Origin of the sequence: Polyangium jinanense, from assembly GCF_028435265.1 — a bacterium.
In the GTDB taxonomy this organism is placed as follows: Bacteria; Myxococcota_A; Polyangia; order Polyangiales; family Polyangiaceae; genus Polyangium; species Polyangium jinanense.
The window spans coordinates 114565-345250 of record NZ_JAGTJK010000006.1 but is presented as its reverse complement, the minus strand read 5'-3'; the positions used below and the strand labels follow the sequence as shown (position 1 = coordinate 345250).

Annotated in this window: 205 protein-coding genes (1 of these 205 cut by a window edge); 116 read left to right on the top strand and 89 right to left on the bottom strand. The window is 67.5% G+C overall.

All coding sequences use genetic code 11. The annotated features are described in order from the left end of the window. Positions 1-12 precede the first annotated feature (12 nt). The 3 genes from KEG38_RS16465 to KEG38_RS16455 all read left to right on the top strand — a co-directional run bounded on the left by KEG38_RS16465 (position 13) and on the right by KEG38_RS16455 (position 3156). The gene (locus tag KEG38_RS16465; RefSeq protein ID WP_272420425.1) at positions 13-441 is read left to right on the top strand and encodes an MYXO-CTERM sorting domain-containing protein; all 429 of its coding nucleotides are present in this window, start codon (positions 13-15) and stop codon (positions 439-441) included. A 109-nt stretch (positions 442-550) separates the two neighbouring features. Next, positions 551-2407 carry an IgGFc-binding protein gene (locus KEG38_RS16460; RefSeq protein ID WP_272420424.1) on the top strand — a complete coding sequence of 619 codons (1857 nt, stop codon included), beginning with the start codon at positions 551-553 and terminating at the stop codon, positions 2405-2407. 122 nt (positions 2408-2529) lie between these two features. After that, complete coding sequence (locus KEG38_RS16455; protein WP_272420422.1) at positions 2530-3156, top strand: hypothetical protein; 627 nt, start codon at positions 2530-2532, stop codon at positions 3154-3156. Positions 3157-3160: 4 nt separating this feature from the next. On the opposite strand, the gene KEG38_RS16450 is transcribed toward KEG38_RS16455, so the two are convergent. After that, positions 3161-4210, bottom strand: coding sequence for an AraC family transcriptional regulator (locus KEG38_RS16450; protein ID WP_272420420.1), 1050 nt, complete (start codon positions 4208-4210; stop codon positions 3161-3163). 90 nt (positions 4211-4300) lie between these two features. On the opposite strand from KEG38_RS16450, the gene KEG38_RS16445 reads away from it, so the two are divergent. From KEG38_RS16445 to KEG38_RS16435, 3 genes are all read left to right on the top strand, one after another. Next, positions 4301-5305 (top strand): Rieske 2Fe-2S domain-containing protein, encoded by a 1005-nt coding sequence (locus KEG38_RS16445; RefSeq protein WP_272420419.1) that lies wholly within the window; start codon positions 4301-4303, stop codon positions 5303-5305. Positions 5306-5381: 76 nt separating this feature from the next. Next, positions 5382-5846 (top strand): SRPBCC family protein, encoded by a 465-nt coding sequence (locus KEG38_RS16440; RefSeq protein ID WP_272420417.1) that lies wholly within the window; start codon positions 5382-5384, stop codon positions 5844-5846. Between the two features lie 78 nt (positions 5847-5924). Continuing rightward, positions 5925-6752 (top strand): hypothetical protein, encoded by an 828-nt coding sequence (locus KEG38_RS16435; RefSeq protein ID WP_272420415.1) that lies wholly within the window; start codon positions 5925-5927, stop codon positions 6750-6752. A 19-nt stretch (positions 6753-6771) separates the two neighbouring features. On the opposite strand, the gene KEG38_RS16430 is transcribed toward KEG38_RS16435, so the two are convergent. After that, positions 6772-7230, bottom strand: a complete 459-nt coding sequence (locus KEG38_RS16430) for a DUF421 domain-containing protein (RefSeq protein ID WP_272420413.1) — start codon at positions 7228-7230, stop codon at positions 6772-6774. 4 nt (positions 7231-7234) lie between these two features. Continuing rightward, a complete protein-coding gene (locus KEG38_RS16425) occupies positions 7235-7735 on the bottom strand; it encodes a hypothetical protein (protein ID WP_272420412.1) in 501 nt (166 codons plus the stop codon). 37 nt (positions 7736-7772) lie between these two features. Between KEG38_RS16425 and bla the strand changes: the two genes are divergently transcribed. The 22 genes from bla to KEG38_RS16315 all read left to right on the top strand — a co-directional run bounded on the left by bla (position 7773) and on the right by KEG38_RS16315 (position 34468). Further along, positions 7773-8870 (top strand): class A beta-lactamase, encoded by a 1098-nt coding sequence (gene bla, locus KEG38_RS16420; protein ID WP_272420410.1) that lies wholly within the window; start codon positions 7773-7775, stop codon positions 8868-8870. A 155-nt stretch (positions 8871-9025) separates the two neighbouring features. After that, entirely contained in the window at positions 9026-9868 is an 843-nt protein-coding gene (locus KEG38_RS16415) for an SPM autocatalytic domain-containing protein (protein ID WP_272420409.1), read from the top strand. A gap of 152 nt (positions 9869-10020) precedes the next feature. Then, positions 10021-11934: a chloride channel protein gene (locus KEG38_RS16410; protein WP_272420407.1), complete on the top strand. Its 1914-nt coding sequence runs from the start codon at positions 10021-10023 to the stop codon at positions 11932-11934. Between the two features lie 190 nt (positions 11935-12124). Continuing rightward, the gene (locus KEG38_RS16405) at positions 12125-12457 is read left to right on the top strand and encodes a hypothetical protein (protein ID WP_272420406.1); all 333 of its coding nucleotides are present in this window, start codon (positions 12125-12127) and stop codon (positions 12455-12457) included. Positions 12458-12559: 102 nt separating this feature from the next. Continuing rightward, complete coding sequence (locus KEG38_RS16400; protein WP_272420405.1) at positions 12560-13231, top strand: TetR/AcrR family transcriptional regulator; 672 nt, start codon at positions 12560-12562, stop codon at positions 13229-13231. Continuing rightward, entirely contained in the window at positions 13228-13971 is a 744-nt protein-coding gene (locus KEG38_RS16395) for an ABC transporter ATP-binding protein (protein WP_272420404.1), read from the top strand. Before KEG38_RS16400 ends, KEG38_RS16395 begins: the two co-directional genes overlap by 4 nt. Then, positions 13968-14735 carry a hypothetical protein gene (locus tag KEG38_RS16390; RefSeq protein ID WP_272420403.1) on the top strand — a complete coding sequence of 256 codons (768 nt, stop codon included), beginning with the start codon at positions 13968-13970 and terminating at the stop codon, positions 14733-14735. The genes KEG38_RS16395 and KEG38_RS16390 overlap by 4 nt, the downstream gene beginning before the upstream one ends. Positions 14736-14737: 2 nt before the next feature. Further along, on the top strand, positions 14738-15529 hold the full coding sequence (locus KEG38_RS16385; protein WP_272420402.1) for a hypothetical protein: 792 nt from the start codon (positions 14738-14740) through the stop codon (positions 15527-15529). A gap of 174 nt (positions 15530-15703) precedes the next feature. Continuing rightward, a complete protein-coding gene (locus KEG38_RS16380; RefSeq protein ID WP_272420401.1) occupies positions 15704-20836 on the top strand; it encodes an EB domain-containing protein in 5133 nt (1710 codons plus the stop codon). 142 nt (positions 20837-20978) lie between these two features. Then, a complete protein-coding gene (locus KEG38_RS16375) occupies positions 20979-21866 on the top strand; it encodes a helix-turn-helix transcriptional regulator (RefSeq protein WP_272420400.1) in 888 nt (295 codons plus the stop codon). Further along, entirely contained in the window at positions 21863-23062 is a 1200-nt protein-coding gene (locus KEG38_RS16370; RefSeq protein WP_272420399.1) for a hypothetical protein, read from the top strand. Before KEG38_RS16375 ends, KEG38_RS16370 begins: the two co-directional genes overlap by 4 nt. Before the next feature lie 14 nt (positions 23063-23076). After that, positions 23077-23328, top strand: a complete 252-nt coding sequence (locus KEG38_RS16365) for a hypothetical protein (protein WP_272420398.1) — start codon at positions 23077-23079, stop codon at positions 23326-23328. Next, on the top strand, positions 23303-24631 hold the full coding sequence (locus tag KEG38_RS16360) for a putative porin (protein ID WP_272420397.1): 1329 nt from the start codon (positions 23303-23305) through the stop codon (positions 24629-24631). The genes KEG38_RS16365 and KEG38_RS16360 overlap by 26 nt, the downstream gene beginning before the upstream one ends. After that, complete coding sequence (locus KEG38_RS16355) at positions 24628-25518, top strand: hypothetical protein (protein WP_272420396.1); 891 nt, start codon at positions 24628-24630, stop codon at positions 25516-25518. The genes KEG38_RS16360 and KEG38_RS16355 overlap by 4 nt, the downstream gene beginning before the upstream one ends. Positions 25519-25670: 152 nt before the next feature. Beyond that, positions 25671-27566: a TonB-dependent receptor gene (locus tag KEG38_RS16350; RefSeq protein ID WP_372518173.1), complete on the top strand. Its 1896-nt coding sequence runs from the start codon at positions 25671-25673 to the stop codon at positions 27564-27566. Continuing rightward, complete coding sequence (locus KEG38_RS16345; protein WP_272420395.1) at positions 27563-28465, top strand: hypothetical protein; 903 nt, start codon at positions 27563-27565, stop codon at positions 28463-28465. Before KEG38_RS16350 ends, KEG38_RS16345 begins: the two co-directional genes overlap by 4 nt. A 73-nt stretch (positions 28466-28538) precedes the next feature. Beyond that, positions 28539-29558, top strand: a complete 1020-nt coding sequence (locus KEG38_RS16340) for a diacylglycerol/lipid kinase family protein (protein WP_272420394.1) — start codon at positions 28539-28541, stop codon at positions 29556-29558. 61 nt (positions 29559-29619) lie between these two features. Continuing rightward, positions 29620-30969 (top strand): ABC transporter substrate-binding protein, encoded by a 1350-nt coding sequence (locus KEG38_RS16335; protein WP_272420516.1) that lies wholly within the window; start codon positions 29620-29622, stop codon positions 30967-30969. A 10-nt stretch (positions 30970-30979) separates the two neighbouring features. Then, a complete protein-coding gene (locus KEG38_RS16330; RefSeq protein ID WP_272420393.1) occupies positions 30980-31903 on the top strand; it encodes a carbohydrate ABC transporter permease in 924 nt (307 codons plus the stop codon). 11 nt (positions 31904-31914) lie between these two features. Continuing rightward, on the top strand, positions 31915-32745 hold the full coding sequence (locus KEG38_RS16325) for a carbohydrate ABC transporter permease (protein WP_272420392.1): 831 nt from the start codon (positions 31915-31917) through the stop codon (positions 32743-32745). Positions 32746-32885: 140 nt separating this feature from the next. Then, a complete protein-coding gene (locus KEG38_RS16320) occupies positions 32886-33896 on the top strand; it encodes a methyltransferase (protein ID WP_272420391.1) in 1011 nt (336 codons plus the stop codon). A 59-nt stretch (positions 33897-33955) separates the two neighbouring features. After that, positions 33956-34468 carry a response regulator gene (locus tag KEG38_RS16315; protein ID WP_272420390.1) on the top strand — a complete coding sequence of 171 codons (513 nt, stop codon included), beginning with the start codon at positions 33956-33958 and terminating at the stop codon, positions 34466-34468. On the opposite strand, the gene KEG38_RS16310 is transcribed toward KEG38_RS16315, so the two are convergent. Further along, on the bottom strand, positions 34469-36049 hold the full coding sequence (locus tag KEG38_RS16310; RefSeq protein WP_272420389.1) for a DUF2330 domain-containing protein: 1581 nt from the start codon (positions 36047-36049) through the stop codon (positions 34469-34471). It abuts the gene before it with no gap. A gap of 113 nt (positions 36050-36162) precedes the next feature. On the opposite strand from KEG38_RS16310, the gene KEG38_RS16305 reads away from it, so the two are divergent. Next, complete coding sequence (locus KEG38_RS16305; protein WP_272420388.1) at positions 36163-37893, top strand: DUF2330 domain-containing protein; 1731 nt, start codon at positions 36163-36165, stop codon at positions 37891-37893. A 4-nt stretch (positions 37894-37897) separates the two neighbouring features. Here KEG38_RS16305 and KEG38_RS16300 read toward each other — a convergent pair whose 3' ends face one another. Both KEG38_RS16300 and KEG38_RS16295 read right to left on the bottom strand, forming a co-directional pair. Then, positions 37898-38686, bottom strand: coding sequence for a dienelactone hydrolase family protein (locus KEG38_RS16300; protein ID WP_272420387.1), 789 nt, complete (start codon positions 38684-38686; stop codon positions 37898-37900). Positions 38687-38715: 29 nt separating this feature from the next. Then, positions 38716-40155 (bottom strand): vWA domain-containing protein, encoded by a 1440-nt coding sequence (locus tag KEG38_RS16295; protein ID WP_272420386.1) that lies wholly within the window; start codon positions 40153-40155, stop codon positions 38716-38718. A 51-nt stretch (positions 40156-40206) separates the two neighbouring features. Between KEG38_RS16295 and KEG38_RS16290 the strand changes: the two genes are divergently transcribed. The 3 genes from KEG38_RS16290 (at position 40207) to KEG38_RS16280 (ending at position 40896) form a co-directional block, all read left to right on the top strand. Beyond that, positions 40207-40353, top strand: a complete 147-nt coding sequence (locus KEG38_RS16290) for a hypothetical protein (RefSeq protein ID WP_272420385.1) — start codon at positions 40207-40209, stop codon at positions 40351-40353. A 24-nt stretch (positions 40354-40377) separates the two neighbouring features. Beyond that, on the top strand, positions 40378-40653 hold the full coding sequence (locus tag KEG38_RS16285) for a zinc ribbon domain-containing protein (RefSeq protein WP_272420384.1): 276 nt from the start codon (positions 40378-40380) through the stop codon (positions 40651-40653). Positions 40654-40749: 96 nt separating this feature from the next. After that, entirely contained in the window at positions 40750-40896 is a 147-nt protein-coding gene (locus KEG38_RS16280; protein WP_272420383.1) for a hypothetical protein, read from the top strand. Between the two features lie 25 nt (positions 40897-40921). On the opposite strand, the gene KEG38_RS16275 is transcribed toward KEG38_RS16280, so the two are convergent. Then, on the bottom strand, positions 40922-41302 hold the full coding sequence (locus KEG38_RS16275; RefSeq protein ID WP_272420382.1) for a hypothetical protein: 381 nt from the start codon (positions 41300-41302) through the stop codon (positions 40922-40924). Between the two features lie 246 nt (positions 41303-41548). Between KEG38_RS16275 and KEG38_RS16270 the strand changes: the two genes are divergently transcribed. Next, complete coding sequence (locus KEG38_RS16270; protein ID WP_272420381.1) at positions 41549-43708, top strand: right-handed parallel beta-helix repeat-containing protein; 2160 nt, start codon at positions 41549-41551, stop codon at positions 43706-43708. A 9-nt stretch (positions 43709-43717) separates the two neighbouring features. Here the strand turns inward: KEG38_RS16270 and KEG38_RS16265 are convergent, their stop codons facing one another. The 4 genes from KEG38_RS16265 to KEG38_RS16250 all read right to left on the bottom strand — a co-directional run bounded on the left by KEG38_RS16265 (position 43718) and on the right by KEG38_RS16250 (position 48066). After that, entirely contained in the window at positions 43718-44560 is an 843-nt protein-coding gene (locus KEG38_RS16265) for a PP2C family protein-serine/threonine phosphatase (RefSeq protein ID WP_272420380.1), read from the bottom strand. A gap of 3 nt (positions 44561-44563) precedes the next feature. Continuing rightward, on the bottom strand, positions 44564-45319 hold the full coding sequence (locus tag KEG38_RS16260) for a hypothetical protein (RefSeq protein WP_272420379.1): 756 nt from the start codon (positions 45317-45319) through the stop codon (positions 44564-44566). A gap of 100 nt (positions 45320-45419) precedes the next feature. Further along, complete coding sequence (locus KEG38_RS16255; RefSeq protein ID WP_272420378.1) at positions 45420-47174, bottom strand: cation:proton antiporter; 1755 nt, start codon at positions 47172-47174, stop codon at positions 45420-45422. A 97-nt stretch (positions 47175-47271) separates the two neighbouring features. Further along, positions 47272-48066 (bottom strand): SDR family NAD(P)-dependent oxidoreductase, encoded by a 795-nt coding sequence (locus KEG38_RS16250; protein ID WP_272420377.1) that lies wholly within the window; start codon positions 48064-48066, stop codon positions 47272-47274. A gap of 175 nt (positions 48067-48241) precedes the next feature. Between KEG38_RS16250 and KEG38_RS16245 the strand changes: the two genes are divergently transcribed. Further along, positions 48242-48514 (top strand): hypothetical protein, encoded by a 273-nt coding sequence (locus KEG38_RS16245; RefSeq protein WP_272420376.1) that lies wholly within the window; start codon positions 48242-48244, stop codon positions 48512-48514. 98 nt (positions 48515-48612) lie between these two features. Here KEG38_RS16245 and KEG38_RS16240 read toward each other — a convergent pair whose 3' ends face one another. Further along, the gene (locus KEG38_RS16240; protein WP_272420375.1) at positions 48613-50673 is read right to left on the bottom strand and encodes a M56 family metallopeptidase; all 2061 of its coding nucleotides are present in this window, start codon (positions 50671-50673) and stop codon (positions 48613-48615) included. Next, positions 50670-51107 carry a BlaI/MecI/CopY family transcriptional regulator gene (locus tag KEG38_RS16235; protein WP_272420374.1) on the bottom strand — a complete coding sequence of 146 codons (438 nt, stop codon included), beginning with the start codon at positions 51105-51107 and terminating at the stop codon, positions 50670-50672. Before KEG38_RS16235 ends, KEG38_RS16240 begins: the two co-directional genes overlap by 4 nt. A 180-nt stretch (positions 51108-51287) precedes the next feature. Between KEG38_RS16235 and KEG38_RS16230 the strand changes: the two genes are divergently transcribed. Continuing rightward, the gene (locus KEG38_RS16230) at positions 51288-51836 is read left to right on the top strand and encodes a YaeQ family protein (RefSeq protein WP_272420373.1); all 549 of its coding nucleotides are present in this window, start codon (positions 51288-51290) and stop codon (positions 51834-51836) included. Between the two features lie 169 nt (positions 51837-52005). Then, positions 52006-54867, top strand: a complete 2862-nt coding sequence (locus tag KEG38_RS16225; RefSeq protein WP_272420372.1) for a YncE family protein — start codon at positions 52006-52008, stop codon at positions 54865-54867. A gap of 72 nt (positions 54868-54939) precedes the next feature. Here KEG38_RS16225 and KEG38_RS16220 read toward each other — a convergent pair whose 3' ends face one another. The 3 genes from KEG38_RS16220 to KEG38_RS16210 form a co-directional block, all read right to left on the bottom strand. Next, positions 54940-60114, bottom strand: coding sequence for an AAA family ATPase (locus KEG38_RS16220; protein ID WP_272420371.1), 5175 nt, complete (start codon positions 60112-60114; stop codon positions 54940-54942). Between the two features lie 194 nt (positions 60115-60308). Then, positions 60309-63113 carry a YncE family protein gene (locus KEG38_RS16215; protein WP_272420370.1) on the bottom strand — a complete coding sequence of 935 codons (2805 nt, stop codon included), beginning with the start codon at positions 63111-63113 and terminating at the stop codon, positions 60309-60311. A 345-nt stretch (positions 63114-63458) separates the two neighbouring features. Further along, on the bottom strand, positions 63459-65231 hold the full coding sequence (locus tag KEG38_RS16210) for a vWA domain-containing protein (protein WP_272420369.1): 1773 nt from the start codon (positions 65229-65231) through the stop codon (positions 63459-63461). 97 nt (positions 65232-65328) lie between these two features. Between KEG38_RS16210 and KEG38_RS16205 the strand changes: the two genes are divergently transcribed. Continuing rightward, positions 65329-66102, top strand: a complete 774-nt coding sequence (locus KEG38_RS16205; protein WP_272420368.1) for a MerR family transcriptional regulator — start codon at positions 65329-65331, stop codon at positions 66100-66102. Positions 66103-66172: 70 nt separating this feature from the next. Continuing rightward, positions 66173-67165, top strand: coding sequence for a tetratricopeptide repeat protein (locus KEG38_RS16200; RefSeq protein ID WP_272420367.1), 993 nt, complete (start codon positions 66173-66175; stop codon positions 67163-67165). A gap of 4 nt (positions 67166-67169) precedes the next feature. Here KEG38_RS16200 and KEG38_RS16195 read toward each other — a convergent pair whose 3' ends face one another. Next, positions 67170-67730, bottom strand: a complete 561-nt coding sequence (locus tag KEG38_RS16195) for a pyridoxamine 5'-phosphate oxidase family protein (RefSeq protein ID WP_272420366.1) — start codon at positions 67728-67730, stop codon at positions 67170-67172. Positions 67731-67778: 48 nt separating this feature from the next. On the opposite strand from KEG38_RS16195, the gene KEG38_RS16190 reads away from it, so the two are divergent. Both KEG38_RS16190 and KEG38_RS16185 read left to right on the top strand, forming a co-directional pair. Then, complete coding sequence (locus KEG38_RS16190; protein WP_272420365.1) at positions 67779-68567, top strand: class I SAM-dependent methyltransferase; 789 nt, start codon at positions 67779-67781, stop codon at positions 68565-68567. A gap of 60 nt (positions 68568-68627) precedes the next feature. Next, the gene (locus KEG38_RS16185; RefSeq protein WP_272420364.1) at positions 68628-69686 is read left to right on the top strand and encodes a hypothetical protein; all 1059 of its coding nucleotides are present in this window, start codon (positions 68628-68630) and stop codon (positions 69684-69686) included. A 9-nt stretch (positions 69687-69695) separates the two neighbouring features. On the opposite strand, the gene KEG38_RS16180 is transcribed toward KEG38_RS16185, so the two are convergent. Continuing rightward, complete coding sequence (locus tag KEG38_RS16180; RefSeq protein ID WP_272420363.1) at positions 69696-70283, bottom strand: nuclear transport factor 2 family protein; 588 nt, start codon at positions 70281-70283, stop codon at positions 69696-69698. 212 nt (positions 70284-70495) lie between these two features. Between KEG38_RS16180 and KEG38_RS16175 the strand changes: the two genes are divergently transcribed. After that, positions 70496-71650 carry a PAS domain S-box protein gene (locus tag KEG38_RS16175; RefSeq protein WP_272420362.1) on the top strand — a complete coding sequence of 385 codons (1155 nt, stop codon included), beginning with the start codon at positions 70496-70498 and terminating at the stop codon, positions 71648-71650. Between the two features lies 1 nt (position 71651). Here the strand turns inward: KEG38_RS16175 and KEG38_RS16170 are convergent, their stop codons facing one another. Then, on the bottom strand, positions 71652-72470 hold the full coding sequence (locus KEG38_RS16170) for a hypothetical protein (protein WP_272420361.1): 819 nt from the start codon (positions 72468-72470) through the stop codon (positions 71652-71654). 24 nt (positions 72471-72494) lie between these two features. After that, entirely contained in the window at positions 72495-72824 is a 330-nt protein-coding gene (locus tag KEG38_RS16165; RefSeq protein ID WP_272420360.1) for a hypothetical protein, read from the bottom strand. Positions 72825-72995: 171 nt separating this feature from the next. Between KEG38_RS16165 and KEG38_RS16160 the strand changes: the two genes are divergently transcribed. After that, positions 72996-73418, top strand: coding sequence for a hypothetical protein (locus KEG38_RS16160; protein WP_272420359.1), 423 nt, complete (start codon positions 72996-72998; stop codon positions 73416-73418). Between the two features lie 3 nt (positions 73419-73421). On the opposite strand, the gene KEG38_RS16155 is transcribed toward KEG38_RS16160, so the two are convergent. Genes KEG38_RS16155 through KEG38_RS16145 form a run of 3 tightly spaced genes read right to left on the bottom strand, consistent with a single transcriptional unit; the run spans position 73422 to position 74973 of the window. Continuing rightward, positions 73422-73715, bottom strand: coding sequence for a DUF6496 domain-containing protein (locus KEG38_RS16155; protein ID WP_272420358.1), 294 nt, complete (start codon positions 73713-73715; stop codon positions 73422-73424). Between the two features lie 48 nt (positions 73716-73763). Then, positions 73764-74396 (bottom strand): glutathione S-transferase family protein, encoded by a 633-nt coding sequence (locus KEG38_RS16150; RefSeq protein WP_272420357.1) that lies wholly within the window; start codon positions 74394-74396, stop codon positions 73764-73766. A gap of 13 nt (positions 74397-74409) precedes the next feature. Beyond that, on the bottom strand, positions 74410-74973 hold the full coding sequence (locus KEG38_RS16145; RefSeq protein WP_272420356.1) for a zinc-ribbon domain-containing protein: 564 nt from the start codon (positions 74971-74973) through the stop codon (positions 74410-74412). 181 nt (positions 74974-75154) lie between these two features. Between KEG38_RS16145 and KEG38_RS16140 the strand changes: the two genes are divergently transcribed. Genes KEG38_RS16140 through KEG38_RS16130 form a run of 3 tightly spaced genes read left to right on the top strand, consistent with a single transcriptional unit; the run spans position 75155 to position 76944 of the window. Continuing rightward, positions 75155-75616: an NHL repeat-containing protein gene (locus KEG38_RS16140; RefSeq protein WP_272420355.1), complete on the top strand. Its 462-nt coding sequence runs from the start codon at positions 75155-75157 to the stop codon at positions 75614-75616. After that, entirely contained in the window at positions 75613-76215 is a 603-nt protein-coding gene (locus tag KEG38_RS16135) for an NHL repeat-containing protein (protein ID WP_272420354.1), read from the top strand. Before KEG38_RS16140 ends, KEG38_RS16135 begins: the two co-directional genes overlap by 4 nt. A gap of 51 nt (positions 76216-76266) precedes the next feature. After that, positions 76267-76944, top strand: coding sequence for a tetratricopeptide repeat protein (locus KEG38_RS16130; protein ID WP_272420353.1), 678 nt, complete (start codon positions 76267-76269; stop codon positions 76942-76944). Here the strand turns inward: KEG38_RS16130 and KEG38_RS16125 are convergent. After that, complete coding sequence (locus KEG38_RS16125) at positions 76937-78049, bottom strand: hypothetical protein (protein WP_272420352.1); 1113 nt, start codon at positions 78047-78049, stop codon at positions 76937-76939. The two genes, KEG38_RS16130 and KEG38_RS16125, sit on opposite strands and share 8 nt — an antisense overlap. A gap of 120 nt (positions 78050-78169) precedes the next feature. Here KEG38_RS16125 and KEG38_RS16120 point away from each other — a divergent pair, with 120 nt between their 5' ends. Next, positions 78170-78814, top strand: coding sequence for a YdeI/OmpD-associated family protein (locus tag KEG38_RS16120; RefSeq protein WP_272420351.1), 645 nt, complete (start codon positions 78170-78172; stop codon positions 78812-78814). Positions 78815-78821: 7 nt separating this feature from the next. On the opposite strand, the gene KEG38_RS16115 is transcribed toward KEG38_RS16120, so the two are convergent. From KEG38_RS16115 to KEG38_RS16105, 3 genes are read right to left on the bottom strand one after another with little or no spacing between them, the layout of a single operon-like run. Beyond that, a complete protein-coding gene (locus tag KEG38_RS16115) occupies positions 78822-79664 on the bottom strand; it encodes a hypothetical protein (protein WP_272420350.1) in 843 nt (280 codons plus the stop codon). A 9-nt stretch (positions 79665-79673) separates the two neighbouring features. Next, positions 79674-80729 carry an NAD(P)H-dependent flavin oxidoreductase gene (locus tag KEG38_RS16110; RefSeq protein ID WP_272420349.1) on the bottom strand — a complete coding sequence of 352 codons (1056 nt, stop codon included), beginning with the start codon at positions 80727-80729 and terminating at the stop codon, positions 79674-79676. Positions 80730-80748: 19 nt separating this feature from the next. Continuing rightward, on the bottom strand, positions 80749-81228 hold the full coding sequence (locus tag KEG38_RS16105) for a hypothetical protein (protein WP_272420348.1): 480 nt from the start codon (positions 81226-81228) through the stop codon (positions 80749-80751). Positions 81229-81413: 185 nt separating this feature from the next. On the opposite strand from KEG38_RS16105, the gene KEG38_RS16100 reads away from it, so the two are divergent. Further along, positions 81414-83510, top strand: a complete 2097-nt coding sequence (locus KEG38_RS16100; protein ID WP_272420347.1) for a serine/threonine-protein kinase — start codon at positions 81414-81416, stop codon at positions 83508-83510. 3 nt (positions 83511-83513) lie between these two features. On the opposite strand, the gene KEG38_RS16095 is transcribed toward KEG38_RS16100, so the two are convergent. The 5 genes from KEG38_RS16095 to KEG38_RS16075 all read right to left on the bottom strand — a co-directional run bounded on the left by KEG38_RS16095 (position 83514) and on the right by KEG38_RS16075 (position 87234). Continuing rightward, positions 83514-84524, bottom strand: a complete 1011-nt coding sequence (locus KEG38_RS16095) for a M23 family metallopeptidase (protein ID WP_272420346.1) — start codon at positions 84522-84524, stop codon at positions 83514-83516. A 97-nt stretch (positions 84525-84621) separates the two neighbouring features. Beyond that, positions 84622-84939 (bottom strand): DUF2277 family protein, encoded by a 318-nt coding sequence (locus tag KEG38_RS16090; protein WP_308215624.1) that lies wholly within the window; start codon positions 84937-84939, stop codon positions 84622-84624. Beyond that, on the bottom strand, positions 84909-86189 hold the full coding sequence (locus tag KEG38_RS16085) for an RNA polymerase sigma factor (RefSeq protein ID WP_272420345.1): 1281 nt from the start codon (positions 86187-86189) through the stop codon (positions 84909-84911). Before KEG38_RS16085 ends, KEG38_RS16090 begins: the two co-directional genes overlap by 31 nt. Before the next feature lie 107 nt (positions 86190-86296). Next, positions 86297-86737 carry a YciI family protein gene (locus tag KEG38_RS16080; protein ID WP_272420344.1) on the bottom strand — a complete coding sequence of 147 codons (441 nt, stop codon included), beginning with the start codon at positions 86735-86737 and terminating at the stop codon, positions 86297-86299. Positions 86738-86802: 65 nt separating this feature from the next. Continuing rightward, entirely contained in the window at positions 86803-87234 is a 432-nt protein-coding gene (locus KEG38_RS16075; RefSeq protein WP_272420343.1) for a YciI family protein, read from the bottom strand. Positions 87235-87414: 180 nt separating this feature from the next. On the opposite strand from KEG38_RS16075, the gene KEG38_RS16070 reads away from it, so the two are divergent. Both KEG38_RS16070 and KEG38_RS16065 read left to right on the top strand, forming a co-directional pair. Then, complete coding sequence (locus tag KEG38_RS16070; RefSeq protein ID WP_272420342.1) at positions 87415-87762, top strand: ArsR/SmtB family transcription factor; 348 nt, start codon at positions 87415-87417, stop codon at positions 87760-87762. Between the two features lie 3 nt (positions 87763-87765). Then, on the top strand, positions 87766-88230 hold the full coding sequence (locus KEG38_RS16065; RefSeq protein ID WP_272420341.1) for an SRPBCC family protein: 465 nt from the start codon (positions 87766-87768) through the stop codon (positions 88228-88230). On the opposite strand, the gene KEG38_RS16060 is transcribed toward KEG38_RS16065, so the two are convergent. Beyond that, positions 88231-89094: a crotonase/enoyl-CoA hydratase family protein gene (locus KEG38_RS16060; protein WP_272420340.1), complete on the bottom strand. Its 864-nt coding sequence runs from the start codon at positions 89092-89094 to the stop codon at positions 88231-88233. A gap of 3 nt (positions 89095-89097) precedes the next feature. Then, entirely contained in the window at positions 89098-89637 is a 540-nt protein-coding gene (locus KEG38_RS16055; RefSeq protein WP_272420339.1) for a hypothetical protein, read from the bottom strand. 117 nt (positions 89638-89754) lie between these two features. Here KEG38_RS16055 and KEG38_RS16050 point away from each other — a divergent pair, with 117 nt between their 5' ends. From KEG38_RS16050 to KEG38_RS16040, 3 genes are all read left to right on the top strand, one after another. After that, positions 89755-90708 (top strand): penicillin-insensitive murein endopeptidase, encoded by a 954-nt coding sequence (locus KEG38_RS16050; protein ID WP_272420338.1) that lies wholly within the window; start codon positions 89755-89757, stop codon positions 90706-90708. A 73-nt stretch (positions 90709-90781) separates the two neighbouring features. Next, positions 90782-90970, top strand: coding sequence for a hypothetical protein (locus KEG38_RS16045; protein ID WP_272420337.1), 189 nt, complete (start codon positions 90782-90784; stop codon positions 90968-90970). Between the two features lie 85 nt (positions 90971-91055). Beyond that, complete coding sequence (locus KEG38_RS16040) at positions 91056-91325, top strand: hypothetical protein (protein ID WP_272420336.1); 270 nt, start codon at positions 91056-91058, stop codon at positions 91323-91325. Between the two features lie 48 nt (positions 91326-91373). Here KEG38_RS16040 and KEG38_RS16035 read toward each other — a convergent pair whose 3' ends face one another. The 4 genes from KEG38_RS16035 to KEG38_RS16020 form a co-directional block, all read right to left on the bottom strand. Then, on the bottom strand, positions 91374-92276 hold the full coding sequence (locus KEG38_RS16035) for a hypothetical protein (protein ID WP_272420335.1): 903 nt from the start codon (positions 92274-92276) through the stop codon (positions 91374-91376). A 66-nt stretch (positions 92277-92342) separates the two neighbouring features. Next, positions 92343-93353, bottom strand: coding sequence for a hypothetical protein (locus KEG38_RS16030; RefSeq protein WP_272420334.1), 1011 nt, complete (start codon positions 93351-93353; stop codon positions 92343-92345). A 29-nt stretch (positions 93354-93382) separates the two neighbouring features. Beyond that, positions 93383-94684: a FecR domain-containing protein gene (locus KEG38_RS16025; RefSeq protein WP_272420333.1), complete on the bottom strand. Its 1302-nt coding sequence runs from the start codon at positions 94682-94684 to the stop codon at positions 93383-93385. Then, positions 94660-95340: an RNA polymerase sigma factor gene (locus KEG38_RS16020; RefSeq protein WP_272420332.1), complete on the bottom strand. Its 681-nt coding sequence runs from the start codon at positions 95338-95340 to the stop codon at positions 94660-94662. The genes KEG38_RS16025 and KEG38_RS16020 overlap by 25 nt, the downstream gene beginning before the upstream one ends. A gap of 153 nt (positions 95341-95493) precedes the next feature. On the opposite strand from KEG38_RS16020, the gene KEG38_RS16015 reads away from it, so the two are divergent. After that, entirely contained in the window at positions 95494-96423 is a 930-nt protein-coding gene (locus tag KEG38_RS16015; protein ID WP_272420331.1) for a PAS domain-containing protein, read from the top strand. A gap of 166 nt (positions 96424-96589) precedes the next feature. On the opposite strand, the gene KEG38_RS16010 is transcribed toward KEG38_RS16015, so the two are convergent. Then, entirely contained in the window at positions 96590-97168 is a 579-nt protein-coding gene (locus KEG38_RS16010; protein ID WP_272420330.1) for a hypothetical protein, read from the bottom strand. Between the two features lie 81 nt (positions 97169-97249). Further along, entirely contained in the window at positions 97250-98233 is a 984-nt protein-coding gene (locus KEG38_RS16005; RefSeq protein WP_272420329.1) for an aldo/keto reductase, read from the bottom strand. A 44-nt stretch (positions 98234-98277) separates the two neighbouring features. Here KEG38_RS16005 and KEG38_RS16000 point away from each other — a divergent pair, with 44 nt between their 5' ends. Continuing rightward, a complete protein-coding gene (locus KEG38_RS16000; RefSeq protein WP_308215623.1) occupies positions 98278-99714 on the top strand; it encodes a serine hydrolase domain-containing protein in 1437 nt (478 codons plus the stop codon). Here the strand turns inward: KEG38_RS16000 and KEG38_RS15995 are convergent, their stop codons facing one another. The 3 genes from KEG38_RS15995 to KEG38_RS15985 are packed head-to-tail and all read right to left on the bottom strand — an operon-like array spanning position 99715 to position 103993. Then, a complete protein-coding gene (locus KEG38_RS15995) occupies positions 99715-101298 on the bottom strand; it encodes a response regulator (RefSeq protein ID WP_272420327.1) in 1584 nt (527 codons plus the stop codon). It lies immediately after the preceding gene. 8 nt (positions 101299-101306) lie between these two features. After that, positions 101307-103304 carry an ATP-binding response regulator gene (locus tag KEG38_RS15990; protein WP_272420326.1) on the bottom strand — a complete coding sequence of 666 codons (1998 nt, stop codon included), beginning with the start codon at positions 103302-103304 and terminating at the stop codon, positions 101307-101309. Continuing rightward, positions 103301-103993 carry a cobalamin B12-binding domain-containing protein gene (locus tag KEG38_RS15985; protein WP_272420325.1) on the bottom strand — a complete coding sequence of 231 codons (693 nt, stop codon included), beginning with the start codon at positions 103991-103993 and terminating at the stop codon, positions 103301-103303. The genes KEG38_RS15990 and KEG38_RS15985 overlap by 4 nt, the downstream gene beginning before the upstream one ends. 276 nt (positions 103994-104269) lie before the next feature. Here KEG38_RS15985 and KEG38_RS15980 point away from each other — a divergent pair, with 276 nt between their 5' ends. The 3 genes from KEG38_RS15980 to KEG38_RS15970 are packed head-to-tail and all read left to right on the top strand — an operon-like array spanning position 104270 to position 107717. After that, positions 104270-105916 (top strand): ribonuclease J, encoded by a 1647-nt coding sequence (locus KEG38_RS15980; protein ID WP_272420324.1) that lies wholly within the window; start codon positions 104270-104272, stop codon positions 105914-105916. 43 nt (positions 105917-105959) lie between these two features. Beyond that, on the top strand, positions 105960-106634 hold the full coding sequence (locus KEG38_RS15975; RefSeq protein WP_272420323.1) for an HAD family hydrolase: 675 nt from the start codon (positions 105960-105962) through the stop codon (positions 106632-106634). 12 nt (positions 106635-106646) lie between these two features. Further along, positions 106647-107717, top strand: coding sequence for a hypothetical protein (locus KEG38_RS15970; protein WP_272420322.1), 1071 nt, complete (start codon positions 106647-106649; stop codon positions 107715-107717). Here the strand turns inward: KEG38_RS15970 and KEG38_RS15965 are convergent. Next, on the bottom strand, positions 107708-108292 hold the full coding sequence (locus KEG38_RS15965) for an alpha-ketoglutarate-dependent dioxygenase AlkB (RefSeq protein ID WP_272420321.1): 585 nt from the start codon (positions 108290-108292) through the stop codon (positions 107708-107710). The genes KEG38_RS15970 and KEG38_RS15965 overlap by 10 nt on opposite strands. Positions 108293-108414: 122 nt before the next feature. Between KEG38_RS15965 and KEG38_RS15960 the strand changes: the two genes are divergently transcribed. From KEG38_RS15960 to KEG38_RS15950, 3 genes are all read left to right on the top strand, one after another. Further along, a complete protein-coding gene (locus KEG38_RS15960; RefSeq protein ID WP_272420320.1) occupies positions 108415-109056 on the top strand; it encodes a glutathione S-transferase family protein in 642 nt (213 codons plus the stop codon). Between the two features lie 295 nt (positions 109057-109351). Then, positions 109352-110512 carry a sensor histidine kinase gene (locus KEG38_RS15955; RefSeq protein WP_272420319.1) on the top strand — a complete coding sequence of 387 codons (1161 nt, stop codon included), beginning with the start codon at positions 109352-109354 and terminating at the stop codon, positions 110510-110512. 117 nt (positions 110513-110629) lie between these two features. Continuing rightward, positions 110630-112129 (top strand): flavin-containing monooxygenase, encoded by a 1500-nt coding sequence (locus KEG38_RS15950; RefSeq protein WP_272420318.1) that lies wholly within the window; start codon positions 110630-110632, stop codon positions 112127-112129. On the opposite strand, the gene KEG38_RS15945 is transcribed toward KEG38_RS15950, so the two are convergent. The 6 genes from KEG38_RS15945 to KEG38_RS15920 form a co-directional block, all read right to left on the bottom strand. After that, entirely contained in the window at positions 112126-113853 is a 1728-nt protein-coding gene (locus KEG38_RS15945; RefSeq protein WP_272420317.1) for a S53 family peptidase, read from the bottom strand. The two genes, KEG38_RS15950 and KEG38_RS15945, sit on opposite strands and share 4 nt — an antisense overlap. Beyond that, a complete protein-coding gene (locus tag KEG38_RS15940) occupies positions 113850-115298 on the bottom strand; it encodes a SagB family peptide dehydrogenase (protein ID WP_272420316.1) in 1449 nt (482 codons plus the stop codon). The genes KEG38_RS15945 and KEG38_RS15940 overlap by 4 nt, the downstream gene beginning before the upstream one ends. Positions 115299-115323: 25 nt before the next feature. Further along, positions 115324-117564 (bottom strand): TOMM precursor leader peptide-binding protein, encoded by a 2241-nt coding sequence (locus tag KEG38_RS15935; RefSeq protein ID WP_272420315.1) that lies wholly within the window; start codon positions 117562-117564, stop codon positions 115324-115326. Between the two features lie 27 nt (positions 117565-117591). Then, positions 117592-117912: a hypothetical protein gene (locus KEG38_RS15930; RefSeq protein ID WP_272420314.1), complete on the bottom strand. Its 321-nt coding sequence runs from the start codon at positions 117910-117912 to the stop codon at positions 117592-117594. Between the two features lie 116 nt (positions 117913-118028). Then, entirely contained in the window at positions 118029-118919 is an 891-nt protein-coding gene (locus tag KEG38_RS15925; RefSeq protein ID WP_272420313.1) for a PAS domain-containing protein, read from the bottom strand. A 339-nt stretch (positions 118920-119258) separates the two neighbouring features. Then, a complete protein-coding gene (locus tag KEG38_RS15920) occupies positions 119259-119663 on the bottom strand; it encodes a hypothetical protein (protein ID WP_272420312.1) in 405 nt (134 codons plus the stop codon). Positions 119664-119859: 196 nt separating this feature from the next. Here KEG38_RS15920 and KEG38_RS15915 point away from each other — a divergent pair, with 196 nt between their 5' ends. The 6 genes from KEG38_RS15915 (at position 119860) to KEG38_RS15890 (ending at position 128655) form a co-directional block, all read left to right on the top strand. Continuing rightward, positions 119860-120264, top strand: a complete 405-nt coding sequence (locus KEG38_RS15915) for a CBS domain-containing protein (RefSeq protein WP_272420311.1) — start codon at positions 119860-119862, stop codon at positions 120262-120264. Positions 120265-120305: 41 nt separating this feature from the next. Continuing rightward, entirely contained in the window at positions 120306-121412 is a 1107-nt protein-coding gene (locus tag KEG38_RS15910; protein WP_272420310.1) for an aminoglycoside phosphotransferase family protein, read from the top strand. Continuing rightward, on the top strand, positions 121409-121909 hold the full coding sequence (locus KEG38_RS15905; protein WP_272420309.1) for an adenylyl-sulfate kinase: 501 nt from the start codon (positions 121409-121411) through the stop codon (positions 121907-121909). The genes KEG38_RS15910 and KEG38_RS15905 overlap by 4 nt, the downstream gene beginning before the upstream one ends. A gap of 101 nt (positions 121910-122010) precedes the next feature. Beyond that, positions 122011-123450: a glycosyltransferase gene (locus tag KEG38_RS15900; RefSeq protein WP_272420308.1), complete on the top strand. Its 1440-nt coding sequence runs from the start codon at positions 122011-122013 to the stop codon at positions 123448-123450. A 176-nt stretch (positions 123451-123626) separates the two neighbouring features. Further along, positions 123627-124940, top strand: a complete 1314-nt coding sequence (locus KEG38_RS15895; protein WP_272420307.1) for a M23 family metallopeptidase — start codon at positions 123627-123629, stop codon at positions 124938-124940. A 589-nt stretch (positions 124941-125529) separates the two neighbouring features. After that, positions 125530-128655 carry a beta-propeller domain-containing protein gene (locus tag KEG38_RS15890; RefSeq protein ID WP_272420306.1) on the top strand — a complete coding sequence of 1042 codons (3126 nt, stop codon included), beginning with the start codon at positions 125530-125532 and terminating at the stop codon, positions 128653-128655. Positions 128656-128714: 59 nt separating this feature from the next. Here the strand turns inward: KEG38_RS15890 and KEG38_RS15885 are convergent, their stop codons facing one another. After that, positions 128715-130061 carry a sigma 54-interacting transcriptional regulator gene (locus KEG38_RS15885; protein ID WP_272420305.1) on the bottom strand — a complete coding sequence of 449 codons (1347 nt, stop codon included), beginning with the start codon at positions 130059-130061 and terminating at the stop codon, positions 128715-128717. Positions 130062-130341: 280 nt separating this feature from the next. Here KEG38_RS15885 and KEG38_RS15880 point away from each other — a divergent pair, with 280 nt between their 5' ends. After that, positions 130342-131292 carry a hypothetical protein gene (locus KEG38_RS15880; RefSeq protein ID WP_272420304.1) on the top strand — a complete coding sequence of 317 codons (951 nt, stop codon included), beginning with the start codon at positions 130342-130344 and terminating at the stop codon, positions 131290-131292. A gap of 33 nt (positions 131293-131325) precedes the next feature. Here KEG38_RS15880 and KEG38_RS15875 read toward each other — a convergent pair whose 3' ends face one another. The 8 genes from KEG38_RS15875 to KEG38_RS15840 form a co-directional block, all read right to left on the bottom strand. After that, entirely contained in the window at positions 131326-134745 is a 3420-nt protein-coding gene (locus KEG38_RS15875; protein WP_272420303.1) for a serine/threonine-protein kinase, read from the bottom strand. A 164-nt stretch (positions 134746-134909) separates the two neighbouring features. Continuing rightward, positions 134910-135818 (bottom strand): peptidoglycan DD-metalloendopeptidase family protein, encoded by a 909-nt coding sequence (locus KEG38_RS15870; protein WP_272420302.1) that lies wholly within the window; start codon positions 135816-135818, stop codon positions 134910-134912. Positions 135819-136006: 188 nt separating this feature from the next. Further along, positions 136007-136504, bottom strand: coding sequence for a hypothetical protein (locus KEG38_RS15865; protein ID WP_272420301.1), 498 nt, complete (start codon positions 136502-136504; stop codon positions 136007-136009). Between the two features lie 106 nt (positions 136505-136610). Then, positions 136611-138791 carry a prolyl oligopeptidase family serine peptidase gene (locus KEG38_RS15860; protein WP_272420300.1) on the bottom strand — a complete coding sequence of 727 codons (2181 nt, stop codon included), beginning with the start codon at positions 138789-138791 and terminating at the stop codon, positions 136611-136613. Between the two features lie 43 nt (positions 138792-138834). Continuing rightward, positions 138835-139482 (bottom strand): hypothetical protein, encoded by a 648-nt coding sequence (locus tag KEG38_RS15855; RefSeq protein ID WP_272420299.1) that lies wholly within the window; start codon positions 139480-139482, stop codon positions 138835-138837. A 24-nt stretch (positions 139483-139506) separates the two neighbouring features. Then, positions 139507-139959 carry a GNAT family N-acetyltransferase gene (locus KEG38_RS15850; RefSeq protein ID WP_272420298.1) on the bottom strand — a complete coding sequence of 151 codons (453 nt, stop codon included), beginning with the start codon at positions 139957-139959 and terminating at the stop codon, positions 139507-139509. A gap of 37 nt (positions 139960-139996) precedes the next feature. Next, positions 139997-140545, bottom strand: coding sequence for a hypothetical protein (locus KEG38_RS15845; RefSeq protein WP_272420297.1), 549 nt, complete (start codon positions 140543-140545; stop codon positions 139997-139999). A 52-nt stretch (positions 140546-140597) separates the two neighbouring features. Continuing rightward, positions 140598-141389 carry a GON domain-containing protein gene (locus KEG38_RS15840; RefSeq protein WP_272420296.1) on the bottom strand — a complete coding sequence of 264 codons (792 nt, stop codon included), beginning with the start codon at positions 141387-141389 and terminating at the stop codon, positions 140598-140600. 266 nt (positions 141390-141655) lie between these two features. On the opposite strand from KEG38_RS15840, the gene KEG38_RS15835 reads away from it, so the two are divergent. The 5 genes from KEG38_RS15835 to KEG38_RS15815 all read left to right on the top strand — a co-directional run bounded on the left by KEG38_RS15835 (position 141656) and on the right by KEG38_RS15815 (position 148999). Next, positions 141656-142762 carry a hypothetical protein gene (locus KEG38_RS15835; protein ID WP_272420295.1) on the top strand — a complete coding sequence of 369 codons (1107 nt, stop codon included), beginning with the start codon at positions 141656-141658 and terminating at the stop codon, positions 142760-142762. A 52-nt stretch (positions 142763-142814) separates the two neighbouring features. Further along, positions 142815-143585: an SDR family NAD(P)-dependent oxidoreductase gene (locus KEG38_RS15830; protein WP_272420294.1), complete on the top strand. Its 771-nt coding sequence runs from the start codon at positions 142815-142817 to the stop codon at positions 143583-143585. Positions 143586-143602: 17 nt separating this feature from the next. Then, positions 143603-144169, top strand: coding sequence for a hypothetical protein (locus KEG38_RS15825; RefSeq protein WP_272420293.1), 567 nt, complete (start codon positions 143603-143605; stop codon positions 144167-144169). A gap of 98 nt (positions 144170-144267) precedes the next feature. Beyond that, positions 144268-145692 (top strand): sigma 54-interacting transcriptional regulator, encoded by a 1425-nt coding sequence (locus KEG38_RS15820; RefSeq protein WP_272420292.1) that lies wholly within the window; start codon positions 144268-144270, stop codon positions 145690-145692. 7 nt (positions 145693-145699) lie between these two features. Then, on the top strand, positions 145700-148999 hold the full coding sequence (locus KEG38_RS15815; protein WP_272420291.1) for a serine/threonine-protein kinase: 3300 nt from the start codon (positions 145700-145702) through the stop codon (positions 148997-148999). Positions 149000-149030: 31 nt separating this feature from the next. On the opposite strand, the gene KEG38_RS15810 is transcribed toward KEG38_RS15815, so the two are convergent. Beyond that, positions 149031-149855, bottom strand: coding sequence for a hypothetical protein (locus KEG38_RS15810; protein ID WP_272420290.1), 825 nt, complete (start codon positions 149853-149855; stop codon positions 149031-149033). Between the two features lie 572 nt (positions 149856-150427). On the opposite strand from KEG38_RS15810, the gene KEG38_RS15805 reads away from it, so the two are divergent. Continuing rightward, complete coding sequence (locus tag KEG38_RS15805) at positions 150428-150838, top strand: hypothetical protein (RefSeq protein WP_272420289.1); 411 nt, start codon at positions 150428-150430, stop codon at positions 150836-150838. Between the two features lie 34 nt (positions 150839-150872). On the opposite strand, the gene KEG38_RS15800 is transcribed toward KEG38_RS15805, so the two are convergent. Further along, positions 150873-151286, bottom strand: coding sequence for a DUF3224 domain-containing protein (locus KEG38_RS15800; protein WP_272420288.1), 414 nt, complete (start codon positions 151284-151286; stop codon positions 150873-150875). Positions 151287-151387: 101 nt separating this feature from the next. On the opposite strand from KEG38_RS15800, the gene KEG38_RS15795 reads away from it, so the two are divergent. The 5 genes from KEG38_RS15795 (at position 151388) to KEG38_RS15775 (ending at position 159758) form a co-directional block, all read left to right on the top strand. Next, positions 151388-152212, top strand: coding sequence for a metallophosphoesterase (locus KEG38_RS15795; RefSeq protein ID WP_272420287.1), 825 nt, complete (start codon positions 151388-151390; stop codon positions 152210-152212). 589 nt (positions 152213-152801) lie between these two features. After that, the gene (locus KEG38_RS15790) at positions 152802-154781 is read left to right on the top strand and encodes a hypothetical protein (RefSeq protein ID WP_272420286.1); all 1980 of its coding nucleotides are present in this window, start codon (positions 152802-152804) and stop codon (positions 154779-154781) included. A gap of 76 nt (positions 154782-154857) precedes the next feature. Next, positions 154858-156210: a radical SAM protein gene (locus KEG38_RS15785; protein WP_272420285.1), complete on the top strand. Its 1353-nt coding sequence runs from the start codon at positions 154858-154860 to the stop codon at positions 156208-156210. Between the two features lie 73 nt (positions 156211-156283). Beyond that, the gene (locus KEG38_RS15780; protein WP_272420284.1) at positions 156284-157105 is read left to right on the top strand and encodes a hypothetical protein; all 822 of its coding nucleotides are present in this window, start codon (positions 156284-156286) and stop codon (positions 157103-157105) included. 148 nt (positions 157106-157253) lie between these two features. Further along, on the top strand, positions 157254-159758 hold the full coding sequence (locus KEG38_RS15775) for an ATP-binding protein (RefSeq protein ID WP_272420283.1): 2505 nt from the start codon (positions 157254-157256) through the stop codon (positions 159756-159758). Here the strand turns inward: KEG38_RS15775 and lepB are convergent. Next, positions 159755-160312: a signal peptidase I gene (gene lepB, locus KEG38_RS15770; protein ID WP_272420282.1), complete on the bottom strand. Its 558-nt coding sequence runs from the start codon at positions 160310-160312 to the stop codon at positions 159755-159757. The two genes, KEG38_RS15775 and lepB, sit on opposite strands and share 4 nt — an antisense overlap. Positions 160313-160570: 258 nt before the next feature. Here lepB and KEG38_RS15765 point away from each other — a divergent pair, with 258 nt between their 5' ends. The 3 genes from KEG38_RS15765 (at position 160571) to KEG38_RS15755 (ending at position 163564) form a co-directional block, all read left to right on the top strand. Further along, positions 160571-161251 carry a TetR/AcrR family transcriptional regulator gene (locus tag KEG38_RS15765; RefSeq protein WP_272420281.1) on the top strand — a complete coding sequence of 227 codons (681 nt, stop codon included), beginning with the start codon at positions 160571-160573 and terminating at the stop codon, positions 161249-161251. Beyond that, positions 161252-162013 carry an SDR family NAD(P)-dependent oxidoreductase gene (locus KEG38_RS15760; protein WP_272420280.1) on the top strand — a complete coding sequence of 254 codons (762 nt, stop codon included), beginning with the start codon at positions 161252-161254 and terminating at the stop codon, positions 162011-162013. Positions 162014-162118: 105 nt separating this feature from the next. Beyond that, positions 162119-163564, top strand: coding sequence for a hypothetical protein (locus KEG38_RS15755; RefSeq protein WP_272420279.1), 1446 nt, complete (start codon positions 162119-162121; stop codon positions 163562-163564). A gap of 14 nt (positions 163565-163578) precedes the next feature. On the opposite strand, the gene KEG38_RS15750 is transcribed toward KEG38_RS15755, so the two are convergent. Beyond that, entirely contained in the window at positions 163579-165591 is a 2013-nt protein-coding gene (locus KEG38_RS15750) for a Hint domain-containing protein (RefSeq protein ID WP_272420278.1), read from the bottom strand. Positions 165592-165653: 62 nt separating this feature from the next. Here KEG38_RS15750 and KEG38_RS15745 point away from each other — a divergent pair, with 62 nt between their 5' ends. Beyond that, positions 165654-167558 (top strand): hypothetical protein, encoded by a 1905-nt coding sequence (locus KEG38_RS15745; protein WP_272420277.1) that lies wholly within the window; start codon positions 165654-165656, stop codon positions 167556-167558. On the opposite strand, the gene KEG38_RS15740 is transcribed toward KEG38_RS15745, so the two are convergent. Continuing rightward, positions 167550-168296, bottom strand: coding sequence for a hypothetical protein (locus KEG38_RS15740; protein WP_272420276.1), 747 nt, complete (start codon positions 168294-168296; stop codon positions 167550-167552). The genes KEG38_RS15745 and KEG38_RS15740 overlap by 9 nt on opposite strands. Before the next feature lie 6 nt (positions 168297-168302). After that, on the bottom strand, positions 168303-169238 hold the full coding sequence (locus KEG38_RS15735; RefSeq protein WP_272420275.1) for a LysR family transcriptional regulator: 936 nt from the start codon (positions 169236-169238) through the stop codon (positions 168303-168305). A 75-nt stretch (positions 169239-169313) separates the two neighbouring features. On the opposite strand from KEG38_RS15735, the gene KEG38_RS15730 reads away from it, so the two are divergent. Further along, positions 169314-170147: an SDR family oxidoreductase gene (locus tag KEG38_RS15730; protein ID WP_272420274.1), complete on the top strand. Its 834-nt coding sequence runs from the start codon at positions 169314-169316 to the stop codon at positions 170145-170147. Between the two features lie 3 nt (positions 170148-170150). Here KEG38_RS15730 and KEG38_RS15725 read toward each other — a convergent pair whose 3' ends face one another. The 3 genes from KEG38_RS15725 to KEG38_RS15715 all read right to left on the bottom strand — a co-directional run bounded on the left by KEG38_RS15725 (position 170151) and on the right by KEG38_RS15715 (position 173355). Continuing rightward, positions 170151-171113 (bottom strand): hypothetical protein, encoded by a 963-nt coding sequence (locus KEG38_RS15725; protein WP_272420273.1) that lies wholly within the window; start codon positions 171111-171113, stop codon positions 170151-170153. 1 nt (position 171114) lies between these two features. After that, positions 171115-172797, bottom strand: coding sequence for a MutS-related protein (locus tag KEG38_RS15720; protein ID WP_272420272.1), 1683 nt, complete (start codon positions 172795-172797; stop codon positions 171115-171117). 93 nt (positions 172798-172890) lie between these two features. Next, entirely contained in the window at positions 172891-173355 is a 465-nt protein-coding gene (locus KEG38_RS15715; RefSeq protein WP_272420271.1) for a GFA family protein, read from the bottom strand. 107 nt (positions 173356-173462) lie between these two features. Between KEG38_RS15715 and KEG38_RS15710 the strand changes: the two genes are divergently transcribed. The 3 genes from KEG38_RS15710 to KEG38_RS15700 all read left to right on the top strand — a co-directional run bounded on the left by KEG38_RS15710 (position 173463) and on the right by KEG38_RS15700 (position 176316). After that, on the top strand, positions 173463-173933 hold the full coding sequence (locus tag KEG38_RS15710) for a zinc metalloprotease (RefSeq protein ID WP_272420270.1): 471 nt from the start codon (positions 173463-173465) through the stop codon (positions 173931-173933). An 8-nt stretch (positions 173934-173941) separates the two neighbouring features. Beyond that, complete coding sequence (locus KEG38_RS15705) at positions 173942-174913, top strand: D-2-hydroxyacid dehydrogenase (RefSeq protein ID WP_272420269.1); 972 nt, start codon at positions 173942-173944, stop codon at positions 174911-174913. A 173-nt stretch (positions 174914-175086) separates the two neighbouring features. Next, the gene (locus KEG38_RS15700; protein WP_272420268.1) at positions 175087-176316 is read left to right on the top strand and encodes a cyclase family protein; all 1230 of its coding nucleotides are present in this window, start codon (positions 175087-175089) and stop codon (positions 176314-176316) included. A gap of 3 nt (positions 176317-176319) precedes the next feature. Here KEG38_RS15700 and KEG38_RS15695 read toward each other — a convergent pair whose 3' ends face one another. Then, entirely contained in the window at positions 176320-177243 is a 924-nt protein-coding gene (locus tag KEG38_RS15695; RefSeq protein ID WP_272420267.1) for a PAS domain S-box protein, read from the bottom strand. 153 nt (positions 177244-177396) lie between these two features. After that, positions 177397-178701 carry a glycoside hydrolase 5 family protein gene (locus KEG38_RS15690; RefSeq protein ID WP_272420266.1) on the bottom strand — a complete coding sequence of 435 codons (1305 nt, stop codon included), beginning with the start codon at positions 178699-178701 and terminating at the stop codon, positions 177397-177399. 220 nt (positions 178702-178921) lie between these two features. Between KEG38_RS15690 and KEG38_RS15685 the strand changes: the two genes are divergently transcribed. The 4 genes from KEG38_RS15685 (at position 178922) to KEG38_RS15670 (ending at position 182920) form a co-directional block, all read left to right on the top strand. Beyond that, entirely contained in the window at positions 178922-179761 is an 840-nt protein-coding gene (locus tag KEG38_RS15685; protein ID WP_272420265.1) for a hypothetical protein, read from the top strand. An 87-nt stretch (positions 179762-179848) separates the two neighbouring features. After that, the gene (locus KEG38_RS15680) at positions 179849-180766 is read left to right on the top strand and encodes a helix-turn-helix domain-containing protein (protein WP_272420264.1); all 918 of its coding nucleotides are present in this window, start codon (positions 179849-179851) and stop codon (positions 180764-180766) included. Between the two features lie 14 nt (positions 180767-180780). Then, positions 180781-181524, top strand: a complete 744-nt coding sequence (locus tag KEG38_RS15675) for an alpha/beta fold hydrolase (protein WP_272420263.1) — start codon at positions 180781-180783, stop codon at positions 181522-181524. A 256-nt stretch (positions 181525-181780) separates the two neighbouring features. Next, on the top strand, positions 181781-182920 hold the full coding sequence (locus KEG38_RS15670; protein ID WP_272420262.1) for a PAS domain-containing protein: 1140 nt from the start codon (positions 181781-181783) through the stop codon (positions 182918-182920). Positions 182921-182941: 21 nt separating this feature from the next. Here KEG38_RS15670 and KEG38_RS15665 read toward each other — a convergent pair whose 3' ends face one another. The 3 genes from KEG38_RS15665 to KEG38_RS15655 are packed head-to-tail and all read right to left on the bottom strand — an operon-like array spanning position 182942 to position 186157. Continuing rightward, entirely contained in the window at positions 182942-184300 is a 1359-nt protein-coding gene (locus KEG38_RS15665; protein WP_272420261.1) for a cytochrome P450, read from the bottom strand. Positions 184301-184317: 17 nt separating this feature from the next. After that, positions 184318-185220: a UbiA family prenyltransferase gene (locus tag KEG38_RS15660; RefSeq protein WP_272420260.1), complete on the bottom strand. Its 903-nt coding sequence runs from the start codon at positions 185218-185220 to the stop codon at positions 184318-184320. 25 nt (positions 185221-185245) lie between these two features. Beyond that, positions 185246-186157 (bottom strand): polyprenyl synthetase family protein, encoded by a 912-nt coding sequence (locus KEG38_RS15655; protein ID WP_272420259.1) that lies wholly within the window; start codon positions 186155-186157, stop codon positions 185246-185248. A gap of 305 nt (positions 186158-186462) precedes the next feature. Between KEG38_RS15655 and KEG38_RS15650 the strand changes: the two genes are divergently transcribed. Next, positions 186463-186951: a hypothetical protein gene (locus KEG38_RS15650; protein ID WP_272420258.1), complete on the top strand. Its 489-nt coding sequence runs from the start codon at positions 186463-186465 to the stop codon at positions 186949-186951. Positions 186952-186956: 5 nt separating this feature from the next. Here the strand turns inward: KEG38_RS15650 and KEG38_RS15645 are convergent, their stop codons facing one another. Then, on the bottom strand, positions 186957-187958 hold the full coding sequence (locus KEG38_RS15645; protein WP_272420257.1) for an amidohydrolase family protein: 1002 nt from the start codon (positions 187956-187958) through the stop codon (positions 186957-186959). 180 nt (positions 187959-188138) lie between these two features. On the opposite strand from KEG38_RS15645, the gene KEG38_RS15640 reads away from it, so the two are divergent. Together KEG38_RS15640 and KEG38_RS15635 are read left to right on the top strand one after the other, a co-directional pair. Next, positions 188139-188819, top strand: coding sequence for a hypothetical protein (locus KEG38_RS15640; RefSeq protein WP_272420256.1), 681 nt, complete (start codon positions 188139-188141; stop codon positions 188817-188819). An 81-nt stretch (positions 188820-188900) separates the two neighbouring features. Continuing rightward, a complete protein-coding gene (locus tag KEG38_RS15635; RefSeq protein ID WP_272420255.1) occupies positions 188901-189419 on the top strand; it encodes a GNAT family N-acetyltransferase in 519 nt (172 codons plus the stop codon). 16 nt (positions 189420-189435) lie between these two features. Here the strand turns inward: KEG38_RS15635 and KEG38_RS15630 are convergent, their stop codons facing one another. Then, complete coding sequence (locus tag KEG38_RS15630) at positions 189436-190602, bottom strand: hypothetical protein (RefSeq protein WP_272420254.1); 1167 nt, start codon at positions 190600-190602, stop codon at positions 189436-189438. Between the two features lie 354 nt (positions 190603-190956). Here KEG38_RS15630 and KEG38_RS15625 point away from each other — a divergent pair, with 354 nt between their 5' ends. From KEG38_RS15625 to KEG38_RS15605, 5 genes are all read left to right on the top strand, one after another. Further along, a complete protein-coding gene (locus KEG38_RS15625; protein WP_272420253.1) occupies positions 190957-191727 on the top strand; it encodes a hypothetical protein in 771 nt (256 codons plus the stop codon). 30 nt (positions 191728-191757) lie between these two features. Continuing rightward, positions 191758-192060: a S24/S26 family peptidase gene (locus tag KEG38_RS15620; protein ID WP_272420252.1), complete on the top strand. Its 303-nt coding sequence runs from the start codon at positions 191758-191760 to the stop codon at positions 192058-192060. Between the two features lie 115 nt (positions 192061-192175). Then, on the top strand, positions 192176-193063 hold the full coding sequence (locus KEG38_RS15615) for a UbiA family prenyltransferase (protein ID WP_272420251.1): 888 nt from the start codon (positions 192176-192178) through the stop codon (positions 193061-193063). A gap of 4 nt (positions 193064-193067) precedes the next feature. Beyond that, a complete protein-coding gene (locus KEG38_RS15610; RefSeq protein WP_272420250.1) occupies positions 193068-194060 on the top strand; it encodes an alpha/beta hydrolase family protein in 993 nt (330 codons plus the stop codon). Positions 194061-194068: 8 nt separating this feature from the next. Further along, positions 194069-195208, top strand: coding sequence for an MGDG synthase family glycosyltransferase (locus KEG38_RS15605; RefSeq protein WP_272420249.1), 1140 nt, complete (start codon positions 194069-194071; stop codon positions 195206-195208). A 16-nt stretch (positions 195209-195224) separates the two neighbouring features. On the opposite strand, the gene KEG38_RS15600 is transcribed toward KEG38_RS15605, so the two are convergent. After that, positions 195225-196592 carry an alpha/beta fold hydrolase gene (locus KEG38_RS15600; RefSeq protein ID WP_272420248.1) on the bottom strand — a complete coding sequence of 456 codons (1368 nt, stop codon included), beginning with the start codon at positions 196590-196592 and terminating at the stop codon, positions 195225-195227. A gap of 381 nt (positions 196593-196973) precedes the next feature. Here KEG38_RS15600 and KEG38_RS15595 point away from each other — a divergent pair, with 381 nt between their 5' ends. Then, the gene (locus tag KEG38_RS15595) at positions 196974-198428 is read left to right on the top strand and encodes a thrombospondin type 3 repeat-containing protein (protein WP_272420247.1); all 1455 of its coding nucleotides are present in this window, start codon (positions 196974-196976) and stop codon (positions 198426-198428) included. A gap of 37 nt (positions 198429-198465) precedes the next feature. Here KEG38_RS15595 and KEG38_RS15590 read toward each other — a convergent pair whose 3' ends face one another. From KEG38_RS15590 to KEG38_RS15575, 4 genes are all read right to left on the bottom strand, one after another. Next, a complete protein-coding gene (locus tag KEG38_RS15590; protein ID WP_272420246.1) occupies positions 198466-199374 on the bottom strand; it encodes a monooxygenase in 909 nt (302 codons plus the stop codon). 81 nt (positions 199375-199455) lie between these two features. After that, positions 199456-200460 carry a WD40 repeat domain-containing protein gene (locus KEG38_RS15585; protein WP_272420245.1) on the bottom strand — a complete coding sequence of 335 codons (1005 nt, stop codon included), beginning with the start codon at positions 200458-200460 and terminating at the stop codon, positions 199456-199458. An 83-nt stretch (positions 200461-200543) separates the two neighbouring features. After that, positions 200544-200978: a hypothetical protein gene (locus tag KEG38_RS15580; RefSeq protein ID WP_272420244.1), complete on the bottom strand. Its 435-nt coding sequence runs from the start codon at positions 200976-200978 to the stop codon at positions 200544-200546. Positions 200979-201068: 90 nt separating this feature from the next. After that, on the bottom strand, positions 201069-202013 hold the full coding sequence (locus tag KEG38_RS15575; protein WP_272420243.1) for a LysR family transcriptional regulator: 945 nt from the start codon (positions 202011-202013) through the stop codon (positions 201069-201071). A 101-nt stretch (positions 202014-202114) separates the two neighbouring features. On the opposite strand from KEG38_RS15575, the gene KEG38_RS15570 reads away from it, so the two are divergent. Next, complete coding sequence (locus tag KEG38_RS15570) at positions 202115-202963, top strand: oxidoreductase (protein WP_272420242.1); 849 nt, start codon at positions 202115-202117, stop codon at positions 202961-202963. A gap of 13 nt (positions 202964-202976) precedes the next feature. On the opposite strand, the gene KEG38_RS15565 is transcribed toward KEG38_RS15570, so the two are convergent. From KEG38_RS15565 to KEG38_RS15550, 4 genes are all read right to left on the bottom strand, one after another. Then, a complete protein-coding gene (locus KEG38_RS15565) occupies positions 202977-203897 on the bottom strand; it encodes a metallophosphoesterase family protein (protein ID WP_272420241.1) in 921 nt (306 codons plus the stop codon). Between the two features lie 21 nt (positions 203898-203918). Then, a complete protein-coding gene (locus tag KEG38_RS15560) occupies positions 203919-204848 on the bottom strand; it encodes an SMI1/KNR4 family protein (RefSeq protein WP_272420240.1) in 930 nt (309 codons plus the stop codon). Between the two features lie 207 nt (positions 204849-205055). Further along, complete coding sequence (locus tag KEG38_RS15555) at positions 205056-205940, bottom strand: oxidoreductase (protein ID WP_272420239.1); 885 nt, start codon at positions 205938-205940, stop codon at positions 205056-205058. 467 nt (positions 205941-206407) lie between these two features. After that, positions 206408-207181, bottom strand: coding sequence for a hypothetical protein (locus KEG38_RS15550; protein WP_272420238.1), 774 nt, complete (start codon positions 207179-207181; stop codon positions 206408-206410). A 129-nt stretch (positions 207182-207310) separates the two neighbouring features. Between KEG38_RS15550 and KEG38_RS15545 the strand changes: the two genes are divergently transcribed. Beyond that, complete coding sequence (locus KEG38_RS15545; protein WP_272420237.1) at positions 207311-209434, top strand: alkaline phosphatase D family protein; 2124 nt, start codon at positions 207311-207313, stop codon at positions 209432-209434. Further along, entirely contained in the window at positions 209434-211377 is a 1944-nt protein-coding gene (locus tag KEG38_RS15540) for a hypothetical protein (RefSeq protein WP_272420236.1), read from the top strand. The genes KEG38_RS15545 and KEG38_RS15540 overlap by 1 nt, the downstream gene beginning before the upstream one ends. A 12-nt stretch (positions 211378-211389) precedes the next feature. Here KEG38_RS15540 and KEG38_RS15535 read toward each other — a convergent pair whose 3' ends face one another. Continuing rightward, the gene (locus KEG38_RS15535) at positions 211390-211758 is read right to left on the bottom strand and encodes a nuclear transport factor 2 family protein (protein WP_272420235.1); all 369 of its coding nucleotides are present in this window, start codon (positions 211756-211758) and stop codon (positions 211390-211392) included. An 88-nt stretch (positions 211759-211846) separates the two neighbouring features. Between KEG38_RS15535 and KEG38_RS15530 the strand changes: the two genes are divergently transcribed. Genes KEG38_RS15530 through KEG38_RS15510 form a run of 5 tightly spaced genes read left to right on the top strand, consistent with a single transcriptional unit; the run spans position 211847 to position 216115 of the window. Further along, positions 211847-212446 (top strand): HutD/Ves family protein, encoded by a 600-nt coding sequence (locus KEG38_RS15530; RefSeq protein WP_272420234.1) that lies wholly within the window; start codon positions 211847-211849, stop codon positions 212444-212446. Between the two features lie 40 nt (positions 212447-212486). Then, complete coding sequence (locus tag KEG38_RS15525; RefSeq protein ID WP_272420233.1) at positions 212487-213455, top strand: polysaccharide lyase; 969 nt, start codon at positions 212487-212489, stop codon at positions 213453-213455. A gap of 41 nt (positions 213456-213496) precedes the next feature. Next, positions 213497-214174 (top strand): DUF969 domain-containing protein, encoded by a 678-nt coding sequence (locus tag KEG38_RS15520; RefSeq protein ID WP_272420232.1) that lies wholly within the window; start codon positions 213497-213499, stop codon positions 214172-214174. Beyond that, on the top strand, positions 214171-215121 hold the full coding sequence (locus tag KEG38_RS15515) for a DUF979 domain-containing protein (protein ID WP_272420231.1): 951 nt from the start codon (positions 214171-214173) through the stop codon (positions 215119-215121). Before KEG38_RS15520 ends, KEG38_RS15515 begins: the two co-directional genes overlap by 4 nt. Further along, positions 215099-216115 carry a DUF2891 domain-containing protein gene (locus tag KEG38_RS15510; RefSeq protein WP_272420230.1) on the top strand — a complete coding sequence of 339 codons (1017 nt, stop codon included), beginning with the start codon at positions 215099-215101 and terminating at the stop codon, positions 216113-216115. Before KEG38_RS15515 ends, KEG38_RS15510 begins: the two co-directional genes overlap by 23 nt. A gap of 54 nt (positions 216116-216169) precedes the next feature. Here KEG38_RS15510 and KEG38_RS15505 read toward each other — a convergent pair whose 3' ends face one another. Both KEG38_RS15505 and KEG38_RS15500 read right to left on the bottom strand, forming a co-directional pair. Beyond that, a complete protein-coding gene (locus tag KEG38_RS15505) occupies positions 216170-217816 on the bottom strand; it encodes a S8 family serine peptidase (RefSeq protein WP_272420229.1) in 1647 nt (548 codons plus the stop codon). 241 nt (positions 217817-218057) lie between these two features. Next, the gene (locus KEG38_RS15500; protein ID WP_272420228.1) at positions 218058-219644 is read right to left on the bottom strand and encodes an NHL repeat-containing protein; all 1587 of its coding nucleotides are present in this window, start codon (positions 219642-219644) and stop codon (positions 218058-218060) included. A gap of 229 nt (positions 219645-219873) precedes the next feature. Between KEG38_RS15500 and KEG38_RS15495 the strand changes: the two genes are divergently transcribed. The 9 genes from KEG38_RS15495 to KEG38_RS15455 all read left to right on the top strand — a co-directional run bounded on the left by KEG38_RS15495 (position 219874) and on the right by KEG38_RS15455 (position 230168). Next, complete coding sequence (locus KEG38_RS15495) at positions 219874-220260, top strand: hypothetical protein (RefSeq protein ID WP_272420227.1); 387 nt, start codon at positions 219874-219876, stop codon at positions 220258-220260. A 65-nt stretch (positions 220261-220325) separates the two neighbouring features. After that, entirely contained in the window at positions 220326-221756 is a 1431-nt protein-coding gene (locus tag KEG38_RS15490; protein WP_272420226.1) for a lipase family protein, read from the top strand. A gap of 316 nt (positions 221757-222072) precedes the next feature. After that, complete coding sequence (locus KEG38_RS15485) at positions 222073-222966, top strand: response regulator (RefSeq protein ID WP_272420225.1); 894 nt, start codon at positions 222073-222075, stop codon at positions 222964-222966. Positions 222967-223080: 114 nt separating this feature from the next. Next, positions 223081-223830: an ATP-binding response regulator gene (locus tag KEG38_RS15480; RefSeq protein ID WP_272420224.1), complete on the top strand. Its 750-nt coding sequence runs from the start codon at positions 223081-223083 to the stop codon at positions 223828-223830. After that, the gene (locus KEG38_RS15475) at positions 223827-224423 is read left to right on the top strand and encodes a chemotaxis protein CheW (protein WP_272420223.1); all 597 of its coding nucleotides are present in this window, start codon (positions 223827-223829) and stop codon (positions 224421-224423) included. The genes KEG38_RS15480 and KEG38_RS15475 overlap by 4 nt, the downstream gene beginning before the upstream one ends. Beyond that, complete coding sequence (locus KEG38_RS15470; RefSeq protein WP_272420222.1) at positions 224420-225808, top strand: CheR family methyltransferase; 1389 nt, start codon at positions 224420-224422, stop codon at positions 225806-225808. The genes KEG38_RS15475 and KEG38_RS15470 overlap by 4 nt, the downstream gene beginning before the upstream one ends. Further along, on the top strand, positions 225805-226344 hold the full coding sequence (locus KEG38_RS15465) for a chemotaxis protein CheW (RefSeq protein ID WP_272420221.1): 540 nt from the start codon (positions 225805-225807) through the stop codon (positions 226342-226344). The genes KEG38_RS15470 and KEG38_RS15465 overlap by 4 nt, the downstream gene beginning before the upstream one ends. 8 nt (positions 226345-226352) lie before the next feature. Then, entirely contained in the window at positions 226353-227996 is a 1644-nt protein-coding gene (locus KEG38_RS15460; protein WP_272420220.1) for a methyl-accepting chemotaxis protein, read from the top strand. A gap of 45 nt (positions 227997-228041) precedes the next feature. Beyond that, positions 228042-230168 (top strand): hybrid sensor histidine kinase/response regulator, encoded by a 2127-nt coding sequence (locus tag KEG38_RS15455; protein ID WP_272420219.1) that lies wholly within the window; start codon positions 228042-228044, stop codon positions 230166-230168. 16 nt (positions 230169-230184) lie between these two features. Here the strand turns inward: KEG38_RS15455 and KEG38_RS15450 are convergent, their stop codons facing one another. Both KEG38_RS15450 and KEG38_RS15445 read right to left on the bottom strand, forming a co-directional pair. Then, positions 230185-230406, bottom strand: coding sequence for a hypothetical protein (locus KEG38_RS15450; RefSeq protein WP_272420218.1), 222 nt, complete (start codon positions 230404-230406; stop codon positions 230185-230187). 7 nt (positions 230407-230413) lie between these two features. Further along, positions 230414-230686, bottom strand: partial view of a hypothetical protein gene (locus tag KEG38_RS15445; protein ID WP_272420217.1) — the 3' portion only. 267 nt of this gene lie beyond the right edge of the window; the window shows 273 of its 540 coding nt (coding positions 268-540); its start codon lies off the right edge, out of view; the stop codon is at positions 230414-230416.

Here is a 230686-nt window from a genome sequence, read left to right as displayed (position 1 = left end):
AGTTCTCACGCCATGGGCTACAAGGCGCACGTGCGCATCTTCTTCTCGACACTCCTTGTCATCGTGATTTCGACCTTCACCGCCCTCGCCGCGGCCGACGTGGCGGGGCCCCGCAACGTGTGCGACGCCGACGGGCTCGACTGTCAGAAATGCTACTGGCACTATGGTCGGGATCCCGGCAATCAGCCGGAATTCGAGAGCTGCGCCGGCCCTCTCCGTGAAAAAGGGCTCGCCGAGGCTTGTCGTCACAAGATGGGAGCCGGCGATGAGGTCTTCTTCTGCCCGGCGGGCGTGAAGCCCGAGACACGCGTGGTCGGCGGCGGCTGCGGCGGGTGTACGACGGCGGGGGCCGCGGAGGGCGCGGGGCTTTTCGTGTTCGCAGCCGGCCTGGGCATTGCGCTCGCGCGGCGTCGTCGGATGGCCCGGGTTACGGGCTCTTGAACGGATTGTCATTGCCGGCGACCTGGGCCTTGACGGGCCTCGGGAACTCGCGTCTCCTGTCCGTTCGGGCCCGAGATACGCAATCGGGCGATTCGGAGCGGAGGCGGCGATGACGACGAGGTCGAAGTTTCGAGCAGCGAGCGTGGCGGCCGTCCAGTGCACGCTCGCCCTGTGCGTCGCGTTCGCGACGTGGACGTGCGGGCAGGATTCGCAGGGCAGCGGGGCCGGGGGCGTCGGCGCGAGCGGCGGCGTGGGAGGCAATGGCGGCGCGGGCGGCGAAGGGGCCGTGTTCTTCGACGGCGGGCCCGACGCGAACGGGACGCTCGGCTGCAGCCCCGATCTGCGCTCGATCGTCGACGAGGCCGGGCAAGTTGTCTCGGTTTGTCCCGCCGATCAGGGCTGCCTCGACGGGGCGTGCGCGCCCGCGTGCGACGCCGCCGCCGATAGCAAGGGCAACGTCGGCTGCAATTTCCGCGTCACCACGCCCGGCTCCTATCCGCCCGCGCTCCCGCCCTGCTTCGCGGTTTTCCTGACGAACACCTGGTCCCGGCCCGCGAAGGTCTCGGTCACGCGCGGCGGGCAATCGTACGACGTCACGAAATTCGGCCGGATTCCCAAGAACGGGATGCCCGAGTCGTCGTGGCCCGCGGTGCCGGCGGAGGGCATTCCGGAGGGCGAGGTCGCGGTGCTCTTCCTCTCGCACGACCCGAATTCGATCATGCCGGAGACGGGCAAACCCCTGACGTGCCCGGTCCCGCCCGCGATCGCCGAGCCGACGCTCGTCCCGGGCACGGGCCGTGGCGAGGCGTTCCATATCGTCTCCGACACGCCCGTGAGCGCGTACGACATTCTTCCGTACGGAGGCGCCGAGTCGTTTTTCCCGAGCGCAGAGCTGCTCTTTCCGACCTCGGCGTGGGGCACGAACTACATCGTGATGGCGACGCCCCAGGGCACGGCCATGCCGCCGGGGCCGCTCTTCGCGCACGTCCTCGCGACCGAGGACGATACGAAGGTCGACCTGCTCCCGACCGTCGATTTGCCGGCCGGTTCCGATTTCTCCGCGGCGCCGAAGGGGATGCCGGCGAGCTTCACGCTCTCGGCCGGGGAGTACCTGCAATGGGAGCTGCCGGCGAGCTCGCAGGATCCCTCCGGGAGCGTGGTGCTGAGCGACAAACCCGTCGCCGTCATCACCGGAAACCGCTTCTTCCGGCTGCAGCCCATTCCGGGGCCCGGCGGCGAGGCCACGCACCAGCAGATCTTGCCCGTCTCCGCGCTCGCGAACGAATACGTGGCCGCACCTTACGAGACCCGCAGGAAGGACCTCCAGCCGGAGAACATTCATTACCGCATGGTCGGCGTGGCCGACGGGACGACGTTCACGTTCGACCCGCCCGTGTCCGGCGCACCCCAGACGCTCACGCAGGGCCAGATCGCCGATTTTCAGGCGACGGGACCGTTCCGCGTGTCGAGCCAGGACACCGCACATCCTTTCTCGATCGCGCAGATCATGGATACCTCCAACATCCCGGGCGGCACCCGCGAGGGCGCGACGGCGCCGAATTTCGAGAAGAACCTCGGCGACGAGGAGTTCGTGATCATGCTGCCGCCCGAGCAGTTCCTCTCGAACTACGTCTTCTTCACGGATCCCGCCTATCCGACGACGAACCTCTCGCTCACGCGCGTGAAGACGAGCAAGGGGTTTTCCGACGTCACCGTCGATTGCCTCGGCGTCATCGCCGGGTGGAAACCGGTCGGATCGGACGGTCGATTCGAGGTGACGACGGTCGATCTGATGCGCGCCGAGGTGGGCGTGAACGGCTGCCAGAATGGAAGGCACACGGCGAAGAGCGACGGGCCGTTCGGGCTCGTGGTTTGGGGCCTCGACAGTTACTCGTCGTATGCGTATCCGGCCGGCGGATACGCCGTCACCATCACGGACGTGGTGATCCCGCCCGTGCCCAAGTAAAGAGCGCAAAGCGTTCACCCGACCCCGACAACCGCCAAGGGCGGGCCCGCCCGCGCCCCTCGCGTGCGCATGCCGCGCATGGGCTGTGGCGCGCCGCATGCGTCCGTGGGTATGCTCGTCGTATGAGCAAGGACGATCGTCGTCGAGGCGAGGGAGGCGAGCTCGCGGCCGCAGCGCTGTCCCTCGAGCAAGAGCTGCGGCGCTTCGAGGAGCTCGCCGCAGGGGTCGGGCGGGCGCCGCTGAACTCGCAGAAGGGGCTCGAGCAGGCGGCGCGGGCCACGAGCGACGCCGCGGCCTCACAAGCGCGTTTCGCCGAGCACCTGAAGTCGCTCGTCGAGGCCGTGAACGCCGCGCGCGACCGGCAGGCCGCCGCGGCGGCGACGATCAACGCCCGCGTGGTGGAGATCGACGCGCGCGCCGCGCGGTTCCTGGACCTGCGCGAGCGGTTCGCGCAGCTCGGCGCGCGGGCAGCCGAGGTGAACGTGATCATGCAGCGCGCCGCGGCAGTCAAGCGCGAGCCCGGGGACGGCTCCGATCGCACGGAGCTCCGGGCCTCGATCGCGCAGGCGCTCGAAGGTCTCGGCGCCGTGGTCGAGGGCGCGCAGCAGCTCATGCAGGACGCGCGCGAGGCCGAAGCGCAGGACCTCTCGCGCGAGGCGGAGTCGCTCCGGCAGCAGGTTCTCTCCGCGCGGAACAAGCTCGGGCTCTTGCAGAAGCACCTCGAGGACGAAGGCCCGCCGCCGAGCTGAGTCCTCAGCGCGACGTCCGACGCGTGTTCGCCGCCCGCCACGCTTCGGGGGACATGCCGATCCACCGCTTGAATGCGCGGTGAAACACGCTCGGCTCCGCATATCCGAGGAGATAGGCGACCTCTGCAATGGAGACGCGCGCGTCGAGGTAGGCCATGGCGCGGGCGCGCCGCACGCCGTCGACGAGATCTTCGAACGACGTGCCCTCGGCGCGCAGACGCCGCTGGAGCGTGCGTGCGCTCATACCGAGCGCGGCTGCGGCCGAGGTGAGTGCGGCAGAGCCTTCGGGGAGGCGATCGGCGACGAACGTGCGCAATCGGGCGAGAAGCGAGGCTTCCGGGCCGAGCCGCGCGAGCGCCGCGTCGGCGTGGCGCTGGAAATACGCGTGCATGGCCTCGTTGGCGAGCGGCATAACCCGCTCGAAAATGTCCGCGGGGAGGACAACCTCGTCGATCGGGGAGGCGAAGGTCACGGGCGCGTCGAATACGGCCTCGTAGGCGGCGCGGTCCGGCGGTGGTTCGCCTCGAAATCGTATGGCCGTGGCGGAGACGGGCTCGGCGACGAGCCTCGGCGCATTGACGCCCACGTCGAAGGCGAACATCTCGGCCATGAGGCGGTGCGCTGGTCGTGGTGCGCCGAAGGGCTCGTAACGCAGGTGCGCGTGCCCCGCCTCGATGACGAGCGAATACCGTTCGCCGTCGTTCCAGAGGCGCTGATAACGCAGGATGCGCTCCATGGCCACGCCGAACGTGGGGCTCGTGAGGACGAGGAAGCCGAGCACGTCGAAAATCTCGGCCTCGACGCCGGACGCGACCTTCACGCCGAAGAGCGGCTCGGAAACCACGGCCGCGGCTTGCTCCACGAGCGTGTAAATCGACGTGAGGGGCACGCGAACGTCCGGCGAACCGAGGTCCACCCCCGACAAACCCGCCGCGTGGCAGAGGGCGGCCGTGTCGACCCCGCTCGCCGCTGCGACGTCGACGATGCGGCCGGCGAGGCGCGCGTTATGCGTCGGTTGTCGCGTGAAGTCAGCGTTTCTGGCGTCCGATGTCACTGACGAAGGTCCTCGCGGTGCGCATCCTCGATCATCGAGGGTTGGATGAGCATGCCACAACGAACGCGCAACGAAAGACACTCGCTCCCGATGCTCGAAGACGCGGAGCCTCCGCTCCCGCGCGACGTTTGGTATCCCATCGCGTCCGCGCGTCACGTCCGCAAGCGCCCGCGGACCGTGCAACGGCTCGGCCGCTCCGTCGTGCTTTGGCGCAACGGAGCTGGCGAGCTCGTCGCCCACGACGCGCGTTGCCCGCATCGCGGGGCGGACCTTGGCCTCGGCATCGTGATCGCGGGCGAGCTTTCGTGCCCCTATCACGGTTTTCGTTTCGGGACCGACGGTGAATGCACGGCGATGCCCTGCGAGCCCGAAGGCAAGCCGAGCCGGCGAGATCTCTCGATTCGTCGATACGAGGTGCGCGAGCACCGCGGCCTCGTGTGGCTGTGGCACGGGGACGCCGCCGCAGATTTGCCTCCGCTGCCGTGGTTCGAGGAGCTGCCCGAAACGGATCGACATGCGTGGGATCACGAGACCGTGTGGCCGCTGCCGCAGCTCCGCGTGATGGAGGGGATGCTCGACATGCATCACGTGCCATTCGCGCACGGCCGATATCTGCGGGGCATTGGGACGTGGCTCGATCCGTACGAGGTGAAGGTCGAGGGGGACACGGTGCGCACGTTCGGCACGCTGCGGAGACATGGGGATGGCCCCAAGCGTGGCTTCCGCGCCCGGATCGACGCGCGGCTCCCTGGACTCTTGCTCCTCCGCTTCGGAGCGCGTTTGTGGGCCTTCGTCGCGTGCACGCCTGTGAGCCGCGAGGCGACGTGGATCTTCGCGCGGTATTTCGTGGAGGTGCCCGTGGTGGGCAAGCTCCTCGCGGCGCTCTCCTTGGGGACCGAGTTCGCCCTGGTACAGCCGGACGATCGGCGCATGTTGTTATCGACGTCGCCGCGCACGCCGGACGTGCGTGATCATAAACTCGTCCGCGCGGACCTCGGCATCGCGCAATGGCACAAGCTGTTCTCCCGCGCGGTGGGCGACAAACGACGCGACAAACCGGGGACATCGCCAGCGTCGTCAGGGACGGAACCGTGAAGGTTCCCACGGGTGGGTGAAATCCATTCGTATTCAACCTCGTGCATTCCCGTACGAGATGGGGCAGTCTGTCCCCATGCACCGACTCGCCTTCACCTCCGAGCACCGGATCGAGGCTCCACCCGAGCGTGTTTTCGCGGCGATGACGAGCCCCGACGGCTTTGGCAACTGGATGCAGGGGTTCGTGCGGGCCGAGCGCCTCACCCCCGGCGACTTCGACGTGGGCACGCAGTTTCGCGAGACCCGCCGCATGTTCGGGAAGGAAGCGACCGAGCATTTCGAGGTTACCTCGTTCGTCCCGGCGAAACGCCTCGGCCTCAAGGTCGACGGGACCAAGGGGACCACGGGCAAGGGCGAATACCGCTTCGACTACGAATTCGAGCCCGCCGGCGCGGGGACGCTGCTGCGGACCCACGCCGCCATCGACATGCCTGGCGGCCTGTTCACGAAGCTCATCGGCAAGCTCATGGGGGGCTTCTTCAAAAAGGCGTGTGACAAGGATCTGCTCGCGCTGAAGGCGTTCGTGGAGCGCGGGAGCTGATCGGCGGCTCGCGATGCGCCTCTTCCCATCGTGTCCGCTTTCTGCGATAAGTTCCGCTCGACGAACGAGGAGCGGCGCATGGCGGAGTCGAAGACATCATCGGACGTGGGCATTGTCGGGCTTTTGGGGATCCTCATCGGCGGAGCCTGCGTGCTCGTCGCCCTCGTCGGCGTGCTCAACACCGCGTTCGACCTCAATCTCGCGCTCTCGGTGTCCGGCACGAGCACGCCGCTGCCGAAGCACTGGGACGAGGTCTTTGGCGTCGCGGCCGCCGGCGTGCTCATCATGGCGCTCACGGTCTTCGGCGGGTTCGTGCGCCGCAAGTTCACCGAGGCCAAAGGCAAGCCGCTCCTGCGAGTCGGTATCCTCTTCGGCGCGCTCGCCTTGCTCGTCATGGCCGGCCGCGGGCTCCAGATCGTCGCGCTCACCATGACCTACGGGAGCATGCTCGCCTATTATTCGACCGACGGCGATCTCGACGACGTCAAGGCGGAGCTCGCCGGGAAGCCTGACCGCGCCGCGCTCGACCAGGCCGTCGACCGCGCCGCGCAATACAACAATGCGCCCGCCCTGGCCTTGCTGCTCGAAGCCGGCGCCGACATGCGCGGATCGACCCTGCCCGAGGCCCAGCGCCGGTGCGCGCTCGTCGGCAAGAGCTACGAATTCATCAAGACGGCGATCGATCACGGGATCAAGCCCGACGCGTGCCCCCGAGGCGAGATTGCGGTCTGGGAAGCCGTGAAATTCGCCAAGAGCGACGACGAGGCGGCCAAGAACGTCACGCTCCTCCTCGGCGGCGGCTGGTCCGGGTCCGCGACGCCGGATTACGACAAGCGGTCGCCGAAGAAGATCGCGGCCGAGAAGAAGTGGAGCAAGACGCTCCAGGCGCTCGGCGACGCTGGATGAACGTGTAGAGCGGCAGCATTCAGCCACCCTCCCGCCAGGGGATGATGGCGATCGCCCCGTTTCGTTCGACGATCGCGTAACGGATCTGATCGAGGCGGAGGAGACCGTGCTGCACGTGTGCCGCCTCCAGGATGTCCTCCTCGTCGACGCTCAGCCAGGCGAGCCGCTCGCGCAGGATACGTCCCTCCTCGATGATGACGAGCGGCGTGCCGTCGAGCCACCGCTCGAATCTCGTGCTCCGGCACTTGAGCCACGACAAACCTAGCTCCAGGCTCACGAGCGTCCCCACGAGGATGATGGCGCCCGTGACGGAGTAGTCCTGCCCGAGCAGCGCTTGTTGCGTGCATTCGCTGATGATGAGCAGGAGCAGGAAATCGAACGTCGTCACCGTCACGAGCGCGCGTTTGCCCGCGATGCGAAAGACGATCAAGAGGGCCATGTAAACGCAGACGGCGCGCAAGACGAGGTTCATGGCCATGGCCTCACGGGTACACGAGGAGCGAGAGGTCGAGCGCGGGGCCGCCCTCTTCGCCGAGGGAAAAACGCAGGAGCCCGGGGCGCGAGGGGCGCAGGAGGAGCACGACGAGGCCCCCCGCTTCGACGCGCGGGAAGGTGATGACGGCTCGATCCGCGGCGATCTCGACCGAAGAGGGTTCAGGCACGTAATGCTCCACGTGACCACGCTCGAAGAGCGACGTCGAGGTGAAGAATCGGCGCGGGGCGGCGGCGTTTTGGGGGTGGGGATGGATCTCGAATCGGGTCGTGCCGTCCACGCGGGCGAAACGCTCGTACCGGACGAAAAAACCGGATTCGTCGCCGGCGCGGGCGTGGCTCAACGGGCCATCCCCGAAAAGACCCGCCGCGGCGAGCAGCACGAACAGGATGAGGAAGGCCCTGCCCACGCAACGGACGCGCATGCTCGTGCGCTCGAATGCGAGGTCTTCACTCGTTTCGAGATCGCCCGTCCGCTTGATTTCGACCACGGCTCCCCCTGCGGACGTACCTTGGACCCAACCGCGCGTGCGTCAATCGCGTGGTTTGTCCGGGGGGCGTCCTCGACGTACGCCGACGCGGGAATACGGCTCGGGCCTCGTGCGTTCGTCGCGGATCATGCAAGGTTTGTCACTCCTCTCCGTCTCCGCCGCCGTCCTGCTCTGCGCTTGCGCCGCCCCGCCCCGTGCGTTCGACGTCACGCGCCTCGAACGGGACGTCGCCGCGGCCGAAGCGAGGTCGGGAGGTCGGCTCGGCGTCGCCGTGGTCGAGCCGACTTCTGGGCAGCGCTGGGTGCATCATGCGGGCGAGCGTTTTCCCCTGCAAAGCGTGTTCAAGGCGCCGCTCGCCGCGGCGGTGCTCGCGCGCGTGGACGCGGGCGCGCTCGCGCTCGACACGAAGATCGAGGTGCGTCGCGACGAACTGAGCGTCTGCTGGAGCCCGCTCGCGGAGGCTCTTCAAGGCGAGGCACAATCGTTCTCGCTGCTCGACCTCCTCACGCAATCGGTCGCCGTGAGCGACAATACGGCCGCCGACGTCCTCATGCACGAGATTGGCGGCCCCGACAGCGTCAATGCCCTGCTTTCCCGATCGAGCGTGACGGGCATGCACGTCGATCGATACGAGCGGGATTTGCAGCTCCAGTTCCACGGGCTCGCCGCGTACGAGCCCGCGATGTCCACCTGCAAAGGGATGGACGCCGCGGTCGATCGATTGCCCAAGGACGAACAGGTGCGCGCCTTCGAGGCCTACCTGCGAGATCCCCGCGACACGACCACGCCCGAGGCGGCGGCGGATTTCCTCCTGAAGCTCGATCGCGGGGAGATGCTCACGCCCGCGTCGACGCGGGTCCTCCTCGACATCATGCACGCCACGAAGACCGGGCCTCGCCGGCTCCGTGCCGGTCTCCCGCTAGACGCGCGTTTGGCGCATAAAACCGGGACGTCGGCGGACACCGAGGGGCGCAATGGCGCCACGAACGACATCGGAATCGCGACCCTGCCGGATGGGCGAAAGCTCGTGATCGTGGCCCTCTTGACGGATTCGAGCGCGCCGGAGGAGACGCGCGAGGGGGCCCTCGCCGATGTCGCGCGAGCCGCCGTGGGGGCTCTGACGCGTCTACAATGAGATAGATCCTGCTGGCGCAGGTTGTCACATCGTTTCTGGCGCAATGTGGCCCATTGGCGTCGAGTTTGGCTAGCCTTGCTGCGGTGGGAGCGACATTCGGCGGCCTCGCGTATCGTGGCACAGGGATTGCTGAGGTGGACTACGGAGGTTCGCTTATGGCTCAACTTCTTCGCGTCGCCCGTCTCATGCAGATCCTCGTTCCCGCCCTCGCGCTCGGCGCGACCGGATGCTCGGCCGAGGTCACCTCCGGTGACGGCGAAAAGAACAGCGGTGAAGGCGGCGGGGGCGGTGAAGGCGGCGGCGGCGAGGGCGGCCAGGGCGGCGAATGCACGACCTATGGAGGCGACGGCTGCAAGCCCGGAGAGGTCGCGTCCTGCAATCACCCGCCCGATTTCGTCGAGATCTGGGGCGAGCTCTACATGGACTGCAAGGAAGTCGCGGGCTGCACGACGGCGTGGGACTACATGGCTTGCGCTACGCCGCTCGTGCTCTCGTTCGATCAGGCGAGCGTCGAGTACACGATCGATGCGACGCACACCTTCGACCTCCAGAATCGCGCGAGCCACGTGACGGATTGGCCCACCGCGCGCACGCCGTGGCTCGCCCTGGACCGCGATGGCAGCGGCGCGATTGAAGACGGCTCCGAGCTCTTCGGCTCGATGTCCCCGCTCGCGAGCGGCCGCACCGCGCCGAACGGCTTCGTCGCCCTGCGTGAGTTCGACGAGAACCACGACGGGCGCATCGACGCGCTCGATCCGCACTTCTCGCGCCTGCTCGTCTGGGCCGACCGCGACGCCGATCGGCGCGCCACGCCGGTCGAGCTCGAGAGCGTCGCCGCGGTCGAGATCGAATCGATCTCCCTCGATTACGTGTCCGTGCCCCACTGCGACGCGCGCGGCAATTGCGAGGTCGAGCGCGCGCCCTTCGTGTACCGCGACGCCGCCGGCGTGCGGCGCACCGGCACCGTGATCGACGTGCGCCTCCCCCCGCAGCGTTGACGCCGCACCCCCGCCGAGGGCGTCGTCCTCGGCCGCTCCATCCCGTACGATCTCGTACGATGTTCGTTTGAGTGCAAAGATGTCTGGCACGAAGACCGGCACGCCCCGCGGCCCTCGTGCTAGACTCGGACGCACGCCAGACGAGCCGCGAAATGAATCCATCTCCGGAAAAACCGGGCGTTTCCGTCACTCGGACGCCTCTCCCCTCGCCGCGCGCACAGGGGCTCCTCTCCGCGCTCTTCGTCGACGCCTCGCCCATCGATCTTCGCCTCGTGGGCCGCACCTTGCTCCACGCGGCGCTCGTCGGGGCCGGGGCGGGCGTCGTCGCGGTCGTGTTTTTCGCCGCGATCGAGCTCCTGGATCGCTTTTTCCTCTCGGGCCTCGCCGGCTACCGCGCGCTCCGCGCCGCAGGGGAATCCTTCTTCGGCGAGCACGCCATGGGGTCGTTCCGGCCGTGGCTCCTCGTGCTCTTGCCCGCGCTCGGCGGCCTCGCGAGTGGCCTGATCACGCGCCTCGCCCCCGAATGCCGCGGCGGCGGCGGCGACGCGATGATCGAGGCCTTCCACCGCCACGACGGCGTCATCCGGCGGCGCGTCGTGTGGGTGAAGGCGCTCGCCTCCGCGCTCACGCTCGGAACGGGCGGCGCGGGCGGGCGCGAAGGGCCCACGATGCAGATCGGCGCGGCGTTCGGCTCGTTCGTCGCCGGGACCTTGAAGGTCTCGGCGCGCGAGCGGCGCATCCTCATGATCGCCGGCGTCGCGGCCGGCATGAGCGCGATCTTCCGCACCCCGCTCGGTGCCGCCCTGCTCGCCACCGAGGTCCTTTATCGCGACGACGTCGAGAGCGACGCGCTCATCCCCGCGCTGCTCGCGAGCGTCATTTCGTATTCGGTCTTCATCTCCGTCTTCGGCGAGGCCACGCTCTTCGCGCACGCGCCGCGGTATCCGTTCGTCCCGGCGCACCTCCCGCTGTATGCGCTGCTCGCGATCTTCGTCGCGCTTTGCGCCATCGTCTTTCTCAAGGTGATGGCATTCGTGAAGCGCGCCTCCGCGCGCCTGCCGGTCGCCGATTGGGCGCGCCCCGGCGTCGGCGGCCTCGCGCTCGGGCTCGTGGCGGTGCCTCTGCTCTTGCTCCTCGGCGCGCGGCACGTCCTGCCGGAGGGGCAGGGGATCGGCGTGCTTGGCGGCGGTTATGGCGCCGCGCAGGTGGCCATCACGGGCGCGTCGTGGCTCCCCGAGGGCTTTCAGGGCATCGAGCTGCTCGTCGCGCTCGCGGCCATCAAGATCGTCGCGGCCTCGCTCACCATTGGCACGGGCGGCAGCGCGGGTGATTTCGCGCCCTCGCTGGCGATCGGCGGGCTCGTCGGGGGCGCGTTCGGCCGCATCGCGGCGCTCTCGATTGGCGACCCGCGGATCGATCCCGGCGCGTTCGCGCTCGTCGGCATGGGCACGTTTTACGGGGGCGTCGCGCACGTGCCGCTCGGCTCGCTCGTCATGGTCTGCGAGCTCGCGGGCAGCTACGACCTCCTCGTCCCGCTCATGCTCGCCGAAGGCATTGCATTCGTTGCGCTGCGCGACCGTTCGCTTTATTCGGCGCAGGTCCCCACGCAGCGTGATTCTCCCGCGCATCCGCCGGGCGTGCTCGACGTGCTCCGCTCCCTCAAGGTCGCCGACGTGATGATTGCCGGCCGGCCTTATGTTCGTTTCGGCCTCGCGACGCCCGTGCCCGAGGTCCTCCGCCTCGCGGCGGACACGGGTTGGCAGGACGTCTTTCCTGTGCTGGACGAGCAGGGCAAAATGGCCGGGGTCATCACGAGCGACGTCGTGCGTCTGCTCGCCACGGAGCGTGATCTCGAGGTATTGACCCTCGCGATCGACGCCATGCAGCCGCCGGTCGCCGTGCGGCCGGACGACGATTTGAGGACGGCGACCGAGGTGCTCCTCGCGCAAGGCGTGCGGGAAGTGCCCGTCGTCGACGATTCCGGCAGGATCGTGGGTTTCCTCGACGAATCCGAGGTCGGGCGCGCCTATCTGGATGCGACGCCGCGTGAAGAGCGGGCGGCTTGAAGCTCGTTTGACCCGGGATGCGGAGAGGTCCGAGCGCGCCCTCGCTCCGCTCCCCTTTCGCTCTTCGAGCCTTGCGGGGTCACGATTGCTGCGCGTCACGTTCACGCGGAGAGCGGAATGGGACTCGCATGTGCGGGGCGGGAGCCTTCCGCGAAGACCGCGGCAGGCATTCAACCGGAAGGAGATGATCATGACACGGATACTCCGGCCCCTCTTCGCCTCGCTCGCGCTCGGGCTGCTCGCGTCGCCCGCCATTGCGACGGCCGACGAACACGCCCAGTCGCTCCACGAGCAGTACAAGGACGCCAAGAAGGACGAGATCGCGTTCGCGAATCTGCCCACCGCGGCACAGAACGCCATCCGGACCTGGGCCGAGGGCGGCGAGATCAAGAAGATCGAGCAGGTCACGCTGAAGAACGGCCAGGTCCAATACAAAGCCGAGATCAAAAAAGGGGACCAGAAGCTCGAGGTCGCCGTGACCCCGGACGGCAAGACCGTCGCCCGCGGCGAAGACATCGATTAGCCGAGCCTCCGAGCCCCGTTGAAGCGAGCTCGCGGGACCCGCGGGCTCGCTCTCGCATGTCGGAAGTTGACTCGAACGACCAGATGAGTCATCTTGGTTGTGATGGTCGCACGACGTAGCCAGAAGCCTCGTGATCCTGCGCGGCGCCAGCGCATCCTCGAAGCGGCGCGGCGGCACTTCACCCAGCACGGCTTCAAGGGGACGAACCTCGACGCGGTCGCGGCCGAGGCGGGCTGCGCGAAGGGCGCGCTTTACCTCGAGTTTGCCGACAAGGAGTCGCTCCTGCGCGAGGTCGTCGAGCAGGCGTTCGCGGCGATCGGCGCTCGGTATGCCGAGGAGGTCATCTCGATCGCGTCGCCGCTCGAGCGGCTCGTGGCCACGCTGCGTTTCGCGTATAGACAGCTCCTCGCCGACCCGATGTTCGGCAAGCTGCTCCGCGAGGACCCGGATTTACGCGCGCTCGGGCTCACCTCCGATTCGCAGAAGGTCGAGCAAGGCAAGGCGCAGCTCGCCATGATCCGCGGCTGGGTCGACGAGGGAATCGCGCGTGGTGAGATTCGCGCCGACATCGATCGCGACGCGGTCCCGATCGTGATCGGGGTCCTGCGTTTCGCGCCGCAGCACCTCGGGATGATCGCCGAGCTCGGCCTCTTTTCGACCGAGCGCGCGCTCGACGCGATCGTCGACGTTTTCCGCGCGGGCCTTTCCGCGCCGAAGAGCCCACCGCCCGCGAAACGCGCGGCGGCCACGCCCACGAGGAGATCCAAGCGATGAGCACCACGCATGCAATCGAGGTCGAGGGCCTGACGAAGCGGTTCGACAAGGTCACGGCCGTCGACGGTGTCACGTTCGCGGTCGAGCCCGGCGAGGTCTTCGGGTTCATGGGCCACAACGGCGCGGGGAAAACCACGACGCTCCGCATGCTCCTCGGCCTCACGCCAATCACGTCCGGCACGGCGCGCGTACTCGGCCGGGACGTCGGCCGCGAGACGCTCGAAATTCGCCGCTTCGCCGGGTATTTGCCGGCAAACTACACGCTCCCGCCGGACATGACGGCCCGACAGTTCTTGCATTACGTGGGCGCCATGTTCGCGCTCCCGCGCGACGTCGTCACGCAGCGGGCCGAGGCGCTCCTCCGGCGCTTCGAGCTCGTGCGCGACGCGGATCGAGCGCTCCGCGGCTTCTCCACCGGCATGACCCAAAAAGTGGGGCTCGCCCAGGCGCTCATCAACGAGCCGCGCGTGCTCCTACTCGACGAGCCGACCTCGGGCCTCGATCCGCTCGGCCGCCACGAGCTTTTGGAGCTCCTCCGCGAGCTCGCGCGCGACAAGGGCGTCACCGTCGTCTTTTCGTCGCACATCCTCTCCGACGTCGAGGCGCTTTGCCGGCGCGTCGCGGTCCTGCATCGCGCGCGGCTCGTCGCATTCGGCGAGGTCTTTGACCTCAAAGAGCAGCACGGGGCGCGCTCGATGGATGACCTCTACCTCGCGCTCGTGCGCAAGGAGGCCGCATGATCCGGCTTCTGTGGCTCGACTATCTGGCGACGCTGCGCGAGCGCAAGACGTGGCTCTCTGGGGCCATGCTGCTCTACGCGGTGCTCTCCATTCCGTTCATCCTCGCGCGCCCGCCTGCGCACGTGGAGGAAGCGATCGCCACGTGGTTTGGTCACGGCGGACCGTTCGTGATCTTCATGTACGTGTGGATCGACCTCGCGATGAACAAGATGATCGCGTTTCTCCCGGTCGTCCTGGCGAGCGGCATCGTTCTGCGCGAGCGTGACGTCGGCGTGCTCCCGATCCTCGCGGCGAAACCCCTCTCGATGCCGCGGTATTTCGCGCTCCGCGCCGTCAGCGTGTGCGCCGTCATGGCCACGCTCCATGTGGGCGCGCAGCTCGTCGGCCTCGTTTATTTCACCGCGCGTGTGCCGGGCTTTCGGCCCTCGACCTTCCTCGCCGCGATGACCCCGCACCTCTTCGCGGCGATCTTCGCGACCGGGTTTTCGGCCGCGATCGCTGGATGGGTGAAGCATCGCGGCGCCTCCGCGTTGATCGGGCTCGCCGTGCTCGGATTGCTCCTCGGTTTGTCGCTCGTTGGGTTTTACCAGCCCGCGTGGCGGACCTTGACGCTCGTGAACCCGATGTCGCTCGGCGCGCTCGCGCTCGGAAACCTCGATCACCTCGGCCTGGCCGACCTCGCGCCGCCGATGCTCGCGCTCTCGCTTCTCTCGATCGCCGCGATCGCGATCGGCGCCGCCGGCGTGCGTCGCATGGAGGCTTGACCATGTCCGAGACCGCCTCGCTCCGCGATTATTTTCTCCTCGAAGCACGGCACACGCCGCGCCGCGCGCCGCTCGCGGCCGCGATCCTCGGCGCCCTCGGCGTGCTTGGCACGCACGCGCTCCTCGTTCGTTTTCCCCCGCGCGCGATCCACTTCCTCGAACAGGCCTTCGACCTCCAGGGGATCGCGGCGGTCCTGCTCATCAACGACCTGATGGCGGCCTATTTCGCGCCCTTTTTCGTGGGGCTCGCGGGCCTGCTCGGCGCCATCGTCACCGCGCGGGAGGAGGATCAGCTCGAAGTTCTGCTCGCGAAGCCCATCCGCGCCCGCGTCCTCGTCGCCGCGCGCGTCTGGCCCATTCTCGGCGCCGCGGCTGCGACCGGCGCGGCCGTCTCGATCGCCACGGGGCTCTCGATCGTCCCCTATCTCGCGCCGGGCGACATGGTCAGCGCGGCCGGCGCGCTCGGCGGCGGGCTCTTTCTGACCGCGTTCGCTTTGCTCCTGCTTGCGCTGCTCCTGCCGCTCCTCGTGCGCATGCGCGACGCTTTCCACGCGCTGCTCATCGGATCCCTCGTCTGGCTCGCGCCCCTCATGCCGTCGGCCGTCATGATTTATCGGCCCGATGTCTACGAGGGCCGCGCGATCCTTCGATCCGCGATCACCCTCCCGAGCCTCGTCTGGCACGACGCCGCGGCGGCCTGGATCGGACCTTTGGCGTTCATATTGGTAACCCCGCTCTGCGCGCTCTTCGTGCGGATCGCAGGGCGCGTTCTCGAACGGACCGACACCCGGTGACCTGACCCAGCGGAGTGCCTTGCCCGGCCTTGACGTGCGCCGGCCGGTGCTGTCCGATGGCGGGTCGAACGCCCCGGACGGTCCCGGCTTCGTCGAGCCGCGGCAACGTATTGCGGGGCGAGCATTCACCTGGTGGGAACCATGCAATCTCGATCCGTTCCATGCACGCGCGCCGTGCGCAAAAGGCTCCGCGGCGCGACGATCGGCTGGGTTTGTCACAGCCTGATCCTCGCCGCGCTCGCAGGGTGTAGCAGCGAAGCGCGCAACGCCGGCACGCAGGAAAACGCGGGCGCGATGGCGCCGGCACAGGCCACGACAAACCCGACCGAGGCGATCGATCTCGACACCGTCATGCGGCGGACGCATTTCGGTTATCGCGCCGAGGGCGGCGTGTTCTCGGCGGGGCACGCGACGTATGCCGTCAAGGCGAGCCCCGAGGCGCTCACGGTGTGGCCGAGTGAGAGTGACCTCGCCGCGCCCGAGGAGGGCACGACGGCGCCGTTCGTCGCGTCGCTCGAGAGCATCACCCGCGGCGGACGATCGATCGCGGAGGGTCGCTCCGGAAAGGCCGCGGTCCGGCCCGACGCGAGCCTCGGCATCCAGCGTGGCGCCGTGGTCGAGCACCTCGAGAACGACGAAGAGGGCGTCGAGCAGAGCTTCGAATTCGCCGTGCGTCCGGCGGGCGAGGGCGATCTAGAGGTCAAGATCGCCGTGACGGGCGAAGAGTTCCTCGGCGAAACCGAGGGAGGCTTGCACTTCGCGGATCCCGCGACGGGGCTCGGCGTGCGTTACGGCGTGGCCACGTGGATCGACGCGAACGGCGTGCGCACGCATGTCGACGCGGATTTCGTGGACGGGCGCATCGTGCTGCGTGTGCCCGCGTCGGTGCTCGACGCGAGCGCGTATCCGGCGGTGCTCGATCCCGTGATCGGGCCCGAGATCGCAATCGACACGCCCGTGTATGCCGCGGCGAACCGAGGCCAGTACGAGACGGTCGTTTCGTACGCGGGCGGGACCTTCCTCGTCGTCTGGATGGACGAGCGTTATCAGAGCACGGCGGACGTGTACGGCGTGCGCGTGTCGCAGGCCGGCACCGTGCTCGATACGTCGGGCATCCCGATCGCGGTCGCGAAGGGCAACCAATCGCAGCCGGTCGTGGCGACCAACGGCACGGACTGGATGGTCGCCTGGGTCGACAGCCGCAACAGCGCCGACGACATCTACGCCGCCCGCGTCACCTCGGCCGGTGTCGTGCAGGATCCGAACGGGATCGCGGTCACGAGCGGCGGCGGCAAGAGCCAACCGTCGATCGCGTTCGACGGCACGAACTACTTCGTCGTGCACGCGCTCTCGAGCCAGATTCGCGGCAACTTCGTGGGGACGAACGGCACGGTGAACCCGTCGAACGTGGCCATCGCGTCGCTGACGTACGTCGCGAACGACACGGCGGTCTCCTGGAACGGCACGAACTACCTCGTCGTGTACAACAGCTACACGGGGTCGACTTATTACCGCGTCGCCGCGCGACGTGTATCTCCAGCCGGCACCGTGCTCGACGCGAGTGACATCGTCGCCTGCAGCGGCTCGTCGATTTGCCCGTACTCGCAGTTCGGGATCGCGTCGGATGGGGTGAACTGGCTGCTCGCGTGGGACAACTACAGCAACTCGAACAGCATCTACGGCCAGCGCATCTCGTCGGCCGGCGCGATCATGGACGCGGGGAACGGCTTCACCATCGGCAACGGCGTCTTCAACACCGATCCCGCGCAGGTCACCGTCACCTTCGCGGGCAACGGCTACGGCGTGTTCTGGGACGATTCGAACCAGGCCTTCGGCGCTCGCGTGAGCTCGGGCGGCGCGGTGCTCATCGGGGCCACGCCGCTGACGAGCGAGATGGGCAGCCGCAGCTACGTCGGCGCGGCGCACGACGGGACGAACTTCTACGCGGCCTTCTACGACACGCGCGGGTCCACAGCGACCAACCCAGGCGACATCTATGGGCTGCGCTTGTCGAACGCGCTCGTCAAGATCGACGCCACGAGCACGCTGCTCTCCCGCGCGGCGAACGACGAGCGTTCTCCGCGCGCGGCCTTCAACGGGACGAACTGGCTCGTCGTCTGGGAGGACGCGCGCCCGGGACTCACGAACGACATCTGGGGCGCGCGCCTCTCCAGCACGGGCGCCGTGCTCGATGCCGCGGGCTTCGCGATCTCGGAAGGGACGAACTCGCAGTACGTGCCCGTGGTCGCGGCGAACGGCGTCGACTGGCTCGTCGCCTGGCAGGACCGGCGCAATGGCAGCGGCAACGACGACATCTTCGCCACGCGTGTCTCCAGCACCGGCGCCGTGCTCGACGTCGGCGGCATCCCGGTGAACACGGCGGCCGGCAACCAGACGAACCCCGCCGTCGCCGCGGACGGGACGAACTGGCTCGTCACGTGGCGCGACGCTACGAGCTCGGAGATCTTTGCCGCGCGCGTCGCGCCGTCGTCGACCGTGCTGGATCCCGCGGGCGTCAAGGTCTCGACCGGCGGCGGGTCGCTGCCCGCGGTCGCATACAACGGCACGAACTACCTCGTCGCCTGGACCAAGCCGACGAACGCGAACGACATCTTCGGCTCGCGCGTGACGCCCGCCGGCGCGGTCCTCGACGCGGGCGCGCTCGCGATCCCCGTGTCGGCCGTCGTGGGCTCGGCGGAGACGAACGCCGCGGTCGCGTCGAACGGGGTGGACTGGTTCGTCGCCTGGAACGACGACTCCAACGTGCGCGGCGCCCGCGTGAACGCCGCGGGCACGGTGCTCGACGTCGTCGGCATCAACGTGAGCAGCGCGGCGAACACCCAGAACTTCCCCGCCACGGCCTGGGACGGCACGCAGTACTGGGTCGTCTGGCAGGACGATCGTACGACCCAGAACTATCAAGACGTCTACGGCGCGCGCATCTCGAGCACCGGCACGAACAAGGATGCGAGCGGGTTCGTCGTGGCGAACGACGTGCTGCAGCTCGAACTCCGGCCGCAGCTCGCGGCGGGCAAGCCGCAGGAGGTCCTCGCCGCGTACTACCGGTTCGACCCGCAGCAGCCGTACGGCTCGGATCGGGCCCGCGCGCGTGTCCTCTCGGACGTCTCGCCGGGCGCGAACGGCGCGGCCTGCTCGATCGGCGCGCAATGCGTGAGCGGCTTCTGCGCGGACGGCGTCTGCTGCGACGCGGCCTGCACGAGCACCTGCCAGGCGTGCACCGCGGCGAAGAAGGGCGCGGGCGTCGACGGCGTCTGCGGACCGATCAAGGTCGACACCGATCCCGACAACGAGTGCACCGACCAGGGCGCGAGCTCGTGCGGCACGACCGGCAGCTGCAACGGCGCGGCCGCGTGCAAGCTCTACGCCTCGGGCACGAGCTGCGGCTCGACCTGCAATGGTGGCTCGCTCCAGCCGCAGACCTGCGACGGCGCCGGGACGTGCGCGGCGAGCGGCATGCCGACGAACTGCGCGCCCTACGCGTGCGGGGCGAACATGTGCAAGACCTCATGCACGACGGGCGCGGATTGCGCGTCCGGCTTCTCGTGCGTGGGCGGCGCGTGCGTGGGCCTGCTCGGCAACGGCGCGCAGTGCACGGCGAACTCCGATTGCCAGTCGGCGAACTGCGTCGACGGCGTCTGCTGCAACACGAGCTGCACGGGCACGTGCCAGGCGTGCTCGGCGGGCAAGAAGGGCGCGGGCGCCGACGGCACGTGCGGGCCGATCGTGGCCGGCGCCGATCCGGATAGCGACTGCTCGGCCGAGGCGGCCGCGACCTGCGGCCGGACGGGGCAATGCAACGGCGCCGGCGCTTGCCAGCTCCACGCGGCGGGCACGTCCTGCGGCAGCCCGCTCTGCCAGGGCACGGTGCTCAAGGGCCAGGTCTGCGACGGCGTGGGCACGTGCATCCCTTCCGCGATGGGGCAGGACTGCGCGCCGTACGCGTGCTCGGGCGGCGCTTGCCAGGGCGCGTGCACGACGAACGCCGATTGCGCGGGCGGCAACGCCTGCGTCATGGGCGCGTGCGTCCCGCCGCTCGCGAATGGCGGCGCTTGCATGACGAACGCCCAGTGCGCGTCGGGCTCCTGCGTCGACGGCGTCTGTTGCAACACGGCGTGCGGCGGCCTCTGCCAGGCGTGCACCGTGGCGAAGAAGGGCAGCGGCACGGACGGCGTGTGCGGCCCGATCGCGCTCGGCGTCGATCCCGACAGCGAGTGCGTCACGCAGGCGGCGTCGAGCTGCGGACAAACCGGCGTTTGTAATGGCTCGGGCGCTTGCCAGCTCCATCCGCAGGGCACCTCCTGCGGCGTCAGCACCTGCCAGGGCAGCGTGGTCGCGGGCCAGATCTGCAATGGGTCGGGCCAGTGCGTGAACGACGCGATGGGGCAGGACTGCGCGCCGTACGTCTGCTCGGGCGGGACATGCAAGAACCCCTGCACGAACAGCAACGAGTGCTTGCCGGGCAACGTCTGCACGGCCGGCGCTTGCAAGCCCGCGGGCTCGCCGGGCGCGCCTTGCTCGAACGCGTCGGAGTGCGGCTCGGGCTTCTGTGTCGACGGCGTCTGCTGCGACGCGGCGTGCAATGGCGGGTGCGAGGCTTGCTCCACGGCGAAGAAGGGCCAGGGCGCGGACGGCGCGTGCGGCCCGATCAAGAACGGCACCGATCCGGATAGCGAGTGCGCGGCCCAGGTGCCCACGACCTGCGGCCAGAACGGCCAGTGCAACGGCAATGGCGCGTGCGCGCTCCACGCGTCCGGCACGCAATGCGCGTCGGGCACGTGCACGGGGACCACGCAGACGAACCCGTCCCAGTGCGACGGCAGCGGCACGTGCGTCGCGGGCACGGAAACCTCGTGCGTGCCCGGGTATGCGTGCGAAGGGACGAAGTGCGCGACGAGCTGCACGACGAACAGCCAGTGCGCCCCGGAGTACGAGTGTGATCCGGTCATGGAGTGGTGCGTGCCCTCGATGAGCGGCGTCGGCGGTGCTGGCGGCGCGGGTGGCGCCGGCGGCGCGGGCGGCAATGGCGGCGCGGGCGGCAATGGTGGCGCCGGCGGCGCGGGTGGCAATGGTGGCGCCGGCGGCGCGGGTGGCAATGGTGGTGCCGGCGGCGCCGGTGGAGAAGGCGGCATGGGCGGCCGCCCGCCGGGCGCCGGCGGCGGCGGACAGACGACCGATGGCGGCGGCTGCGGCTGCCGTACGGCGTCGGAATCCTCCACGGCCGGCGGCATGGGCGCTCTGCTCATCGTTGCGGCCTTCGGCCTGCGCCGTCGTCGTCGCTCGGCCTGATTCTCCCCTCTCGTTCTCCCTCCTCGCCGCGCCCTGACCGGGGCGCGGCCTCCCTCCCCCGAAAGCCGAGATCGAGGTCCCGCCGACGCGGTCGTCGCGATCTTTTGTCCTCACGGGTAACATTAGGTAACATCCGACCACCTTGGGTAACGACGCACCTCCCCGACGGCCCGCGGCCTTGCTCACGACGAACGAGGTCGCGGCGCTGCTTCGTGTTCATCCGAAGCACGTCTACCGGCTCCTCAAGCGCGGGCTTCCCGCGCGCCGCGTCGGCGACGAGTGGCGTTACGACGAGGCCGACGTGCTCGCGTGGAGCCGGGGCGCGCCGGAAGCGGAGCCTGCGGAGGCGCCCGAGGCTTCCCCTCCGCCCTTGCTCGCGGCGAACGGGGATCTTGCGATCGAGGCTTTGTTCGACGAAGGCCGCGAGCGCTCCGCTCCGCTCGTGGGCTTCGTCCTCGCGGATCATGCGACGGGCCTCGTCCGGCTAGAGAGCGGAGCCGTGCTCGGCGCGGGCTGCCACGGCGATCATGCTCCGGCGTCGCTCGGCGGCGAAAAGCTCGCGTGGCTCCACCTCGCCGTGCGCGAGCTCGGCATCGCGCATCGAAAGGGCCTGCGGCTGCGCAGGATCTCCGGCATCGTGGGGCGCAGGCTCGCGTCGCGGCCGAGGACCGCGGGCATTCGCCACCATGTCGACGAGGCCTTGTCTCGCGAGGGTGTCGAGCCCGAGCGTGCCTACGCGCATGCCGAGGAATATCGATCCCACAGGGACGCGGTCATGGCCGTCGCGCGTGGGGACGCCGATGTCGCGCTCGCGTCGCGCGCATGGGCCGCGCACGCGGGGCTCGGATTCACGCCCGTCGTGGCGGAGGCATATGGCCTCGTGTTTCGTGCCGGGCACCTCGGCGACGGCCGTGTCCTCGCACTCTGCGAGCTCGCCCAGAGCGGGAAATACCGGGCCAGGCTCGCGCGGCACGCGGGGTACGACACGACGGGCGCCGGGGCTTTGCAGTTCGGAAGGAGTAAGTCTTGAAATTGATCCGACAAACCATGCTGGCAGGGGCGCTCGCGGCGCTTCTTTCGCCGCGCTCGGCGCTCGCCCTGGATTGCAGTGCCCTGCCAAACCCCGTCTACATCCAGAGCGGGGACACGCAGGAGCCGCTCCTCAAGGCGCTCGGCCAGAAGCTACGCGCCTCGCAGGCGAGCCCGATGACGCTCATCTACAAGACGAGCGGCTCGTGCACGAACATCGACGCGATGTACAAGGGTACGAAGCTCACGACGAACCCGCTCTACATCCCTTCGGTCGCCGAGGATCCGACCTGGGATCCGAGCAAACCCGCGCCCCAGTGCACGATCGACCCGAATGGCGTCCCGCTCGACCTCGCCATCTCGGCGCTCTTCGTGAGCGCCTGTGATCCCTCGCCGCCGCCCTCCGGGATCGGCCTCTTCCAGGGGCCCGTGCAGCCGTATGTCTTCATCGTCCCGGAGGCGAGCTCGCAGCGCGCGATCACGGCGGAGGAGGCGTATTTCGTCTTTGGCTTCGGCTCTGCGGGGAAGGTCGAGCCCTGGACCGACGAGTCGCTTTATTTCATCCGCACGACGACGAAGAGCACGCTGCTCACGATGGCCGCGGCCATCGGCGTGCCGGGTGCGAAATGGAAAGGGGTGATGCTCGACAAGTCCTCCGAGGTCCTGAGCGGCGTCGCCACCTCGCCGAATCCCGAGAAGACGATCGGGATCCTCGGCGCCGAGATCTACGACGGCAACCGGGACAAGGTCGACGCGCTCGCGTTCCAGGCCTTCAAGCAAAAGCACGCCTACTACCCCGACTCCACGGCGACGTCCTTCGACAAACGCAACGTGCGGGACGGCCATTATACGATCTGGTCCCCGACGGTGTATCTCGCGCCGGTCGACGCGCAGGGGACCGTGACGAACCCCCGCGTGCGGTACCTCGTCGACATGATCCTCTCGAAGACCGTCTCTCCCGCGCCGGAGTTCGATCCGCTCGACGTCGTCATCTCGAAGGGTCTCGTCCCCGACTGCGCGATGAAGGTCACGCGTTCCTTCGAGGGCGGCGACCTCTCGCTCTACACCCCTGCCGAGCCGTGCGGGTGTTTTTACGAGAGCCGCGTGGGAATGCCGAGCGCCGCGTGCAAGACGTGCGGCGGAGACGGCGAATGTGGCGGCGGCAAGTGCCGGCATGGCTTCTGCGAGGCGAAATGAGCACGAGACATTTCATGTTGGGTCTTTTCGTCCTCGCTTTGCTTGCAGGCGCGTGTGGCGAGGAGAATCCGCCGGCAAACCCCGCGGGGAGCTCGTCGAGCAGCGGCGCGGGCGGGAGCGGCGGGGCCGGGGGCGAGCCCGAATGTTTCCCCGAGCCCACGAGCCACGTGGAGATCATCAACGCCTGCACCGACGCGGAGAAGGTGGACAAGGCCGTGAACCTGCCGCTCCTGAATGCCGATGGCTCGCTTCCGCCGCTTCCCTGAACAGGCATTTCGGCGGCTCGTCGCGCTCGCGAGCCTGCTCGTCGCGAGCGCGTCCGGAGCTGCGTGGGCCGAGACCAAGCCGAAGCCGCCGGAGCCGCCCGTGCGCCTTCGCCTCTCGGGCTACGTGCAGGCCGACGCCGTGGCGTACCGGCAATCGTCCCAGGACGAGATCAACCCTGCGACTGGCGCGCCGCTCAACGAGGATCGATTCACGATCACGCGGGCGCGCCTGCGCGCCGAGGCGAGCGCGCACATCGTGAGCGGCGCACTCGAGCTCGACGCGAACACCGTCGAGGGACCCGCCGCGCGTGTCATCGAGGCCGAGGTCTCGGCGCGCTGGCAAGGCGCGAACGCCGAGGCGCCGCCTTACGTCATGGCGACGCTCGGCCTCTTCAAGATTCCTTTTGGCGTCGAAGGACCCGAGCGCGAGCGAAACCGCCTCTTTCTCGAACGAAGCACGACGAGCCGCGCGCTGTTTCCGGGCAACTACGACCTGGGCTTCCGCCTTTCGGGCGGATATCGTGTCTTTCGGTATGCCGTGGCCGTCATGAACGGCGAGCCGGTCGGGCAGGTGTTTTTCCCGGCGCGTGATCCGAACGGCGGCAAGGACGTCCTCGGCCGCATCGGCGTCGATACGAGGCCGCTCACGAGGCTTCGCGTGCAGGGCGGGTTTTCGGCCCTCTCCGGCACGGGCCTGCACCGGGGAACGCCGAGCACGAAGGATGTCCTCGTCTGGCGCGACGAGAATGAAAATGGCCTCGTGGAGGGGACCGAGATCCGCGTGATCCCCGGGACCGCGGCCACGCCCTCCGAGAACTTCGACCGCTTCGCGCTCGGCGCCGATCTGCGGCTCACGGCGAAATTCCCGGTCGTCGGCGAATCGTGCCTCTTCGGGGAAATCGTGCGCGCGCAAAACCTCGACCGCGGCGTCGAGCCCGCCGATCCGATCGGCACGGGCCGTGATCTGCGTGAGCTCGGCTTTCACGTCGGCATCACCCAGGAGCTCGGTCGGTATGCGATGATCGGTGTGCGTTACGATCGGTACAACCCCGACCAAGACGCGAGCGAGCAACGCGGCAAGGACCTCGTGCCCCGCGATAGCACGTATTCCACGTACTCGATTGCCGCCGCGCTCCGGTACACGCCCTCCACGTGGACGTTTGCGCGGGACAACCCGTTTCCCGCGCTGCGTGTCGTGCTCGAATACGATCATCGGAACAACGCGCTCGGCCGGACGGCGGGCGGGCTGCCGACCACGCTCGGGGACGACTCGTTCGCGATCCGCGGGGAGGTGTCGTTTTGAATCGGTGGCACGCGCTCGTTCTGGTTTTGCCAGGGCTCTCCGGCTGCGGCGGCGTGCCCTCCGATCCTGGACTCTTTGCGGACATGCGTGTCGCGCCCGGCTCGTACGTGGAGGGGTCGATGCCAGAGGAGAATGGCGGACCCGGCGTGGTCGCCGTGGACCTCGGTACGAATCGCGTGCGGGCCGGGCAAATCGACAAACCCTTGCGGGGATCCCTCGCGCCGGAGGCCACGTCGGTCGCGCTCGGCCTCGCCGGGGACACGGGGTACTGGATCGTCCCCGCAGGCTTACCCGACGTGCAATCGCCGGCGTTCCCCACGTTCGACATCTCCCTCTCGTTTTCGCCCGATATGCGGGCAGGATCGTACGAGCTCCTCGCGCGCGCCGTCGACGCGGACGACCACTTCGGCCCCGCGAGCCGTCACCCGCTCAAAGCTACGGCGATCGCCGCGCCCAACGGAAAACTCGTCGTCTCGCTTCGCTGGGATCGCGAGGCCGACCTCGATCTGCACGTCGTCGATCCGCACGGCGTCGAGATCTACAAGCGCAACATCAACTCGTACGAGCTGCCGCCGCCCGGGCAGCCTGTCGATCCCACGGCGTGGCAGTCCGGCGCGATCCTCGATTTCGACTCCAATGCGGGGTGCGTCATCGACGGCAGGCGCATCGAGAACGTCGTCTGGAAGGACGAGCCGCCGCCCGGCCATTACATCGTTCGTGTCGACACGTTTTCCCTCTGTGGCGAAGGCTTCGCGAACTGGTCGATCGATGTCCTCCGGAGCGGCGTCTCGCTCGCGCGGTCCGCAGGACAGAGCGGGCCCACGGACGAGGCTATGCCGCATGACAGGGGTGCCGGTGTCCTCGCGGTGGAGTTTGATCTCCCGTGAGGGGACGCGCCGCATTCGTGATGGCGGCGCTGGCCGTGTGCTCTTTTTCGACGGCGGCCCATTCCGACGAACCACGAGAGGTCACCGTTCGCGCGGCGCCACGCAAGCGGGAGCCGGGACGCGCGACGGTTCGGGCCGACGAAGCCCGGCGCGTGGCGGGGACCCGGGACGATGCGCTTCGAATCGTCGAGAGCCTGCCGGGCGTCGCGCGCGGCGGCTATTTCGGGGGAGGGCTCGTCCTCTGGGGCGCCGCGCCGGGGGATAGCCGCGTCACCGTGGACGGCGTGGAGATTCCGATCCTCTATCATGGCAATAGCCTTCGGGGCGTGCTTCCTTCGGGCCTCGTGCAGGCCATCGACCTTGCGCCCGGCGCGTATGGCGCCGAATACGGCCGCGCGCTCGGCGGCCTCGTCCGCGTGACCACGCGGGAGCTTCCGGCGGAGGGCATTCACGGATCGATTGGCGCGGACTTCCTCGATGCCGCGGGCATGGTGAGCGCCGCGGTGGGCGCTCGCGTGCGCGTCGCGGCCGCGGTGCGCGCGAGCCATTTCGATCGGCTCGTCGCCGCCGTGGCCCCGCCGAGCGTCCTCGATGTCGTGCCCATCCCTCGGTATCACGATTACCAGTTCAAAGCCTCCCTCGCGCTCCGGGAGGACGAGGAACTCTCGGCGGTGCTCCTCGGCGCGGGGGACGAGCTCACGCGCATGCAGCCATCGTCCGACCCCGCGAAGGCACGTACCGAATCGACCGAGAGCTCCTTTCAACGATTCTATCTGCGGTACACGCGCGCTCTGTCCGACGGCGCGAACGTCGTCATCGTCCCGTTTTTCGGCAGGGATCGCGAGCGTCGGGACGCCTCGTTCGGCGGCGTGCCGCAGGCGCGGGACACGCTCACGTGGCGGTATGGCCTGCGCGCCTCGTATCGCGTCCCGATCACACAGGCCATCGTCGTGACGGCCGGCGTAGACGCCCTCGCGTCCCGCGCGAGCCTGTTCCGACAGGGCTCGCTCACGTTGCCTCCGAGGGAAGGGGATCTTTACGTCTTTGGCCAGCCGCCCGGGAGTGACGTCAATGCCGATGATTGGAGCACCAACATCATCGACGTCGGCCCTTTCTTCGTCGCGGAGCTACGCCTCGGGCCCTTTCTCGTCACGCCGGGGCTGCGTGCCGACCTTTTCCTGGTGGAGGGTTCCCGCAGTACCCCGCGCGTGGGACAAACCCCTGGCATCGGCTCGTCCCGCCTCTTACCGGCGCTGGCTCCGCGGCTCTCGGTGAGTGTCTCCCCCGTGCAGCACGTGACGCTCTCCGCGAGTGGAGGCCTCTACCACCAGCCACCCGCGGCCGAGGATCTCGGCCCGGTGTTCGGCACGCCAAACCTCGTGCTCTCGCGGGCGGCGCACGCGAGCGCCGGAGCGTCCGTGCGCCTGCCCGCGAGCCTCGACGTCGAGGTGACCGGCTTTTTCGTGTCGCTTGACGACCTCATCGTCCGCAGCCGGCTCCCCACCCCGAAGCTCGCCGCCGCCCTCACGCAGGAAGGCGAGGGCGAGAGCTTCGGTGTGCAGGTCCTCACGCGAAGGCAATTCCGGAATGGGCTTTACGGATGGATCGCCTATACCGCGAGCCGCAGCGAGCGGCGCTACGTGGGGGATGCGTCCTCGCGGCTCTTCGATCACGATCAGACGCACGTGCTCACGGCGACGGCAGGCTACGAATGGCGCGGATGGACCTTCGGCATCCGGTTTCGCCACGCCATGGGCGCGCCACGCACGCCCGTCGTGGGCTCGTTCGACGACGTGACGACCGGCCGCTTCCAGCCGATCTTCGGCGCGCAGAACGGAACCCGCCTCCCGAGCTTCCAGGCCCTGGATCTCCGCGTGCAGAAGGCGATTGTATTGCGCCGCGCCTCGGTCGTCCTTTCCCTCGACGTCACGAACGCGACGAACCAGGAGAACCCCGAGGAGATCGTTTACAATTACGATTTCAGCCGCAAGAGCTTCATCTCGGGTTTGCCCGCGCTGGCCATTCTCGGTGCGAGGGTCGAGCTGTGAAGAGCCCTTTTTCGCGGGTGACGATCTTTCTCGTCCTCGCGGGGTGCTTTCCCGTCGAAACCGAGCGCGAGTCGCTCGTGACAGGCCCGCGGATCCTCGCGGTGCGCAGCGAGCCGCCCGAATCGAAGCCCGGCGAATCCGTCACGTACGAGGCGCTCGTGGTGACGCCGGATGGCGAGCCCGAGGACGCCGCAATGCGCTGGGCTTTTTGCGCGGCGCCAAAGCCACTCACCGAAAACGGCTCGGTCAGCACCGCGTGCCTTGGAGACACCGTCCGGCCGATCGTGGGTATATCCGGGAGCGTGACGGCGGCGACGCCTCCCGACGCGTGCTCGCTCTTCGGCCCCGAGACGCCGCCCGGCGATTTCCGCCCGCGGGACTCGGACGCAACGGGCGGGTTTTACCAGCCAGTCCGCGTGGAAGCCATGCAGCGGACCGCGTTCGTGCTGGAGCGGATCACGTGCAACTTACCAAATGCGCCGCTCGACGTCGCGGTGGAGCTCGCCGAGCGCCACGTCCCCAATCGAAATCCGAAGCTTCTTCCGGTGCGCGCGTTCGTGAATGGCGCGCCCGCGTCGCTTGGTGCCTTGCCCGCGAGCGCAGACGTGCGATTCGAGGTCGGCTGGAGCGCCGAGGACGCCGAGGTGTATCCCGCTTTCGACCCGAGAAAGCAGGCGCTCGTGGATCAACGCGAAGCCTTGCGTGTCTCCTGGTATGCAACCGCGGGGCCCTTCGAGAGCGACGTGACAGGGCGGGCGACGGACGACACGGAGACGACGGTGTCGAACGGATGGCGTGCGCCCGACGAGCCTACGCGGGTGTTTTTATGGCTCGTGTTGCGGGACGGGCGCGGCGGGACCGATTTCGCAGGGTATGTCCTCGACGTGGCCCCACCGTGAACGGCATCTACTCTTCCAGCGGGAGATACGTGCCCGTGAAACGACGGCCCGTTTCGGGTAAACTTCGCCGCGCATGACCGCGCCCACGCACCTCCTCGTCGCGAACCCCCTGGCCCAGAGCGGGCGCAATGCGGCGCGCATCGAGATCGCATTGCGCCTGCTTCGCGCGGCAGGCCTCCACGCCCGCCTCTTGCCAACGGAGCCCAGCGGACGGACTGTGCAGGCGGTGCGGGACGCGCTCGCAGAAGAGCCCTATCGATGCGTCATTGCCATGGGCGGAGATGGGACGTTCCGCGAGGTCGCCGAAGGGCTGCTCGAGAGCCCGCGAAGGGACGCGGTCGCGCTTGGAATGCTGCCCGCGGGGACCGCGAACAACCATGGCCGGAGCTTCGGATTGCGCGCGGGGGAGGGGGCTCTCGCGCGGAACGTCCGTGTCCTCGCGGCCGCCCGGGAGACGCGGCTCGACGCGGGGAAGCTCCATGCGATGGACGGCGCCGGCAGGACGATCGCACGCGCGACGTTCTTCGATTCGGTAGGTTTTGGCATCGGAGCCGCGGTGATTGCGGCGCGCAACGTGGATCGGGATCGTGTCCGGCGTTTCGGCCGAGCCTTCGCACTTTATCGCGACGAGCTCGTGTACGCGGGTGCCCTGGTCCGCACGCTCGTTTCCGCGCCGAGCCCCGACGTCGATTTCGTCGCCGACATCGTCTCCGATGGATTTCACGACGAGGCACGGCTCACGGAGCTCTTGATTCGAGGGACGCGCGTCTACGCAGGCGGATGGGTGGTCGATCCGACGTCACGCCACGACGACGGCCTCTTCGAGGTGTTCCCATTTCCCACCCGGCGCGATTGGCTCCGGCGCGCCACGTTCGGCCTCTCCGTCGGTCCCCTCGCTCGCGCCGGGCTCGTCGCCCCGGCCGCGCCTCCGGGGACGCGGAGGGCTTCGCGGATCGACGTCCACTTCCGCGTCGCCGAAGGCGGCGCGCCCCCGCCTTGCCAGCTCGACGGCGAAGAATTCCCTCGCGCCGAGCGCGCTTCGATCGAGGTCCTCGCCCGCGCCTTGCGGCTGATCGTTCCGGACGAATTCTGATCCGTTTGAGGACAAAACGTTTGACGACGCTGCCCGATCAGGGAACGATGTCGTCGTGTTCATGGGAGGAGGCGAGCAGACCCGACGTTCCTTCCTCGCGGCCGCGGCGGGCCTCTCGCTTTCCGCGCTGATCTCCGGCTGTCGCCGCGCCCCGTCGGCGGAGACGGACGAGGGCGAAGAGCTGCCCGAAGTCCGCATGCCGCCGCCGCCCGTGCGGGGCGCCGGGCGGCATGCGGGCGCGCGGCTCGTGTTTTACGCCGAGTCCGTCGGCATCGGCGCCGCGATCGATCGCGCGCTCGCGCAGCGGTTCGCCCGGGACACGGGCGCTGCCGTGGATGTGGTCCTGCGCCCGCGCGACGCGACCGAGACATATGCGAGTTATCAACGCCTCTTCCAGGCGCGCTCCGCCGACGTGGACGTCCTCTCGCTCGACATCGTCTGGCCCGGCATCTTCGCCCCGCATTTGCTCGACCTCGGCCAGGCGCTCGGGGGCCTCGCGGCCACACACCTCGAAGCCGCCATCCAGAACGACACCGTGCAAGGGCGGCTCGTGGCCATGCCCTATTTCACGGATTTCGGCATGCTGTACTACCGGACCGATCTGCTGCAGAAATACGGATATGGCGCGCCCCCGACGACGTGGGACGAGCTCGAAGCGATCGCGAAGACGATTCAGAGCGGGGAGCGAGCCCGGAGCCGCGCGTTTGCCGGTTTCGTCTGGCAGGGCAAGGCGTACGAAGGGCTCACCTGCAATGCGCTCGAGTGGATTCATTCACACGGTGGCGGCGCGATCCTGGAGGGCCGCGAGCCCACAGTCCAAAACCCCCGGGCCGCGCAGGCCCTCGCTCGCTTCCGGCGGTTCGTCGGGACGATTTCGCCGATCGGCGTGACGGGATACGAGGAGGAAGACGCGCGCAACGTGTTTCAAGGAGGAAACGCGGCCTTCATGCGCAACTGGCCGTACGCGTACGCGGCTGGAAATACGAAGGGCTCGCGTATCGAGGGGCTCTTCGACGTCGCGCCGCTCCCGCACGAGCCGGGGTACGAAAGCAGCGCGACCCTGGGCGGGTGGACGCTCGGCATCTCGAAGTATACGCGGTTTCCTGACGCGGCCATCGCGTTCGTGGGGTATCTCTGCTCGCCCGAGGTGCAGCGCTTCCGGGCGCTCGTCGGCGGATACATCCCCACCATTCCCGCCGTGCAAAACGATCCGGACGTCGTCCGGGTATTGCCTTTCCTCGAACGGGTGAGGGGTGCGACGCTCGTCGCGAGGCCGTCGAACCAGGCCGGGGCGAGGTACAACGAGGTCTCCATCGCTTTTTATCAAGGCGTGAGCAAGGCGCTTTACGGGACGGAGCCTGAGAAGGCGCTGGAGCAGATCGATCGGCGTATCCGGCGCTCGCTGCGGTGAGGGGAACGGAATGAGCACGACGGCGGGCGAGGCGGAAAAGCAGGGGGACATCGCTGGGATCCGCGCGAGGCGGCGCGCCCGGATTGCGTGGGCGTTTCTGTCCCCGGCGCTGATCGTGACGGCCTTCGTGGCGCTCTACCCGCTTTGCGACACTTTGTATCTGAGTCTCACGAACACCCGCCTCGGCAGCGAGGAGCCCCCGCGGTTCGTGGGGCTCTCGAATTATGCCGAGCTCGTCCACGACGGGTTTTTCCTCGACGCATTGCTCCTCACCGTGCTCTTCGCCGTGATGACCGTGCTGCTGGAGCTCGCCCTCGGCCTCTGCATCGCGCTGCTCCTCGACGCACGTTTCAAAGGTCGCTCCGCCGTGCGCGCGGCCATGCTCGTCCCCTGGGCCATCCCCACGGCCGTGTCCACGCAGATGTGGAAATGGATGTACAACGACGTGTACGGCGTCTTCAATGACGTCCTCGTGAATCGCCTGGGGCTCGTTTCCGAGCCGATCGCATTCACCGCGGACCCGAGGACCTCGCTCGCCGCGGCCGTGCTCGTCGACGTCTGGAAGACGACGCCCTTCGTCGCGCTGCTCCTGCTCGCCGGCCTGCAGCTCATTCCGCGCGAGCTTTACGAGGCCGCACGCGTGGACGGCGCGACGCGCCTGCAAGCCTTCACGCAGATCACCTTGCCGCTTCTCCGGCCGGCCCTCCTCGTCGCGCTCGTGTTCCGGACGCTCGACGCATTACGCGTCTTCGACGTCTTCTACGTGATGTTCGGGAGCCGGCCCGACATGCAGACCCTGGCCACGTATGCCCACGAGATCCTCGTCAGCATCTCCGACGTGGGATACGGCTCGGCCGTCTCCACCGCGATTTTCCTGGTCATCGCCGTTTTCATCGTGATCTACGTGGCGCTTTTCCGGCGGAGGGAGGCATGAGGGGCCGGGCCATGGCGCGGCGAGCGATCTTCGGGATGGCCGTCCTTCTCCTCGTCGTGTATCTCGTTTTTCCCTTCGGCTGGGCGCTCGTGTCCTCGTTCAAGACGAACGCCGAGCTGTTCTCGACGCCCGCGCGTTTCTGGCCCGAGCACCCCACGCTCGAACATTATCGTCATGTCCTCGCGAACGACGATTTTCTCTACGCGGCGCTGAACAGCGTCCTCGTGGCGAGTTCCGTGACGCTCGTCTCCCTCGCCATCGGCGCGCTCGCGGCCTTCGCGCTCGGCCGGTACCGATTCCGCGGCCGGAGCCTCGTGCTCTACGTGGTCCTCTCGATGACCCTGTTTCCTCAGATCGCCGTCCTTGGCGCGCTCTTCCAGCTCGTCAATGCGCTCGGCCTCTACAACCGGCTGCCGGCCCTCACCCTGACGTATCTCGTCTTCACGTTGCCGTTCACCATCTGGGTGCTCACCGGATTCATCGAAGCCGTGCCCGTCGAAATCGAAGAGGCGGCGTACATGGACGGCGCATCTCCGCTCCAGCTTTTCATGAAAATCATGCTCCCGCTCGCGGCCCCTGGGATGGTCACGACGGGATTGCTCTCCTTCATCGCCGCATGGAACGAGCTCTTGTTCGCGCTCTCGTTCACGCAAACCCCGGACAAACGGACCGTGACGTACGCGATCCTCTCGTTTTCCGCGACGACGAGCTCGGCGTTCGAGGTGCCCTGGGGGCAGATGATGGCCGCTTCCGTGCTCGTGACGACGCCGCTCGTCCTGCTCGCGCTCGTCTTCCAGAGGCGTATCATCGCGGGGCTCACCGCGGGCGCCGTGAAGGGTTGAGCGAGCCTCGCCGGAGCCAAAACAGGCATTCCGGCGGTCCGTCGTCCGCGGAATGAATACAAGATGGAAATGAGGGCTCCTCGAAGCGGGCTTTCGTGCGCCAGCTTGCTCGCATGCCGCTCGCTTGATACGCTTGATGTATGGAACCCACGCACTCGCACGTCGGGGTCATCATGGACCTCGCCTGGGGTTGCTTTTATGCCGGCGCTCTCAATGCCGTCATGCAGCTCGGAATCGCCGACCGGCTCGCGACCGGGCCAAAGACCGCGGAGGAGCTTGCGAGCGAGGCGAGTGCCCATCCCTTGTCGCTTTACCGCGTCCTCCGCGTGCTCGCGTCGAAGGGCATTTTCGCCGAGGATGCCGAGCGGCGATTCCACCTCACGCCGGCCGCCCAGCATCTTCGCACCGGCGGCCCGTTTTCCATGCAAGGCATGGTGCAGCTCGGCACGCTCCCGCCCACAATGGAGGCCGCGCTGCATCTCCCTCATACCGTGAAGACGGGTCAGTGCGCGTTCGAGTATCGCCACGGCGTCGCGTTTTTTGAATATCTGAGCCAGCATCCGCCGCTCGGCGAGGTCTTCGACAAGGCGATGGCGAGCGTCTCGGATGCGGACAACCGGGCGGTCGCCGAGGCCTATGATTTCGGCGCCGCGTCGAGGGTGGTGGACGTGGGCGGGGGCCTCGGCGGGCTGCTCGTCGAGGTGCTGCGGATATACCCCTCGGTTCGCGGCGTGCTTTACGATCGTCCCGAGGTCGTTGGGCAGCCGGGGCGTCTCGCGGCGGCGGGGCTCGACGAGCGTGTCGACCGCATCGCCGGCGACCTCTTCACGTCCGTGCCGGAGGGTGCGGATATTTACGTGCTCAAGCGGATCCTGCACGACTGGGCGGACGATACGTGCGTGGCTATCCTGAAGCATTGCAGGCGCGCGATGGCCGCGGGAGCGCGCGTGCTCGTCGTCGACGCGCTCATGCCCCCGGGAAATACGGATCACCCGACCAAAGCGCTCGATCTCTGCATGCTGACGGTCGTGCCCGGCCGCGAGCGCACCGAGGCCGAATTCGAAGCGCTCTTTCGTGCCGCCGGTTTGAAGCTCGCCCGCGTGATTCCGACCGCGGATTCCGTCGTCATCCTGGAGGGCATCGCGGCCTGACGTCATCGGGCTCGCCGTGCGTGTGTGTGTTGACGCACGGACCTTGGGACCTTGGTCTCATGGTGGGCCCGCCTCTGCCGGACTACAACCCGGTCCGGAGCATGAGCGCCCCGGATCCCATGAATGACACCAAACGACAATCACGCAGCCTCACGCCGAACGGTTTTCCGGGCGTTCGCGCGAGACGTACGCGGATCCTCGTCATCGATGACGACCCGCGGTTCGGGGAGAGCGCCGTGCAGAGGCTCGCGGATATGGGCTTCGAGGCCCGATTTCACCACGGGCCTTTGGGCGTCCTTCAGGCCATACGCGACATGCGTTGCGACCTCGTGCTGCTCGACGTGAACATGCCGAAGCTCGATGGCTCGATCGTGATTCGCATGATCCGCGACTCGAACGGCCTCGGCGAGGTGCGCGTCCTGCTTTGCAGCAACATGGAAGCGAACGTGCTTGTCCGGATGGCGCAATTCCTCGGTGCCTATGGGGCGGTGCCGAAGGACGTCGGCGACGCGGCGTTCGTCGCCGAGCTGCGCGCGGCGCTCCAGAAGCGCCCCGCCATCCAGGTAGGGTGATCAGACCGCGCCGCGCTTCGCGCGCGTGGAGCCGCGCCGCAGCACGATCGCCACCGCAGCCGCGACGGCTCCGAGCACCGCTTCGAGCCCATCCCGCGAGCTCGCCGTCGTGCAGCTCGCGCAGCCGCCCTTCGAGGGCAACGTCGGCAAAGGCGTTTCCGTGACGGGACCACTCGGGAGCTTGGCTTCCTGGGATTCGAGCACGCCGGCCGAAGAATCGAGGAACGACGCGAGCTCGACGTCGCGCGGGGCGAACGCAGTATTCGTGGCGACCTGGGTCGTGCCCGCGCCGGCAATCTGTTTGACCGGCCCGCCCCAGATTCCGCGCCGGGGCTCCTTGCATTCGATGGGCCCTTCCCACGGGTGGAGAATGACGTAACGGCCCTGGAAGCTATTGTTGCCACTCGACATCGCGCCCGGCTCCATCCTGCCCTCGGGATCGGGGACCCCGTTGCCGCCGCGGATCGGCGGTGCGGCGCGAAAAACCAGATCTTCGCCGAGCGCATTCTTGTCGTACCGGACGTGAAGGCGCGTCAACGTGAAGGCGTTCGCCAGCTCGGGCGGGGCTTCGCTCTTCCCCTCGTAGGCGGGCAGGACATCGGCGCCGAGGCTCGCGAGGTCGGTGACCCCGAGCGGCGGTTCGGGGCAGGGATCGCAGGAGCCCGCGTCCCAGGCATACTCCGTCATCACGGCCCGCGGGTGTTTTTCGAGCACCTTGTCGAAGAGCGTCGCGTAAAACGAGCCGAAGCTCTGCTTCACGGGCTCCTTGACGCGGATGTTCGTGGGAATGGCGTAGTTTTCGTAATTCGCGACCTCGTAACGCGAGCGGGCGAGGACATGGACGATGAGGTCCTGCGTGCCGGCCGAGTTGATGAGGCCGAGGCGCACGGGCAGGTTGAAGCTCTCGCCGTCGTAATGGAATCGGAGCGGCGAGAGCATGGCCTGCCCGTTCTCGAAGCGGATTTTCTTCGCGTCGACCTTGGCCACGAAAAACTTGCTCCCGGCGGTCACGTACGGGCGGAGGTAGGGCTCGGCGCCCGCGGGAATCTTGTATCGCTGGCCGCGCAGGAACGTGTCGAGCCCGAGCGAGTCCCGGGCGCTCAGGATGAGGACGTTGTATTCGCCGACGTTGAAACGCGCCTCGATCTTGACACCGTGCCGCTCCGCCTCTTCCTCGGCGGAGCCCTCGTCCTCCGTGGGCTTCGACGCGTACTGAATCACGGATTCCACCGCGCGGACCGGCTCCTTGAAGCAAGGATCCTGCTCCCAGTATTCGACGAGCCGCGGCGCGGCGAGGCGATCGACCCGGCCGAAGACCTCGGCGGGCAGGGTTTTCACGTTCTCCTTGGCGAGGACGACCGGCACCGGGACGACCATCGCGAAATCGTCGGGCGGGCCCTGGTAATTGTTCTGCATCGAGAGCACGGTCCGCGTGCCGTCGCGCATGAGGACGACCAAGGTCGCGTTATTGTACAATTTCGAATCCGCCCCGCTCACGTAGAACCCACAGAACGCATCGGCGGGCGCTGGCAGAGCGAAGGCGGCGAGTGCGAGGAAAGCGCTGGGCAGGACGGCGCGCATGGTTTTCCCTCCCGGAGGTCGTGACGTCCAGAGCTACCGGAATCGCGTCGTGATGTCCACCTTGCCGCGATCTTCCTTGCGCCGCGGAAAACGTCCGTGGGAACATCCTTTTCATGCTGTCCCGCCTGCGCGCCCTCGGCCTCGCTGCTCCCCTTGCTCTCGCCGCGATCACGACCGCGTCCTCCGCTGACGCTTTTTGCGGCTTCTATGTTGCAGGCGCGGATTCCACGAAGCTCTTCAACAACGCCACGATGGTCGTGCTGATGCGCGAGGGCACGCGGACCGTGCTCTCGATGCAGAACAACTACCAAGGGCCGCCGGAGAACTTCGCGATGGTCGTCCCGGTGCCCGTGGTCCTGCAAAAAGAGAACGTCAAGACCTTGCCCATGGCGGTGTTCGACAAGGTCGACAAACTCGCGGCGCCGCGGCTCGTCGAGTACTGGGAGCAGGACCCTTGCGCGCCGCTGCCGCCGCCAATGCCGATGGCCGCGCCGGGCGGCGCGAGGGTCATGCGGTCGGGGCCCGCGCGGGAGAGCGCGGCCGATCTCGGCGTGACGATCGAGGCCCAGTTCACCGTGGGCGAATATGAGGTCGTCATCCTGAGCGCGCGCGACTCACTCGGGCTCGATACGTGGCTCCGCCAGGAGAAATACAAGATTCCCGCGGGCGCCGAGCCCCTGCTTCGCCCGTACGTGCAGGGCGGAAGCAAATTCTTCGTGGCCAAGGTCGACACGAAGAAGGTGCGCTTCGAAAACGGACAGGCCATGCTTTCGCCGCTCCGGTTCCATTATGACAGCGAGACGTTCGCGCTGCCGGTGCGGCTCGGGCTCGTGAACTCCGCGGGCACGCAAGACCTCATCGTGCACATTCTCGCGCGCGGGCAGCGGTACGAGACGGCGAACTATCCGAACGTCGCCATTCCGACGAACCTCGACGTGAAGGACAAGGTTCGGAACGATTTCGGCGCGTTTTACGCGGCGCTCTTCGATCGCACGCTCGCGAGGCAGCCGAATGCCGCGATCACCGAATACGCGTGGGACGCGGGGTCATGTGACCCTTGCCCCGGGCCCACGCTCGACGGCTCGGACCTCGCGACGCTCGGCGCGGACGTGATCGGCGACGCACAGCAGGTCGCGGGGCCGGCCCCCGCGCCGCCAGGGATCGGGCCCGCGCCCGCGCCGCCCATGCCGAGGCCGATGCCGCGCTGGCGTGGAGGGAGCGGGTTTGTCCTGACGCGCCTTCACCTGCGGTATGGCAAGGAGGGGCTCGGGGAGGATCTCGTGTTCCGGGCCGCGCCGCCGATCGTCGGCGGACGCGAGTTTTTGACCGACGGGAAAAAGCTCGAGACGGGCGCGGTGCAGAGCGGCATCAACAACTTCCAGGGGCGGTATGCGATCCGGCACGCGTGGACCGGAGCCGTCACGTGCCCGAATCCGCGGCGCGGAATCTGGGGTGGGCCGCCCAGCGGCGTGGCGAGCAAGGGCACGGAGGCCGCGCAAAAGCTCGCGTTCGCGAAACGCGGCGGGATCGAGCTCGCCGCGCTGGTTCAGCGCGACGAGAGTGAGACGCGGATCGACAGTGGCCCGCTCGTCCCCGCGCCGGCGATGTATGCAGCGGCGCCCGCCACGGATACGACGAATACGACCCCGCCGCCTGCGGATTCGACGACGCCCGGGGCGACGGGCGCGGGTACGTCCGGGCCGCCGGCCGAGCCGCCGAAGGGGGGTTGTGCGGGGTGCCGCGTGGGCGAAACCAGCGGCGAGCCAGGGCCCATGGGCGCTGGGTTCGTCGCGGCGATCGGCGCCGTCGCGCTGCGGCTCTTGCGGCGTCGAACGGCGCGTTGAGGTTTTACCCGCGCAGGCGCTCGCTAAAGAATGCGAGCACGCGGTCGAGCGCCTGTCGCGTGGGGTGACCCGCCTCGTCGACGAGGTCGTTCGTCACGACCGAATGCGCGCGCCGCGGGATGCCCCAGCGGTTGCCCGGGCCCGAGTCGATTTCGATGGTCTCGACCGCGGGGCCGAGCTCTTTGCGCAGAGACACGAAGCGCTCGCCCGGGCAAAGAGCGTCGTGCGTGAATCGCATCGCGAGCACCTGCGCGCCGGACGCGCATCGCTCCTTCACCGCGGCGAGATCACGCTCCGAGATGTGCATGCCCGCGCGGCGCGCCGTGCCGAGGCCGAACGGGAGCGACGGCTGGCTCAGCACCGGCGCCGCAACCGTGCGGTCGACCATGAGCGAGAGCGCGAAATTGCCCGTGATGCACATTCCGATCGCGCCAACGCCCTTGCCCCCGAGCTCCGCGTGCACGTGGCGGCAGAGCGCGCGCAGCCAATCGACGAGGGGGCTTGATTCGTTCGCCGCGAGCACGGCGAACTCGCGCGAGATGCAGGCGCGCGCGAGCTCGGAGAGGGCGTAGGGCATCGAGAGCGGTTTTCCCGGCGTTCCGAAGAGCTGCGGCAGGAAGACCGTGTACCCCTCGGTCGCGACGCGCTCGGCGAAACGAATGACCGAAGGCGTGATGCCGGGCATCTCGGTCATGATGACGACGCCGGGCCCGCTGCCGCGACGGTAGACGTCCTTCTCGGCGCCGTCGTGGGTGAAGGATTGTCGCTGGAAACCGTCGAGCTCGATGGCCATGGCCGCGCATGCTAGCGCGGATCTTTCCCTCAATAAAGGGCGTCGACGGCCTTCTGGTGGACCTCTTTGCGTTTGCGAACGACGGACGGAGCTTCCGAGGGCATGGGCATGGGCGCGGACATGGCGTCGTCCGAGAATTCGAAGCTGTACTCCCCGGAAGAGGCCTTCGGGACCGGGCGATCGGCTTCCGGCATGTCCTTGGCCACCGAGGTCATGTTCGCCGCGAGCTTTTCGAGCTCGGCGCTCGGCGTGCGCTTCGATTGCGCGAGGGCCGTCGCAGCGCCTTGTTCGAGCATCCCGCGGGCGCGCACGTAAGCGCCCTGCTTGCCGAGCTCGAGTGCCTGGAGCGTCGTCGCGGATGCCTCGGCGAGCGCGGCCGAGAGCTCGACCGCGGGGTTTTTCGCCTTCGCGACCTCGCCCTCGTCGAGCGTGGTCCGCGCGCCGAGGTAGAGGCGCCTTTCGAGGCGGCCGGCCTGTTCGAGCGCGTCGTCGAACGTGAGCACCGCGTCGAGCAGCTCGATCGGCACGCCCGCTTTGCGCGGTGTCACCGTCATTCGAACCACGACGTCGCGGCTGTCCCCGCGCACGATGTCGCCGAGCGGCAAGTAGGCGGCGGCGCTGCCCGGCGAGACCATTTCACCTCCAACGATCGCGTCGATCCGCACGCCGGGGCCGGGCGTCAACGTGACCGAGGCCTTCCGGCCGTACACCGTGTCGAGGCGATCGAGCTCCTCCCGGAAGAACCCGGCGAGTTTGTCCGCGCTCTCGATGTAGCGGTACCGTCCGCCGGAGAGGCTCGCGAGCTTGCCCATGAGCGTCTCGTCGTAATCGAGCCCGAGTCCGAGCGTCGTGACCGCGACGCCGCGTTCGGCGGCCCTCTTCGCGTTGTATTCGAGGCTCGCCGCCTGGTTCGGGATGCCGTCGCCGAGGAGCACGACGCGGTTCACGCCATTCGGATTGTAATTCGCGAGCACCTCGTCGAGCGCCGTCTGGAGCCCGCCCGCCATTTCAGTCGTGCCGCGCGCCTCCATGGCCGTGATACGTTGACGCGCTTCTTGTCGGACCTCGTCGTCGAGTTCGGTCGACGGGATGAGGACCTCGGCCTTCGAATGAAACACGACGACCGCGAGCCGGTCGCCGTCCTTGAGCGAGTCGATCACCTGCAGGCTCGCGCGCCGCGCGGCCACGATTCCCTCGCCCTCCATCGAGCCCGAGGTATCGATCGCGAGCGCGACGTTCACGGGTCCACGCTCGCGCGCGGGGCGCGGCGCGGTCGAGAGCCGGAGGACGGCGTAGACCGTGCTGTCCCCGTTCGCGAGGAGCATGGGCGAGCCGAGCAGCGCCTCCACGCGGACCGCGTTCGGATCCCGCGCGCCCGAGGGCGACGCGGCCGGCCCGCAGCCGAGGACGAAGAGGACGGCGGCGACGAGGAGGAGGGGTATTGACGTACGAAACGCGAGATCTCTCATGGCGACTCCAGAACCCGCCTGAGACGCGCGAGGGCGCCCGAAGATTTGGCGGTGTGCGATCGAAAGGTCGCGCTCGCGCCTTTTTCGCTCGAGGTGCTGAATGCGGGTGGACAAACCGTGCTCGAAAGCGTGAAGGGAGACGGCTCCGGCGGCCCCGCGCGGCGTGTGCGGTGGGACGTGCTTGGCCTCGTGCCCTGAGCGCGAATCGGGTAGGCTTTCGCCATGGTCTCCACCGTTCATTGCCCGAACTGCGGGGCGCCTGCGCAAGCAGGCAGCGCCACCTGTTTTTATTGCCGCGCCGTCCTCGCTTGGCCCGGCGCGCCCGGCGGCGGGGCGCAGGCGAGCGGACCCGGCGGCATGCCGGCCGGGGTCGTCGAGGCGCTGCGCGCCGGCAACAAGATCGAGGCGATCCGGCTCTACCGGGAAGCGCGAAAATCCTCGCTCCTCGACGCGAAGAACGCCGTGGAGGCCCTGGAGAAGCAGCTCGGTCTCGGGTGAGCTCGGCTTCCGTGCGAGAGATGTTCGGGGAGGCTTGATCGAACGGACGGCATCCGTTATGTTAGACGACACCACGCTTTGTTGGAGGGTCGTCCGATGAACCAGCGCAACGCTCGTGTGATCGATCTCGACGAGATGCGAAGGAAGCGCGCAGACGAGCAGCGCCGGAAGGCGGAGGCGTCGCCGGTCGTGCTCGTCTGGGTGCCCGTCTGGTTCTGGGTGCCCGTCTGGCCTGCGATGTGAATGGGGAAGTGGCCCGCCGCGCGGGCTACTTCGCCGTGCTGGGCATACACATCATCATCGGCATCCCGCCGCACATCATCATCAACGGAATGCCGGCGGACATCATGCGGGCCATGGCCTCGCCGCGCTCCTTCATCATGTCCATGGAGATGCCCTCGCCGGGCGTCAATTTGCAGGTCATTCCGTCCTTCGTCATTTCATAGGTCATACGACACATCATCGGCATCATGCCCATGCCCATCATGCCGGGCATCATGCCCATCATGGGCATCATGTTCATCATGCCGGGCATCATGCCCATGCCCATCATGCCGGGCATCATGCCCATGCCGGGCATCATGCCCATCATGCCGGGCATCATGCCGGGCATGGGCATTCCGGACATACCGGGCATCATGTTCATCATGGGCATACCCTGCATGGGCGAGCCCATCATGGGCATCGACGAGGACATCATGGGCATCGGCATGTTCATCGCGGGCATTGCATTCGTCATGACGCGGTCTCCTTTTCCGTCGGTCTAACGCTCATACACGGCCGCGGTATAAGTCGCAATGCGGGAAATCCCGCATTTTTGCGATGCGCCCGGAACGGAGTGAAAATTCGCTTTTCGCTTCTCGCTCCGTCCCGGTTGCGCGTAGGATCTCGGCCCATGCTTCGACACGCTCCACGCCCGCTTTTCGTCTCTTCCCTCTTCTTGCTCGTCGTCGCCGGTGCCGGCTCCGCCCGCGCCGCGGACACGTCGACCCTCGGCACCCTCTCGCTCCGGCCCACGATTCACGCCGTAGGCGTCACGGCCGCGGTCTCGGGGGACGACGACGGGGACGCCACCGTGAAGCTCGCGTTCCGCAAAGCCGGCGACGCGAGCTTCACCCCCGGCCATTCGCTCCTCCGCACGTCCGGCGGGCGCCGCGGCAGCGCCCTCTTCCTGGAGCCCGCGACGGAATACGAGGTGCGCGTCACGCTCGACGATCCCGACAACGGCGCGCCGCAGGAGGTCGCAGGCACGATTCGCACGCGTGACGATGCGCCCCCGCCGCAAGGCAGCAAGCACCTTTACGTGGACGCGAAGAATGGCTCGGATGGAAACGACGGATCCCAAGGCGCGCCGTTCAAGAGCATCGGCGCCGCGGCGGCCGCGGCGGGCCCGGGGACGGTCGTGCACGTCGCGGCCGGGGTTTATCGAGAGACCGTGACGGTCGAGGGGAATCACGGCGGCGCTGCGGGAAACCCCGTGTGGTTCGTCGCGGAGCCGGGCGCGATCATCGACGGCTCCGATCCGGCGCTCGAGGACGGTTCGGTTTTCCAATCGGAAGGCAATGGGATCTACGCGGCGCCTTTCTCCGGGACCTCGCAGTACGTCGCCGTGGATGACGTGCGCCTCTACGATTACAGCTCCCTCGCGGATCTGGAGTCCGCCGCCGCGGGCCTCGCCGGCGGGTTTTACGTCGACGCCGCCGCGGGCAAGATTTACTTGAAACTCCCGGACGGCGGATCGCCTGCCGGGCATGCGATTCACGTGGCCATCCGCAACGTCGGCATTCTCCTCGACACCGTCACCGACGTCGTCGTCGAGGGCTTTGAGATCCGGCATCTCGGCGCCGACGCCGAGGGGGCGGGCATCGACGTGCGCGACACGGCGCGCGCGTGGGTCCGGAAAAACCATATTCACCACATGAATGCCGGCGTTCGCGTGCGCAGGCCGCTCGCGGCGGAGAACGTCATCGAGGACAACGTCGTCCGCGACACGAGCATCTGGTCGTGGCCCTGGAGCTCCGTCAAGGCGCATACCCCCGAGGCGAGCGCCATCAGCATCACCGGCGGCGCAGGCAACGTCGTCCGGCGAAACCAGCTCACCGGCACGTTCAATGGGGTATACATCGGCAGTTTCGACGATTCCTCGGAGACGGTCGCCCCGGATACGGACGTATACGAGAACCTGCTCGTCGAGCACGGCGACGACGGACTCGAGCCCGAAGGGGCCTGCGTGAACGTGCGGCTCTGGAACAACCACATGCGCGGGGTGCTGAACGGCGTGTCGCTCGCGCCGATCGAGGTCGGCCCGCTGTTCGTGGTGCGCAACGTGATCGACGGCTTCAAGGAGCACGCGCTCAAGGTGAACAATGGCTCGCAGGGCTTCATGCTCGTTTATCACACGACGAGCCGCCCGGCCGCGGAGCTCACGGAAGCGCAGGCGATCGCCCCGACGATTCCGTTCGCGAATCTGATCACGCGGAACAACATCTGGGCGTCGCATCGTTACGTCATCGAGAGCAGCATCACGCCGAGCGGGCCCGTGGATCTCGACTGGGACAATCTGTTCACGGACATCCTCGACGGGACGCCGCGATTCGTGAAATGGCTCGACGTGAAGTATACGAGCATCGCGGAGCTCGCGGCCTCGGGCACGATCGAGAGCCACGGGTTTGAGGTCGAGCCCAAGTACGAGGACGCGGAGGGCGGCGATTTCACGCCGGTGGCGGGGAGCGGGCTCGTCGACGTCGGCGTGGTGATCGAGGGCATCAACGATCGATTCGTGGTCGGCGCGGCGCCCGATCTCGGCGCGTTCGAGCGCGGAGGTGTGGGACCGCTGCCGGACGGCGGATTGCCCGACGGCGGCTCCGGGGCCTCGTCGAGCGGCACGGGCGGAGGCGGCGGGGATGGTAATGGCGCCGGCGGCAATGGCAGCGGCGCGGCCGGGGACGAGGGCGGTTGTGGGTGCCGTCTCGGGGATGGGGCCGCGCCGGGGCTCGGGCTCTATGCATTCGGCGCGCTCGCCTGGGGGCTTTCGCGACGGAGGCGCAGAGGCTAAAGCGAAGGGCTAACGAGCGACGATCACGACGACGGTGGTGTCGTCGGCGTCCGGTCCCTGAACAGCTCGGAGCAGGGCCTCGGCCACATCGGCGGGGGAAGGGGTTGTCTCGACGACGATGTCCCGGATTCGCTCCTCGGCGAGGGAGGACCAGAGGCCATCGGTGCACAGCACGAAGCAATCCCCGGGCTCGACCTCGACGGTCCGGGGGTCGATCTGCTCGGGCCCCTGGAGGTGTCCGAGCATTCGCGTGGATATCTGTTTGGTTTCGGGGAGCAGGTCCGTCGGGTATCCTTGCTCCTCCAGGGCGGTCCGCAAGTTGTGGTCGCGGAGCAGCTGCTCGATCGTTCGGCCTCGGATCCGGTACACCCGACAAACTCCTACCTGCGCGACGCTCATGCGGTTTTCTCCCCACGCATGCAGTGCGGTGCACGAGGTGGCGTGGTGCGAAAAGACGCGATGGGGCCAACGCTGGCGATCCCGCACTGCATCCGCGGCTTCGAGGGAGGCATGCAGCCGGTCCTCGCCGTTCCTTTGGAGAACGGCCTTTCGTACCTCTTCCTGTCGGTCCTCCATGGCCCGCATCGTGGAATTCGCCGCCCACAGCGCTGCGCGGAGCCGGTCCTCGCCGCCATCGCCATCGAGCGCCTCGGCGAGGGCCGCCAGGCCGGGATCCACGCCGAAGGGCGCGTAATAACCGCCGTACGTCGGGCCCGAGGCGTCCGCGACGAGGAAAAGGCCGCGGCGCTCGTCGATCCGCCATCGGTCGTCGTTTTCGCCGTACGCGCTCGCGAACGAGCGCGTGCTCATCCGCGTGCGCGCAGCGGCGTGGAGCGCGAGGGAGCGCGGCATTCCTCAGAAGCTCATTTTCATTCCCACGGACCTCGGCCCCACGAAAAACTCCGGGCCCGCGGCGAGGTCTTCGCGCACGAGGACCTTTTGCTTGGCGACGATCCCGGCGATGAGCATGGCCGCTCCGCCGGCCTGGACGAGGCCGTCGAAGACGAAGAGGGGCCTCACGATGTCCTCGGAGCTCCTGAAATTACCCGCCCCGGCGACGATAAACGGGCCGATCACGGGCACGAACAGCGCGGGCCAGGGAGCGGTGTTCGACTCGGCCACCGCTCCCCCGACCGCCGTGAAGAAATAAAACGTCCCGAAGACGATGCTGCCCGCAATGACGAGCCCCTTTCGCATGCGCTCCTCGAGCACGTATCCGGGGGGAACGACGCCTCCCTTGTACGGCATGACGGGCTTCCGCTCCTCGGCCTCGGCGCCGGCGGCGGGGGGATAACCATACCCGGGAGGAGGCGGCGGATACCCCGGTTGTCCGTATGGATAGGGATAGGGGTATGGATACGGGTACGGGTACGGACCCGGCTGCACACCGGGCGGTGGAGTCCCGGGCGGGAGCGGCGCCGCCGCCCCGGGAGGCGGGGGGGCCGGCGCCGGCGCTGCCGCGGCCGGGGGAGGTGGCGCAGCGGGCGCCTTCTGCGACTGCGCCGCCGACGTGGCCGGCGCGCCGAGCAAGCCGACGCCGAATGCCACGGCGCCGAGGCGCGTCGCGTATTTTCGTTTTTGCTTTGTGGATGTCGTGAAATGCAAGCTCAAGGTCGTTCCCTCCCGCCTGGACGCGTGCTCCGCGAACCGAGGAGGCATCGTATCCCGAGCGCGCCACGGGCTGCAAGTCGGATACGGCGGACGCGCCGCGTCACGGCGTGGCGCCGGGCCTGAGCTCCGTGCGAATGCGGAGTGATTCCGCCTCGATCTGTTCCGGCTCGACGCCAATCTCCGTGAGGAGCATCTCCGCCAGCCGAACGGCGACCTCGGCCTCCTCGTAACAGACGGCCGTGGCGCGGTGCGTCTCGAGCGCCTCGCGCTCGCTGATGTAATGGGCGCGCACGAAGATCGGCAGGTCGGGCTGCAGGGCCCGCGCGACGTTGACCACCGCGGCCCGCGTCTCCGGGTTCGGCGTGGTCACGACGAGGTAATCGGCGGTTTCGATACCCGCCGCGTGGAGGACCTCGGCCCTGCGTGCGTCGCCGTACACGGCATTTCGGCCCGTATGCGTCAACTCGGTGACGGTGTCGATGCTCAATTCCACGATCACAGAGCAGACGTTGAATCGATCGAGGATGTCCACGGCCGTACGGCCGACAGGGCCATACCCCACGACGATCGCACGGACGTCACAAGCGCGGATCGGCTCTTTCGGGGCCTGCTCCCGGAGCGCCTCCCCGCGCGCCTCGGCGCGGCGGTTGAGCCCTCGCCAGAGGGTCGGGCGGCCGCGCAGCCATTCTTCGAGGGGATCCATGAGCCGGAAGAGCAAGGGGTTCAGGGCGATGGATGCAATCGCGCTCGCCACGAGCACGCTGCGCCCCTCCGCGGGGAAGAGGTCGACCTTGTTCGCCGCGTCGGCGAGGATGAACGAGAATTCGCCGATCTGCGCGAGGCCAATCGCGACCGTGAGCGCCGTCCGCACCGAATACCCGAGGACCACGACCACGACGAGCGCGGCAAGGGGTTTGGCGAGGAGGATGATCGCGAGCACCAAAAGGACGAGCCCGGGCTGCGCGAGGAGCGAGCGCGGATCGAACTGCATGCCGACGGTGACGAAGAAGAGCACCGCGAAGGCGTCCCGCATCGGGAGCGCATCCGCGGCGGCCTGGTGGCTGACCTTCGATTGCCCGACGACCATGCCCGCGAGGAACGCGCCGAGCGCCATCGACGCGCCGAAAATGACCGCCGAGCCCGTGGCCACGGCGAGCGCGACCGCGAGGACGGCGAGCGTGAAGAGCTCCCGGCTGCGTGAGCGCGCGACGCGCGTGAGGAACCAGGGGACGGCGCGCGGGCCAATGACGAGCACGATCGCGATGAGCGCGGTGAGCTTCACCAATCCGATGCCGATGACCCCGGCCGCCTCGAGTGGCGAGGCGTGCGCGCCCCGCAAAGACGCGAGCACCGGGACCATGAGGAGAATGACGACCGTGAAGATGTCCTCGACGATGAGCCAGCCGACGGCGACGTGCCCGTGCGGCGTTTCGAGCGCATCGTGATCGGTGAGCATGCGGATCAGCACGACCGTGCTCGCCACGGCCACGGACATCCCGAGCACGAGCCCGGCCGAGGTGGACCAGCCGAACGCGAGCGCGACCGCGGTCCCGAGCGCGGTCGCGATGAGGCTCTGCACGATCGCGCCCGGCACGGCGATGCGCCGGACCTTGAGGAGATCGGCGAGGTGGAAATGCATGCCCACGCCGAACATGAGCAGGACGATGCCCACCTCGGCGAGCTGTGAGGCGAGCTCGAGGTTCGCCACGAATCCGGGGGTTCGCGGGCCGACGACGATGCCGGCGAGGAGGTACCCCAGGATGGGCGAGGCGCCGAGCCGTTGCGTGAGCATGCCGAGCAGGAGCGCCGCGAGGAGCCCGCCCGTCAGCGTGAGGATGAGGTCGTAGGCATGCATTCGTCCGGAGGACGAAGAGCAGGAGGCGGACCCGGTGAGGGCAACCCGACGAGCGAGCATCTTGGGGGCGATTTCGCCCGCTCGCTCGACACGGAATTCACGCGATGGCGCGCACCACGCCGCCATCCACGAGGAGCGCCGCGCCCGTGGTGGCCGACGCGCGAGCGCTGCACACGTAGGCGATCATGGAGGCGACCTCGTCCGGCGTCGCGAATCGCTGGATGATCGAGGTCGGCCGCGCCGTGGCGAAGAACTCGCGCTCGACGGTGGCGACGTCCACGCCGCGCGCCGCCGCGAGCTGGGCGACGAACGCGCCCACGCCTTCGGACGACGTCGGGCCGGGCAGGACGCTGTTCACGGTCACGCCAGTCCCGCGCAGCGTCTCGGCCAGGCCCTTCGCGACCGCGAGCTGCGCCGTCTTCGTCATGCCGTAATGGATCATCTCGGTCGGGATCTGGAGCGCCGACTCGCTCGACACGAAGACGACGCGGCCCCAGTTGCGGGCCCGCATGCCGGCCACGTAATGGCGCGAGAGACGCACGCCGCTGAGCACGTTCGTCTCGAAGAACCGGAGCCAGTCCTCGTCCGGGATCTCTTCGAATGGTTTGGGCTCAAAGATTCCCATGTTGTTGACGAGCACGTCGACGTCGGGGAGCTTCGAGGTGAGCGCCTGGCATCCGGCCGCGGTCGAGAGGTCGGCCGCGATGCCTTCGATCGTCGCGCCGGGTAGCGCGCGCCGGAGCGCGTCCACGGCGCCTTGCACGCGGGCTTCGGTCCGTCCGTTCACCGTCACGAGCGCGCCCTCGCTCGCCAGCGCGTGCGCGGCGGCGAGGCCGATTCCCGCGGTCGAGCCCGTCACGAGCGCCCGCTTCCCCGTCAATCCGAGATCCATGTCTTCCTCCTTGCTCGGGCGGATGCTAGCGCGCGCGGCGGCCACGCGCAGCGAGCACGACGGTTTTGCCGGTCCGCCGCTCGGCGCGAGCGAAGGCCCCTGCCTCGGGCGCCCGGAGCGCAGGCGCGAAAATGGAGCCCGGGGCGGCGCGCACGCCGTTTGCCGGAGTGCCCGTATGGCCACACATCCGAAACACGGGACACCCGACGATCCGCTCGCCCGACAGCCGTCCGGCGGGACGCAGGGCGATGTGCGCCGCGGCGAGCACACCCCCACGGGTCAGAGCCATTACCACGAGCTCGGCTTGAAGGAGCAAAGGTCGCCGCTCGCGCCGCGAGGCGGGTCGACCGCGGACGACGCGCCGATGGTCGACAAGAGCGACGCGAGCGCGCATCAAGCCGAGGGACCCGGAGGAAAAGGGACAGGCGGCGGCGGAGGCGGCGCGTAACGGTTTGTCCAAGCGCATCAAAAAAAGAGCCCCGGAGAGCAGGGAGGGAGACTGCTCTCCGGGGCCACGTTGCTGTTCGTCGATTCGCCTGCGGTGGTTCAGGGCGCCGGCGGAGGCGGCGGCGCAGGCGGCGGGGGCGGCATCGGCGCGCCGTGCGGCATGGGATGAGGCATCGCCTTTCCATGCGGCATGGGATGAGGCATCGCCTGTCCATGCGGTGCCGGCGGCGCCGGAGGGGCGGGCGGCGCCAACGGCGCCGCATGCGGTCCCGGAGGCGCGGGCGGAGCGGGCGGCATCGGCGGCTCGGCGTGCTTGGCCTTCTTGCGCGCCTTGCGGGCCTTCTTGCGCGCCTTCATGGCCTCTTCCTCGGCCTCTTCCTCGGCCTCGCGCGCCTCTTCGAGCGCGTCCTCGCGCGCTTGCTGCAAGACCTCGAGGGCGGTCTCCATGGCCCGGCGGCGGATCTCGGGCATCTGCTCGCGCAGCTCGCGCAGCTGCTCCTGCATCTCCTCGCGCGCCTCTTCGAGCTCCTTGCGCGCGTCCTTGCGGGCCCGCTTGATCTCACGCTCGGCGCGCTTGCGCGCGTCCTTGTCGTGCACGTTGCTCCGCACGTCGGCGAGGGCGCGCTCGACCTCGGCTTCGATTTGCTCGGCCGAGGGCAGTGAGCGCTCGATCTGCTCGAAGTCGATATCGATCTCCGGCGCCGGCACGTGGATGCGGATCCGGCCCGGACCACGCGCGACCTCGTTGTCGTTGTCGTCGTCGTTGTCGTCGTCGTTGTCGTTGTCGTTGTCGTTGTCGTCGTTGTCTTCGTCCTCGTCGTCCTCGTCGTCCTGCGCGACGGGGCCGTGACGACCGTGATGCCTGCGGGCGTGTTCCTCGCCGTGGCGTTTCGCCGTCTTGGCGTGGTCCTTGTCCTTCTGCTTCGGCCCCTCGCAGACGTCGTCCTCGTCCTCGTCCTCGTCCGCGTCCTCGTCGTCCTCGTCCACGAGGGCGGCGGGCATGGGCCTCGGCGCGGGCGCGGCGCCTTTCTGGGCGGCTGGCGTCGCGGGGGGCAAACCCTTCGCTTCGGCCACGCCGCAGGCGCAAGGCGCGAGCAGCGTGAGCGCGGTCAGGACGAACGCGACGATCGGCGCGGCCCAGAGCGGCTTGCGCGGCTCCGTGGTCAAACCTTCGCCCCGCACGAGGCGCTCGACGCGCTGGCGCAGCTCGCTCGTGCCCGCCGCCATCGTCGGCACGGGCAGGCCCGTCATCGGTCGATGGACCCAGCGCGCCACCTTCGTGAGGCATTCCGCGAGGTCGAGCGGACGCGCCGTGCGCCGCGCGGCCCAATCATCGGCGAGGAGCTCCGCGCACGCCGCGAGGCGGTGCGAAGCGAGCCAGTTCAAAGGCTGGAAGAAGAACACCCGGCAAAATACGCTCGTGGCCAATCGATAGAGCGGATCGCGCCGCGCGACGTGCCCGAGCTCGTGCGCGAGCACGCTCTCCTGGGCGTCCGGACCGAGCTCTTTCGTCACGCGCTCGGGCAGACAAATTTCAGGACGACGAATGCCAAGGGCCATGGGAACGTTCACTTTCTCGGACGCGCTGAGCAAGGGCGCCCGCATGCAAATGGGCTCGCGTGCCGCGAGCGTGGCGAGGACATCACCGAGCGGCCCACCTTCGAGCCTGCGCCGGCCTTCGAGGCGCTTGCGCAGGGCCATCCAGGTGCGCCCGAGCGAACCGAGCAAGAGGAGCGCGCCAAACGCCCACCCGGCCACGAAAACGTTGGACCACGAAAGAAACGACGCGCGCGAGGCCTTCGCCGCCGGCGTCGCTTTCGTCCTGGGCACGAAGGCCGCGGGGTTCCTGGAGGTGACGATGACATGCGTCGCGGGGCCCATGTCCGTCGTCACGACGATCTCCGTCGACTGGGGCATTTCGCGTTCGATCACGCGCGCGGTGGGCGCGGGCTCCGCGAGCGAAAACGTCCCGCCCACGGGGCGGACCGACGCCGCCGTTTGCACGGTGGCCGTGACGAGCCCGCCCACGAGGGCGACGCGCCACGCGAGCTCCTGCCAATCGGGGCGATTCCGCGACAAACGGTCGAAAAGCCACGCGCCCCCGAGGAGGGCCGTGCTGTGTATCAGGTACGTGACCAACCATCCCACGAAGGTGTTCATCGCTTCCCTTCCTTCTTGGCCGCGGCGATCATTCGTTCGAGCTCGGACAGCTCGTCGGCGCGTATCTCGTGGCGCGAGATCAGGTGCGACACGAGCGCCACCGGATCTCCCCGGAAGAGGCGCTCGGTCAGGTCGGAGACCATGCCTCGCGTGACCTGATCCTCGCTCACCGTGGGCCGATAAATGAATTTCCGACCCTCGGCGCGGTGCGCCACGACGCCCTTCTCCTCCATCTTCTTCAGCATGGTGGCGATGGTCGTGGGCGCGAGGCCACGCTCCGAAAGCAAGGCCTGGTGCACGTCCGTGACCGTGGCCTCGCCGAGCTCCCAGAGCACTCGCATGATCGCGAGCTGCAAAGCACCGAGGTGCGTGGGCTTCTGCCCCCCCTCGGCTTCGTCCTCGAATGCGTCCTTGCCCTTGTCCTTGTTCGACACGTGCTCCTCGTAATTACTACTCAGGTAATACTACCTTGGTAGTAGATGGAGGGCAAGGAAGATCTTCCAAACCTGGAACGTCGGGATCCTGCTCGGGCGTCAGCCGATCCGCCGCACGACCGCGCGTGTGCCCGTCGCGATCCGGCACATCGCCCGGCTTCCGCTATCCTGCGGCCGCCCATGGCCCTGACCGCGACCATCTACCACCTGCAGGTGAACCTCTCCGACGTCGATCGCGGGGTGTACGAGGAGCTCGATCTCCGCATCGCGCGCCACCCCTCGGAGAGCATGCGTTATTTGCTGACGCGTACGATTGCGTACTGCCTGAGCTACGAGGAAGGCATTACGTTCAGCAAAGAGGGGCTCTGTTCGACGGAAGAGCCGCCGGTGGTCATTCGTGATCCCACGGGGCTGCTCCTCGCCTGGATCGATATCGGATCCCCCTCGGCCGAGCGCTTGCACAAGGCCGCCAAGGCCGCGCGACGCGTCGCGCTCTTCACGCACGCGCCGCTCGCGCTTCTTCAGCGCGAAGCGTCGTCGCGCGTCATTCACAAGGTCGACGCGATCGAGGTGTGGCGACTCGAACCGAATTTCCTCGATGCGCTCGAAGCCAAGGTCGATCGAAATACGAAGCTCGACCTCCTACGGGACGACGAGCAGCTTTACATCACCATCGGCGACAACGTCGTCTCCGGGACGATCACGCGCTCGTCGCTCGTCGAAAAATAACGAAACCGAATTTCGTCTCGCGCGTAGAATCCTGCTTCATGTGTCCCGGCCAGTGGGGGTCGTCGGCACACATCGAAAAAAGGAAGGGGAGACGATGCAAAGAGCTTCGATGGGCAGGCCGGTGCGGCGTCATTTTGGTGGCGCTTTCGCAGGCATATGCGCTTTGATCGTGGGAAGTGCCGCGACCGGCGCGGGTTGTGGCGACGATCCGGTGAATCTTCCGGGGACGACGACCTCGTCGTCGAGCTCGGGCAGCGGCGGCGCAGGCGGTGGGACCGGCGGCGGGAACACCGGCGGCGGCGGCATGGGCGGGCAAGGCGGAATGGGCGGGGGCGGAATGGGCGGGCAAGGCGGCGCCGGGGGCGGGCCCCAGCTTTGCACGACGCCGGCGCCCGGAGCGACGCGCGGCGCGGCGGTCGCGATTTCAGCGGATGACTCGACCGTCGTCGCCGTGAACCGCGACGCGGGCAGCGTGACAGTGCTGTCCGTCGAATACGACGCCGTGGACGGCCTGCCGGCGCTCACGAAAAAGGCCGAGATCGCCGTGGGTAGCGAGCCCTGGCAGGTCGCGATCGACGGCTGCGGCGACAAGGCGTACGTGGTGCTGCGCAAGGACCAGAAGGTCGTGGAGATCCGCGACCTCAAGGGAACGCCCGTCATGGGCAAGGAGGTCGCCGTCGGCTCGGAGCCCACGGCCATCGCGATCACGCCGAACAACACAGCGCTCTACGTCGCCAACTGGGTCGACGGCACGCTGTCGCACGTCGACATCGCTTCGCTCACGGTGTCGAAGACGATCGATCTGAACGGGCCACTCGCCGGCACGGGCCTGCTCGGTCCCACGGTCGCCGCGGACAAGGCGCGGCCCGCGCTCGCACACCCGCGCTCGCTCGCGATCACGAACGACGGCGACGCCGACGACGCTGACGAGAAGATCTACGCGACCGAGTTCTTCGCCCAGCGCACCGCCCCCGAGCAGATCAACGCGCAGGGCGTGTCGAACGTCGACACGAACTGGGCCGGCATCGTCTACAGCGTGAAAGCCGCGGACGGCGGGGTCTCCACGATCACCCTGCCTTCGCTCGACGACACGGGCTTCGTCGATCACAAGGGGCAAACGACAGGCTGCTTCCCGAACCAGCTCCAGTCGATCACGATCCAGAAGGATCTCGCGTACGTCACGTCGATCTGCGCGTCTCCGGCCGGCCCCGTCGGGCCGTACCAGAAGAACACCTGCACGACGAACGCGCAGTGCCAGGGCGTGAACATCCTGAGCACGTGCAATGCGACCACGGGCTCCTGCACGTACAGTTGCTCGAACGACGCCGATTGCGGCGCCGACGCGCCCGCCGGGACGTGCGAGGGCGGCGGTGGGTTCGGTACCGGCTCGTGCCGCGCGATCCCGACGAACACGAAGACCGTCGTGCACCCGGTCGTGAACGTGATCGACACGAAGGCCGACATGGCCGCGGCCGCAGCGCCGACGAACCTGAACCGGGCGCTGCGCGACGCGTACGTCGCAGCGAACGTGGCCGACGACGCGAACCGTCGTTATCCGCTGGTCGCGAACGACATCGCGTTCGTCGGGGCGACGGGCGAGGCGTACGTGCCGGCGAACGGCGCGGACGCGGTGTTCCGCGTGAGCTTCAACGATACGACCGGCGCCGTCACGAGCGTCGGCGCCGCGGACAAGAAGTTCATCGACCTCGCGCCCCAGGCGCTCGCCGAGAGCTTGAAGGGCGTGGGCCCGATCGGCGTCGCCGTGGCGAACACGCACGCGTTCGCGTTCGTGGCGAACGACATCAGCCGCAACGTGTCGGCCGTCGCGATCGATCCGGCCAAGCAGGTCGTCGCGGGCGCCGATCTCGGGTCGGCGCGCGTCGTGCAAACGGCGCCTCTGCCCGCGGACGCGGCGGGGATGTCGGTGCTGCGCGGCAAGCGGATCTTCAACACGGGGCTCGGGCGCTGGTCGCTCCGGGGCCAGGCGTGGGTCTCGTGCCAGGCCTGCCACATCGACGGCCTGAGCGACAACGTGACGTGGTACTTCGCCCGCGGCCCGCGGCAAGCGACGAGCCTCGAAGGCAGCTACGCCTCGAAGGATCCCACCGATCTGCGCATCTTCGGCTGGACGGCGTTTCAGGACGAGGCGCACGACTTCGAGAACAGCGCGCGCGGCACGCAAGGCGGCGTGGGCGCGCTCGTGACGAAGGACAGCGCGCCGCCGGTGACCACGGATCGGATCAACCTCGGGGACACGGCGAAATACGCGCCCGCAGGTGCCGCGGGCCTCAATGGTTCGACGGAGGCGATCAACGACACGGACAGCGTGCGCAAGGACTGGGACGACTTCGAGGCGTATGCGCAGAGCATCCGCTCGCCGCGCAAGCCCTCGAACCTCGATCCGGCGAAGGTCGCCGCGGGCATGACGCTGTTCATGGAGGGCGGGAGCTGCCAGGGTTGTCACGGCGGCGCGAAGTGGACGCTCTCGAAGCGCTTCTACACGCCGTCGGCCACGACGAACGAGGCGCTGCTCGCGAAGGCGTACGAGGGCGATGCGCTCATCGCCGCCGGGTTCCCCGCGGCTTTGCTCCCCGCGACCTCGGGCAACCAGTTCATGCGCTCGCCGAGCCCGAAGAACGCGGGGCTCGATCAGATCCAGTGCGTGCTCCGCCCCGTGGGCACGTTCGCGATCTCGCCGGCCGCGGTGAACGTGATCGAGGTGCGCGCCGACATGATCGCGAAGGCCCAGGGCGATGAGGCCATCGGCAAGGGCTTCAACGTGCCTTCGCTGCTCGGCATGCAGGTCGGCGCGCCGTTCTTCCACGCCGGCAACGCGCGGACGCTCGAGGAGCTGTTCTCGACCACGTTCGCCGCGCACAACAAGGCGCTCGCCGCGCCGAGTTACCTCACGGGCCCGGACGACATCGCGAACCTCGTGGCCTTCGTGCTCTCGATCGACGAGGACACGACGCTGATCGATCTGCCGGCCCAGCCGGGCGCCAAGGGCGGCGATTTCTGCGCCGCGCCCTGATCTCCGATTCTTCCCGATAGCCAGGTGACCGCCCGCCCCGCGCCATCGTCGGGGCGGGCGGCGGCCCTTCGTTCATCGATGCTGCGGCCCGCCACGGCGCGGAGCGGGCGAGACGTCGACGTGGCGCGATCGCCGGAGCGCGTACTCCATGCCGCTCTGGAGCGTGCCCATCGTGACGAACGATTTCAGATCGACGTCGAGCGCGACGAGCGTCTGGGCGATGCGCGGCGCGATGCCCGTGAGCACCGTCTCGGCGCCGAGCAGCCGGAGCGCCGAGGCCACGTTCACCAGCATGCCCGCCACCTGCGTGTCGACGTGCTTCATGCCCGTCACGTCGAGGATCACGACCCGGGCCCCGAGGCGCTGGGCGCCGTCGAGGGCCACGCTGAGCACGAGCTCGGCGCGCTCGGCGTCCATCGTGCCGATGAGCGGCATCACCACGATGTCCTTCGTGATCGGCAAGAGCGGCGTCGAGAGCTCCGCCAGGCGCTGGCGTTGCCCCGCGATGACTTGCTCGTGCAGCGACGCGCGCTCCTGCTCGATCTCGCGGCGCTGGCCGAGCTCCTGTTCGAGCGCTTGGTTCGTCTCGAACAAGCTGTCGTTGACCTGGCGCAGCTCCTCCGTCCGGTGCGCGACCTCCATCTCGAGCCGCTCGTTCGCGCGCTTGACCTGCTCGTTCGCGGCGTGCGCGCTCTCGATGAGGCGCGCGATCTCGATGGCGATGGCCGCCTGCGAGGAGAGCAGCGCGAGCAGCTCGACGCGCGCCGCGTCGAAGACGCCGGCCGTCATGCGGTTTTCGAGGTAGAGCGCGCCGCTCAGTCGACCCTGGTGGAGAAGGGGCAAGCAGAGGATCGATTTCGGCGCGAACTCCTGGATGTAGGGGTCGTCCGAGAAGCGCGAAGCCTTGCTCGAGTTGTCGAGGACCACCGGTTCGAGGGTGCGCGTGACGTAGTGAACGACGCTCTTCGCGCACGCCTGCACGGCTTCGAGCGGCTGTCCGCGCCCGACGTCGAGCGAGCAGCCGGCGGGGTGGAACGTCGCGTCGACGACGAGCGCACCGTCACGCGCGAGAATGAGCGAGCCCTGGTCGGCGCCCGCGTTCTCCAGCACGAGCTTGGCGAGCCGATCGATGACCTTGGGCAGGTCGATCTCGCTCGCGATTTCCTGGGCGGCCCGGACGACGAGAGCCGCGTCGCGGAGGCTGCCGATGCTGGTCTGTCCGATGAGGGTGCGGGTCGCGAGCGAGGCGCTCGAGCCGGTGGTCGTCGCCGTCGAATGCGTGCGCGAGACGTCGCGGAGCGAAGGCCAGATGTGCGTGGCCTCGTTCTCCAGCGCGTCGAGCTTCGGCGCCGCGCCCCAGTGCTTGTAGGCGCGGTAGGCGTTTTTCATGTAGCCGCCGCCCGCGGTCGGCGCGCCGATGCGCAGGTAGAACTTGGCGCAGAGCTCGCCGGTGAGCGCCTCGAAATGCGGGGCCTTGTTCTCCTGGCAGAGCGTGATCGCGCGCTCGTAGAGCCGGATCGCGCCCTCGAGGTCCCCTTCGGTTCGTGCCGCTTCGGCGTTCACCATGGCCTCGAAGTGCGCGAAGCTCTTCGGGGACCCGGCGGCGAGCTGCGCGATCTCCGCGCGGCATTTGCGCAGGATCTCGGCCCGTCGCTCGGCCTCCTCGGGCGCCTCCGCGCGAGGCAGTCCGAGCAGCACGAGGGCGCGGAGGCAGGGGTGGATTTTCGAGGCGAGGTTTCCGCCGGTATGCGAGATCCAGTGCTCGGCGACTTCGGATGCCTTCCAGGCATCCTCGTACCGGTTGTGAATCAGGTAAACGAGCGCCTTCAAGATGGCGTGGTGGGCCCTCGTATTGCCGAAATGTTCGCCGTCGAGCCGGTCGAGATATTCTTTCTCGTTGAAGGTATCGTCGTCGAGCGAGGTGCGCTCCCGCGTCTTTCCCGCGAGGCACGCGACCGTCTGCCGCACGATCGTCATCGTGGCCAGGTTGAGGGAGTTTTTCGTGCGCCGGACGATTGCGAGGTTCTTGTCGGCTTCCTGCAAGAGGTCCTCGATGGGGTCGCCCGCGAAGACGTTTCCCATCGTCTCGAGGAAGCACGCTGTCCCGAGCATGGCGAACTCGCCGCTCTCCAGGCCCTTCTGCCGCGCGATGGTCCAGCTCGTCACGGCATCGCGCATGGGGTGCTGCATGTGCGTGCCGCTGCCCCAGGCGACGTGGAGCCGCGAGAGTTGACTCACGTTGGGGAACCGCTTGTTGATGACCCCCGCGACCTCGCAAAACGCCAGGCCCTCGGTCACACGCCCGAACATCCCCGCGAGGACATAGCCGGCGCACGCATACGGAAATGGGCAGAGCTCCGTCGGGCCGTGCACGAGCGAGAGGTTCACGGCCCGGAAATTGATGATGGAGAACGCAATCGCGCTGACGTAGTGGCCACTGTCCGCGATGGAGTCGAGGATCGACAGGATGGCGCGCATCACGGGATCCGTGACTTCGGGCTCGTCGACGAGGCTCCGGATGGGTCGCCCTCGCAGGTTCGTGGTGATCTGCGAGAGCTCCGCCAGCATCACCTCGGGCGAATGCATCTCGTCGAGCGTCAGGGTATGCCCGAGCATCGCGAGCGTCTCGCTTCCGACCCGCAGCGCGTCCGTGAACTCCCCGTACGAGGCGTGCTTGTAGATGCGCTGCCGCTGGATCTCCGCGCGTTCGAGATCCGTGCGGGCGCGCCGCAGCGCCTCGGTGAAGAGCGCCTCTGCACGCTCGGCGTCGCCGCAAGCGAATGCGCACTGGCCGCCCTCGATGTGGAGGGAATGGCAGAGGTCGTAATGGGTCGCCCAGTCGGCCGCGTCGAGCAGCTCGATGCCTGCGCGCGTGTAAATGGCTCCCGCGTGATAGGCCGTCGCGGCTTTGGCCCTTTGCCCGGCGCGCAGGTTGAGCTCCGCGAGGTCGCGCCGCTCGGCCCGATCCGTGATGGCCGCGGCGCCGAGGTTCAAATGGTGGACGAGGTCGAGCAGGTCCTCGTCGCGGGGACGCTCGCCCGACCGCTTGCGGAGCAGGCGCCCGATGGAGCGGTGGAGCTGCTTTCGTTGCTCCGGCTCCACGAGCATGTAAGCCGCCGAGAGCACCCGGTCGTGGACGAACTGGTAGCGGACATTGAAGAGCGACGCCGAGACCTCCCGCGCCTCGCTCCCGACCCCGGATTCGAGATATCTGTAATCGCCGTCCAGGGACATGACGAGCCCCGCTCGCAGCGCCTCCCAGAGCGCCGCGGAGACCTCGTGCACCGGCTTCTCGGCGATCGTCGCGAGCGAGCCGAAATCGAAGGAATGGCCGATGCAGGCCGCGCGCTCGAGTACGTGCTGCGTCTCCGGCGAGAGGCGGCGGAGGACGCCGACCATCAGGTCGACCACGTTGTCGGTCACGTTCGCGGCGCGGATCGCCGCGTCGTCCCATTGCCACGCGCCGTTCTCCGGGTCGAAGCGGAGCAGGCCCCGCTCGTACAATGCGACCATGAACTGGTGCGCGAAGAACGGGTTGCCCTGCGTTTTCTCGTAGACGAGGTCCGCGAGCGTCCGGACCTCCTGGGGCTCGCTCGTCAGCGTATCGGCGACGAGGCTCCCCACCATCTCGCGGTCGAGCGGCGCGAGGTGGATCTTGGCCGGTTGAAAGCCCGAGCCCTCGAGCTCGGCGAGCAGGTTCGAGAGCGGATGGCCGACCGAGACTTCGTTGTCGCGATACGCGCCGATGATGAGCAGATGCCGGCTCCACGTGTCCGTGAGGAGCAGGTGCATGAGCCGCTGCGAGGCGGGATCCATCCACTGGAGATCGTCGAGGAAGATCACCAGCGGGTGCTTTTCGCTCGCGAACACGTGCAGGAAGTTCTGGAGCGTGAGCTCGAAGCGATTCTTCGCCTGATCGGGCGGAAGATCGGAGACCTTGGGCTGCGCGCCGAGGACGAGCTCGAGCTCGGGGACGAGCTCGAGGAGGATCGCGCCATTGCCGCCGAGCGCCGTGAGGAGCTCGCTCTTGTACGCCGCGAGCGCCTCCGGCGGCTCCGTCAGGATTTGCTGGACGAGTTCCCGGAGCGCGTGCACGACGGGCGCGAGCGGGACGTCGCGCGAGATCTGGTCGAACTTGCCGGAGGCGAAATAGCCGCCGCCGTGCCGCGCGATGATCTTGTGAATCTCGCGGACCAGCGCCGATTTTCCCACGCCGGAGTAGCCGGCGACGAGGCAAAGCTCCGGGCCGCGCGCGCGCGTGCGACGGAACGCCTGCAGGAGCGCCTCGATGTCGTGCTCGCGGCCGTAGAGCCGCTGCGCGCGGCGGAGCTCCGGCGCTTTGTCGCGTTGCCGCAGCGGAAAGGGCGTGATGGTCCCGTTCGCTTTCCATTGCCGCAAGCATTCGGAGAGATCCGCACGGACGCCGGCGTCGCTCTGGTATCGCTCCTCGGGCGTCTTCGCGAGCAGCATCATCACGAGGTCGGAGAGTGGCGCGGGCACCGTGGGCACGACCTCGTGTGGCGGTACCGGCGCGCGCGTGAGGTGGCTCTGGACGATTTCCGAGAGCTCGCGCTGCGGGAATGGCACCGAGCCCGTCAGCATCTCGTAGAGGATCACGCCGAGCGAGTAGAGGTCCGCGCGTGAATCGACGGCCCGGTTCATTCGCCCGGTCTGTTCGGGCGCCATGTAGAGCAGCGTCCCTTCGAGCGACCGCGGCCCCGTCGGCGCGTGGAGCTCGCGGGAGAGGCGCGCGGAAATCCCGAAATCGATGAGATGAGCCGTCCAGGCCGACTCCTCGATCAGGACGTTTCGCGGGGTCACGTCCTTGTGGATGATGCCCTTCCTGTGGACCGCGGCGAGCGCATTCGAGATGGACAGGGCAATCGTGAGCGAGGTCTCGATATCGAGCCTCCGGCTCTCCAGGATTTCGCGCAGCGTCGGATGCCCGAGGTCGGCCATGATCAGGACGACGCCGCGGCCGTGCTCCTCGAGCGCGATCGCCTCGGGCGCAGTATCCACGCCGAGCTCGCGCAGGATCGTGAACTCGCGCCGCAGGCGGCCGACTTCCCGGACGGTGGGATATTCGTTTTTCGTCTGTTTGAGGACGACCCGCGCGCCGTCGGCGATTCTCCTGCCGCGGAACACCAGCGTCTCCGCCCCTTCGTAGATGGGGGTCAGCGCGGTGAAACCCTCGAAGGATACCCCTTGGAAGTCATCGGCTGCGCGATGGTTCGGCTCCGCGGACATGACATCTCCTGGACATGTCCCCCCGCCGAGAGCACGACCCTATCCGGAGCCGCGGCCTGCAACAAGGCTTTGTGCCCCCCTTCGCGTCGATTTTCTGTCGTGAAGTCACCGTCAGCCAGCCGACGGTGGATCGTGGAGTGACCTCCGCGCGGGTGTAGGTCGTGTCACACGAAACCCGCGCGGAGGTGCTGCATTCATTCGTCGCCGTCGCGGATGCCGTCTTCGTCGCGATCGATGCCGATGCGCTCGCCGGAGCCGGGCGGCACGGCGGTGAAGGTGAGCTCGGTGTGGAGGAGGTTCGCGACGAGCACCAGCATTGCCCGCGAGAGGGGGCCGAACGACTGCTTGCTCGATACGAACTGATTCGCGCCGATGTAGAGGAAGCCGATCTCCTCGAACCCGAATCGCATCTTCACCACGACGTCGCATTCACCTTCGTCTGCCCGCGCGAGGAGGAGGTCGACGCGGGGGCTCGCCGCCGCGCCGTTGTGGCTCGTCCACGTGACCTGCTGGCCGACGATCGGCGCGAGATTCGAATCGAACGCGAGGATGAACTGCTCGACCTGGCGGCGTTTGATATCGCCGTCGCCGCCGGGCCGGTCGTCGAACCCATTCGGGCTGAAGCCGCTCAGGAGGTCGAATCCCGGCGAGTGCATGAAGCGGAAGATCGTGTCCTCTGCGCCGTCGTTGAGGAAACCGAAGCCGCGGACCTGATCCCCCGTGATCTCGTTATGGCCGGGCAGGATCGACGGCACCGCCGGCATGCCGAACATCCCGACCTTCTGATAGAGGTTGCGCAGATGCGGGATCTTCATCGGCTGCGGGACCTCGTTGAGGATGTACTGGCCGTCCGTGCCAAAGAAACCCGGGAATGGTTCGCCGTACTGGGCATTCGCGTCCGGAGCGAGGCGATGGCAGTCCTCGCACGCGATGATGGCGGCGTCGGGCGTGAAGAAATGGTCGCGCCCGGCTTGCTGGTCCGGCGTGAGCGAGTTGTCGAGGCGCCGGACCGGGTTTGGCGGGTACATGATCTGGAGGGCGAAATCCGTGAATGCCTCCATGTCGTCAGCCGGGATGGGCTGCGTGCGCCCGAGGAGGCCGACGAATCCGCCCTGGAACGTCGCGAAGGCCCCGCGCTCGTCGAACGTGCCGGCGTTTGGCTGGACGCTCGGCTCGGCGTTGCCCATGGTGCGGTCGCCGCGCCAGTGCATGGGGCCGTGGTTCGCCATGCCGCGCAGGCTCTGCGTGGTCATGGGGCCCTTCAGCGAGTCGAGGTTGTCGAACGTCTGGAAAAACTCCGGCAAAACGAGGCGAACCGGCCCCGGCATGGGGGTCGTGGTCTCGTCCGGATTGCCGAGGTCCCAGGCGAGGCTGTCGAAATCGCCGAACACGTGGCAGCTCGCGCAAGACGACTCGCCGTTGCTGGAGCTGAACCGGGCGTCGTAGAGGTATTGCCGGCCCTCGGTGACGCTCGGGGGCTCGGGGTTGTACATCGGGACGCGCGCGATCACGGATTTCGTCGTCGGGTTCACGACGGCAATCTTGTTGTCGAAGCGCGTGAGCACGTAGAGTCGATTGCGCGTTTCGTCGAGCACGAGGCCCGTCGGCCCCACGGGCTCGCCGCCCTTGTCGAGGACGATGTGGGTCGACGCGTTCGGGAGGAAGGTATCGTTTTCGAGCTGCGCCGTGTCGAAGATGGCGATCTTGCTCGATCCGAGCGCCGCGACGTAGAGTTTCTGACCGTTCTGCGTGATGGCCATCCCGACCGGGGTCGCGAGGCTTTTTGCGTTCGTGGGGTTCGGGAGCGGCGCGACGGGCGCGTTGTAATCGATGTGCTTGTTGATGTGCCGCGGGGTCGCGGTGCCATTGCCGAGGACCGTGATCCGCGACTCGTGGAGGTGGCCACGCACGGTCGAGCCGGCGAACGTCCCCGGGCCCTCGAACCGCTGGAGGTTGTTTGCCTCGGTATTCGTGACGTAAACCTTCCCGCTGACCGGGTTGACGATCATGTTGAAGAGGATCGTCCCGACGCTGGAATAAAAGCCCGACGCGCCCGGGAGCTGGGCCGGCGGGTTCGCGGTGGCGTCGATGACGAATACGTCTTTGTCGGGGAGCGAGAAATTGACGGCCGCGTCCCAGGTATCGCCTTCGTAGTCGACCCAGTGCTCTCCGTCGTATTTGACGATGAGCGCGGTGGGCGGCTGCTCCACGCCGAGGGAGTCGGTCCTCGGAGCGGGCAGACCTCCGAGCTGGGCCACGAGGTCCCTGTGAATGGACGTCGTTCGATTGCCGGTGTGAAAGCCGGCGGCGTACACGCGCGACCCGTCCGGGCTCACCGCGAGCGCGCGCGGCGTGTCGGTGAACAAAGTGATGATGTTGAGGGAAGCGCCCCCGAGCGTGTTCGGACCGAGGTTCGTCGTATCGAAGACCCAAACGTCGGCCCGGCCGATGCCGGGGGTGGTGAGCTCGGGGTCAAAAGGAACGTTCTGACCGCGGTGGGCTGTCGTGATGAAGGCGCGGTTTTTGCCGGGACCGCCAAACACGATGTCGCGCGGCTCATCGCCGACGAGCAACGTACGCACGACGCGTGGCGCAAAGCCGGGCGTCACGTCGACCACGCTCACGCTATCGGAGAGATGATTGACGACCCACACCTCGCCATTGTTTCGCGCCGCGACTGCGACGGGCTCGAGGCCCACGGTGACGGAGCCGATGTGAACGAGGCCCAGGCTCGTGACGTGGAAAACCTCCAGACGATTGTCAGGGGTGTTGACCGCATAGAGCCTGTTTCCGTCAGGAGAAAGAGCGAGCGGTCGTACCTGACCACTCTCGAAGAGTGCAAAGGAGGAGGAGGCTTCGGCCGCCGCCGGCGCCGCGAGCGTCGCGAGGGCGGCCGCAAACCCAAGCGTCGTCCCGAAGCGGCGACGCAATTTCGGGGTCCGCGCCTCGTTCTCCTGTGAGTGTGAATGCCGTTCGCCCGGAGAGAGCTTCGTGGACATGGCGCCTCTTTCTCGATGGGGCGATCGAGCCGAGATCGCCGCATCGGCACAAAAGGAGGTCATTACGTTCGCCACCGGCGACCGTACGATCCGGGCACGAGTAAATTCTGAGCCCAAGTGTATCCTACAGAAATGGGTTCGCCTTTCAAGTGCAATTTGAGTCAATTGCATGAACGTCGAACTTTCGACGCATGTACGGCATCTTCGAGGCGAACCGGGGCGCACCGAGGCAATGCGCTCGTATCGGTATATTCTACTTGGGCTGAAACCCCGTCGGTAGGGGCTGGTATCGCGCGTGCACGGCTGAGGAAGGGAGGGAGGGGAGGGCGGCCTTTCGGCACCGCGTCATTTGACGCAGTCGCAGCAAAGGCCGTCCGCCACGCCGGAGAGCGCCTTGTCGAGGCCCGTGGCGTCGCTCGCCTGCAAGTAGAGGACCTCGCCATTCGGATCCGTGGCAACGAACCCGCCCGGCCCTTCCTGGCATCCCGCCGGGAATCCCTTGGCCGTCTGCCCCGCGCAGGCCATGTCGTTGAGGAACGCGGCGCCGACGCCGCCCGGCTGAATGGCGCCCTCCGCCGAGAAGCCGACCACGAACGTGCGGATCCCCGAAGCCGCAAGCTGCTGCACGATGGGCAACGGGCTCGGATCGGGGCAAGATTGGTCCCAGTCCGCGCCGTCGGTCACGAGGACGACGTATTGGTCGCGGCCGGGCGTGATGCTCTTGAGGAGATGGTCCGTGGCCGTGAAGAGGGCCTCACCCGTGGGCGTGCTGATGCAGATGCGGGTGGTGGCCGGATCGAGGTATTGCTGGATGGCGGCGCCGCTCCCGAGGGCCGGGGGCACGACGATCTCGCCGCTCTCGCAGAATGGATTCGTCGCCTGCTTCGCGTTCGTGACCCGCTCGGCGAGCGTGATGCAAGTCTCGCCACCCGGGTCGCGGGGCCAGAGCTCGAGGCCGTAGCGTGCGTGCGTGTCGCGGGGCGGGGCCACCATCTTCTCGATCGCGGTGACGGCCTGGTACCACTTGCTGCTCGGGTAATCGGGCCCGTCGGCGGGCGTATCGCCGTTCGGGGTCTTGTGCATCGTGAGCGTGCGGTCGAGGGCGATGAGGATTTCGGGGGGGTCACACGTATCGCCACAATTGCAGCAGAGCTTGCCGCCGATCGACTTGAGCGCGAGCGCGAGCTCGGTCGCATTGCCGGCCTTGAGGTAGAGCGACGTGCCCGTGGGATCGGTGGCCGTGAAGTTGCCATTGCCGTCATCGGTGCAGGGAGCCGGGAACCCCTTCGCGGTGCCGCCGGCGCAGGCCATGTTGTTGAGGAACTCGGCGCCGACGCCGCCGGGCTGAATGTCGCCGGTCGCCGAAAAGCCGACGATGTACGTTTTGATGCCCTTCTTCATGAGGGCCTGCGCGATGGGCAACGGATTCGGGTCGGGGCAGGACTGGTCCCAGTCCGCGCCGTCGGTCACGAGCACGACGTATTGCTCGCGTCCAGCGGCGGCGATTTCCTGGAGCTGCTGCTCGGCGGTGAGCAGCGCATTGCCCGTGGGCGTCGTCGTGCAGAGCGTGGTGGTGGCCGGATCGAGGAGCGCTTGAATGGCCGTGCCTTGATCGAGTCCCGGCGAGATCAGGACCTCGCCTTCCTGGCAGGTGGGGTTCGTCGCTTGCTTCGTATCGAGCACGCGCTCGGCGAGGGTGATGCAGGCGCCGCCGCCCGGGTCTTTGGGCCAGAGCTCGACGCCGAACCGAATGCCCTTGTCGAGGGGAGGCGCGACGAGCTGCTCGATGGCCGTGATGGCCTGGAACCATTTCGAGCTCTTGTAATCGGGCCCGTCGTTTGGTGTCCCGCCCTCCGGGGTCTTGTGCATCGTGAGCGTCCTGTCGAGCACGACGAGCACGTCGGGCGGATCGCAGACGGCGGGTTCTCCGCCGCCGGAGCCGCCGGCGGCGATGAATCCACCGACGCCGGGATCGGCGCCCGTGCCGCCGGAGCCGCCGGAGGCGGTGGCGTTCGAGGAGGCGCTGCCGGAGGAGCCACCATTGCCGCCACACGAAGCGGCGAGGGAGACGGCGAGGAGAGGGAGAGCGAGGGAGCCAAGAAGGATGCGGGAGATCATGGCAAATCGTACCTCGGCCCGTGGGGAGCCGACTACCCCTCCTTTTTCTCGAAGCCCCCTTGACCCTCACGTCGCGTGAGGGCCTAGAGTCCGGTTCGTGACTGCGGGAGAGCGTAAGGACAAGGGCACGAAGAAGCGCACGTGGAAGGTGGGAGAGCTGGCGAAGGCCACGGGGACGTCCGTCCGGACGCTCCACTGGTACGACGAGATTGGGCTCCTCTCGCCGTCCGACCATTCACGCGCGGGATACCGGCTTTACGGGGAGGGAGACGTGGCCCGGTTGCAGCAGATTTTATCGCTGAGGCAGCTCGGTCTGTCGCTCGACGAGATCCGGGATCTCCTCGCGCGGCCCGATGTCTCGCCGCTTTCCATCGTCCGCATGCACATCACGCGTTTGCAAGAACAAATGGAGCTCACCCGAAAGCTCCTCGGCCGCCTGGAGGGGCTCGCCTCCTGGCTCGCCGCGAACGAGCGCGTATCGGCCGACGAACTTTTGAAAACGATCGAGGTGATGAACATGTACGAGAAATACTACACGAAGGAGCAGCTCGCGGAGCTCGAGGCGCGGCGGCAGGCGTTCGGCGAGGAGGCGATGCAGGCCGTGCAAGCGGAATGGCCGGTGCTCATCGCGAAGGTCCGCGCGGAAATGGAGAAGGGCACGCCGCCCGAGGATCCGGCCGTGCAGGCGCTCGCAGGGCGCTGGGCGGAGCTCATCGAGATGTTCACCGGAGGAAACCCGGGCATTCGAAAGTCGCTCGAAAACCTCTACAAGAACGAGCCCGGCTTCGCGGCGCAGCAGGGGTATGACCCGGCGCTCTACGATTACGTGAACCGGGCGCAGGCTGCGCGAAAGGGAGGCGCGAAGAGCTAGGCCCGACAGACCCCCTTGTCCCGGCCGCGAGACCTGCCGTATCCTGACGCGCGTCCTCTCCGGCGCCGGCATGGACGATCTTGGTTTCTTCGAGCTCTTCGTGGGGGCCTGGCTCTTCGCCGGGTTCGTCGCGGTCGGGGCCACGGTGCTCGAGCGGGCCCCGAGGCCCCAGGTCGGCCCCCGATCGTGGTCGTCTTCGAGCCGCGCGCGGGCCCGCGCGCGGTCCTCCGCGTCGAGGCTCCTGCTCGAGGCCTCGGAGCGGAGCCTGCCCGCGGCGCTCGTGCAGGCCGAGACGGCGATGCAGCTCTATTACGAGGGCAGGATGGCCGAGGCCTGCCGCGTGGTCGACGACATCGCCGTATTCGAGGACCCAACCGGCGTGCTCGCCTTGCACGTCGTGAACATGCTCGTCTGCGTGGACGTGGCGGCCGGGCGGTATGAGCGGGCGCTCGCCCGTCGCGGGCCCTGGTCGCTCGCGCAGGACGACGCGATTCTATGCGTCAACGAGGCGGAGGCGCTGGCGAACCTCGGCCGCTGGGAGGAGTCGCTCGCCCACGTGCGGCGCGCCCTCGACGCGGAGGACGCGCTCGCCCGCACGGGCGCCGCCCTGCACGGCGCCTGGGTGCTCGGGGCGCGCGGGCGCGCCGAGGAGGCGCGCGCCTGGTTCGCCCTCGCGCGCGAGGCCGATCTCCCCCTCGATTTCCGGAGCGAATACCATTTCGCCGAGGCCTTCCTTTGCCTCGCCGAGGGGGACCCCGCGTCTGCGCGGCGCGCGGTCCTCCGCGGTGACGCGATCGCCAAACGCGCGTCGTCGCGGCGCAATGCGCTCTTTTTGCTCGGCCGCATCGACGCCCGCGAAGGGCGATTCGAGGAGGCGCTCGCGCGGTTCGAGGCGGGCGCGCGGCACGTGTTCCGTGGGCAGGGAGGCGATGGGCTGCTCGCCTGGGGAGATACGCTCGCGTCGCTCGGGCGGGCCGAGCGGGCGGCCGAGGCGTGGCGGCTCGTGATCAAAAGAGATCCCGAGTCCTACGCGGCGGCGCTCGCACGGGAGCGCCTTGGTTGAGCGATCAACCTGGTTTTCCGAAGTCGAGCCCCGGCAGCCCGTCGAGGCTCGTCGCGTTCTTTTTCTCCATGTATTCGCGCATCCCCTCCGGCCCTTTGTGTTCGGCCCAATCCGCGAGCTGGGTCCGTTCCGCGACAAACTCGTACAGGGGCACGCCGTACCCGCACGACGTCGCGATCCGCGTGGCCTCGACACGCAAAATCGCGCGTTCGCCGGGCCGCGGCGGTCCGAAGTGCTCGCGCAGGGCGGCGAATTGCGGATGGCTGGGCTCGAAGGCCTCGGCGCGGCCGTGAATGCGGAGGATCCGCGGCGGCCCATCGAATGCGCAGAAGAGCACCACGATGCGCCCGTTCTCGCGGGCGTGGGCGATCGTCTCGACGCCGCTCCCCGCGAAATCCAGGTATCCGAGCGTGCGCGGGCCGAGCACGCGCAGCGTATCGTGCCCCTTCGGCGAGAGGTTCACGAATCCGTCCCCGGCAAGCGGCGCCGTGGCGACGAAAAACATGTGTTGCCGCCCGATGAACTCGATGAGGTCCTCATCGAGACTGTCGTAGAGTTTTCCCACGGCCGACGAGGGTAGCAGACCCCGCGCGCTTCATGGTACGTATCGGCCATGGATCCCTCCGAAACCTGGCTCCGGAGCTGGCACGACCTTCGTCCCGGGGCCACGTCGCGCGCGTTCCTCCGCGGAAAACCCTCGACCTACGAATGGCTCGCCGGCCATGCGCGGCCGGGCGATCGCGTGCTCGATCTCGCGTGTGGCGACGGGGCGCTGCTCTCGTTGCTTCGATCCCGCGGCATCCAGGGCGCCGTGGGGATCGATATGAGCGAAGGCGAGCTCGCGGCGGCGCGTGCGCGCCTCGGGCCGGAGGCGACCCTCGTGCAGGGGCGAGCGCAGGCACTTCCATTCGAGGCTTCTTCCTTCGACCTCGTCACGTGCCACCTCGCGCTCATGTTGATGCGCCCCGTGGAGGAGGCCCTCGCCGAGGTGCGGCGCGTCTTGCGGCCCGGCGGCGCCTTCGCGGCCGTGGTGGGCGGCCGCATCGCGGCGCCGACCGAGGATGCGTGGACCATGCTCGTGCGTCGCCTCCGCGAGGAGCCCTTCGAGGGGCCGTCAATCGGTGACCTTCGGACCTACAGCGAAGAGGGGCTCCGGGAGCTGCTCCAGCCCTTCGTGAACGTGCGGATCGAGCCCATCCTCGTCGATTTGTCGGGCACGCCCGACGAGGTTCTCGCCTTGTTCCGAGAAACGTACGACGTCACTCGAATGGTGCCCGCCCGCGTGTCGGTCCTCGAAGAGGCCCTGCGCGTGGATTGGCAGGCCCTCCTGCGGCAGGACGGAACACTGCCCTGCGCGATGGGAACGAGGTGCGTCTCGGCCACGACGGAGGCTCCTCGATAACGAGATCCTTGCGCCCGCGTGAATGCGCGGGCACGCTCCCGCAACGCACGGTCATCCCCCTTGAGCCCTCCCGCACGCAGCCGGATTCCGCTCTCGCTGCTCGCCGCGCTCATCCTGCACGCGGCGGGGCTCCTCGTCGTGCGCGTCCTCCCGCCCCGCCCCCTCGAGCTCGCCACGATCGGGCATGCCTTCGAGCGATCCCCCGAGCTCTGGATCGACCTCCGTCCGACCGAGCCCGCCGCCTCGTCGCCCCCGCGCGGCGCCCTGGAAACGCCCCCGCCGGCCCCCGAGCCCGCGCCCCGCGTGGCGGTCCTGCCCCAACGCACGACGCCCGAGGGGGAGGAGCCCGAGCCCGTGCCGCCTGCGCCGGATGCCCCGCCCCCCTCGCTCCCCGCACCGTCCACGACCGGCCCCGCCGAGTACGACGGACCGCCAGGCGAACCCTCGCGCGCCGGCACGCTCGCCGGTCCGCCCGTCTGGGCGGTCCCGGGCGCCATGCCCCGCGAGGCCGCGCCGGCGCCCGCGCCCATTCGCCCCACAGCCCAGGGCGTCCTCGCGGGGAGTGCCGAGCAGGCGAAATTCCCCGCGGCCGGGACCCTCGCGTCGGCCGTCGCGGAACAAATCCGGTCGTCGAGCACGCCCCCCGAATCCGACAGCACCTTCCTCCTCACGCTCGACGCGCGCGGACAAATTGCCTCCGTCGAGGTCGTCGTGGCCAAGGGCGGCGATCGAAAAGAATGGGAGCGGATTGCGCGCGCGGTGAAAGAAAAATTCGCCGGACGGGTGTTTCCGATGCCGACTGCATACGCGGGCGGTGGGCGCGTCTTCGTCAGCACGAGGAGCCGCCTCACCATGCCCGACGGCACGGCGCACGGCATTCCGAATCCCAAGCCGGCCCTGGTCGGTGGCAACTCGAGCATCATCACGCTCCCCGGCGTGCGTGACGATCGATTGTCGAACCCCATGGCGAGCACGGACCTGCCCCCAGACGCCGTCATGATTGGCATCCGGTTCGATTTCGATGTCGCCAATATCGGAGCGAAGCGGCGGCGCGTCGTGCACACGCAGGTCCACGCCGAGCCCATCGGCGCGGCGCTCCCACCTCCCGCCGCGCCTTGACGGCGCTCTTCAGGGGGCGGGCGTACCGAGGTTCAGGAACGTAATGAGCTTCAGCGTGCGCTTCTTGATCTTCCAGGCGCCATTGACGCGGATGACCTCGTCCTCGTAGGTGCCATTGGCCACATCGATCGTGCCGTCCGCGAGGACGTGCGTCGCGTGCAGGTACGAGGTCATCGTGGCATCGTCGTCGTCGATGACGTTGATGCTGATGCTGCCCATCAGGTGCTGCGTCGACGTGTAGCCACTCGAAGTGAAGACGCCTTCGACGAAGTCGGCCCAGTCGTCCGTGCCGGTCGCGGTGCTGCTCGGCGGGCCATTGGTGGGGGTCCCCGGGAAGTAAACCGCGAGCTCCGCGTCGCTCGTGAAGCAGGTTGCGTACGTGTTCTTGCCGCCCTGCAAATCGCCTCGCCCGATCGCGTCGGTCCCGAGCGCGTAGCAGACCGGCAGCTTGGCGATTTCCAGCTCGGCGACGGCTTTCCACCCGTTCGTGGGATACGAGATGAAGCCTGTGAGCATCATGGCCGCCGCTCCGGCCGTCACGGTGAGAGCAGCTACCTTCGCGCGCCGCGATACGGATGCGAACGAGGTCTTGGTCATATGGGCCTCCTTAGGGACGCATGCCCCGAGTTTTCCCAATAACCCTATTTCCGTGCCCGACACAAGAGCTATTAAAGGAGAGCAAGCTTTCGCTTTGTTTGGCCGTCAAATGGTTGGCGTGCTTTCGTGCGACAGGCCGCGTCAATCCAGGCCATCTTTCGATACGCCTCGATTGACAACGGTTCTCCTCTCTGCGCAATGTCCATCGGCGCATGGGAACCGTCCGAGACGTACGCGCCCTCTCTTACGAGCGATTCTTCCAGACCTCCGGTGACATTCTCGCCGTGCTGGATCGGGAGGGGCGCTTCGTCCACGCCAACGAGGCATTCCGCGACGTGCTCGGGTACCTGGTGGAGACGCTCCTCGGGCAGTCTTTCGCCACGATCGTGCATCCCGACGACGCCGCCGAGGTGCGGGCCTTTCTCGAGGGCGACGGGGAGGGGGATACGACGCTCCGGGTCACGAAGCGGCTTTTGCATCGCGACCTCAGCACCCGGACGGTCGCCTTCGCGCTCCGGCGTGTGACCGAAGACGAGGCGTTTTATGTGACCGGGCGCGCGGTGAACGAGCAGGAGAGCGCGGAGGCGAGCCGAAGGCGCGAGGAGGTGCTGCAGAAGATGCAAGTGACGGCCCGGGTCGGCGGCTGGGAAGTCGATAATCGGACAGGAGACCTTTACTGGACCGAAGAGACCTACCGCATCCACGAGGTGCCCCCGGGGTTCCGGCCGATCCTCGAGACGGCCATCAATTTCTATACGCCCGAGGCGATTCCCATCATCACCGCCGCTGTGCAGGGATGCATGCGAGGCGAGGCGTATGACTTGGAACTGCAGATCCTCACAGCGAGGGGAAGACGTCTGTGGGTGCGCGCCTCGGGGCATCCGGTGTTCGAGGACGGCAAGGTGGTCCGGCTGATCGGGGCCTTCCAGGACATCGATGATTTCAAGCGCCGCGAGCTCGAGCTGCAGGAGAAGCTCGCGATCATCGAGGAGCAGCGCACGGCCATTCACGCAATGTCCGCGCCGATCATCCAGGTATGGGACGGCGTGCTCGCGCTCCCCGTGGTGGGGATGCTCGACGAGGCACGCGCCTCGGAGATCACCGGGCGTATGCTCTCCGCCGTGGTGGCGCACGCGGCGCGTTATGCGATCCTCGACCTGACCGGCGTGGAGAGCGTCGACGAGGCGACGGCCGATCACGTGGTGCGGATCATTCGCTCGATCCAGCTCCTCGGCGCGCAGAGCATCGTGACGGGCATCCGGCCGGCCGTGGCGCAAACCTTGATCTCGCTCGGAGCCGGGTTCGCCGGCGCGCGGACGGTCTCCAACCTCCGCGAGGCCATCAAGATTTGCATGCGCGGGAAGTGATTCAAACTTCGGTTCGAAGCAGCCACGCCTCGTAGGCGGGTACGCCGAGGCCCGCGAGCGACGGGAGGATCACCGTATCGATTCGACGGTGGAAGGCCTCACTGCGAGCGCGGGCGGGCGCGAGGCCGAGGTCGCCGCAGAGCGGGGCGCCTTCCTCATCGGAATCGGACGCGCCGTGTGCGCGATCGTAGTGGGCGAACGTCAGCGCTAGGTCGGCCGCCAGCCATTCCTGCTCGTCGTCCGTGAGCCGCGGCAGGACCAGGCGCGCGAGCGCCCAGCCGAATCGGTCATGCAGGATCTCGTCCCGGAGCAGGATCCGGAGCACCGCCTCGATACAGGGGTTTTTCGCGTGGGCCAAAAGGACCCGCAGAATGGCGACCGAGGCCGACTCGCCCACGCAGAACATCGACGTCGTCCAGCGCGCCACGAAGAGGTGCGCGGGCAGGTCGTTCCGGTGGAGGCGCAGATCGTTGGGCTTCAAAGTGATCCCCGCGTGCCCGCCGAGTCCGTCGGCGACGCGCGCGCAGAGCTCGGTGTGGCGGGCCTCGTCGGAGAGCAGGCGCGAGGCGGCGGTCGTCACTTCGAGGGGCAGGCCCACCTCGGCGAACCGCGCGATGAGCTCGCCGAATACGATCATGGACCGGTACTCGGCAACCGTCCGCGCCGCCCACGCGCTCCGGGCGAGCTCCACGTCCTCGGCGTCGAGATCATCGGCCCTCAAACGATCCCACGGCGGCACCTCGTAGCCGCGATCCAGCATGTGACGGTGGAGCGTGCCGAAGAGCCGCTCCGTCGTCCCGAGGGGAACCGGCGTTCGCATGGGGGGGGCCCGCGTTTGTCCGGGTCAGCGCTGGTTCGGCGCCGTATTGATCGTCTGACCCGGATCCGGCGGGGTGAGCTTGGTGCCGCCGTCCGAGGGTGGCGTGTTGACGTGGTGGATCGTCGGTTTGCTCGTGTCGGGTGCCGTCGGTGCGGGCTCCGCCGTCGGGGTCTTGGGGGCCTCGTTGTCCGTGGGCTCCGGCTCGGGGCGACGCTCGTTGATCGTCTCCTCGGGCGGGCCACCCATCCGATCGTTGATGATGGGCTTGGCGCACCCGGCGGCCGCCGTGGTGAGGGCGGCCGCGGCGAGGAGACGCGCGCGGATGCGTGCGAGGCGGGCCGGATCGATCGACATGGTTCCCCGAGGCTACCTGCACCAAGCCCGAAGGAGCAAGCCCGTTCCGGGCGTTGGTTCGGTGGGCGAAAAAAATCGACCTCGCCCTGTCACGCCCGCTGGGAGCTCGTGTTCTCTGCTCATGAAAGGACGGCGATGAGGCTGTCCGGAATGAAACGAGAGGAGCGAGCCATGAGTGGTTTCAGCTTGGTTCAGTTCATGTGCGAGGGTGGATTCGGGATGTGGACGGTCCTCGCGGCCGGTTGTGCGGCGCTCGGCGCGGCCGTGCGATATGCGGCGGCGCCTGGCCGCGACAAACTCGCGTTCACCGCGGCGCTGTCGGTGACGACGGTGATCGCCACGATCGCTGGGGTCTGGACGAACGTCGGCGCGGTGATGTCTTTCCTCGAAGATCCGGCGCGTGTGCCCGACGCCGAGGTCACGCGGGTCCTGTTCACGGGCCTCAAGGAGGCCGGTCGGCCGGGGACGCTGGGCGGACTGCTCTTGACCCTGGTCGCAATGGTGGTGTCCGTGGGCGTGCTCCGGAGCGCGCGGCTCGGCGCGAAGGGCGGTGTGGGCGCGAAGGGGACGGAGGGTCGAGCGGCGATCGCGTGATCGTTATGCCGCCTTCTTGCGGAGCGGGCCCTCTTTCTTCCCTTTTTCGAGGTCACGTTTGGCTTGCCGCCGCGTCCGCTCCTTGGCTTTGCCTGGCGCGGGCGGCGGCACGGAAACGCCGGCGCGGCGCGCCTTGGACAGGGCGATCGCAATGGCCTGCTTGGGGTTTTTCACCCCGTGCTTGCCTTCCTTGACGTGCTCGATCTCCTCGCGGACGAACTCGCCGGCCTGCGTGCTCGGCGCCTTGCCCTCGCGCTGGTCCTGCCGGGCTCGCTCGATGGTCTTTTTCTCGGGCATGGGGCCTCCGCGCATCGCGTGGGGCCCGGCGCGGGCGTCCGCAAGGCTTTAGCTGGTCGTGCTCGGAAATTGCGTGAAAACCCGTGCCACGATCGGGTTCGTCTCGGCCCGCTCCGCCGCGGCGATGCAGCGCGGCGCGACCTCGCGGATCTTCTCGCGGCCGGGGCGCCAGCGGGAGATCATCGCCGCGTACACGTCGAGGATCGTCATCGTCTCGCCCAGCAAATAGGTCCCTGGCGAAATCCCCTGCTCGATCGCGCGCCAGCAATCGAGCGTCCGCTGCACGGTCGCCGCTTTGAGCTCCTTTTGCGCTCCCTCGTCCTTCACCCACCGCGCCGGGAAATCGCCGACGGTGTACATCGGATAGATGCTGGACACGAAATACACGAGCCAGCGCAAGAAGGCCGGCCGTTTCGGGTCGCCGGGCGGCGGAGCGAGCGTCGTTTCCGGGTGGCGCTCGAGGAGCCAGAGGAGAATGGCCGCGCTTTCGGTGAAGACGGTGCCGTCTTGCAGCACGACCGTGGGCACCTGCGCGAGCGGATTCAGCGCGCGCAGCTCGTCGAGCGCAGGGCCCGGCGTCCAGGGCTCGACCTCCCGGCGCTCGTAGGTTTCTCCGAGGAGATCACACGCGGCCTCGACCACGACCGAGCCGCATCCCTTGCATCCGTAGATTGTCAACATAGTCGGCTCTTGGCTAGGGGCTGCACTTCCAGACCTCGTTCAGGTCCTTGGCGAGCGAGTAAAGGGCGACGTTCGCGTGCTCGTAAAACCCGTTCGCGTACGGGTTCGGGCAGCCCGCCATTCGTTTCGCTTTGGTCACCTGCTCCGGCACCTCGCTGTGCCAGAAGTAGAGGTTGTAGATCGGAATGAAGATCTTCCACGGCTTGAAGTTGTCGTCCTGCGTGTAGGCCTGCAGCTCGCTCAGCATGGCCCACGCGACGTACACGCCGTAGAAGCAAAAGAAGCTGAAAATGAGGACCATCGTCGGGTCCCGCGTCGTGCCCTTCGGGCCGGCCATCCCGCCGTACGCCGCCGGCACCATGCCAAACTGGGCGGGAGCCGCGTAGTTGCCGAACCCTTGCGGCGGCTGCCCCCAGCCCTGCTGCGGGGGGGCGCCCCAGCCGGGTTGCGGCGCGCCGGGATACCCTTGCGGCGGCGCGCCCCATCCCTGGGGAGCTGCTCCCTGGAGGCGATTGCCACACTTGATGCACACGGGCGCGCCATCGGCGTTCGGCGTACCACAGGTCGGACAGAACACGCACCAACCTCCCTCGGGGGATTCGCGGAAAGCGCGCAAGCACCGGCCTGCGTCGCCAGCCCCGCGCCACCCATGCGACGCGGAGCGCCGAGGAGCGTACCGAGGAAGCTCTCGCTTCACAAGCAGGAGATGGTCCCGGCCGCCGAGGTCTGCTCCTCTGCCCGGAGGAGGTCGATCGTTCATGAGACGTACAAGCGAAACGCGCCGTATCCTCGCGTGCGCCGTGCTCGCCGGCAGCCTCGTCGCAGGCGCGGGCTGCGCGGACGAGCCCACGCCGCGCTCCACGAGCGCCCCCGCGGCGGCCTACGAGGTCGTGCCCCAATGGTTGAAGCCGCCGGCCGGACAGACCCTCGGCGAGGCCGTCGGGGTCGGCGTCGACTCGCACAACCACGTCTTCGTGTTCCACCGCGCGGACCGGGGCTGGGGCAACGAAGAGATCATCGACAAACCCACGATCTGGATGGTCGAGGGCGAGACGGGCGAGGTGCTGGCCTCGTGGGGGGAAAACGTCTTTCTCGTCCCGCACGGGCTCGGCGTCGATAAGAACGACCACGTCTGGGTGACCGACGTCGGGCTCGATCAGATCTTCGAGTTCAGCCACGACGGCGCGCTCCTTCAGACCATCGGCAGGGGGCACGAATGAGACCTTGGTTTTTCCTGCTCCTCCCGGCGCTCGTCGTCGCGTGCGGCAGCCCGCCCGACGAGTTCGGCAAACCCACCGACGTGTTTCTCGCGCCAAACGGCGAGCTTTACGTTTCGGATGGGTACGAGAATACCCGCGTGGCGCGGTTCGATGTGCGGGGCATGTTCCTCGACGCGTGGGGCGATCCGGGGAGCGAGCCGGGGCATTTCGACATTCCGCACGGCATCGCGTCCGACGGAAAGGACCGCGTGTACGTCGCGGATCGTGGCAATGCGCGGCTGCAGATCTTCGACCTCGAAGGCATGCTCGTCGACGTCTGGAGCGGGCCCGAGATCGGGCGGCCCTGGGGCGTCGAGGTCGCGCCGAACGGGCACGTCTTCGTGATCGACGGCGGCGACCAGCTCGACGACGCGCCGTCGGGGCGCGCGCTCGAGCTCGATCGCGACGGCAAGGTGATCACGAGCTGGGGCAGCTTCGGCCGCGAGGAGGGGCAGTTCGACACGGGGCACGATATCACCGTCGGGCCGGATGGCAGCGTGTACGTGGTCGAGCAGGTGGGACGACGCGTGCAGAAGTTTCGCCCCAAAATGATGCCCTGACCCTTGGCGCGCCCCTTTCGCCGCGCGCCGAGGGTTGGTAGATTTGCCCTTGTGACCCAGCGCTTCCTGCTCCTGCTCTTCGCATCTGCCCTGCTGACCGGCTGTGGAGCGGATCCTTCCCCGCCGTCCACGCCTCCGCCCCCCGCGCCCGATGCAACGCCGGACAAGGGCCGCATGGTGTTCATCCACGGCGCCGGCAGTGGCAAGCATTCGGACGAGATCGCCGCGCATGACGAGGGTTGCCAGAAAAATGACCTCGCGAGCTGCCATGCGCTCGGGCTCGCGCTGATGACGCCGAAGGACAAGCAGGGGGAGAACAACAAGCGCGCGTTCGCGGCCTTCGAGAAGGGATGCCTCGGCGGGTATGCGGCGAGCTGCAACGGCCTCGGCGTGATGTACATCCATGGAATGGGCGTCCCCCGCAACCCAACCCGCGCGATGGAGCTTTATAAAAGAGCCTGCGGGGGTGACGTGAGCACGGCGTGCCTACACGTGGCCATGGCCTACGAGAGCGGCAACGACGCCGTCGTGGCCGATTGGCCGTCGGCGGTCTACTATTACGAGAGCGCCTGCACCCTCGGCGCGACGCAAGGCTGCCTGACGGCAGGGAAGGCGTTCGCAGAGGGCGATAGGGTCGAGCGGGATCCGGAGAAGGCGCGCAAGTTGTACGACCGCGGCTGCCAGGAAGGCGATGATGACGCGTGCAAGGCGCGCGACGCGCTCAAGTGAACGCGAACGACGCGAGGATCTCCCGCGCCACGCGCTCGTAATTTGCGAGCGTCCCCCTGGCGCGTGGATTCTCCTTGAGCACGCATAGAAATACGATCACGTTCGCGAAGCGGCGTCCATCCTCGGAGACATACACCCCATCGCAGGACAAACCATCGATGCCGGGGTTTTCCAGGGCGCCGAGAAACCCCTTCGCATCGCCCGGGAGCTTCAGGGTTTCTCGCGGCGACACGCGGCCCATCGGACCGTCGATCGGAGCGCTCAACTTCGCCAGGACCGCATCTCGCTCCCGGGCGATTTCGTCGATGGAGCCTTCTCGCACCCTCACCGAGAGCGTAAGCGAGCACGAGACCCCGCCGGTCATGGCGAAGTAGGACTTCACCGTCGATTTCTGCTTGCTCTCGGTCTCCCGCTCCCGCAGGAACCACGTCGCCGGATAGGTCAGCTCGAATCCATCGTGAGCGACGCGTTTCGGGTACGAGAGGTCGACGAAATCGTCGTACGAGGTGGAGCCATCAGCCTCGGGGTCGTTCAGTCCGAACGAGGTCGCCGTCATCGGATTGCGGTGCCCGTCGATCGACAGGCAGGCGACGCCCGTGAGCATCACGCGCGGGTGAATGTCATGATGTTTCTTGTAGCCCGGCCCGTCGGTGACGAGGAGGTGCGCTCGCTCGATTTCACATGGATGACTCACGGACCGCGGCTCGGTCCGCAGGCTCTCCGAGGCGGCGGGCCAGCGTCGGACCATGAGGAGGTTCATCGCCAGGGTGACCATCACCAAGGGATCGTCGGCCATGCGGTCCTCGACGTTGGCCTCGACCTGGGAAGAGCGGACCAACGTTTGCTTTACGGGTATGGGATCCGGCTCGTTCTCGGGGGCGGACGGGTCCGAGCGGAACCAGACGGTGCTCTCCCCCGCGCGCGTCTTGAAATCCCCCTGGATGATCCAGGCTCCGTCCTGGGTTTGTCCGAGGATCCGGAGCACGAACGCGGCCCAGACGCCATCCTCGCGCTCCAGGTAATACGTCACGTACTGGCCCGCTCTCCAGGGCGGGTGAATGGGTTCGAGCTTCGAAGCACCACGCTTGCGGAACCAGTCGAACATGACTCACGAACATAGTCGAGCTCACGTCCGAGCGCCAGCCTGGATGACGACTTCGTCTTGCACTCCAAACTTGCCTCCCGTAAATTGGGACGCGCTGCGCGTGGGAGCGGGACGATTCGCATGAAAAAGACTGAAACGATCAAGACGACCAAAACGACGACGTCCAAGAAGACGGCGGCCAAGGCGACCCCCGCGGGGGACGTGCCCATCGTCGCTTTCGAGCACCCGCGCGCATGGTCCACGTGGCTCGCCTCGAATCACGCCTCGTCGCGCGGCGTGTGGCTCAAGCTTGCGAAGAAGGCCTCGGGCGTCGCGTCGGTGACCTATCCGGAGGCCGTCGACGTGGCGCTCGTGTGGGGCTGGATCGACGGACAGAAGCGGAGCTTCGACGAGGCGGCGTGGCTCCAGAAATTCACGCCGCGCAGTCCGAAGAGCATCTGGTCGAAGATCAATCGGGAGAAGGCGCTGGCGCTCATTGCGTCCGGCGAGATGCAGCCGCCGGGCCTCGCCGAGGTCGAGCGCGCGAAGCAGGACGGCCGCTGGGACGAGGCCTACGACTCGCCGAGCCGCGCCACCGTGCCGCCCGATCTATCGGACGCCTTCGCGAAAAACCCCCGCGCCGCCGCGTTCTTCGCCACGCTCAACGCGACGAACCGCTACGCCGTGTTGTTTCGTATTCAGACCGCGAAGAAACCCGAGACGCGTCAGAAGCGCATCACGCAATTCGTCGAGATGCTGGCGAAACAAGAAAAACTTTATCCCTGATCCATCCTCACCGGGACCGCTTCCGGCGGGACCGCATCGCCAGAAGCGCGGGTGCCGCGAGGAGGAGCCAGGTACCCTGAACGGCGCCATTCCCCGTCGAGAACGAGCATCCCGAGTCGTTGGTCGGATGAATGTTCACGGGATCGCCGCCGCTGCCGCTGTTGCCTCCGCCACTGCCGCCATTGCCACCGCTCCCGCCACTCCCGCCCGTGCCCGTGGAGGAGCCCGCGCCCGCGTCGTCGGGGACGCCCGCGTCCATTTCCGCGGGTGCGGGCGGCACGTACGTGCTCCCCGCGGAGACGATCGTCACGACGAACCGGACCTTCGTGGGCATGTACAGCGCGGCCGTCTCGGCGCCGACGTTGTCCGCCGACGGTTTTCCGTTCTGCGTGTCCTTCAGGATGAGCGCAATTTTACCCGATCCGAGGGTCCAATCGACGGTGGTCCCGGGCGGCGACCAGAAATCCGAGAATTTTGTCTCCCAATCGTAAACGCCCACGGTCGTGTAGGCCGGCGCCTGCCCGACGCACGCATACGTCGGCTGCGCCTCGAAGCAGGCCTGGAAACGCGTGGGCGTGTCCGTCGGCTTCGTGTAGACCTCGAGGTGCATGTGCGCCGTGCCCGTGGTGTAATCGATCGGGCTCTTCCAGTTCGAGGGCGCCTCGGAGCGCGGCTCGACGCGGTAATGGGAGTCCGGCATGTCGGGCGTGTGCTCGTACGTCTCGTCGACCACGACGAACTGCTCGGCCGCCGCGAAGGAGCTAAAGCACGACACGAGCGCCGCGGCCGCGAGGAAAACGCCTGCGCGCCGAGGCGCGCGCGAAATCGAACCAACGTTTCTGGTACGCATCATTCGAGGCTATCGGATTTCCCGGTGGGCGTCGAGCGGGGCGAGGGCGCGCGTCAAGGTGGCGGCGTCGACCTCGGCGAGCGTGCTCGTATTCTGACCGGCCCAGAGGGGCGAGAAATCTCCGCTGCCATTGCGTTCGGCCCGGGCGCGCAAGGGCGCGACGGCCGCGGTCGCCCACGGGAATGGCGGCGCGGCGGGATTCATGGGGCCGAGCTCGCGCATGAGCCGGTTGACGATGCCGCGCGCAGGGCGCCCCGAAAACAGGTTGGTGAGGGCGGTGTGGTGGCGCGCGGGGCTCTGCAGCGCGGCGCGATGCACGGCGCTCGTATCGGCCTCGGGGCAAAGGAGATACGCGGTCCCGACCTGCACCCCGGACGCGCCGAGCGCCATCGCCGCGTGGACGCTGCGGGCATCGGCGATACCGCCGGCCGCGATGACGGGCACCTTCACCGCGTCGACGATTTGCGGCACGAGCGCGAACGTGCCCATCTGCTCGGTGAGGTCATCGCTGAGGAAATGGCCGCGGTGTCCGCCCGCTTCGAGGCCCTGGGCGATGATCGCATCCGCGCCGTGGGCTTCGAGCCAGCGCGCTTCTTCGAGGGTCGTGGCCGAGGAGAGAACCTTGGAGCCCCAACCTTTGACCCGCGCGAGCAAATCGGCGGAAGGCAGTCCAAAATGGAAGCTCACCACGGGCGGCGCGAATTCGGCGACGATGTCGGCCACCTCGTGCGTGAAGGGCGCGCGTCCGGCGCCCGCGGGGGCGAGGTTCGGGTCGAGCCCGAGCTCCTTGGAAAAGGGCTCCAGCATCCCCCGATAGCGAGCTTCCACCGCGGGGTCCGGCGTGATCGGCGTGTGGGAGAAAAAGTTGACGTTGAAAGGCTTGCTCGTCCCGCTGCGGAGCGCCTGAAGCTCGCGGCGCAGCGCGTCGGGGCCGAGCGTCGCGCAGGGGAGGGAGCCGAGCCCGCCCGCCTTGCACACGGCGAGGGCAAGCCGGCTCCCCTGGACACCGGCCATGGGGGCCTGGATGATGTCGAGCTCGATTCCCAGCAGATCGCGGATTCGCATCCTTCCCTCCCGTTTTCCTTCAACCCTTGGGTTTGTCCGGCGAGCCAACCTTTTGCGCTTCGAGCGGCTTCGGCTCGGGTTTTTTCTTGGGCCATTGATTCGTCGACAAGCAGAAGCCGCAATATCCCCAGTTGTTGCACACGCCGCAGTCCGTGATCGCCCCGGCCCGCGCCTTGGATTCCGGAGTCGGATCCGTGCCCGGCGGGCGCGGGGGCGTCGGCGCGAGCGCGGGCGGAGGCCCCGAAGGCGGCGCCTCGAACGGGCTCGCGTCCCGGAACGCGCCCGACGGCGAATCGTCCGCGGGCGGCGTGTTCGGGGGGTTCGCGGCGGCGCCGGGGCCTGCAGGGGATTCGGGCGCGCTGCGCTGCGCCATGCGCGGCGGGGAGGCCTTTGCGCTCTCGGCCTGTGGTCGCGCGGGATGCGGCGCGCTCGCACATGCGGCGACGAAGCCCGTCACGGTGAGGAAGCCGAGGATGGGCGCGGTGGTATTGGCGGGCATGGGCGCGGGGAGTGCGGGGCGATGTTAGGCCGAGGTGGGCTGGTCGTGAAGCCTTCCGGCGTGGTGGGATCGTTCGAGACGGGAACCCCTACATCGATCCCTCTAGGCGGCCGCGCGTCGAGCAGGTACCGTATCGTCGACCTCGATACCCGAGGTCGATCCACACGCTCGATCTCGCTCCCGACATGACCTCCAAGCAACCCCAAGGCGGCACATCGCAGGCGGACCGGGCAGCCCAAGACCGCGCACGCGGCATGATCGACCGGGTGATCTCGGATCGGTACCGCATCCGCGAGCTCATCGCGATGGGCGGGATGGGCGCGGTCTACCGCGGCGAACACCTGCTGCTGAAGAAGCGCATCGCGATCAAGATCCTTCATCCGGAGACGGAAAACCTCCCGGAGCTCGTCAAGCGTTTCGAGCGGGAGGCGATCGCCGGCGCGCACATCCAGCACCCGAACGTCGCGAGCGCGACCGATTTCGGAAAGCTGCCCGACGGCAGCTACTTCCTCGTCATCGAGTACGTCAAGGGCAAGACGCTCCATCAGCTCTTGCAAGACGGCCCGCTGCCGCCGCGCCGCGCCGCGCGCTTGACGCGGCAGCTCGCCTCGGCCCTCGACGCCATCCACCGCCTCGACATCGTCCATCGCGACCTCAAGCCGCGCAACATCATGGTCGTCGACGGCCCGGCCGAGACCGTGAAGATCATCGACCTCGGCCTCGCGAAGGTGAAGGTCAACGAGCTCTCCGCGGGCGAGCGAGAGCGGCAGGACTCGCGCGCGTCGATCGGGGACGAGGACGAGTACGGCACGCTCACCGTCGCCGGCACGATCTTCGGGACGATCGCGTATCTCTCGCCCGAGGCCGCCGACGGCATGGACGCGGTGGACGCGCGCAGCGATCTCTATGCGCTCGGCCTGATGTTCTACGAGATGCTCTCGGGCAAACACCCGTTCACCGCGGTGAACCCCGTCGAGCTCTTCATGCAGCACCGGTTCCAGCCGCCGCCGGCGATCTCCGAGCGCTGCCCGGGCGTGACGGTGCCCGCGCCGCTCGAAGCGGTCGTGCGGAAGCTGCTCGAAAAGGTTCCGGCGAATCGATATCAGACCGGGCTCGAGCTCGCCGCGGCGATCGACGAGGCATTGTGGGAGATGGGGCCTCCGGCCGAGGGCGAAGACGATGCGCCCCCGATGAGCGAGGGGTACGATGGCGAGGCGAGCATGCGCGCGTCGATCCCCTCGATGCGGCCGTCGGCGCTGTCGCAAAGGCCGCCCCCGGTGGCGCCGTCGCAAAAGCCGCCGGTGCCGTCGCAAAGGCCGGCCGCGCCGACATTGCCCTCGGAAGGCACGGAGGCGCCCGTCTCGAAGCCGGTGGCGAAGCCCATTCTGCCATTGGCGCAACCGCTGTCCGCCGAACCGGTGGAAATGAAGGCGGCCGAGGCGCCGGCGGCCGACGAGATCGAGCTGACCGAGGCGCCGGCGCCCGTTCAAAAAAAGAAGAAATCGTCGGCGGGCACCGTGCTCACCGTGGTGGTGGGCGTGGCGCTCGGTTGTGGCGCCGCGTATGCGGCCCTCGTCATGCAAAAGCGGAATGCGACGACGACGCCGGTCGCGCCGCAAACGACGGTGACGGCGACGGCGACGGCCGCGCCCAAGCCGCCCGCGCCCGCGGCCAGGCCGGCCGAGGTCACCCCCGCGGCGACGGCATCGGCCGCGCCCGAGCCTGCGGCGTCGGCTGCCGTCCCGGCGCCCACGATGTCGGCGGCGGACATCGACGAGGCGAAGAAAAAATTCAAGAATGCATTCCGGTTCCAGGACTGGAGGGGCGCGAGCCGCGTGGTGATCGACCTCGGCAAAGGCGCGCCGGAGGCGTTCAAGGATCGCGAGTTCTCGCAGCTCGTGATGGGCCTCGCGATTCAGCTTTCGCGGGAGAACGCGGATACGGAGCTGCTCGATCTCTTCGCGAACGACCTCGGCAGCGACGGGCTCGACATACTGTATGCGTTCGTCGAGGGACAAGGAAAGGCGCCGATCGCGGTGGCGGCGACGAAACTCCTGCAGGACGAGAAGAGGCTCGCCAAGGCGTCGCCGGCGATGCGCATCGCGCTCGACCTGCGGAACGCCGCGTGCGTGGACAAACTCACCCTGCTCGACCGCGCGCAGAAGGACGGCGACTTCCGCGCGCGCCTCGTGCTGGAGACGCTCGGGCGCGCGTGTTTTCCTCAGAACCCGAACGTCGAGAAGGTCATTTACGACCTCCGGACGCGGTTCCCGAAGCGGTGACGGTCATTTCTCGTTCGTGACCAGAAGCTCGGGGTCGATCCGGACCTCGAAGAAATTCATGCGCCAATCGAGGTGCGCCCCGTTCGTGCGGCCCGTCATTCCCACGCGCGCGACGGTTTGACCCTGCTTGACCTCGTCCCCGACCTTGGCGGCGAAGCCCTGCAGGTGGATGAAGGTCGACGTCAAACCCTGCCCGTGGTCGATGATGAGCGTGTCGCCGCTCAGCGGCAGGTTTTTCTCGGCGAACACCACGGTGCCGCAGGCCGGCGCGCGCACGGGCGTGCCCGTCGGCACCGCGATGTCGACGCCCCAGTGGATCCCGCCGTCCGTGCCATTGAGCAAGCGCGGCTGCCCGTAGCGCGACGTGACCTTGCCCTTCGAGGGCCAGATGAAGCTCTCCTTGAAGCAGGTCTTTTTCGTGTACTTCTTCCGGACCGCGTCGAGCTTTTGCTCGGCCTGCGTGAGCTTGACCCGCGTGGGCATGTCGAGCTCGACCATGTCCTTCGGCAGGTTGTCGATCTTGTCGGTCTCGAACGTGCGTTGTTCCACGTCGAAGACCCGTTCGAGCACCTGGCCGTCCTCGAACGTGATCGTCATCTTCTCCTGCTTCGGGGCGTTGCGCCCGAACGCGATCAAGAAGTCGCCCTCGTCGCTGACGATGGCTCGATGCCCGGGGAAGGCCATTTTCCCTAGTTTGCCGTCGAGCTTCGCGCGGAGGAGCGCACCCTGCGTGGCGCGACCGTCGAGCGTGAGGCGGCTCGGATCCGCGACCGGGGCGGCATCCGTGCCTGCATCCGGAGGTTCGGCGCTCGCCGCGGAAGGAGCCGCGCTCGCGCTGGCCGTGGGCGCCGCGGCCGCCGCGGGCTCGGTCGAGGCGGTCGGGGCCGTCCATGCGACCGGCGGAGCCATGCTGGCGGGCGGTGCTGCCGAGGAATCTGCGGGCGATCCCGAAGGACCACCGCGCTCGCATGCCGTGAGGGTGAGGGTGCAGGCGAGGAGAGCGGTGATTCGCATGAGGGCATCGTGCCAGAGCCCGCGGACGGGCACGAGACGAGAGCACGACGCCTGCGCCCGCATGTCCGGGGCGTAATGGCAGGAATGTGAAAAAGGATCAATCGTGGTGAAATCGCTGCCGTGAGCGTTCTCGCGCTTTCTCCGCCTCGATCTCACGATCCCGTGGCTCGGCCGTCGTGGTGAGCGATTGCATCAGCACGCGCGCCACGGCCGCGACGTCTTCCACGGCTTTGTCGAACGCCGCTTCGTTGGCCCGCGACGGCTTGTTGAAGCCGCTCAGCTTGCGGACGAACTGCAGCGACGCCGCGCGGATCTCCTCCTCGGTGGCGGGGGGCTCGAAGTTGAACAGGGTCTTGATGTTCCGGCACATGGTGATCTCCAGGGTCAGTCCGTGCGAACCGTGGCGCGCGCGCACGCGGCGGCGCGTTCGAGCAGGAGCGCGCGCTCGCGAGCGTTTCGCGTGAGGGACGCGGCGCGCTCGAACTCCACGCGCGCTTCGGCGTCGCGGCCGAGCTTCACGAGGAGGTCGCCGCGTACGCTCGGCAAGAGGTGGTAGCTCGCGAGCGAGGGCTCCGAGACCAGCGTGTCCACGAGCATGAGCCCCGCGGCCGGGCCGAACGCCATGGAGAACGCGACGGCGCGGTTCAGCTCGACCACGGGCGAGCCCGTGATGTCCACGAGCGCCGTGTACAGCGCCGCGATGCGCGTCCAGTCCGTCTCCGCCGCGGTCCGCGCGCGCGCGTGGCAAGCGGCGATCGCGGCCTGCAGCGCGTACGGCCCCTGCGCGCCGCCGAGCGCCTCGGCGCGCGCGAGGGCCGTGAGGCCGCGGCGGATCAGCAGGTGGTCCCAGAGCGCGCGGTTCTGATCGAGCAGCAGGATCGGCTCTCCCGACGGCGCGACCCGCGCCCGCGCGCGTGACGCCTGGATCTCCATGAGCGCGACGAGCCCGTGGATCTCCGGCTCCTTCGGGAGCAGCTCGGCGAGGATGCGGCCGAGGCGCAGCGCGTCCTCGCAGAGCGCGGGCCGCATCAAGTCGTCCCCGGCCGTCGCCGAATACCCCTCGTTGAAGACCAGGTAAATCACCTGGAGCACCGACGACAAACGGGCCGCGAGCTCCTCCCCGCGCGGGACTTCGAACGGAACCTTCGCTTCCGCGAGGGTGCGTTTGGCGCGGACGATGCGCTGGGCCACGGTCGGCTCCGGGACCAGATAGGCGCGTGCGATCTCCTCGGTCGTCAATCCACCGAGCAAGCGCAGCGTGAGCGCGACGCGCGCTTCCATCGACAGCACCGGGTGACAGGCCGTGAACACGAGGCGCAGGAGATCGTCGCCCACGTCCTCGTCGATCGCGGCTTCGAGGTTGGGCGCGGCGGCTTCTCGATCGGCCTCGATCGCGTGACCGATCTCCTCGTGCTTGCGCTCGATCCGCTTGCTTCGGCGCATGGCGTCGATCGCGCGGTGCTTCGCGGTGGCCATGAGCCAAGCGCCCGGGTTGTCCGGGATGCCTGACTCCGGCCACCGCTCGAGCGCGGTGACGAGCGCGTCCTGCGCGAGCTCCTCGGCGAGGCCGACGTCCCGCACGATCCGCGCGAGGCCGGCGATGAGCTTGGCCGACTCGATCCGGAAGACTGCGTCGATCGCTCGATGCGTAGCGGAGGCCGTCACGGCCACCGATCAGAGCATCTTCTTCCGCCCGCGCAAGGTTCGGTTCACGCTTGGGGGCTTCGCTCGGACGAGCCGAGCTCCGCCCCCAAACCCCCGGTTTGCCCCCGTCACTTCTTCCCGGCGAGCCGCTCCTCCGACTCGGCGCGGAGGCGCTCTTCCTTCGCGCGCATCTCGCCCGTGGGATCGATCGGCGCGAAGTCCTCGGGCGAGAACACCTGCCGGATCTCGACCTCGCTGTCGGTGTACATGGGATTCGGCATCCGCTTGACCCACTCGATCGCCTCTTCCTTCGACCGCACCTGCCAGATCCAGAAGCCCGAGACGAGCTCCTTGGTCTCGGCGAAGGGCCCGTCGACCACGGACCTGTTCGTCCCGGAGAACCGGACGCGGGCGCCTTTCGAGCTCGGGTGCAGCCCCTCGCCCGCGATCATCACGCCCGCGCGCACGAGCTCCTCGTTGTACTTCATCATCGCGGTGAGGAGCTCCTCGCTCGGAAGAACGCCGTCCTCGCTGTCCTTGGTGGCCTTGACCAGAATCATGAACTTCATCGTCGTTTCTCCTTCTTGCCTTCAGCTACACGTCGAACGAGAGGCCCTGGGATCGACAAGGTCCACTACTTTTTCTTCCAGAACGTTCGAAGCCACGTCGGCGCCGCTTTCTCGACGATGGCCATCATCTCGGGCGGAATGTCCTCCGCGTTCGTCATCGGCAAGATGGTGAGGATGTCGTCGTGGCCGATCCCCGTGGGGCAGCGCAGGGCCCATTCGATGGCCTCTTCGCGGCTGTTCACGTCGATCAGGTAAAACCCACCGACGAGCTCCTTCGTCTCGACGAACGGGCCGTCGAGCACGACCCGCTTTCCGTCCTTGATGCCCACGCGCGCACCCTGCGTGGCCGGGTTCACGCCCTCGGCCGTGACGAGCACGCCGGCCTTCGTCAGGTCCTCGTTGAACTTCATGTAGGCGGCGATGAGCTCGTCGCTCGGCGGAGCTCCCTCGGTCTTCGGGGCGTTCGGATCGGGGGCGGCGCAAATCATGAATCGCATGGTCGTCTCTCCTTCTTGGCTTGCTCGGGCTGGGCTCCCCGACGGGCCTTCATCGTGACGACGACCGAGCGATGCCCGGATCGACACGCCCCCAAAATTTTTTTGTCTGTCGGGTAGAACACTTAACAGTTTGCCGAACTATTTCTTGACAATCCCGGGCCGAGGACGATACTTAGGCACGTGCTTAACCAAAACGCGTCCCTCGATCGTATGTTCCAGGCGCTCGCGGATCCGACCCGTCGGGTCATGATCGAGCGTTTGAGCCGTGGGCCGGCCTCGGTGAGTGAGCTCGCCGAGCCGCTTTCCATGTCGCTGCCGGCGGTGATGCAGCACCTTTCGGTGCTGGAGACGAGTGGCCTCGTGCGCTCGGAGAAGGCCGGGCGGGTGCGGACCTGCCGGCTCGAGCCCACGGCGCTCAGGACGGCCGAGCGATGGATCGCCGAGAGGCGAGCGAGCTGGGAGCGCTGCTTCGATCGGCTCGGCGAATACCTCGCCGAGCACCCGGACGAACCTGACCCGAAGGAATGAACCATGACCGAACGATCCGTCACGCATACCACTTTCGTCATCGAGCGGTTTTACCCGGTCTCTCCGGCGCGCGTATTCGCGGCCTTTTCGAGGACGGAGGAGAAGCAGAAGTGGTTCAGCTGCCACGAGGGCGGCACGCACGAGTTCGATTTCCGCGTCGGAGGCCGCGAGATGTATCGAGGCGGGCCGAAAGGCGGACCCGTTTATACGAATGAGACGCGTTTTCAGGATATCGTTCCGAACCAGCGCATCGTTTACACGTACGACATGCACCGCGACGAGACGCGGATCTCGGTCTCGCTGGTGACGATCGAGCTGAAGGCGGAAGGCAAAGGGACGCGGCTCGTGTTCACCGAGCAGGGCGCGTTCCTCGATGGACACGACGCGCCAGAAGGGCGCGAGCACGGGACGAAGATCGGGCTCGACAGACTCGGCGAGGGGCTCGCGCGCGAGGCTGCGGCCGCTTGACTAGCCCTGCCCCTCGTCGGGATCCTTGATCGAGGGGATCGGTTTTCCGCTGTCGCGCCACGTGACCGCGGCCTTCCAGCCTTGCTCCTCGCTCAGCTTCTTGAACCACATCCCCTCCGGCGAATGCCGGGTGATGCCGTCGAAGAGCGTGGCGATCATCTGCGTATTGGCGAGGCCCATGTTCTCGTAGGCCTGGTTGATCAAGAGCTTCTGCATCATGAGCTGATTGCGCGGCACGCCGCTCATGCGCTCGGCGAGCGCCTCGACGCGCGCGTCGAGCCCCTCGGCCGGCACCGCGTCGAGCACGAGCCCCATGGCCTTCGCCTCGACGCCGTTCACGAGATCGCCGGTGAGGAGCATACGTTTGGCGCCCTCGACGCCGAGCCGATACACCCACATCGCCGTCGTCGGACAGCCCCACACGCGGGCGGGTGGGTATCCGATCAACGCATCCTCGGCCATCACCACGAGGTCGCAGCAGAGCGCGATGTCGCTGCCGCCGGCGACCGCATGCCCGTGCACCTTGCAGATCGTGGGTTTGTAGCTCCGCCACAGGCTCATGAAGTCGTCCGTGAAGCGCTTCATGAGGCGATAATCGAGCATGGGATCCCAGGGCATGTTCTGGATGCCGATGGTGCGCCCCTCACCCTCCGCAAAGAGGGTGAGGTCGTAGCCGGCGCAGAACGACGCGCCCGCGCCGTCGAGCACGAGGACGTGGACGCCGTCGTCGTCGTTCGCCCGCTCGACCGCCGCCCGGATTTCCCCGGGCATTTCGTCGGTGATGGCATTGCGACGATCGGGGCGGTTCAGCGTGATCCGCGCGACACGGCCCTCGACGCGATAGAGGAGCGTTTTGTAGGACATGGTTCAGAGTTTGTCCGCGACCAGGATCTCGATCGCCGTGCAGGTGAGCTCGTCGCGCCGGGGTTCGACGAGGTCGGTGTCGCATTCCTCGCCCATGTTCAGCATGACGTCGGCGCTGTGGGTGCGGCTCTCCAGGCGCAAGCCCGTCTCGGTCTCGACGAGCGGGCCCTCGGTCAACGAGAGCGCGCAGGTCTCGCTGGTGCCCGACGCGGTCTCGATGTGGCGGACCCAGCCGTTCCCCATGTTGATGAAGCTCGCGAAGAGATTGGTGCTCTCCTCGCACGTGGTCGCGTCGGTGCACGTGCGGTAGGCGAGGACGGCCGTGCCGAACAGGTTCTCCTCGGTCAGGCGGAAGAACGTGTCGCTGCCCGTCACCTCGGTCCCGGGCCCCGTGCAGCCCATCTCGTCCTTCGTGTGGCTCGTGACCTTGTACGTGCCCTCGAAGGGATTTCCCTCGTCCGGCTCCGGATCGGCCGTGTCGCCGCAGCCGGTGACGAACCCGAGAAAGCACGAAAGCAACGTGACGGCGAGCGCGCGTGTCATGGAACCTCCCTGGAGAACGACTCGGTCGATACTGTAGACCACGTCCTTTGGAGCTCACAACATCGGTCGCGCCACGAAGTGGGCTGCCCCGCCGCGCTTTCGTCGTAGAATGAAGGCGTGAGGTCCGTGCCCCCGCGCGCCCTTGGCTCCGCGATCGTGATCGTCGCTGCGGCGTCGATCGCGGTTTTCGCCGCGCAGCGCGGGGCGCGTTCGAGCCCGAACGAAGGGGCGTCCGCCGCGCCGGTGACGTCCGCGCGCCGGATGGGAGCACTCCCGGGCGTCGCGTCCGTGCTCGCCTCCGCGCCGAACGACGCGCCACAGGCCGCGAGCCCGCCGACGCCGCCACCCGCGCCCCCGCGTTGCATGCCGGAGCCCGCGATCGAGGTGCGCGTGGTGGACCCTCCGCCCGCAACGGAGCTTTTTCGCCTCGCCAAGGAAAAACCCGAGGCGCTCGGCTCGGCGTCGGTGGGTTCGCCCACGCGGGGATCGCTGTTCGGCGGCGTGGAGCTCAAGGACTCCGAGGGCATCCTGCGCGCCGGTGGGTATGGCTGGGGCACGGAGCTCGTCATTCGCTCGATCGAGCGCGCGGTGCGGGAGGTGAGGCGATGTTTTGCGGATTCGCCGCGGCTCTACGTCGGCGACATCGCCCGCGAGCGGGGCGGCTGGCTCAAGCCCCACCGCAGCCATCAATCGGGGCTCGATGCCGATATCGGGTATTATTACAAATCGCAGGCGACCTGGTACCAGCGCGCCACGGCGGAAAACCTCGACGCGGCGCGCACGTGGGCTCTCGTGCGGGCGCTGATCGAGGGAAACAACGTCGAGATGATCTTCATCGACGTCTCGGTGCAGCGCCTCTTGCAAGCGTACATCGCGACCCTGCCCGAAGGCGAGCAGCCGCTCGAGGACGTTTTTCCGAGCCCCACGAAGCGGGACACGATCATCCGTCATGCCTGGGGCCACGCGACGCATTTTCACGTCCGGTTCCGGGATCCGGCCGCGGTGGCGCTCGGGCAGCGGCTCGCGAACATCCTGCCGCGGCTCCGCGGGGCGCGGCGGGCGCCGCGGTGAAGGGTTTTTCCGTCGCTCGACGCTTGCCGTGGGCGCAGGTAGGCCCGAGAACGACGCCGGGAGGATGCATCCGATGGCAAATCAGCATCAGGGACCGAGCAAGCCGAAGGGTGAAAGGCCCGTGGAGCAGGGCGTCCGGCAGGACATCGAGACGGTCGAGAGCGAGCGCCTCGCCCAGGAGCACGTGCAGCAGACCGGATACGAGGGCGACAGGCCGGCGACGGGGCTCGTCAGCGATCGCGAGGACAAACCCGAACAATGAGGATGCCGCACGGGCGGCCGGAGGAAGCGCGCGCCATGGCGCTTCGTCCCGCGTGGCCCCAGGCTCGCTCCGAGGAGGCGAGATCATGGCGGAAGATCGGAGCGGGCCCGGCAGGCCGAAAGGCTTGGAGCAAGGCCCCGGCGGGTCGCCCGCCGATTTGAATGAAGCGCCGAGGTCGGCGGGAGATCGAAACGACGCGACCGTGATGGCCCCGGCGACCTCGGACGTGCGCGTGGGGCCAGGCGAGCCGGAGCCGGAGCACGCGCGGATCAAGGGCGACGTGCCGAGCGAGCCGTGGCGGCACGGCGTGCCCTTCGATCGTGCGCATCCGCGCGGCCGCGGCGGGCGGGGATGAAGAATCGAAGCGAGGAGCGCCGGCCGTCGTCGCGGGGGAGCCGCCCCGTCAGGGAAAACCGATGCCCTGGCAGGCGGCGGGGTCGAAATACCCGTGCACGGCCCCGCACGTGACGTCCGACGCCGTCCCCTTCTTGATGCAATACTTCCCCGCCGTATCGCCGAGTCCGACGTAGGGGACGAGCTCCTTGCATTCGAAGTCGTCCGGGCACTCGCAATAGTTTCCTTCGTCCGGGGCGCCTTCCGCGGGGCCGCAGCGGCAGGAACAATACACCGCTTGCTCGGGAGGGCGTGACCCGCACTGGCCGCAGACGGCGCTCGAGACCGGCGCGTCCGATCCGGGGACGCAGCAGCTCTTGCCTTCGTTGTCGAGCTCGCTCGCGCCTTCGCTCTGGCAGCTCCCGGGCACGTGGCAGACGTACTTCTTGCATTGTTTCGTGGTCACGTCGCACGTCGTGCCCTGGGGGCAATGGTCGTCCGCGGTGCATTCGCACGCGCCGTGCTCCGCGTTGCATGCGCCGCCGTAGTTCGCGCATTGCGAGGCACCTCCGTCCGCCGCCTGGGGATCACAAGGAACCGGGACGACGCCCGACTCGACGCACGATTGGTCCGGGCCGCAGCTCGCGTCGAGCGGGCCTGTGCACGGGGTCGGCTCGGGTTGTCCGAGCGGGCAGCTCGTGCGGCCCTGGAAATTGTTGATCAGGCAGATCCCCGTCTCGCATTGCTGGAAATCGTTCGTCACGATGTTGCGCTCCGTGACCTTCGTGCCGGGGAATCGGGCGTCGAGCTCGACGAAGGGCACACATGGATTCCCGACGTCGCTCGACGTCTGGATGGGCTCCGCGACGATCACGTTGCAGCCAGGCAGGAGCCCGGATGCGGCGGAAAAGAGACCGACGAGGGCAATCGATAGGACGAAAGCACCACTTCGCAAACCATTTCGTAGCGACATGAGCACCTCTCTCCCGAACAGTCTCCAGAGCCCGTCGCCACGGCTCACGGGACCGATATTTTTATTTCAATCCCAGGAGAGCTCGGCGCCGAGGGAGGGAGAGACGAAGGGCAAACCCCAGGTCGCCGCGACACGCCCCACGAATTCGACGACCGGCCGCTGGACCGTCACGCCGGTGAGCACGTCCGCTCGGAGTCGAAGATGCGGCGTCACCGCATAGCCGAGTCCCGCGCGAAGGTACGGCGCGAGGGTGAAGAGCGTCTCGCTCGCCCCCGCATACGGGCGCTCGGGGCGACCTTCGAAATGGAGCACGACCGCCGAGAGGCCGGCGCCCACGTTCGCGTTCCACGCGGCACCGCGCGGCGCGAACGAGCCCCTGAGGCCCACGCCGAGCAGGCCAAAACGCGCGGTTGCGACGCCTTCGGGACCGGCGAGGTTCGCCGGGACAACTGGGATCGACACGAAGGTGCTGAGGCCGATTCGCTCGCTCGGCCGCTGGATGTGGAGGGACGTATGGAGGAGCCCCGAGGGGCCGATGCCTCCCGGGCTCAGCAGCATGGAAGGCCCGAGCTCGAGCGTGAGAAAAGGCCGTCTGCCGGGGACAGGGGCGGCGCGCGGCGTCTCGGCGCGGCGAGGGGCGAGGATCTCGCGAATGACCGCAGGCGGGGCCACCTCGCCGGGCGGAGGTCGCGGCGCGTCGAGTTCCATGAGGCTCGCGCGGAGCAGCTCCATCACCCGGAGCGCCATCGTGGCGCTGCCGCCGTGAGGAGATTCGTCTTCCGCGACGAGCTCACGTAGCACGGTTTTTCCGGTGATTCGATCGACGATCCACACCTCGACGCCGGCGCTCGACGGAACGATACGCACGGCCGCGACCGCGTCGCTCTTGCGCGCGGCTTCCTCCAGCGGCTCGCGCGCCGGCGGGCCCGCCTCCATTTCCACGTCGAGGACCTCGAAATGGAGCGCCTCGAGCTCGGCCCGGATGCGCACCGCGATGCCCGCGTCTTTCGCGGGCGCGACGAGGACGATCCGTGGCTCGCCGCTCGCGTGCGCAGCGGCGAGAGGAAAGGAAGCCACGGCGAGGAACACGCAAAGCGCGGCTGCCTTCATTCGTCCCCCGCCGCCGCCCGAGCCGCCTCGGCGTGAGGTCCGCCGGGGAAATCACGCAGATAAGCGCGCGCCGCCTCGCGGGCGAGCGCCTTGTCGCCGGAACGCAGGCGGGCTTCGAGGAGCCGCCCCGCGGCCTCCCGGGCGAGCCTCCCGCGCGGCCGCTCGTGCAGGTACGTCGAGAACCAGCGCGCGGCCTCCGCGTGTGCGCCCTGTTTGTCGAAGGAGATGATTCCCAGGAGGAAGGCCGCCTCGGCGGCTTGCTCGTCGGCCGGGAAGCGCCGTCGCAGGGCGGAAAAGGCTTCCACGGCGCGCGTCACGTCACCGGTCAGGCGCGCGGCGTCGCCGAGGTCGCGGAGATCGGCCGCGCTCCCTGCCTCGTAAATGGCACCAAGCCCCTCGCGATCCGCTGCTTCGAGCGCGTCCTTGTATCTGCCCGAGGCCGCGAGATCACGCCACGAAGGGCCCGGCGGCGCGGGCGGAAGGGGGGTTTTGCGCGGCGGCGCGGCGCGCGGGACGTTCGGCGCAGGCAACGGCAGATCCGGGGCTTTTTCAGGCAGGTCCTCGGGCAGGGGCTGTGGCTCGGCCGCATTCTGGGGGACGTCCGGCGTCTCGCGTGTCTCCGGGTCGTCCCGGTGAATCACGAAGCGACCCTCCTTGCGGTTTACCTCCAGCGTATCGCCGGCGCGTACGGCGATTCCTTCGCCGAGGATGGGGCCCGAGACGGAGACCGAGCCCTCGACGAGGTGCAACGTGAGCCGCTCGGCGGCGAGATCCCAGGCGACATGAAAACGCGTGCCCGTGACGAGGATCTCGAAGGGGCCGCTGTCGACGAGCCAGCGTGTGCCCTCGTGGTGCACGACGGAGGCCTCGAGCGCGCCATTTTCGAGGACGACACGCCCGCCCGCCCGATGCACGGAGGCAATCCGGACGCTCGAATCCGGCTGGATGTGGAGGCTCGTCCCATCCGAGAAGACCACGGGGACCCTGCGCCCTCTCGGCGTCGCGATGAAGGCACCGGCCCTCCCCGCGTAGGAGTTTTCACCCGCGCCGACGTGAAACGTGAGCGGGCGCTGTCCGACGACGAAAAAGAAGAGCAGGCACGCCGCTGCTGCCACGCCGAAGGCCGCCCCGACAAACTGTTTTCGGGTTCGTCGCGGAGAACGATCCCGCCGCGCGGCGTCCGCAGTGAAAAGGCGAGCGCGCGCCTCGGGATCGGGCGCCCGGCGGCGGAGGATCTCGTCCTGCTCCGCGGCGATCCTGCGGCCGAGCCGCATCAGCGCTTCTTCGGAGCTCCCCATCGTGCACTCCCTTCGAGCCAGTCCGAGAGGGCCGGGTGCTCCCGCGCCTGCTCGGTGAAATGGGCCTCGGCGCGCGCGAGGCGCCGCTTGATGGTCGCGAGCGAGACGCCACACGCCTCCGCGATTTCCGTGAGCTCCATCCCCCCGACGAAACGCAACGCGAAGGGGATCCGCTCGTCGACGGGCAAACCATCGAGGATCGTGTACGTCACTCGAAGGGCTTCTGTCACCTCGCTGCTCGGCAGCGGCGCCTCCACCTCGGGGACTTCGTACCACGGCAAGAGCCGGAGCCAGAATCGGCGTGAGCGGCGCAAGATGCAGGTCCGGGCGGTGAAAATGGCGATCGAGGTGAGCCAGGCGCGGAGCGCGCCCGGGTCGCGCAGCTCGTCGATCGAGCCGAGGGCGCGGACGAACACGTCGTGATGCATATCGGCGAGCTCGCGATCGGCGCCGAGCACGCGGACGAGCGTCCGCATGACGTGGGCCTCGTACCTATCGTAAAGAGCTGCGATCGCCGCGCGGTTGCCCGCGCGAACGGCCGCCACCAGGACGGCGTCGTCCCCGACGAAAGGCAGGGCCCGGACGACCACGCCGCCGCCGCCACTGCCGGCCGCAGGAGGCTCGAGGGTTCGGATGGAAAGCTGCGACGTACCCACACTGATGACGCCACAGTATCCGCACCCCATCCAGACGGCTCATCGGTTGGTCGTCTCACGGGTTTCCGCCGTCGTCCCTGCGTGTGCAGAACGTGCGTCGTGCTTTACGGTACCCAGGAGAGCGGGTAGGGTCGAAGACTCGGGGGACATGTCATGAACGAGGGCGCCGAGAGGGCGAGCGGCATCGAGGCCGAGCGCGACGAGCTACGGGCGGAGGTCGAGCGGCTACGCCGCAGGCTCGCCGAGGTGGAGGGGGCCGCGGCCTCCGGGACCGAGTCGAAGCGGGTGGATCAGGATCTGTTGGCGCAGCAGGCCGTGCTGCGGGCATTCCTCGACAACACGCCCGCCCTGATGTTCGTCAAGGATCTCGAGGGTCGGTTTGTCCTGGTGAACGAGGAATACGCAAAGTTCGCGGGCCGCACGACGGCCGAGCTTTTGGGGCGTCTCGGGACGTCCGTGCTCGCGGCGGCGGACGCGCCGAAGATGGATGCCGCGGATCGGCGCGCGATGACGGAGGGGCGGCTGCACTTCGCCGCCACGCTGACCATCCCCGACGGGTCGAGGAAAACCTTCGTGACGGTGAAGTTTCCGATCCGCGACGAGCAGGGCGAGCTCCTCGGCGTGGGCACGGTGGCCATCGACATGTCGCGCGAGCAGGAGGCGGAGGAGGCACGCGCCGCCTTGCAGGAGAAAATCATCGCCGCGCAGGAAGCGACGATTCGCGAGCTGACGACGCCGCTCCTGCCCATCGCGGACCATGTCGTCGCGATGCCTCTGGTCGGCACGATCAACGAGCAGCGAGCGCAGCAGATCCTCGATGCATTGCTCGACGGGATCACGCGGCATCAGGCGACCGTGGCGATCCTGGACGTCACGGGCATCCGTATCGTCGACACGCACGTCGCGCACACGCTCGTTCATGCGGCGCGGGCCGCGAAATTGCTCGGGGCAAGTGTCGTGCTCACGGGGATGAGCCCGGCCATCGCGCAGACGCTCGTGGACCTCGGCGCGGACTTTCAGGGGCTCGTCACCCTCGGCACGCTCCAGAGCGGTATTTCCTGGGCGATCAGGGGCCGGCGTTGAGGAGCACGAGCACGTCGCGATCCTAGAAGTTGGAGACGGCGATGTCGGGGGGCGTTCGGATCGTTCGAAGCGCAAGCGCTGAACGCCGCCGCGCCGAGGAGGAAAAGAGTCGCGCCAAAGATGGGTCGAAGCAAAGGGAAGCTCCTTTCTGTGCCGGCGCCGCGTTTTACTTCCAGCTCACCTCGTAACGGCAACGCGGCGCGCGTGTTTTTCGACAAACCGTGGGCTCGAGGTGCGTGACGAGGGCAAAGCGTTCGAATCGACGCGCCCAGGCCTGGAGGATACCGCGGTCCAGGTCGCAGTTGTAGGGCGAGTCCACCTCCATGACGGCCCGGTGCCGGGAGGAGGAGACGCACTTGTAATGGCCGATGCCGTCCCGCATCGTGCCCGTCTGCGGGTCGAACATGGGCACGCCGTCTTCGAGGTGATTGAGGTGGTACCCTGCGTCGAAGATCTGCAGCGCCGTGACGATGTCGCCGATCACCCCGGGTGGGACCGCGACGTGGTTCACGACCTGGGCGCCCATCTCGAAACCCCTCTGCGGACCGATGACCGTGAAGAGCTCGTTCATCGCCGCAATGACCTTGTCGAGCGGGCAGGCGGGCGGGAGCTCGAACTCGCCGCCGGGCCCGACCCGTCCGACCCCGTACTTCGCGAAGACGGCTTGCGGACCGTCGGGGAATGTTTTGAACGCGTCGAGATAGCTTTTGATGATGGCCCCGCTGGCCGCGAATCTGGAGAGCATGCCGGGGAGGATAGCGGACGGGCTGCAGAGCACCAGGGCGGGCAGGCTTTCCGCGGGGAGCGCGAGGGCCGCCCGCGCCGATCACGCATTCACGAGGCGCATGCTCATCTCGGGATAACGCGCCCCGGCCGCGGCGTCGCGGGGCATGACCGCGTCGAGGCGCGCGAGGTCGTCCGCCGAGAGCTTGATGGCATCGGCCGCGACGTTTTCTTCGAGGTAGCTCCGGCGCTTCGTGCCCGGAATGGGCACGATGAAATCGCCCTGCGCGAGCACCCACGCGAGCGCGAGCTGCGACGCTTTCACACCTTTCTCGGCGGCGATCGCCTCCACCTTGGCCACGAGGTCGAGGTTCTTCTGGAAGTTTTCCCCCTGGAAGCGCGGCGAGCTGCGGCGGAAATCGTCGGGCGCGAGGTCCTCGAACCGCTTGATTTGCCCGGTGAGAAAGCCGCGGCCGAGGGGGCTGTAGGCAAGGAAGCCGATGCCGAGCTCGCGGCAGACAGCGAGGATGTCGTCCTCCGGATCCCGCGTCCAGAGCGAATATTCCGTTTGCACCGAGGCCAGCGGATGGACCGCGTGCCCGCGCCGGAGCGTCGCGGCGCTCGCCTCCGACAGGCCGATCGCCCGCACCTTGCCCGCCTTCACGAGGTCGGCCATCGCGCCCACGCTCTCCTCGATGGGCGTCTTCGGATCGACGCGGTGGAGCTGATAGAGATCGATCACGTCGACGCGGAGGCGCCTGAGGCTCGCGTCACACGCGTTGCGGATGTACGTGGGCGTGCCGTTGATGCCGCGCACGGTCGGGTCGTTCGGATCTCGCACGATGCCGCACTTCGTCGCGAGCACGACCTCGTTCCTCCGGCCCGCGATGGCGCGGCCGACGAGCTCTTCATTCGTGAACGGGCCATACATGTCCGCGGTGTCGAGCAGGGTGACGCCGAGATCGAGCGCGCGGTGGAGCGTGGCAATCGACTCGGCCTCGTCGCGGGGGCCGTAAAAATCGCTCATGCCCATGCAGCCGAGGCCGAGGGCAGAAACCGTGAGGGGACCGAGCTTACGCGTATGCATGAGGGGCTCCTTCTTCTCGCGCCGCATGGTAGCGTCCGCGCCGCATGCGTACCATCCCTCGGGGCCACATGGCCTTAGCTGCTTTCTTGCTTTTCGGCTGCACCGCGCAAAACCAGCCCCGCTCCGCGGAAACCAGGAGCGGCGGGTCCGCCGATCCCGTGGACGCTTACATCCACGCCGTGATGGAGAAAAACCACGTGCCCGGCGCGGCCGTGGCCATCGTTCGTCAGGGCAAGGTCGAGAGAATCACCACGTACGGCGTCGCGGACCTGGAGTCCGAGGCGAAGGTCGGGCCCGAGACCGCGTTCCAGATCGCCTCCGCGACCAAGTTGTTCACGGGCACGCTGGTGATGCTCCTCGTGCAGGAGGGAAAGATCGGCCTCGATGATCCGATCTCGAAATATCTGCCCGACGCGCCCGAGGCATGGAAGGTGATCACGGTCCGGCATCTCGCTGCGCATGCGTCGGGATTGAAGGACGATCCCGAGGATCAGAATGATGCCGCCGCCTCGGTGGCCGCGCGGTACGAGGCCGCCAAGAAGGGGCCGCTGGCCTACACGCCTGGCGAGCGCAGCGAATACGCGCTCACGGATTTCGTGGTGCTCACGCACGTCCTCGAAACAGTCACGGGGGAACGATTCGAAGAGCTCTTGAAGCGCCGCATCTTCCAGCCGCTCGGTTTTTCCTGTACGCGTTTCGAGCACGCGGTGCAGGATGGCCCGGTGCGCGTGGCCGACGTCATCCCGCGCCGGGCCACGATCTATCGCTTCGAGAACGGCAAACACGAGCGCCTGTGGTTCCTCTATCCCGTCCACACCTATGCCGCCGGGGGCATGTTTTCCTGCGTGAAGGACCTCGCACGCTGGGCCGTCGCCATGGACGAGGGCACGCTCCTGACCCGGGAGACCCAGGCGAGCGCCGCCACGGCATTCAAGCTGAACGACGGTCGCGCGGGCGAGTTTGGCGTGGCCTTCGGGGTGAGTCGATTGCGCGGCCATGCGACCTTTGGGCATAGCGGCGGCGGTGCGCTCGCCGACGTGCTGCGGATTCCGGACCAGGAGCTCTCGGTGATCGTCTTGACAAACGAACAGCGGCTCCTCCCGCTCCTCGCGCCGAACATCGCGAGCCTGTACATGCCGCCCTGGCCGGCGGTCTCCGAGCCCGGCATCCCCGACGCCGATCCCGCCCTGACGGCCACGCATCGAGGCGTGGTGGAGGGCTTGATGCAAGGCACGCTCGACCCCGCCGTCTTTGCGCTGCTGACGAAGGAGTTGCTTTTGCCGGTGTTGCGCTCGTTCGGGACCCCGGGCAATGCCCTGCTGCCGCCCCTCCGCAAGCTCGTCTTGCTCGAAGACCACAAAGCCGGAGAGCCAGGCAAGCGCGTCTATCGCGCAATCTACGGCAAAGACACGTCGCTCCGATGGACCTTCGGCCTGGATGCCGAGGGCAAGATCCTCGACCTCAATTACGAGTGGGAATGATCAGATTCGCGAGGCCCGCGCGAGCGGCGGGCCCGCGTCGAGCAACTCCTGCAGCTTGTGCACCTCGACCGGTTTGACGAGGTGCACGTCGAACCCGGCCGAAAGCGCCGTCGTCCGTTGCTCGGGCGAGCCATATCCCGTCAGCGCCACGAGCCAGAGGCCTTTTCCGCGCGGATCCGCCCGCAGCCGCCGCACCACCTCGAACCCGTCGATGCCCGGCAGGCCGATGTCGATGAGCGTCACGTCCGGCAGGAGCTCGAGCACTTTGCCGACGCCGGCAATCCCGTCCGAGGCGGCATGGACCTCGTGGCCCCACATCTCGCAAAGATCGCCGAGCGCCTGCTGCGCGTCGACGTTGTCCTCCACGATGCAGATGCGCCGCCGTCGGAGCTCCGTGATCCCGCGCAGCGACGCACGCTCGCCCGTCTCCGCGAGATCGAGCAGCGGCAGGCGCACCTCGAACTCGGCGCCTCGGCCGATGCCGTCGCTCCGCGCCTCCACCTCGCCGTCGTGCAGCTCCACCAGCGTGCGCACGAGCGTGAGCCCGATCCCGAGGCCCCCGCGCGAGCGGGCGAGCGTCACGCTGGCCTGCGCGAAGAGGCCGAAGATCATGGGGAGCGCGTCGGCCGTGATGCCGATGCCGTCGTCGCGCACGCGTATCCGCGCGAACGCGGCGCCGCCCACGGAGGCCGGTTCGAGGCTCACGCGGATGTGCCCGCCGACGTCGGTGTACTTGCTCGCGTTGTCGAGCAGGTTCGTGAAGATCTGTTCGAGCCGCGTGACGTCGCCGCGGACCTGGATGGGCGCGTCCGGCAGCGCGAGCGCGAGCGTCTGGCCGCGCTGGTTCGTGCCGCGCTCCCGCGTCGTGAGCACGACACGCGCGAGCAAACTCTTGAGATCCACCGGCTCGAGACGCAGCTCGATCTTGCCCTGCGTGACACGCGAGACGTCGAGCAGATCGTCGACGAGCCGCGCGAGGTGCACGGTCTGGCGGCGCAGCACCTCGCGCGCGCGGCGTTCGCCCTGGTTCACGGCGTCACGTTGCTCGAGCATGGGCAGCGAGGCGGTGATGGCGGCGAGCGGGTTGCGCAGCTCGTGCGCGAGCATGGCGAGGAACTCGTCCTTGCGGCGGTCGGCCTCCGCCAGGCGATCGGCGCGCGTGCGGAGCTCACGCTCGGCCTGGGCGAGGCGGAGGAGCGAGCGCACGGTGGCCACGAGCTCGGTCGCCTCGAAGGGCTGCGTCAAATATCCGTCGGCCCCGATGTCGAGCCCCTGCACCTTCTTGTCGAGCGAGACGAACGTCGCTGACGTGTGAAGGATCTTCACGCCGGCCGTACGCGGGTTCGCCTTGATGCGCCTGCAGACCTCGAAGCCGTCGATGTCGGGCAGCTTGACGTCGAGCACCACCACGTCGGGCAGCTCGCGGTGGACCATCTCGAGCGCGTCCATGCCGCTCGACGCTTCGATGACGTCGAGGCCGGCCCTGCGGAGCATGGTGGTGCCCAGATAACGGGCGACCTCGTTGTCGTTGACGTTGAGGATCTTGCCCACATGCTCCTGCGGCTTGCCGTTGTTTCTTTGCATGCGTCCCGTCACTCCGTGCTCGATGAGGTGCCGACACCTGCCTTCCGCAAGGCGTCGCGAATGCGGTGGATGGCGAGCTCGCGCGAAAGGCTGTCCTTCGAGAGGATCGCCTCGGTCTCGGCCACGAGCCGCTCGCGATCGGAGGGCTCGAGCACGTGCGACGTGACGATCACGACGGAGATGCCCCGCGTGCGCGGGTCGGCCTTGAGGTCGTCGAGGACGTCGAACGCGGTGACGTCCTTGAGCAGGAAGTCGAGGAAGATGACCTCGGGACGGAGCTTCTGGGCGAGCTCAACGCCCTCGGGCCCGGTGCGCGCTTCGACGAGCTCGTAGGGCGTCTTTTCGAGCAGCTTGCGGATGAGGTACCGGGCTCGCTCGTCGTCGTCGATGACGAGCAGCCGCGTGGGCGTGCCGGGGCGCGTCACGCTCTTCAGCTTGCGGAGCAGGTGATCCTGATCGACCGGCTTGAGCCAGAACTCGTCGGCGCCGAGCGCGCGCGCGCGTTGCTCCTTGTTGGTGACGGTCACGACGAGGACGGGGATCTCGCGCGTCTCGGCGCTCTGCTTCACCTCGGCCAGGAAGTCCCAGGTGGCCTCGCCTTCGAGCATGATGTCGAGCACGATCGCCGCGGGTCGGAACGTGCCGAGCAGCCTGCGCGCGTCGTCGACGGTGCGCGCCGGTACGACCTGGAAGCCCGCGAGCGAGAGAAACTTCTCGTAGATGAACATCGTCTTGCGGTCGTCCTCGACGATGAGCACGGGCGCGCGGGAGGGATCGAGCGGGCGCGCGGCGAGCGTCGCGAGCTCGCGCACCTCGGGGTGCGTGGCGGGGATCGTGAGGGTGAAGGTCGAGCCAAGGCCGAGCTCGCTCTCGACCGTGAGCGTCCCGCCGAGCAGCTCGCCGAGGCGCCGCGAGAGCGCGAGGCCGAGGCCGGTGCCCTTGTGCTTGCGCTGGACCGGCCCGTCGATCTGTCCGAACTCCTCGAAGATACGGTCGAAATGCTCGGGCGCGATGCCGATGCCCGTGTCCTCGACGGTGAAGACCACGTCGTCGCCGCGCCGCACGGCGCTCGCCACGACGCGGCCCTGCTCGGTGAACTTGAGCGCGTTCGTGACGAGGTTGCGGATGACCTGGGCGACCTTGCCCTGATCGGTTTCGAGCGTGATGTCGCCCTCGGGCAGCTCGAAGAGGAGATCGACGCCGGGGTGGGAGGGCAAAAGCGGCCGGAGCATGCCGCGCATGGCGGCGAAGAAGCTGGAGGCCGTGAAGGCCTCCGCGCGCAGCGTGAGCTTGCCGGACTCGGCCTTGGAGAGGTCGAGGACGTCGTTGACGAGCTGCGAGAGCTCCTCGGCCGAGGTGCGGATGAAGCGGATCTGCTTCTGCTGCTCGTCCGTGAGCGGGCCGTCGCTGCCGTCGAGCAGGAGCTGGGACAAACCCAGGATCGAGTGCAGCGGCGTGCGGAACTCGTGGCTCACGTTGGCGAGGACGCGGCTGCGGACCTCGGAGGTGCGGCGGAGCGCGTCGATCTTGTCTTCGAGCTCGGCGTGGAGCGTGACCACGCCGCGGTTCGACTCGTCGAGTTCGGTCTGCTGGGTCTCGATCTCGCGCTTTTGCCGGACGATCTCGCGGTTCAGGTTGACGATCTCGGTGAGGGCGCGGCTGAGCTGCTCGATCGCGCCGCCGTAGCCCTCGGGGTACACGAAGCCGAAGAGCTCGGTGCCGCCCTTGCCGTCCGGGCGTGCGCTGAACGACACCGTGGTGGGCTTGCCGTTGCAGAGGAGCGAGAGCTCCCAGTTGCGGATGTCGTTCACGGCCGCGCGCGTGAGCAGCGCCTGGGTTTTTTCTTCCGTGCCGGGGACGGAGAGCGTGGTCAGCGCGGTGCCGGGTTGCGCGCCGAGGAGGCTTCGCGCTCGCGTGTCGGCCCACCGGATGAGCCCTTGCGCGTCGCACGCGAGCACGAGCTCTCGGCTCTCGGAGAGCCAGCGCGCGGCCATTCCTTCGGTCAAGGTGTCCCTCCGAGCGCATGGGGCGCTGGGCGGGAGACCAGTCGGCCCACGATCCCGACGAGATCGTGGGCGTCGCGGGCGAACCCGTCGGCGGCGAGCTCCTCCGCTGGATTCGCGAGCGTGTCGCAGGCGGCGCCGCCGACGAGGATGGGCAGCGCCTCGCCGAAGTCGGACCGGAGCCGCGCCACGGTCATGCGCAGCGAGCGCAGATTGAAGCTCATGGTGACCGAGAGGGCGACGAGGTCGGGGCGCTCTCGGCGGATCATGGACACGAGGGATTCGGTGGGGACATCCGCGCCGAGAAAGCGCACGTCGTAGCCCGCGAGGTCGAGGGCGTCGGCGGCGAGACGGGCGGGGAAATCGTGGTGCTCGCCCTCGACGCAGCCGAAGAGGACGATCTTGTCGACGAGCGGCGAGGCGGGCGAGAGCAGGTAGAGGTGCGCGAGGACGACCTGCGCGACCGCGGTGGCGAGGTGCTCGTCGGCGACGCTGATCCGGTTGTCCTGCCAGAGCTCACCGATCTTGCGTTGCGCTGCCTGGAGGACGCGCAACGTGACCTCCGAGGCCGGCGCGCCGCGCCCGACGCCCTCGTCCATCACGAGGCGCAACGCTTCACGCCGATCGCCCGCGAGTTGAGCCTGTACGAAACGCGCGCACAGATCGTCGACGGGAGAGGGAAAACGGTTCACGAATGGGCCTAAAGGAGCCGGGCGATCGCGGGTTCGTCCGGGATGAGGTAACCGTGACCGGGACGGGAATGATTCATTGCATCCCGAGCCCGCCCGTGTGGCATTGATTTCCGCGTCGGGACGCTCCGTAGGGACACGCCCGAGCTTCATAAGTTACTTGGAACAGCAAGCAGACGAACCGGTCTCGGCTGTATAACGAGCGATCGTGCCGTGCACTCACGCTGCAATGGTACAGGGCGCTGACCCTGGGGGATGGGGCCGATTAGATTTTCGAGCATGGCGGTTCGCATCATTCCGCTCGGCGGATTGGGGGAGGTCGGGATGAACGCGATGGTCATCGAAGAGGATGGCCGCCGCGTGCTCGTCGATTGCGGGGTGCTCTTTCCGAACGATCAAGTGCTGGGCGTCGAGGTGGCCATTCCCGAGCTGCGTTATCTGCGCGAGGCGGGCGGGCTCGACGCCGTGCTCCTCACGCACGGGCACGAGGACCACATCGGCGGCCTGCCCTCGGTGCTCCGCGAATTCCGGGTGCCCGTCTACGGGACCCGCTTCACGCTCGGGCTCCTCAGGGAGCGACTCGTCGAGCTCGGAGTCTCGGCTCCGCTGACCGAGGTTTGGCCGGGCGAACGTTTCCAGGCGGGGCCCTTCCGGGTCGAGCCGATCCGCGTCACGCATTCGATTCCGGATGCGGTGGGCTTCGCCCTCGAGACCGGCGAAGGGATCCTCGTGCACACGGGGGATTTCAAGATCGACCTGACGCCTGTGGGCGGCGAGCGCCTGGATATCGCGCGGTTCGCCGAGTATGGCAAGGCGGGTGTGGCCGCGCTTCTCTCGGACTCGACGAACGCCGAGCGGGAGGGTTTTTCCGTGAGCGAGAGCGCGGTGGCCGAGGCCTTCGCGCGGCGCTTCGGCGAGGCGAGGGGACGGATCGTCGTCGCGCTCTTCGCCTCCAACGTGTACCGGGTGCAAAGCATCCTCGATCTCGCGGACAAACTCGGGCGCCGGGTGACGCTCGCCGGCCGCAGCCTCTGCACGAACGTGCGGATCGCGGAAACGCAGGGGCTCGTCGACATTCCCGACGGCGTGCTGCTCGACGTCGACAAGGCCGCAGGAATGCCGCCCGAGGCGCTGATCGTCCTCACCTCGGGCGCGCAGGGCGAGCCGAACAGCGCGCTCGCGCGCATGGCCACCGGCGATCATCGGCACTTGCGCGTCGAGGCGGGCGACACCGTGATCTTCTCGTCACGCGCGATCCCGGGCAATGAAATCGCGGTCGGTCAGATCGCGAATCGGCTCGCCAAGCGCGGCGCGGTGGTCGTGGATAGGGCTTTTGATCCGATCCACGTGAGCGGGCACGCGCAGATGGAGGAGCAGAAGATGCTGATCGACGCCGTGCGACCGCGGCATTTCGTGCCCATCCACGGCGAATACCGGATGCTGCTCGCGCACGCGCGCACGGCGATCCGGATGGGGCTCTCGGCGGCGGACGTTTTCGTGATCGAGGACGGCGAGGTGCTGTCGATCGAGAGCGGCCAGATGCGTCTTGGCGCGCCGGTGCCGAGCGGGCGCGTTTGGCTCGACGCACGGGGAGGCCTCGACGTATCGGAGCTCGTCTTGCGCGAGCGGGAAGTGATTTCGGAGCAAGGAATGGTGCTGGTGCTCGTGGTCGCGGATCGCAAGACGGGCGAGGTCGTGCGGGGGCCGGACCTTCTGGCGCGCGGGGTGGCGCATTTCGACGAAGGGAGCGAGCTCCACGCGAGGGCGCGGCAAAACGCGGAGGAGGAGCTTGCGCGGCTGTCGGCGCCGATGCGGACCTTGGCGCCGGCGCTGGAAGATGCGCTGAGCCGCGGCGTGCGAGCGGCGTTTGCCCACCGGGAGCGAGGCAAGAGGCCGGCCGTCTTGCCCATCGCGATGCTGCTGTAGCCCCGCCGGGCAGGCCTCGAATTTGCCGGCGAGGGGGAGCGTCATGAACCAAGCGGCATTGCTCGACGTGGACGGGACGCTGATCGATACGAACCTCCTGCACGTGCTCGCCTGGCGGCGGGCCTTCGAGCGGCTGGGGAGGGAAATCGAGGCGAACCGGATCCTGCACGCGATCGGAATGGGCGGAGACAGGCTCGTGCCCGCGATTCTGGGCGAGGTCCCGGACGACGTCGCCGAGCAGGCGAGCGCCTTTCACGCGGAGGAATACGTCGAGACGGGCCTCATCGAGCATGCGCGCGCTCTTCCCGGCGCGACGCGGCTGCTCGAAGCGCTGCGCGAGCGAGGCGTGCGCATCGCGCTGGCGAGCTCGGCGCGCCGCGAGGAGCTCGATCGGCTGCTCGCAAAGCTCGGCCCGGCGGCGAAGCACGTGGACGTCATCATCTCGAAGGACGACGTCTCCACGACGAAACCCGCGCCCGATATTTTCGCGGAGGCGCTCTCGGCGCTGGGGCGGCCGGCCGAGGCGTTCGTCGTGGGCGATACGGTGTACGACATCGTCGCGGCGAAGCAGATCCATCTGTCTTGTTTGTGCGTGCTCACCGGCGGAATCGAGCGCGACTTGCTCGAACAGGCGGGGGCGGCCGCGATTTATGCGACCCCAGAGGCCCTCGCCGACGATCTCGATCAGGCGCTCGGATCGAGCCGTCGCGCGGCCTGAGGTCGGTCCGCGGTGGCCGTCTCTCCGGCAGCGGACGTCGAGGCGGAGGTCGATCACCTTTATGGTCTCCCGCTCGGCGAATTCACGGCGGCGCGTGACGCGCTCGCGCGGCGGCTGCGCAGCGAAGGGCGGCGGGAGGAGGCCAAGGCCGTCGCGATCCTTCCCAAGCCAAACCAGGCGGCCTGGGCGGTGAATCAGGTATTTCGCGGGCGGCGTGCGAAATTCGAGGCGCTGCTCGACGCGGGGGATCGGGCGCGGGCGGCGCAGATCGGAGCGCTCACGGGCGGACGGACCGAGCCATTTCGGGCTGCGCTGAAGGACGAGGAGCGGGCGCTCGGTGAGCTTTTGCGCGCGGCTCGGGAGGCGTTGTCGGCGGCCGGGCTCGGCGCGAGCGAGGCGCAGATCGGTCGTATCGCGGAGACCCTGCGCGCCCTCGCGCATCGGCCCGACGGCCGTGTTTTGCTCGACCGGGGGCGGCTCGTGCGCGAGGTGGATCCGCCTGGTTTCGAGGTCCTCGCGGGTCTCGAAGCCTCTTTGCCGCGCCGGCCTGCGTCGGCGCCGAGGGTGGAGTCGCCGAAAGAAGAGGCTCCGAAAAAGATGGGGCCCACGCCATTGCAGAGGCGCGAGGCCGAGCAGGCGCGATTGCTGAAGGAGCGCCTGGCGAAGGCCACCGCGGAGGAGAAAGAACGCGCCCGGCGCGCGGAGGAGGAGCGGAAGGCGGAGGAGAAACGCCGCCGCCGGCTTGAAGCCTTGCGCGATCGGCTGGCAGCGTCCGAAGCGGAGTCGGCCCGCCGCGCCGAGGAGGCCCGAGCGTTGCGCGCTTCCGCCGAGGCATCCGAGCGGGCCGTGGCCGAGGCTCTGGCGAAATCGGACCGCGCGTCGCGGGAGGCCGTGCGCGCAGAAGAGGAGGCCAAGCGCGCCCGGGAGGCCGAGGCACGCGCGCACGACGCGCTCGCGGCTGCGCAAGAGGAGGCCACGCGCGCCTTCGAAAAAGCGCGCGCCGCCGAGCAAGCATCCGAGCGCACGCGGGAAGCTGCCGCGACGATCGCGCGGGAATACCACGCGGCGCGGAATCAGCCGTGAAACGCCCGGATCGTCACGGAAATCCTTCGCCCGCGCGAGCCCTTCGGTGCCGGAACTTCGTGGGTCCAGGTTCGATTCGTGTCCCACGGAATCACGATGACCCCCGCATGCACTGCGGGTACGTCGACGAACCCTTTTCCTCGCCACGGCCGCATGCGGAACACCCGCTCCTCGCCGAACGAGAACGTGACGATCGGCGAGCTTTCGACGCGGTTGATGTCGCTGTCGCGGTGTTTGCCGATGTAATGCCCCTCCGCGCCGTCGTACCAGTTGAAGAGCAGGCCGTTCAGCCGCGGCTCGAAGGTTTCGCGCGCCCAGCCGAGCCAGACGTCCATCTGCGGCGTCAGCGGCAGCGCGCGATTCGTGTTGCCCGTGTAGCGGTAATCCGCGCCGTACGCCTGTTGCCATCGCGGCGTGCGCACGAGGCGGCCGTGCATCTTGATCTCGTGGAACACGTCGGGGTGCAGCGCCCAGAGCGCCTCGAAGCCGGCCGCGTCCGGGACCAGGGCCTTCGGCAGGGCGCCGACCTGCACGTGGTGCGTCTCGTCGAGCGCGATCGTGCGGAGCGGGATCATGAGCTGATCATATGTTCAGACGGCGCGGAGCACAAGCAGATCGTTCCCGGGCGGTTGACCTCGCCCTTTGGAGTGGTTTTACTCCGGGCCCGGCCGCGTTCGGCTGAAGGAGGCTCGCTTCGATGTCGCTCACGTTTTACTACGGCTCCGGATCGCCGTACGCCTGGAAGGTATGGCTCGCGCTCGAGCACAAGAAGCTCGACTACGAGTGGAAGCTGCTTACGTTCGACCGCGGCGAGACGCGTTCCCCTGAATATCTCGCGATCAACCCGCGCGGCAAGGTGCCCGTCCTCGTGCATGACGGCCTCGTGATCGCCGAATCGAACGCGATCGTCGAGTACCTCGAAGAACGATTCCCCGATTCCCCGCTCTGGCCGCGAGACGTGACCGCGCGCGCGAAGGCTCGCCAGCTCGCCGCCGAGGCCGACGGCTACATCGCCCCGGTGCAGCGCCGTCTGTTCCAGGAAACTTTGTACACCAAGGAAGAGGCACGAGACGCGACCAAGATCGCCGAGGCGCAGGCGGCGGTCCTCGAAGAGCTCGCGCGATGGGACGCGGGGCTCACGGGGGATTGGCTCGCAGGGGAGCTCTCGCTCGCCGATTTCGCGGCCTACCCGCACATCCGGGCCATCCGTCGCGTCGACGACCGGCTGCCCGCGCACGGCCTCGGCGACCGCTGGCCTGCCCGCATCACCGCCTGGATGAAGCGCATCGAGGCATTGCCCTATTACGAGAAGACGATTCCCCCGCACTGGAAGGGCTGAGCTTCCGCAGACGCGCGGGAGAGCGCCGACCAGGCGGCCTCCCGCGGCGGTCTGGCACGGCGCTCGGAGAGCGGGCTCGAGCTCGCGGCCATCAGCATTGCGACCGCTCTCGTCGGTTGCGCCGTGGGAGCATGGCTCGACGTTCACCCCTGACTCGCTCTGCGTTGCGGTCAGCGTCGCCGGGACCCAGCTTCGAGGTATGCCCGCGACCGGCAAGATCCACACGCGGCGACCGACACCCAAAGGACTCGATGGCACGGCGCCTCCTCCCGCGACACTGACCTCTCGGGAGATCATGGAGCGTCTTCACCAAGCCGAGCAGGCCTTTCAGGAGAGCGAGGCGAGGCTCCTCGCCTGCACCGACACCGCCGAGAGGCGCGCGGCCGAGCTCGAAACGTTGGCCGATATCATGGTCGATGCTGTCCTCGTCATCGACGCCGTCGCGTGGGTCACCCTGGCGAATCAGGCGGCCTTGCGCCTGTTCGGCATCGAGCGGGGGATCGACGTGCCGCGGGATCCCGGGACCCTCATCGATTCCATGCAGATTCGCCATCTCGACGGGCGGCGGATCAAGCGCGAGGAAATGCCGCTCCTCCGTGCGCTCGAGGGCGAGACCGTCCGGGGGGAGCGGATCATCGCGCGCCTGCCCGGCACGGCAGGCACCGCGTACATCGAACGGAGCGCGGCGCCCATTCTCGATCGGAAAGGCGACGTCCGCGGCGCGGTCTGGATCGGACGCGACGTGACCCAGTACATCCAGCTCGAGCGGCTCAAAGAGGAGTTTGTCCGGGTCGCCGCCCACGAGCTCGAGACGCCGGTCGCCGTGATGAAGGGTCACGCAGAGCTCCTCCTTCGCCGCGCGCCGGCCGATCTGACGCCGCGATCGCGCAGCGCGCTCGAGGCCATCAATCGAGGGGCGAACCGTATCGACAAGATCGTCCAGGACCTGCTCGACATCTCGCAGCTCCAGACGGGCAAGCTCGATCTCGTGCAGGAGCTCGTGGATTTGCCCGCGCTCGTGCGCGAAGTCACGGGTCGTTTCGCAGCCGGAAGGTCCCACGCGATCCGGCTGCGCATCGAGGGGGAGGTGAGCCTCCCGGCAGACCGTCAGCGCCTCGAATCCGTGGTCTACACCGTGCTCGACAATGCATTTCGTTATTCCCCTCCGGGAAGCGAGGTCGAGGTCGAGGTGAGCGTGGAAGGTCGAGAGGCTCGCGTGTGCGTCCGGGATCGCGGCGTCGGCATTCCGCGCGCGAGGCAGGGGCGTATCTTCGAGCGATTCTATCGCGCGCACACCGGAACGCCGCACGATTCCGGTGGGATGGGTGTGGGGCTTTTCATCGCGCGTGCGATCGTCGAGGCGCACGGTGGCGCGATGTGGTTCGGGAGCGAGGAGGGCCGCGGCAGCCTATTTTGCTTCCGCCTGCCCCTGGGAGGCGCCGATGGTCGTCGATAGCCGCGGCCGCGTGCCCGTGGTGGAGGACGAGGAGGATCTGCGCGCGCCGGCTCGCCAGCGCGTCCGCATCCTGCTATCGTGGGGCCATCCGCGGGTCGTGACGAGCAGGTGTGAGAGATGTCCGAACATTTCGACGTGATCATCGTGGGGGCAGGGTTATCGGGGATCGGGGCGGCCCACCACCTCACGACCCGATGCCCCGGCAAGACCTTCGCGATCCTCGAGGGGCGCGAGGCCATCGGCGGGACCTGGGACCTTTTCCGTTATCCGGGCATCCGGTCCGACTCCGACATGTACACGCTCGGCTATTCGTTCAAGCCGTGGAAGGAGCGGAAGGCCATCGCGGATGGGCCGTCGATCCTCGCGTACATCCGCGAGACGGCCGAGGAGCTCGCGCTCGAATCGAAGATCCGGTTCGGCTGCCGGGTGAAGCGCGCCACGTGGTCGAGCGAGCGCGCGGCGTGGACGGTGGAGGTCGAGCGCGGCCCGTCGAAGGAGATCGTCCGCTTCACGTGCAATTTTCTTCTCATGTGCAGCGGCTATTACGATTACGAGAAGGGCCATGCCCCTGAATTCGCGGGCATCGAGCGCTTCAAGGGCCGCGTCGTGCACCCGCAATTCTGGACGGAGGACGTGGAATATCGCGGGAAACGCGTGGTCGTGATCGGCAGCGGCGCGACGGCCGTCACGCTCGTGCCGGAGCTCGCGAAGGAGGCCGCGCACGTGGTGATGCTCCAGCGCTCGCCGACGTACGTGGTGTCGCTCCCGTCCCAGGACGCGATCGCGCGCTGGCTTCAGCAGCGGGTCCCTACGCACGTCGCCTACGAGGTCACGCGCTGGAAAAACGTGCTCCTGGGCATGTTCTTTTATCAGCTCGCGCGGCGGAGGCCGGCGAGCGTGAAAAAGCAAATCGTCGACCTCGTGCGAAAAAAACTCGGGCCCGACTATGACGTCGACAAACATTTCACGCCTCGATACAATCCGTGGGATCAGCGCCTTTGCGTCGTGCCGGACGGGGATCTCTTCAAGGCCGTGAAGGCGGGCAGGGCGTCGGTCGTCACCGATCATATCGAGACGTTCACCGAAAAGGGGATCCGGCTCGCGTCCGGGCAGGAGCTCGAAGCGGATCTCGTGGTCATGGCGACGGGGCTCCGGCTCCTCTTCCTCGGCGGCGTGGAGGTCGTGGTGGACGGTCGCCGCGTGGAGCCGTCGAAGCTCCTCAGTTACAAGGGCGTGATGTTCAGCGACGTGCCGAACCTGGCATGCGCGTTCGGGTACACGAATGCGTCGTGGACGCTGAAGGCCGACCTCGTCTCCGAATACGTTTGCCGCTTGCTGAATCACATGGATGCGATCGGCGCGCGCCGGTGCACGCCGCGCCGCAAGGATTCGGACGTGGAGGACTTGCCGCTACTCGACTTCTCGTCGGGTTATGTGCAGCGCTCGGTCCACGCGTTTCCGAGGCAGGGCTCCAAGAAGCCGTGGAAGGTCAACCAGAATTACTTGCTGGACATTGCGGCGTTGCGATTCGGAGAGGTCGACGACGGCACGATGGAGTTTGCTGGGACGAACCCCGCAGGCGCCGAGGTAAGCGCCCGTGCGGGGGCGATTCCCTAGACGCCGTAAACTTTGCGGAGCGCTTCGAGCAGCGCTCGCCCGCGGGGGGCGCCGAGCCCGGTGCAGGCGTTCCAGCCCGCTTCCGGCGACGCGGCATACCCGCCGTTGTTGCCGGCGACGATGGGGCGGAAGACGTTCGCCCCTTCTTCGAGTTGCAATCGATAGAGCAGCGGATTGAGGAACCCGAGGCGTCTCCCCACGCCCTGGCAGAGGCGGGCGACGAGCGCCGCGAGGAGGGGCGTGGACGCGCTCGTGCCGCCGCCGTAGCGATACGCGCCGTCCACGAAGATGCGATATCCTTCGAAGAAGTCGGCGTGGGCTGCGACGTCGGGGCAGCCGCGGCCGGCGAACGTGCTCGCGGGCTCGGTGAAGACCCAGTCGCGGAACGTGGCAAAGGTCCGGGCGGGGACGGCGGCGTGTGCCTGCCATTCGGGGCACTCGAAATAACGGCTCACGCCGCCGCTGCTGCTGCCGAGGTTGGCGATCCTGCCGGCATTGCCGTAAGCGAGGAACATGGTGTCGGCGAGGCGATTCCACACCACCTCGTCCTTCCGGGCGCCCTGCTCGTCGAGGATCAGTGTTGTGCCGCCGCAGCAAAGGACCCAGGGGCTGGAGCCGGGGAAATAGACCAGCGAGGGGGCCGAAAACATGCCCTGCGCCATGGGGAAAATGGATCCGGAGTCGCCCGAAGGAAGGCAAACCGTGATTCCCAGGATGGCGGCGATGACGAACAGTTCGTTGATGCGTGTGGCTTCGGCCCGGGTCCACACGCCGGGTAGATCCTCGGGGAGCCCCGCGCTGAGCGTGAGCACGGAGGGCCGGTTCACCGTATCGAAGAGCGCGGTGTTGAAGAGCTGGAAATAGGTGTAGCTCGTGGTGTCGTCGTTTCCGCGCGCGTCCGAGAAATAAACCACGGGCCGGACGCCGGGCGCGCAGGAGAAGGCGATCTGCGCGTCCATGCTGACCTCGTAATTGGCCCAGGCGTCGTGCCCGGTCGCCCAGCGGTTGGGCCCCACGGTGACGATGTCCGGCACGCGCATGCCCAGGCCTTCGAAAAAGACCTGCATGTCGTCCGGGGAGATGCCGCCATAAAGCGCGAGCACACCGAGGCAGACGCCTTCCCCCGTGAGCTCGTCCGGGAAATCGTAAGCTTTCGCGAAGCGGGGCGGCGGGTGAAATCGCCAGGGTTTGTCAGGAGCGTCGGCAGGGGGAGCGGGAGCGACCTCGACGCGCCTTCGAGGCGGCGGGATGGCGTCCACGACGGGCGCGTGGCGGGGCAGGAAAACCCAGAGGATCACGCCTTCGAGGTTCGCCGGGACGGAGAGGGGCGCGTCGTGGGTGATGTCGACTTCCCCCTTGTAGGCATGACGTTTCAGCTTCACGCCGAATGCCGCCTCGAAAGCTCTCGCGGCTGCGCGGAGCGTCACCGACCGCGCAGCGTGATGGATGTCGACCACCGAAAGATCATGCGCACGGGCAAACGCATCGACCCGCGCGAGGTCCTCCGCGTTCGCTGCATAGGTGGCCGCATAACGCTCGTGCGACCAGGGCTCCCGCGTCCGGACCACGTTCCAGGCTGTCTCCACGAGTGGCGGAGAGCCTTCCGGGGTGCGGAGCCAAAGCACGGCGGTCACGATTTCGTCGGGGGCGACGTCGCCCTGAAGGACAGCACCGAACAGGGGCGGCCGGGCGCTGCCCTCGATGTCGACACGATCGCGGGTCATGCCTCGTCTCCCTCGGGGCGGCTGCCGAGCACCAGCTCGCCCACGGTCGTCTCCGCGTAATAATTGGTGCCGGCGGCCTTGCAGAAGAGGTCCGAATCTCCCCGACCGACGCCGCTGCAGGCGAGGTCCATCGCGGTCGCGACCAGGTAAAACGTCTGGTAAAGCACGCCCGCGTTCTTGAGGGTGACCGAATAAGAAATGCCCTCGTAGCTCCAGGACACGCGCTGGAATCGGCTGGCGAGGCAGAGGAGCACCTGCGGCAATTCGGTGCGGCAGGTCGCGAACGCGGCGCCCGTGAGCAGGGCCGTGACCTCGGGCGTGCGGCCCTGGATGCGGGAGAGGGTGTGCGCGTCGGGGTCGTAATGGTAGAGGCCCGCGGAAAGGCCACGGCAGCGATCGACGGCGAGGTAGATCTCGAGGTCGTGGCAGGCGCCGCCGGAGGGGGAGGGGCGCAAGGTGAAGTCGTAGGCGCATTCGGGCGTCGCGGCGACATGCGCGCAGACCCGCGCCGACCGATAGAGGAGCTCGCCGAGCTGCTCGATCGAAATGGGCTCGCGCCCCTGCGCGTACACGCTGCGCCTGCCCTCGAGCACGGCCGTGAAGGGGCGGTCGCTCGTGCGGAGCGCGTCGAGGTCCGGGCGGTAAAGCGCAATCGGAGGATCGGCGGTGGTGCGAGGCGGCCGCAGGGCGGGCGGCGGCGGGACGCGATCACGAAAGGGATACGTCTTGCCGCAAGGCCCCAAATGGCGGCCGGGGCGGCTGCGCGCGTGGAAAAGTAGGTCGTGGAAGGACCAGCTCGCGAGCTCGAATGCCTGCTCTTCCTCGGTGCCCCCCGCATCCTCGGCCGGGATCACGAATCCGGCTGCGATCAGCAGGCCGACGAGGGTGGTCATGGCCTCGGAACTCGCTCCGGGCACGGCGAGTGCCGCGGGCGCGGTCGGGCGGGCGAGCGCGAAGCAAAGGGCGGCGGTCCGGGCGTCTTCGATGCGCAGGAGCGCATGACAGCGGGGCGATTCCAGCACGAGGCCTTCCCCGACGCGACGCTGATATGCGAAGCGGGAGAGCACGTAACGGCGCTCGGAGGTGATGGCCCCGCTGCCCAGCGAAAACCAGGGCGAGATCGGTTGCAGCACCGCGATCGTGGTATTTCCGTCACGCACGGCATAAGCGAGCAGCGCGAGCTGCTCCAGGCGGCGGAGGTGGTGGAGCAACGTCGCCACCACGAGGGGGCCGTCCTCTGCGGCGACACCTTCGGCCAGCGCCTCGATCGTGGGGTCCTCGGCGCCGAGGCGCTCGAACGCGGCGAGCAATGCCTGCGGCAGCGCCCCGAGCGGGATCGGGGGGAACGAGGGCGAGGTCAACCGAGCGGCGCCGCCCTCGTCTCGGCTCCAGTTGACCCCTTCGCGGAAGCGGAGACCGAGCCGTCTGCGCCAGGGTTCCATCATGGCAACGTCACCTCCGCGGCACGTACTAGATGAACATCGGGTGGGGATTCATGGATTCCTCGGGCAGAGGCGCTTCGAGCCGGCCCATGGAGACGGGCACGTCGTAAAGTCGGCCCGGGCCGAAGCGGGCCCAGAAATGGCGGAGCCCCGGCACGATCACTTTGACCACCACGAGGCCTGTGTCGGGCCGGGTTTGATCGAGCACCAGGGTTTCGAGCCCGTGGTCGCGGGCGCGTTCCACGCAAAACTCCACGGCCTCCCGGAGGTCCTCGCCGACGGGCAGCGCGAAATCACGCGGTGTGCGAGGAGGAGCGGCGCTCGGTTGCAAATAAGGCTCGGAGTCCAGGGTGGCCTGTCGCAACCAATCGACGATGAGCCCGCCCGGCGAGGGTTTGCCCGCGTCGCCCGTGAAGGCAAACGGAATGAGCTGGTTGTGCTCGGTGACTGCACGGAGCAAGGCCAGCCGCGCGTCGAGGTGCGCGCCGAAGCCAAACATGATGGCTGGAAATGGCCCATCGAGCCGTCGTGAAATCGCCGCGAACGTGGGAATACCGAGGTCACTCGTCAGGTCGAGGGCCCAGAGCTCGCGCCCTCGGGCGCGCCAGTGCAGGGCGGTGTCGAGCAGATAAGGCTCCTCGAAGCTCCCGAGGTCCACCCCCGGCACGCGCAGGCGGTTGTACCACCAGAGCGCGACCGCGTCGCGCTCCACGAGCTCCAAAAACCCCTGCAGTACGGCCTCGGTGCGCGTGTTGCCAGCGGCGCTTCCATTCGAATCCGCCCGCGTGAACAGGCGGCTCTCGCGGAGTGGATAGAAGTAATAACAGTATCCCGTGGGCACGAAGCGCCGCCGCTTCTCAGTCAAGGACCATACCGGGCTCCATTCGATCGCCTGCGCGGGATCGAAAGGCTCGGGGACCCACGTGCACACCTCGCCGTGTCGATTCCACCGCGCGCGCTCGGCATATTGACGCGCGCTGTACCCCATCAAGACGACCGGGTCGATGGCCTCCTCGCCGAGGTCCGCCTTTTCCGCGCGGACGCGCGCCTCGTCGCCTTGGAAGACGCCTGCGTATCGCTCGATCGATTCGCAGATCGCGCCGGTCTTCGCCTGGATGTCTGTCCGGCCTTTGCCCCCGGAATAGCTGCGCAGGCTGCTGCGGAGCGACGAGAGGTCATGTGCCATCTGGGCGAAGTTATGGTCGGTCGAATACGAGAAGACGAGCCGAGGGTCGTCCTCGGGGCGCACGGTGCATTGCAGGCGGCTCACGATGCCCGTCACGGGGCTCAGGTGATGCGCGAGCCGCTCGTAGGTGTCCTCGGGCGTCGCTTGCCGGAATCCGCCGTCGGCCGAGAACGCGCGGGGCGTGGGTTCGAGGACGACAGGGGATGTTTGTCCCAGCGAAACAATTTTACGATCCCCACACGCCGGGCACTGCGGGCGCCGCACGAGGATATGCGTGCGGCTCTCGAATGTGGTCGTGTCGAGCGTGACGACGCGCCCCTCGAGGGCCGGAATCCCGCCCAGAGCGGCCCAGCGCGCGACGGCGGTGGCCATTGTCGAGGCGAAGGCGCGGCGCGTGGAGGGGAGCGCGGCGAGGGCCGGCGGATGAACGGGTTTGGCCGTGCGGCGCTCCAGATATCGCTCGACCCGGCGATGCCCCTCGAGGCGATGCGCGAGGCAGCGCCAGCATCCCGTCTTGCCCGGAATGAAAAGCGGCCCGAGCCATCCATCGCTGCCGGCCGGTCGAGCGAGGAGCCAGGGCGTTCCACGTTCGAGCTGGGCCCGATTCCAGGCGTCGAGCTCGGGGCGCAGGTAATCGTCGACGATGACGATGTGCAGATCCCCGTCGGGGCCCGTTTGCAGGGAGAGCTCGGCGAGGGCCTCGGTGAGCGCGCTCGTATCGACGTCACCCATGGGGACGAGGACGGCGCGTGCCCGGCGCAGGCGCTCCTGGGCCTGCGCGGGCGTGACGCCGAGCGCCTCCCAAAAGGCGGCCTCCGCGCGAGGCATCTCCGCCTCGTCGTTCGTGACGAACCCGCCTTTGCGGAGCATGGTGATGGCATAAAAAACCTCGGCGGGCGAGGCGTGCGGCTCCAGGCGCTCGCAGATCTCCTGTTCGGTGAGCGTCCCGCTCAGGAGAGGAGCCAGCACCTGATAGGTTCGGCCGTGGAGCACGTGGCTGCCGCCCTCCCAGAGGAGGTAGACGCCTTCGCCCTCGAGGATCTCGATGCGATAGGAATGCTTGAAACGTGGGCGCGTGCGCATGTGCGGTCGGTCGGCGGCCGCCTTGGTTCAGTTGCCCTTCACGCTCGTATGCATGTCCCCCGCGGTCGCGGTCCCCGTCCCCGTCGCGCTGCCGGTCGCCGTCCCGGGCGCTGGCCCGGGCCCCATTCCCAGCGTGAGCGCCTCAATGTCGAGATCCGCCGGCGGCAGTGGCAAGTCCATCGGCAGCGCGAGGTCGTGCTCGATCTCCAGGCCAAACTGCTCTTTTGCGAAGAGCTTGATCGCGCCTGCCGGATCCTGCTCGAGCTGTTTGCGGAACGATGCCTCCGTCCAGGCATGCGCCACGAGAAACCCCCACTGCACCTTGTCGAGCGTATGCGGCTTTTCCATGATGCACCTCGAAACACTGTACATCAGCACATATTCGCTTCTCTCGCCAGCGGAGATCGCAACAGGAGCGTTTTCGCGTCGAGGTTCGTCCGAGCTTCCGTAAAGGAACGTTTTGTTCACCGCGTGCGGGCACGACGCATCGCCCGGGCGATGCCCGTTTGCAGGGTGCTGTGCGTCCCGATTCCAGAGAGGTCGATCCCCATCGAGACGAGCGTCTGCGCCACCTCGGGACGGATGCCCGTGAGCATCGGCTCGGCCCCGAGCAGCGCGACCGAACGCGCGGCGCGCACGAGCGCGTCGGCGACCTCGGCGTCGACCTGCGGGACGCCCGTGATATCGAGGATCGCCACGCTCGCCCCGCTCCGCGCCATGCCGTCGAGGAGTACGGTGATCGCCCGCTGCGCGCGCGCCGGATCGATGTCCCCGACGAGCGGCATGACCATCACCGTTTCACTCACGGGGATGAGCGGCGTGGAGAGCTCGAGGAGCGTCGCCTCTTTCGCGCGGAGCGCCTCCTGTTGAAGGAGGGCGTCGGCACGCTCCTGGTCCGCGCGTACGGCGGCCGTGACGTCCAGGATGATCCCGCGCAGCCCCACCATGCGTCCGTCGTCCTCGCGCACGCACACTGTCTGGGCTTCGATCCAGAGGACCCCGCCGTCGCGGCGGACCCAGCGGAATCGAAGGACCGAGCGGCCGTTTTGTTCGAGGATCTGGTTGCCGGCGCGCACGTAGTCCCTGTCCTCCGGGTGCGCGAGGTCGGACCAGAGGTTCGGCTGCGCGAGCCACTCTTCCTGTGTGTAGCCGGTGATGTCGCGGATCTGCCGGCTCACATAACCGACGCGCCCGCGGCTCGGATCCTCGACGAACCAGCTTTCCCAGACCGCCCCGGGCACGCAGTCGATGAGGTCCCGGAGCATGCTGCCGCGCATCTCGGCCTCATGCAGACGCGCCCGCAGCGCCGCCACCTCGGAACGAAGCGCCTCGGCGTTCAGTGCTTGCTCTTCCATGGTATTTCTCCCTCGGCCCGTGCGCCGCAGAAGCGACGCGCTTGCACGAGCCCTCCCCCGGGGCGATGATACCGCCAATCCGGGCGCTGCTTCAATCCTCCGTCAATCGGGGTGCGGAGAGGCCGCTCGTGCTGTACATATGAATGGGGAACGTCGGGTCATGTGCGTGCGCTGAGGGGTCCCGGGCAGCGTTCGCGCCCGATGAACGCCGAGACGATGTACGTGCGCTCACTGCATACGGGTGGTATTGCGTGATACCACACGGGAGCGGTCTGGAGATATCCTCGCCGTCCCGCGGACCCATTGCAACGATCGGGCCGAGGGCTGACGCCGAGCCGATCACCGCGTGGTGCGGCATTGCCTCATCACGCTCGCGCGCATTCGATCCGTCGCCTCCTTGTACGAGAGCAGCTCCTGCACCTCCCGGCTCGCGGGATGGGCGAGCATGTACCCCTCGACCTCCTCGTACGCGAGTAGCTCCCGCGCCACGCTCGCCGCAGAGGACACCGCGCCTTCGTAGGTATCCTGAACCTCTCGATACGCCTCGTCCTCGTCGTACTGGCGTGAATGCCACAGGTTCGCCGTGAGCTGCGCGGCGATGATGACGCGCAGCCCGACATCGGTCGCGGCGACGGCGCGGGCGACGTCGTCCACGCGGTTTTTCCACGGATGCGTGGCGAGCGTCGCGAGCGCGCGCCGGAGCGCGCCGTCCAGGTCCTCCAGTCGATCTTCCGGTGCTTTCATGGGCTCTCGATTGCCATTGTGCCCGGCACGCCCGGGCTCGACAAGCGAGGCGGGAGGTCCGAACCGAGGAGGACCGCGAGGCGCACCGACTGCGCGGCGGCGCATTTTTCGCGCCTGGTCGGCCGCGTCCTTTCGCGAGGAGCCGCGCGAACGCGTCTGGTCACGGTCTTGCTAGCGCTTCGCCGCCGAGGACCCCATGAACACGAAGAACCCCACCGCCTCGGACTACATGACCCGGAGCCCCCACGCGATCGGCTTCGATCAGACGCTCGTGCAGGCGCACAAGCTCATGCGCGAGCATCACATCCGGCACCTGCCCGTCCTCCGGGGCGGGAAGCTCGTCGGAATGCTCTCCGAGCGGGATCTCGCGTTCGTCGAGGCGCTCCGCGACGTGGATCCGCAAAAGCTCCGCGTCGAGGAGGCCATGACGCCGCTGCCGTTCACGGTCGCGCCGGACGCCCCGCTCGCGGGTGTGGCGCGCGAGATGGCAGAGCACCGCTACGGCGCCGCCGTCGTGATGAGGGAGGGACACGTCATGGGTGTCTTCACGACGACCGACGCACTGCGGGCCCTCGCGGACGCGCTCGACGGGAAAGGATGACGGCGTCCGCTGCGCATCCAGCGCATTTCGGAGGTGACGTGATGACGAGAGAAAGGCCGCCCGAGATCGAGGACGAGATCAGCGAGCTCGTCGCCGGTGTGATGCCGGGCGCGGCCGTCTTGCGGGTCTCTCGCCTCGGCCCCGACGAGGACGACGACGGCGGCGCGACGGGCAAGGCCATCGGATATGGCGTGCCCTTGCGAATCCGGGTGCGCCGGCCCGACGGCGCGGAGAGCGACCTCTGCCTGCACACGGCCGGTCCGGACGAATTCGGGCACGACCGGCGCGCGGACCGAGCCGCGAACATGCTGCTCGCCTTCGATACGTTCCCAAAGATCCCGCGACACGTGCGCGCGCTCGACGTCGGCGCGGTCCTCGACGACGGCCGCCTCGCGTCGTTGCGCCGGAGCGGCGAGTTTTACCTCGTCACCGAATACGTCGAGGGCCACGTCTATGCGGATGATCTTCGGCGGATCGCCCGCGAGCGCGTCCTCACGGATCGGGACGTCGCGCGTTGCGAGGCGCTCGCGCGGCTCTGCGCGGAGGTGCACGCGGTTCGTCAGGACGGACCCGCGACGTACCGGCGCGCGATCCGGGACCTCCTCGGGCACGGCGAGGGCATTTTCGGGCTCGTCGACGGCTATCCGGACGGCGTGCCGATGGCGCCGCCCGAGCGGCTCCTCGGGATCGAAACGCGGTGCCTCTCGTGGCGGTGGAAGCTCAAGGGTCGCGGCGAGCGCCTGCGCCGCACGCACGGCGATTTCCACCCGTTCAACGTGATCTTCGACCGCGCGGGCGAACCTCGGCTCCTCGACACGAGCCGGGGCTCGGCCGGCGATCCCGCGGACGACGTCACCTGTTTGTCGATCAATTATCTGTTCTTCGCACTCGAGGCCCCGGGCTCCTGGCATGGCGCGTTCCGGACGCTCTGGCGGACGTTTTTCCGGACCTACCTCGACGTGACGGGGGATCGAGAGCTCTTCTCCGTGGCCGCGCCTTTCCTCGCGTGGCGAGCGCTCGTGCTCTGCAATCCGCGCTGGTATCCGTCGATCCACGCGAGCACGCGGGACGCGCTCCTCGGGTTCGTCGAGCGGGTCCTCGACGCGCCGTGGTTCGATCCCGACGAGGCGGAGGGGCTTTTCTCGTGAGCGGCGCGGTCGTGTGGATCACGGGGCTCCCCTCGGCGGGGAAATCGACGCTGGCGGAACGCGCGTTTCGGCGGTTCGTGGCGGAAAACCGGCCGAGCATTCTGCTCGACGGGGACGCGGTGCGCGCGGCGATACGGCCGCCGCCGGGGTATGGCGAGGAGGCGCGAGCCCATTTCTACGAGACGCTCGGGAACCTGGCGGCGATGCTGGCGCAGCAAGGCCACGTGGTGCTCGTGCCGGCGACGGCGCACCTCCGCGTCTTTCGTGAAAAAGCGCGCGCCGTTGCGCCCCGCTTCTTCGAGGTCTACGTCCGCGCACCGGCCGAGCGCTGCGCGGAGCGTGACGCCAAGGGGCTTTATGCCGCGGCGCGCGAGGGCAAGGTTTCGGGGCTGCCCGGCTTCGATCTCCCGTACGAACCGCCCGAGGCGCCCGACGTGGTCGCGCTCGGGGGGCACGACGAGGAGGCGGTGGAGAAAATCGTTCGCCTGTCCGGCTGAGCCCGTTTTCCCGCGCATCGCTGCGCCTGCTCGGCATTTTCGTCGCATTCGACCTGGCAAGCGATCCCCGCGACGGCCCGTCGGCCTTAGAAGCCCGGCGAATGCGCCTCGTGCAGGAAGTCCACGCGCAGATCCGCTCGCTCGAGCGTTTCGTGCCCCTCTTGGGACAGGCTGCGGTCGACGAGGCGCGAACCCTCGCGCGGGGGCTCTCCGAGCAGCTGGCCGGCGGCGTCATCTGGAATGTCAACTCGACCGCCGTGGGCGGCGGCGTCGCGGAAATGCTGCATTCGCTCCTCGGGTACGCGCGGGGCGCGGGGCTCGACGTGCGCTGGTTGACCATCGGCGGCTCGCCCGATTTTTTTCGAATCACGAAGCGATTGCATCACGCTCTCCATGGAGAGCGCGGCGACGGCTCTCCCCTCGACGAGGCCGCGCACGAGGTGTATGCGTCGAACCTCTGCCGCAATGCGGTCGAGCTCCGCGAGCTCGTCCGCCCCGGCGACGTGGTGCTGCTCCACGATCCCCAACCCGCCGGCCTCGCCCCGACGCTCCTCGCGGCGGGCGCGCGCGTTTTGTGGCGGTGCCACATCGGCGCGGACGAAACGAATGAAGACGTCGAGCGCGGCTGGCACTTCTTGGCGCGTTATCTCGATGGCGTGCGGACCATGATCTTTTCTCGCGAGACGTATGTCCCGGCGCGGTATCGTGATGGACGCGCGTCGATCATCCAGCCGAGCATCGACGCTTTCTCGGCGAAAAACATCGATCTCGACGAGCACACCGTCCGCTCGATCCTGGTCCACGTGGGCATCCTCGAAGGGCCTCCGCCGCCGTCGCCTCGTTATGCCTTCGTGCGCAGCGACGACACGCCCGGGCGCGTGGAGCGCTCGGCCGACATCATTCGGCTCGGGCGCGCGTCTGCCTGGGAGACGCCGCTCGTCGTCCAGGTGTCCCGCTGGGATCCGCTGAAGGACATGATCGGCGTGCTTCGTGGTTTTTCGACGATGGTCCACAACCACGCCGCACCCGAGGTCGACCTCGTGCTCGCGGGCCCGAACGTGCGCGCGGTGGCCGACGATCCGGAGGGCCCCGCGGTTTTCGAGGCGGTTTACCGCGCTTTTCTCGAACAGCCGCCGGCCATCCGCGCGCATGTCCACCTCGCGATGCTGCCCACCGCGGACGTCGAGGAGAATGCGGTGATCGTCAATGCGCTGCAGCGCCATGCGGCGATCGTCGTGCAGAAGAGCCTGCACGAAGGCTTTGGCCTGACGGTGACGGAGGCCATGTGGAAGGCGCGCCCCGTCATCGCCAGCGCGGTCGGCGGCATTCAGGATCAGATCGAAGATGGGGTGAGCGGCGTCCTTTTGCGAGATCCGAACGATCTCGACACGTTCGCGGGCGAACTGCACCGGGTCCTTGTGGATCGCGCATTCGCGGAGCGGATCGGCGCCGCGGCGCGCGAGCGCGTGCGGGAGCGATTTCTCGGGGTCCGGCACCTCATCCAGTATGGCGAGATCTTCGGGCGTCTCATCGCTGCGTGAGGGAGTGAAAGGGCTTCCATCGCCTCCTTTCCTTCGATAGTCTCGTCCTCGTCATGCCCTTCGCGTCACGAACCTTTCGCTCGGGTTTTTTTCTGCTGGCATGGATTCCTCTCGCGTGCTCCTCGCCGGGCTCGTCTTCGCCCTCGGGCAGCGGCGGGGAAGGGGGCAGCGGAGGCGTGACCGGGCCCGGTACGGGCGGCGCGGGGATGGGCGGCAGCGGCGGCATGGGCGGAATGACGCCGTCGACGAGCGTGGGGCCTGGCTCGGGGAGCGGCGGGAGCTTGCCGATGCTGCCGTGTGACCCGGGATTCGCGTTCGACAGCAATCCCATCACCTCGCCGATCCTCACGGTTTCGTACACGAATCAAACTCCCTATGCCTACGTCAACATGAAGGTGACCGGGCCGGGGGCGCCCGCCTCGCAATGGGGCGGCGTGGTGGGCTCCGGGCCGTATACGTGGACGTACACCGTGTACGGGTATGATCCCGGAGTCTTGACGTTCACGTTCGTCGAGGGGGAAAACGATGGCAATCCGGGCAACCCCGTGGCGCAATGCCAGGTCGAGGCGCTCATCGAGGGCAGCTCGAATCCGGGATCGAGCGGCAGCGGCGGCGGGGGGCAAGCGAGCTGCGCCGATCTGGCAGCAGCCCATGGGTGGCCCGGCGGCACGTACACCTGCGACGACGGCACCAAGAACTGGTGCGCGGGCACGGGCACGCCGACGAAGGATTGCGTGCGCTGCTGCAGCCCGTCGTGCGGCGTGCTCGCGGGGCTCTACAATTCGAGCGCGAGTTGCGACGACGGGAACAACGGCGCTTGCAAGGGCTCGGGCGTCATCACGTGGGATTGCAAGGCCGGGTGTTGCGGCCCCGGAATCCCGAACTCGCAGCCGCCGAGCGGCGGAGCCTTCGGATACCCCGTGGGCGACAAGAGCACGAGCCCCGCGGGCGGCGCCGGATGGCAGGTCTGGCAGGTCCTCGGGCATTACTGGGACGTCTACGGCGGCGCGCATCTCGCCGAGGACATCGGCAAGGCCGGCGCCGCGAACGCGCCCGTCTATTCGGTGGCGGACGGGGTCGTGCTGGTCTCCGCGCCGAACGGGAGCTCGTACGTGAACGTGATCCTCGTGCAGCACCCGATGCCGGACGGAACGAGCGTGTGCTCCTTCTATGGGCATCTCGCCACGCGCACGGTATCCCCCGGACAAACCGTCCAGCGTGGGGATCAGATCGGCACCGTCCTCGACCAGGGCTCGAACTCCCACCTGCATTACTTCATCGCGCCGAAGAACCTCTGCGACAAGATCGCGGGCCTGAACGGCGCAGGCGCCTGCGGATACGATGGATCCGGCGGCGTCCCGGGGCTCGGGCACGCCGATCTCGCGAACGCGCCGGAATCGTACACGGCCTCGGGGACGAACAACGGGTGCAGCCTGAACGGCTACCAGATCTTGGCCCCGCACGATTTCATCGACGCCCACCACTTCTGAGATGGTTCGCTCGGGCAAACCGACCGCGGCGCGCTCGGCGTCCGAGAGGCACGGAAGCGCCGCGTCGTCGAAGACCAGGTGATACGAGGCGTCCGACCAGACGAGCTTGATCGGACCCGTCCGCGGGGGACATACGCGTGGAGCCGCGGAGGCTTCCGGCGGCGCCGTCGGGGCGCTCATGGCGCTCGTTGCAGCGGCAGGCGGAGACGGCGCGGACGGAGGTGGCGGGGGTGTGGTTCGGTCACACGCCGCCGCGACCAGGACGACAGCGAGGAGGCATTTCGCGGGATACGAGCTCGCTTCCATGCGTCCACCGCATTTTGCCACGAGCCGCCGCGCGAAGGCACAGGCGTGTCCCGGGCTCAAGAGATTTCGACCGTCCCGCGCCTGGGCCGCGCCGCGTCAGGAAATGCCTCATGGCGATGTTGGTGAGGACACTTCGGCGCGTCGTGAACGGTGAGATGGTCAAGACACCGACGGTGCGGAATTGCCCATTTTTACCTTCTCCGGCGTCGCCGGGAGACTATGATAGGAAATAGTATTCCTTCATTTTATGTGAAGGAAGAAAGAGGGCAATACGATGGCTTTTTTGCGCAGAAGAATTGTGACGAGCACGGCGTGGCTTGGCGCGTTGCTGTTGCTCGTGGGGCCGGGGTGCGCGGGGAGTGGGAGCCCGGGCGAGGAGGAGAAGACCGCCGAGGACGGGGCGCCGATCAAGCAGGCGCCGTCGTTCCTGACGGCGGATGATTTCCCCGAAATTTACTGGGGCGAAGAGGAAGAGGAAGAAGAGGAGGAAGAAGAGGAGGAAGAAGAAGAGGACGATCGCGAGCTCGAAGAGGGCGATATCTACCGCGTGATGGGCGGCGGTCGCCTGCTCAACCTGAACCGCTACCGCGGCCTTCAGGTCGTCGACTACAGCGACATCACGAACCCGCAGATCATCGGCAAGTTGCCCGTCTCCGGCACGCCCGTCGAGATGTACGTCGACGGGAACCGCGCGGTGGTGCTGATGAACGAGTGGTACGGATACAAGGCCGATCCCGGCAAGCTCGCAGCACGCGAGCGCGCGGGCGGGCTCGTGGCCCTCGTCGACATCAGTGATCCCACGGCCCCGACGCTGATCTCCGAGTACAACGTGCCCGGTAGGATCACGACGAGCCGCTACGCGAACGGCTCGTCAAAGGACTCGCTCTACATCGCCGCCGTGAAGAACGGCTGGGTCAACGAGAACGGCTACTGGGAGTACAGAAACGAGAGCGTGGTCAAGAGTTTCGACGTCATGAGTACGAGCATGACGCCGAAGACCGAGCTCCTGCTCGGCGGCGACGTGACCGCGATCCAGGGCGAAGGAAACGTACTCCTCGTGGCGCGTCGCCTCTCGAACTGGCCGCCGACGAGCAATGTCTCGATCGTCGACATCTCGGACATCAACGGCTCGATGGCGCTGCGCGGCACGGTCGCCTCGAGCGGCTACGTCCGCACGCAGTTCCACATGGACTTCCGCAACGACCAGCTCCGGGTCTTCTCGGGTCCGCTGTGGGGCGGTTGGAACGAGCAGAGTTATCTGCAGACATGGAACGCGACGAACAAGGACAACCCCATCCCCGTCGCGAACGAGGCGTTCGGCGTGAACGAGCGGCTCTACGGCGCCGTGTTCATGAACGATAAGGCATTCGCGGTCACGTACCGGCAAACGGATCCGTTCCACAGTTTCTCGATCGATCCGAATGGCAACGTCACCGAGGAGAGCGAGTTCATCGTCTCGGGCTGGAACGATTACCTCCGGCCGCTGGCGGGTGGCACGCGGCTCATCGGCATCGGCGTGAACGATCAGAATGGCCGCAAGATGGCGGCGAGCCTCTACGACATCACGAACCTCCAGAACCCGAACCCGCTGCTCGACCGCGCCGAGACCGACGCGAGCAGCGGCACCTGGAACTACTCCGAGGCCCAGTGGGATCACCGCGCATTCAAGATCCTCGAGAACGCGGTGAACGTGCAGGCGGACACGGGTGAGGTCGAGACGGGCCTCATCATGCTGCCCTTCACGGGCTACAAGTACGAGAACAACACGTACACCTACCGCTCGGCGGTGCAGCTCTTCACGTTCTCGAATACCACGGTCACGCGCCGCGGGACGCTGGATCACGTGGACAGCGTGCGCCGCTCGACCCTCCTGGACGGGACGAACAACAGTGCGGTCATCTCCGAGACGGTGCTCTCGTTCCACGACCAGACGAACGTCGACGACCCCGAGAAGATCTCGCAGATGGACCTCGCGCCCGATTACGCGAAGATCCTCCCGTGGGGGGATTACCGTGTGCGCATCCGGCACCCCGAGGGGTATCACTACTGGTACAACAACACGGCGAACGCGCGGGCGGAGATCATTCCGAACGACGAGCACGCGGACCTCGCCGAGCCGGTCGCGACCTTCGAGCTCCCCCTCTCCACGGGCTATTACAAGGTCGGGAACTACCTGGTCAGCTCGAAGACGCGGTGGCTGTGGCCGAACTACGAGACGACGATCAAGATCTTCGACCTGACCGACCCTGTGCATCCGCAAGAGAAGGGCACGCTCGTCACGAATGAGCTGACGCCGACGAACTACTACAACACCAACCTTCACTTGACCGACAACGCGCTCATCTATCAGCAGAACAACTACGGCTACGAGTACCTCGGCCTCTACCAGGGGCGCAGCGCGTCGCTTCTCGGGGTCAATACGTGGTGCGACAGCACCTCGGATGGCTGCAAGTACATCACGGGTCAGCGCGCCTGCCAGACGCCCGACGGCCAGCAGGAGTACTGCGCCGGTGGGTTCGCCGAATGCACGATTCACGTCGGCGCCGAGACCACCTGCGTGCCCATCCCCTGGAGCACGCTCGAGCCGAATGCATACTGGTACGAGTACGAGGGCGAAGGGTGGCGTTACCCGACGTACGCCTCGTTCAAGATCGTCGATCTGTCGGATCCGACGAATCCGAAGGTCGTCCCGAACCCGATCACGTTCGCGTCGCCGGATCGGTACGCGGACGCACGCACGAATGGCAACGAGCTCCTCGTCACGGTCAAGAACGCCGCGACGGCACCGGGGGACAACCGCCCGTACACGAAGAACTTTCTCAAGCGTTATGACCTGACGAACCCGTCGGCGCCCGTCCTCGTGTCGAGCACCAACATCCCCGGCCAACCCGTCGACGCCTACGACAACCGGCTCTTCATCCGCGATCGCCAATGGGGCGGTAGCTGGCACGAGGAGGGCGTCGGCCGGGTCAAGCTCACGGGCAACGGCGCGAAGCTCGAGAAGTACAGGAAGCTCGAGGGCAGGTACGTCACCATGATGCTGGTCGACAGCCACGAGCAGCCCGTCGTCAGCTCCCGCTCGACCTGGACCTATGGCACGGCCTCCGTCGCGGTCCTGGATCCCCAGAACGGCAACCAGCCCGGGTTCAACCTCCTGGCGAACTTGACGCTCGACAACAGCATGTCGCTCATCGGCGTCGACGAACACCGCTGGTACTTGTACGTCGCCGGCGGCACGCTGGTGGTCGATGCGAACGACCCCACGGCGATCAAGGCGCAGGCGTTCTTCCCGATCTATTACTGGAACAGCCGGCCCGTCGTCCATAACGGCCAGATCCTGGCCGCGGGCGGGCGGTTCGGCATCTACCAGATCGGCGAGGACGAGTCGAACCTGCTCCAGGACGACTGAGGTTCGATTCCCCGCCTTTGATGGAGGCCCGGCGCGTGTCCCGCGCTGGGCCCTCGGCCTCACCCCTCGCCGCTGTCAGCCTCGTCCCCGCTACGAACGTCGTACTTCCGGATGAGCGTCCGCAAATGGCTCCGGTCCATGCGCGCGAGCCGTGACGCCTCCGAGACGTTGCCCTTGGCGCGCGCAACCAATTCGCGCACGTAGCGCTCCTCCCAGCGGTCCGCGGCCCTCTGCTTGGCCATGCGATAAGGCACGCGCAGGTCGAATTCGTCCCCGGTGACGGGGCCCGCGCCGCCCTCGGACGGTCCGCTCCCGAGCGCGAGGAGCGCCGGATCGTCGAGCAGGACCGCGCGCTCGACCGCGGCCCTGAGCTCGCGCACGTTGCCCGGCCACGCCTGCCGGCAGAAGGATTCGAGCAAATCGGCAGGCATGGTCCGCTGCGGCGCGAGCTCGGCATAAAAATGGCGCGCGAGCCGCTCGACGTCGCCCGTGCGCTCGCGCAAGGGCGGGATGTGAATGCGCACGACGTTGAGGCGATAGTAGAGGTCCGCGCGGAACGTGCCGCGGTTGACCTCGGTCCGGAGGTCGCGGTTTGTCGCGGCGATGACACGCGCGTCGAGCCTGATGCGCTGATTGCCGCCCACGCGCTTGACGGTCTTCTCCTCGAGGGCGCGCAGGAGCTTCGGCTGCATGTCGAGCGGCAGCTCGCCGATCTCGTCGATGAAGATGGTGCCGCCCGCGGCCTGCTCGAAGGCGCCGGGGCGATCGGCGCTCGCGCCCGTGAAGGAGCCCTTCACGTGGCCGAAGAGCTCGCTCTCGATGAGCGTCGGCGCGATGGCCGTGCAGTCGAGCACCACGAACGGGGCGCGGGAACGCGCGCTCGCCTCGTGGATCGCCGCGGCGAGCACGCCCTTGCCGGTGCCGGTCTCGCCTTCGAGCAGGACGGTGGTCTCGGACGGGGCGATGCGGGGCAGGGCGGCGAAGATGCGGCGCATGGCGTCGCTCGCGCCGAGGACGGAGCCGAATCGATCCTCGGGGCTCAGGGCCTCGCAGATGTCCTCGTCGAGCAGGTCGACGCGTAACGTCGTGCGCCCGACGCGGACGCGCGCGCCGTCGTCGATATACCCCGTGAGGATGCGGGTGCTGCCGATCCACGTGCCGTTCGAGGAATCGAAATCCCGCAGGAAAAAGCCCTCGGGCGTGGCGGTGATGCTGATATGGTGGCGGGAGACCGTCGGGTCGGAGAGCACGAGGTCATTGCCCTGGGCGGTGCCCACGGAGACCTCGCTCTTCTGGGCGCGCAGGGTGGCCCCCGAGTCCGGGCCCTCGATCACGGTGAGCGAAAAACCTTCGAGCCGCAGCTCTTTCGCGTTGGGGCGGAGGAGCAGGGTGCCATCCGTCGACATGCTGGCACGTTACCACGCGGCGCTCGCTCCGGGGTGGCGGGTCGAGGCATGCGTCCTGGAGGCTCGGGCCTCCAGGGGATGGAGGGTCGGGCCTCCAGGCATGGAGGCTCGTGCCTCCAAGCGATGGCGGTTCGCTCCGCCAAGCCTGGAGGCCAGGCCCTCCAGGGGGCACGCGGCGCGAGGGAAAGTCGCGGTGTCCGCGCTTTTTCCGCGATGTTCCATGTCATGGCACAGAACGTGGATAGTCCAGCTGCCGAGGACTTGGCGGAGGACGATGATCATGACGACGCAGCTCACGCTTCTGGTTTCGCGGTTCGGGTTTGCAGGCGCGCTCCTCGCGTCCGCGCTGGTTCTTCCGGCCTGCGGTGGTGAGCCCGTCGACGTCGAGGATTTCGAGGGGGAGGTGGCAGAGGCCGAGCAGGCGACCGGCCCGACCGGCGGCAACAACCTCCCGCCCTTCGCCATCGACAGTGATCCTCTCAAGCGCAGCGTGACCGACACCTATGGCATCACGTCGACCACGAACCCGGACCCGCTCCCGCTTTGCAAGAATGGCACGGTGACCGCGACGGGCTGTACATTGAAGCCGGAATGGGAGTCGTGGATGGCCGCGGACGGGACGAACCGCGCCCCGATGATGAAGGGAATCGCGAAGTGCTCGGTTTCGACGAGCTTCACGATCACGACGAACGACGGCACGCAGACGTTCCCGGGGCAATGGGACCTCTACCCGAGCTGGAAGACGAATCGGCTGACCGGCGAGGACAAACGCGAGCGCATGAGCTCATGCCTCCTTTCGCTCCTCAATGGGAACAACCAGGAGCTCGCGCTTTGCATCGTCGGCCCGGGCGGTGCGCCCTTCAACACGCCCTGCAGCGATCCGCTTCTCTCGATCCGCGAGGGCGGGTTCTACGGGAACCTGTTCGCCACGAATCCCACCGCGTACGTCGCCGGCCCCGACACCGCGGACCCGGTGGACAGCGGTCGGGCGTGCTTCGCGACGCAGGGCAACTACTGCTGCGCCGAGAATGACACGAACTGCAACCACCGCATCGTGCTGACCGGGGCGATCCTGGGCTCGCCCGATCAGAACTTCGCCAACAAGCGCTGCAATGCGCCGCTCGTGGACGCTGGCGGCGGGCTCTGGTACTGCCCCTCGTTTTTTTCGACCCGCGAGCCGAATCGCAGCTACACGAACGTGTTCACGACGTTCGTCCCGCCGGCCGAGTGAGCCGTCGTCCTGCGGACCTCCTCCCCTCTTCTTCTACCGCCCCTGCACCATTCGATTCACCTTGGCGGCCGCCTTCCCGTAGCGGCCCTCGAGGAGCGGGTTTCCTGCGAATGCCCGCGCGAGGCTCGCTTTCGCGCGCTCGAGCGATGTTTTCGCCTGCGCAGGGGCGACCCGCGCCTTGGCGAGCCCGAGCGCTCCCTCGATCGCGAGTGCTCGCGGCAGGCCTGGAGCGAGCTTCAGTGCCTGCTCGATTCCACGGAGGCCCTCATCCACGACGGGGCCCGGCGGGACCTTTGGCCGCTCGCTCGTGAGCAGCGCCTCGGCCCAGTCGAGGCAGATTTGCCCCAGCAAGAGCCATAGCTCGCTGCGCTCGGGTACCTCCTGGGTCGCCTCGCGCGCGAGGCGCTGGGCTTGCTCGAATGCCGAGAGCGAAAAAGCATCCTCTTGCGGGGCCCACGCTCCCTGCGCTGCCCGCAGCAATGCTTCCACGGCTTTGCAATCGGGGTTTTCGGGTTCGATACGATAACACGGCGTGAGCGTGCCGAGCCCCGCGTCGAGGCTGGGCCGGGGGTCCTGGCCGCGGGTCCGTTCATGGCTGGCCAGCAAGTGGTATGCGCGGCCGAGCTCGTGCTGGACGTACACGAAGTTGGGATCGATGGCGAGCGCAGCTTTGAAGCGATCGATGGCCTTTTGGCCGAGCTCTCGGCCATCTTCTCCCGCGTCGAGCCGGTAGGAAGCGAGGTTCATCGTGGCCAGACCGGCGTTCACGTATGCCAGCGGGTTCTGCTGGTTGATCTGGATCGCGCGTTCCGCCGACTGCACCGCTTCCTGAACGGCCTTTTCCGGGTCCCGTCCGTGGTCGGCCTGCCATTGCGCGAGGTCTGTCAGCCAGACAGCCGTATTGTTGTAACCAATGACGTACCCTTCATCGAGCTGGGTCGCTTTCCTCGTCGTATCAATGGCCCTCTCCAGCAGCTCCTGGCAGTCCTCGTTTCGCCGCTTCTTGCTCGCTGCGGAATAGCCGAGGGCAAGCCCGTAGTCGTTGTAGGCCCACGGGAACTTGGGGTTCAGGCGGATCGCTTCCTGCAAATAGGCATGGGCCTTGTCGAGCAAGGGTTGTACCGGCTGTCCCAGATCGAGCGAGCGTTCTGCCAGCTTCGTGTACGCGAGCCCGGTGATTTCATGGGCATGGGCATCGCCGGGGTGCAACGCGATCGCGTGTTCTCCCGCCGTGATTTGCGCTCGGCGCAGCCGCTCGACGTCCGCCCGAGCGGCGCCATGGCCTTCGCCGTATTGTGCCTGAAAATTGTACGCGAAAGCCTTTTTCGTGTGCCCGTCCGACTCGATCGAAGCCGCGGTCAGCGCCTTGTCCGCCGCGGAGAGGGCCTTGTCGAGCTTCGGCTTCGGATCACGGCCGCTGTAGAGGTCCATCTCCTCCTGCCGGATCCAGGCCTCCGCGAGCGCCTCGTAGAGCTGGTGGTCGCTGCGACCGATGTCCGCGGCCTGCTCGTAATGCGCCACGGCCTCGGTGAAATCACGCTCGGCTGGGGCGTTGTCTCCGCGGTCCTTCGCGTCGAGCGCGCGGGCCATGAACACGTCGCCTTCGAGCTTCTCGGCCTCGTACAGCCACGAAAGTCCGACGCGGGCGCTGCGCGCGCTTTGCAAGGCCTCGTCGTAGCGCCGGTTGTAGAAATGGATCAGGCCTTCGAGGTAACTCGCCGGCACCGTCGGCAGGCCCCGGCAGCGCGTGAGGTGCGTGAGCGCCGGTTCGAGGTACTCCTTGTCGAGCTCCTGCTTGCGCTTCTCGAAATAGCTCTTGTCGCCGCTCCTGCGCGCCTCCTCGATCGCCCGGCTGTAGAGCTCGCCGAGCACCCGCCCGAGCGCGTAATCGAGCTCGGGCTCGCGCACGCCGAGCGACACGGCCTGCGTGAGCTCCGCGTGCGCCCGATCCCACTCCTTCAGCGCGAGGTAGCCGCGGCCGAGCGCATAATGATCGAGCCCCGCCGCGAGGTCGCCGAAGCTCCGCATCTCCGCCTCGATCTCCGCCATGCGGGCGCGCACGACCGCCTTCTCGGGCCCCGTGTCGTGCAGCGGCACGAGGTACGCGCTGCGCACCAGCCATTCGAGGTCCTTCACCGCCTGGCCGAGCTTCTGCCCGAGCTCGGCGCGCTTCTGGGCGATCGCCTCGTTCCGCGCATTGACGATCACCGTGCGGACGCCGTAGCCGGCGAACGCCACGAGGCTCGACACGAGCGCGATCACCGCGAACGCCATCGGCTTGTTGCGCTTGGCCCGCCAGTAGAGGCGCGTCGGCAGGCCGAGGCGGCGCGCGAGCACGCGCTCGCGGTTCAGGAATCGTTCGAGATCGTCGGCGAGCTCGGCCGCGGTCGGATACCGCTGGTGCGGCTCCTTGTTCAGGCACTTGCCGACGATGATGTCGAGCGCGAGTGGGATCGACGGATCCCTCTGCCGCAGCGGGACCGGCTCCTGGATCAGCACCTTGAGCAGGACGTTGACCGCGCTCTCGTCCTCGAACGGCGGCGCGCCGGCGAGGATGTCGTAGAGCGTCGCGCCGAGGCTGTAGACGTCGCTGCGCGGATCGATGCTGCGCACGCTCCCGCGCGCCTGCTCGGGCGGCATGTACCCCGGGGTCCCCATGACCGTGCCCGATTCGGTGAGGCCCTTCGTCTCGCTCGCCTCGCGCGCGAGGCCGAAATCCATGAGCACGGGGCGATACGAGGGATCCGCGTCCCCGTTCTCGCTCTTCTCGACCATGATGTTCGCGGGCTTGATGTCGCGGTGAATGATGCCGATGCGGTGCGCGGCGTGGACGGCCTCGGTGACCGTCTTCATCACGCGAACCCTTTCGTCGAACGTCATCGCCTTCGCCGCGTCGTGCAGCGAGAGCCCCTGGACGAGCTGCATCGCGATGTACGCCTTGTCCTCGACCTCGCCGACCTCGAGGACCTTGCAGACGTTCGGATGATCGATGCGCGCCTGCGCCCGCGCTTCCTGCAGGAAGCGTTTCGTCGTGATGGGATCGGCGCCGTGGATGAACTTGATCGCCACGTGACGCGCGAGCCGCCGGTCGCGCGCCTCGTAGACGGAGCCCATGCCGCCGCGGCCGAGGAATCGTACGATCTCGTAACGATCCCAGCGCTTCGGATCCGCGAGGGGCGAGCGCTCGGAGACGGCGGGCAGATCGGCCGGGATTTCGGCGGGAATCTCGGCCGGGGGCGGCTCGGTGGGAGCTTCTGCGGGGGACGCGCTGGCCGGCGGCGGCGTTTCATCCACGCGCGCCGCGCCACGCCGGCGGCGTCTCTCGCGGGCCAGCTTCACCGTGACCGGGGCCGCTTTTTCCGGGGGAGCGGGCACGATCGTATCGGCGATCGCGAGCGCCTCCGGACCCGAGAGGGTCTTCTGATCGTGGCCTTTTTTGGGGGGCTGGCCCATCACGTCACCTTGGTCTCGGGAGGCCGTCGCTCGTCAAGCGCTACATGCGCAAGGCGGCGCCGGTCGCGTGGCAAACTCCCTTGCAACCGGGAGACCAAGGAACACGCGGAGCGGAGGATGCGGGCGGGAAGCTTTATGTCAGGACGAACGGGGAGAGGGCAGGCTCACTTGCAGGTCGGCGCGACCTGGCCGTCCGAGCCGGTCGAGACATAGGCGTCCGACACATAGCCGTTCCCGATGAAGTCCCAGAGCGTCGAGGTGCCGTAGGTGCCCGTCACCGAGGTCCCCTGCTTCTGGCAGGTGATCGTGACCTTCGCGCCGTCCGCGACCGATCCCACCGCGGCGCTGCTCGTGCTCGCGTCGGCGCGCACCGTGAGGGCGACGCCATTCGTGTTCACGGTGCCGACGACGGACGTCCCGCCGCCGCCGCTGCCGCTGCAGCTATTCTTGCTCGTGTAGTTCTTGGTGCCGTAGAAGTACGCCGTGGCGCCATTGAAGACGGGCCGGATGGCGACGCCATTGCGACGCACCTCGTAATGGAGGTGCGGGCCGGTCGAGCCGCCCGTGTTGCCGACGGTGCCGATCTTCTGGCCCTTGCTCACGCTCTGCCCGACCGAGACGACCTGCGAATTGAGGTGCGCGTAACGGCTGCGATACCCATTGCCGTGGTCGATCTCGATCCAGCGGCCGTAGCTCGTGTTGCCCTCGTTCGCCACGCGGGTGATCTTGCCGCCGGCCGAGGCGACGACCGCGTCGCCGATGTCGTCGTTGCGGTTGAAATCGACCGAGTTCTGGGGGCTGTGGTTCGTCCGGGTTTGTCCGGCCCAGACCTGCCCGCAGGGGAACGGGAGCTGGAAGGCGGGCATGTCGCTCACGCCCTCGCTCGTGCTGCCGACCTCCTCGTCCACGGCTTCCTCACCCGGCGGAGGGCCGTCGTCCAGCCACTCGTCACCGCCGAGCGCCGAGGCCGGATCGAGCTCGTCCGGCGGCTCGCCGCCACAACCGCTCAGCGCGAGGCCAGAGGCAAGGACGAGCACGTTGGAGACAAGGGCCCACTTCGACGTCGTTCGCATGGACCAGCGGTTCAGCAATGCGCGTACCGCCCCGCTATCGTGGAGGCCGGACCACGAAATCGGGCCTCCGCTCCACGGTCGCGGAATTTTTTCGAAGAATGACGGCGTGCTGCATCACGAAATCGGGATCCGGGGTGGGGCACGCGTTCCCCACCCCTTGGGGCAACCGTTCCCCACCCCAGGGGCCTTCACTCATTGCAGACGGCTTCGACCTCGATCGGCGCGGTGATTCCGGTGCCGTCGTTCACGAGCTCGCCGATCGGAAGCCTCGACTCGTTCACGGAGATGGTGGCGCCTGGGTCGATGACCACCCGGCGCGTGGTGCCCTCGATCTTCACCTCGATCTTGCCCTGGGCGGGGATGGGCACCGGCTCCGCGTCGGCAGGCGCGTCCATCCGGACTGTCACCGCAGTTGACGGGTCGATGCGGTACGAACGAATCTGTTTGCCCGGGGTCATGGCACAGGGCGACCACATCATCTCCCCGTGGACGAAGACGAACCCATTCTTTTGCGCGACCTTGTCCGGTACGAACGTGATTCCGCCTTCCCAGACGCACACGGCGTCGCTCCCGTTGTCCACGGGGCACGGCCCGTAGTCGTCGCTCCCGCTGCACCCCATCGCCAAAACCACCGCGCCGAGCGTCGCCACGATGGCATACGTCCCCTTCGTCGCCTTGCCTCGCATGTCATACCTCGCGTTCTCGAAACCTGGGTTTGGGCCCATTTTCGATTCACAAGAGCAACACGCGTGCCGAGGGAGCGCTCTCTCGGGGGATTGCGAGGGGAAGGGGTTACTTCGCCAGCAGACCGAGCTGTTTGCCGAGGAATGTGAACGCGAGCGCGTCCATGTAGGCGCGCTGCTCGTTGTTCGCGGCGCCGCCGTGGCCGCCTTCGGTATTCTCGTAGTAGAGCAGATCCTGCCCAAGCTCGAGCAGCCGCGCGACCATCTTGCGCGCGTGGCCCGGATGCACCCGATCGTCCCGCGTCGACGTGGTGAAGAGCGTGCGCGGGTACCGCGTGCCGCTCTTCAAGTTCTGGTAGGGCGAGAACCTGGCGAGGGCAGCGCGCTCCTCGGGTTTGTCGGGGTCACCATATTCCTCCATCCATGATGCGCCCGCGAGAAGCTTGTGGTAACGCATCATGTCGAGCAGCGGCACCTGGCACACGATGGCGCCGAAGAGATCCGGCCGCTGCGTCATCATGACCCCCATGAGCAGGCCTCCATTGGAGCCGCCGATGATGCCGAGCTTCGCCGCCGTCGTGACCTTGCGCGCGATGAGATCCTCGGCGATGGCGATGAAATCGTCGTACGCGCGCTGCCGATTCTCCTTGAGCGCGGCCTTGTGCCAGGCAGGACCATATTCGCCGCCGCCGCGAATGTTCGCCACGACGTAGACGCCGCCGCGTTCGAGCCACCCGGCACCGGTCGACGCCTGGTAGTACGGCGTCATGGACGCCTCGAACCCGCCATACCCTTCGAGAAGCGTAGGCGCAGTGCCGTCGAGCGGCAGGTTTTTCTTGGCGATCTGGAAATAGGGGACCTTCGTCCCGTCCTTCGAGGTCGCGAACCGCTGGACGACGTCGAGCCCGGCGGCCTCGAAGAAAGCGGGGTTCTTTTTCACGGCCTCGGCGGGGGCTTTTTTGGTCGCGTTCCCGAGGACCAGCGTCGCCGGCGCCGTGAAACTGCTCTCCCAGAGCCAGTAATCGTCGGACGTGTGCTCGTCATAGGCAAAGGCCCAGACCGAGCTCATGGGCGAGGTGTCGAGCTTCGTCCGGACGAACCCATTTTTCGTTCGTGTATGCACGAAGACGGAGCTCTTCACGTCCTCGAGCTCGACCGTCATGAACGCCGTCTTCAAGCCCATGTAGCTCTCGAGCGACGTGTTCGGCTTCGGCTCGAACAGCGCGGTCATTTCGCGTTTTCCAGCGCGGTACTCCGCGAGCGGGGCGATGAGCAGCGAGCCGGCCGGCCAGGTCTTGCCGGCGGCGGTCCACGCGCTGCGCAGACGCAGGAGGAGATGGCTATCCCAGACGCTCGTCTCCGCGTCCTCAGGTTTGTCGATCTTCTCGTATTTGTCTCCGTTCCGGATGTAGAGCTCTTCCGTGAACATCGACGGCCTGCGGGAGATCCAGTCGTACTCCTTGCCGTGGTCGAACTGGCGTTCGCCGCTCACGGACATGTCGGCCTTTTGCCCCTCGAACAGCGTCTTCGCGTCTTCGAGCTTCGTGCCGCGCTTCCACTCCTTCACGATCCGCGGATAACCCGAATCCGTGAGCGAGCCGGGGCCGAAGTCGGTCCCGACGTACACCGTGTCGAGGTCCTTCCAGTAGATGTCGCTTTTCGCCTCCGGCAGCGTGAAGCCGCCTTCGACCATCTGCTTCTTGACCGTATCGAACTCACGGACCACGGACGCGTCCGCGCCGCCGCGGGAGAGGTGCAGGAGGCAACGCTCGTACTTCGGATACAGGCAATCCGCGGCGTGCCAGACCCAGTTCTCGTTCTCGGCCTTGGCGAGGGCGTCGAGGTCGAGGACGAGCTCCCATTCCGGTGCCGGCTTCTTGAACTCGGCGAGCGTGGCGCGGCGGTAGATGCCGCGTGGGTTCTTGTCGTCACGCCAGAAGTTGTAGACGTACTTTCCCCGTACCTGCGGCATGGGGATTTTTTCCTTGGAATCGTAGATGCGGCGCAGCCGATCCCGCAGCGCGCCGAACCCCGGAACGGCTTCGAGCTCCGCCTTCGATTTCGCGTTTCGCTCGGCCACCCACGCGAGCGGCTTGTCCCCGAGGACCTCTTCGAGCCAGAGGTAGGGATCTTCGACCTTGGGCTCGGACTTGCTCATCGGCGGGGCCTCCGTCTTTGCCGGCGTTTCGTTCGCGACCGTCGCCGCGGGCGTCGGTGTGGGGGGTGGCGCGTTTGGCGTGGCACACGCGCCGAGCAGGAGCGCGCCGAGGAAGGGAGCCAGGGTTCGCATGGCGCGCAGTAAAGCGTATTTCTGGGCGCGCCGGAAGGCCACTTCAGGCCTCGTCGTCGCGGTCGTCGCGCGCCGCCCGCTCCTTCGCCTCGCGTGCGGCGCGGACCGTGCGGTCGAGCGGGATCAGGCGATCGATACATCGCGCCGGAACGGATCGGCGAAACACGAGCTCGACGGTCTCGTCGAAGAGGTGAAACGCCGCTCCTCCCGCGCGGACCAGCTGGTTCACGACGAGGCCGACGCCCGCAGGTCCGTGGACCTTCACGGTCAGGTCCGCACCGAATCCCTGGCGTGCGGTGCTGGTCACGAAGGAGCGTACGTCCTCGGTGATCGTGAGCTCCGCTGACAGGGCCGCGTCGAGGCCGCGAAGGACGGGCTCGGCGTTATCCGATTCCAATTCGACATAAAGATCCGCGGGCCAGCAGCCGGGCGGCGGGCGGAACAAGACGGCGATCGGTCTGTCCTTTTTTCTCCGGGTATACCGGAACAGTCCCTTCCACAAAGTCAGCGACGTGGAGGGCGTGCTGAGGAGGAAGTGCTCCTCTTCTTGCTCCGCGCGGAAGGACCAGCGAGGAATGTCGAAGAGCGGGATGCAATAGACGCCGCGCCCACGACGACCGCCGCCCTGGCGCAATCCATTGCGCTTGATCCGGCCGACGGCATTCGACGGTGCGAGGTGCGCGAAGAGCATGAACGTCCCGCCCGAAGGCCGCCGTCAGGTGAGGTCGAGCTTCATGCCCTCGTGGGACGCGGTGAAGCCGAGGCTCTCGTAGAAGCGTTTGGCGTCGGTCCGGGCCTTGTTCGTGGTGAGCTGCACGAGCCGGCAGCCGCGCGCCCGTGCTTCCTCGATGGCCCACGTCAGCATGCGCCGGCCGATGCCCGCGCCGCGATGGCTCTCGGCCACGCGTACGCCCTCGACGATCATTCGCAGGCCGCCCTGATACGTGAGACCCGGGATGTATGTGAGCTGCAAGCAACCAATGACGGCGCCGCCGTCCTCGACCACGACGAGGCGGTTGTTCGGGTCGCGCTCGATCGCCTCGAACGCTTGATAATAGCCGTCGGGCAGCGGGCCCTCGGTGGTCTCGCGGGTCGCGCCGAGCGCGTCGGCGGCGAGGAGATGGACCACGGTCGGGACGTCGTCGCGGCGGGCATCACGGAAAATCATGGGGATTGGCGTAACGTGTCGGGGAAAAGGCCGCGCGTCAAGGTTCGGGGGAGGGCTCTACGGGCGCCTCGTTCGCGGCCATCTGCCGCCGTCGCTTTCGTTCTGCGATGATGTCGCGGAGCCGTCCGACCGCGCCCTGGCAGGCATCGGCGAACACGAGGAGCTGGGTCAGCATGGCGATCCACGGCGCCGCGTAGGGCCGATGGCTCGACGAGCCGAAGCCGCCCGCGAAGATTGCGTTGATGAAGCAAAAAAACGCCCCGAACCCGGCGAACTGCGTCGAGCCGAACTCCATGGCCAAGCGCGCCGCGGCACTACGCGCGCGATGCTGCAAGAAGCCCAGCAAGACCGGTATCAGGACGATGACGGCGATGGCGATGCCGTTGCTCGGTTCCTCGGTCAGGAGCTCGACGCCGGTGAACGTCTTCGGGCCGCCCTGGCACGAGGTGCGCTGGCCCCATTCGAAGGGGAGCGTGAGCGCGAAGAGCGCGAGCAGGACGAGGCGCCGATACGGGCTTCGGCGTGGCTTGTCGCGTGGGATTTCGGGGAGGTCCGGATCCGGGCCGCTCGCTTGTTCGTCCACCATCGAGGGGGATGGTATCGCAAAAACGGTCCGGCCCGGATCGATTTCGTTGGGTTCAGGGGGGCGGCACGAACTCGAGGGCGAGCTGGAAGTCCCCCGCGTCGTTGAAGGGGTTGAAGGTCGCCGGGTTCGAGCAGATCCAGCCGCAGAAGCCGCCGCCGCTCAAGTTCACGACGCGGTTGTCCGAGCTGTAGACCGCCGAGCCCGAGGAGCCTGCACCGCCGACCTGGAACGCGTCCTCCGCCACCGCGAACGGCGTGCCGGTGAGATCGATGTTGCCGATGCCCGAGGGCGACGCGTCGCAGGACATGCCCACGCCGTACGGCATCGACGTGACCGACCCGCCGCCGTGAATGAGTTCCCCGCTCGACGAGGAGAACGTCTGGTCGCCGATATCGACGAGCAGCGTCTCCGGATCGATCCGGATCTTCGTGTAGCTCGTCCGCACGTTCGTGCCCGAGACGGCGCCGCCCGTGGTGTACTGCGAGAAATTCGCCGAAGCGCTCGTGTTCTGCAGCGTGAGGTACTCGGCCGGCGACGACGCCATGTTGTGGCAGTACGCGGTCCAGCCCTTCGCCACGTCGTGGTCGACGTGCAGGAGGTAATGGCCGTCGCCGGCATTGGGCGTCCGGTTCCGGATCTCCTGGCACGTCGCCGGGGGCGGCGGCGGAGGCGGCGGAGGCGGCGGCTGCGGGCCGAGGGCCTGCTCGGTTTCCGCGAGCGAATCCTCCGAAAGGTCCGCGGCGTCGAGATCCGAATCGCTATCGGCGATGCAGCCGGTCATGAACGGGGCGAGGATGGCAAACGAGAGGGCGAAACGCGAGATGAGGTTCTGAGCGAGGTTCATGGTCAGCTCCAGCAGGGCTAAAGTGTTTTTCCTAGGGGGATTCGTCCCCCCGTCGTTCGTGACCATGGCAATTGCACCGGGCGTGCCAGAGGCGCGCGGCCGCGTGTTTTCCGCGATTTTTGCGTGAATCGCCCCCATTTCGTGGCGAGCGCCTTCGAGCCGCACGTCGGTCGTGGCGGCGCGGTTGAGGGTGGCAACCGCCAAGATGGAGGCTCGGACCTCCAACCGAGGCCTTGGCCGTCGTGATGGCGTGGTCGAGCGCCCCCATGGTACCGTCCTCGCTGATGGAAGCCGTGCGCGCCGCTCGTCACGTGGGTCTGCTCCTCGCGTTCCTCGTGACGGGTTGCCAGCGGGGCGGGGGAGAGGCGGATTCGTCGCGCGCTTCGGCCTCTTCGGCCGCGCCGAGCGCCTCGGCCGCGCCCGTGACGGAGGCGCCTTCGCCTCCCGTCGCACCCTCGACCGCGGCGCCGAGCGCGGTGGCTCCGGCGCCCGAGCCGCCATTCGATCCAGAGAGCGTGACGGCCGTCATCGTCTGGCAAAAGGGCGACAAGGCCAAGGGCGGGTTTCGCTCGTCGTGGGTGGAGCGGGTCGCGGACAAACCCGAGGTCAAGGGCGAGCGCCCGGGGATCCTCGTGGTCTCGTCGACCTCGATCTGGTCGCTCGGGACGACGATCGTGAAGGGATGCCCGCAGTATGCCTTCGACGCGGACGGGCAGGTCGTCGTTCGAAACGGGCAGCCGGTCCGGGTGAAGCCGGATCTGAAGATGCCCGAGCTCGTGCGCGCCGAGGACGGCAAGCGCGTGGCGCCCTGGAAAGACGGTCACGGATATCCGACGATGGGCACCCAATGCGAGAGCTCGCTCGAGGAGTACGGCGTCCACGTGCAATTCGAGGGCGGCATGGGGCCGTTTGTCGTGGCCAGCGTCAACACGTATGCCAACCACGGCGGCGCGCATGGAATCCGCGGGCAGAATTTCGTGACGATCGACCTCGACCGAGGAGAGGCCGTGGAGCTCGGCCCTCCCGAGAAGGACAAGGCCGCGCTGGTGAAGGCCGCGGCGGCCGGCTTGAGCGTCGAGCCAAAAGAGGTCCGGCCGGCGGGCGTCGTGCTCATGTATGGGCCGCTCGGCGCGGGCCTCGCGCTCTACCGCTTCTGGGCCTTCGCGCCGTATGTCGGCGGCCTCGGGGGCAACAGCTATAGTAACGATTTCGTGGTCAGCTCGAAGAGCTTACCCGCGGCGCTCGAACGGTACCAGAAGCTCCCTGCCTGGGTCGTGCCGCATCTGAACGGGAAATCGCTCGTCGTCTTCATGGTCCCGCCGGCGCGAAAGGCAGTGCTCCGGCAGCACTTCGACGCGGCCTATTCGAAGTGACGACGGCGACGGCGCTTCCCCTGCGCGCGCTCTTCGTGCGATGCTCGCACGCATGAAGGACAAGATCATCGTCATCACCGGGGCGAGCGCCGGCATCGGTGCCGCGATCGCTCCCAAGGCGGGGGCCGAGGGCGCGCGTGTCGTCCTCGCCGCGCGCCGGCAAAAGGAGCTTTCGGAGGTGGCCGCCGCGTCCGGGCCCGACGCGCTCGCCGTCGTCACGGATGTGACCGTGCGTTCCGACGTGGAATCGCTCGCGCGGCAGGCCCTCGATCGGTTCGGTCGGGTCGACGTGTGGATCAACAACGCGGGCCGCGGCATCACCCGCGCCCCGTCGCAGATCACGGACGACGATCTCGACATGATGATGCGCGACAACGTGAAGAGCGCGCTTTACGGCATGCAGGCCATCTTGCCCCATTTCAAAGAGCGCAACGCGGGGCAGATCATCAACGTCTCCTCGATGCTCGGCCGCATCCCGTTCTTCGCCGCCCGGGCCGCGTATTCGGCCTCCAAGCACGCGCTGAACGCCCTCACCGCCGGTCTGCGCACCGAGCTGCGACATACACATCCTGGCATCGTCGTCACCACGGTCTCGCCCGGGGTCGTCGCGACCGAGTTTGGCCTCAATGCATTGCACGGGGGCGTGGATTCTCGATCGCTCCCGGGGGCGCAGAGCGTCGACGAGGTGGCGGACGTCGTGCTCGACGTGATCCGCAATCCGCGGATCGACGTGTACACGCGCCCCGTCTACGCCGACAACGTCCGCCGGTATTACGAGGACATGGACGCCTTCGAACGGGCCTCGTTCGTCGGGCCGAAGTGATGCACGTAGGGATCACGATGAAGCGCGCCGCAATCGCTGCCTGCCTGATGGCCGTCTCTTGCAAGCCGACCGGCGAAGGCCCTGCGAAGGAGGCTCCGGCCGCCCGTCCGCTCGGCGAGCTCCTCCAGCAGCAGGATCTGAATTACGACGACCTCGGCAAAGACTTTCGGCGGACGCGCGGGCAAGCGTTCTCCAGGGCAGGCGCGCGTGATGCATCCGGGTGGCCTCCGCCCGACGCGACGAAGATCACCGTCCGGTACACGAATCCCGACAGCTGGGGTTCGGATCCCGACGCCCGCACGGGCAAGGGCCGGCGTGATTGCCTCGTCGCCCTATGCCCGACTTCGAAGGAGATCGTCGAATCGGACCTCGAGGTGAATGGCATGCACGCCATCCTGGAGCTGCCCGCGGCGGATTGCCAGATCCGGCTGACGACCCGGGATTTTCACGGCTACCCGGCGGCCCACCTCCACCGTGAGCCGGGTCTCCCCGGCACGCAAGGGTACGACGCGCCGAAGCTGCCCGCGGGGACGTCGGTGGGCGCCGTGATCGATCTGGGAGAAGTGACTCCTCCGCGCGAATGACTGCGGCCACGGCGCGTCGCGTCGACACGTTATCGAGGGCACGGCTCCGACGCCGATTCGACGGTTGAAATTTCGGCGGTGGGGGATAGGATGCCGCCGTGCCTAGCGAACGCGACGCTTCCTTCACCTTGACGAGCCTCGACGAGGGGCGATCCCTGCGGCTCCCGAACCTCCGGGTCACGGTCACGCTTCCGGATCGGCAGAACATCACGGCGCCCCTCGGGCTCGCGCCCCTCTTGCTCGGCAAGAGTCCCGAATGCGATCTCGTCGTCACCGATCCCAAGGTGTCGCGGGTGCATTGCGAGCTCCGTCTCACCGAGCAGGGCGTCCTCTTGAAGGACATCCAGAGCCGAAATGGCACGTTCATTCGTGACGTCCGCGTCGTCGAGGCATTCCTTCCGCCGGGGGTTCCTGCCACGGTGGGCGATTCGACGCTCGTCGTGCAGCCGTCCGGCGGGGCCGCTGTCCTTCCCCTCTCGACGCGCGGCTCGTTCGGCGACGCGGTGGGCGAAGGCCTCGCCATGCGGGCGCTCTTCGCCCGATTGGAGCGGGTGGCGAGGACCGACGAGACCATTCTCTTGCTCGGCGAATCCGGCACCGGCAAGGAAGTGCTCGCCCGCTCGATTCACCAGGAGAGCCGGCGCAGCCAGGGCCCCTACGTGATCGTCGATTGTGGGGCCATTCCGCCCTCCACCATCGAGGCCGAGCTCTTCGGGACCGTCACGGGCGCGGCCACGGGCGCGGTGAACCGCGCTGGCTTCTTCGAGGCCGCGCATCAGGGGACGATCTTCATCGACGAGATCGGTGAGATGCCGCTCGAAGCGCAGCAGAAATTGCTCCGCGTGATCGAGGCGCGGACCGTGCGGAGGCTCGGATCGACGCAGGAGCGGGCGATCGATGTGCGGATCGTCGCGGCCACCCATCGGAACCTGAAGGCCATGGTGGCCGAGGGCAAGTTCCGGCAGGACCTGTATTTCCGCCTCTCGGTGCTCGAGCTTCAGGTGCCGCCCTTGCGTGAGCGACGGGAAGACATTCCGCTGCTCGTCGAGCGTTTCCTTTCGATCCGCAATCCCCCCTTGAACGCCTCGGATTTGCCGCCCGAGACGATTCCGATGTTGATGGGGTACGACTGGCCGGGCAACGTGCGCGAGCTCCGGAACGTGATTGCGCGCCTCGTGGTGTTTCCCGAGCTCTTGCACGAGATTCTGGGCCCTTCAGCGGGGCACGCGCCCGGGGCCAGCACCACGCCGCCGCCGCGCGAAGGCGAGGCGGAGAAGGTGGACCCGGAGGACCTGAAGCTCGGCAAATTGCTCGAGCTCTCGCTCCCCGAGGCGCGCGAGGCCGTGCTGGCGGAGCTCGAACGCAAATACGCCACCGCCAAGCTCCGCAAGTACGACGGCAACATCTCCCGCGCGGCCGAGGCCATGGGCGTCTCGCGGCAGCTCTTGCACCGATTGCTCGACCGGCACGGGATCAAGGCGAAGGAGGGCATCTCCGAGACCCCGGCGTCCCGGCGGACCTGATCACGCAATGAAATACGGACGGCTGCGAAGGAACGAGCCCGGACAAACGCAGGACGCGACAGTCGGGCAGGCGGAGCCGCCGCGCGCCCCGCCCATCGTGGGCGGTGAAGCGACGGCCCCCGCGTCCGCCGTGACCCCGAAGCTCGACGCGCCGCGGACCGAGCCTCTAGAGAACATACCGCCGGACGCGGGAGCCGAGACGTCGGAGATCCCGCCCACGCTTTATTCGCGCTTCGAAGCATTCGAATTCCTCGGGCGCGGCGGAATGGGTGCCGTCTACAAGGCGCGCGATTTTCGCCTCGGCCGCGAGGTCGCCATCAAGCTCCTCTTCGGCGCCGATCCCGAGCTCGGCGGCAGCATGCTCCGTGAGGCTCGCTCGCAGGCGCGCATCACGCACGAGAACGTGTGCGAGGTGTACGAGGCAGGGACGGCCGATCACGTGCGGTTCATCGTCATGCAGCTCCTTCATGGCGAGCCGCTCGACAAGGCCCGTTCGGCAATGACGCTCGAAGAGAAGATACGCGTCGTCCGGCAAGTTGCCTCGGCGCTCCACGAGGCGCACCGGCTCGGGCTCGTGCACCGCGACGTCAAACCCGCGAACATCATGGTGGAGCGCGGCGAGGACGGGGCGTGGAAGCCCTATATCATGGATTTCGGCCTCGCCCGTGAAATGGGAGACACCGGGGCGACGGTGACGGGCGCGCTCATGGGAACGCCCTCGTTCATGGCGCCCGAGCAGGCAGCGGGGAAGGTGCGGTCCCTCGATCGTCGCACCGACGTGTATTGCCTCGGCGCGACGCTTTACGACGTCCTCGCCGGAAGGCCGCCGATCGTCGCGGACAACCTCGCGGCGCTGCTCCAGGGAATCGTCCATGACGAGCCTCCGGCGGTCCGGCAGATCGATCGCGACGTGCCCCAGGACCTCGAGGCGATCGTGATGAAATGCCTCGAAAAGCAGCCTTCGGCGCGGTACGAATCCGCGAAGGCGCTGGGCGACGATCTGCAGCGGTTCCTCGACGGCGATCCGGTGGAGGCGCGCAGGCAATCCCTTGGATACGTCCTGTGGAAGCGGGCGCGGCGGCACAAGGGGAAGGTGGCGCTCGCGAGCGTCGCGCTCGTCGTCGCGGCGGTGCTCGTCGGGGCGTGGATACGCGAGCGGCAAAGGGCCGCCCACCAGGCGACGCTCTCGCGCGAGATCGGCGAGAGCGTGAAGGAGATGGAGTTTTTCTTGCGAAACGCGTACGGCTTGCCGCTCCACGACGTGGATCGCGAGCGGAGGATCGTGCGGGAGCGGCTCCTGACGATCGCCTCGTGGATGGACACCGCGGTGGAGATCAGCGTGGGGCCGGGGCATTATGCGCTCGGGTGTGGGTACCTCGCGCTGCAGGAGCACGCGGAGGCGCTCGCGCACCTGAAGCAGGCGGAGGCCGCGGGATATCGGTATGTGGGGCTCGATTATTCGATGGGGATGGCGCTGAGCGAGATCTACAAGAACGAGCTCGCGGACACGAAGCGGATGGAAGGGGAGCGACAGAAGCAACGCATCGCGGTGATCGAGGCGGAGTACAAGCTGCCAGCACTCGTGCACCTCAAAGCTGCGCTCGGGGGGAAGATCGCGGCGCCGGCGTACGTGGAGGGGCTCATCGCGTATCACGAGGGGCGACACGAGGAGGCGCTCGCGAAGGCGCGGGAGGCGTTCGAGAAGGCGCCTTGGCTCTACGAGGCGCGAAAGCTCGAAGGGGACGTTCTTTTCGCGATGGGAAGGAAATACGGCCACGACGCGGCGTTCGATCACGAAAAGATGTCGCATTGGTTCGGGCAGGCGGGGGAGGCGTATCGCGCCGCCGCCGATATCGGGAGCAGCGATCCGGCCGTGCACGTCGCGATGTGCGAGCTGTTCACGCAGGAGATGAACGGCGCGCGCGCCGCGCAGAAGCCCCTCCGGCCGAGCTTCGCGGCGGCGCAGGAGGCGTGTGGAAGAGCGATCGCCGCGAGCCCTGCGACCGGGCTCGGACACCTGCAATTGGCGCAATTGCATTCGCATTTCGCGTGGCACGTCGCCGTCGGGGACGCGCCCGACGAGCAGCCGGAGGTCGCGATCGCGAAGGCCATCGAGCACGCGGAGGAGGCTGCGCGGAGGAGCGCCGAGGGCGAGCCGATGGCGTGGTACATCGTGGCCGCGGTGTGGCGGACACGGGTCCTTCACGCGAGCGATCGCGGCCTGGATGTCGTGCCCGCGGTCGATCACGCCATATCGGCGTACGACGAGGCGCTGAAGCGGGATCCCGTCTTCGTTTGGGCGCTCAACGAGAGCTGCTCAGCGTATTACTTTCGCGCGCAGCACGAGTTCATGCACGGTATCGATGCGCGGCGCTCCATCGAGGAGGGGCTCCGGCGCTGTGACAAGGCCGTCGAGATCGACCCGAGCTTCTCCTATGCGAAGCTCACGGCGATCGATCATCGATTGCTCCTGGCGGAGCAAATGGTGGCGGCGGGGCAATTCCCCCGGGACGTCGCGCAGGAGGCGGAGACGCTCATCGAGGCGTTCCTGCAGCAATCACCACGCTCGTCCGTGCCGCATCGCTTCCGCGCCACGCTGGCGCTGATCGAAGCGACGCACCTCCTCGAATCCGGCGGCGACCCGACGCCTGCGTTGCTCCGGGCCGACGCTGGCACCGAGGAGCATGCTCGCCTGGCGCCGACGTCCACCCACAACCACAATCTCCGCGGGAGAGCTGCAACGATTCGCGCGCAGCTTCATTTCGAACGCGGAGAGGACCCGTCACCCTGGATCCTCGAAGCGAGGGACGCCTTCGGAAAGGCCATGAAGGCCAGGCCGAATGATCTGAAGTATCGGGTGTGGGGCGCCCTGGTGGAGACGATTGCTCTGCGCTGGGCGGTCCAACGCGACAAGGCCAGCGACGCGGAATTCGACGCCGTGATCGCCTCCGTTTTGCCGCTGCTCGACGTGAAGCGCGCCGAGCCTCGGCTTTACGTCGCGCTTGGCGAAATCCATGAGCTCAGAGGCCGGTTTCGGAGCGGGCGGGACGCCGATGCGGAAACCGAAATCGCGAAGGGGCTCGGATTCCTCACGCAGGCGCTTTCCATGCATCCGCGGATGTCGAGCGCGCTCGCGTGCAAGGGCAGGCTCTTGCTCCTGCGGGCGACCGTGGCGAAGGGGGAGAGCGAGGCACGGGAGGCCGCGAAGATGTCCCTGGAGGCATTCTCGGCGGCCACCCGGGAGAATCCGCTCGTCGAGAGGATGGACCGGCAGGCCATCGAGACCGCGCGGCGCCTTGCGCGGTAGGCACCGGCGCGCGGCCTTTGAGATTGCTTCATCAAGGAACGTCGCCGCACCCGGGGGCCGCGGTGATGGTCCAGCTGCTGAGCCAGGTCTTGATGGCGGGACGGCCGAGGCAGCTCCAGTTTTTCGTGACGGGGTTCTGCGTGCAATCCGTATCCGTGCTCGTTCGCATTTCCACATTGCAGTCGGGGATCGCGTCGCCCGGATTGTCCCCCGATGTGCAAGTCCGCGTCAGCAGCGACATGTACGTGTTTGGGCATGGCAGGACGATCTCGTCCAAGGGCCAGACGAAGTACTCGCGTTCTCCCGTGTCCGACAGGCGAGCCACCCAGAGGGCCTCTTCGATGTTGTACTTGGAGGTCTGCCAAAAACCCGAGATGCCGTTGGAGGTGACGGAGTCCCCCGTGATCCGAATCTGCACCGGCTCCTCCTTGGGGTTGATGTTCACGATCATGCACGTGAAGAGGTCCAGCTTCTCGGAGAGGGTGAGGCCGCGGGTCGTCCATTCCGTCGTGGTCTCCAAGTGGCCCCACCCGACGTGACCGCCCGGTCCGACGGTTCCCTGCGGCAATGCGCAATGGATCGCATACGCGAGCGTGCGGCTACCCGTGTCGGCCAGCAGCGCGGCCAGGGCCGCATTTTCCGGATCGTTGAGGCTGAGGTCCGCCGCGGCCCAGAGCATATCCGCGTGCCCGTGGAAGTCGTCGGTGCCGAGGCTGTTGGTTCCGTGATCGCCGCCCTCGAGCGTCTCGAGCCCGACACCGTCGATGGGGCCGACGCCATCCTCGGCGAGGCACCCCGCGGTGAGGAGACCGAGACCGATCGCAGAAGCGAGGATGAAGAAGCGGTGGGGCGTCATGGCGTTCGCGTCCTTTTTTAAAGCTTTGGCGACGTCTTTGTCCGTCGCGTGGACATGCTCCTACATAACAAGACCCATGCCAGGCCCCAAGAGCGCTCTGGCGCATGAGCCATTGCACGAAACACGCGCCTCGACCCGGCTTCGCGTGACACGGCGCCGCGACACTGTCACGCCGTCGTGACAGCCGGCGTTCCGTCCTCGTGACAGCGTTCCGGGTGGCGATCCTCAGGGCCCGACGACGATGTGCATTGCAGCGCTCGTGCCAGACCGGCCCCCGGGCATCGAGGGGATTGTCAGGTGCGCGTGACAGTCGCGGTCCGGGCGTCGTCACGGCGGCGCGACGGGTGTCATGCCGCCGTGACGGTAGATCGGGAGGGGACAGAGCGAAGGCGACGTAAGCTGCGCCGGAACGCGGCTCAAACGCGAGCTCCACGACGCAGTCCGCGCCTGGCACGCTCTCTGCGAAGCAGTGCCGTGCCTTGGAAAACGCAGCATCAGGAGCACCTACGAAGAGGAACTGCCTCACCTTCGGATTCGGCATTGCTCTCGCGGCGAGCACCGCCCTCGCCCAGGTGACGACGTCTCTCTCCGATCGGCTCGCCGCCGTGGGACGCCATTATGGCGACGCGGTGGGGTACATCCCCATCCACACGAAGAATGACGGCGTCAAGTACGTCGCCACCGCCGACGGCCAGGATCCGTTCGTCGTGTACAACGTGGGCGACAAGGTCGCGAACGACGCCACGCTCGCGGTTTGCGGCATCAACGCGGCCGGGGAGCTCGCCGGATGCGATCCTGCCTATGGCGCGACTGTGCTGTACGCCCTGGAGGACCTGCAGAGCTCGAGGCTCGACCCGAGCGACAGGACGGCGGAGTGCCACGTGCTCTTCGGGACCACCGGGCACTGCAAGATCAGAAGGCTCGACGGGAGCGCGTCGTGCTACGTATGCAGCGGCGGATCCTGCGCCAAGACCCACTGCTGATCACGAACCCGCGTTCAAACGGTTCGTCCGCGCGCTACGAGGCCGCGGGCGCGTCGAGAAATTCATAATCGAACGTGTAGCGATGTTCGCCGCCCACGATGTCGATTTGCATGCGGCCGCGCAGCCCCGTGAGCGCGCCCGTGGCGGTGTCTGGTACGACGGTCAGCGAAAGCGAGGCGGCGCCGCGGTCCATCGTGCCGCTGTGTTGCAGCACGAAGCTCCCGGCGCGCCCGTCGAGCGTCCCTTCCACGCGCTCGATCGCCACGTACCCGGCCGAACCCTTCACGCCGGACACGGCGCTGATCATCTCTACGACGCTCGTGGCGACAAGCCCGCCCTCGAACCGTTTGTCGAAGCGGCTGCGTCCGAGCGTGGCGCCTTCGCGGGTATCGTACGGCGGTTCGGCGGTGCGGGTGATATCGAATCGTCCCTGAGCCTTGTGGTTCATGGCTGCCGAAGGTACCGGGACAGACCCCGATGCGCAAGCACTGTCGACCGTGTGCTCTTCGCGGGACGGGCGCGGGGTCGGCGACGCTGCTAGGGTGTCGGATGCAAAAGCGCCTCAGCCGACGAGACCTCCTGCGTGTCGTGGGGTGTTGTGCGGTCGGGATCGTCGCGCTCGACGCCCTCGTGCTCGAGCCTTCCTGGCTGGAGATCGCCGAGCACGATGTCCCCGTCCCGGGCCTGCCGCGGGGCTTCGAGGGCTTCCGGATCGCCCACCTCTCGGATTTGCATCTGAGCTCGCTCGGGAGCGTCCACGACGCGATTCTGGCCGCCATGAAGTCGTTCCAGCCAAACCTCGTCGTCCTGACTGGCGATTCCGTCGAAGATCCGAACGCGCTTGCGGTGCTCTCGGAGTTTTGCCGCGCCCTCGCCGCGACGGGGCGCGAGGTGGTCGCGACGGTCGGGAACTGGGAGCATTGGGGCGAGGTCCCGATGGACGAGCTGCGCCGGAGCTTCGTGCGTGTCGGCGCGCGGCTCCTCGGAAACGAATCCACGCGGCTCACGAGCGGCATTGCCGTCGTCGCCACGGATGACTTTTGCAGCGGCCACCACGACCTCACCTCCGCCTTGCGCGACGCGCCCGCGGGACCTCTGCGATTGTTCCTCACGCACGCGCCCGGCATCTTCGACGAGTTGCCGAAAAGCGCGCCGCGCTTCGATCTCGGCCTCGCCGGACATACGCATGGCGGGCAGGTGCGGGCCCTCGGTGCGCCGTTATGGGTCCCGCCCGGCTCGGGGCGGTTTCGATCGGGAATGTATACGACGGACAAAGGGCAGATCTACGTAAGTCGTGGGATCGGCACGAGCGTTTTGCCCGTGCGGTTCACGTGCCGACCGGAGTTGCCCGTGTTTCGGCTGGTGGCGGGATGACCTGGGTGAGGTTGATTCCGGACATCGGATGAATGAACCCCCACACGCAGGATACCAAAGGGGGATGAGCAACGACATCCGCTTGGTTCGATCGGTTGGGTGGGCGCTCCTTCCGCCCGCGTTCGTGTTCGGCACGGCTGCCTGCGGCCCTTCGGTCAGCGGCGGCGGGGGAGGCGCAGGGGGTGTGGATGATCCCGTGGGTTCCGCGACGGTAAGCAGTGGGAGCTCCTCGTCCAGCACCGCGAGCGCATCTTCGTCGAGCGCAGGGGGCAGTGGCGGCGGAGGCGCCGGCGGGATGGGTGGATCCGGAGGGATCGGCGGAATGGGGAGCTCCTCCTCGGGAGTCGGAGGGATCGGCGGAATGGGGAGCTCCTCCTCGGGAGTCGGAGGGATCGGCGGAATGGGGAGCTCCTCCTCGGGAGTCGGAGGGATCGGGGGCATGGGAGGCATGGGGGGCATGGGGGGCATGGGCGGCTCGTCATCATCCTCGTCGGCGTCATCCTCATCGTCGTCATCCTCATCGTCATCTTCGGGGGCGGGTGGTGGTGGTGGCGGCGGTGGCGGATGGACCTGCACGTTGGCCGCGCCCATGAACGCGCTCGAATGTCTGAATGGCAAGAAGGGCATCACGGAGACCGACGTCGATTGTGGAGGGCCGTGTTCCCCGTGTCCCCCTGGGCTCGGCTGCATCCTCGCGAGTGATTGCCGGACGGGGGTTTGCAGCGGCGGCATTTGCCAGCCGGCCACGTGCGCGGACGTGGTCAAGAATGGCATCGAGACCGACGTCGACTGCGGCAGCGAGTGCGCTCCTTGCGCGGCAGGCCAGATTTGCTCGGTCGCGCGTGATTGCCTGACGGGCGTCTGCACCAGGGGGCAATGCCAGCCGTCGACCTGCTCGGACGGCTTGAAAAACGGCGCGGAGACCGCCATCGATTGTGGCGGTCCCACTTGCACCAAGTGCGGCTTCAAAAAGAGCTGCCAGGTCGCGTCCGATTGTCAGAGCGGGATCTGCGCGCAGGGCTTTTGCATCGCGCCGACCTGCCAGAACGGCATCAAGGACGGCAACGAGGTTCAGACGGATTGCGGCAGCACCTCGTGCCTCGGGTGCCCCGCGTTCGCCCCGTGCGGGTTCGGCTACGATTGCCAGAGTAACAGTTGCGTGAACGGGCACTGCTCGTCGCCTCCGTCTCCCCTCACGGTTTCCCTCGCGGGATCGGGAACGGGGAAGGTGACTTCCTCCCTTCCGGGCATCGATTGTGGCACCACGTGCACGGCGACGTTCGTGGGACCGACGCCGACCCTCGAGGCTCGTCCGGCAATCGACTCCGTCTTCGGAGGCTGGTCGAACAGCTGCAAGGGCCTGACCTGCGACATCCAATCGGGGACCGTGACCGCGACGTTCAATGCGCAGCCACGCGCCAAGCTGTCGTGGACGCAGACCTTCCAAGGCGATGCCGTCGAATCGATCGAGGATGTGGCCGCCGACGATTGCGGCAACGTCGTGGCGGTCAGCGGGCAGACGAATCGCGTATGGGCGCTGTCGCCCTCGGGGTCGCTCCTCTGGTCGAAGAACTTCCCCGGCGGGGGCGTCTCGGTTGCGATCGCCCCAGGAAACGGCGTGATCCTGGCGGGGAGAGGCACCACGAACGTCGGCCTGGGTGGCCCCAGCCTCACGTGCAGCGGATCGTTCGTGGGTATGCTGTCTCCCCTGGGCGAGCACGTCTGGTCGAAATGCCTGGGCACGGGAGGCACGGTGAGCGTGTCGCAGATCGCCCTCGATGCGGATGACAACATCGTCCTGACGGGCCTGCTCTCGGGCACGGTCGATTTCGGCGGAGACCCCCTCGTCGCCGGCAGTAGCTCCGACCTCTTCCTGGTGAAGCTCGCCCCCGACGGGAGCCACATCTGGTCGAATCGTTACGGATTCGCGAATTATGTCGAGGGAATCGCGATCCGGGACAACGGTGAAATCGCGGTCGCCGGCACCTTCGTGACCGCGACCAACTTCGGGAGCAATCCCATTACCACCACGATCACGATGCTGCACGATGCGTTCGTCGCCACCTTCTCCGCGACAGGGACGAACACGTGGGCCACGAATTACGGGACCAATTATGTTGATTGGGGCAAGGGCGTAGCCTGGGGCGCAGGCGGGCAAGTGTATGCGGCGGGTGGATGGAGCGATGGTCCGAACGGGAATGGCATGTCCACCCTGCTTGGCGGTTTCGTCGTGCCCATCAAGGGCAAACCGTGGGACTGGCGCTTCAGGAGCGACTCCTACGATCGCGCGAACGACATCATCGCCCTTCCAGACGGAAACTTTGCCATTGCGGGCGCCTTGTCGCAGGGCGGAAATCTCGGCAATGGCATGACACCGTCCGAGGGCGGCGCGATGTCGGACGTGCTGGTCGCGAAGCTCGATTCGCAGGGCCATCTCCTCTGGGCGTCCGCGTTTGGTACGCCGGACGAGGACGACGGCATCGCCGTGGCCGCCGACAAGAGCGGCCACGTCTATGTAGGCGGGCGTTTCGGTACGGCGACCCTCTCGATCTCGCGGTTCTTGCCCTGAAGCCGAGCTCGGCGGATCCCGGTCGCGCTCGGGGGTGAAAGCGAGTAGACTCCGATGCTCCGCGCGGGAGGCGTCGATGCGCTTCATCCTCAGTAACTACGGGCACCGATACCTGCAGCACCTCGTGCGCTCGGGCGCTCTCGAAAAGGCGCTCGAAGCGGACGAGTTGGACCGGCTCCGCCAGGTCTTCGCCCGCGGCGTCCTCGACGAGGACGAGAGCCCCGAGCTCGCTGCGCTCGTGGCGCGCGGGATGATCGAGCCCGCGCCCGAAGGCATGGATCGCGACGCCGCACGCCTGCGCTACGAGCGCAACCCGCTCGAGCACATCCGGCGTGTGGTCTTCGAGTACACGACTGTCTGCAACCTCGATTGCAACCACTGCCGCAATTCGAACCTGGAGGCGCACGCCGAGGCCGATCCGACGCGGCTCCGGCGGGTCGTCGACGCGGTGCTGCCCCTCGGCCTCGGCCGTTTCGACTTCATCGGCGGCGAGGTCACGCTGTATGGCAAGGGCTGGCTCGATCTCGTCGCGTACATCCGCGCGCAGGGCGGCACGCACGCGTCCGTCATCACGAGCGGGTGGTTCTTCGGCGAGACGGATTTTCGCGCCGCCGGAAAACGTTATGCCGACGATCGCGAATACCTCGCCGATCTGCGGGCCCGCGGCCTGACCCACGTCATCGTCAGCCTCGACGGCCCCGCCGCGGCGCACGACGTTTGTCGCGGCGTGCCCGGCCTCTACGATCGCGTGATCGAGGGGCTCGACAAGGTGCGCGACGCCGGCCTCGAGCCGCGCGTATCCCTCGTGGTCGGCATGGGTACCTCCGGCGCGGAGGCGCGGGCGTGGATAGCCGACCTCTCGCGGCGCATCTATGGTCACCAGGCGGGCGACCGCGTGGCCACGCAGCTGCTCGTGCAGGACGACTCCAACTACGTGAGCAATTTCATCGACGTGGGCGGCGGCGTGAAGCTCCGGCGCTCGCGCGGCGACCTCGCGGCGTTCACCGATGAAGAGCTTCGCTGCAAGAACTTCTTCCGCCCCGCCCCCACGCTGCGCATCAAGGCGACGGGCGAAATCGCGCTTTGCCCGCTGATCGAGGGCGGCGACGGGTATGGCAACGTGCACGAACGGGACATCGTCGAGCTGCTCAACCACATGCAGGACGCCTTCGTGTACAAGCTGCACGCCGAGCGGCGCGTCGGCGCGCACCTTCGATTCGTCGAGCCCGAGGTCTTCGGCGGGAGCATCGGTCATGCTTGCAGCGTGCGTGTCGCAATCAACATGATCGCCCGGACCATGCACGAGCGTGGCGTGGCCGAAGACGATCACGCAGCGATTCACGCCATCAATGTCGAGGTCGCCGAGAAGATGGGCATATTGCCGCGGACCGGCATCCACCGCGCCAATGGCCACGTCCGCCCGCGCTGATGGGGCGGGGTTTCGTCGCTGGACGGCGCCTCGTCGCTCATCGTCCGTTTCGCGTGATACCCGAGGCATGACCATGCGCCTCCGCCCGTCGGCCTCGAATGCCGCTGCGAGCTTCGCCCTCTCGTTGTCCGTTCTTGCCGCGTGCGAGGCGCCGCGATCGAGCCCCGTCGATGCGAGCCTGCCGGAGGTCACGATCGAGGACGCGGGCGCAGAAGTCATCGTCGATGCGGCGCCCGACGTCGAGCCCAAGCGCGAAATTGGCCCGTTCGAGATGCCGTTCCTCGGCAAGCGCACGGTCTTCTTCGCGAGGCCGAGCGAGCGTGCAAAGGGGCACCGGCTGATCGCGAACTTGCACGGCGTGTGCAATCCACCCGGGTATGCCTGCGGCTACTGGGTGAATGCGGCTTCGCGTGTCGGCTTCCTCGTTTGCCCGACGGGCGACGCGACGTGCGGCAAGGCCGCGTACGATGCGCCGACGTGGTCGGGGTCGTACGAGAAAATGGGAGACGACCTCGAAAAGGCGATTGCCGTGGTCGATACGGCGCACCCCGGCGAGATCTCCCGCGAAGGCGCCATCTTGACGGGTTTTTCGCGCGGCGCCTATGCGGCGGCCCGGATCGCGCAGGCGCATCCGGGGCGCTTTCCGTATCTCATCCTGAACGAAGCGGACGTGAAGCTCGACGGCTCCGCGCTGCGCAAGGCGGGCGTGCGCGCGGTGGCGATGATTGCGGGCGAACGAAGTGGCCAGGTCGCTGGTGAGCGCGCCACGGTGGCGAAGCTCGTCGCGCAAGGGTATCCGGCGAAGTTGTGGATCATGCCCGGCGCAGGCCATCATTATTCGGAGAACATCGATCAGATCATGGCCGAAGCCATGACGTGGCTCCTCGAACGCTGAGCTCGTTCGTATCGAATACGCTCGGTCCGCGCGCTCGTTCCTCGCTAGGACCGAGCCGAACGGCTCGACCGGTGTTATTTTTCCTTCGTCTCCGCGCGGGGGGCGGCAACTCCAGCCGCCGCGCGCTACGGAAGGGAGGGGGAACGGCATGGCGAGAAGCGGAAAGGCGGCCTGGTCCCGCACCCTCGGTCCTGCCGCCATGTTGTTCACGAGTTACTTCCTCCTCGCGGACTGGGGGCTCCAATGGGCGACGGTCCCCGGCGCGGGGTCCCCGGTGTTCCCCGCTGCGGGAGTCGCCCTCGCCGGTCTTTTGCTCGGCGGCCTGCGGCTGTGGCCGGCCGTGTTCGCCGGCAGAATGGCCGCATTTTTCTTGGACGGACGTTCCTTCCCGATGTGGGCCCAGTGCGCCATTGCGGCGGGAAACACGATTGCAGCCGTGGGCGGCGCCTGGATCCTCACGCGCGTGCATGTCCGGCCCGCCCTGACGCGCCTCCGCGACATGCTGGCTTTGATCGGCGCTTGTGTCGTCAGCTCGGCCGTCGGCGCCACCATCGGGAGTTCCACGCTCGCCAGCGTGATCGCGCATGGATTCGGGCGAGCTCCAGTTTTATGGCTCACCTGGTGGGCGGGCAACGTGATGGGCATGCTCGTCGTCACGCCCCTCGTGCTGAGCTGGATGCCCAGCGAGCCGATCGGTCGGTCGTTTCGGTGGTGGCTCCATCTTGTGCTGAGCACCGTGACGGCCGGGGCCGTCGCATGGTTCATTTTCGGGCCTCATATGCCCCACCTGCCCCTCGCATGGTTGATTTTCCCGGCGCTCATGTGGGCGGCCTTGGCAGGGGGCGTGCGGGGAGCGACGGCGGCCATGCTACCTTCGGCCTCGGCCGCTGTCTGGGGCACGACGGCGGGATATGGGCCGTTTGCCCCCGTCGCGGAGCATTTGCGGCTCGTTCTGCTCCAGCAATTCGTCGCGGTTGCCGCCGCGAGCACGCTGGTTCTGGCCGTCGTCGTGGACGAAAGGCGAAGAAGCGAGCTGCTCCGCGAGAATGAAGAACGATTGCGGCTCGCCAGCCGAGCCGGGCGAACCGGCGTGTGGACCTGGAACCTCACGACGGGGAGGGCGTTCTGGACCCCGGAGGCCTGCGAGCTCTACGGCTACGGAATGGGCTGCACGGTCGATTACGAGCGGTGGATCGAAAGCGTTCATCCGGACGACCGCGAGCAGACTCGACGCAAGGTCCGTGAGGCCGTCGAGCAGGCGCAATCCGGAGGGAGTGGGCCCCATTCCTACAAGGACGAATACCGCGTCACCCACGTCGACGGAACCACCCTGTGGCTGGAGTCGAGCGGCGCCATCGAGCGGAAGGGAGACGAGCTCGTGATGCTCGGCGTCATCCGGGACATCACGGAGCGCAAGCTCGCCGAGGCGGCCCTGCACGAGAGCGAAGCGCACATTCGCCGCGTGCTCGATAACCTCTTCGCGTTCGTCGGCGTGCTCGACCTCGAGGGGACGGTTCTCCAGTGCAACCGGGCTCCGCTCGAAGCGGCGAACATCACCGCCGTCGACGTCCTCGGGAAGAAATTCTGGGATTGCTACTGGTGGAGCGGTTTGCCCGAAGCGCAGGCGCGGATCCGCGATGCCATGGACCGCGCCAAGCGCGGCGAGGTCGTTCGTTTCGACGTGACGGCGCGAATGGCAGGGAATTCCCTCATCTGCGTCGACTTCCAGCTCGCGCCGCTGCGCGACGACGAGGGCCGCGTCACCCACCTTCTTCCCTCCGGGATGGATATCACGGCGCGCAAGCGGGCCGAGAACGAGCGCGAGCGACTGCTGGAGAGCGAGCGAGCCGCCCGCGCGGAGGCCGAGCGCGCGAGCCGCCTCAAAGACGAGTTTCTCTCGACGGTGAGCCACGAGCTCCGGACCCCGCTCACCCTCATCCTCGGCTGGTCGCAGGTCCTACGCCGCCGGGCGAACGGCAAGGATCAGGACCTCCACAAGGGACTCGCGGTCATCGACCGCAATGCCCGCGTCCTTTCGCAGCTCATCGAGGACCTGCTCGACATGGGCCGCTTCAGCACCGGAAAAACGCGTCTCGAGGTGCAATCGGTGGACCTGCACGACGTGGTCGCGCTCGTCCTCTCGTCCGTCGCCCCTTCGGCGGCGGCGAAACACATCGAGCTCGAATCCATTTCGAGGCCCTTTCCGGGCAGGGTGTGCGGTGATCTGAATCGATTGCAACAGGTGATCTGGAACCTCGTGAGCAACGCCGTGAAATTCACCCCGAGCGGCGGGAAGGTCGAGGTCACGCTCGACCGGATCGACGATCTCGTCGAGATCACCGTGTCCGATACGGGGCAAGGCATCAAGCCCGAGTTCCTGCCGCACGTCTTCGAGCGGTTCCGCCAGGCAGACAGCTCGCCGACGCGGGTGCACGGCGGGCTCGGCCTCGGGCTCGCCATCGTGAAGAACCTGGTCGAGCTCCACGGCGGTACCGTGCGCGTGACGAGTGATGGCGAAGGAAAAGGCGCGACGTTCGTCGTGAGGCTCCCGATCGAGGAGGCTCGGGTTTCCGAGGGCGCGGAGGTCGACGACGTCTCGAATCTGGGGATTGCGGTGCGCGCCGTGAACGACTCGACGCGCCGGACGGGCTAGAGGGATTTCCAGGTGAAATCGCCGTTGCGGAGGAAAACCCGCACGGCGCGTCCGCGGATGGCGTCGCGCGCCACGAAGCCGAACAGCCGGCCGTCGTGGCTGTTTCCGCGGTTGTCGCCCATCACGAGGTAATGGCCGTCGGGCACACGCGCAGGCCCGAAATCCGGTTTACCGAAGCCGAGGCGGAGCGGGTGGCGTGTATCGCCGAGCTCCTCGTAATCACCGCTGGGCTCGTGCGTGACAGAAGCTTCCTGCCCATTGAGCGTGATGCGGCCGTCCTTCACGGTCACCATGTCCCCGGGGCCGGCGACGACCCGCTTCAAAAGCGTGGAATCGTTTTCGGGCGACGCCAGGACCACCACGTCCCCCGGCTGCGGCTCCGAGGTTGGCAGGACGTACGTATCGACCACGGGCAGCCGCACGCCGAACGCGCGTTTGTCGACGAGGATACGGTCGCCCACGTGGACCGTCGGCTCCATCGAGCCGCTCGGAACGACGTAATGGTCGGCGAGCGAGGTTCGCGCGAGGAGCATGACGGCGGTGACGGTCGCCATCGGCAAGACCTCCTTGAGGACACGACGACGGCGACCGGGGCCCGATCGGGGCGACGGCGAGGACGAGGAGGGAGCGGTGGAAGAGCGAGCAGAAGCAGGGGCGTCCATCGCGCCTGAAACCGACTGCTTCCGCGTCTATTCCCACAGAGTTGCTCCCGTCCGCGCGAGCGCCCCGAACGCGCGCGCCGACGCGGACCGACCGATCGTCCACGGCATCCTTGACAGTACGACCGATCGGTCATATGACTGGGCGGTCGCATGCCGAAGAGCACCTTTTTCCGGCTCCCCGAGGAGCGGCGCGCGCGCCTCGTGCACGAGGCCATCGTCGAGTTCGCCGATCGGACGTACGCCGAGGCGTCGTTGTCCCAGATCGCGCGACGGGCGAACATCCCCAAGGGCAGCGTCTATCAATACTTTGAAGACAAACTCGACCTGTACCGGTGGCTCCTCACCGAGGAGGCGCCGCGCCTGAAGCGCGAGTTCGTGGGGAAACCGAGCCTGGAAGGTGATTTCTGGACGCGCCTCGAGGATTTCATCGAGCGCGGCATGGCGTTTCTCGTCGAGCACCCGCGCCTCGCCCGTCTCTCCGCGGCCGCGGCCGATCCGACGGCGAACCCGGAGGTCCGCGGCCTGCATAAGGCCATTTGCGAGGCAGGCATCCAGGAGCTCCGGGCCGTGCTCGAAGCGGGGGCCGATAGCGGCGCGCTCCATGCGCCCGATCTGGACGTAGCGACACGCTTCGTGGCCACGATCATCGGCCCCGGGTTGACCGACGTGGTGCTCAAGGAGCTCGGCGCCGAGCTCCACGAGGTGCTGGCCTCGGATTCCCTCCGGAAGCGGCTCGGGCCCAAGCGTCGCCGGGCGCTGGCCCAAAAGGCCGTCCACTTCATCCGAAAAGGTTTGGGCTCGGAGAAGCCTCAGCGTGGAAAGGAAGCGTGAATGATCCGATTCGATTTTTCGGGGCGCGTCGCGCTCGTCATCGGCGGCAGCTCCGGCATCGGGCTCGCCTCGGCGCGCGGATTCGCGCGAGCGGGCGCGGGCGTCGTCATCGCGGCCCGCGGGGAGAATGCAGGGCGCGAGGCCTGCGCGGCGCTGCAAGCCGAGGGGGCGCGGGCCCTCTTCGTACCGACCGACGTGCGCGACGAGGCCACCGTGGCGCGCGCCGTGAAAGAAACCGTCGAGCATTTCGGGCGGCTCGATTTCGCGGTGAATTGCGCCGGCGGCGGCGACATGGCCCCGCTCGAGGATACGAAGCAGGACGTGTGGGACGACGTCATGGCCGTCAATGCTCGGGGGGTATGGCTTTCCATGCGGCATGAAATCCCGGCGTTGATCGCGTCGGGAGGCGGCGCCATCGTCAACATCAGCTCGATCTTCGGCATGGCGGGCAGGGCGGCCCAGCATGCGTACGTCGCCTCCAAGCACGCGGTCGTCGGAATGACGCGGTCGGTGGCGCTGGAGTATGCGACGAAGGGAATCCGCGTGAATGCCCTTTGCGCGGGCGTCACCGGGACACCGAGCATGCGCCAGTTCGAGGCCTTCGCCCCCGAGGTCGTCCAGCAGCTCGTCGCGCTGCATCCCATGGGTCGAATGGCCAGCGAGGAGGAGATGGCCGGGGCCGTGCTCTGGTTGTGCTCCGAGAGCGCGGGTTACGTGACCGGCGCGCCCTTGCTCGTCGACGGCGGCTTTCTCGCCGCGTGACGGATGAGCACCGGACGAACCGCATTCACGCGCGCCACGACCACCAGGCTTGCTGCCGGGCCTGACGCGCTGCGCGCCTGGTTTCTGCGATGGTATGCGGCTCCGATGGTCGGACGTGTCTTTGCGGCATTCCCGGAAGCGCGGAGCGTCGTGCTCGCGGTCGCCTCGTTTTCGACGGCGGGCGGGCCTCGGCTCGCCGTGCGGCTCGTGCCGACGGAGCACGAGGACCCGCCCTGGCCTCGGGTCGCATTCGAGCGCTACAATCCCCTCGCGGCGCCTCGGGTCGCGCGCCGGATCGAAGCCATTCACCGCGATCTCCTCCCGGAGTCGGACCCGACCTTTGGCGACGACCCGTCGATGTTCGTGGCCTTCGGCGCGTACAGCAAACAGGATCGACGGCCAAGTGATTCACTGGCGCATGCATTCGTGCCCTACGCGATCTTCCGCCGGTGCATCCCGGGGGAGTGGGACGAATTCGTCGTCGAAGAGGTGGGTCAGCTCTTTCAACCAGACGTCGAGGAGCGGTGGCGGAAGTACAGCGGGCTCGACGACCCGCCCATCGATCGGGCGCGGCCAGCGTCCGTCTTGCCGCACCTCACGCGAGAGACATTGCTGCATGTGGCCCGAGCGCCCCTACGATTGCCGCTGCTTCGCCGAAGGGGGCAGGACCTGCTCGCGGCTCACCGCCTGTGGCAGGAGCAAAGGACCGACGCCGCGCGCTTCGCGTTTCATCGATCGATCGCGGCGTTGCACCGAACGCTCGAAGCCCCGCGCGAGCCCGTCGCGCCTCATGCGCGGGATGCGGGCACGGGCCGTGCGCGATGGAGGGCGTACGCGTCCCCGCTGGACGGGTACTGGCGTCCTTCCTCGAACAGCTCCGTATCCTCGTACGAGCATGAATTGGTGTCCGATCTCGCCGCCTACCTGGCATGGTATGGCATTTCTCTTGCGAACGCCGCGTTCGAGCAGGTCGAAGACGCACAGCGCGTGATTCTCTTCAACTGGGTGGAGGCCGACGGGCAGAACGATTGCGCGTACGTCTCGTGCTGGCTCTCGCGGGAATCCCCCGGACGCGGGCCGCATCTGCCCACGACGACGGAGGGCTGGCTCGCGCTCCCCGACGATGCGCTCGCGGCATTCTTCGGTCGTGGCGTGCCTGGCACCGCATCCATCCGGGAAGCCTTGTGCCGCGCGTTTTTCCTCGACGAGAGCTTTCGCGCGTTGGACGAGAACGATCCTGACTCGCCGCCCTGGGGCGTTCCGGTGGTGGCATTTCGTCGTATCCCTCGCACGCCGACGAGCCGTGACCCGCGGACGTTCGACGTCGCGGTCGACGTGCTCGTCGAGAGTATCCGGACGGTCGATGACGGGGGCCGGCTGCCCTCCGAGGACGGGCTTTGTGAGGCCCTCGTGGCGCACGTCGAGGAATCGAACCTGCGGGACGCGATGCACGAGCTCCTGATTGCGGCGCAGGGCCTTGTTCAGGGCGTCGAGAGAGGAGAGGAGACCTGGGCGCGCGCCGTGGTCCGCAGCGTCGTTTTTCTTGGATGAGTGCCGGAGGTTGATCAGTAGTTGTGCACCAGGATTCCACCGGCGAAATAGTTGTGCTGGCCATCGACGGAGAGGTCGTAGACCGTCGTCCGATGGTCGAAATCGGTGCGCGCTTCGAGCGTCACCGGCGCGCCGTTCTCGCCGAGCAATACGTCCCCGATTTCGAGCGCGCGTGCATGAACGTATCCGCGACCCACGACGAAGATCGGATGCTCCGCCGTCACGCGTAGCTCCTCCCCGTTCGAGAGCCGGAACGTCGCCACCGGCCGCTCCTCGCGCTCGGCCACGCGGCGGACCTGCCAAACGCGGCGCGCTCCGTGCTCGACATCATACCCGATCACGGCGTCGCCGGGCCGCAGGCGCTCGATGGCCACCTCGCCCCGCGGCGTCGCGACGGGCGTACCTGCGGCAAAACACGACGGTCCGGCGATCCCATAGGCGGCATCGGTCGCCGGACGCATCGCGCCCTTGGCATCACGCAAGCAGGGCACGAGCAGATACCCGCCATCACAATCGATGGGATCCCCGGAGAGCTGCACATCGAGCTCCGCGCCGCCTGGCGTTCGGAGCGCACGCTCGCCGAGGAGCGCGTCGAGCATCCGCCGATCGAGCGTGCGGACCACGGTGCCCGCGTCGCAGGTGAGCGCGGCGCGCGCGCCCGGGGATTTTTCTTGGGACGCGGCCACGATCGCGACGGCGCGGGTCTCCGGCGGGAGCTCGCGGACGTGGAGCCTCACATCGAGGTAGCAATCGTAGCTGGCGGGCGATGGCACGAGCTCGATGGGGCCGGTCGACGGAATGGATATCTTTTCGGGTTCACCCGCGCGCGCCTGGCTCGGCCGTTCGTCGCGGACGAGCAGGTCGTCGACGAAGTAATCATCTGGCGCGCCGACGTCGAGCAAAGGAGCATCCATCGAATCCGCGTCACTCGGGGCTGCGGCGAGGCGAGGACGGGCCCCGGAGGCGGCGAGGAGCACGTCGCCCTTCTGCAACTTGGAGGCGACTTGGAACGTTCCGACGTCTGGCAGGAAAAACTTGCGCGCCTGGGGAACCTCGATGCGCCGTCCGTCGTCGAGGCGCAACCACACCGAAGGACGGTACTTGCTGCGCACCGCGCGCACGCGCGTCGTGACCCGCTGCTTCTTGGCGACGTCATACGCGAGAATGTGATGCCCCACGACGAGGCGATCGGCCTGAACGCCGCCGGAAGGCGTGGCCACGATATTGCTCTCCTCGGAGCCGTCCAGGAGCGAAACGGACGAACCCAAGGCTTCGTCCGCGGCGTGCAGGCGTCCTTCGCGGTCGCGCACGCAGCCGAGCACCGCATAACGCCGATCCCGGCGGATTTCCGGTGGCGTGAGCCGGAAGGGCAGGGTCAAATCGTCGCCGCTCGCGGCTGCGAACACACCACGCCCGACCTCGCGCACGACCCGTCCGTCGCGGCAATCCATGCGCACGAGCCCGCCGAGGGGCTCCCCTTTCTCGGCGAGCACGAGCGCGAAGGAGACGGCGTCGTCGTCGAGCGGCGTGACCCGTACGCCCACTTCGATCCCCTGGGGCAAGGCGCGTGCGTTGAGCCAAGGCACGTGGCGCTTGCCCGCGAGCGTGCTCGTCGCGACCAGGCGATCTTTTCGGTAAGCGCAAACGCGGTACGAATCGCCCGACGAAAGCGGCTTTTCCGTCGTCGTGGGCAGCGCGAGGCGAGCACCGCGGAGCTTTGCCTTCGGGAGTGTGGCGAAAAGTTCGCCCGTATTGCACGTGCCGGGAACGACGGGGCCGCGGCTCCTGCGCACGGTGAGGCGATCAAAAGGTGTCGACGTCTGGAGCAGGCCGAGGCGCAGCGCCGGCAAACCGCGGTTGTCGGTGAATTCGGTGATCGACGCGACGGCCTGCGCCTGGGGGAGCTTCGGCGCGGCCTCGGCGACGCTGGGACCCATATCCGCAGCGCCGCAACTCGCACGCAAGCCCGCGCCGAGGACGAGGAGCGTGAGCCAGGCGCGTCGACGTCGCGGGTGCAGCGTTTCCATGTGGTGGACTCGACCGGAGCACGGTTTTCCCTCGACGGCCAAGTATTCCGCGACGCGCCAACATGCTACGGTTTCGCGCGGTGCGCCTCTTCTCCTCCCTCCTCGCTGTCCTCGCGACCTGCACGGCGCTGCTCGGGTGCTGTCGCCCGCCCCCTTGCCTCTCGGGCGCCTGTCCCCAGGTCGGTCTCGAAACGCCGGACGAAATGTTTCGCCTCGTTCGTCGGGAGCTCGAACGGTCCGAGGACGCGACGCCGCTCGTCGGTGGGCACATCCTCGAACAGCTCCCCTGGCTTTTTCCCGACGTGAGCCATCTGCCCGACGCGCCGCGATGCCGCTTGGATCTCGTCGACGCGGCGTCGGCAGCCACGTTCGACGAGAAGCCGATCACGTTTTCACGAATGCTGATGGCTCGCATTCGCGCCGTGGGGAACATGTATAGCACGCGGGACGTGTCGGACGCCAAAGCCGTGTATCTGCGGAGGCTCGTCGAGCTTGACGAGTCGCGCCTCACCGATTACCAGTTTTCCCCCGGCGAAACGGGTCCCGCTCCGCCGAAATCGCTCGTGCGTTATGCCGCGCTCTCGGGACTCGAACGGTTCAACATGCCTCTGCACGAGACAGAGGGGCTTTTCCGGCGGCTGCAAACGTCCCCGGACGATCGCGCGGCGTGGATCCTGCACGAGACCGTGCTCAGTTTCCTCGAGTTGGCGCTCCACCGGACCCCGAAGCACAGCACCGATGAGCTGGCCAAGGGCCTGTTTTTCTCCTGGCTGCCCGACATGCAGCGGCGATTGAATGGCCCGTCCGACCCGCTCTCGCTCGAAATCGTGCTCCAGCGCATGCTGCCGCTGGGGGTCTTCAGCACGAAGGTCGGCGTGACGGACGAGGCGCGCAAGCTCCTCGAAAGCATGATCGCGGCGCGCGGGGACTTTCCGCTCACGCGTGGCATTCCCGGCGCCGCGCGTGATCTGACGGCCACTGCTTGGATGGCGCTGTTCGACCTCGACAATCCGCGTTCGAACACCAGCATTCGGACGATCCTCCCTTCGCCCGCGCGCAAGGTCTTCCGACCGGACGAGGTCTGGCAGGCGGATCCTGCGCCGGCCCATCCCGCCGCCGAGGCCGTCGCGGCGCGGATGCGCGACCTCGAAGGCGAGCTTCTGGAGCTGAAATTCGCGTATGGTCGTTGCCACGTACTGCGAGAGCAGGTGTTCTGGGTACCTCCCGGCGATGCGGATCGCCTCTTCGAGAGGATGGTCGCGCCGCTCTCTCTGGGCGGAAAGGTGGCGTTCAGCAGCGAAGCGTTCTGCCGCATGCACGCCGCGACCAGCCTCCGCGCGGCGCCGGACAGCAAGCGCGTGGGCCTCGTGCTCCGGTGGTTACGCGCGGAGCCGGCCGACATCGCGGAATGGGATCCGACCGGCAACAGCACCGACGCCATGGTCGGGCCCGACACCAACAAGAAGCAGATCAAGGAGCGCGCTGCATCGGTGCTCGCCGAAAACCCCCAATGGGTCGAGCGTCACGCCGAGCTACGCGCCTGGGTCGCGGAGCAAGCGCAGAAGCGGAATCCAACCACGGGGCGTGCGGAGCACGGCCCCCTGTGGGAAGAGCTCCATCCAGCCTACGAGCGGCTGCTCGCATTTCACGCATCGGGGCACCCCGAGGCGAGCGTCGAGATCGGCCGAGCCATTCTGCGCGTCTGGATCGAGAGCGCACGCGCTACCCTCGGGGACGAGATCGGCCTGGGCTCCTACGATTCTGCGCTCGCCCTGAAGCTCTTCGCCCTGGGCGATTTCGCCGTGCGTTTCGGCTTGCGCGACGAAGCCCAGGCGCTCTTCGACGACATGGCGAAACGTGTCGTTCCATCCCCGCGCGAGGGCAGCCTGGGTCTCCATTTGTCTCTTGCGCACGATGCGACGGTCGCATCGCTCTTGATGTCGTTCACGGTGGCGCCGTCAAAATGAACCGCCCACCACCGCGCCACCCGCGAGCGGCGCGACAAACCACGAGACGCCCGGCGCAGGACGTCGCGGTTGCCCCACGCTCCCCGTACCGCCTCCGCTTTGGTACTCCTTCCAATCGTCGATCGCCGCCGTCGGCATCGTGAAAATTTGCGCCTCACTGAGCGCAATTCCGATGGTTGCGCTCAGCGCGCCCGTCACCGGCCTGCCATACCCCAGCGCCAGCACGAGGCCGACGCCCGTCGACACCGTGCCGCAGAGCACGTGATTGAACCATTTGCGGCGGAGCACCTCCGATTCCGCGCTCTCGCGAAGCAGCCGCTCGCCACGCGCGAGTTTCTTCCGTCGCTCCTCGGGCGTCGACTCCGGCATGGCGCGCAGATCCGCGGCGGCGTGACGGGCGGGAAATGGTGCGAGGCCCAGCGGAATCAGGCCGAGCGACGACCCGACCGCGCCCACGGCGGCATCGGCACGGAGACCCGGATCGGTGACGGCAACGGCGATGACGCCTTGCCCGACCGTCAGCGCGCTCCACCCCGTGTACCAGCCATACCACCATCGATTCGCCGCGGGGGTACCCCGATCGAGGCGCGTCTGGAGAAAGGCGATGCGCCGCGTGACCTCTTCGTCCGATGGAGGCGCGGCGCGCAGCGGAGGCTCGGCGCGTGCGGAGGATGCGGCGAGCGAAAGGGCAGAGGCGACAAGGAGCGAGAGGTTTGCCCGGACGAGGTTTGTCATCATGATGCACTACGCCTTCTTGGAATTCCCTGCTTTGGAAGGACGCCGCTCACGGGCCGTCGACTCTCGCACGATCGTGATGAACGCGCGCAGCGCCGCGCGCACGAGGCGGTGGCTCGGGTGAAACAGGCAAAGACCGGGGAACGGCGGCGTCCAGTCCGCGAGCACGCGGACGAGGCGCCCCGCCTCGACATCGGCGGCGACCGCGAGATCACTCAGGAACGCGAGGCCCGCGCCGGCGAGGGCTGCCTGCAGAACGAGGTCGTCATTGTCGAGCGTCAGCGCGCCTCGGACGTCGACGGCCACCTCGCGCCCGCGCTTTTCGAGCTCCCAGCGATACACCATGCTGCTGGCCATGCGGCGGCGAATGCACTCGTGGTCGAGCAGATCCTTCGGCTTCGTCGGCTTCGGACGAGATGCGAAATACGACGGCGCGCCGACCACGGCCATGCTGATGTCTGCGCCGCACGGAATCGCGACCATGTCCTGCGGTATGGCCTCCGCGAGCCGCACGCCTGCATCGAAGCCCTCGGCGACGATGTCGACGAAGCGCTCTTCCGTCACGAGCTCGACGCGCACGTCGGGATGGCGCCGTCGCATTTCGAGGATCATGGGAAGCACCGCGACCTGCGCAGCGCCCTTGGACGTGTTGATGCGTAGCGTGCCGCTCGGCGTGTCCCGCAGCTCGTGCATCTCGTCGAGCGTGGAGGAGACCTCCCGGAGCGCCGGCTGAACGCGCCTGACGAAATGCTCGCCGGCCGCCGAGAGCGACACGCTCCGTGTGGTGCGGTGGAACAGCCGGACCCCGAGCCTCTGTTCGAGCGCGGAGATCGCGTGGCTGAGCGCCGAAGGCGACATCTCGAGCTGCCGGGCCGCGGCGCGAAAGCTCTTCAGGCTCGCGATGGCGACCACGGCTTCGAGCTCGATCAAGCTGGCGCGGATCATTGTTCCAAAGTTTGCATCAGAGCATGCCGGATTGCACGGATTGTTTCATCGGCCTTCGCACTTTACATCGAGGGCATGAGCAAAACGGTTCTTGTGACGGGTTGTTCGTCGGGGTTTGGTCGTGACATCGCGAAGGTGTTTGCCGCGGAGGGCTGGAACGTCGCGGCGACGATGCGCACGCCGGAAGCGGAGTCGGAGCTCCGCGCATCGGATCGGATGAGCGTGCTCCGGCTCGACGTGCAGGATCGCGCGAGCATCGACGCCGCCGTGGCCTCGACGCTCGCGCGGTTCGGCTCGATCGACGCCGTCGTCAACAACGCGGGCTTCGGCCTTTTCGGGGTGTTCGAGGAGACCACGCGCGAAAAAATCCTCGAGCAGTTCGAGGTGAATGTGTTCGGGATGATGGACGTGACGCGGGCCGTCCTCCCCACCTTGCGAAAGCAGCGCTCCGGCGTCGTGATCAACGTGAGCTCGGGCGCGGGGGTGTTCACGCTCCCGATGATATCCGCCTATTGCGCGAGCAAGTTCGCGCTGGAAGGGTTTTCCGAGGCGCTCTCGTACGAGCTTCTGCCACTCGGCATCCGCGTGAAGATCGTCGAGCCGGGCGGCGTGACGAGCACGCGCTTCGGCGAGCGTAGCGCCAAGGAGGCGGGCGAGAGGACGCCGATGGCCGATTACGTGCCGTTCGTCGAGGGCGCCGCCCAGGTGTTCGCGGAGCTCAGGCAGGCGCGCGGCCGCGCGACGTCGGAGGAGGTCGCGCGGGTCATTTTCGAGGCCGCGACCGACGGCACCGATCGGCTGCGTTATCTCGCCACGAAGGACATCGCGCCGCTCGTCGAGGCGCGGCGACAAACCTCGGAGGAGGCGTACATCGAGATGATGCGGTCACGATTCGCGCCCAAGCTCTGATTCTCACGGTGTCACGGCGCGGCGCACCGCGACGGCCAGGCTGCACGCTTCGAGCTCGTCGCGGTGGCTCGAGCCGAGCGACGACAAGGTGAGCTCCTCGTGTCGCCGAAGCACCCGCAAGAGCGGCTTCTTCGCGGCAAGATCATACAGCATCACACGCGCCCCGGCTTTCGTATCCGCGACGGCGAGCAAGAGCTCCGCGGCGGCCGCCTTTTTGGCGAGGTCGACCGGCGCTTTTTGAAGGTCTTTCCGCAGCCGCTTCAGCACGTTTCGATCCTGCGCGGTACGCACCGAGCTCTCGAAAGCCGGCGCGAGCACCGCGAGGCCGACCCGCAGCTCCGCGAGCCGCCGGACGTTCGCCGTCTCGTCGTCGACCTTCGCTCCGGCAAAGTACACGCCACGCACCTTCGCGAGCAGATCACGCTCCGATGTGGAAGCCGGCGGATACATCAGGCAAACGAGGAATGCGTCCTTGATCGATCCGCGCGCCGCATCGTCCACGCCCCGCGCATCACGCAGCTCCGCCGCCGGAGCACGAAGATAAAGCGCAGGCCGACGCAACGTCGCGTCGAGCGCGCCCGCCGCGCGCAGCGCCGGGTCGATGATTTCCACCGTCTCCCCGTCCGCCGCCGCCTCCACGAGCAATCGCTCCGTATCGGCGACGAGCCCCTCGTGCCCCGCCGGAAGCCCCGGGCGGAGTGCATCGAGCTCGCCGAGCAGCGCGGTCCGCTCCGCCTCGAGTTCGCGCCGCTCGTGGAACACCATGGCCGCAAAAAGCCCCGCGATGACCACGAGCGCGAGCAGCGGCAAGAGCTTCGCAGGCCGGAATCCCTCGCGGCTCGCGAAGGGCGACGCCATTCCGAGCCCCGCCGCGTGATGCTTCGCGCGTGCTTTGTGGCTGACGGCCCGCTCCACCCGCGCGCGGAGCGCCGGATTCATGCGCGGCGTGACCAGAAATGTCGCCATGTCAGCTCCCCCGCGCCCGCGCGGCCGGCGCGCGCATGTTGCGATCGATGAGCCCCTCGAGCTCGTCGCGGCTCACGCCGAGCCGCGCCGCCGCATGCGAGGCGAGCGACGTCGTGGCCACGCCCTCGACGAACTGGTACGTCGGCCGGTGCGCAGCGTCGAGCCCCACCTGGATGAATCTGAGCCCCGCAATCGAGTTTTCCCGCGCGAGCCGCGCCGCGAACGTCAGGAAATGCGTGGTGATGAACGCCTGCGGACGCAGCTTCGCGAGGAGCGTGATCACGAGTTCGAAGATCTCTTCGCCCTCGGACGGGTTCGTCCCGGAACACAATTCGTCGAGCATGACCATCGCGCCGGGGCCGAGCATCTCGAACAGCGCCCGAATGCGCACGAGCTCCATCCCGAGCCGCCCCTCGCTCTGATCGACCCGCGTCTCCTGGATCAGCGAGACGACGAGCCCCGGGACCCGCACGAGGCTCGCCTCGCGCGCGGGCACGAACATGCCCCCTTGCGCGAGGATCTGCGCCAGCGCCACCGATTGCAAAAGCCGCGTCTTGCCGCCGGAGTTCGGGCCGGTGATGAGGACCGTCGCGCTCGTCCGATTCGTCAGGAGATCACACGGCACCGCGCGCACGCCGCTCGCGACGAGAAGCGGATTGAAGAGCCCGAGCAGCTTGCGTGGCCGGTCGTCCGCGCCCTCCGCGGCCGTGCGTATCTCGGGCAAGCAGACTTCGAGGCCCGCGGCCTCCGCGAGGTCCCGGAAGCCGAGCGCCCCGAGATACACTTCCATCTCGCCGAGGAGCGGAATGAACCGGAGGACGTGCGCTTCGATGCCCTCGAAGACCGCGTCGAGCAGGCGCGCCATGACCTCGCCGTCGCTGAAGCGGTAGCCACGGAAAAACATCTCGATCTTGGCGAGCCATCGTCGCGCCGGCGAAAGGACGAAGGGATTGTCCTGGCGCTCGCGGAGATTTCGAACCTCGAAGCCGCGCACGCGCCCGTCGGCGCCGACGCGAATCGTGACGCCGAGCGTGGCGAGGTGCTCGTCGTAGTTGAGCAGATCGACCATCGATCGATATCCCTCGGTCTCGCGGACCGAGGCGCCGAATGCACGCAGACCCGAGAGGCCAGATTGCGCACCGTCGAAGGATTCGCTCATCCGATCGAACGCCTCCTTGACGAGCACGAGCACGTCGAGCTGCCGTCGCGTCGCGTCGAACTTTTTTCCAGCCGTCGCGCCTTCGAGCGCGGAGCGCAGGCGGCAGGCGATCGTGTAGAGGTCCTCGAACTGGCGGCGATAGACGGTCGAACCGGAGAGCTCGCGCAAGATGTCGCGCCGGTGCTCCGTGACGCGGGGATCCGTGGGCGGATGCGCGAGGACGCGGAAGATGAATGCGCGGTTCACGACCGCGTCGCGCTCGCCCGATCGCACGCGGAAGCCGCGGGCGACGAGCTCTTCGAGGAACAGGTCCGGCGCGAAGCTCTGCGGATCCCATGTGGATGGCGCGAGCGGCGCTCGATCGAGCGCCTGGCTGAAGAGCCCGCCGGAGACCCCGCTCGCGAATGCGAACGAGAGGGCCTGGCGCATCTCTTCGAGGTCGGGCCGGGCGATCGGATCGGGGTGGAGCAGGCTCAGGATTTCATGAGCCGGGGCGGTGTCGGGGGCGGGTGGAGAGGGTTTCATGGGCGGCGCGAGGAGGGGACGTTCCGAGAGGGATGCCGCATGGTCGCCGAAAGTTCCCGCGACGACAAGCCCGCCGCGCGCGGCTCGAACGTATCACCGCGCGTCGCTTGGCGCGGCCTCCTCGGTCGCGACGTCGGCAATCCAGTTCCGCTTGCGCCGCGCGAGCCGGACCTCCTCGGTTTCTCCGTCCAAGGTGGCGGATGCGCGCCGGAGGAGCAAAGGATCGACGCCCTCGAAGGTGTTGACATTGACGACGGCGTAGAGGCGACCCTCGATGCGGCAGGTGACCACCGGCGTGATGCCACACTTCGCGCAAACGTGGAAATCAGCGGTTTTCGTGCCGAATGCATACTTCGACACGAGGGAAGGCTCGCGGACGCGCACGCGGAGCGAGCCGGTCGGGCAGGAGGTCCAGACGCCGCCGTGCTTGGTGCAGAACGAGCACGTGCAGGCGCGCGCCGGGATCTCGGAGGGCTCCGGCGTCCAGTCGAGCGTGAACGAGATGTTCGCACAGTGGCATTGGCCGTGAATCAGCATCGAGGCTCCGTTCGTTGACACGTCGACATTAGCGTGGTTTCGCCGGACGTGCTTCCTGAAATGCGAGCGCGGAGACGAACCCGTTGACGGGCCTCCCCGCCCGGGGGACACTCTTCGTGGAGATGGCAATGCGCGTTCGTGACGGCTACCTTGTGATCGGCCACTTCGGGCGGGCGCCGATTCGTATCCACTGGACCATGCCGCTCGGCGCGTTCGTGCTCTGCGGGTTCATGTTTTCGCTGGGCGCATGGCTCGGATTCTTGATCCTCGTCCTCGTGCACGAGCTCGGCCACGCGCTGCTCGCCCGTACGGTCGGGGGCTACGTCATCTCCGTCGACGTTCATGCGGTCGGCGGGTCTTGCGAATGGGCTGGTGACGTCACCATGAAGCAGCGAGCGATCGTCGCGTGGGGCGGCGTCCTCGCGCAACTGGCCGTGCTGCTCACGGCGCCCCTCTGGTCGAGCGTCCTGCCGTCCGGGGGGTTTTTCGGGGAGATCACGACGGTGCTCACGAAGACGAACCTGATGTTGCTCTTCCTGAACCTGATTCCCTCCCCGCCGTTCGATGGCGCCGAGGCTTGGCGGCTGTTCCGGCGCTAGGCAACAGCATGACGCTGACCATTTTCTGCGATACGACGTTCCCGGAAGAGGCGCTTTGTGTGCTCCGCGAGGGCGTGGCCGGGCATTCTCTGGTGTTCGCCTCCGCGAGGACGTCCTCCAATCTGGCGAGCGGAGCGCCGGACCCCGTGCTGCTCACGGCCGACGTCGCCTTCGGCCAGCCGGCCGTGGACGGGCTGCTCGGTTCGTCCCGCCTTCGCTGGGCCCACCTCACCAGCGCCGGGTATACTCGTTATGACGTCGACACGATTCGCGCGGCGCTCACGTCGAAAGGAATCGCTCTCACGACGAGCTCCACGGTGTATGCCGATCCGTGCGCCGAGCACGTGCTCGCCATGATGTTGTCCATGGCGCGGCAGCTCCCCGCGTCGCTCGACGCGCAACGAACGACGCGCGCCTGGGAGAGCACGCTGCGACGCGAGCGGTCGTTTTTGCTCCGGGGACAAACCGTGCTTTTGCTCGGATACGGGGCCATTGGCCGGCGGATTGCGGAGCTTTGCGCGCCCTTCGAGGTGCGGCTCTTCGCGTTCCGTCGACGCGCGGAGGGGGATCCTCGCGTGACGATCGTGCACGACGGGGACATCGATCGTGCGCTGGGCGAGGCGGATCACGTGGTGAACGTGCTTCCGGAGAACGAGGCGACGCGCGGGTTCCTCGATCGCAGCCGGATCGCGCGGCTGCGCGAGGGGGCATTCGTGTACAACGTGGGGCGAGGAACGACGGTGGATCAAGGGGCATTGCTGGAGGCCCTGCAGAGCGGGCGGCTCGGAGGCGCATATCTCGATGTGACCGAGGTCGAGCCGCTCCCGGCGGATCATCCGCTGTGGTCGGCGCCGAATTGTTTCATCACGCCGCATTCGGCGGGCGGGCGGCGCGGAGAGCACCTCGCGCTCGTGCGCCATTTCGTGGACAACCTGAGGCGCTTCGAGCGGGGAGAGGCGCTCGTCGATCGGGTGCTCTAACGCCGGGTATGCCCGCGTGCTCACGGCGCGCAGACAGTTGTCTTACGAAACCGCTTGCAAATTCCGTTCGGGTCGTGTTTGGTGAAACGTGAACGGTCATTTCCGTTCGATGCGCTGGACTCGATGGTGCAGCCGTGAAATTGCGGCTGCGCTGCACGAAAGGAGAACGCAGCATGCGGTTCTTGAAGCACGTGTTTGCGGCCCAGGGCGACAAGGCGCGGGTGAGCCGTCGTGATTTCCTCGGCGGCGCGGCGGGCGCGGCAGGCGCCTCCGTGCTCGCGCAGATGATTCCGGGGCGGGCGCACGCGAGCCCGCCTTGCCCCCCGCCTCCGAACGTCGGCGGACCCTTCACCGACGATCCCGTCACCCTCGAATGGATCTTCTCGCGATGGGACGATCTCGGCGCCTGGGGTGACACCGTCGGCACGCTGGTGGAGATCAACGAGGCGAAGCGCAAGGACGCACTGAAGCTCGGGCAGCGCGGAGATGCGAAGGTGTATTCGCTGGGCGAGCCCATGCACCCGCAGATGCCGGCGTTTCCCGCCGACCCGCCGCGCCGCGCCGATTACTGGATCGCCGCGTACGGGCCCACCGGCGACAACCAATTCATCTTCCAGGACGATCGGTTCGAGGCTTTCACGTTCCAGATCGCGACGCAGGTCGACGATTTCAACCACCCGAGCTTCGGCGGATGGTTCTACGGCGGCCACCACTTCGACCAGATCACGCCGCGCCCCGACATCCTCGACCCGCTCGACCGGTGGGACCTCGCCCGCGCCGACTCCGCGGCTCAAAACTACGGGCCGGACAGCATCCTCGGGGGCACGAAATCGCTCGGGCTCCAGAACATCGGGCCGATCATCACGCGGGGTCTGCTCCTCGACGTGCTCGGCTACAAGATCGCGGCGGGGCACACGAGCGCCATCGCGCCCAATGGAAAATCCCTCGCGCCGGGGTATCGCATCACCATCGCCGACCTCCAGGCGACGATGGATTGGGAGGGGCTCGATTGCATCCAGCCCGGCGACGTGGTCATCATCCGCACGGGGTGGAGCCATTACTGGGCGGACGAGGCGCTCTGGCCGACGTACATGGGCGCCGCGCCCGGCCCGTGGCTCGCCGAATGCCACTGGCTCGCGCAATTCCGCCCGGCCATCGTCGCCTCGGATACCTATGCGATGGAGTGCTTCCCCGGCCCGCGGCCCACCACGCTCGCCGAGGGGCACCAGGTGCTCATGGTCGCGAACGGCATTCGTATCGGCGAGGGCTTCAATTCCGCGGCGCTCGCCGCCGACCAGGTGTACGAGTTCATGTTCTTCGACACGCCCTACAACCTCCAGGGCGCGACCTGCGCGGGCAACGCCCCCGCCGCGATCGGCGGGCCGCGCAAAAAGAAGAAGTAATCGCTACGAGCGCCGCGAGAACGCCCAGGCGATTCCGCCTTGCAACGTGCCTCGTGTGACGAGCCCCGAGAGGTCCACGTCGAGCTCCACGAGCGTCTGCGCGACGCTCCCGCGAATGCCCGTCAGCACCACCTGAGCGCCGAGGAGCCGCGCCGCCTGCGCGGCGCGGACCAGCGTCGTCGCCACGTGCGCGTCGACCACGCTCACGCCGGTGATATCCAGGATGGCCACGCGCGCGCCTTTCTGCGCGATGCCCGTGAGCAGCGTTTCGAGCACGAGCTCGGCGCGCCGCGCGTCCACGGTGCCGACGAGCGGAATGGCCACGATATCGTCGCCGATCGGCACGAGCGGCGTCGACATTTCCTCGAGCATCCGGGACTGCGACCGCACCAGATCCTCGGCGTCCTTGCGCGCCGTGATGTCCGTGAACGTTGCGATCGCGCCCGTCACCACGCCTTGATCGTCGAGCTGCGGCGCCGCGCTCACCAGGAGCCACACGCGATCTCCGAGCGCGGGTCGGTCGACCCCATGCACGAAATTACGCACGGGTTTCCCTGTCCGCAGCGCGACGGAGATCGGATGGACCTCGCCCGGGCATGGCGACCCATCCTCGTACACCGCGCCCCAGCGTGGATCGAACGAGGTCCGACCCAAAAGCTGATCCTCGGTCACGCCGAGCAACGTGAGGGCATGCGGGTTGAAGAGGATGTTCTTCCCGGTCGGATCCTGCATGACCACGCCCACGTGCAAGCCCTCGAGCAGCGCGCGGAAACGCTCCTCGCACGCGTGGAGCTCTGCCTCGAAGTGCGGAGCCTCCTGGGCCTTTTCGCGCAGGGCTGCGTTTTCGCGCTCCAGCATGTCGATGCGCGCAAGAAGCGTCTGCCGATCCTGATCATCGCGATGGGTCTCTGTGATATGCCCGTCCACGTCCTGCCTCGCTGGATGCCGCATCGCTGCGCGCGGCCACTTCCACGAATGTACGACCTTGGCTGGGTGCGTATCAAGAGGTCACGCGCAAGGGGGCCCACGTTCGTTCGTCAGCAGAACGGGATCACGCGGATGCGTCATGGGATTGACATGTCAGGGCGTTGACCTCGAAGACGCGGCGATTTTCCGCGCATACTCCGCGATCACGCGCAAGGTGGTGTCATCCGTGTCGTAAACGCCGTACCAACCTTGCGCTTCGTGTGGCGGATCGCCGGTGAACGGGTCGTTCTTTTGCCAATGGCCCCCGGGGACGCGTGGACGGCCTTCTCCGGACCAGGCCCAGAAATTCACGCCGCCCACGGGCTCGCCCGTGCGCACGGCATCGAGCACCACGTCGAACACGGCGCGGTAATATCGATCGCGCGCGGTCGTGGTGGCGGCGGGATCATGGCTGCCGGCGTCCCGCGGGAACCCGAATTCCTCGACGACGAGGGGTTTGCCGAGACGTCGCGCTTGCTCGATGTGGCGCCGGAGATAGGACTTCATTTCACGCACGGCGGCCTCGTGGGTCTTGGGCCGCGCAGGGTCGTACCATCCCCAGTTTTGCGCCCACACGTGGGCCGTGACGTAATCGATCGAGGAGAACCGATGGTTCGCGACGACGTCGAGTCCGCTTTCACGTGGCCAGGGTGTCTCGCCCTCGGAACCGGTGGTCACGAGGTGCCGGGAATCGAGGGATTCGAAGAGCTCCGACGTGCGCTCGATCCACGACTGGAAGGCCTTGACGTTCGTCCCGCCGCGCGGCTCGTTCGCGAGCTCCCAGGCCATGATCGTCGGGTCGTCCGCGTACCGCACGCCGGTGTATCGATTCGTTCGCTGGAGCAGCATCCGCACGAAATCGTGGAATGCTTCCACGGCAGCAGGATTCGAGTAAAACGCCGCGGTATACGCCTGATAGGCCGACCAGCTTCCTCCGGGCTCGGGCGGGGGATACGGAATCGGTCCTGCGCCGATCCAGCGCAGGTATTGCGCCATGCCGCCGGACCAGGGCCAGAAATTGTTCAGACAAACCACGGCGACCATGCCGCGCGTCTTCATCTCCTTCAGCAGAAAATCCAGGCCGAGGAGGATCTCCTCGCGGTATTCACGCGGCGAGGGCTGGAGCACGGGAAGGATCCGCCACGGCGCGGACTCCGGCCCTTCGGTCGCCGCGAGGATACGCAGGTTCGTGATGCCGAGGGCCGCGAGACGATCGAGCTCCCGCGCGAGCCTGCCCGGGTTTCCCGAAGGTCCCTCGGCCCCGAGGTTCATGCCATACCAGAAATTCGCGCCGAGGAACGTGTACGGCTTGCCGTCGCGCTGGAAGCGGCCCTCGGCCACGCGCACGAAGCCCGAGGCGGACGTGGTTTCCGCGTGCAGCGTCATGGCGCAAGCGAGCATCGGCCCGAAGTACCTCATGAGTCCGCCCCCTGTTCAAGATGATACGCAAGCGGCCGTCGTCGAGGCGTGCCCGTGTTGGAAGACACGAGCTCGGACGAACGTGTAGAATCGAGCTCCCTTGGACATGCACACACCACGGATCCTGAGTTGCCTCCTTTTCTGCATCGCCGCATGCGCAAGCCCATCCAGGCCGCCCGAGCCCGCCAAGGGCGCGTCGCACGCGCCCACGAGCGCCCCGGTGGTTCCCACGGCCGCGCCGACGAGCGCACCGGCCGCGAAGGTTACGATCGCGCCCGCGGGGCCTCCGTCGGTGGGGCTCGACGATGCGCCGGGGAAACGCGAGCGCGCGCGCAAGGCCGTGATCCTTTTCGGCACGAGCGCCGAGGGCTCCGAAGAGCTTCGTTTCGTGCCCGTCGTGTGCTCCCTCGACGGCAAACTCGAGACCGGAAAGGCGTGTGGCCTCGCCATGCCGGCGACGGCGCGCGTGCGGACGACGCGGACCGATACGAACGCGCCTGCCATCCTCACGGTCACGGGATCCACGCGGGATTTCCACGACGAGGCCGGCGGCCGGGATTACGTCGCCCCGACGGGGCCGGCGTGCTGCATGTACAATACGTGCGTCGAGGAGACGATTCCTTATTTTGCGAAAGGAAAACTCGTCGCGCCGTCGCGGATCCTCGCGGTCTGGCCCGAGACGGCCGACGTCGATTTGAAGCCGCAGCCCGCCGGCGCCGACGGCGTCGAGCTCGCCCTTGACCCCTGGGTCGGCAGAGCCGACGAACGGGGCGTACGGATCGATCAAGCCGTGCGCGCAGGCCATCCGCGCCTCGTCGCGACGCGCGGCCCGTGCGGAAGCTGCGGCGCGCTCTGGGTCGACCGTGGAGGCGGCTTTGGGATCGTCGACCAGGAGAGCAGTGGTGCCGACGGCTTCGATATCCTGGCCACGAGCGACATCGACGGCGACGGACACCCCGAGGCCATCGTGTACGAGATATGGCGCAACGATTACGGCCTCCACGTGCTCGGCAACGACTGGTCGAAGCTCGCCTATCGCTTCAATTGCGGAAACATTTGACGGCCCGTGCGAACCCGCTCACCGCGCGCACCGTGAGCGTCTTTCCTGCTTGACTCTCCAGCAGGGGGAGACCTCAGAGTGGCCGCGATGCCGAAGAGGGAGGCGCTCACCATCGGGGAGCTGTCGCGGCGGACGGGGATCCCCGTCAAGACGCTCCGATTTTACTCGGACGAAGGGCTCTTGCCGCCGGCGGGGCGATCACGCGCCAATTACCGCCTTTACGACGAGGAACAGGTCGTTCGTGTCGAGCTCGTGCGTACGCTCCGGGAAGCGGGGGTCGACCTCGCCACGATCCGCAAGGTGCTCGCGCGAAACCTGTCGCTCGAAGACGCGCTCCGCCTGCGGCTCGCCGCGGTCGAAGCCCATGTGGCCTCACTCTCGCGCATCGCCGCCGCGCTCCGCGCCGCGCTTCGCACAGAGCCCACCGAAAAGGACCTACGGAGGTTGTGGACCGTGACTCGACTCTCGAACGAAGAACGCAAGGCGGTCATCACCCGCTTTTACGATCAGGTTGCCGACGGCGTGCCCGTGGACGGCGAATGGATGCGAGGGATGATCGAGGCGAGCTCTCCAAAACTGCCGGACGATGCCACGCCCGCGCAGCTCGAAGCGTGGATCGAGCTCGCCGAGATCCTCGCCGATCCGACGTTCGTTGCGAACATGCGCGTGATGGCGGCCGTGACGTGGAACGAAGAGATCGACCACGCGGCCCTTCTTCGCGCGCAAAGCGAGGCCGTCGCGGCCGCGCGCGAGGCGCGGGGGCGAGGCGTGGATCCGCATTCCGCCGAGGCGCTCGCGATCGCCGAGCGGTTTGTCTGGGCCGCCGCGTCCGCGAACGGCAGGGAGCTCGACGACGCCTTCGCGGAACAGCTGAGAAAGACGCAGGATCCGCGCGCGCTGCGCTACTGGGAGCTCGTCTCCGCGATGACGGGCGAGCCCCTCTCGCCCGCGTACGAGGACGGGCGCTGGCTCGGGGCCGCGATCGCGAGGTTCCTCGAACGCTGAAGGGAGGAGCGAGCATGTCACGTCGTCTGCCAGCCATTCATTACGAGACGTACGGCCAGGGCATACCATTGCTCCTCGGCTTCCCGATCATGGCGTCCGCCTGGCAAGGGGATCCCGAGCGCGCGATCCTGAAGGGATATCTCGACCGCTTGACCGGTCGATATCGGGTCCTGGTCGTGGATTATCCGAGCCTCGGCCCCGATATCGGCAAGAGCGAGCCGATCCCCGCGAAGGAGCTTTCGGCCGAGCGCGTCTGCTCCGATTTGCTTGTGGTCGCGGACGAGGTCGGGTTCGACCGGTTCGTGTTCTGGGGCTACTCGTGGGGCGGGGTCGTCGGGCTGCAGCTCGCGTCGCGGACCGATCGCGTCTCCACGCTGGTTTGCGGTGGCTGGCCTCCGCTCGGCGCCCCTTACGCGGAGATGCTCGCCATCACGCGCATGATGGCGGCTGCCCCCGACGTTCCCGTCCGCGTCGAGCAATTCGTCACGTTTTACGAGAGCATTCAGGGGTGGCCCGAAGCCGAGGCCGTCGCTCGTATCTCGTGCCCGCGGATGGCGTTCGTCGGCGCGGCGGATGAAATGAACTATCCCGGTGGGATTGCGCTGCGGCTCGCGCAGACGGTGAAGGAGCGGCGCCCAGAGCTCGAGCGCCTCGGGTGGCACGTGCTCGAGGTTCCCGGGCGCGATCACGGGCTCTACACGGATCCGGCGACCGTCGTTCCCCTCGTCAGGGAGTTTCTCGATCCCGTGTGCGGATGAGCTCCGCGCGGTGCGCGCGATACACACATGGGCTCGCGGTTCAAGGAAATTCGACCTCCTCGCGTGTCGTGTGCTCCGCGATCTCGGCTTCACACCTGGTCAGTCGGGTCGCCACATTGCATCAAGACTCACACGAGAAGCCTGTCCACAGCTTCCCTCCTCACACGCCGGCGTACAGTCGGGCGCATGCGTTTTCCTTCTGGCGGGCGCTGGCGAGCTGTGATGGGATCTGGTTGTCTGGCTTTCTCGGTGAGGCATGCAAACCATTGACGATCCGGAACGATTGCAGGAGTTCTTCCGTGAGCACCCGGACGCGCTGATCGTCGCGAGCCGAGAAGGGCATTGCCTTCACGTCAACGACGCGGCCACGAGCGCGCTGGGCGGCGACGTCAGACCGGAGACATTGCTTTCCGAGCGCGTGCACCCGGGGGATTACGGGCATTTTCTGTCGGAGTGGGCAGCGCTCCTCGCGAGCGGGACGCCGTCCGCGTTCACGGTGATGTTCGGCCGCAAGGGCGCGAAGGCGCGGGCATTCGTCCTCCACGCGCGCCGTGCGTCCACCGGCGACAGAGTCCACGTGTCGTTGCGGCCCAAGGAGGCGGAGAGTGACGGGGAGCTGTCCTCCGTGCGCCGTCGCGAGCAGGTGCTGCGCGTCGTCCTCGACAATCTCCCCATCCTGGTCTGGGCCACGGATAAAGACGGCACGTGCACCTATGCCGACGGCAAAGGCCTGGAGTTCTCCAGCATCCGGCCCGAGGACCTCATCGGCAGCAACGCCCTCACGCTGTACCCGCCGGAGGCCACAACCGGCTTGAGGATGGCCCTCGAAGGGACAATGACCCGCCACGTCAGCGACGACAATGGCCAGTACTGGGACAACCGAGACATTCCCGTGCAGGACGAGGACGGGAACGTGATTGGGACCGTGGGCATGTCGCTCAACATCACCGAGCTGCAGCAGGCCAAGGCCGAGCTCGAGGCGAAGCTCGCGCTCATCGAGCGGCAGCAAGAGGTGATCCGGAACCTGGAGACCCCTATCATCCAGGTCTGGGATCACGTGCTCACCCTGCCCATGGTGGGCGTCGTCGACAGCCGCCGCGCCTCGCGGGTCATGGATGACGTGCTCGGCGCCGTCAATCGCACGTCCGCGCGGTTCGCCATTCTCGATCTGACGGGCGTGGACGTCATTGATACGGCCACGGCGAGCCACCTCTTCTCCATCATCGGGGCCGTCCGCCTGCTCGGCGCCGAGGGGATCATCTCCGGCATCCGGCCGAACGTCGCGCAGACCATGGTCAGCATGGGCGTCGACCTATCGAGCGTCATCACGCTGTCGAGCCTGCGCGACGCGCTCGCATTGTGCATGCGCCGGATGCGGGAAAACGGGCGGAGGTAGCAGAATCCTGCACCCCGGCGATCAAGCGGCCGCCGCCACGGTTTTCCGCGCGATGACCCTCACCTTTACACCCGGAGGCGGCCGCAGCGCGAGGTTTCCACGTGGCGCGAGCGACTGCCCCGGCAGGAGCGACACCCGATAGCGCTGCGCCACGGTCGCCAGCGTGAGCACCGCCTCCGTCGTGGCAAAAGCGCCGCCGATGCATACTCGTGGTCCGATCCCGAAAGGAATGTAGGTCCCACGGGCGATGTGCTTGTCGGCCCCCGGTCGGAAGCGCTCGGGGCGGAAGCGCTCGGGCTCGGGGAAAAAACGCCCATCCCGGTGCAGCACGTACGGCGAGATGAAGATCATGCTTCCCTTCGGGATCGTGTAGCCTCCGAGGGTGATGTCCTCGTGCGGCTCGCGGGGCGAGAGCAACCACCCTGCCGGATAGAGGCGCAGCGTCTCTTTCACGATCATCGTCGTATAGACGAGCTGGGGGAGGTCCTCGGCCGTTGGCGGGCGACCGCCGAGCACACGATCGAGCTCCGTCCAGAGCTCGGCCTCCACGTCCGGATGTTGCGAAAGCAGGATCCAGGCCCATACCAGCGTGAATGCTGTGGTCTCGTGACCCGCGGAGAACATCGTTATGAGGTGATCACGGAGTTCGTCGTGTGTCACTCCCCCGCGCGCTTCGCCGTGGGCGAGCATCAGCATCGACAGGAGATCCCCCCTGTCCTGCCCGGACCTCCGCCAGTCCGCCACGAACTTCATCACGATGGAATCGAGCTCGCGGATAGCCTCCCGCTTGCGGCGGTTGCGCTGCGTCGGCAGCCACATGGGGATGGGTATCGCCAGGTCGAACTCCGTGCTGAGCAGCTCGATGATGGATGTCATGGCCGCCGCGGCGCGCGCCACGATGTCGGTGGCATCCGCGTTGAACAGCGCCAAGCAGACGTTCTGAATGGTCATCTTCAGCATCTCCGCGTCGATCGCGTACTCGTCGCCCGACCGCCATCCGGCCATCCCTTGGAGCGCCTGCTCGACGAAGATCCGAGCATAGCTGTCGAGGCGCCGCGGGTGGAACGCGGGCTGCGCCATCCGGCGCTGGCGGTGATGCTCCTCCCCGTTGGAGATGAGCATGCCATTGCCGAAAAACGGTGATATGATCTTGTTTTGCAATCGGTCCTTCGGCAGAACGTCCGCGCGCTCGATGAGGACGTCGCGGATGTGATCGGGGTGGTTCAAGAGATACGCGTCGATGGGTCCCAGTCGGAAATGAGCGATGTCGCCATGGGTCCTGGCGGCGTGCAGCATGAAGGCGAGCTTGTTCTTGCGGATTTGAAGGACGTTGCCCAGGAGGGGCATTCCTTTGGGCCCAGGAGGATACGCGGTTTTCATGGTGTACCTCGAAATCTTCAGAGAACGACGACGGCGGTGGTGAGGAGCAGGCAATACCAGCCCGTGAAGAGGAGATAGGTGATGTGATCTTCCCGCGGCGTGCGGCAAAGAACGACGCGGATTGCGATGACGAGCGCCGCGGCCCCGAGGACGGCATCCGAGGCCCAGACAGACCCTCGCGCGCCCGCGGGCTGCATCAGCGTGACATGAACGGCAATCGGCAACAGGCCGAAACACACGGCGAGCAGGATCCGCGTCGCGCGCTCGCCGAAGACGAGCGGGAACGTGCGCCGACCGGAGGCGTGATCCCCGTCCATATCGCGCAGGTCCTGCACGGAGACCAGCGGGAAAATCGCGGCCGCGGGCAAGAGGATCCACCTCCACGCGAGCGGCGAGAGGGGCGTGACCATTTGCCATGCCGCGGCGAGCTGGACGAGGATCCCGAGCGACATGCAAAGGTTTTTGACGACCCAGCTCCGCGCGCCGAGCACGACGTTGTGCACGAGAATGATGAGTTGCCAGCCGAGCGCATACTCGACCACCCCGAGCCACGCACCGGCGAGGGTGAACAACGCCATCACCACGGCCCAGCGTCGCCACGCTCCGCGCACCGACACGAGCCCTCTCACAAGCGGCCGGTGCGGCTTGTTGCGCCGGTCCTCTTCGAGCCCCGTGGCCTGGTTGGCGAGGCAGAAGGCATAGATATAGAGGAAGAAGTAAAGCAGGCTGCGAGCGATCGCACCCGGCAGCCGCGCAGGATCCGCGCCTGTCGTTTTCCACGCCGCCAGCGTGAACAGGAACGCCGGGATCACCGCCGAGGACAGGTCGCCCGCGACGAAGGACCAGAAGAGCGACAGTTCGCGCGCGAAGGGGTTTGGCACGGCGCGCGCGGGCCGCACATCGGAAGGGAGGACGCTCATGGTCGAAGCTCCGCGATTGCCAGACTTATCGGAGGCTTTGGAGAAGCGATTCTGCCAGGGCCACGAGCGGCGTCGCGCGATCGCCGAAGACGGCAAGGTCGCTCCTCGCGTCCGCGATCAAGACCTCCGCGAGGCGGCGGGATTCCCCGAGCCCAAGCACGCGCGGATAGGTCGCCTTGCCGGCGGACGCGTCGTTTCCGACGCACTTGCCGAGCGCCTCGCGGGTCGACGTGACGTCGAGGATATCGTCGACGATCTGGAAGGCGAGCCCGAGCCGCTGCGCATATCGGCGCAGGCGGGCCTTCATGGGTGCGTCCGCGCCGCCGAGGATCGCCCCCGAGAGCACGGAGGCCTCGAGGAGCGCACCCGTCTTGCGGGTATGAATGTCCTGCAGCACCTCCATGCCGACGTCGGATTTGCCTTCGTTCGCGAGGTCCTTCACCTGGCCGCCGGCGAGCCCGCGCGGTCCTGCGGCTCGGCCGAGCTCGGCGACGACCGCGAGCGTCCGTTTAGCTGGGATGGAGGTGGTGTGGCGGGCGATGAGCTCGAACGAATGGGCGAGCAGGCTGTCGCCGGCGAGAATGGCGAGCGCCTCCCCATACATCTTGTGGTTCGTGAGGCGGCCGCGCCTGTAATCCCCGTCGTCCATCGCCGGCAGGTCGTCGTGGATGAGCGACATCGTATGGATCATCTCGATGGCGCACGCCGTGGGCAGGGCGATCTCGGCCCGCGCGCCGGCGAGCTCGCAAGCTGCGAGACAAAGGATGGGGCGCAGCCGTTTGCCGCCGGCGAGCAGGGAATAGCGCATTGCCTCGTAGAGAGCACGAGGCTCTTCGAGGGCCAAAAACTTCTCCAGCGTCGCGTCGATCCTCGCGCGACGGATGCTCAGGTACGTTCCCAGATCGAAAGAACGATCTGGCTCGACATTCATCGTCATTGTGGCCTCCTGAAGACGGAGCGAGCCCCTCCGCGCGTGCCGGAACGCGCGACAATGGCCTCACGCGGGCGCTCCGGCACATGCCCGGAGAGACCGAGTCGCGCGAGACTCCGCCACAGATATGGATGTTGTCCCTGACTCGTCCGCGCACACCGCGCGGACGATCCAAACCTCACGATAGACGAGAACCCCGACGACCCCGCAAGCCCCCCCTACGAGCTTGGTTCGTTCCGGGTTCTTTCCGGCGCTCGCGTGAGCAACTCACGCGAGCGTTACTACGTACCACGGACAGACGGTGTCATGCCATGGACGGTTTCGTCAGAAACTTGCTTCGTCGTCGCCGCAACGGTGACGGTTCCGTTTCGTTGTGTTGGTCCGGCTCATGTGGTGGATTGAGCCGGCGGTTCCCATCCATTTGCAAATTTGTTCTCGAAGCGCATCCGCGTCCTGCCATGAACTACGACGACTTCATTCGAACGCGCCGCTACGTCGAAGACGCGCGAGCTGTGCTCCCCTGGTGGGAGGAATCCTGGGAGCCGTTGCTGCGGCGCGTCTGCGAACGCCGAGCGTGGTCGTATCCGGACGTGATCGGGGCCTATGTCTACGGCCTTCCCGACGAGCCGCTCGTGATCTTCGACGCGAAACATACGGCCGGTCGATGGCTCCTCGATCTGGAGGATTCGGATCTGTTTGGCGACGACCTGGACGCGCTCGAGCGGTCCCTGTTCGAGTGGGCGGGTGAACCTTACGATGAGGAAGAGTGGCAGAGGTTCGTCGCGTCGTGGCGGGGGTGAGGCCGTCACCGCACGCAGCGACCGAGCCACCGCCGCGCGTTCTCGCCGAGGATTTTTTGCAGCAATGCCGCAGGCAGCGCCTGTCCTCGATAAGGTGCCGGTGACAGGCCTCCCAGCGGGTTTTGCCGCCAGAAGGTGAAGCTCTCGTCGCGCAAGAGGCCGAGGTTCGCGCTCACCTGCATGTCCCATTCGTCCTGCCAGGTCGGTCCCGCGCGGACCGTCACGAGGTCGCTGCCGAAAAGAAAGCGCTTCGGTGTCTTTTCGAGGATCTTCCGGAGCCGGTCGTGCTCCTTTTCGAGATAGGTAAAACCCTGCGCGGCGGCGTCGCTGGAGCCGTGGCTCGTGTCGAAGAGCAGCGACGGGAATGCATCGCGGATGGCTTCGAATCGGTCGAGGTCCGTTCGGCTCCCGCATAGGTGCGGGCATACCGCGCGTAACTTCGGGAAGGCGCGCAGGACTCCCTCGAGCTCGCCGCGGAAGCGCACCGTATTGACGTGCACGAGGACGGGGACGCCGCGCTCTTCCATGCGCGCGAAGAGCGGACGGTGCGCGGGATCGTCGAGCGGCCGCTCGTGGAACGCGTGATGCCCGTCGTAAAGCTTGACGCCGCACGCGCCGCGGGCGAGCAGGGCATCGAGGGTTTCGGGCTGGTCGTGGGCGAGATCGAGTGTCACGAATGGGATGAGCCGCGTCGGATGCGCCGCAGCCGCCGCGAGCACCACCTCGTTGCCGCGTTGATATCCGGCGAGCCCCTTGCCGCCGCGCCCGGCCGTCGCATCCGGGGTCGCGAGAACCACGGCGCGTTTGACGCCCTTCCGATCGAGCAGACCGAGAAGCGCGGGGACGGCCTCCATATCGGTCAGGTGGACGTGTGCGTCGAGGATCGTGCCGTCGTCCGGGGCAGGCGTGGTCGAGGCGGCGGGTGGAGGTGGGTTTTCACTGCGGCATGCGGAAAGCGCGGTCACGAGGAGCAGGGCGAGCGCGCAGGGGCCGCGGCGGGCGTGCATGAGATTCGACGGTAGCGGGGTTTTCGACTGGACCACAAGGGGCAAGGCGGGAGCGCCTCGTGAAAAGCGCCACGTCAGATCGGAGCAGGATTTGATCACGTCACGTGTTCTCGTGCAGGGAGGTTTCCGTTACCGTGTTTCCGGGTCCTCCGAGGATGGGGGACCCGAAGGAAGACGAAGATGCAATCGCAAAGAAAATTTACACTGTCGTGCCTGCTCGCCATGGGCGCCGTCGGCGTCGCGGCCTGCTCGGTCGCGCCGGCGCCGGAGCGTATCGAAGACGTGGGGAGCAACGAGCTCGTGGTGGCGGGGCCGGGCGTCGGGGTCTGTAACCAGAGCGATCCCTACGAGAAGAACAACAAGCAGGCGACCGCCACGGGCCTGAATTATAGCTGGATCTATTTCGAGCCGGCGAACCCCGACTACTGGTGGTCCGTGGACACCGGCGGCGCATATACGGGCGCGTCTGCGTCGATCTGCAAGAACGACGAGGACTGGTACTTCGTGTCGACCTCGAATTTGCCCTACGCGCCGGGCTGGCTCTCGATCCGCGCGAAGGCGGCCGGCGCCTCGCATTGCCCGATGCAGGTGTACGAGGAAGACGGCGAGACCTGGACGTCGGGCTACGATCCGCCCGCGGGGCCCGAGAACACGATCCAGATCGACGTCTACAGCGCCGGCACGTTGCAGCTCGTGGCCTCGGCGCAGAGCAACATCGGTCGCATCTTCCTCGACACCTACAACGGGCCGCTGGATCAGGACCTGTACCTGCGCGTTCATGGGCCGAAGGAGGCCCATTACGGCTACGAGCTCTCCGTCGCGGTGCAGACCGACGCGTTCGAGGACGAGTGCGAGTCCTGAGCCACATCGACGTTCGCCACGTCGAACGTCTCCGTGCTTCTCGCTTGCCCTGACTTCGCGAAACGATCATAAAGCGGCATCATGAACGGCGCGCTGGTAACGACCGAACGGCTCACCCTCCGCAAACTGACGCTGGCAGACGCGCCGTTCATCTTCCGCCTGGTCAACGACCCTGACTTCCTCGTGTACATCGGTGATCGGGGCGTGCGGGCGCTCGAGGACGCCGAGGCGTACATCCGCAACGGGCCGATCGGAAGTTACGAACGGCACGGGTACGGCCTCTGGGGCGTCGCCCTGAAGGAAACGGGGGAGCTGATCGGCATGTCGGGGCTCTTGAAGCGCGAGCAGTATGCCGATGTCGATATCGGTTATGCGTTTCTGCCGGAGTTCCGCGGCGGCGGGTATGCCTTCGAATCGGGATCGGCAGTGCTCGGGCTCGCGAGCGAGGTGTTCGCGCTTCGCAGGGTGATCGCGCTCGTCGCGCCGGCGAACGCCGCCTCGATCGGCCTCCTGAAGAAGCTCGGTTTCACCCGTTCGGCAATGCAGGCCGTGGACCCGGACAACACGGTGATCTACGAGCGAAGCCTCGGCGGCGACTGAGGATTCCGGAGTGGCTTCATTCGCCGGTTTGGCGAGTTGCACGCTTTGCTTGCTCGGCCAGCGCTCGTACAGCTTCTCCGGACAGGAGCACGTACACCGGCGTTTTCGGATCCCGGTATACGTTCAACGCAATGGCCGTACCCTGTTTGCCCGCCATGACGATCAGGTCCAGAGGCCGCATCGCAGCGATGCCGAACGACCCCGGTGGCCGTTGAAGGTCGGCGGCCATCCAATGGAGCGAGCGCAGATCGGGAAACGCGGGCAGCGCCGGCCCCACATCGGGAAACGAGCGCAGCTCGAGCGAGCGATTCTTCGGAGCGCCCACGAGGAGCAGAGGGATCGGGCGGACGAGGAGCTCCCGGTAAAGCTTCTGCAGCGCTTCCTCGCTGCCGCGCGCCGCATCGACCTCGAGGAGCAGGCTGGAGAGCCGCGGAGCCCGCACCACCGGCTCGAGGTCGGGGCTCGCGGCGGGCGAGCCGATGCGTTTCGCCAGGTAATCACGCTCCTCCTCTTCCAGACGCTCGATGCGCGGCTTGTCGTTCGCGGCCTCCGCGCGATCTTTCTCCGCGTTCACGGCTCGGATGTACGCGTCCACCGGCCCCTCGACCGTCGCGTACGGCTGTCCTCCGAGCGCCGAGAGGATCATGCCTTCCGGGCGGTGCACCTCTACGACAATGGTGCGCTGCTCGCTTTCGGGGCGCATCACCGGGATGCCGAGGTTCCCGAGGAGCCCGACGAACGCGCGTGCCTGGGGGAAATCGTCGTCGACGACGTACACCCATTGCGGGACCCGCGGCTCCCGCTGTCTGCCAATGCGATAGAAATGCCGGAGCAACACCTGCAAGCGCGCGGGGGCCTCGGTCCACGCCTTCGCGCTGCCCTGATGGAATGTCCACACGACCGGACACTCGGTGGGCGAGACCTGAGGCTCGGCAGGTGCGAAGAGATCCGAGAGCCGAAAAGCCCCGGGGCCGTCGGCCAGGAGAGCCCGGGATGGTTCGTCGCGCAGCGCGTTTTTTACGGCGTGAGAGAGCTCGTCGAGCTCACGGACGGGATCGTCGCTGGCCGTGCCGAGGTTGGCGAGCCAGACTCCTCCGTCGGAGCGAACCAGGCAGGGCTCCGGCGAAGCGCCGAACAGCTTGAGCTGATGCCCCTCGGGCACGACGACCCGTGCTGGTTCCATGGCCGCGGCGCGTGCGTCCCCGGCCGGCTGCGGCGAAGGCCGAGCCGGCTCCTTCTTTCGCCAACGATCGAACCACCCCATCGCTCGATGCTACCATCCTGGGAGATCGCCTGACAATCTCGAACGAGTCCCTCCGGTTGCTCGCACGGCAAAACCTGGATAGGATGCGGGACACGATGTCGAAGGCTCTTCAACGAGGGCGCATCGCATGACCGACGCCAAGATCCAAGAGCGCCTCGTGACGATTCGCGCGAAGCTCGATCGCCTCGACGCCAACCTCGATCCAAAATCGATCGCGCGGCTTTGCGCACCGGCTTAGCGATTGGCGCGCTGGGTAGTGGAATGGGAACGTACGTGGCAGTCCTCCTCGGCGACGAAGCACAGAGGGCCTCCTGGCCAGAGAGCTTCCTCAGCCGGCTGCGCGAATGGGGGATCCGGCTCGTGCCCCTCGCGGAAGGGCGTTTCATGCTCTCCACGTTCAGCAATTCAACCTATGGTGCAGTCGAGTTCCTCGGCCCCGAGGCTGGGGGCGCACGTTTTTCGGGGGAAATTTGGGCGACGATGCCCTCGCCGTGCCCGTTCCTCGACGACCTCGCGATCTTGGGATTCGTCGCGTGGGAGGAGTGGGAATCCGATCCTGCCGCGCGCCAGGAATGGCTCATCCCTCTGGTGAAGGAGGGAAAAGGCTTCATTGCCGAGCCCGGCACCGGCCGATACCGAAGCGCTGTGATCGAGCTTCGCGCCAGCGCCACCGGACTGCTCAGCAAGTACGGCTTCGAAGATGGGGACATCTTTCTCACGCGCGACGAGAACGGGCGGAAGGGCTACCGGGGGGCGCTCTGCCGCGATATGGAGCGGACGCTGGCCGCCCACGGCCTCCATACCTACGTCGGTGGGCCGGAGGTCACTTGCCACAACCTCTGCCGGAGCTATCACGGCTTCTTCCTCGACGCCGCCCGCACGATTCCTCTCGAAGACGAGGACGAGATCTACAGGCGGCTCTCGGACATCACGGTCCAATTTTGGGGCTACGACTTCACCATCGAGGACGATCCCATGTTCAAGGACGATGACGAGGACGAAGAGGCTCGCTCGACGCCGCTGCCCGAAACAGTCGAAGGCTAGGAGCGCCTTCGCGAACCGAGGATACGAGCCATGGGTTGGGCTACTGGATACATCATCAAACTTCGCGCCGGGCAGGTCGTCTCCTTTCGCCCGCGGGGCAACTCCATGTCACCGCGGATCGAGTCCGGCCAGCTCTGCACCGTGGAGCCCGTCGACCCACGCGACATTCGCCCCGGCGACATCGTCCTGTGCAAGGTCCGCGGCACCGAATATCTGCACTTCGTCAAGAGTGTCCAGGATGGGCGTTTCCAGATCGGGAACAACCGCGGGCACATCAATGGGTGGATCGGCCACAATGCCATTTTCGGGCGGCTCGTGAAGGTCGAGCCCTGAGGCGGAGCGGCGGGTGGGTCGTGGAGGGGTGGCTTGCACGGGCCGCCCACGAATGAGCTTGACAAGAGCACGCCCGACCGCTTACTCCCCGCCCCGGCTTCAGGGACGTTCCTTCATGAACCAGTTCGCAACAGGCACCAGGCCATTCCTGGGCACCCTTCGTTTGAGCCGCGTCGAGGAATTTTACGGCAACACCATTGCCCTCGTCGCGCTCGGGACCATCTTCAATCCTCGACTCTCGGCAGGCGACATCGTCCTGCTCTTCACCGGCAATCTTCTGCTCACCATCTTCGCCTTTGCCATCAACGACGTCGAGGACGCCGAGGACGACAGCAAGGATTCGCAGAAGGTCGTTCGCAACCCGATCTGCGCCCATCTGCTCACGCCTGGACAGGCGCTCGCGCTGAGCTGGCTCTCCGCGTTCGCCGGCCTCGCGCTCCTTTGGCCCTTTGGGGCGCGCGTGGTCCTCCTGGGCGCGTTGAACGTGGCTCTCGGATTCCTGTATTCGTACCGGAGAATTCGGCTCAAGGCCGTGCCCTTCGTCGATCTCGTTTCCCACGGCCTCTTTTTGGGTACGCTTCAATTTCTCACCGTCGCGTACGCCCGCGCCCCCGAGCTCCCTCCTTCGGCCGCACTCGGCGCCGTCTTCATCTGCACCATCTCCATGGCGGGCGACCTGTGGAACGAGATCCGCGATTTCGAGGTCGACCGGGAGACGGGCATCCGCAACACCGCCTCGTTGTTCGACGTCCGGCGCATCGAGCCCATTCTGCCTCACCTCTTCGTCTGGCCCTCGATGGGCGTAGCGTCGCTCGTGCTTCTGAGCCTCTCGGGAACACAAAGGCTCATCGTCGGGCTCGCCGTGGCAGTGCTTTGTCTGGTCTTCGTGCTCCTGCCTTCGAGCCTGAAGAAGCGAATGGTGACCGATCAGGCGCAATGGCTCGCAGCGCTCGCGGGCCTCTTGCTCCTCGTGATATGCCGCGTCACCTCCGCGGCGCCGTAGAACCATGCGGATCCATTGGCTGGATGCTCTCTTTGCCCGGGTCGTCTTGTCGCGATCCCCGCGGTATTTTTCCGATGGGTGGGGGCCCCTTTCGGAGCTCGAGGTGCTCCTCGAGCCGCCTCGGACGCCGGCCGACCTCCACGACCTGACGCTCGGGCCCGCGCGTCGCGAGGGACCGCTTTTCGTGCAGGAGGGGCGCTTCGAGAGCCCCGCGGCGAGAGAGTCCATGCCTCCCGCTTGCCATGAGGCGCGCTTTCAGCTCGTGCTGCCCGCCGGCACCGGCGCGCGTCCAGCCGTGTGCCTTTTGCTTTCCGCCTCGGGAGACGAAGGGTTTGGCCAGCGCCGCTCGCTCGCGAAGGATCTCGCGCGGCACGGGATCGGGGCGCTGCTGCTCGAAAACCCTTATTACGGCGCGCGTCGACCGCCGGGGCAACGGGGCGTCGCGGTGCGTACGGTCATCGATTTGTTGCTCATGTTTCGTGCGGCCGCCATCGAGTCACTTGCCCTTCTGCAATGGCTTCGCGCGCGAGGCCACGACCGCCTCGGGATTTCGGGATTCAGCATGGGGGGCAGCCTCGCCGCCTACACCGCTGCACTCTCGAAAGAGCCCCTCGCCGTGATCCCTGTCGCCGCCGCGCATGCCGTGGCTCCCATTTTCGAAGCGGGCGTGCTTTCCGATATGGCCGACTGGAGGGCCCTGGGGTCGAACGTCGGTGCTTCCCCCGCCATTCGCAGGCGTCTCTGTGACGTCCTCGCGCCGGCGTCCATCACCGCGCTGCCTCCGCCCCCCGTCCTCCGCAGCGCCATTCTCCTTGCCGCGCGGGAGGACGGCTTCGTCCCACCGAGCTCCACCGAGCGCCTCGCCGAGCATTGGCGAGGCGCCGAGGTGCGTCACGTACCCGGTGGACATGTCAGCGCCTCGCTCACCCAGCGCAAAGCCATCGTCCGCGCCGTATGGGATGCATTCTCGCGGCTTGCGCCGAGCGCCGTCGCATGACGAGCGCCATGAAAAAGATCCTGCTTCTCCACGCGTCCGCCGGCGCTGGCCATCGAAAGGCCGCCGAGGCCATCGACCGCGGCCTCCGGAAGCGCGGGTTTGCTCCAACGATCGCTGATGCGCTCGCATATACGAACCCGGTTTTCCGACGAGCGTACGTCCGCGGCTACGACCGCATGGTCCGAGAGCACCCGAAGCTCTGGGCCACGTTGTTCGATCTCACCGACACGCCTTCTCTGCGCCCGATGATCCAGGGCGTTCGCCGCCTGGGCCACGCGCTGAGCACCCGACCGCTGGTGAAATGGGTGGAGGAAAACCAGTTCGATACGATCGTCTCCACGCACTTCTTGTCGACCGAGGTCGTGGGGGACCTGCGCCTGCGGGGAGCGATTGGCGCGCGGCTCGTGACGGTCGTGACAGATTACGACGTGCACACGATCTGGCTCTCGAAAGGCGTCGACCTCTATCTCGTCGCATCGGAGTCCACGAGGAGAAAGATGCTCGCGCTCGGCGTCGAACCCGAAAAAGTCGCCGTGACGGGCATCCCTGTCGACGAGACGTTCGTGATTCCGCGCGACCGAGCGAGCACGCGTCGCCGGCTGGGACTCGATGCGGACAGGTTCACCCTCCTCCTGTCGACGAGCTCGTTCGGATTCGAGCCCATCGAGCAGCTCGCCGCGCTTTTGCAGGATTTTCAGATCATCGTCATCTGCGGGCAGAACGAGGCGCTGTACCGCCGCATGTGCGCCAATCGTTGGCCTCTGCACGCGATCCACCGCTTCGTTCACAACATGGATGAAATGGTCGCGGCCTCCGATGTCGTGATCACCAAGCCTGGAGGCCTCACCATTGCCGAGGCGCTGGCGAGTCGGGTTCCGCTGGTCTTCTTCAGCGCGATTCCTGGGCAAGAGGAGCGCAACGTGCGCGTCCTCGGCGAGCATGGAATCGGTTCGTCCCCGGGGAGCCTCCAGGCAATTGCCTCCGAGATCAGGCGCCTTTCATCTTGCCCGGCCGCACTGCGCGAGGCCCGCAGCCGGACGGCGGCGCTCGCTCGCCCCGATTCCGTGGCAGCCATCATCGAGCATCTCGTCGGCACGTCCGGCGGGGCCCTGGCCACGGAAGCGGGCATTCAGGGGTGCACGCTCTGAGCGCAGGGACGCGCTCTCAATGCGCGAGCAGCCACTGCGAGAGCGGCTCCCACGCGAGCGCAGGCGCGTCCTTGGCGTAGAGCAGGTCGCCATGGCCGAAGTCTTCGGGCTCGCTGTCCGCCGGGAGGCGGCGGACGACATGCGTGGTGACGTCGGTGGAGCCGACGACCGTGGTCGTGTAAAGGCCGTGATCACCAAAACCGCCGGCGGCGCCGAGGTAGAAGAGCGGGACCGTGATATCGGCGAGGTGGTCGTCGAGCGGCAGAGGCGCCTCGCCGCACCAAAGCGCATCCCGATCGGCGGCCTCCACGAGCGATTGGTGCGGCGGGGAATGCGCGAGCCAATCGTTGATCAGCGCCTCGGGCGCATAACGAAGCTCGCTCGGCGCGCCGTCCGTGAAGACGCCTGCGATGAGGTGGTATTTCGGCTTGGGCTCGTAGAACAGGTACGTCTGCGTCACGAAGCCGAGAAACACCTCATGGTTCGAATAGCCGTCGTAGAACGGCGACGGGTCCGCGGGGGCGGAGGCAGCGAGCTCGGCGACGGGCTGGAAGAAAGCGCTGTTGTCGCTATCCACCACGCCCTGCGCGACCAGGTCTCGCTCCTCTGCGGCAGCGTCGCAGGCCACTTGCCTGCTGACCTCGTCCTCGGGGGCCACCTTCGCATAGATGTCGATGGGGACGATGCCTTTGATGTGTTGCTGCGCCGGCGGTTTCTGTGTCTCCTCGGCGGCATAGAGATAGGTGATCTGCGCGCCGCTGCTGAATCCGCCCAGGAACAAGGGATCTTGGCCCGCGCCGGTCAGGCCGCGGAGCGAGCGCGCGAAGAGCAGCGCGCGCCCCGTGTCCGAGACCGCTTGCACGACCCCCATCTCGGCGAAGTCGGAGAAATCGGCGCCGTCCTTGGGCGCCGTGGTCCAGCGTCGATCGAGGCCCCATACATCGATCCCGCGTCGGGCCAGATAGACGGCGAGATCCTGGTCGGGCGCTGCGGCGGCGCTCGTCAGCGAGGGCGCGAAATTCGTGTCGAACGTCGCGAAGTCGCCGTGCAGTAGCAGAATCGCGTGGGCCTCGGGGCGCGCTCGCCAGGGGGCGTCCTCGCGCACGATCCGGTGCACGCGGATGCGCGCATTGGGAGTATCCCCTACCTTCACCAGGAAACTGTAATGGTAAACATCCTCGGTGATCGGCTCGCGCTCCAATCCGGTCACCTGCGCCTCGACGGCCGACGCCGACGTCCCCGCGGCGTCTCGCAGCACCTCCTCGTCGTCCTGCACCGGCACCGGCACCGGCACCGTCTCCGTCGTGCATCCACTCGCCGTGACAACCAACCATCCCAGCACGACCGGCATGCGCAGCGCGCCGAGAGCATTCGTTCTTTTCATCTGCGTTCTCCTTGCCCGATGCGCCCAAGCACATTGCATGCCGGAGGCTTTGGAAGGCATGGCCATGTACTTGTTATCGGAAGTACTCGGCAGTTTGCGCAAATTTGCGCGAACTGCGCGTGCTCGATTCGGGCAGCAAAGCCCGCGAGTGTGCTGCAATGCTGGCGATCTTTCGTTGGGGGCGAGATTCGTGCGGTTCGAGACCAAGACGGATCGGGAGTAACTCGAGCCGCGCATCTTGCACGAGGCGGCGCCCGCACCGAGGAAGCTCTGCAACGAGAACGTGTGTCGGCAAGGTGACGCACCGCAGCAGACGGACGGACTCTACAAATTTTTCAAATTTCCAAAGTGCCTGGCGCAGATCGGCGATATGCTGGGGCCATGCGTCCTTGGTATGCGACAGTATTTTTCGCGTTTGCTGCCGTGAGCTGCGGCGGTACCGGCCTCGAAACCCCCGTGCCGCACTTCGACCCTCCCAGCGCCACCACCCTTCCGGCGGTAAACTCGCTCGTCAAGGTGATCAACCTGGACGACGAGCCCGTGATCTGTTTCACCACCGACGGCACTGTGCCAGAGTGGAATGGGGGGAATTGCAAGAACCGGCTCGATACGAGCCGTCAAATTGCAGTGCCCTCGTGCGGATTCAATGTGATCCGTATCGCGTGGTCGAAGGGCACGGACGAGGCCAACTACAAGGTCGAGAGTGAAGAGTGCGACGCGAGCTGCGAGCCGGTGTTGCCGTGGTCGAACGAGGAGCTCGTGCGCGCATTCGCAATCTGGCAAGACGAAACGAAGTGCCTCCTGAACGGTTGCGAGAACCCGTCGGGCACGGGCGACTGGCTCGAGCAGTGCGACTCCGGGAAAGTCGCCTGGGACGTGAGCCTGAGCGGCTTGCGCGCGATCAGCAAGTTTACCTATGACGCCTGCGCTCACGCCGTCACCATCGACGTCGAGGAAGGCGGAATGACCGTCCCGCGGAAGATCAACCTCGTCGTCACGGGCACGCTGATCCAGGACACCGACTTCAGCGGCAATGGCAACGAGGGCGGGACCGTGACGGTGTCAGGCGATTACACGGGCACCGTCACGTCGCGCATCGTGCTCGGCGACAAGAAGCGCAACGGCGGCGCCTTCGACGCCGGATGCACGGCCGATCCGCTGGAGGGGAAGGAATGCGCCCCCGCGGGCGCGAAGATCGCGTACGACTTCCCGAACTGGAGCTGCCATGGCAACATCTGCCCGGTCGCAATCGCGGGCTCCTGCCAGGCGTCCGATTCCGATGGCGACGCCATTCCCGACACCACGGACAATTGTCCCGAGCTGGCGAACACCGATCAGTCCGATGTCGATCACGACGGTGTCGGCGACGTCTGCGACGATCAGTCGAACTTCGTCGTCATTCGATTCAAGGTGGGAGAACGGTGCATGATTCTCGGCGACGGCAAGGTCGAGTCCACGAGCACGTGCGAGCCGACGGATCCCCGGCAGCAATGGGAGATGTTCCCCGACGGCGATGCCTTCGGTTTCCGCAACGTTTCGAATGGGGAGTGCGTGAGCCAGTCCGGCATTCTGGCCGGTCCGTGGACGGTGGTCACCGCCCCGTGCGATGGCACCGACGAGCAGCGGTGGAAGCTCGAGGCCTACGACCAGGGCGGCCTCGATGCGAACTTCCCGATTCGCCTGCACAACGTCGCCGACAACTTCTGCGTGTACACCGATTTGACGGGCGAGGTCTACGGCACGGTAAGCAATTGCGGGCTCGCAGGGACCGAGTCGAACCGGAAGGTCGGGCTGTATTACGGCGGGGCGTTCGACAAGCCTCCGTACCAGCCCTGAAGATCAAGACCTGCGTGCAAGTCGAAATCGCTCGCCCTCAAAATTGGCAGGCGGAGGCGAGCTTCGGGTACCGATAAAGGCCGAGGAAGCACATCTCGTCGTCGGAGCTCGTGCCGAAGCCGAGCGTCTTCGAGGTCGTGTTCATGTACGAGCATTCGTAGTGAATGCGGTCGCCCGCGAGGGCCTGAACCGGCGTGATCGGATAGTTCTTTTGCTCGGTGAAGCTGAACGGGGCGTCGTGGAGGGTGACCTCGCCGGCGCCCGTCTGGTGTGTCACCCGCATATGCGTGCCGTATTTGTGCATGTGGGGCCATACACTCATGAGGGTCGCGTCGCCCGGAAAGGTGCAATCGCCTTGCACGGAACCGGGGCTGTTCGGGGGCACGGAGATGCCGGGCGCGCCGGGCATGATCATCTCGGCTTCCTGCTTGACCTCGGAGGGATCGAGGGTCTTGACGAGCGTGCCCGAGATGCCGGGCAGGGGATCCGTGGTTGTATTGAAAAGGTGAAGGTTCAAGAGGAGCTGTGTCCCCGCCGGAATCTTGAGCGCGACCCCTTCGGGGAAAACCAGGTCATCTGTGCCGACGCCCGAGGCGAAAAGCAAGCTCTGGTCGAGCGTCGGTCCGCAGACGCTTTCGCTGTCCGGCGAACTTCCCGAGGCCCACAAGAGCAGCGTGTGATGCGTCCCCGTCGAGCCGAGGGGGCGGAAGGCATTGATGTAGAGATCCTCGTGGAAGGTCTTGGTCGCGCACCAATAATTCTCGATGCCTCCGCCGATCTCCCACTTCGTGTCGATGAGCGTCGTCCACCCATCCGTGCTGGTGCCCGAGGTCGTTGCCGGTGGGTTTTGTTCCTCCACCACGTGCGCGCCACAGCCGACGAGGCCCGCGCATGCGAGCACCAGCGAACCTACTGCGAGCTGAACTCCGAGCCGTCGTGTCATCATAACGGCCAGTATACTCCCTCACCGTGGATGCGGCGGGAAGAATGGATGCGGGTGGCGAACGCGCGGCCCTGACTCCGCGCGTCAATCCCCCGTTCCCTCGAGCTGCCAGAGCACGAACGTGTCGCCCACGAGTGCCGCGAGGCGGCTTCCCGTGGTCGAGAGCGCGACGTGATACGGCCTTTCGCTGATCCCTACCGAGCAGAGCTCGCTGCCGGACAGGTTATCGTAGATGCAGATGGCACCTCGCTCGTACCCGACGGCGGAGAGTCGTCCGGTTCCGTCGAATGCGATGCGGTTGCTGGTGTTCTCGTCGAGGGCGAGCACGCGCTCGGCGCGCGTCGAGCTCGTATCGTAAAGCCATATCTCGCCAACGTCGCCGGCCATCACGTAATCGCCGCCGGGCGCCAGCAGGAAAGCCTGCGGGCGAAAGGCGCGCCTCCTCGGGGTGTGCACGCGGCTGCGCGTGGATGCGACGTCCCAGACACGAATGAAGCGCTCGTCGAACGCCGCGACCATCGAGCCGTCGTGGTTCAGCGAGATACCCGAGACGATGTCGCGATGTCCCTCGAGCATCGTCGAGCGGCCCGAGGAAGAATCCCAGAGGCGCACGTGGCCAGGGCCAAACCCGGGATTCGGGCGGACCTCGGGACGATTTTCGCCGTAATCGTAAGGCATTCCGGCGTCGTAGATCCGGAGCTCCTCCTCGTATTGCTTGCGCTCCCACGTCAGTGCGCTGCCGCCCGCGGCGACGATCCGCTCGTCTCCCGAGATCGCGAGGCAATTCAGGTAATACGGCGCCTGCGCGAGCTCGACCGAGGTTGTGCTGTGGGAGGTCGAGGTGAACACGCGGCGCTGGCCGTCGGACCAGGCCACGCGACGGCCGAGGCGGGATACGCTGGGGAGCGAGATGCGGGCGAGATCGGTCTCCAGGAGCGCCGTGGAGCGCTTCGTGGACGCGGAATGCAGGCGCAGCGAGCCGCCCGTCCTCGTCACGACGGCGTCGAAGTCGGGGAGAAGGATCGCATCGTCGTGGGCGTGCGCGGGGAGAGGGATGCGGCAGAGCTCGGTGACCTTCGGGGTGCTCATGTTCCTCACCACTGTCGCCGGGACAACAAGTTTGGGCTAAAACGATTCGTAGGGCGTGGACCGCCGAGCCCCCGCGCTGCGCGTCAATCGAAAACAAGCTCCGGGAGCAAGAAGGCGAGCGCCTCGGTCTCGTCGACGAACACGGACGACTTGCCTCTCTCGCGCGTCATGCGCGCGGCCTGGAGCTTGCCCGTGGCACTTGCGACGAGGATCGCCGAGCGTACGAATCCCGAAAGGAGCCGCGCGCCGGCCTCGTTCACGCGCCGCTCCGTCTCGCGATCGGTCGCCATGGGCGCCTCCCGCGAGTCGAGCAGCAGGACGAATTGGGGGCGCATGAGCGGCGGGAAGAACCGGTCGAAAAACGCGAGTAGGTCCGCCGTGGCCTCCTCGTCGAGCGGGATGTCGGTCCGGCGGATTCGCACGAGTTTCCCGCCAGCCTCCCGCAAAACCACGAACTGGCTCGACCGGAAGACCTCGCCTTCCGCGAGCTTTCCCCTGCTGCTGGTGCTGCTCGCCATGACGAACCTTTCCATCGCATACGAAGGCGGGTGTCGGCAAGGGAAGAGCAGCGACGAAACCGGGCTCGATGAAGCGGTGCGTCGGGACGACTACTTCGGCGACGCGCCGTTCGTGGCTTTCCCTTTGGGATGCGTGCGGGGTTCGTCGCGCATGCTCTTCACGATTTCGACGAGGGCCTTCAGCTTGGGCTGCTCCTGCATGCGCGCGGGAAAGTAGAGGCAGAGCCCCGGGCCGGGGGTCACGAAGGGTTCGAGCACACGCTCGAGTCGGCCCTCGGCGACGGCGTCGGCGATCGATTCGTCTGGCACGTACGCGAGCCCGGCACCTTCGAGGGCGAGCGCGACCATGAGCCCGATGTCGTTGACGACGACGTTCCCGGGAACGTCGACCGTCATGGGTTTGCCCTGCCGCTCAAATTCCCATCGATAGACGACGCCGGTCGTGATCATGCGCTGGCGGATTCCCTGATGGCGGAGCAGATCCTCGGGTTTGCGTGGCCGTCCCGCACGCGCGATGTAGCTCGGCGCAGCGACGACCGACCACGCGGATTGTTTCGTCATGGGCACGCGCACCATGTCCTTTTCGACGGCGTTCCCGAGCCGAATGCCGGCGTCGAAGCCGGCTTCCACGATATCGACGAACGCGTCATCGAGCGATATCTCCAAGGAAAGCTCCGGATACAGCTCGCCCATGCGCGTGACGAGCGGCGGGAGCACGACGCCTCCGCTCGTGCGCGGCGCGGTGATGCGCAGCCGCCCCGAAGGACGGCCGCGAAAGTCGCCGAGTGCGGCGATGGCGTCCTCGACTTCCGCGATCGCGGGCTTCAAGCGCGCAAAGAGGTTCGCTCCCGCTTCGGTCAGCGCCACACGCCGCGTGGTGCGCTGGAAGAGCACGACGCCGAGGCGCTGCTCGAGCAGCTTGATCTTCTGGCTCATCGCCGTCGGCGACACGCCCATGCCCGCGGCGGCCGCCGTGAAGCTCTTGTGGTTGGCCACGGCGAGGAACGCGGAGAGCCCGTCGAACGTGTCGTCCATGGGAAGATTATAAACCAGAAGTTCATGACCCATCCACCACTGGCCTGATTTTCTTCACGGTCAGATGGGTCTATGTTCAACGTCGTCGAAAGGAGCTCATCATGACCACGAAGGAAACGAAGCGGGTTTGGTTCATCACGGGGGCGTCGCGTGGGCTCGGCGCGGAGATCACGAGCGCGGCGCTGGCAGCGGGCGACTTCGTCGTCGCGACCGCGCGTGATCCGAAGCGCCTTGTCGAGCGATTCGGGGATTCCGACGCCATGTTGCCCGTCGCGCTCGACGTGACGAGCGAGAGCTCGGTCGCGGCCGCGGTCGAGGCGGCGCTCGCGCGTTTCGGCAGGATCGACGTGCTCGTGAACAATGCGGGCTACGGCTTGATCGGCGCGGTCGAGGAAACCTCCGCCGAGGATGTGCGGCGTCTCTACGAGACGAACGTCTTCGGGCTCCTCACGGTCACCCGCGCCGTGCTGCCGGTGCTCAGGAAACAGCGATCGGGGCACATCCTCAATCTGTCCTCGGTCGGCGGTTACCGGTCAGGTCCCGGCTTCGGCGTCTATTGCTCCACCAAGTTCGCCGTGGAAGGGATCTCGGAGGCGCTGCACGCCGAGCTCGCGCCTCTCGGCATCGCCGTCACGATCCTGGAGCCCGGGTACTTTCGAACGGAGTTCCTGGAGGCGAAGTCGGTGGTCGATACGGATGCGACCATTGCCGACTACGCCGAGACGTCGGGCAAGGTTCGCGAACGCGCGAAATCGGTGAGCCTCCAGCAGCCCGGCGATCCGGCGCGTCTCGCGCGGGTCGTGGTCGAGCTCTCCCGCGCGGCAGAGCCCCCGCTACGGCTGCCGCTCGGCAGTGACACCGTGGCGGCCATCGAGGCGAAGAATGCATTCGTGTCGAAGGAGCTCGATGCGTGGCGCGGCGTTGCGATCTCGACCGACTTCCCGCGCTGAGGCGTCTTGGGCATCAGAGGTATCGATAGGTGCTCTTGGTGTACTCCTTGAGCCAGGGTGCGTCCAGGAACGACATGCCGAGCGCGCGGGACCCTTGCCACTGCAGGATGCCGATGCACCCCGGGTTCAATCGGTGCGGGCGCCAGAAGCTCACCGCGTTCATGTGGTAGCTCCTGGTTGCCGTGGAGAAGGAGATCTCCCGTCCCTCTTCGTGGTAGTGCCCGCAGAAGTGATACGCCGGCTGAAAGTTCACAATGAAATCTCGCACCGCAGGGGATCCGGCGCCTGCATACTTGGGGTGTATGCGGGCCGCCGCGTCCAGCGGCGGTTCATGCGACAAGAAGACGTCGAGCCTCTCCGTCAAGGCGAAGAGCCGCTTGATGTCTTGCCTGGTGTAGCACTCACCGCCGTCATTCTTGACCGGGTTGCCGGTCTCGTCCGCGATCCCTCCCAGGCCGGCGATTCGCAACGAATGACCGTCCTTCTCGTACGTGAACGGCACACCGCTCTTGAGGTAATGAATTTTCTCGAAGGCATCGACGGGCACCGGGCCGTGGTCCGTTCCCCCGAGCTCGCAGAGATAGGAAAAATCCTCATGATTGCCGCGGATGAAGATCATGTCCGCGTCGATCTTGCGGTGCTCCGCTGCCCCGGGGCCCAGCATCTCCTCGGCCTCGGGCTCTCCGTGAAAGTATGCGGTGAAGCCGAGCTCGTCCGGATCACTCTCCGCGAAGCGCTTGGTGGCCTTGTCCAATCGATAAGGCGGGGGAAAGGCGCCGAAATCGCCGACCTGCAAGATCAGATCGACCTCTTGCCCTTCCTCCTCTTGCCACCGCTTCAAGACGCGGTACGCCAGCGTGAGGTGACCGTGGGTGTCGCCCAAGATCGCGATGTTGAGGTGCTCCACCTCCATCTTGGTAAGGCAGATGCTCACATCTTGTCAACAAGAGGGAAGTCAGCTCTGTGCGGCGGTCCGGGCGCGCGCAAGGGCAATGTCGCGGATGGCGTTGTTGCCCATGCGAGCGCCGCCTTCCGCGACGATCTGCCACTGCGCAGCGGACAACGTGAGCCGATTCAGCATGGGGCGCAGAGTGCCTGCAATGAAGGCCGGAGACGCGCCCGCGGCGAAAAGCAACGAGACGGCCTCGGCGAACGCGGCCTTCGACTTCTGCTCTGCTCGCTCGAGGACCTCCTGCGCCGCGTCTTCTCTGTTTCGCGCGATGGCCTCGTCGAGGAGCTCTTTCGCGGACATCTTCGCCTTGCGCTTCCGCTCTTCCCGCTCTGCGCGAGCTCGCTCCTCTTCTCTGCGTTCGGCCTCACGGTCGCGAAGCTGAAGATAATAGTCGCCGAATCCTTCCTCCACGCGGTAGTCATCCGCGACGACACGCGACGCGTACTGCGTCGCCCAATCCACGAGCGAAGCCGCGTGCAGATGAAGGGGAGGCGAATCATCGTGGCGAATCTCGAACACGCGCCCGCTCACCGTGTTCACGGCGAGGCCATCGGAGTCGCGGCCGGCGAAGGGAACCCAGGCATCCGAGAAGAGCTCGGCATTCGTGAGCCCCGACTCCGGCACCGCCTGAGGCGTCTCGCGCAGGAACCCGAGCGCGCCCATGACGGAATCGCGTTCGCCGAGCGCTCGTTCGATCGAGTAGAGGTCGAAGGCTTCGACGAACCCGTTCATCTCCTCGTGTTGGCCGTCGTGCAGCGACCACAAGGCGCGAAGTGGAGCCCCCAGCGAAAACCCGAGCTCCGCCTCGGCCTCCGCCAGTTGTTCCGCGCTCGCCCCCGGCGCGAGGTTCTGGGCCAGGAGCTCCGCGTCATGCTTCGCCATCCATGATTTGATCTGCTCGAAAGCCTGGGCCAGCGACTCTTCCGGTTTCATGAGGTCAATGCGTACCAAAACTGCCCGCGCACGCGCAAGCAGATCACGAGAGGCGGCTCAAGGCTGCGGAGCACCGGCGAGCTTGCGGTAACGCGCGGGCGTCATGCCCTCCCACCCCTGGAACGCCCGCGCGAACGTAAAGCGCGACCGAGCGCCGCGAGGCGCTCGATCATCACGCCGGGGATGGGAACGAGCTCCGCCATTGCCTCATCGTCGCATGGCGAGGAGCATTTTGGCCACCTCCGTGTCGGCGAAGTCGCCGAGCCCGTCGGCGTCGGTCGAGGCGCTCAGCGATGCCCACTTCGCGTCCTCGGCCGCCTGCGTGGCGGCCGTGATCTTCGCGAGGAACATCGCGTCGGTCCCGAGCAAGAGGCGCAGCGGCGGCTCCGGCATCCCCGCCACCGTCACGATCGCTTGCGCGCCTTTGGCAGGATCGCCGCGCATGCCGTCTTGGCCCTGACGGAGGCGGCTGCGCACCGCGCCGACGGTCTGTTCGTAGTCGGGGTGGATCGGATCGATGCGCATCGACGAGCCGCCCCAGTCGGTGCGAAACCCCCCGGGCTCCACGATTGTCACGCGAATGCCGAGCGACCGGACCTCGGTATGGAGCACCTCGGAGAAGCCCTCGACGGCCCATTTGGCCGATTGATAGGAGCTGAGGCCGGGGGTGCCTTTGCGACCTCCGATCGACGAGATCTGGATGATGTGGCCGTCGCGCTGCTTTCGCAGGACGGGGAGCGCCGCGCGCGTCACGTTCACGAGGCCGAAAAAGTTGGTCTCGAACTGGGTTCGGAAGTCCTCATCGCTCACGTCCTCGATTGAGCAGACGTTCGCATACCCCGCATTGTTGACGACGACGTCGAGGCGCCCGAACGCGCCCACGGCGGCCTCGACCGCAGCGCGCGCCGCGCCCGGATCGGATACGTCGAGCGCGACCGCGCGTGCGTGCTCGGGATGCGCCTCGACGAGCGCGTGTAGCTGCTCGGGTTTGCGCGCCGTGGCGACGACGCGATGCCCTGCCGCGAGCGCAGCTTTCGTGATCTCCCAGCCGAGTCCACGCGAGCTTCCCGTGATGAGCCAAACCTTGGACATGCAATCGCCCTTTCCGGAGCCGACCTCGCGGCTCACCCGGACAGCATTGGCCCCTCGCGACCGAGGCGCCAATCGGATCGCGCCAAAGGTTCATCCGATCGCGCCAACTCGGCGCGCCCGTTCGGGTCATCGGACGCGGCATCCTGCTCGCATTGGTTTGCGGGGGAGTTTTGGAAGTTGATGCGCTGGCCTGGGAAGGCGTCATCCCCCTGATTATGTAACCTGGCAAGCCTAACGGCCTCCCGAACAGGATCACGACCCCTGCCGGAAGACCTCCCGGCCTCTCGATACGCCTCGTCCTACCAAACCGAGAGACCTCTCGGCTTCTCCGAACGACCTTGCGCCTCGATCCCGCAGATCCGGAGGCTTCGGGGCACGCCTCGTTCCCTCGAGCCCCGAGACTTCCCGGCCTCTCCGAGAGGCCCGAAGGCCCGTTCCTCGAGCCCGATCGGCCTCGTCCGACGCCCTCACGCCCCTTCTGGCGAGGCCGGCGGGGCTCCGTCGGCGTCGCCGCTGCTGCGCGGCCGCCTCTGCGTGGCCTCCCGGAAGGCATCGAGCGGCCGGAGGGCGGTCCGCGCCGCCGTGATCGTGGCCGGCTTGTCCCGCTCGATTGTAGCGAGCACCTTCGTCGCGTAATCGACGATCTCCTGCCCTATCGCCCGCACGTGCTCGCCGAGGTCCTCGGAAAGCGCCGCCTCGCGCTGCAGCACCCCCGCGACCATCTTCCCATAGGCCACGTGCTGCGTCCGCACGTTCTCGAGGAACTCCTTGCCGGCGATCCGATCGAGATCGACGGCGAACCCCTCCCCGTCGAGCCGCCGCAGCACCGAGTCGGCGATGGCATATTGCTCGGGATACGACTCCGTGAGGAACGAGAGCCCCGCCTCGCCGAACAAACTCGCGAGGATCTCCCCCGCGCGTTTCGCGTCCGGATACGTCTCCGCGGGGAGCAACGTATACGCCTGGAGCCTGCCGCGCAGTGCGCCCCATGAATTGTCGCCGGCCCTGTCGACGGGCCGCGAATCCTCCTCGCCCCCCTTCCCGAGCGCCTTTCTGCGCATCGTATAAGCGACCTGCGCCGCCTCCGCGACCTCCGTGAGCCGCTTCTGCGCCTTCTTGACGGACGCCGGCATGCTCTTCGGGCAGCTCTCGGCGAGCACGCGGCAAAGCGTGATGCCCCCTTCGAGGGTCATGACGGGGGCGCGGGTGTACTGAGCGGGATCGGGCGGGGTGGGGGACATGGGCGGGAGCATACCATGCAGGATGATAGAGGGAAAGAGGGAAACGAGTTTACCGGTGTGGGCAAGATTTCTCTTGAAGAACGATACGGGCCTGTGAGACCATGCCGGTTTATCGTAAGGGAGTTTTTTATGGATCCATCGAAACGAGCCCGCGCGTGGGGCAGGCGCTCGGGGATGAAGGCGATGCTCATCGCGGCTGGGCTGGTCAGCGCTTGCGGTGGCAGCCAGCCTTCGACGCCCAAGGACGCCGTTACCCTCGAGGGAATGTACCGACTGCAATGGAACGAGATGCCCAAGCAGGGGGAGGATCTGAATCGGGAGCTCTTCCAGCTCGCGTTCCCGACCCCGACGAGCGTCGCGGCGTGGCACCTTTACCCGAAGGGCGCCGATCCCGCGTGGTTTCAGGACGTGTATACCATCTGGCTGAAGACCAAGACGGGCCCCACGCTCGTGGAAGTCACGCCGTCCCGTACCAAAGGTCCTCACAACACGGAGCGAATCGAGTTTCGAGGTCTGAGGCCCGAGACCGAATACGAGATCCGGAAGAACGGCGTCGTCGTGCTCACGGCAAGGACGAGGCCCGAGGATACCACCGCGACGGAGAAGCTGAGCTTCCTCGCGTTCAGTTGCAACAACCCGTATGCCGTTTCTTTCAAGGGTGCTTCGGCGGTGGGGAGCCCGGAGTGGATGCAGCAGATGCGGATCAAGCAGAACTCCCTCCGGCTGCTGGCAGCCCGCGCCAACGGCCTCCTGCGGATCAAGGGCTTCGAGCGGCCGGACTTCGCGCTGGGCCTCGGAGACCAGATCTACGTGGATGGCGACAACAAAATGGGCGATGCGACGGCGATCTTCCAGGGGGATCGGTCGGTGCCGGCGTTCTCGGCGGCCGAATCGTACGGTGACCTGCTCGACGTGATCTATCGCGCGCACTTCGCCATGACGCCGTTTGACCGGGCGCTCCAGGGGGTGCCGGCGGCGTTGATCTGGGACGATCACGAGCTCCAAGACGGCTGGGGTACGAAGGACAACGAGCTGCCGCCTGGATTCAAGGGTTACTTCGAGAGTGCCCTCGACGCGTTCCGCGGCTTTCAGGATCTGCGCAATCCGTCGCCGCACGGCCCCCATCGACGCGGGGAAGCGACCATGGACGTGGAATTCACGTGGGGGAAGGGCGTCCGCGTCCTGATGCTCGACACGCGCTCGGCTGAGCTGCCCGTCAAATATGGCAAAGACAGGAGCGCGTACGGGTTATGGCAGAAGCAACTCCGCAAGGTGGAGGACTGGCTCCGGAGCGCCTCCGTGGACGCCCCCACGCTCTTCGTCCTCGGTCTCGCCACGCCCCTCACGGTCGCGTCCGGGGTGAGCGCAGATCAGGAGGCCTTCGCGGAAACAGCGGGATGCGGCGACGACCGCGTTCTTTCGAACCCGGAGCAGTGCGACGATCTCCACGATCTGTGGGCGTACAAGAAGGCCGCGCGGAGCGACCTGCTCCAACGGCTCACCCAGCATTTCGTGCCGAACCGGAAGCACCGCCTGCTTATCCTGAGCGGAGACGTGCATTACTCCGCCGTCCATTACCTCTCCACGGGAGAGGAATCATGCTGGCACAAGGGGAAAGGCGCATGCGGACAGGGGCCCCTGCCGGGTGATTTCTCGAGCTGGAAGCAGGAGCAGGCGTGCCGCAACCCCCCGCAAGGCTTCTCCTCCGTCCCCGAGGACGGCAAGGAGGACATCCTCTGGGGCTGGGAGGTGATCTCGTCGGGCCTCACGAACGACGCGCTGACGGTGCATGAGTCTGCAATCAAGAGCCTCGTGAAGCGTGACCTGATCCAGGTAGGCGACCCTCGTGCCGAGAACGGGGACTCGCTCGTGTCGGTGTGGCCGCGCGGCGGGATCTACGGCTCGCCGAGCTTCGCCGAGGTCCAGGTCAACAAGACGGGCGAGATGTTCGATGTCGGCGTCGTGTTTTATCCATCCGCGGACGAGGACCGATTGATCAACGACGCGCTGATGCTCGAGCGCCCGTGCCACGAGTGGGAGACAAGCGACTATAAGTTTTACGAAGGCTCTCAGCGCAAAGGCGAGGTCGCGGACGGGTGTCCCCAAGCAAAGAAGATCACGAGGGTCCCGCTCGATTGGAACTGCATTCCCGACGTAAACGTGAGCTGGACTGGCAGCAGCTACAACTGGGTGAAAGGATGCTCGGACATCCTCGGGCGCAAGCCTCCGAACGACAGCCAAAGGAGTCAATGATGATCTCGACGAGATGGAGCGGCAAACTGGGCTGGGGCCTTTCGGCTGTACTTTCGGCGGCGGCGCTGACGGGGTGCGGTCACACCGCGCTGAAGGTGCCGAGCAGCAGCGGTCTGCCGAAGGACTGCGAGGTCGGCATGCAAATGGTGTATGGCGACAGCCTCGCGGTGAGTGGCGAGCAGATGCCGACGGACGAGAGAGGCGTGCGGCAGAGCCCGCTCGCGAGCTCGAAGACGAAGGGGTCGGTCTACCTCGCGTCCCACCCGGTGTGCATGAAGATGGGCGGGAAGCTGCTCCCCCAGAGCACGATCACGCTCGAAATGGATGACGCGCGGTACGATCATTACCGGCTTTGCGGGGGTAACGTGGAGGAGCCCAAGTGGCCAGGGTCCAAGCTGTCCTGCGCCTGGAACGGTAACTTCCGTGATACACATCCGGCCGACTTCATCCTCTTCGCCGCGGATGGCAAGACCCTCGCCCAGCATCTGCGCGGCGTGCGCGCCTTTCGGAACGGCGAGCTCGCCTTCCGCTGGGTCGGCGGCCCGGACCTCGAGGAGACGACGATCAGCGGAAAGTACGTGCTGGTCGTCCCGGGGAAACAACTCAAGGCGAGCTTCATGCCGCACCTCACCCAGATCGACCTCCGCCTCGTCGGCTTTGGATCCGAGGTCGAGACGTCGTTCCTCACGGAGGAGGTGGCGCGCGTCGATAACAAGATCAAGGATCAGATTGGCCGGGCCTGGCGAGGCGCCATTTCGTCACGTGTCTTCGAGGACGCGAGGATCGCGGAGTATCTCTCCAGCCTGCAGACCCGATCCCAGGCGATCCAGTGCCGAGCGCGCGCCCTCCTGCAGCCCGACAGCACGGACGAGACCTGCCCGGGCACGAAGACCGCCGAGCTCCAGGCACGCGAAGACCTCACCACTTTTTACAAGCAGCTCAAGGAGACAGCGGCGGGGGACATCGAGGACGCCCGGAAGACGGCTGAGAAGAGCGTGCAGCAGCAGCTCGACGCCATCGGGCTCGAAGGCGAGCAGGCGCTCGTCGAGTTTTACGAGACGGTCAAGCTCTACTGGAGTGGCAATGGCGCGGGGCAAGACGGCTGGCTCCGTATCTACAACGAGGCCATCGCCAAGGAGAAGGCCGCCACACTCGCTCGCTCGCCGTCGATGAGTGAGTTCGCGGCCGCCGCCAAGAGCTACGGGATCACGATTCCGGACGAGCTCGAGGATAAACACAAACCCACGGGCGCTGCGTTCCTTGCCTGGTTCAAGCTCCGGCAGAGCGGTGACCAGCTTGGCGACATCCTGAAGCACGGGGATGCCATCATGAGGGAGGCGCTGGCAATGACGCACGAGACCTCGGACCTCATGGCGAAGATCCGCGCGGACGTCCAGAAGGTCGCGAAGGACGACGAGGCGCGGGCGCAGCTCTTCCAGGACGTCTTCGACGCGCTCGATCCCGCGGATCCCTTCGTCCAGTACGAGGACAACCCGCCTCAAGCCAAGGGGGAGAGCATCCTGTCGATGCGCTACAGCGACAAGCAACAGTTCTACGCGCTCGCGCCCTGGTATGCCGTGTCCATGCGCGTCTCGGGGGACGTCAGCGTCCAGTTCAACGAGAGCGTGCTCATTCCGGTCATCGACGTCGTCGGCTCGCGGTGGCAGTTTTCGCGCAGCCGGTTCGGCGATTTCCGTCTCGCCCTAGGCGTTGCCAACCTATTCGAAGACGTGCCCGAGGACGAGCGCAACACCACGGACGACAAGACCCGATACCGCGTCGTCCCGCAGTTGTCGATCAGCGCTGGCACGGTGCGGCTGGGCCTCGGGTATGCATTCGGTCAACAGACCGGGATGGACAAGAACCCGTTCGATCCCTTCCGTGTCTTTCTCGGCGCCGACCTGGTGAAGCTCATCTCCGGTCGAAACGCCGAAGTGTTCTGAGCGCGCCCGTGATCAATCGCGTTCGGTGAGGTGACTGCGGTCGTACGGCGGCTCCCCTGGATCGCCGAACATCTCGGTGGCCTCGACAATCTGGCCATTGCGCACGCGGTAGAAGCCGCTTGCGTAAAACACGTCCTTTCCGAGGACGATGGTCACCCTCGCCGCGGCGCGTTCGCCCTCGGCGAGCACTTCCTCCACGGTGATGTGCCAGTCTCCGGGGTAGGTCCGGTTCACCTCGACGAACGTATCGGCGCCGCGGATCCGCTCTCGCGTCTGCGGCCACGTCACGACCACATCGTCGGCGACGAGGCGCCGCACGGCGCCCCAGTTTCTCGCTTCCATGCCTTCCCAGACCGATCGAACGACGAGCGCTGCGTCCATGGTGCCAGGCTGTTCGCCCAAGTCCGCCGCGTCGTCAAGGGCGTTTCGGACATGGTCGACGGAGCTTCCCTCGTGTATCCTTCGTCTCGTGCAGATTCGCCACCTCCGGCCGTCCGATTACCGCGTCATGCCCTGGAAGAATGGTCTCGGCACCACGACCGAGATTGCCGTCGACCCGCCTGGGGCTGGGCTCGACGATTTCGCCTGGCGATTGAGCATCGCCGATCTCGCGGCCTCGGGGCCGTTCTCCACGTTTCCGGGTATCGAGCGGATCATCCTCCAGACCGAGGGAGAGCCAATGGAGCTCGTGCACGAGGGGCGAGGCGGGCGGCGGCTCGCGCTCCTCTCGCCTTATCGCTTCGATGGCGCGTGGCCCACGCACGGCGAGCTCGGAGGGACGCCCGCGCGCGATTTCAACATCATGGCGCGCCGGTCTCGTTTCCGCCCGAGCGCCGCGGTTCATTCGCTCGCCCGCGGCTCCAGGGTCCGCCTCTGCCTGGCGGCGGAGACGCAGATCGTTCACGCATTCCGCGGGACGGTCGCGATTCGTGTCGACGGGTCCGATACGGCCGCCGATCTCCTCGGGGCGGAGACGTTGATCGTGGAGGGCCAAGTGGAGATCGAGGTCGCCGCGGACGTGGAGGAGGCGGTGGTGTTCGTCGTGGCGCTCGACGGATCCCATCGTTGAAGCGCTTGACAGGCCAACCGTATTTCATTCCCATCCTTCCATGGCACACCGGATCGCGGCCCTCGCTCTCGTTCTCGTCACGGCGTCATTTGTCGCATGCACGGAAAATAGTCCCTCCTCGCCCACGGGCGGTGCTGGAAACGGAGGCGCAGGCGCAGACGGAACCGGAGGCGCGGGCGCGAGCGGAGGCGCAGGCGGTACCGGCGGCACGGGTGGAACCGGGGGCGCCGGTGGAGATGCAGGGGCAGGCGGAGCGAGCCCGGGGAACGAGCTCGTGCATGCAGATTTCCAGCAGCGCGCGCCCGGGGATTACAGCGAGGACATGGTCGCGGGCGATTTCCTCGGGGCGCCGAGCTGGAACAATGGGCTCGACGAGGGGCGCGCAAGCATCGTCGATGAAGCGGGGAATCGATTCCTGCGGGTGACGTACCCGGCGGGCGAGGTTGGCCCGGACAATGGCGGTGTGCAGTTCGAGGTGCCGCTCGGGCAGACGTACCAGGAGCTTTACCTCGCCTATCGCGTGCGGTTCGGCGCTGATTTTGCCTTCGTGAAGGGCGGCAAGCTCCCCGGGCTCGTCGGCGGTTCAGCTCCCACGGGCTGCGTCGAGGACACGACCGGCTTCTCGGCACGGATGATGTGGCGCACCGGGGGCGCGGCGGTCCAGTACATGTATTTCCCCGAGAAGATCAATAGCTGCGGCGACGATTACGATTACATGTCAGGCGGGAGCGCGGTTCATTTCGAGCCGGGGACCTGGCACACGGTCGAGCATCGGCTTTTGATGAACACGCCCGGCGAGCACGATGGCGTCCTCCAGGCCTGGTTCGATGGGCAGTCGGTCCTCGACGAGCAGGCGTTTCTCTTCCGGCTCGCAGACGCGACCTACGGCATCGACACACTGTACTTCTCGACCTTCTTCGGCGGCAGCGACGCGAGCTGGGCGCCGCCCTCCGCGCAAACCGTCGACTACGACGATTTCATCATCTCCACGGGCCCCATCACGCACTGAGCGGCCTCGGTTTTTTTCGACAATACAAAAGGGGAGGGCACGTGCTGTCGCTGATCGGGATCGCCGTGGTGGTCTTGGGCTTCATGGCCCGTCTCAACCCGCTCTTGGTGGTGACGGCGGCGGCCCTTGTGACCGGGCTGGCCGGCGGGATGGGGCCCGTCGAGGTCGTGGCGACCTTTGGCAAGGCCTTTCAAGAGAACCGATACGTGAGCGTGGTCTGGGTCGTGCTGCCCGTGATCGGGCTGCTCGAGCGCGCCGGATTGCAGGAGCGGGCCAAGACCCTGATCGGCGCCATCCGCGCGGCCACCGCCGGCCGGCTGCTGCTGCTTTATTTCGTTTTACGTCAAATCACCGCGGCGCTCGGTCTGACCTCGCTCGGCGGGCACGCCCAGATGGTGCGACCGCTCATCGCCCCCATGGCCGAGGCGGCCGCCGAGACGCACCACGGACCGCTCCCCGAGGCAGCACGCGAGACCGTGCGAGCGCACGCCGCCGCGGCCGATAACATCGCGCTGTTCTTCGGGGAGGACATCTTCATCGCGATCGCCTCGATCCTCCTGATCAAGGGCTTCCTCGCGCAGAACGGGATTCTCGTCGAACCGCTCCAGCTCTCGGTCTGGGCCATTCCCACGGCGATCTGCGCCTTGCTGATCCATGGAGCGCAGATGATGTTGTTCGACCGGCACCTGGCCCGCATGATCGCCGAGGGGCCGCGATGATCGGGCTCGGGGTCCTTTACGCCATCGCGGGCATCTTTTTCGTCGTCATCGCGGTGCTGAGCGCGCGCGACGAAAAGAACCCGAAGCGCTGGAGGAACACCACGTTCTGGGGGCTGTTCGCGGTGAGCTTTCTGTTCGGCTCGTACCTGCCGGACGTGGTCAACGGCCTCGTTGTCCTTGCCATGGTGCTCACGGCGGGCATTGGCGGACTGGGGCGCGGCGCGCCGGCCACGAGCGGCCCCGAGGAGCGACGCGCGAGCGCGGCCCGCCTCGGCAACAAGCTCTTTCTGCCGGCGCTCGCGATTCCCACCACGGCGCTCCTCGGCACGTTCCTGTTCAAGCGGCCCGAGCTCGCGGGGCTCGTCGATCCCAAGCAGGCGACCCTGGTCTCGCTGATCCTGGGCGTGTTCGTCGCGTTGGCCATTGCGATGCCGATGCTCGGGGCGAGGCCGAAGGTCCCGATGCAGGAGGGGCGCCGGCTGCTCGACACGGTCGGCTGGGCCGCCATTCTGCCGCAGATGCTCGCCGCGCTCGGCGCGGTCTTCGCGGCGGCCGGGGTCGGGACCGCCATCGGGAAGATCGCGTCGATGTGGCTGCCTGCCGGGAGCCAGCTCGCCGCGGTGGCGGCTTATACTCTCGGCATGGCCCTCTTCACCATGATCATGGGGAACGCCTTCGCCGCGTTTCCGGTGATGACCGCTGGGGTCGGCTTGCCGCTGATCGTCCAGCATTTCGGCGGAAATCCTGCGATCATGGGCGCCGTGGGCATGTTGTCGGGCTTCTGCGGGACCCTGATGACCCCCATGGCCGCGAATTTCAACATCGTGCCTGCTGCGCTCCTCGAGCTCTCCGACCGAAATGGAGTCATCAAGGCGCAGGTCCCCACGGCCCTCCTTCTCCTCCTCGCCAACACAGTCCTGATGTATGTCCTCGTTTTCCGCTTCTGAGCTCACCCCGGAGCTGGCCACGAAATTCGCGCGGCTCGCGCTGGGCCACGTCACCCGGCCCTACCCGTACAAGCTCGACCACGTGATGGCCGGCGACGAGGATGTCCTGCCGCCGCGGGTCTTGCATCCGATTTTCCACGGCAGCTTCGATTGGCATTCGTGCGTTCACGGCTACTGGCTGCTCGCGCGCCTCATGCGGCGATTCCCGGGAATGGCCCCGGCGGCCGAGATTCGTGTTCTGTTCGAGCGCATGCTGTCTCCGGAGAACGTCGCTGGAGAGCTTGCTTATCTCGCCCGCCCGGAGAGCAAGGGCTTCGAGCGGCCTTATGGCTGGGCGTGGCTGCTCATGCTGGGCGCAGAGCTCGAATGCCACGAAGGGGCCTCTTATCGCGAGGTCCTGCGCCCCCTGGCGCGCGCCTTCGCCCAGCGGTTCAAGGCCTTCCTGCCGAAGGCGACCTATCCGATCCGCACCGGCACGCATTTCAACACGGCATTCGCCCTGGCGCTCGCCTCCGAGTATGCGGAGGCCGTGAACGATCACGAATTGGCCCGACTGATCGAGGCCACTGCCAGGGGATGGTACCTCGCCGACGCAGCCGCCCCGGCCTGGGAGCCCAGCGGCGACGATTTCCTCTCCCCCACGCTGATCGAAGCCGAATGCCTGCGCCGCCTGCTTCCGGCGGCCGAGTTTCGCCCATGGTTCGCGCGTTTCCTGCCGCGAGCGGCCGACCGAATGCCTGAATGCCTCTTCAAGCCGGCCATCGTGAGCGACCGCAGCGATGGCAAAATCGCTCACCTCGACGGGCTCAATCTGAGCCGGGCCTGGTGCTTCCGTTCGATTGCGGGGTCGCTCCCGGCGGACGACCCCGTGCGCTCCGTCGCGCTTTCGGCCGCCGACGAACACCTCGCCGCGGGGCTCGCTCACGTGGCCGGCGATTACATGGGCGAGCACTGGCTGGCAACGTTCGCCCTGCTCGCACTGGAAGCAGGGTAAGTAGAACGTCCCGAGCGCCCTGGATCGTCGGTTCCAGGGCGCTCGCAGCATGGCTCATTTGCAGATCAGCTTGCCATTCTGGCAGGTGCCCGAGCAGCAGTCCGCGTCGGCCGCGCAGCTCTCGCCGGCCGCCTTGCAGACGTCGACGCTGTCGCTGCCGACCGTGCCGCTGATGCCCAGGAGGGCGCTGAGCGCGGCCTTGGCCTGCACGAGGCCATATCCGAACGACGAATCGCGTCCGGCCGCGCCGAGGTCCTGCGCCGAAGCGTTGATCGCATTGCGGATCTCGGCGTTCGTCGCCGTCGGCTTCTGGCTCCAGAGGAGCGCGGCGGCGCCCGAGACGTGCGGCGTCGCCATCGACGTTCCATTCCACCACTCGTAGCCCGTGCCCGGCACGAGCCGGGCCGTGTTCAGCGAGGCGCTCGTGCCGAGGGAATTCGTGACGAGCTTTTGCCCGTCCTCCATTCGCAGCGTGAGGGCCGGGAGCACGCTCGTGACGCCCGTGCCGAGCGAGCCCGAGAAGAAGCCGGAGACGTTGTTGTAGACGACCACGCCGACGCCGCCGCCTTGACGCACGTTGTCGACCTTGGCGGCGAGGTCGTTCCCGCCGCGCTTGCAAAGGACGATCTTGTTTTCCCACGCGCCGATCGTGTCGCACAGGCCGCCGTTCACGAGCACGCCCGAGACGGTCATTTGCGCCGCGCCCCCGACGAGCCCGCCCGATTCGACGTTCGAGCCCGCCGTGACGCTCGGCGTCGCCCAGGGAACGGTCGAGAGCACGCTCACGCCCGGCGCGGCGATCTCGACGTCGGCATTGCGCTGCGAGAAGCTGGCGAGCGCCTTGGTACTGTCCACCGCCGCCACCGACATGACCGAGGCATATCCGGCCGGATAGGACGTCGACGTGTTGCCCCCGTTGCCCGCGGCCGCGATCGGGAGAATGCCCGCGTCATAAGCATTCTGGAAGGCGATGTCCTCGAGGAAGCTCCTCACCGAACCCCCGAGGCTCATGCTGACGACCTTCGCCCCGGCGGCCCTGCACTTGCTGAGCGCGTTGATGAGGGTCGATGCGTATGCCCAGGAGCAGTTGTTCCCGAAGACCCGCACGATATAAAGGGATACGTTGCCCGGGGCGACGCCGACGACGCCCTGCGTGTTGTTCACCGCGGCGATCGTGCCCGCGACGTGCGTGCCGTGGCCACAGCCGTCCATGTTCCACGGCAGGTTGCCATCGTAGCCCGCGACGGGGACACCCTTGAGATCGGCATGCTCGGTGTAGAGGCCCGAATCGATGATGCAGACCTTCGTGTCGCTTCCACTCAGGTTCGCCAGGGCCGGATCCGATGCCTGCACCATCGAGATGCCATAGGGCGGCCATTGCGTGAAGAGCTCGCGCCTGGGGTCGACCTCGACGTACTCGACGTTCGGGTTCTTGGCGAGGGCTTGAACGGCCGCGTCGGGCAGCGTGACGGCGATGGCGCCGTGGTCGGGGAGCTCGAGCTCGAGCTGACCTGCCGTCGCCGCGAGCACCTCGCCTCGCTTCGAATAATCCCTGAGCTTGAGAATGTACCGGCCATCCGGGGAGAGGGCCGCCGGGGCGGTCCCCACGTCTTCCGCGCCCTCGTCCACGCCGGTGGTACACGCCGCCAGACCGAACGAAACGAGCACGAAAACGAATACACGTCCAAGCCTGTTCGTCATACCGGTCCTTTCGGGATGGACGATGCCCGACGTCCTGATCGCTCCACGATCGACGATACGGTCGTCCAGTCGAAGCTGCCCGCGAGGCGCGTGGACTTTGCTCCGCGAATGGGGTCTCGGCAATGGTTCGTCTTCGAGATAGCCCCTCGGGACCCCCATTCAAATGCGGTAAGGGGGCCGAAGGATGGGAATGTGGCGTAGAACGATCGGGGACGGCGGATCTACGGGCTCAGGTGGGCGATCAATGCACGGGACCGCGCGTGACGAGCGCATACTCGTGCTCGCCCCAGATCGTCTTGCCGCCGCCATGCACCTCTTCGCGCACGTCCATGTGTTCCAGGAGCAATCGGAGCGTGCCGCGCGCGTCCACGGACGCGGCCCATACGGTGTCGTCGCCCGCGTGGCCGAAGCGCGTTGCCCAGCGTGGTTCGCCGCCTTCCCCGAAGCTCGCGACGAAACCATCCGGCGGCGGCGTGCGGCCATAAGGCTTCTCCATGACATAAGCCTCGCTCTCGAGCACATGATCGCCGAAGCGCATCGGGCCGGTGAAAGCCCCGGTCGCAATCAGCCGGCCGCGCCCGTCGCTGCCGAGGTGGGTCACGTGATCGCGTCCCGGTCCACCGAAGCGCTGCGCCCAGCGCTCGACGCCGGGCGGGGCGAGCCGCAGCACGATTGCGTCCTCCGAGGATTCCCCGAGCGGCGGCTGATTCTGACCGGCCAAGCGCACCGGTCCTCGGACCCTGCCCCCGACCACGACGTCGCCCCCGGCCAAGGGTGTGATTGCATCGAGATCCATATCGACGGGCTCGCCGTGCCAGCTCCAGCGGTATTCACCCTGCGTCGATAACGCGAGGACGACGGCGCCCACGGGACGCTGTTCCCCCTGGTGCCTGGCGGAAGCGGCGACGACCTCGCCCGTCGCCGTCAGCGCAATGCTGGTCATGCGCGCGCCGGCTCCTCCGCAGGCGCGCACCCACGCGAGCGAGCCGTCCGGTCGAAAGCGTGCAAGGAAGCCGGTGCCCTCGGGCTCGTCGAATGCGCCGTCGCCGGTTGCGATTCGCCCTTGAAAGCCGCCGGCGACGTAGGCATCGCCGGCCGGGTCGACGGCGACCGCGTCGAGCGAGGCGCCGAGTGATGCCGAAACGACACGCGACCAAAGCACGCGCCCATGGCTCGCGATCTTGGCAATGAAGGCGCTCGGCGCGTCGCCCACCGGACCGAGCCAAGCGACCTCCGCGGCATCACCCGCGGGGCGCCGCGCGACCCCCACCGCGATTGCATTGCCTTCCGGATCGAATGCCACGGCGCGGGCAGATGCGCCGCGAGCATAGAGGCGAAAGACGCGGGGGCCGTGGGCATCGAAGCGCGAAAGGAAATCGGCGTCCGAGCCGGCGACGAGCGCGTCGCCTTCGTCCGTGACGGCGAGGCCCCAGGCACCGCTCGGGTTGATTCGCGACGCGACGACGGTCGACCCTATCGACGCGCGGTCGGCAAAACGAGCCGTGGCCGCCATCCAGAACTGGTCCGGCATGAGCTCGCAGGGGCCGGTGCCCGAGCACGCGCCGGCCCAGCCCACGAACGTCGAATGCTCGTCGGGGATGGCCTTCAGCCGAAGCGCGACTCCTTTGCCCCAGTGGTCGAGGCATTCGACCCCGCAGCCTTCCGGCAGCTCTTCGACGACGACACGGCCGCTGCCGAGCCCGGACATTTCGACGCGCGGCTGCCAGACCTGCGGCTCGGGCCCGAACAGGAGCGCGCGCGAAGAGCAACCACCGAGCGCAGTGGCCAGCGCGGCGACGGTCGTGATCGCGCGTATTCGGTTCGTCATGGGAGTCGACCTCGTGGGCCATGTTACCGCGTCGTGGCGTATGGCTCAAGCGACCTTCGCGATCGAGCGGTATCGGGGTGGAGCCGGCTCATCCTTCTGTACACCAAGGATCGGGGCTACGATTGCATCGAGAATACAAAGGTGCCGGAAAGCTCGAATTCGCGGGGTTCGATTCGGAAACGGGGCGGCGTCCTTGACATCGGGAGTCTGTTTGCTAGCCACCATAACCATGCGTCCTACGAACTTCGTCCGGCCGTTGTACCTGCTCGGGATCGTCGCAACCGTGCTGGCGGTCGATGGTCGTGCATTTGCGTGCTCGGGTCCGGGGGCGATGGAAGCGATCCTCCGCGCCGAACGGCTCGGCTGGATCCTGTGGGGCGTGACCTTGCTCGTGGCAGTGGGCTCGACCTTGGTTCCTCGGCTGCGCGCCGCGGGCTTTCGGAAGCAGTGGCCCTTGCTCCTGCTTTTGGTGCTTCATCCGGGCTGGTGGATGAGCGCTCGCTCCGGGGACTGCGGACGAACGCTTTTGGCAGGCTCGGTTCTCGTCGCGGCGCTGACGCCCCTCGTGGCCGGGGTCCTGTTTTGGCGATCGGGACGCGCGGCTCGCGCGGCTTGAGATCGAAAGGTCGCTCGCGCGCTGCCATTGCCGGCCCGCGGCGCAACGCGTAAGGTGCGCGGCCCATGAGGCACCTTTTCGCTCGCCGCGCTCGCGGCATTCTTTTTGGTAGCACCCTCGCCCTCGCCGCGTGCGGCGGTGAGGACACTCCCCCGCCCAGTGTCCCGGGTGCGCCGGAAACCCCGGCCCCCGAGATCGCGGGGACGCCCGAGACCGACGCCCTCGCCGACGCCCCGGCCCGCTGCGGGCAGCCCGATCACGCTTGGAAGAGGGATCTCGCGCTCGGCGAGATCACCACGCACAGGCCGACGGCAACGTACCCCAAGGGCCTGCTCGACGCGCTCGCGGGCGAGGTGCTCGGAGACCTGCCCGTCTCGTTGCAATACGACGTCGTGACCCACGTGTTCACGTACGTGACGCAGGATCGCGGCAAGCCCGTGGAGGCGACGGCGCTCGTCGCGTGGCCGACGACCGTGCCCGAGGGCGCAGAGGCGTTGCCGACGCTCATGGTCCTGCATGGCACCAGCGGTTTCACCGATGGCTGCGGTCCGAGCGCGGAGACGGATACTGCGGCGCTCGCGGCGGCGCTCGCGTCGATCGGCTACATCGTCGTGGCGCCCGATTACATCGGCCTCAAGAACGAGGAGCCGCCCACGGGCTTTTTGCATCCGTACCTGGTCGGTCAGGCGACGGCCATTGCGTCGCTCGACGCGGCCCGCGCGGTCCTGCGCCTGCCCGAGGAGATCCGCGAGGGCGGCGCACGACCCTCGACGCGGCTCGCCGTGGTGGGCGGATCCCAGGGCGGGCACGCGGCGCTCTGGGTGGATCGTCTCGCGCCTTATTATGCGCGCGAGTTCGACGTCGTCGGCATTGCGACCACGGTCCCGCCTGCGGACTTGATCGGCGAGGGCACGCTTGCGCTCACCACGAGGCGCAACTCGACCGACAACATGGTCGCCTTTTATGGCGCGAGCGCGGGCTGGTACGGCGCGGAGGGCAAGCTCGCGGAGGTGCTGCTCCCGCCGCTCGATCAGGACGTCGTGGAGGCCCTGGGCGCGGGGTGCGATCCGGGGGATTTCCTTGCGGGCAAGGAGATGCTTTCGTCGATCTTCCAGCCCGCGGTGCTCGACGCCGCCGCGTCGGGGACGCTGGATGAGCTCGCGCCATGGGGCTGCATGGCCGCCGAGAATGGTTTGACCACGACGAGCGTGTCGCGCATCCAGAAGGACGCGGAGAGTTATGGCATCCTGTTCGTCACGGGCGAGGCGGACACGCTGGTCGATACGCCGACCGAACGCGCCGCGTTCGCGTCGCTGTGCGAGGCGGGGATGCCCATGCGTTACCTCGAGTGCGCCGGCGCCTCGCACACGAAGGCCACGACGTGGGCGTTGCCCGAGATCCTGACCTTCCTCGGGGATCGCGTAGCGGGCAAACCCTTCGAGAAATCCTGTTCCACGAGCGCCCCCGCGACCTGCGCGGGAACCCCGGCACCTTAAATCAAGGATTCCGCGTCCAGGAGGGACGCGGAATTTTTGGACGTAGGGCAGGGGAGGTGCGCCAGCCAGTCGCGCAACGCGGGGTCGGAAGCGGCATGGTCTCGCCGTTGACCACGCGTTGCGCGAAGCGGTGGCAGGATCGTCATCATATTGACGTTACTCGCCGTGCCGAACCATCGGATGGGTCGGGAAGGTTCGTTTTTACGACCAGAAGTGGCGATTACGATTGACGCCGGGTCGTGGATTCTGTTACCCAAAAGATGGGGAGAAACTTTTGAATCATCGTAACACACCCCTTCAAGCTTCTCGGCGGGGGATGCTTCCTTCCGGCAGGAGAAAAGTCCTCATCATCGATGATGACGACGACTTCGGCCGGAACGCGGCATCTGCGCTCGAAGGTGCGGGTTTCATCGCGCGTTTCAACCACGGGCCGCAGGGGAGCTTGCAGGCGATCCGGGAGACGTCTTGCGATGTGGTGTTGCTCGACGTGAATATGCCGCAACTCGACGGCCCACGTCTGGTGCGAATGATCCGGGAGACCTCGAGCGCGCCGCGCGTACGCGTGATCCTGTGCAGCAACATGCACAAGGGTCTCTTGCAGAAGCTCGCGGATCGGCTCGGCGCCGACGGTGCCATCCAGAAGCCCGAGGACACGCAGGAGCTCGCCTCCGCTCTCGAAGCGGCGCTCCTCGCCGAGCCGGCGAGCCGCGTGCGCGTGATCGCGACAGGGCTCCTTTCGGACGCCCTTCGAGAGACGCCCGCACGGTCAAGCGGCGCCGAGGGGCCTCCTTCCACGAGGAGGGGGTCGGACCCGGAGACGGGCAGCCTCGACATCGTCATCGAGTCGCCGGACCTCGTGGTGCTCAAGGCGCGGGGCGCTGTCACGAACGACATTGGCAAGGCCGCGCTCTCGCGGATGGAGGCGTGGGCCCGTCCGCGCCCCTATTACCTCATCCTTTTCGATATGTCCGAGACCGTCGACCTCGACGCGGCGGCGCGGGACCAGATGAGCGCCTGGGCGAGGCGCGTGCCGCCCCACGCGATGGCCGTGTTTGGTGCGGACTTCCATATTCAGGTGGTCCTCGAAATGGTCCAACGTGCGGTGTCGAAGCTCACCGGCAGGCCTTTGCATCGAAATTTCTCGCGGGACGAGGCCGCGGCGAGGGCGTGGCTCGACAAGATGCGGCCGAGTCTCGGCACAGGGAGCTAAAAGCTTCGCGCCGCCGCTCGGCCGCTTCGCCCGGGGCGCGTCCGGCGGCGGGTCGACACGTCACCCGCGTAGAAAGACAGAGCATACGAAATGGCCCCCGAGCAAGAGCTCCTCATGAGCGATTTCCTTGAGGAATCCGAGCTGCTCATCGACTCGATGGTGCAGTCGCGTGATTCCCTGCGGGCCTGCCCCTCAAATCCATCCGCATTGCGTGGGCTCTCCCGCGACGCCCACACGCTGCGGGGCATTCTCTTGATGGTCGATCTGCCGGCGCTCCGGGACCTCGCGTGCCGGCTGGAGGAGGCCGTCGGTACGCTGCGACGGGAGGCGGGCCGAAGCCCCGACGATGCGCTGCGGCTCGTCGACGAGGCGGTGAAGGCGCTCGCGGAGCTCAAGCGGGGCGCCGCAAAGGGAAGAAGCCACGCCCCGGCGCGAGCCGAAATGCGGGGGCACGAAGCCGTCCCCATGGCGCGGTCGCGGACGGTCCTCATCGTGGACGATAGCCGCACGGTGCTGCGCGTCGCGCAGCGCGCGCTCGAGGAAGCGGGTTTCCGCGCGCTCACGGCGAACACGCCGGCGGCCGCCGTCGAGGCGATTTCCAGGGAGCAGCCGGCGTTGATCCTGCTCGACCTGTCCATCGCGGAGCAGGACGCAGGCGTGTTGCTCGGACGGCTCTCCCGGGATGGAGTTTTCCACCGGACGCCTGTCGTTCTTTTTTCCAACCAGCCAGACACCTTGCTCCGCGCGACGGCGAAGCGCCTCGGCGCCGCGGGGCATCTGCGCAAGACGGGCGACGCGCGCGCGATCGTCGCGGCCGTCTCCGCGCAGCTCGAAAGGCCGGCACGGACATCGGGGGGATCGTGAGCACGCGTCACGACATCGGGCGGGAAATCGCCGAGCTCAAGCGACGGCTCTACGAACTCGAGCGCACCACGTCGTCGCACGAAGCCGACGAGCCGCTGCCTCTCGCGGGCGAGATCCAGGCGGTCGTCTGTCGCGTCGAGGAGACGCGGGTCGCATTGCCGCTCGACGTGGTCGAGCGGGCGGTCCCCGCGGCCGCGATGGCGCCCTTGCCCGAAGCGCCTCCGTGGGTGCACGGGCTCTTGAACCTGCGAGGTCGGGCGCTGCCGGTGCTCGACGTGGCGGCCCGGATCGAACGCCGAGCGCGAGCGCTCGACCTCGACGATCACATCGTCATCTGCCGGCACGAAGGGAAGTGGATCGGCCTCGTCGTGCAGGAGGTGCTCGGCGTGCGCACACTCGCGCTGGGAGAGCGGACGAACGGCCCGGGAGGGAGCTTGCCGATCGCGCCCTACGTGCGGGCGACGCTCCGCGATCCGAAGGGGCTCGTGTTGCTCTTCAGCCTGAGCCGCCTGATCGCCACCTCGGACATCCCGCCGCTCGAAGAGCGTGCCGAGGCGGAAAACGCGGGGCACGAGGAGACGCCCGGGCGATGAGCGGCGAGGGGGGGCTCGACGCGCTGCTCGACGCGATCGCACGCGCGAGCGGCCTGTCACCACGCGACGACTGGGCGCAGCAGGCCTCGCGCGGGCTCGAGCACATCGCGGTTCGTCGCGGCACCACGGTCGAGGCGCTCTCGCGGGAGCCTTCGGCGTGGCCCTCGCTCATGCCCGAGCTTCTGGATCACCTCACGGTCCGGGAGACGTTTTTCTTTCGGCACCATGGCCATTTCGAGTTCCTGGTCGACACGCTTCATGCGCGGCTCACCGCCGATCCGCTCGCGAACCCGTGCGTGCTCTCGGCCGGCTGCGCGACCGGCGAGGAGCCGTATTCCATCGCCATCGCCATCCACGCGCGGCTCGGCGTGAACGCGCTCGCGCGGGTCCGCATCTTCGCGGCGGACATCAGCCCCGAGGCGATCCGCAGGGCGCGCGCCGCCGTCTACGGCGCGTGGGCGTTTCGCGAGGCGCCGGCCTGGCTCTCGGTCAGCTACTTCCAGCGCGGAGAGTCCGGCGCGGCGGTGGCGGACCTCGTGCGGCGAGCGGTGACCTTCGACGTGGGACACGTGGTGCACCACGCGGCGGCGTTGCCTGCGGGCTCGGTGGACGCCGTGTTTTTCCGCAACGTCGCCATCTACCTCAGCCCGAGCGTGATCGCCGACGCGTATCGCGAGTTTCACCGCGTGCTCAGGCCCGGAGGCCTGCTCATCGTGGCGCCCGCCGATCCTCGGCCGAACACGGCGTTTTTCGTCGAAGCTGGCCACGAGAGCACGAGCATCTACCGAGCGCGCGCCCCGGGGTTCGATCCCGACGTGCCCGTGCCGTCGAGCCGCCGAGGCCGCGCGCCTCGCTCCTCGCGTACCGCGCACCTCGCTTCGACGGCGCGACCCCCACACGCTGCGGCAGGACGGCCGGCGCGCGCGGTGGTTCGCGCAGCCCCGCCGCCGCGTGTGGCCCCGCCGCCCGCGCCCGCGCCGCCCGCGCCGCCGAATCGTGATGCGGAAGCGGAGGCCTTACGCCTCGCCGATCTGAGCCAGCCCGCCGCCGTGCTCACGGTCGTCAAGGCGCTGCTCGAACAGCCCACGACCGAGCCGATCGGATACATGATCCGGGCACAACTCTCGCTGGAGCGAGGTGAGCCCGAGACCGCCGTGGAGGACCTGCGGCGGACGCTGTTCATGCGGCCCGAGCATCGACTCGCGCGCTACTGGTACGTCATGGCTCTGCAGAGAGCCGGCCAGGTCGAGCAGGCCATCACGCAGGGGCGCGCGCTGGAAGCACTGCTCGCGAAATGCGCGGCCGACGCGCTGCTCGAGGACGGCGAGACCACGGCGGGGCAGCTCCTCGACGCCGTACGGTTCGTCAAGGAAGGGCTCACATGAAACCACGACAAGAAAGCGACGCGTCGCGCGAGGAGATCCTCAAGCGGCGCGCGGAGCGCCTGGCAGCGACGGCGAGCGACGATGGGCCTCGCAGGATCGCCGCCCGGGTCGCGCTCGTCGGCGCGGGCGCGCAGCGCCTCGGGATCCCGGTCGAGGTCTTGCGCGAGATCGTCCCGATGCCCGACATCACCGCGCTGCCAGGCCTTCCGCGCTGGCTGCTCGGGATCACGCACGTGCGCGGCGAGATCGTCGGCGTCGTCGATCTCTCCTCGATCCTCGGCGCGGGTGGAGAGCGCGCGAGCGCCATGGCCGTCGTGGAGGGCGCGGGGGGGCCGCTCGGGCTTTCGGTGGAGTCCGTGCTCGGCTTCCGGGACATCTACGAGGACGAGCTTTCGGCGCAGATGAAGGCCGATTCGCAGCGTCCCATCCAGGCCATGACCAAGGATCTCGTGGCGATCATCGACGTCGCGCGCCTTCCCGTCGCGCATGACGAGGGGGAACGCCCGCGCGCGGGGACGCGGGCGATCACGGATTGAGGAAAGACATGAACTTGACGATACGCGGCAGGATGCTGGCAGGGTTTCTCGCGGTGACCATTCTCTCGGGCGTGCTCGGCATCGTGAGCGTGTACGAGGCGGGCAACCTGCGGAACGTCAGCCGGGATCTCGCGGAGAACACCGTCCCGAGCGTGGATTCGCTCGGCCTCTTGAACGCGAACACCTCGGATCTTCGCCTGCTCTACCTCAGCCACATCGACTCGACCAACGAGGGGGAGATGGGGCGCATCGAGGTCGACGTCCGGGCGATGCAGGACACCATCGACAAGAGGATCCAGGAGTACGGGCGCGACATCACCACCGACGAGGAGCGGAAGCTCCTCGACGCGTTCGTCAATGCGCATCGGGCGCACCTCGCAGAGGCCGCGCGTCTCCTCGCGAAGAGCCGTAAAAACGAGAACGAGGAGGCCCGCAAGGACTTCTTCGCCGCGGCGAAGACGCATTACGATGTCTCGAACGTCGCGCTCGACGGACTCCTCGATTACAACCGGCGCGAGGCGATGTCCGCAGCCGGTTCCGCGCAGGCCACGTACACCGAGGCGCGGAACATGTTGATCCTCGTCATCGGGTTCGTGCTCGCGGTGGCGGTCACGCTCGCCTTCTGGTTGTCGGGGACGATCGCCGCGCCCATTTCACGGCTCGTCGAGGTCTTCCGCAGGATGGCGGGGGGCGACACGGCGGGCGCCGCGGACGAGCTCAAGCTGGTCGACACCGCCACGGGCGGCGCGCAGGCGAACGACGAGGTCGGTACGCTCGTCACGGCCGCGCGCGAGATGACCGAGGGGCTGCGGACCGTGACGAAGAGCTTGCGCGAGGGCGTCGCCCGGCTCTCCTCGAACGCGACGCAGATCAGCGCGACCGCCAAGGAGTACGCCGGGACGGCGTCCGAGCAGGCCTCGGCGGTGACGGAGGTCAGCACGACCGTGGAGGAGATGAAACAGACGAGTGAGGCCGCCGCGGCGAGCGCGCGCGAGGTCGCGCAGATCTCGGACGAGGCCGCGAAGAACGGCCACCTCGGCCGCGACAGACTCTTCGAGGCGATGTCGATGATGCAGACGATCAACGAGCGCGTCGCCGGCATCGCGTCCCAGATCCTCCAGCTCTCCGAGCAGACCTCGCAGATCGCGACGATCGTCGACGCCGTGAGTGATCTGGCCGAGCAGAGCAACCTCCTCGCGGTGAACGCGAGCATCGAGGCCGCGAAGGCCGGCGAGCAGGGCCGCGGCTTCTCCGTGGTCGCATCGGAGGTGCGTAGCCTCGCCGAGCAGAGCAAGCGCGCGACGCAGCAGATCCGGGGGATCCTCGCGCAGATTCAGAAGGCGACGCAGAGCGCGGTGATGGCGACCGAGGAGGGCACGAAGCGTTGCGACGACGGGCGCCGCGCGGTCGAGGCCGTGCGTGACATCGTGGAGAACCTCGCCGTGGTGCTGAGCGACAGCGCCTCACGTGCGCGGCAGATCGCCGGCGCGTCGGCGCAACAGGCGTCCGGCGTCGCGCAGATCGCCTCGGCGCTCGGTGGCATCACGAAGGCCGCGCGGGACAACGCCACCGGCGTCCGGCAGCTCGAGGGCGCGGTCGTCGACATCGAGCGCCTCTCGCTCGACCTCAAAGCGACCAGCGATCGGTTCTAGCCGCATCCGGCGGTTGCGTAGGTCGTAGCGCGGGAGCGAGGCGGGATGAGCCAGAGCGACAACGACGACATTTGGGCGCTGTTCTGCGACGAGGCGACGGAGGCGCTGGAGGATCTCGCGCGGGTCGTCGAGCGCTTCGCGGCGTCGGAGACGCTGGGCGACGCATGGGCGCTCGAACGAGCGCTCCGGATCCTCCACAACATCAAGGGAGCGGCGCGCGTCGCGGGCAGCGAGGGCGTCGAGGTCGTCGCGCACGGCCTCGAAGAGGCGCTCGGCGCTTATCGCCGCGAGGGCGCGCCGATCGCCGACGTGATCATGCGCCTGCGCGACGGGATCGGCCTCATCTCGCGTTTCGTCGGGGGAGATGCGCCCCTCGAGGCCGCGCGTGATTTCGCGGCCTCCCTGGAGCCGGAGACGTCTGCCTCCTCCGAGCGCACGACCTCCGCGAATCCTGCCCCCGCGGGCGACACCCTGCCGGCGGCGAAGCCGGGCGCCCCGTCGAGCGTGGCGAGCGCCACCACGGTGCGCGTCGAAGCGAGTCGCCTCGACGATCTGATGCAATTCGCCGAGGAGTTCTTGGTCGCGCAGGGGCGCAGGCACGTGCGCCACGCCGAGCTCGAGCAATGCCTCCTCGAGCTCTCGCAGATCGAGCGCGCTGCCTCGGGGGAGCTGCGAGCGACCCTCGGCGAGGTCACCCGCAGGCTGGATGCCCTGGTGGAGGCGAACCGGCAGGATGTGCAGCGCTCCGGGCATCTCGTTCGCGACTGGTCGGCCGCCGTCAAGCGCGCTCGCATGCTGCCGCTCGCCGGGGCGGTGCCGCAGTGGAGGCGGACGGTGGCGGAGACCGCGCATGCCCTCGGCCGCGAGGCGCGCCTCGTCGCGGACGTGGGGGACATCGAGGTCGATCGGCAGATCCTCGACGGCCTGCGGGATCCGATGCTGCACCTCCTGCGCAACGCGGTCGATCACGGCATCGAGCCGCCCGAGGTCCGCGAGCGCCAGGGCAGACCTCGCATGGGCACGATCCGCGTGCGCGCCCGCGCGCCCGGGATGATGGTCGAGCTCGAAGTGTCCGACGACGGACGCGGCATGGATGCGACCGAGATCGGCCGCCGCGCCGTCGAACGGGGGATCTTGTCGCCGGAGCGGCTCGCGCGCATGAATGCCGTGGAGACCGCCGAAATCGTCTTTTTTGCGGGTTTTTCCACCGCGGCGTCGGTCAGCCACGTGAGCGGCCGAGGCATGGGCCTCGATATCGTCAAGCAGCGCCTCTCGGAGCTCGGGGGCCACGTCCGGATCGCCGAGCCCACGATGGGCGGGGGCACGTTCCGGATGGAGGTGCCGGCGACGGTGGTGTCGACGAAGGCGCTCCTCGTGCGCACGGCGCGCTCTGCCTACGCGCTGCCGACGGCCTACGTGGCGCGAGCGTTCCGCGTGGCCTCGTCCGAGGTGCAGGTCGTCGACGGCGTCGCGGCGGTGCCGGATGCCGAGGGCGAACCTCTGCGGCTGCGCTGGCTTTCGGCGCTCATGCAGGAGCCGCGACAAACCGATCCGGAGAAGCTCCTCGTCATTGCCCTCTCCGACGGCGCGACCCGTATCGGCGTCGTGGTGGACGAGGTCGTCGGGGAAGTGGAGTCCGTCGCCAAGGGGCTCCCGTGGAACCTCCCGCGTATTCCGGGCATTGCGGGGGCGATGATTCTGGGGAGCGGCGTCCTGGCCGTCGTCCTCGACGTGCCGCGCCTGCTCGACGTCGCGCGCGGTCGACAGGGCGAGCGCACGGAGACCGTCCACGCGGCGGAGGCGATGAAGAAGCGACGCATCCTGGTGGTCGACGATTCGCTCACGAGCCGGACGCTGGAGCGCAACATCCTGGCTGCCGCGGGGTACGACGTGGACACGGCGAACGACGGCGAGGCCGGGTGGCAAGCGCTGCAGGGGGGCACGTATGATCTCGTCGTCTCGGACGTCCAGATGCCGCGGCTCAATGGTGTCGAGCTGACGCAGCGAATTCGCGCGCATCCCAAGTTCAAGAGTTTGCCCGTGATCCTCGTGACCAGCCTGGACAGGCCGACGGACCTGGCGCAGGGGAGCGCCGCGGGGGCCGACGAGTACATCGTCAAGGGCCGCTTCGACCAGCGCAAGCTGCTCGAGGCCGTGGCGCGGCTGATATGAAGCGGCCCGCCCCCGTTCATTTCTCGACCTGACGTTCGAGGTCGTCGAGCTCCTTCTTGTAATTGTCGGTGGTGATCTCGCGGGCCGCTTTGTCCTCGTAATCAGCGGGGACGGCGATGTCTGTGTCCGCGGCGGGGCTCGCCTGGGAGGCCGCGCTCGCGGGCGCGTCGCTCGGGCTTCCCGCGCCGCCTTCGCAGCCGAGGAGGAGGCACATACCCATCCAGAGCAGATGCTTCATGAATCGCCTACTTTCGTGACTGGATGAACTTCGAATAACGCGCGTTTTCCTGTTCCAGGACCTTCTTCGCCCGCTCGGCCGTGGCCGTGTCGCCGGACTGCTCGGCGAGCTTCTGGATCCGCTCGAGCCGCGCGATACGCTCGGCGTGGTGCTTCATCTCCTGCTGGAGCGCTTCATCCATCGGCCGGCGTTTGAGCGACTCCTCCACCGCGGGCCGCTCCTTGTCGACCTGGGCTTTGCGCCGGGCGGCGCGCCCTTGGTCTTCCTCCCGTCGAGGCGC

Bases quoted from the DNA above. Each gene is read 5' to 3' on its own strand.
- KEG38_RS16465 (WP_272420425.1), top strand. From the start codon at position 13: ATGGGCTACAAGGCGCACGTGCGCATCTTCTTCTCGACACTCCTTGTC.
- KEG38_RS16460 (WP_272420424.1), top strand. From the start codon at position 551: ATGACGACGAGGTCGAAGTTTCGAGCAGCGAGCGTGGCGGCCGTCCAG.
- KEG38_RS16455 (WP_272420422.1), top strand. From the start codon at position 2,530: ATGAGCAAGGACGATCGTCGTCGAGGCGAGGGAGGCGAGCTCGCGGCC.
- KEG38_RS16445 (WP_272420419.1), top strand. From the start codon at position 4,301: ATGCTCGAAGACGCGGAGCCTCCGCTCCCGCGCGACGTTTGGTATCCC.
- KEG38_RS16440 (WP_272420417.1), top strand. From the start codon at position 5,382: ATGCACCGACTCGCCTTCACCTCCGAGCACCGGATCGAGGCTCCACCC.
- KEG38_RS16435 (WP_272420415.1), top strand. From the start codon at position 5,925: ATGGCGGAGTCGAAGACATCATCGGACGTGGGCATTGTCGGGCTTTTG.
- KEG38_RS16430 (WP_272420413.1), bottom strand. From the start codon at position 7,230: ATGGCCATGAACCTCGTCTTGCGCGCCGTCTGCGTTTACATGGCCCTC.
- KEG38_RS16415 (WP_272420409.1), top strand. From the start codon at position 9,026: ATGGCTCAACTTCTTCGCGTCGCCCGTCTCATGCAGATCCTCGTTCCC.
- KEG38_RS16410 (WP_272420407.1), top strand. From the start codon at position 10,021: ATGAATCCATCTCCGGAAAAACCGGGCGTTTCCGTCACTCGGACGCCT.
- KEG38_RS16405 (WP_272420406.1), top strand. From the start codon at position 12,125: ATGACACGGATACTCCGGCCCCTCTTCGCCTCGCTCGCGCTCGGGCTG.
- KEG38_RS16400 (WP_272420405.1), top strand. From the start codon at position 12,560: ATGGTCGCACGACGTAGCCAGAAGCCTCGTGATCCTGCGCGGCGCCAG.
- KEG38_RS16395 (WP_272420404.1), top strand. From the start codon at position 13,228: ATGAGCACCACGCATGCAATCGAGGTCGAGGGCCTGACGAAGCGGTTC.
- KEG38_RS16390 (WP_272420403.1), top strand. From the start codon at position 13,968: ATGATCCGGCTTCTGTGGCTCGACTATCTGGCGACGCTGCGCGAGCGC.
- KEG38_RS16385 (WP_272420402.1), top strand. From the start codon at position 14,738: ATGTCCGAGACCGCCTCGCTCCGCGATTATTTTCTCCTCGAAGCACGG.
- KEG38_RS16365 (WP_272420398.1), top strand. From the start codon at position 23,077: ATGTTGGGTCTTTTCGTCCTCGCTTTGCTTGCAGGCGCGTGTGGCGAG.
- KEG38_RS16360 (WP_272420397.1), top strand. From the start codon at position 23,303: ATGGCTCGCTTCCGCCGCTTCCCTGAACAGGCATTTCGGCGGCTCGTC.
- KEG38_RS16340 (WP_272420394.1), top strand. From the start codon at position 28,539: ATGACCGCGCCCACGCACCTCCTCGTCGCGAACCCCCTGGCCCAGAGC.
- KEG38_RS16335 (WP_272420516.1), top strand. From the start codon at position 29,620: ATGGGAGGAGGCGAGCAGACCCGACGTTCCTTCCTCGCGGCCGCGGCG.
- KEG38_RS16330 (WP_272420393.1), top strand. From the start codon at position 30,980: ATGAGCACGACGGCGGGCGAGGCGGAAAAGCAGGGGGACATCGCTGGG.
- KEG38_RS16325 (WP_272420392.1), top strand. From the start codon at position 31,915: ATGGCGCGGCGAGCGATCTTCGGGATGGCCGTCCTTCTCCTCGTCGTG.
- KEG38_RS16320 (WP_272420391.1), top strand. From the start codon at position 32,886: ATGGAACCCACGCACTCGCACGTCGGGGTCATCATGGACCTCGCCTGG.
- KEG38_RS16315 (WP_272420390.1), top strand. From the start codon at position 33,956: ATGGTGGGCCCGCCTCTGCCGGACTACAACCCGGTCCGGAGCATGAGC.
- KEG38_RS16310 (WP_272420389.1), bottom strand. From the start codon at position 36,049: ATGCGCGCCGTCCTGCCCAGCGCTTTCCTCGCACTCGCCGCCTTCGCT.
- KEG38_RS16305 (WP_272420388.1), top strand. From the start codon at position 36,163: ATGCTGTCCCGCCTGCGCGCCCTCGGCCTCGCTGCTCCCCTTGCTCTC.
- KEG38_RS16300 (WP_272420387.1), bottom strand. From the start codon at position 38,686: ATGGCCATCGAGCTCGACGGTTTCCAGCGACAATCCTTCACCCACGAC.
- KEG38_RS16295 (WP_272420386.1), bottom strand. From the start codon at position 40,155: ATGAGAGATCTCGCGTTTCGTACGTCAATACCCCTCCTCCTCGTCGCC.
- KEG38_RS16285 (WP_272420384.1), top strand. From the start codon at position 40,378: ATGGTCTCCACCGTTCATTGCCCGAACTGCGGGGCGCCTGCGCAAGCA.
- KEG38_RS16280 (WP_272420383.1), top strand. From the start codon at position 40,750: ATGAACCAGCGCAACGCTCGTGTGATCGATCTCGACGAGATGCGAAGG.
- KEG38_RS16275 (WP_272420382.1), bottom strand. From the start codon at position 41,302: ATGATGAACATGATGCCCGGTATGTCCGGAATGCCCATGCCCGGCATG.
- KEG38_RS16270 (WP_272420381.1), top strand. From the start codon at position 41,549: ATGCTTCGACACGCTCCACGCCCGCTTTTCGTCTCTTCCCTCTTCTTG.
- KEG38_RS16265 (WP_272420380.1), bottom strand. From the start codon at position 44,560: ATGCCGCGCTCCCTCGCGCTCCACGCCGCTGCGCGCACGCGGATGAGC.
- KEG38_RS16255 (WP_272420378.1), bottom strand. From the start codon at position 47,174: ATGCATGCCTACGACCTCATCCTCACGCTGACGGGCGGGCTCCTCGCG.
- KEG38_RS16250 (WP_272420377.1), bottom strand. From the start codon at position 48,066: ATGGATCTCGGATTGACGGGGAAGCGGGCGCTCGTGACGGGCTCGACC.
- KEG38_RS16245 (WP_272420376.1), top strand. From the start codon at position 48,242: ATGGCCACACATCCGAAACACGGGACACCCGACGATCCGCTCGCCCGA.
- KEG38_RS16240 (WP_272420375.1), bottom strand. From the start codon at position 50,673: ATGAACACCTTCGTGGGATGGTTGGTCACGTACCTGATACACAGCACG.
- KEG38_RS16230 (WP_272420373.1), top strand. From the start codon at position 51,288: ATGGCCCTGACCGCGACCATCTACCACCTGCAGGTGAACCTCTCCGAC.
- KEG38_RS16220 (WP_272420371.1), bottom strand. From the start codon at position 60,114: ATGTCCGCGGAGCCGAACCATCGCGCAGCCGATGACTTCCAAGGGGTA.
- KEG38_RS16215 (WP_272420370.1), bottom strand. From the start codon at position 63,113: ATGTCCACGAAGCTCTCTCCGGGCGAACGGCATTCACACTCACAGGAG.
- KEG38_RS16210 (WP_272420369.1), bottom strand. From the start codon at position 65,231: ATGATCTCCCGCATCCTTCTTGGCTCCCTCGCTCTCCCTCTCCTCGCC.
- KEG38_RS16200 (WP_272420367.1), top strand. From the start codon at position 66,173: ATGGACGATCTTGGTTTCTTCGAGCTCTTCGTGGGGGCCTGGCTCTTC.
- KEG38_RS16190 (WP_272420365.1), top strand. From the start codon at position 67,779: ATGGATCCCTCCGAAACCTGGCTCCGGAGCTGGCACGACCTTCGTCCC.
- KEG38_RS16180 (WP_272420363.1), bottom strand. From the start codon at position 70,283: ATGACCAAGACCTCGTTCGCATCCGTATCGCGGCGCGCGAAGGTAGCT.
- KEG38_RS16175 (WP_272420362.1), top strand. From the start codon at position 70,496: ATGGGAACCGTCCGAGACGTACGCGCCCTCTCTTACGAGCGATTCTTC.
- KEG38_RS16170 (WP_272420361.1), bottom strand. From the start codon at position 72,470: ATGCGAACGCCGGTTCCCCTCGGGACGACGGAGCGGCTCTTCGGCACG.
- KEG38_RS16165 (WP_272420360.1), bottom strand. From the start codon at position 72,824: ATGTCGATCGATCCGGCCCGCCTCGCACGCATCCGCGCGCGTCTCCTC.
- KEG38_RS16160 (WP_272420359.1), top strand. From the start codon at position 72,996: ATGAGTGGTTTCAGCTTGGTTCAGTTCATGTGCGAGGGTGGATTCGGG.
- KEG38_RS16155 (WP_272420358.1), bottom strand. From the start codon at position 73,715: ATGCCCGAGAAAAAGACCATCGAGCGAGCCCGGCAGGACCAGCGCGAG.
- KEG38_RS16150 (WP_272420357.1), bottom strand. From the start codon at position 74,396: ATGTTGACAATCTACGGATGCAAGGGATGCGGCTCGGTCGTGGTCGAG.
- KEG38_RS16140 (WP_272420355.1), top strand. From the start codon at position 75,155: ATGAGACGTACAAGCGAAACGCGCCGTATCCTCGCGTGCGCCGTGCTC.
- KEG38_RS16135 (WP_272420354.1), top strand. From the start codon at position 75,613: ATGAGACCTTGGTTTTTCCTGCTCCTCCCGGCGCTCGTCGTCGCGTGC.
- KEG38_RS16125 (WP_272420352.1), bottom strand. From the start codon at position 78,049: ATGTTCGACTGGTTCCGCAAGCGTGGTGCTTCGAAGCTCGAACCCATT.
- KEG38_RS16120 (WP_272420351.1), top strand. From the start codon at position 78,170: ATGAAAAAGACTGAAACGATCAAGACGACCAAAACGACGACGTCCAAG.
- KEG38_RS16115 (WP_272420350.1), bottom strand. From the start codon at position 79,664: ATGCGTACCAGAAACGTTGGTTCGATTTCGCGCGCGCCTCGGCGCGCA.
- KEG38_RS16110 (WP_272420349.1), bottom strand. From the start codon at position 80,729: ATGCGAATCCGCGATCTGCTGGGAATCGAGCTCGACATCATCCAGGCC.
- KEG38_RS16105 (WP_272420348.1), bottom strand. From the start codon at position 81,228: ATGCCCGCCAATACCACCGCGCCCATCCTCGGCTTCCTCACCGTGACG.
- KEG38_RS16100 (WP_272420347.1), top strand. From the start codon at position 81,414: ATGACCTCCAAGCAACCCCAAGGCGGCACATCGCAGGCGGACCGGGCA.
- KEG38_RS16095 (WP_272420346.1), bottom strand. From the start codon at position 84,524: ATGCGAATCACCGCTCTCCTCGCCTGCACCCTCACCCTCACGGCATGC.
- KEG38_RS16080 (WP_272420344.1), bottom strand. From the start codon at position 86,737: ATGAAGTTCATGATTCTGGTCAAGGCCACCAAGGACAGCGAGGACGGC.
- KEG38_RS16075 (WP_272420343.1), bottom strand. From the start codon at position 87,234: ATGCGATTCATGATTTGCGCCGCCCCCGATCCGAACGCCCCGAAGACC.
- KEG38_RS16065 (WP_272420341.1), top strand. From the start codon at position 87,766: ATGACCGAACGATCCGTCACGCATACCACTTTCGTCATCGAGCGGTTT.
- KEG38_RS16060 (WP_272420340.1), bottom strand. From the start codon at position 89,094: ATGTCCTACAAAACGCTCCTCTATCGCGTCGAGGGCCGTGTCGCGCGG.
- KEG38_RS16055 (WP_272420339.1), bottom strand. From the start codon at position 89,637: ATGACACGCGCGCTCGCCGTCACGTTGCTTTCGTGCTTTCTCGGGTTC.
- KEG38_RS16045 (WP_272420337.1), top strand. From the start codon at position 90,782: ATGGCAAATCAGCATCAGGGACCGAGCAAGCCGAAGGGTGAAAGGCCC.
- KEG38_RS16040 (WP_272420336.1), top strand. From the start codon at position 91,056: ATGGCGGAAGATCGGAGCGGGCCCGGCAGGCCGAAAGGCTTGGAGCAA.
- KEG38_RS16035 (WP_272420335.1), bottom strand. From the start codon at position 92,276: ATGTCGCTACGAAATGGTTTGCGAAGTGGTGCTTTCGTCCTATCGATT.
- KEG38_RS16025 (WP_272420333.1), bottom strand. From the start codon at position 94,684: ATGGGGAGCTCCGAAGAAGCGCTGATGCGGCTCGGCCGCAGGATCGCC.
- KEG38_RS16015 (WP_272420331.1), top strand. From the start codon at position 95,494: ATGAACGAGGGCGCCGAGAGGGCGAGCGGCATCGAGGCCGAGCGCGAC.
- KEG38_RS16010 (WP_272420330.1), bottom strand. From the start codon at position 97,168: ATGCTCTCCAGATTCGCGGCCAGCGGGGCCATCATCAAAAGCTATCTC.
- KEG38_RS16005 (WP_272420329.1), bottom strand. From the start codon at position 98,233: ATGCATACGCGTAAGCTCGGTCCCCTCACGGTTTCTGCCCTCGGCCTC.
- KEG38_RS16000 (WP_308215623.1), top strand. From the start codon at position 98,278: ATGCGTACCATCCCTCGGGGCCACATGGCCTTAGCTGCTTTCTTGCTT.
- KEG38_RS15995 (WP_272420327.1), bottom strand. From the start codon at position 101,298: ATGCAAAGAAACAACGGCAAGCCGCAGGAGCATGTGGGCAAGATCCTC.
- KEG38_RS15980 (WP_272420324.1), top strand. From the start codon at position 104,270: ATGGCGGTTCGCATCATTCCGCTCGGCGGATTGGGGGAGGTCGGGATG.
- KEG38_RS15975 (WP_272420323.1), top strand. From the start codon at position 105,960: ATGAACCAAGCGGCATTGCTCGACGTGGACGGGACGCTGATCGATACG.
- KEG38_RS15965 (WP_272420321.1), bottom strand. From the start codon at position 108,292: ATGATCCCGCTCCGCACGATCGCGCTCGACGAGACGCACCACGTGCAG.
- KEG38_RS15960 (WP_272420320.1), top strand. From the start codon at position 108,415: ATGTCGCTCACGTTTTACTACGGCTCCGGATCGCCGTACGCCTGGAAG.
- KEG38_RS15955 (WP_272420319.1), top strand. From the start codon at position 109,352: ATGGAGCGTCTTCACCAAGCCGAGCAGGCCTTTCAGGAGAGCGAGGCG.
- KEG38_RS15950 (WP_272420318.1), top strand. From the start codon at position 110,630: ATGTCCGAACATTTCGACGTGATCATCGTGGGGGCAGGGTTATCGGGG.
- KEG38_RS15945 (WP_272420317.1), bottom strand. From the start codon at position 113,853: ATGACCCGCGATCGTGTCGACATCGAGGGCAGCGCCCGGCCGCCCCTG.
- KEG38_RS15940 (WP_272420316.1), bottom strand. From the start codon at position 115,298: ATGATGGAACCCTGGCGCAGACGGCTCGGTCTCCGCTTCCGCGAAGGG.
- KEG38_RS15935 (WP_272420315.1), bottom strand. From the start codon at position 117,564: ATGCGCACGCGCCCACGTTTCAAGCATTCCTATCGCATCGAGATCCTC.
- KEG38_RS15930 (WP_272420314.1), bottom strand. From the start codon at position 117,912: ATGGAAAAGCCGCATACGCTCGACAAGGTGCAGTGGGGGTTTCTCGTG.
- KEG38_RS15925 (WP_272420313.1), bottom strand. From the start codon at position 118,919: ATGGAAGAGCAAGCACTGAACGCCGAGGCGCTTCGTTCCGAGGTGGCG.
- KEG38_RS15920 (WP_272420312.1), bottom strand. From the start codon at position 119,663: ATGAAAGCACCGGAAGATCGACTGGAGGACCTGGACGGCGCGCTCCGG.
- KEG38_RS15915 (WP_272420311.1), top strand. From the start codon at position 119,860: ATGAACACGAAGAACCCCACCGCCTCGGACTACATGACCCGGAGCCCC.
- KEG38_RS15910 (WP_272420310.1), top strand. From the start codon at position 120,306: ATGACGAGAGAAAGGCCGCCCGAGATCGAGGACGAGATCAGCGAGCTC.
- KEG38_RS15900 (WP_272420308.1), top strand. From the start codon at position 122,011: ATGCGCCTCGTGCAGGAAGTCCACGCGCAGATCCGCTCGCTCGAGCGT.
- KEG38_RS15885 (WP_272420305.1), bottom strand. From the start codon at position 130,061: ATGTCGACGGATGGCACCCTGCTCCTCCGCCCCAACGCGAAAGAGCTG.
- KEG38_RS15880 (WP_272420304.1), top strand. From the start codon at position 130,342: ATGACGACGCAGCTCACGCTTCTGGTTTCGCGGTTCGGGTTTGCAGGC.
- KEG38_RS15875 (WP_272420303.1), bottom strand. From the start codon at position 134,745: ATGGGCCAGCCCCCCAAAAAAGGCCACGATCAGAAGACCCTCTCGGGT.
- KEG38_RS15870 (WP_272420302.1), bottom strand. From the start codon at position 135,818: ATGCGAACGACGTCGAAGTGGGCCCTTGTCTCCAACGTGCTCGTCCTT.
- KEG38_RS15865 (WP_272420301.1), bottom strand. From the start codon at position 136,504: ATGCGAGGCAAGGCGACGAAGGGGACGTATGCCATCGTGGCGACGCTC.
- KEG38_RS15860 (WP_272420300.1), bottom strand. From the start codon at position 138,791: ATGCGAACCCTGGCTCCCTTCCTCGGCGCGCTCCTGCTCGGCGCGTGT.
- KEG38_RS15855 (WP_272420299.1), bottom strand. From the start codon at position 139,482: ATGCTCTTCGCGCACCTCGCACCGTCGAATGCCGTCGGCCGGATCAAG.
- KEG38_RS15850 (WP_272420298.1), bottom strand. From the start codon at position 139,959: ATGATTTTCCGTGATGCCCGCCGCGACGACGTCCCGACCGTGGTCCAT.
- KEG38_RS15845 (WP_272420297.1), bottom strand. From the start codon at position 140,545: ATGGTGGACGAACAAGCGAGCGGCCCGGATCCGGACCTCCCCGAAATC.
- KEG38_RS15840 (WP_272420296.1), bottom strand. From the start codon at position 141,389: ATGAACCTCGCTCAGAACCTCATCTCGCGTTTCGCCCTCTCGTTTGCC.
- KEG38_RS15835 (WP_272420295.1), top strand. From the start codon at position 141,656: ATGGTACCGTCCTCGCTGATGGAAGCCGTGCGCGCCGCTCGTCACGTG.
- KEG38_RS15830 (WP_272420294.1), top strand. From the start codon at position 142,815: ATGAAGGACAAGATCATCGTCATCACCGGGGCGAGCGCCGGCATCGGT.
- KEG38_RS15825 (WP_272420293.1), top strand. From the start codon at position 143,603: ATGAAGCGCGCCGCAATCGCTGCCTGCCTGATGGCCGTCTCTTGCAAG.
- KEG38_RS15815 (WP_272420291.1), top strand. From the start codon at position 145,700: ATGAAATACGGACGGCTGCGAAGGAACGAGCCCGGACAAACGCAGGAC.
- KEG38_RS15810 (WP_272420290.1), bottom strand. From the start codon at position 149,855: ATGACGCCCCACCGCTTCTTCATCCTCGCTTCTGCGATCGGTCTCGGT.
- KEG38_RS15800 (WP_272420288.1), bottom strand. From the start codon at position 151,286: ATGAACCACAAGGCTCAGGGACGATTCGATATCACCCGCACCGCCGAA.
- KEG38_RS15795 (WP_272420287.1), top strand. From the start codon at position 151,388: ATGCAAAAGCGCCTCAGCCGACGAGACCTCCTGCGTGTCGTGGGGTGT.
- KEG38_RS15790 (WP_272420286.1), top strand. From the start codon at position 152,802: ATGAACGCGCTCGAATGTCTGAATGGCAAGAAGGGCATCACGGAGACC.
- KEG38_RS15785 (WP_272420285.1), top strand. From the start codon at position 154,858: ATGCGCTTCATCCTCAGTAACTACGGGCACCGATACCTGCAGCACCTC.
- KEG38_RS15780 (WP_272420284.1), top strand. From the start codon at position 156,284: ATGCGCCTCCGCCCGTCGGCCTCGAATGCCGCTGCGAGCTTCGCCCTC.
- KEG38_RS15775 (WP_272420283.1), top strand. From the start codon at position 157,254: ATGGCGAGAAGCGGAAAGGCGGCCTGGTCCCGCACCCTCGGTCCTGCC.
- lepB (WP_272420282.1), bottom strand. From the start codon at position 160,312: ATGGCGACCGTCACCGCCGTCATGCTCCTCGCGCGAACCTCGCTCGCC.
- KEG38_RS15765 (WP_272420281.1), top strand. From the start codon at position 160,571: ATGCCGAAGAGCACCTTTTTCCGGCTCCCCGAGGAGCGGCGCGCGCGC.
- KEG38_RS15760 (WP_272420280.1), top strand. From the start codon at position 161,252: ATGATCCGATTCGATTTTTCGGGGCGCGTCGCGCTCGTCATCGGCGGC.
- KEG38_RS15755 (WP_272420279.1), top strand. From the start codon at position 162,119: ATGGTCGGACGTGTCTTTGCGGCATTCCCGGAAGCGCGGAGCGTCGTG.
- KEG38_RS15750 (WP_272420278.1), bottom strand. From the start codon at position 165,591: ATGGAAACGCTGCACCCGCGACGTCGACGCGCCTGGCTCACGCTCCTC.
- KEG38_RS15745 (WP_272420277.1), top strand. From the start codon at position 165,654: ATGCTACGGTTTCGCGCGGTGCGCCTCTTCTCCTCCCTCCTCGCTGTC.
- KEG38_RS15740 (WP_272420276.1), bottom strand. From the start codon at position 168,296: ATGATGACAAACCTCGTCCGGGCAAACCTCTCGCTCCTTGTCGCCTCT.
- KEG38_RS15735 (WP_272420275.1), bottom strand. From the start codon at position 169,238: ATGATCCGCGCCAGCTTGATCGAGCTCGAAGCCGTGGTCGCCATCGCG.
- KEG38_RS15730 (WP_272420274.1), top strand. From the start codon at position 169,314: ATGAGCAAAACGGTTCTTGTGACGGGTTGTTCGTCGGGGTTTGGTCGT.
- KEG38_RS15725 (WP_272420273.1), bottom strand. From the start codon at position 171,113: ATGGCGACATTTCTGGTCACGCCGCGCATGAATCCGGCGCTCCGCGCG.
- KEG38_RS15720 (WP_272420272.1), bottom strand. From the start codon at position 172,797: ATGAAACCCTCTCCACCCGCCCCCGACACCGCCCCGGCTCATGAAATC.
- KEG38_RS15710 (WP_272420270.1), top strand. From the start codon at position 173,463: ATGCGCGTTCGTGACGGCTACCTTGTGATCGGCCACTTCGGGCGGGCG.
- KEG38_RS15705 (WP_272420269.1), top strand. From the start codon at position 173,942: ATGACGCTGACCATTTTCTGCGATACGACGTTCCCGGAAGAGGCGCTT.
- KEG38_RS15700 (WP_272420268.1), top strand. From the start codon at position 175,087: ATGCGGTTCTTGAAGCACGTGTTTGCGGCCCAGGGCGACAAGGCGCGG.
- KEG38_RS15690 (WP_272420266.1), bottom strand. From the start codon at position 178,701: ATGAGGTACTTCGGGCCGATGCTCGCTTGCGCCATGACGCTGCACGCG.
- KEG38_RS15680 (WP_272420264.1), top strand. From the start codon at position 179,849: ATGCCGAAGAGGGAGGCGCTCACCATCGGGGAGCTGTCGCGGCGGACG.
- KEG38_RS15675 (WP_272420263.1), top strand. From the start codon at position 180,781: ATGTCACGTCGTCTGCCAGCCATTCATTACGAGACGTACGGCCAGGGC.
- KEG38_RS15670 (WP_272420262.1), top strand. From the start codon at position 181,781: ATGCAAACCATTGACGATCCGGAACGATTGCAGGAGTTCTTCCGTGAG.
- KEG38_RS15665 (WP_272420261.1), bottom strand. From the start codon at position 184,300: ATGAAAACCGCGTATCCTCCTGGGCCCAAAGGAATGCCCCTCCTGGGC.
- KEG38_RS15660 (WP_272420260.1), bottom strand. From the start codon at position 185,220: ATGAGCGTCCTCCCTTCCGATGTGCGGCCCGCGCGCGCCGTGCCAAAC.
- KEG38_RS15655 (WP_272420259.1), bottom strand. From the start codon at position 186,157: ATGACGATGAATGTCGAGCCAGATCGTTCTTTCGATCTGGGAACGTAC.
- KEG38_RS15650 (WP_272420258.1), top strand. From the start codon at position 186,463: ATGGACGGTTTCGTCAGAAACTTGCTTCGTCGTCGCCGCAACGGTGAC.
- KEG38_RS15645 (WP_272420257.1), bottom strand. From the start codon at position 187,958: ATGCACGCCCGCCGCGGCCCCTGCGCGCTCGCCCTGCTCCTCGTGACC.
- KEG38_RS15640 (WP_272420256.1), top strand. From the start codon at position 188,139: ATGCAATCGCAAAGAAAATTTACACTGTCGTGCCTGCTCGCCATGGGC.
- KEG38_RS15635 (WP_272420255.1), top strand. From the start codon at position 188,901: ATGAACGGCGCGCTGGTAACGACCGAACGGCTCACCCTCCGCAAACTG.
- KEG38_RS15630 (WP_272420254.1), bottom strand. From the start codon at position 190,602: ATGGAACCAGCACGGGTCGTCGTGCCCGAGGGGCATCAGCTCAAGCTG.
- KEG38_RS15620 (WP_272420252.1), top strand. From the start codon at position 191,758: ATGGGTTGGGCTACTGGATACATCATCAAACTTCGCGCCGGGCAGGTC.
- KEG38_RS15615 (WP_272420251.1), top strand. From the start codon at position 192,176: ATGAACCAGTTCGCAACAGGCACCAGGCCATTCCTGGGCACCCTTCGT.
- KEG38_RS15610 (WP_272420250.1), top strand. From the start codon at position 193,068: ATGCGGATCCATTGGCTGGATGCTCTCTTTGCCCGGGTCGTCTTGTCG.
- KEG38_RS15605 (WP_272420249.1), top strand. From the start codon at position 194,069: ATGAAAAAGATCCTGCTTCTCCACGCGTCCGCCGGCGCTGGCCATCGA.
- KEG38_RS15600 (WP_272420248.1), bottom strand. From the start codon at position 196,592: ATGAAAAGAACGAATGCTCTCGGCGCGCTGCGCATGCCGGTCGTGCTG.
- KEG38_RS15595 (WP_272420247.1), top strand. From the start codon at position 196,974: ATGCGTCCTTGGTATGCGACAGTATTTTTCGCGTTTGCTGCCGTGAGC.
- KEG38_RS15590 (WP_272420246.1), bottom strand. From the start codon at position 199,374: ATGATGACACGACGGCTCGGAGTTCAGCTCGCAGTAGGTTCGCTGGTG.
- KEG38_RS15585 (WP_272420245.1), bottom strand. From the start codon at position 200,460: ATGAGCACCCCGAAGGTCACCGAGCTCTGCCGCATCCCTCTCCCCGCG.
- KEG38_RS15580 (WP_272420244.1), bottom strand. From the start codon at position 200,978: ATGGCGAGCAGCACCAGCAGCAGGGGAAAGCTCGCGGAAGGCGAGGTC.
- KEG38_RS15575 (WP_272420243.1), bottom strand. From the start codon at position 202,013: ATGGACGACACGTTCGACGGGCTCTCCGCGTTCCTCGCCGTGGCCAAC.
- KEG38_RS15570 (WP_272420242.1), top strand. From the start codon at position 202,115: ATGACCACGAAGGAAACGAAGCGGGTTTGGTTCATCACGGGGGCGTCG.
- KEG38_RS15560 (WP_272420240.1), bottom strand. From the start codon at position 204,848: ATGAAACCGGAAGAGTCGCTGGCCCAGGCTTTCGAGCAGATCAAATCA.
- KEG38_RS15555 (WP_272420239.1), bottom strand. From the start codon at position 205,940: ATGTCCAAGGTTTGGCTCATCACGGGAAGCTCGCGTGGACTCGGCTGG.
- KEG38_RS15550 (WP_272420238.1), bottom strand. From the start codon at position 207,181: ATGTCCCCCACCCCGCCCGATCCCGCTCAGTACACCCGCGCCCCCGTC.
- KEG38_RS15545 (WP_272420237.1), top strand. From the start codon at position 207,311: ATGGATCCATCGAAACGAGCCCGCGCGTGGGGCAGGCGCTCGGGGATG.
- KEG38_RS15540 (WP_272420236.1), top strand. From the start codon at position 209,434: ATGATCTCGACGAGATGGAGCGGCAAACTGGGCTGGGGCCTTTCGGCT.
- KEG38_RS15535 (WP_272420235.1), bottom strand. From the start codon at position 211,758: ATGGACGCAGCGCTCGTCGTTCGATCGGTCTGGGAAGGCATGGAAGCG.
- KEG38_RS15525 (WP_272420233.1), top strand. From the start codon at position 212,487: ATGGCACACCGGATCGCGGCCCTCGCTCTCGTTCTCGTCACGGCGTCA.
- KEG38_RS15515 (WP_272420231.1), top strand. From the start codon at position 214,171: ATGATCGGGCTCGGGGTCCTTTACGCCATCGCGGGCATCTTTTTCGTC.
- KEG38_RS15510 (WP_272420230.1), top strand. From the start codon at position 215,099: ATGTCCTCGTTTTCCGCTTCTGAGCTCACCCCGGAGCTGGCCACGAAA.
- KEG38_RS15505 (WP_272420229.1), bottom strand. From the start codon at position 217,816: ATGACGAACAGGCTTGGACGTGTATTCGTTTTCGTGCTCGTTTCGTTC.
- KEG38_RS15500 (WP_272420228.1), bottom strand. From the start codon at position 219,644: ATGACGAACCGAATACGCGCGATCACGACCGTCGCCGCGCTGGCCACT.
- KEG38_RS15495 (WP_272420227.1), top strand. From the start codon at position 219,874: ATGCGTCCTACGAACTTCGTCCGGCCGTTGTACCTGCTCGGGATCGTC.
- KEG38_RS15490 (WP_272420226.1), top strand. From the start codon at position 220,326: ATGAGGCACCTTTTCGCTCGCCGCGCTCGCGGCATTCTTTTTGGTAGC.
- KEG38_RS15485 (WP_272420225.1), top strand. From the start codon at position 222,073: ATGCTTCCTTCCGGCAGGAGAAAAGTCCTCATCATCGATGATGACGAC.
- KEG38_RS15480 (WP_272420224.1), top strand. From the start codon at position 223,081: ATGAGCGATTTCCTTGAGGAATCCGAGCTGCTCATCGACTCGATGGTG.
- KEG38_RS15470 (WP_272420222.1), top strand. From the start codon at position 224,420: ATGAGCGGCGAGGGGGGGCTCGACGCGCTGCTCGACGCGATCGCACGC.
- KEG38_RS15465 (WP_272420221.1), top strand. From the start codon at position 225,805: ATGAAACCACGACAAGAAAGCGACGCGTCGCGCGAGGAGATCCTCAAG.
- KEG38_RS15460 (WP_272420220.1), top strand. From the start codon at position 226,353: ATGAACTTGACGATACGCGGCAGGATGCTGGCAGGGTTTCTCGCGGTG.
- KEG38_RS15455 (WP_272420219.1), top strand. From the start codon at position 228,042: ATGAGCCAGAGCGACAACGACGACATTTGGGCGCTGTTCTGCGACGAG.
- KEG38_RS15450 (WP_272420218.1), bottom strand. From the start codon at position 230,406: ATGAAGCATCTGCTCTGGATGGGTATGTGCCTCCTCCTCGGCTGCGAA.